General features: G+C 38.8%; 266 protein-coding genes, 2 pseudogenes, 2 riboswitches and 2 other annotated features (2 of these 272 only partly in view). Of the genes and pseudogenes, 80 read left to right on the plus strand and 188 right to left on the minus strand.

Annotated elements, in window-relative coordinates:
- Positions 1–59: the 3' end of a glyoxalase superfamily protein gene (locus tag P8610_RS04435; RefSeq protein WP_394603246.1), read on the plus strand. Its footprint begins 334 nt before the window's first position; 59 of the gene's 393 nt are visible here — the last part of the coding sequence; the start codon falls outside the window, past its left edge; its stop codon occupies positions 57–59.
- Between the two features lie 116 nt (positions 60–175).
- On the opposite strand, the gene P8610_RS04440 is transcribed toward P8610_RS04435, so the two are convergent.
- From P8610_RS04440 to P8610_RS04450, 3 genes are all read right to left on the minus strand, one after another.
- Positions 176–1,333 (minus strand): acyl-CoA dehydrogenase family protein, encoded by a 1,158-nt coding sequence (locus P8610_RS04440; RefSeq protein ID WP_394603247.1) that lies wholly within the window; start codon positions 1,331–1,333, stop codon positions 176–178.
- 540 nt (positions 1,334–1,873) lie between these two features.
- Positions 1,874–2,119: a hypothetical protein gene (locus P8610_RS04445; protein WP_394603248.1), complete on the minus strand. Its 246-nt coding sequence runs from the start codon at positions 2,117–2,119 to the stop codon at positions 1,874–1,876.
- Between the two features lie 51 nt (positions 2,120–2,170).
- Complete coding sequence (locus P8610_RS04450) at positions 2,171–3,457, minus strand: MFS transporter (protein WP_394603249.1); 1,287 nt, start codon at positions 3,455–3,457, stop codon at positions 2,171–2,173.
- Positions 3,458–3,598: 141 nt separating this feature from the next.
- Here P8610_RS04450 and P8610_RS04455 point away from each other — a divergent pair, with 141 nt between their 5' ends.
- A complete protein-coding gene (locus tag P8610_RS04455; RefSeq protein WP_394603250.1) occupies positions 3,599–4,783 on the plus strand; it encodes a DHH family phosphoesterase in 1,185 nt (394 codons plus the stop codon).
- A 55-nt stretch (positions 4,784–4,838) separates the two neighbouring features.
- Here the strand turns inward: P8610_RS04455 and P8610_RS04460 are convergent, their stop codons facing one another.
- On the minus strand, positions 4,839–5,285 hold the full coding sequence (locus P8610_RS04460; RefSeq protein ID WP_394603251.1) for a MarR family winged helix-turn-helix transcriptional regulator: 447 nt from the start codon (positions 5,283–5,285) through the stop codon (positions 4,839–4,841).
- Positions 5,286–5,440: 155 nt separating this feature from the next.
- Between P8610_RS04460 and P8610_RS04465 the strand changes: the two genes are divergently transcribed.
- The 4 genes from P8610_RS04465 to P8610_RS04480 all read left to right on the plus strand — a co-directional run bounded on the left by P8610_RS04465 (position 5,441) and on the right by P8610_RS04480 (position 10,388).
- Positions 5,441–5,863 carry an organic hydroperoxide resistance protein gene (locus P8610_RS04465; RefSeq protein ID WP_394603252.1) on the plus strand — a complete coding sequence of 141 codons (423 nt, stop codon included), beginning with the start codon at positions 5,441–5,443 and terminating at the stop codon, positions 5,861–5,863.
- Positions 5,864–6,098: 235 nt separating this feature from the next.
- A complete protein-coding gene (locus tag P8610_RS04470; protein WP_394603253.1) occupies positions 6,099–7,475 on the plus strand; it encodes a sigma-54 interaction domain-containing protein in 1,377 nt (458 codons plus the stop codon).
- Positions 7,476–7,560: 85 nt separating this feature from the next.
- A complete protein-coding gene (locus P8610_RS04475; RefSeq protein WP_394603254.1) occupies positions 7,561–8,904 on the plus strand; it encodes an aspartate aminotransferase family protein in 1,344 nt (447 codons plus the stop codon).
- 44 nt (positions 8,905–8,948) lie between these two features.
- Positions 8,949–10,388, plus strand: a complete 1,440-nt coding sequence (locus P8610_RS04480) for a sodium:solute symporter (RefSeq protein ID WP_394603255.1) — start codon at positions 8,949–8,951, stop codon at positions 10,386–10,388.
- A 31-nt stretch (positions 10,389–10,419) separates the two neighbouring features.
- Here the strand turns inward: P8610_RS04480 and P8610_RS04485 are convergent, their stop codons facing one another.
- The 3 genes from P8610_RS04485 to P8610_RS04495 all read right to left on the minus strand — a co-directional run bounded on the left by P8610_RS04485 (position 10,420) and on the right by P8610_RS04495 (position 11,961).
- Complete coding sequence (locus tag P8610_RS04485; protein WP_394603256.1) at positions 10,420–10,827, minus strand: hypothetical protein; 408 nt, start codon at positions 10,825–10,827, stop codon at positions 10,420–10,422.
- A gap of 120 nt (positions 10,828–10,947) precedes the next feature.
- Positions 10,948–11,229: a hypothetical protein gene (locus tag P8610_RS04490; protein ID WP_394603257.1), complete on the minus strand. Its 282-nt coding sequence runs from the start codon at positions 11,227–11,229 to the stop codon at positions 10,948–10,950.
- Between the two features lie 237 nt (positions 11,230–11,466).
- On the minus strand, positions 11,467–11,961 hold the full coding sequence (locus tag P8610_RS04495) for a competence protein ComK (RefSeq protein WP_394603258.1): 495 nt from the start codon (positions 11,959–11,961) through the stop codon (positions 11,467–11,469).
- Between the two features lie 277 nt (positions 11,962–12,238).
- Between P8610_RS04495 and P8610_RS04500 the strand changes: the two genes are divergently transcribed.
- Together P8610_RS04500 and cphA are read left to right on the plus strand one after the other, a co-directional pair.
- The gene (locus P8610_RS04500; protein WP_394603259.1) at positions 12,239–13,033 is read left to right on the plus strand and encodes a cyanophycinase; all 795 of its coding nucleotides are present in this window, start codon (positions 12,239–12,241) and stop codon (positions 13,031–13,033) included.
- 15 nt (positions 13,034–13,048) lie between these two features.
- On the plus strand, positions 13,049–15,676 hold the full coding sequence (cphA, locus tag P8610_RS04505) for a cyanophycin synthetase (protein ID WP_394603260.1): 2,628 nt from the start codon (positions 13,049–13,051) through the stop codon (positions 15,674–15,676).
- A gap of 42 nt (positions 15,677–15,718) precedes the next feature.
- On the opposite strand, the gene P8610_RS04510 is transcribed toward cphA, so the two are convergent.
- From P8610_RS04510 to P8610_RS04525, 4 genes are all read right to left on the minus strand, one after another.
- Entirely contained in the window at positions 15,719–16,468 is a 750-nt protein-coding gene (locus P8610_RS04510) for a hypothetical protein (protein WP_394603261.1), read from the minus strand.
- 3 nt (positions 16,469–16,471) lie between these two features.
- Positions 16,472–16,924, minus strand: a complete 453-nt coding sequence (locus tag P8610_RS04515; protein WP_394603262.1) for a hypothetical protein — start codon at positions 16,922–16,924, stop codon at positions 16,472–16,474.
- 423 nt (positions 16,925–17,347) lie between these two features.
- Entirely contained in the window at positions 17,348–17,743 is a 396-nt protein-coding gene (locus P8610_RS04520; RefSeq protein WP_289496212.1) for a hypothetical protein, read from the minus strand.
- Between the two features lie 126 nt (positions 17,744–17,869).
- A complete protein-coding gene (locus tag P8610_RS04525; RefSeq protein WP_289496213.1) occupies positions 17,870–18,022 on the minus strand; it encodes a DUF3934 family protein in 153 nt (50 codons plus the stop codon).
- Between the two features lie 488 nt (positions 18,023–18,510).
- Here P8610_RS04525 and P8610_RS04530 point away from each other — a divergent pair, with 488 nt between their 5' ends.
- The gene (locus P8610_RS04530) at positions 18,511–18,891 is read left to right on the plus strand and encodes a hypothetical protein (protein WP_394603263.1); all 381 of its coding nucleotides are present in this window, start codon (positions 18,511–18,513) and stop codon (positions 18,889–18,891) included.
- Here the strand turns inward: P8610_RS04530 and P8610_RS04535 are convergent.
- The 4 genes from P8610_RS04535 to P8610_RS04550 are packed head-to-tail and all read right to left on the minus strand — an operon-like array spanning position 18,884 to position 20,997.
- Positions 18,884–19,267: a hypothetical protein gene (locus P8610_RS04535; RefSeq protein ID WP_394603264.1), complete on the minus strand. Its 384-nt coding sequence runs from the start codon at positions 19,265–19,267 to the stop codon at positions 18,884–18,886. The two genes, P8610_RS04530 and P8610_RS04535, sit on opposite strands and share 8 nt — an antisense overlap.
- The gene (locus P8610_RS04540) at positions 19,267–19,833 is read right to left on the minus strand and encodes a GNAT family N-acetyltransferase (RefSeq protein ID WP_394603265.1); all 567 of its coding nucleotides are present in this window, start codon (positions 19,831–19,833) and stop codon (positions 19,267–19,269) included. The genes P8610_RS04535 and P8610_RS04540 overlap by 1 nt, the downstream gene beginning before the upstream one ends.
- A 60-nt stretch (positions 19,834–19,893) precedes the next feature.
- Entirely contained in the window at positions 19,894–20,733 is an 840-nt protein-coding gene (locus P8610_RS04545; protein WP_394603266.1) for a DUF1835 domain-containing protein, read from the minus strand.
- Positions 20,734–20,751: 18 nt separating this feature from the next.
- Complete coding sequence (locus P8610_RS04550; protein WP_394603267.1) at positions 20,752–20,997, minus strand: hypothetical protein; 246 nt, start codon at positions 20,995–20,997, stop codon at positions 20,752–20,754.
- A gap of 312 nt (positions 20,998–21,309) precedes the next feature.
- On the opposite strand from P8610_RS04550, the gene P8610_RS04555 reads away from it, so the two are divergent.
- Positions 21,310–21,660 (plus strand): cyclic-phosphate processing receiver domain-containing protein, encoded by a 351-nt coding sequence (locus P8610_RS04555; protein ID WP_394603268.1) that lies wholly within the window; start codon positions 21,310–21,312, stop codon positions 21,658–21,660.
- Between the two features lie 33 nt (positions 21,661–21,693).
- On the opposite strand, the gene P8610_RS04560 is transcribed toward P8610_RS04555, so the two are convergent.
- The 8 genes from P8610_RS04560 to P8610_RS04595 form a co-directional block, all read right to left on the minus strand.
- Complete coding sequence (locus tag P8610_RS04560; protein WP_394603269.1) at positions 21,694–22,497, minus strand: protein phosphatase 2C domain-containing protein; 804 nt, start codon at positions 22,495–22,497, stop codon at positions 21,694–21,696.
- A complete protein-coding gene (locus P8610_RS04565) occupies positions 22,484–22,945 on the minus strand; it encodes an HIT family protein (RefSeq protein WP_394603270.1) in 462 nt (153 codons plus the stop codon). The genes P8610_RS04560 and P8610_RS04565 overlap by 14 nt, the downstream gene beginning before the upstream one ends.
- Before the next feature lie 42 nt (positions 22,946–22,987).
- Positions 22,988–23,215, minus strand: a binding site (T-box leader).
- A 118-nt stretch (positions 23,216–23,333) separates the two neighbouring features.
- Positions 23,334–23,843 (minus strand): GNAT family N-acetyltransferase, encoded by a 510-nt coding sequence (locus tag P8610_RS04570; RefSeq protein ID WP_394603271.1) that lies wholly within the window; start codon positions 23,841–23,843, stop codon positions 23,334–23,336.
- Between the two features lie 118 nt (positions 23,844–23,961).
- Positions 23,962–24,495, minus strand: coding sequence for a dihydrofolate reductase family protein (locus tag P8610_RS04575; RefSeq protein ID WP_394603272.1), 534 nt, complete (start codon positions 24,493–24,495; stop codon positions 23,962–23,964).
- A gap of 93 nt (positions 24,496–24,588) precedes the next feature.
- The gene (locus P8610_RS04580) at positions 24,589–26,766 is read right to left on the minus strand and encodes an FUSC family protein (protein ID WP_394603273.1); all 2,178 of its coding nucleotides are present in this window, start codon (positions 26,764–26,766) and stop codon (positions 24,589–24,591) included.
- Positions 26,767–27,470: 704 nt separating this feature from the next.
- Positions 27,471–28,109: a pyridoxamine 5'-phosphate oxidase family protein gene (locus tag P8610_RS04585; protein WP_394603274.1), complete on the minus strand. Its 639-nt coding sequence runs from the start codon at positions 28,107–28,109 to the stop codon at positions 27,471–27,473.
- A 3-nt stretch (positions 28,110–28,112) separates the two neighbouring features.
- Positions 28,113–28,403 carry a hypothetical protein gene (locus P8610_RS04590; RefSeq protein WP_394603275.1) on the minus strand — a complete coding sequence of 97 codons (291 nt, stop codon included), beginning with the start codon at positions 28,401–28,403 and terminating at the stop codon, positions 28,113–28,115.
- 28 nt (positions 28,404–28,431) lie between these two features.
- On the minus strand, positions 28,432–29,151 hold the full coding sequence (locus P8610_RS04595; protein WP_394603276.1) for a hypothetical protein: 720 nt from the start codon (positions 29,149–29,151) through the stop codon (positions 28,432–28,434).
- 179 nt (positions 29,152–29,330) lie between these two features.
- On the opposite strand from P8610_RS04595, the gene P8610_RS04600 reads away from it, so the two are divergent.
- Positions 29,331–29,648, plus strand: coding sequence for a hypothetical protein (locus P8610_RS04600; RefSeq protein WP_289496231.1), 318 nt, complete (start codon positions 29,331–29,333; stop codon positions 29,646–29,648).
- Positions 29,649–29,989: 341 nt separating this feature from the next.
- Here the strand turns inward: P8610_RS04600 and P8610_RS04605 are convergent, their stop codons facing one another.
- Positions 29,990–31,255: an MDR family MFS transporter gene (locus tag P8610_RS04605; protein WP_394603277.1), complete on the minus strand. Its 1,266-nt coding sequence runs from the start codon at positions 31,253–31,255 to the stop codon at positions 29,990–29,992.
- A gap of 103 nt (positions 31,256–31,358) precedes the next feature.
- Here P8610_RS04605 and P8610_RS04610 point away from each other — a divergent pair, with 103 nt between their 5' ends.
- A complete protein-coding gene (locus tag P8610_RS04610; RefSeq protein ID WP_394603278.1) occupies positions 31,359–33,014 on the plus strand; it encodes an ABC transporter substrate-binding protein in 1,656 nt (551 codons plus the stop codon).
- A 44-nt stretch (positions 33,015–33,058) separates the two neighbouring features.
- On the opposite strand, the gene P8610_RS04615 is transcribed toward P8610_RS04610, so the two are convergent.
- The 9 genes from P8610_RS04615 to P8610_RS04655 form a co-directional block, all read right to left on the minus strand.
- The gene (locus P8610_RS04615) at positions 33,059–33,370 is read right to left on the minus strand and encodes a hypothetical protein (protein ID WP_394603279.1); all 312 of its coding nucleotides are present in this window, start codon (positions 33,368–33,370) and stop codon (positions 33,059–33,061) included.
- On the minus strand, positions 33,355–34,398 hold the full coding sequence (locus P8610_RS04620; protein ID WP_394603280.1) for an anti-sigma factor: 1,044 nt from the start codon (positions 34,396–34,398) through the stop codon (positions 33,355–33,357). The genes P8610_RS04615 and P8610_RS04620 overlap by 16 nt, the downstream gene beginning before the upstream one ends.
- Complete coding sequence (locus P8610_RS04625) at positions 34,391–34,888, minus strand: sigma-70 family RNA polymerase sigma factor (RefSeq protein WP_394603281.1); 498 nt, start codon at positions 34,886–34,888, stop codon at positions 34,391–34,393. The genes P8610_RS04620 and P8610_RS04625 overlap by 8 nt, the downstream gene beginning before the upstream one ends.
- 83 nt (positions 34,889–34,971) lie before the next feature.
- Positions 34,972–35,451 carry a DUF5662 family protein gene (locus tag P8610_RS04630; RefSeq protein ID WP_394603282.1) on the minus strand — a complete coding sequence of 160 codons (480 nt, stop codon included), beginning with the start codon at positions 35,449–35,451 and terminating at the stop codon, positions 34,972–34,974.
- Positions 35,452–35,643: 192 nt separating this feature from the next.
- A complete protein-coding gene (locus P8610_RS04635; RefSeq protein WP_394603283.1) occupies positions 35,644–35,928 on the minus strand; it encodes a hypothetical protein in 285 nt (94 codons plus the stop codon).
- A gap of 170 nt (positions 35,929–36,098) precedes the next feature.
- The gene (locus P8610_RS04640; RefSeq protein ID WP_394603284.1) at positions 36,099–36,362 is read right to left on the minus strand and encodes a type II toxin-antitoxin system RelE family toxin; all 264 of its coding nucleotides are present in this window, start codon (positions 36,360–36,362) and stop codon (positions 36,099–36,101) included.
- Positions 36,355–36,606, minus strand: a complete 252-nt coding sequence (locus P8610_RS04645) for a hypothetical protein (protein ID WP_394603285.1) — start codon at positions 36,604–36,606, stop codon at positions 36,355–36,357. Before P8610_RS04645 ends, P8610_RS04640 begins: the two co-directional genes overlap by 8 nt.
- Before the next feature lie 87 nt (positions 36,607–36,693).
- Positions 36,694–37,629, minus strand: a complete 936-nt coding sequence (locus tag P8610_RS04650; protein WP_394603286.1) for an aminoglycoside phosphotransferase family protein — start codon at positions 37,627–37,629, stop codon at positions 36,694–36,696.
- A gap of 12 nt (positions 37,630–37,641) precedes the next feature.
- Complete coding sequence (locus tag P8610_RS04655; protein WP_394603287.1) at positions 37,642–38,415, minus strand: serine hydrolase; 774 nt, start codon at positions 38,413–38,415, stop codon at positions 37,642–37,644.
- 160 nt (positions 38,416–38,575) lie between these two features.
- Between P8610_RS04655 and P8610_RS04660 the strand changes: the two genes are divergently transcribed.
- Positions 38,576–39,511: a sigma-70 family RNA polymerase sigma factor gene (locus P8610_RS04660; protein ID WP_394603288.1), complete on the plus strand. Its 936-nt coding sequence runs from the start codon at positions 38,576–38,578 to the stop codon at positions 39,509–39,511.
- A 45-nt stretch (positions 39,512–39,556) separates the two neighbouring features.
- On the opposite strand, the gene P8610_RS04665 is transcribed toward P8610_RS04660, so the two are convergent.
- Together P8610_RS04665 and P8610_RS04670 are read right to left on the minus strand one after the other, a co-directional pair.
- Complete coding sequence (locus P8610_RS04665; protein WP_394603289.1) at positions 39,557–40,777, minus strand: MFS transporter; 1,221 nt, start codon at positions 40,775–40,777, stop codon at positions 39,557–39,559.
- Positions 40,778–40,943: 166 nt separating this feature from the next.
- Positions 40,944–41,503: pseudogene (locus P8610_RS04670) on the minus strand (AAA family ATPase).
- An 86-nt stretch (positions 41,504–41,589) separates the two neighbouring features.
- Here P8610_RS04670 and P8610_RS04675 point away from each other — a divergent pair.
- Both P8610_RS04675 and P8610_RS04680 read left to right on the plus strand, forming a co-directional pair.
- On the plus strand, positions 41,590–42,015 hold the full coding sequence (locus P8610_RS04675; RefSeq protein ID WP_394603290.1) for an NUDIX hydrolase: 426 nt from the start codon (positions 41,590–41,592) through the stop codon (positions 42,013–42,015).
- Entirely contained in the window at positions 42,012–42,323 is a 312-nt protein-coding gene (locus P8610_RS04680) for a hypothetical protein (RefSeq protein WP_394603291.1), read from the plus strand. The genes P8610_RS04675 and P8610_RS04680 overlap by 4 nt, the downstream gene beginning before the upstream one ends.
- Before the next feature lie 40 nt (positions 42,324–42,363).
- Here P8610_RS04680 and P8610_RS04685 read toward each other — a convergent pair whose 3' ends face one another.
- The 6 genes from P8610_RS04685 to P8610_RS04710 all read right to left on the minus strand — a co-directional run bounded on the left by P8610_RS04685 (position 42,364) and on the right by P8610_RS04710 (position 45,013).
- On the minus strand, positions 42,364–42,618 hold the full coding sequence (locus P8610_RS04685) for a hypothetical protein (protein WP_394603292.1): 255 nt from the start codon (positions 42,616–42,618) through the stop codon (positions 42,364–42,366).
- Positions 42,615–42,938, minus strand: a complete 324-nt coding sequence (locus P8610_RS04690) for a hypothetical protein (RefSeq protein WP_289496251.1) — start codon at positions 42,936–42,938, stop codon at positions 42,615–42,617. The genes P8610_RS04685 and P8610_RS04690 overlap by 4 nt, the downstream gene beginning before the upstream one ends.
- A 13-nt stretch (positions 42,939–42,951) precedes the next feature.
- Entirely contained in the window at positions 42,952–43,881 is a 930-nt protein-coding gene (locus tag P8610_RS04695; protein ID WP_394603293.1) for a GNAT family N-acetyltransferase, read from the minus strand.
- A gap of 34 nt (positions 43,882–43,915) precedes the next feature.
- Positions 43,916–44,119, minus strand: coding sequence for a helix-hairpin-helix domain-containing protein (locus P8610_RS04700; protein ID WP_289496253.1), 204 nt, complete (start codon positions 44,117–44,119; stop codon positions 43,916–43,918).
- A 12-nt stretch (positions 44,120–44,131) separates the two neighbouring features.
- Entirely contained in the window at positions 44,132–44,650 is a 519-nt protein-coding gene (locus P8610_RS04705; RefSeq protein ID WP_289496254.1) for a GNAT family N-acetyltransferase, read from the minus strand.
- Positions 44,651–44,758: 108 nt separating this feature from the next.
- The gene (locus P8610_RS04710; protein WP_394603294.1) at positions 44,759–45,013 is read right to left on the minus strand and encodes a hypothetical protein; all 255 of its coding nucleotides are present in this window, start codon (positions 45,011–45,013) and stop codon (positions 44,759–44,761) included.
- Positions 45,014–45,388: 375 nt separating this feature from the next.
- Here P8610_RS04710 and cyoE point away from each other — a divergent pair, with 375 nt between their 5' ends.
- A complete protein-coding gene (cyoE, locus tag P8610_RS04715; protein WP_394603295.1) occupies positions 45,389–46,303 on the plus strand; it encodes a heme o synthase in 915 nt (304 codons plus the stop codon).
- Positions 46,304–46,347: 44 nt separating this feature from the next.
- On the opposite strand, the gene P8610_RS04720 is transcribed toward cyoE, so the two are convergent.
- Together P8610_RS04720 and P8610_RS04725 are read right to left on the minus strand one after the other, a co-directional pair.
- On the minus strand, positions 46,348–46,710 hold the full coding sequence (locus tag P8610_RS04720; protein WP_394603296.1) for a group I truncated hemoglobin: 363 nt from the start codon (positions 46,708–46,710) through the stop codon (positions 46,348–46,350).
- 180 nt (positions 46,711–46,890) lie between these two features.
- Entirely contained in the window at positions 46,891–47,754 is an 864-nt protein-coding gene (locus P8610_RS04725) for a 5'-methylthioadenosine/S-adenosylhomocysteine nucleosidase (protein ID WP_394603297.1), read from the minus strand.
- Between the two features lie 159 nt (positions 47,755–47,913).
- Positions 47,914–48,017: riboswitch (purine riboswitch) on the minus strand.
- Positions 48,018–48,332: 315 nt separating this feature from the next.
- Between P8610_RS04725 and P8610_RS04730 the strand changes: the two genes are divergently transcribed.
- Positions 48,333–48,527: a hypothetical protein gene (locus P8610_RS04730; protein ID WP_394603298.1), complete on the plus strand. Its 195-nt coding sequence runs from the start codon at positions 48,333–48,335 to the stop codon at positions 48,525–48,527.
- Positions 48,528–48,546: 19 nt separating this feature from the next.
- Here P8610_RS04730 and P8610_RS04735 read toward each other — a convergent pair whose 3' ends face one another.
- Positions 48,547–49,092 carry a GNAT family N-acetyltransferase gene (locus tag P8610_RS04735; RefSeq protein WP_394603299.1) on the minus strand — a complete coding sequence of 182 codons (546 nt, stop codon included), beginning with the start codon at positions 49,090–49,092 and terminating at the stop codon, positions 48,547–48,549.
- Between the two features lie 136 nt (positions 49,093–49,228).
- Between P8610_RS04735 and P8610_RS04740 the strand changes: the two genes are divergently transcribed.
- Positions 49,229–50,308: a nitric oxide synthase oxygenase gene (locus tag P8610_RS04740; RefSeq protein ID WP_394603300.1), complete on the plus strand. Its 1,080-nt coding sequence runs from the start codon at positions 49,229–49,231 to the stop codon at positions 50,306–50,308.
- 117 nt (positions 50,309–50,425) lie between these two features.
- Positions 50,426–51,349, plus strand: a complete 924-nt coding sequence (locus P8610_RS04745; protein WP_394603301.1) for a S66 peptidase family protein — start codon at positions 50,426–50,428, stop codon at positions 51,347–51,349.
- Between the two features lie 79 nt (positions 51,350–51,428).
- On the opposite strand, the gene tyrS is transcribed toward P8610_RS04745, so the two are convergent.
- From tyrS to P8610_RS04760, 3 genes are all read right to left on the minus strand, one after another.
- A complete protein-coding gene (tyrS, locus tag P8610_RS04750; RefSeq protein WP_394603601.1) occupies positions 51,429–52,676 on the minus strand; it encodes a tyrosine--tRNA ligase in 1,248 nt (415 codons plus the stop codon).
- Positions 52,677–53,068: 392 nt separating this feature from the next.
- Positions 53,069–53,301, minus strand: a binding site (T-box leader).
- A gap of 8 nt (positions 53,302–53,309) precedes the next feature.
- Positions 53,310–53,822, minus strand: a complete 513-nt coding sequence (locus tag P8610_RS04755) for a MarR family transcriptional regulator (protein ID WP_289497663.1) — start codon at positions 53,820–53,822, stop codon at positions 53,310–53,312.
- Between the two features lie 98 nt (positions 53,823–53,920).
- On the minus strand, positions 53,921–55,030 hold the full coding sequence (locus P8610_RS04760) for a DUF3626 domain-containing protein (RefSeq protein WP_394603302.1): 1,110 nt from the start codon (positions 55,028–55,030) through the stop codon (positions 53,921–53,923).
- Between the two features lie 127 nt (positions 55,031–55,157).
- Between P8610_RS04760 and P8610_RS04765 the strand changes: the two genes are divergently transcribed.
- Positions 55,158–55,733 (plus strand): hypothetical protein, encoded by a 576-nt coding sequence (locus tag P8610_RS04765; protein WP_394603303.1) that lies wholly within the window; start codon positions 55,158–55,160, stop codon positions 55,731–55,733.
- Between the two features lie 4 nt (positions 55,734–55,737).
- Here P8610_RS04765 and modB read toward each other — a convergent pair whose 3' ends face one another.
- From modB to P8610_RS04780, 3 genes are all read right to left on the minus strand, one after another.
- Positions 55,738–56,394, minus strand: a complete 657-nt coding sequence (gene modB, locus P8610_RS04770) for a molybdate ABC transporter permease subunit (RefSeq protein ID WP_394603304.1) — start codon at positions 56,392–56,394, stop codon at positions 55,738–55,740.
- The gene (gene modA / locus P8610_RS04775) at positions 56,395–57,189 is read right to left on the minus strand and encodes a molybdate ABC transporter substrate-binding protein (RefSeq protein ID WP_394603305.1); all 795 of its coding nucleotides are present in this window, start codon (positions 57,187–57,189) and stop codon (positions 56,395–56,397) included.
- A 161-nt stretch (positions 57,190–57,350) separates the two neighbouring features.
- Positions 57,351–58,175 (minus strand): MetQ/NlpA family ABC transporter substrate-binding protein, encoded by an 825-nt coding sequence (locus tag P8610_RS04780; RefSeq protein ID WP_394603306.1) that lies wholly within the window; start codon positions 58,173–58,175, stop codon positions 57,351–57,353.
- Between the two features lie 127 nt (positions 58,176–58,302).
- Positions 58,303–58,419, minus strand: a riboswitch (SAM riboswitch).
- 232 nt (positions 58,420–58,651) lie between these two features.
- Here P8610_RS04780 and P8610_RS04785 point away from each other — a divergent pair.
- Genes P8610_RS04785 through P8610_RS04795 form a run of 3 tightly spaced genes read left to right on the plus strand, consistent with a single transcriptional unit; the run spans position 58,652 to position 62,342 of the window.
- A complete protein-coding gene (locus P8610_RS04785) occupies positions 58,652–60,160 on the plus strand; it encodes a spore germination protein (protein WP_394603307.1) in 1,509 nt (502 codons plus the stop codon).
- Positions 60,161–60,175: 15 nt separating this feature from the next.
- A complete protein-coding gene (locus P8610_RS04790) occupies positions 60,176–61,270 on the plus strand; it encodes a GerAB/ArcD/ProY family transporter (RefSeq protein ID WP_394603308.1) in 1,095 nt (364 codons plus the stop codon).
- The gene (locus tag P8610_RS04795) at positions 61,263–62,342 is read left to right on the plus strand and encodes a Ger(x)C family spore germination protein (RefSeq protein ID WP_394603309.1); all 1,080 of its coding nucleotides are present in this window, start codon (positions 61,263–61,265) and stop codon (positions 62,340–62,342) included. Before P8610_RS04790 ends, P8610_RS04795 begins: the two co-directional genes overlap by 8 nt.
- Positions 62,343–62,686: 344 nt before the next feature.
- Here the strand turns inward: P8610_RS04795 and P8610_RS04800 are convergent, their stop codons facing one another.
- The 3 genes from P8610_RS04800 to P8610_RS04810 all read right to left on the minus strand — a co-directional run bounded on the left by P8610_RS04800 (position 62,687) and on the right by P8610_RS04810 (position 65,282).
- Positions 62,687–63,199: a hypothetical protein gene (locus tag P8610_RS04800; RefSeq protein WP_394603310.1), complete on the minus strand. Its 513-nt coding sequence runs from the start codon at positions 63,197–63,199 to the stop codon at positions 62,687–62,689.
- Between the two features lie 126 nt (positions 63,200–63,325).
- Positions 63,326–63,883, minus strand: a complete 558-nt coding sequence (locus P8610_RS04805; protein ID WP_394603311.1) for a class I SAM-dependent methyltransferase — start codon at positions 63,881–63,883, stop codon at positions 63,326–63,328.
- Positions 63,861–65,282 carry a bifunctional metallophosphatase/5'-nucleotidase gene (locus tag P8610_RS04810; RefSeq protein ID WP_394603312.1) on the minus strand — a complete coding sequence of 474 codons (1,422 nt, stop codon included), beginning with the start codon at positions 65,280–65,282 and terminating at the stop codon, positions 63,861–63,863. The genes P8610_RS04805 and P8610_RS04810 overlap by 23 nt, the downstream gene beginning before the upstream one ends.
- A gap of 104 nt (positions 65,283–65,386) precedes the next feature.
- Here P8610_RS04810 and P8610_RS04815 point away from each other — a divergent pair, with 104 nt between their 5' ends.
- Positions 65,387–65,935 carry a GNAT family N-acetyltransferase gene (locus tag P8610_RS04815; protein ID WP_394603313.1) on the plus strand — a complete coding sequence of 183 codons (549 nt, stop codon included), beginning with the start codon at positions 65,387–65,389 and terminating at the stop codon, positions 65,933–65,935.
- Positions 65,936–65,939: 4 nt separating this feature from the next.
- The gene (locus P8610_RS04820; protein ID WP_394603314.1) at positions 65,940–66,110 is read left to right on the plus strand and encodes a hypothetical protein; all 171 of its coding nucleotides are present in this window, start codon (positions 65,940–65,942) and stop codon (positions 66,108–66,110) included.
- 258 nt (positions 66,111–66,368) lie between these two features.
- On the opposite strand, the gene P8610_RS04825 is transcribed toward P8610_RS04820, so the two are convergent.
- From P8610_RS04825 to P8610_RS04845, 5 genes are all read right to left on the minus strand, one after another.
- Complete coding sequence (locus P8610_RS04825; RefSeq protein WP_394603315.1) at positions 66,369–67,151, minus strand: class I SAM-dependent methyltransferase; 783 nt, start codon at positions 67,149–67,151, stop codon at positions 66,369–66,371.
- A gap of 26 nt (positions 67,152–67,177) precedes the next feature.
- The gene (locus P8610_RS04830) at positions 67,178–67,924 is read right to left on the minus strand and encodes a class I SAM-dependent methyltransferase (RefSeq protein WP_394603316.1); all 747 of its coding nucleotides are present in this window, start codon (positions 67,922–67,924) and stop codon (positions 67,178–67,180) included.
- A 222-nt stretch (positions 67,925–68,146) separates the two neighbouring features.
- On the minus strand, positions 68,147–68,677 hold the full coding sequence (locus tag P8610_RS04835; protein WP_394603317.1) for a competence protein ComK: 531 nt from the start codon (positions 68,675–68,677) through the stop codon (positions 68,147–68,149).
- 249 nt (positions 68,678–68,926) lie between these two features.
- Entirely contained in the window at positions 68,927–69,241 is a 315-nt protein-coding gene (locus P8610_RS04840; protein WP_394603318.1) for a hypothetical protein, read from the minus strand.
- Between the two features lie 165 nt (positions 69,242–69,406).
- Positions 69,407–69,709, minus strand: a complete 303-nt coding sequence (locus P8610_RS04845) for a hypothetical protein (RefSeq protein ID WP_394603319.1) — start codon at positions 69,707–69,709, stop codon at positions 69,407–69,409.
- Between the two features lie 203 nt (positions 69,710–69,912).
- On the opposite strand from P8610_RS04845, the gene P8610_RS04850 reads away from it, so the two are divergent.
- The gene (locus P8610_RS04850; protein ID WP_394603320.1) at positions 69,913–70,773 is read left to right on the plus strand and encodes a TVP38/TMEM64 family protein; all 861 of its coding nucleotides are present in this window, start codon (positions 69,913–69,915) and stop codon (positions 70,771–70,773) included.
- A 210-nt stretch (positions 70,774–70,983) separates the two neighbouring features.
- Here P8610_RS04850 and P8610_RS04855 read toward each other — a convergent pair whose 3' ends face one another.
- Entirely contained in the window at positions 70,984–71,514 is a 531-nt protein-coding gene (locus P8610_RS04855) for a GNAT family N-acetyltransferase (RefSeq protein ID WP_394603321.1), read from the minus strand.
- Between the two features lie 84 nt (positions 71,515–71,598).
- Positions 71,599–72,417, minus strand: coding sequence for an MBL fold metallo-hydrolase (locus P8610_RS04860; RefSeq protein ID WP_394603322.1), 819 nt, complete (start codon positions 72,415–72,417; stop codon positions 71,599–71,601).
- Positions 72,418–72,732: 315 nt separating this feature from the next.
- Between P8610_RS04860 and P8610_RS04865 the strand changes: the two genes are divergently transcribed.
- Positions 72,733–73,224 (plus strand): DUF2975 domain-containing protein, encoded by a 492-nt coding sequence (locus P8610_RS04865; protein ID WP_394603602.1) that lies wholly within the window; start codon positions 72,733–72,735, stop codon positions 73,222–73,224.
- Between the two features lie 10 nt (positions 73,225–73,234).
- On the plus strand, positions 73,235–73,456 hold the full coding sequence (locus P8610_RS04870) for a helix-turn-helix domain-containing protein (RefSeq protein WP_394603323.1): 222 nt from the start codon (positions 73,235–73,237) through the stop codon (positions 73,454–73,456).
- A 100-nt stretch (positions 73,457–73,556) separates the two neighbouring features.
- Here P8610_RS04870 and P8610_RS04875 read toward each other — a convergent pair whose 3' ends face one another.
- The 9 genes from P8610_RS04875 to P8610_RS04915 form a co-directional block, all read right to left on the minus strand.
- A complete protein-coding gene (locus tag P8610_RS04875) occupies positions 73,557–74,102 on the minus strand; it encodes a hypothetical protein (RefSeq protein WP_394603324.1) in 546 nt (181 codons plus the stop codon).
- A 207-nt stretch (positions 74,103–74,309) separates the two neighbouring features.
- Positions 74,310–75,068, minus strand: a complete 759-nt coding sequence (locus P8610_RS04880; RefSeq protein WP_394603325.1) for an ABC transporter ATP-binding protein — start codon at positions 75,066–75,068, stop codon at positions 74,310–74,312.
- Positions 75,034–76,029 (minus strand): ABC transporter ATP-binding protein, encoded by a 996-nt coding sequence (locus P8610_RS04885; protein ID WP_394603326.1) that lies wholly within the window; start codon positions 76,027–76,029, stop codon positions 75,034–75,036. The genes P8610_RS04880 and P8610_RS04885 overlap by 35 nt, the downstream gene beginning before the upstream one ends.
- Before the next feature lie 18 nt (positions 76,030–76,047).
- Positions 76,048–76,839 (minus strand): nickel transporter permease, encoded by a 792-nt coding sequence (nikC, locus tag P8610_RS04890; RefSeq protein ID WP_394603603.1) that lies wholly within the window; start codon positions 76,837–76,839, stop codon positions 76,048–76,050.
- A gap of 59 nt (positions 76,840–76,898) precedes the next feature.
- A complete protein-coding gene (nikB, locus tag P8610_RS04895; protein WP_394603327.1) occupies positions 76,899–77,840 on the minus strand; it encodes a nickel ABC transporter permease in 942 nt (313 codons plus the stop codon).
- The gene (nikA, locus tag P8610_RS04900; protein WP_394603328.1) at positions 77,841–79,388 is read right to left on the minus strand and encodes a nickel ABC transporter substrate-binding protein; all 1,548 of its coding nucleotides are present in this window, start codon (positions 79,386–79,388) and stop codon (positions 77,841–77,843) included.
- A 60-nt stretch (positions 79,389–79,448) separates the two neighbouring features.
- On the minus strand, positions 79,449–80,324 hold the full coding sequence (locus tag P8610_RS04905; RefSeq protein ID WP_394603329.1) for a DMT family transporter: 876 nt from the start codon (positions 80,322–80,324) through the stop codon (positions 79,449–79,451).
- Entirely contained in the window at positions 80,321–81,625 is a 1,305-nt protein-coding gene (locus tag P8610_RS04910) for an opine metallophore biosynthesis dehydrogenase (RefSeq protein ID WP_394603330.1), read from the minus strand. Before P8610_RS04910 ends, P8610_RS04905 begins: the two co-directional genes overlap by 4 nt.
- A 28-nt stretch (positions 81,626–81,653) precedes the next feature.
- Positions 81,654–82,451: a nicotianamine synthase family protein gene (locus tag P8610_RS04915; protein ID WP_394603331.1), complete on the minus strand. Its 798-nt coding sequence runs from the start codon at positions 82,449–82,451 to the stop codon at positions 81,654–81,656.
- Between the two features lie 467 nt (positions 82,452–82,918).
- On the opposite strand from P8610_RS04915, the gene P8610_RS04920 reads away from it, so the two are divergent.
- The 6 genes from P8610_RS04920 (at position 82,919) to P8610_RS04945 (ending at position 88,280) form a co-directional block, all read left to right on the plus strand.
- The gene (locus tag P8610_RS04920; RefSeq protein ID WP_394603332.1) at positions 82,919–83,044 is read left to right on the plus strand and encodes a hypothetical protein; all 126 of its coding nucleotides are present in this window, start codon (positions 82,919–82,921) and stop codon (positions 83,042–83,044) included.
- Positions 83,045–83,051: 7 nt separating this feature from the next.
- Positions 83,052–84,590, plus strand: a complete 1,539-nt coding sequence (locus P8610_RS04925) for a spore germination protein (RefSeq protein ID WP_394603333.1) — start codon at positions 83,052–83,054, stop codon at positions 84,588–84,590.
- Positions 84,591–84,632: 42 nt separating this feature from the next.
- Positions 84,633–85,724: a spore germination protein gene (locus P8610_RS04930; protein WP_394603334.1), complete on the plus strand. Its 1,092-nt coding sequence runs from the start codon at positions 84,633–84,635 to the stop codon at positions 85,722–85,724.
- Entirely contained in the window at positions 85,721–86,869 is a 1,149-nt protein-coding gene (locus P8610_RS04935; RefSeq protein ID WP_394603335.1) for a Ger(x)C family spore germination protein, read from the plus strand. Before P8610_RS04930 ends, P8610_RS04935 begins: the two co-directional genes overlap by 4 nt.
- 95 nt (positions 86,870–86,964) lie before the next feature.
- Positions 86,965–87,174: a hypothetical protein gene (locus P8610_RS04940; protein ID WP_394603336.1), complete on the plus strand. Its 210-nt coding sequence runs from the start codon at positions 86,965–86,967 to the stop codon at positions 87,172–87,174.
- Between the two features lie 263 nt (positions 87,175–87,437).
- Positions 87,438–88,280 (plus strand): mechanosensitive ion channel family protein, encoded by an 843-nt coding sequence (locus tag P8610_RS04945; protein WP_394603337.1) that lies wholly within the window; start codon positions 87,438–87,440, stop codon positions 88,278–88,280.
- A gap of 140 nt (positions 88,281–88,420) precedes the next feature.
- On the opposite strand, the gene P8610_RS04950 is transcribed toward P8610_RS04945, so the two are convergent.
- The 3 genes from P8610_RS04950 to P8610_RS04960 all read right to left on the minus strand — a co-directional run bounded on the left by P8610_RS04950 (position 88,421) and on the right by P8610_RS04960 (position 91,081).
- A complete protein-coding gene (locus P8610_RS04950; protein WP_394603338.1) occupies positions 88,421–89,509 on the minus strand; it encodes an ATP-binding protein in 1,089 nt (362 codons plus the stop codon).
- Between the two features lie 328 nt (positions 89,510–89,837).
- Entirely contained in the window at positions 89,838–90,353 is a 516-nt protein-coding gene (locus tag P8610_RS04955; RefSeq protein ID WP_394603339.1) for an SRPBCC domain-containing protein, read from the minus strand.
- A 179-nt stretch (positions 90,354–90,532) separates the two neighbouring features.
- Complete coding sequence (locus P8610_RS04960) at positions 90,533–91,081, minus strand: SMI1/KNR4 family protein (protein WP_394603340.1); 549 nt, start codon at positions 91,079–91,081, stop codon at positions 90,533–90,535.
- Positions 91,082–91,410: 329 nt separating this feature from the next.
- Between P8610_RS04960 and P8610_RS04965 the strand changes: the two genes are divergently transcribed.
- The 4 genes from P8610_RS04965 (at position 91,411) to P8610_RS04980 (ending at position 97,468) form a co-directional block, all read left to right on the plus strand.
- Entirely contained in the window at positions 91,411–91,731 is a 321-nt protein-coding gene (locus P8610_RS04965; protein ID WP_394603341.1) for a hypothetical protein, read from the plus strand.
- Positions 91,732–92,058: 327 nt separating this feature from the next.
- Positions 92,059–93,948 carry a putative thiazole-containing bacteriocin maturation protein gene (locus tag P8610_RS04970; RefSeq protein ID WP_394603342.1) on the plus strand — a complete coding sequence of 630 codons (1,890 nt, stop codon included), beginning with the start codon at positions 92,059–92,061 and terminating at the stop codon, positions 93,946–93,948.
- Positions 93,945–95,891: a TOMM precursor leader peptide-binding protein gene (locus P8610_RS04975; RefSeq protein WP_394603343.1), complete on the plus strand. Its 1,947-nt coding sequence runs from the start codon at positions 93,945–93,947 to the stop codon at positions 95,889–95,891. The genes P8610_RS04970 and P8610_RS04975 overlap by 4 nt, the downstream gene beginning before the upstream one ends.
- Before the next feature lie 23 nt (positions 95,892–95,914).
- Positions 95,915–97,468: a SagB family peptide dehydrogenase gene (locus P8610_RS04980; RefSeq protein ID WP_394603344.1), complete on the plus strand. Its 1,554-nt coding sequence runs from the start codon at positions 95,915–95,917 to the stop codon at positions 97,466–97,468.
- An 80-nt stretch (positions 97,469–97,548) separates the two neighbouring features.
- Here the strand turns inward: P8610_RS04980 and P8610_RS04985 are convergent, their stop codons facing one another.
- Genes P8610_RS04985 through P8610_RS04995 form a run of 3 tightly spaced genes read right to left on the minus strand, consistent with a single transcriptional unit; the run spans position 97,549 to position 98,769 of the window.
- A complete protein-coding gene (locus P8610_RS04985) occupies positions 97,549–97,914 on the minus strand; it encodes a hypothetical protein (protein WP_394603345.1) in 366 nt (121 codons plus the stop codon).
- A gap of 40 nt (positions 97,915–97,954) precedes the next feature.
- Complete coding sequence (locus tag P8610_RS04990; protein WP_394603346.1) at positions 97,955–98,329, minus strand: hypothetical protein; 375 nt, start codon at positions 98,327–98,329, stop codon at positions 97,955–97,957.
- 41 nt (positions 98,330–98,370) lie between these two features.
- A complete protein-coding gene (locus tag P8610_RS04995; protein WP_394603347.1) occupies positions 98,371–98,769 on the minus strand; it encodes a hypothetical protein in 399 nt (132 codons plus the stop codon).
- A gap of 224 nt (positions 98,770–98,993) precedes the next feature.
- Here P8610_RS04995 and P8610_RS05000 point away from each other — a divergent pair, with 224 nt between their 5' ends.
- Positions 98,994–99,464 (plus strand): hypothetical protein, encoded by a 471-nt coding sequence (locus P8610_RS05000; RefSeq protein WP_394603348.1) that lies wholly within the window; start codon positions 98,994–98,996, stop codon positions 99,462–99,464.
- A gap of 68 nt (positions 99,465–99,532) precedes the next feature.
- On the opposite strand, the gene P8610_RS05005 is transcribed toward P8610_RS05000, so the two are convergent.
- The 12 genes from P8610_RS05005 to P8610_RS05060 all read right to left on the minus strand — a co-directional run bounded on the left by P8610_RS05005 (position 99,533) and on the right by P8610_RS05060 (position 106,328).
- On the minus strand, positions 99,533–99,703 hold the full coding sequence (locus P8610_RS05005; protein ID WP_394603349.1) for an imidazoleglycerol-phosphate dehydratase: 171 nt from the start codon (positions 99,701–99,703) through the stop codon (positions 99,533–99,535).
- A gap of 65 nt (positions 99,704–99,768) precedes the next feature.
- Positions 99,769–100,245 (minus strand): DinB family protein, encoded by a 477-nt coding sequence (locus P8610_RS05010; RefSeq protein ID WP_394603604.1) that lies wholly within the window; start codon positions 100,243–100,245, stop codon positions 99,769–99,771.
- A gap of 249 nt (positions 100,246–100,494) precedes the next feature.
- Complete coding sequence (locus tag P8610_RS05015; RefSeq protein WP_394603350.1) at positions 100,495–100,992, minus strand: DinB family protein; 498 nt, start codon at positions 100,990–100,992, stop codon at positions 100,495–100,497.
- Positions 100,993–101,083: 91 nt separating this feature from the next.
- The gene (locus P8610_RS05020; RefSeq protein ID WP_394603351.1) at positions 101,084–101,524 is read right to left on the minus strand and encodes a kanamycin nucleotidyltransferase C-terminal domain-containing protein; all 441 of its coding nucleotides are present in this window, start codon (positions 101,522–101,524) and stop codon (positions 101,084–101,086) included.
- Positions 101,482–101,841 (minus strand): hypothetical protein, encoded by a 360-nt coding sequence (locus P8610_RS05025; RefSeq protein ID WP_394603352.1) that lies wholly within the window; start codon positions 101,839–101,841, stop codon positions 101,482–101,484. The genes P8610_RS05020 and P8610_RS05025 overlap by 43 nt, the downstream gene beginning before the upstream one ends.
- Before the next feature lie 17 nt (positions 101,842–101,858).
- The gene (locus P8610_RS05030; protein WP_394603353.1) at positions 101,859–102,707 is read right to left on the minus strand and encodes an aminoglycoside phosphotransferase family protein; all 849 of its coding nucleotides are present in this window, start codon (positions 102,705–102,707) and stop codon (positions 101,859–101,861) included.
- Between the two features lie 218 nt (positions 102,708–102,925).
- Positions 102,926–103,582 (minus strand): uridine kinase family protein, encoded by a 657-nt coding sequence (locus tag P8610_RS05035; protein ID WP_394603354.1) that lies wholly within the window; start codon positions 103,580–103,582, stop codon positions 102,926–102,928.
- A gap of 17 nt (positions 103,583–103,599) precedes the next feature.
- Entirely contained in the window at positions 103,600–103,746 is a 147-nt protein-coding gene (locus P8610_RS05040; protein WP_394603355.1) for a hypothetical protein, read from the minus strand.
- A 24-nt stretch (positions 103,747–103,770) separates the two neighbouring features.
- On the minus strand, positions 103,771–104,223 hold the full coding sequence (locus tag P8610_RS05045) for a GNAT family N-acetyltransferase (RefSeq protein ID WP_394603356.1): 453 nt from the start codon (positions 104,221–104,223) through the stop codon (positions 103,771–103,773).
- Between the two features lie 214 nt (positions 104,224–104,437).
- Complete coding sequence (locus tag P8610_RS05050) at positions 104,438–104,746, minus strand: hypothetical protein (protein WP_394603357.1); 309 nt, start codon at positions 104,744–104,746, stop codon at positions 104,438–104,440.
- Between the two features lie 30 nt (positions 104,747–104,776).
- Positions 104,777–105,607 (minus strand): nucleotidyltransferase domain-containing protein, encoded by an 831-nt coding sequence (locus P8610_RS05055; protein WP_394603358.1) that lies wholly within the window; start codon positions 105,605–105,607, stop codon positions 104,777–104,779.
- Positions 105,608–105,623: 16 nt separating this feature from the next.
- The gene (locus P8610_RS05060; RefSeq protein ID WP_394603359.1) at positions 105,624–106,328 is read right to left on the minus strand and encodes a hypothetical protein; all 705 of its coding nucleotides are present in this window, start codon (positions 106,326–106,328) and stop codon (positions 105,624–105,626) included.
- Between the two features lie 150 nt (positions 106,329–106,478).
- Between P8610_RS05060 and P8610_RS05065 the strand changes: the two genes are divergently transcribed.
- Together P8610_RS05065 and P8610_RS05070 are read left to right on the plus strand one after the other, a co-directional pair.
- On the plus strand, positions 106,479–106,898 hold the full coding sequence (locus P8610_RS05065; protein WP_394603360.1) for an SRPBCC family protein: 420 nt from the start codon (positions 106,479–106,481) through the stop codon (positions 106,896–106,898).
- Positions 106,899–107,234, plus strand: a complete 336-nt coding sequence (locus P8610_RS05070; RefSeq protein ID WP_394603361.1) for an ArsR/SmtB family transcription factor — start codon at positions 106,899–106,901, stop codon at positions 107,232–107,234.
- Between the two features lie 46 nt (positions 107,235–107,280).
- On the opposite strand, the gene P8610_RS05075 is transcribed toward P8610_RS05070, so the two are convergent.
- From P8610_RS05075 to P8610_RS05095, 5 genes are all read right to left on the minus strand, one after another.
- Positions 107,281–109,764 carry a DUF2357 domain-containing protein gene (locus tag P8610_RS05075; RefSeq protein WP_394603362.1) on the minus strand — a complete coding sequence of 828 codons (2,484 nt, stop codon included), beginning with the start codon at positions 109,762–109,764 and terminating at the stop codon, positions 107,281–107,283.
- A complete protein-coding gene (locus tag P8610_RS05080) occupies positions 109,733–112,243 on the minus strand; it encodes an McrB family protein (RefSeq protein ID WP_394603363.1) in 2,511 nt (836 codons plus the stop codon). Before P8610_RS05080 ends, P8610_RS05075 begins: the two co-directional genes overlap by 32 nt.
- 123 nt (positions 112,244–112,366) lie before the next feature.
- Complete coding sequence (locus P8610_RS05085) at positions 112,367–112,981, minus strand: PH domain-containing protein (protein WP_394603364.1); 615 nt, start codon at positions 112,979–112,981, stop codon at positions 112,367–112,369.
- A gap of 12 nt (positions 112,982–112,993) precedes the next feature.
- The gene (locus tag P8610_RS05090) at positions 112,994–114,199 is read right to left on the minus strand and encodes a YHYH domain-containing protein (protein WP_394603365.1); all 1,206 of its coding nucleotides are present in this window, start codon (positions 114,197–114,199) and stop codon (positions 112,994–112,996) included.
- 272 nt (positions 114,200–114,471) lie between these two features.
- Complete coding sequence (locus tag P8610_RS05095) at positions 114,472–118,251, minus strand: AAA domain-containing protein (RefSeq protein WP_394603366.1); 3,780 nt, start codon at positions 118,249–118,251, stop codon at positions 114,472–114,474.
- A gap of 578 nt (positions 118,252–118,829) precedes the next feature.
- Between P8610_RS05095 and P8610_RS05100 the strand changes: the two genes are divergently transcribed.
- Entirely contained in the window at positions 118,830–118,991 is a 162-nt protein-coding gene (locus tag P8610_RS05100; protein WP_394603367.1) for a GIY-YIG nuclease family protein, read from the plus strand.
- A 96-nt stretch (positions 118,992–119,087) separates the two neighbouring features.
- Here P8610_RS05100 and P8610_RS05105 read toward each other — a convergent pair whose 3' ends face one another.
- From P8610_RS05105 to P8610_RS05145, 9 genes are all read right to left on the minus strand, one after another.
- The gene (locus P8610_RS05105; RefSeq protein ID WP_394603368.1) at positions 119,088–120,551 is read right to left on the minus strand and encodes a GIY-YIG nuclease family protein; all 1,464 of its coding nucleotides are present in this window, start codon (positions 120,549–120,551) and stop codon (positions 119,088–119,090) included.
- Between the two features lie 151 nt (positions 120,552–120,702).
- Complete coding sequence (locus tag P8610_RS05110) at positions 120,703–121,479, minus strand: enoyl-CoA hydratase/isomerase family protein (RefSeq protein WP_394603369.1); 777 nt, start codon at positions 121,477–121,479, stop codon at positions 120,703–120,705.
- 18 nt (positions 121,480–121,497) lie between these two features.
- Positions 121,498–122,349, minus strand: coding sequence for a 3-hydroxyacyl-CoA dehydrogenase (locus P8610_RS05115; protein ID WP_394603370.1), 852 nt, complete (start codon positions 122,347–122,349; stop codon positions 121,498–121,500).
- The gene (locus P8610_RS05120) at positions 122,346–123,395 is read right to left on the minus strand and encodes a zinc-binding dehydrogenase (protein ID WP_394603371.1); all 1,050 of its coding nucleotides are present in this window, start codon (positions 123,393–123,395) and stop codon (positions 122,346–122,348) included. Before P8610_RS05120 ends, P8610_RS05115 begins: the two co-directional genes overlap by 4 nt.
- Positions 123,392–124,801 (minus strand): phenylacetate--CoA ligase family protein, encoded by a 1,410-nt coding sequence (locus tag P8610_RS05125; protein WP_394603372.1) that lies wholly within the window; start codon positions 124,799–124,801, stop codon positions 123,392–123,394. Before P8610_RS05125 ends, P8610_RS05120 begins: the two co-directional genes overlap by 4 nt.
- Positions 124,802–124,831: 30 nt before the next feature.
- The gene (locus P8610_RS05130) at positions 124,832–126,202 is read right to left on the minus strand and encodes a TIGR00366 family protein (RefSeq protein ID WP_394603373.1); all 1,371 of its coding nucleotides are present in this window, start codon (positions 126,200–126,202) and stop codon (positions 124,832–124,834) included.
- Between the two features lie 38 nt (positions 126,203–126,240).
- Positions 126,241–127,209, minus strand: a complete 969-nt coding sequence (locus tag P8610_RS05135; RefSeq protein WP_394603374.1) for an enoyl-CoA hydratase/isomerase family protein — start codon at positions 127,207–127,209, stop codon at positions 126,241–126,243.
- Positions 127,210–127,376: 167 nt separating this feature from the next.
- Positions 127,377–129,269 (minus strand): sigma 54-interacting transcriptional regulator, encoded by a 1,893-nt coding sequence (locus P8610_RS05140; protein WP_394603375.1) that lies wholly within the window; start codon positions 129,267–129,269, stop codon positions 127,377–127,379.
- A 235-nt stretch (positions 129,270–129,504) separates the two neighbouring features.
- Entirely contained in the window at positions 129,505–130,320 is an 816-nt protein-coding gene (locus P8610_RS05145; RefSeq protein ID WP_394603376.1) for an alpha/beta fold hydrolase, read from the minus strand.
- Between the two features lie 110 nt (positions 130,321–130,430).
- Between P8610_RS05145 and P8610_RS05150 the strand changes: the two genes are divergently transcribed.
- Positions 130,431–130,640, plus strand: coding sequence for a hypothetical protein (locus tag P8610_RS05150; RefSeq protein ID WP_394603377.1), 210 nt, complete (start codon positions 130,431–130,433; stop codon positions 130,638–130,640).
- A 22-nt stretch (positions 130,641–130,662) separates the two neighbouring features.
- Here P8610_RS05150 and P8610_RS05155 read toward each other — a convergent pair whose 3' ends face one another.
- Both P8610_RS05155 and P8610_RS05160 read right to left on the minus strand, forming a co-directional pair.
- Positions 130,663–131,151 (minus strand): hypothetical protein, encoded by a 489-nt coding sequence (locus P8610_RS05155; RefSeq protein ID WP_394603378.1) that lies wholly within the window; start codon positions 131,149–131,151, stop codon positions 130,663–130,665.
- A gap of 853 nt (positions 131,152–132,004) precedes the next feature.
- Positions 132,005–132,148, minus strand: coding sequence for a hypothetical protein (locus tag P8610_RS05160; RefSeq protein WP_289496343.1), 144 nt, complete (start codon positions 132,146–132,148; stop codon positions 132,005–132,007).
- A 177-nt stretch (positions 132,149–132,325) separates the two neighbouring features.
- Here P8610_RS05160 and P8610_RS05165 point away from each other — a divergent pair, with 177 nt between their 5' ends.
- Positions 132,326–133,312: a Gfo/Idh/MocA family protein gene (locus P8610_RS05165; RefSeq protein WP_394603380.1), complete on the plus strand. Its 987-nt coding sequence runs from the start codon at positions 132,326–132,328 to the stop codon at positions 133,310–133,312.
- A gap of 63 nt (positions 133,313–133,375) precedes the next feature.
- Here P8610_RS05165 and P8610_RS05170 read toward each other — a convergent pair whose 3' ends face one another.
- The 9 genes from P8610_RS05170 to P8610_RS05210 all read right to left on the minus strand — a co-directional run bounded on the left by P8610_RS05170 (position 133,376) and on the right by P8610_RS05210 (position 140,063).
- Positions 133,376–133,891, minus strand: coding sequence for a DUF2199 domain-containing protein (locus P8610_RS05170; protein WP_394603381.1), 516 nt, complete (start codon positions 133,889–133,891; stop codon positions 133,376–133,378).
- 6 nt (positions 133,892–133,897) lie between these two features.
- On the minus strand, positions 133,898–134,131 hold the full coding sequence (locus P8610_RS05175) for a ribonuclease E inhibitor RraB (RefSeq protein WP_394603382.1): 234 nt from the start codon (positions 134,129–134,131) through the stop codon (positions 133,898–133,900).
- A gap of 15 nt (positions 134,132–134,146) precedes the next feature.
- Positions 134,147–134,662, minus strand: a complete 516-nt coding sequence (locus tag P8610_RS05180; RefSeq protein ID WP_394603383.1) for a DUF695 domain-containing protein — start codon at positions 134,660–134,662, stop codon at positions 134,147–134,149.
- Between the two features lie 201 nt (positions 134,663–134,863).
- Entirely contained in the window at positions 134,864–135,319 is a 456-nt protein-coding gene (locus P8610_RS05185) for a hypothetical protein (RefSeq protein WP_394603384.1), read from the minus strand.
- A gap of 85 nt (positions 135,320–135,404) precedes the next feature.
- Positions 135,405–136,223: an STAS domain-containing protein gene (locus P8610_RS05190; RefSeq protein WP_394603385.1), complete on the minus strand. Its 819-nt coding sequence runs from the start codon at positions 136,221–136,223 to the stop codon at positions 135,405–135,407.
- A 176-nt stretch (positions 136,224–136,399) separates the two neighbouring features.
- On the minus strand, positions 136,400–136,537 hold the full coding sequence (locus P8610_RS05195) for a hypothetical protein (protein WP_394603386.1): 138 nt from the start codon (positions 136,535–136,537) through the stop codon (positions 136,400–136,402).
- Positions 136,534–138,738, minus strand: coding sequence for a sensor histidine kinase (locus P8610_RS05200; protein ID WP_394603387.1), 2,205 nt, complete (start codon positions 138,736–138,738; stop codon positions 136,534–136,536). The genes P8610_RS05195 and P8610_RS05200 overlap by 4 nt, the downstream gene beginning before the upstream one ends.
- The gene (locus P8610_RS05205) at positions 138,716–139,408 is read right to left on the minus strand and encodes a response regulator transcription factor (RefSeq protein ID WP_394603388.1); all 693 of its coding nucleotides are present in this window, start codon (positions 139,406–139,408) and stop codon (positions 138,716–138,718) included. Before P8610_RS05205 ends, P8610_RS05200 begins: the two co-directional genes overlap by 23 nt.
- Positions 139,409–139,697: 289 nt before the next feature.
- Complete coding sequence (locus P8610_RS05210; protein ID WP_394603389.1) at positions 139,698–140,063, minus strand: hypothetical protein; 366 nt, start codon at positions 140,061–140,063, stop codon at positions 139,698–139,700.
- A gap of 249 nt (positions 140,064–140,312) precedes the next feature.
- Between P8610_RS05210 and P8610_RS05215 the strand changes: the two genes are divergently transcribed.
- On the plus strand, positions 140,313–140,966 hold the full coding sequence (locus tag P8610_RS05215; RefSeq protein WP_394603605.1) for a DsbA family oxidoreductase: 654 nt from the start codon (positions 140,313–140,315) through the stop codon (positions 140,964–140,966).
- Between the two features lie 108 nt (positions 140,967–141,074).
- Here P8610_RS05215 and P8610_RS05220 read toward each other — a convergent pair whose 3' ends face one another.
- A complete protein-coding gene (locus P8610_RS05220; RefSeq protein WP_394603390.1) occupies positions 141,075–141,881 on the minus strand; it encodes a sporulation protein in 807 nt (268 codons plus the stop codon).
- 91 nt (positions 141,882–141,972) lie between these two features.
- Here P8610_RS05220 and P8610_RS05225 point away from each other — a divergent pair.
- Positions 141,973–142,326, plus strand: a pseudogene (locus P8610_RS05225) (IS1595 family transposase); the annotation flags it as partial.
- A 146-nt stretch (positions 142,327–142,472) separates the two neighbouring features.
- On the plus strand, positions 142,473–143,210 hold the full coding sequence (locus P8610_RS05230) for a DUF4386 domain-containing protein (protein WP_394603391.1): 738 nt from the start codon (positions 142,473–142,475) through the stop codon (positions 143,208–143,210).
- Between the two features lie 212 nt (positions 143,211–143,422).
- On the opposite strand, the gene P8610_RS05235 is transcribed toward P8610_RS05230, so the two are convergent.
- Positions 143,423–144,178, minus strand: a complete 756-nt coding sequence (locus P8610_RS05235) for an alpha/beta hydrolase (protein WP_394603392.1) — start codon at positions 144,176–144,178, stop codon at positions 143,423–143,425.
- A 167-nt stretch (positions 144,179–144,345) separates the two neighbouring features.
- Between P8610_RS05235 and P8610_RS05240 the strand changes: the two genes are divergently transcribed.
- Positions 144,346–145,053 (plus strand): hypothetical protein, encoded by a 708-nt coding sequence (locus P8610_RS05240; protein ID WP_394603393.1) that lies wholly within the window; start codon positions 144,346–144,348, stop codon positions 145,051–145,053.
- A gap of 321 nt (positions 145,054–145,374) precedes the next feature.
- Here P8610_RS05240 and P8610_RS05245 read toward each other — a convergent pair whose 3' ends face one another.
- Both P8610_RS05245 and P8610_RS05250 read right to left on the minus strand, forming a co-directional pair.
- Complete coding sequence (locus P8610_RS05245) at positions 145,375–145,578, minus strand: hypothetical protein (protein WP_394603394.1); 204 nt, start codon at positions 145,576–145,578, stop codon at positions 145,375–145,377.
- 65 nt (positions 145,579–145,643) lie between these two features.
- Entirely contained in the window at positions 145,644–146,534 is an 891-nt protein-coding gene (locus P8610_RS05250; protein WP_394603395.1) for a hypothetical protein, read from the minus strand.
- Positions 146,535–146,690: 156 nt separating this feature from the next.
- On the opposite strand from P8610_RS05250, the gene P8610_RS05255 reads away from it, so the two are divergent.
- Positions 146,691–147,053 carry a hypothetical protein gene (locus P8610_RS05255; RefSeq protein WP_394603396.1) on the plus strand — a complete coding sequence of 121 codons (363 nt, stop codon included), beginning with the start codon at positions 146,691–146,693 and terminating at the stop codon, positions 147,051–147,053.
- Positions 147,054–147,155: 102 nt separating this feature from the next.
- On the opposite strand, the gene P8610_RS05260 is transcribed toward P8610_RS05255, so the two are convergent.
- The 10 genes from P8610_RS05260 to P8610_RS05305 form a co-directional block, all read right to left on the minus strand.
- On the minus strand, positions 147,156–147,797 hold the full coding sequence (locus P8610_RS05260; RefSeq protein WP_394603397.1) for a YdcF family protein: 642 nt from the start codon (positions 147,795–147,797) through the stop codon (positions 147,156–147,158).
- 106 nt (positions 147,798–147,903) lie between these two features.
- Positions 147,904–148,386 carry an NUDIX hydrolase gene (locus P8610_RS05265; RefSeq protein ID WP_394603398.1) on the minus strand — a complete coding sequence of 161 codons (483 nt, stop codon included), beginning with the start codon at positions 148,384–148,386 and terminating at the stop codon, positions 147,904–147,906.
- 132 nt (positions 148,387–148,518) lie between these two features.
- A complete protein-coding gene (locus P8610_RS05270) occupies positions 148,519–149,274 on the minus strand; it encodes a hypothetical protein (RefSeq protein ID WP_394603399.1) in 756 nt (251 codons plus the stop codon).
- Between the two features lie 15 nt (positions 149,275–149,289).
- Complete coding sequence (locus tag P8610_RS05275) at positions 149,290–149,871, minus strand: histidine phosphatase family protein (RefSeq protein ID WP_394603400.1); 582 nt, start codon at positions 149,869–149,871, stop codon at positions 149,290–149,292.
- A gap of 208 nt (positions 149,872–150,079) precedes the next feature.
- On the minus strand, positions 150,080–150,904 hold the full coding sequence (gene pheA, locus P8610_RS05280; protein WP_394603401.1) for a prephenate dehydratase: 825 nt from the start codon (positions 150,902–150,904) through the stop codon (positions 150,080–150,082).
- 128 nt (positions 150,905–151,032) lie between these two features.
- Positions 151,033–152,379, minus strand: a complete 1,347-nt coding sequence (locus P8610_RS05285) for a S8 family serine peptidase (protein ID WP_394603402.1) — start codon at positions 152,377–152,379, stop codon at positions 151,033–151,035.
- Positions 152,380–152,616: 237 nt separating this feature from the next.
- Positions 152,617–152,901, minus strand: a complete 285-nt coding sequence (locus P8610_RS05290; protein ID WP_394603403.1) for a hypothetical protein — start codon at positions 152,899–152,901, stop codon at positions 152,617–152,619.
- A complete protein-coding gene (locus P8610_RS05295) occupies positions 152,898–153,359 on the minus strand; it encodes a GNAT family N-acetyltransferase (RefSeq protein WP_394603404.1) in 462 nt (153 codons plus the stop codon). Before P8610_RS05295 ends, P8610_RS05290 begins: the two co-directional genes overlap by 4 nt.
- A 51-nt stretch (positions 153,360–153,410) precedes the next feature.
- Positions 153,411–153,878, minus strand: a complete 468-nt coding sequence (locus P8610_RS05300) for a hypothetical protein (protein ID WP_394603405.1) — start codon at positions 153,876–153,878, stop codon at positions 153,411–153,413.
- Positions 153,862–154,290: an Imm63 family immunity protein gene (locus P8610_RS05305; protein ID WP_394603406.1), complete on the minus strand. Its 429-nt coding sequence runs from the start codon at positions 154,288–154,290 to the stop codon at positions 153,862–153,864. Before P8610_RS05305 ends, P8610_RS05300 begins: the two co-directional genes overlap by 17 nt.
- Before the next feature lie 120 nt (positions 154,291–154,410).
- Here P8610_RS05305 and P8610_RS05310 point away from each other — a divergent pair, with 120 nt between their 5' ends.
- Positions 154,411–154,557 carry a hypothetical protein gene (locus P8610_RS05310; RefSeq protein WP_394603407.1) on the plus strand — a complete coding sequence of 49 codons (147 nt, stop codon included), beginning with the start codon at positions 154,411–154,413 and terminating at the stop codon, positions 154,555–154,557.
- A gap of 33 nt (positions 154,558–154,590) precedes the next feature.
- Here the strand turns inward: P8610_RS05310 and P8610_RS05315 are convergent, their stop codons facing one another.
- The gene (locus P8610_RS05315) at positions 154,591–155,460 is read right to left on the minus strand and encodes a LysR family transcriptional regulator (RefSeq protein WP_394603408.1); all 870 of its coding nucleotides are present in this window, start codon (positions 155,458–155,460) and stop codon (positions 154,591–154,593) included.
- A 126-nt stretch (positions 155,461–155,586) separates the two neighbouring features.
- Here P8610_RS05315 and P8610_RS05320 point away from each other — a divergent pair, with 126 nt between their 5' ends.
- Entirely contained in the window at positions 155,587–156,489 is a 903-nt protein-coding gene (locus P8610_RS05320; RefSeq protein WP_394603409.1) for a DMT family transporter, read from the plus strand.
- 62 nt (positions 156,490–156,551) lie between these two features.
- On the opposite strand, the gene P8610_RS05325 is transcribed toward P8610_RS05320, so the two are convergent.
- From P8610_RS05325 to P8610_RS05340, 4 genes are all read right to left on the minus strand, one after another.
- Positions 156,552–156,842, minus strand: a complete 291-nt coding sequence (locus P8610_RS05325) for a hypothetical protein (protein ID WP_394603410.1) — start codon at positions 156,840–156,842, stop codon at positions 156,552–156,554.
- A gap of 28 nt (positions 156,843–156,870) precedes the next feature.
- Entirely contained in the window at positions 156,871–157,083 is a 213-nt protein-coding gene (locus tag P8610_RS05330) for a hypothetical protein (RefSeq protein WP_394603411.1), read from the minus strand.
- Between the two features lie 530 nt (positions 157,084–157,613).
- Positions 157,614–159,581 (minus strand): LTA synthase family protein, encoded by a 1,968-nt coding sequence (locus P8610_RS05335; protein WP_394603412.1) that lies wholly within the window; start codon positions 159,579–159,581, stop codon positions 157,614–157,616.
- Positions 159,582–159,798: 217 nt separating this feature from the next.
- Complete coding sequence (locus tag P8610_RS05340; protein ID WP_394603413.1) at positions 159,799–161,256, minus strand: protein adenylyltransferase SelO; 1,458 nt, start codon at positions 161,254–161,256, stop codon at positions 159,799–159,801.
- Between the two features lie 286 nt (positions 161,257–161,542).
- Here P8610_RS05340 and P8610_RS05345 point away from each other — a divergent pair, with 286 nt between their 5' ends.
- Together P8610_RS05345 and P8610_RS05350 are read left to right on the plus strand one after the other, a co-directional pair.
- Entirely contained in the window at positions 161,543–162,298 is a 756-nt protein-coding gene (locus P8610_RS05345) for a CPBP family intramembrane glutamic endopeptidase (RefSeq protein ID WP_394603414.1), read from the plus strand.
- Entirely contained in the window at positions 162,291–162,638 is a 348-nt protein-coding gene (locus P8610_RS05350; RefSeq protein WP_394603415.1) for a DUF4260 domain-containing protein, read from the plus strand. The genes P8610_RS05345 and P8610_RS05350 overlap by 8 nt, the downstream gene beginning before the upstream one ends.
- Positions 162,639–162,747: 109 nt before the next feature.
- Here P8610_RS05350 and P8610_RS05355 read toward each other — a convergent pair whose 3' ends face one another.
- The 12 genes from P8610_RS05355 to P8610_RS05410 all read right to left on the minus strand — a co-directional run bounded on the left by P8610_RS05355 (position 162,748) and on the right by P8610_RS05410 (position 171,532).
- A complete protein-coding gene (locus tag P8610_RS05355; protein WP_394603416.1) occupies positions 162,748–163,197 on the minus strand; it encodes a GNAT family N-acetyltransferase in 450 nt (149 codons plus the stop codon).
- Between the two features lie 123 nt (positions 163,198–163,320).
- Entirely contained in the window at positions 163,321–163,512 is a 192-nt protein-coding gene (locus P8610_RS05360; protein ID WP_394603417.1) for a hypothetical protein, read from the minus strand.
- 276 nt (positions 163,513–163,788) lie between these two features.
- Positions 163,789–164,022 (minus strand): cyclase, encoded by a 234-nt coding sequence (locus P8610_RS05365; protein WP_394603418.1) that lies wholly within the window; start codon positions 164,020–164,022, stop codon positions 163,789–163,791.
- A 146-nt stretch (positions 164,023–164,168) separates the two neighbouring features.
- Entirely contained in the window at positions 164,169–164,690 is a 522-nt protein-coding gene (locus tag P8610_RS05370) for a hypothetical protein (protein ID WP_394603419.1), read from the minus strand.
- A gap of 198 nt (positions 164,691–164,888) precedes the next feature.
- Entirely contained in the window at positions 164,889–165,383 is a 495-nt protein-coding gene (locus tag P8610_RS05375; protein WP_394603420.1) for a hypothetical protein, read from the minus strand.
- Positions 165,384–165,543: 160 nt separating this feature from the next.
- Positions 165,544–166,008 carry a GNAT family N-acetyltransferase gene (locus P8610_RS05380; protein WP_394603421.1) on the minus strand — a complete coding sequence of 155 codons (465 nt, stop codon included), beginning with the start codon at positions 166,006–166,008 and terminating at the stop codon, positions 165,544–165,546.
- A 186-nt stretch (positions 166,009–166,194) separates the two neighbouring features.
- The gene (locus P8610_RS05385) at positions 166,195–166,587 is read right to left on the minus strand and encodes a hypothetical protein (protein ID WP_394603422.1); all 393 of its coding nucleotides are present in this window, start codon (positions 166,585–166,587) and stop codon (positions 166,195–166,197) included.
- Between the two features lie 72 nt (positions 166,588–166,659).
- On the minus strand, positions 166,660–167,178 hold the full coding sequence (locus P8610_RS05390) for a hypothetical protein (RefSeq protein ID WP_394603423.1): 519 nt from the start codon (positions 167,176–167,178) through the stop codon (positions 166,660–166,662).
- Between the two features lie 546 nt (positions 167,179–167,724).
- On the minus strand, positions 167,725–168,126 hold the full coding sequence (locus P8610_RS05395) for a hypothetical protein (RefSeq protein WP_394603424.1): 402 nt from the start codon (positions 168,124–168,126) through the stop codon (positions 167,725–167,727).
- 584 nt (positions 168,127–168,710) lie between these two features.
- Positions 168,711–169,097, minus strand: coding sequence for a DUF1259 domain-containing protein (locus P8610_RS05400; protein WP_394603425.1), 387 nt, complete (start codon positions 169,095–169,097; stop codon positions 168,711–168,713).
- Between the two features lie 342 nt (positions 169,098–169,439).
- Positions 169,440–169,934 carry a DinB family protein gene (locus P8610_RS05405; RefSeq protein WP_394603426.1) on the minus strand — a complete coding sequence of 165 codons (495 nt, stop codon included), beginning with the start codon at positions 169,932–169,934 and terminating at the stop codon, positions 169,440–169,442.
- Between the two features lie 128 nt (positions 169,935–170,062).
- Positions 170,063–171,532 carry an aldehyde dehydrogenase family protein gene (locus P8610_RS05410; protein WP_394603427.1) on the minus strand — a complete coding sequence of 490 codons (1,470 nt, stop codon included), beginning with the start codon at positions 171,530–171,532 and terminating at the stop codon, positions 170,063–170,065.
- 350 nt (positions 171,533–171,882) lie between these two features.
- Between P8610_RS05410 and P8610_RS05415 the strand changes: the two genes are divergently transcribed.
- Positions 171,883–172,533: a FusB/FusC family EF-G-binding protein gene (locus tag P8610_RS05415; RefSeq protein ID WP_394603428.1), complete on the plus strand. Its 651-nt coding sequence runs from the start codon at positions 171,883–171,885 to the stop codon at positions 172,531–172,533.
- A 93-nt stretch (positions 172,534–172,626) separates the two neighbouring features.
- Here the strand turns inward: P8610_RS05415 and P8610_RS05420 are convergent, their stop codons facing one another.
- From P8610_RS05420 to P8610_RS05445, 6 genes are all read right to left on the minus strand, one after another.
- Positions 172,627–173,586: an LLM class oxidoreductase gene (locus P8610_RS05420; protein ID WP_394603429.1), complete on the minus strand. Its 960-nt coding sequence runs from the start codon at positions 173,584–173,586 to the stop codon at positions 172,627–172,629.
- A 432-nt stretch (positions 173,587–174,018) separates the two neighbouring features.
- Positions 174,019–174,573: a GNAT family N-acetyltransferase gene (locus tag P8610_RS05425; protein WP_394603430.1), complete on the minus strand. Its 555-nt coding sequence runs from the start codon at positions 174,571–174,573 to the stop codon at positions 174,019–174,021.
- Between the two features lie 81 nt (positions 174,574–174,654).
- A complete protein-coding gene (locus P8610_RS05430) occupies positions 174,655–175,776 on the minus strand; it encodes a hypothetical protein (protein WP_394603431.1) in 1,122 nt (373 codons plus the stop codon).
- Positions 175,773–176,648, minus strand: coding sequence for an ABC transporter ATP-binding protein (locus P8610_RS05435; protein WP_394603432.1), 876 nt, complete (start codon positions 176,646–176,648; stop codon positions 175,773–175,775). Before P8610_RS05435 ends, P8610_RS05430 begins: the two co-directional genes overlap by 4 nt.
- Positions 176,629–177,447, minus strand: coding sequence for a hypothetical protein (locus P8610_RS05440; protein WP_394603433.1), 819 nt, complete (start codon positions 177,445–177,447; stop codon positions 176,629–176,631). The genes P8610_RS05435 and P8610_RS05440 overlap by 20 nt, the downstream gene beginning before the upstream one ends.
- Entirely contained in the window at positions 177,413–177,991 is a 579-nt protein-coding gene (locus tag P8610_RS05445; RefSeq protein ID WP_394603434.1) for an RNA polymerase sigma factor, read from the minus strand. Before P8610_RS05445 ends, P8610_RS05440 begins: the two co-directional genes overlap by 35 nt.
- A 281-nt stretch (positions 177,992–178,272) precedes the next feature.
- Here P8610_RS05445 and P8610_RS05450 point away from each other — a divergent pair, with 281 nt between their 5' ends.
- On the plus strand, positions 178,273–179,316 hold the full coding sequence (locus P8610_RS05450) for an ArsR family transcriptional regulator (protein ID WP_394603435.1): 1,044 nt from the start codon (positions 178,273–178,275) through the stop codon (positions 179,314–179,316).
- Complete coding sequence (locus tag P8610_RS05455) at positions 179,313–180,545, plus strand: MFS transporter (protein ID WP_394603436.1); 1,233 nt, start codon at positions 179,313–179,315, stop codon at positions 180,543–180,545. Before P8610_RS05450 ends, P8610_RS05455 begins: the two co-directional genes overlap by 4 nt.
- 81 nt (positions 180,546–180,626) lie before the next feature.
- Here the strand turns inward: P8610_RS05455 and P8610_RS05460 are convergent, their stop codons facing one another.
- The 3 genes from P8610_RS05460 to P8610_RS05470 form a co-directional block, all read right to left on the minus strand.
- Positions 180,627–181,112, minus strand: a complete 486-nt coding sequence (locus tag P8610_RS05460) for a GyrI-like domain-containing protein (RefSeq protein WP_394603437.1) — start codon at positions 181,110–181,112, stop codon at positions 180,627–180,629.
- A gap of 16 nt (positions 181,113–181,128) precedes the next feature.
- Positions 181,129–181,482 (minus strand): VOC family protein, encoded by a 354-nt coding sequence (locus P8610_RS05465; RefSeq protein WP_394603438.1) that lies wholly within the window; start codon positions 181,480–181,482, stop codon positions 181,129–181,131.
- A 104-nt stretch (positions 181,483–181,586) separates the two neighbouring features.
- Entirely contained in the window at positions 181,587–181,796 is a 210-nt protein-coding gene (locus tag P8610_RS05470) for a hypothetical protein (protein WP_394603439.1), read from the minus strand.
- Positions 181,797–181,981: 185 nt separating this feature from the next.
- Between P8610_RS05470 and P8610_RS05475 the strand changes: the two genes are divergently transcribed.
- Positions 181,982–182,557 carry an MEDS domain-containing protein gene (locus tag P8610_RS05475; RefSeq protein WP_394603440.1) on the plus strand — a complete coding sequence of 192 codons (576 nt, stop codon included), beginning with the start codon at positions 181,982–181,984 and terminating at the stop codon, positions 182,555–182,557.
- A 122-nt stretch (positions 182,558–182,679) separates the two neighbouring features.
- Here the strand turns inward: P8610_RS05475 and P8610_RS05480 are convergent, their stop codons facing one another.
- The 7 genes from P8610_RS05480 to P8610_RS05510 form a co-directional block, all read right to left on the minus strand.
- Entirely contained in the window at positions 182,680–183,204 is a 525-nt protein-coding gene (locus P8610_RS05480; RefSeq protein WP_394603441.1) for a GNAT family N-acetyltransferase, read from the minus strand.
- A 44-nt stretch (positions 183,205–183,248) separates the two neighbouring features.
- Positions 183,249–183,392, minus strand: a complete 144-nt coding sequence (locus P8610_RS05485; RefSeq protein ID WP_394603442.1) for a hypothetical protein — start codon at positions 183,390–183,392, stop codon at positions 183,249–183,251.
- 24 nt (positions 183,393–183,416) lie between these two features.
- A complete protein-coding gene (locus P8610_RS05490) occupies positions 183,417–184,307 on the minus strand; it encodes a hypothetical protein (protein WP_394603443.1) in 891 nt (296 codons plus the stop codon).
- Between the two features lie 77 nt (positions 184,308–184,384).
- Positions 184,385–188,437: a S8 family serine peptidase gene (locus P8610_RS05495; protein WP_394603444.1), complete on the minus strand. Its 4,053-nt coding sequence runs from the start codon at positions 188,435–188,437 to the stop codon at positions 184,385–184,387.
- A gap of 264 nt (positions 188,438–188,701) precedes the next feature.
- The gene (locus tag P8610_RS05500) at positions 188,702–188,905 is read right to left on the minus strand and encodes a hypothetical protein (RefSeq protein ID WP_394603445.1); all 204 of its coding nucleotides are present in this window, start codon (positions 188,903–188,905) and stop codon (positions 188,702–188,704) included.
- A gap of 121 nt (positions 188,906–189,026) precedes the next feature.
- On the minus strand, positions 189,027–189,674 hold the full coding sequence (locus P8610_RS05505; RefSeq protein WP_394603446.1) for a pentapeptide repeat-containing protein: 648 nt from the start codon (positions 189,672–189,674) through the stop codon (positions 189,027–189,029).
- Between the two features lie 136 nt (positions 189,675–189,810).
- The gene (locus P8610_RS05510) at positions 189,811–190,305 is read right to left on the minus strand and encodes a lactoylglutathione lyase family protein (protein WP_289496420.1); all 495 of its coding nucleotides are present in this window, start codon (positions 190,303–190,305) and stop codon (positions 189,811–189,813) included.
- A gap of 122 nt (positions 190,306–190,427) precedes the next feature.
- Here P8610_RS05510 and P8610_RS05515 point away from each other — a divergent pair, with 122 nt between their 5' ends.
- Positions 190,428–190,763 carry a winged helix-turn-helix transcriptional regulator gene (locus P8610_RS05515; protein WP_394603447.1) on the plus strand — a complete coding sequence of 112 codons (336 nt, stop codon included), beginning with the start codon at positions 190,428–190,430 and terminating at the stop codon, positions 190,761–190,763.
- A 219-nt stretch (positions 190,764–190,982) separates the two neighbouring features.
- On the opposite strand, the gene P8610_RS05520 is transcribed toward P8610_RS05515, so the two are convergent.
- Positions 190,983–191,831 carry a DUF2785 domain-containing protein gene (locus tag P8610_RS05520; RefSeq protein WP_394603448.1) on the minus strand — a complete coding sequence of 283 codons (849 nt, stop codon included), beginning with the start codon at positions 191,829–191,831 and terminating at the stop codon, positions 190,983–190,985.
- Between the two features lie 166 nt (positions 191,832–191,997).
- Here P8610_RS05520 and P8610_RS05525 point away from each other — a divergent pair, with 166 nt between their 5' ends.
- Positions 191,998–192,519 carry a DUF6843 domain-containing protein gene (locus P8610_RS05525; RefSeq protein ID WP_394603449.1) on the plus strand — a complete coding sequence of 174 codons (522 nt, stop codon included), beginning with the start codon at positions 191,998–192,000 and terminating at the stop codon, positions 192,517–192,519.
- Between the two features lie 36 nt (positions 192,520–192,555).
- On the opposite strand, the gene P8610_RS05530 is transcribed toward P8610_RS05525, so the two are convergent.
- From P8610_RS05530 to P8610_RS05540, 3 genes are all read right to left on the minus strand, one after another.
- Complete coding sequence (locus tag P8610_RS05530; protein WP_394603450.1) at positions 192,556–193,011, minus strand: DUF3574 domain-containing protein; 456 nt, start codon at positions 193,009–193,011, stop codon at positions 192,556–192,558.
- 139 nt (positions 193,012–193,150) lie between these two features.
- Positions 193,151–193,696, minus strand: a complete 546-nt coding sequence (locus tag P8610_RS05535) for a hypothetical protein (RefSeq protein ID WP_394603451.1) — start codon at positions 193,694–193,696, stop codon at positions 193,151–193,153.
- 10 nt (positions 193,697–193,706) lie between these two features.
- The gene (locus tag P8610_RS05540; RefSeq protein ID WP_394603452.1) at positions 193,707–194,141 is read right to left on the minus strand and encodes an NUDIX hydrolase; all 435 of its coding nucleotides are present in this window, start codon (positions 194,139–194,141) and stop codon (positions 193,707–193,709) included.
- Positions 194,142–194,241: 100 nt separating this feature from the next.
- Here P8610_RS05540 and P8610_RS05545 point away from each other — a divergent pair, with 100 nt between their 5' ends.
- On the plus strand, positions 194,242–194,385 hold the full coding sequence (locus P8610_RS05545; RefSeq protein ID WP_394603453.1) for a hypothetical protein: 144 nt from the start codon (positions 194,242–194,244) through the stop codon (positions 194,383–194,385).
- Between the two features lie 191 nt (positions 194,386–194,576).
- Here P8610_RS05545 and P8610_RS05550 read toward each other — a convergent pair whose 3' ends face one another.
- Positions 194,577–195,248, minus strand: coding sequence for a permease (locus P8610_RS05550; RefSeq protein WP_394603454.1), 672 nt, complete (start codon positions 195,246–195,248; stop codon positions 194,577–194,579).
- A 418-nt stretch (positions 195,249–195,666) separates the two neighbouring features.
- Positions 195,667–196,002, minus strand: a complete 336-nt coding sequence (locus tag P8610_RS05555) for a n-acetylglutamate synthase (RefSeq protein WP_289496429.1) — start codon at positions 196,000–196,002, stop codon at positions 195,667–195,669.
- Positions 196,003–196,157: 155 nt separating this feature from the next.
- Here P8610_RS05555 and P8610_RS05560 point away from each other — a divergent pair, with 155 nt between their 5' ends.
- A complete protein-coding gene (locus tag P8610_RS05560) occupies positions 196,158–196,802 on the plus strand; it encodes a GNAT family N-acetyltransferase (RefSeq protein ID WP_394603455.1) in 645 nt (214 codons plus the stop codon).
- A 150-nt stretch (positions 196,803–196,952) separates the two neighbouring features.
- On the opposite strand, the gene P8610_RS05565 is transcribed toward P8610_RS05560, so the two are convergent.
- Together P8610_RS05565 and P8610_RS05570 are read right to left on the minus strand one after the other, a co-directional pair.
- Entirely contained in the window at positions 196,953–198,641 is a 1,689-nt protein-coding gene (locus P8610_RS05565) for a hypothetical protein (RefSeq protein WP_394603456.1), read from the minus strand.
- Positions 198,642–198,828: 187 nt separating this feature from the next.
- The gene (locus P8610_RS05570; RefSeq protein ID WP_394603457.1) at positions 198,829–199,089 is read right to left on the minus strand and encodes a phosphatase; all 261 of its coding nucleotides are present in this window, start codon (positions 199,087–199,089) and stop codon (positions 198,829–198,831) included.
- A 337-nt stretch (positions 199,090–199,426) separates the two neighbouring features.
- On the opposite strand from P8610_RS05570, the gene P8610_RS05575 reads away from it, so the two are divergent.
- Entirely contained in the window at positions 199,427–200,881 is a 1,455-nt protein-coding gene (locus P8610_RS05575) for an MDR family MFS transporter (RefSeq protein WP_394603458.1), read from the plus strand.
- Between the two features lie 140 nt (positions 200,882–201,021).
- Positions 201,022–201,435 carry a MarR family winged helix-turn-helix transcriptional regulator gene (locus tag P8610_RS05580; protein WP_289496434.1) on the plus strand — a complete coding sequence of 138 codons (414 nt, stop codon included), beginning with the start codon at positions 201,022–201,024 and terminating at the stop codon, positions 201,433–201,435.
- Positions 201,436–201,439: 4 nt separating this feature from the next.
- Here P8610_RS05580 and P8610_RS05585 read toward each other — a convergent pair whose 3' ends face one another.
- On the minus strand, positions 201,440–202,189 hold the full coding sequence (locus tag P8610_RS05585; RefSeq protein ID WP_394603459.1) for a hypothetical protein: 750 nt from the start codon (positions 202,187–202,189) through the stop codon (positions 201,440–201,442).
- Between the two features lie 288 nt (positions 202,190–202,477).
- Between P8610_RS05585 and P8610_RS05590 the strand changes: the two genes are divergently transcribed.
- The gene (locus P8610_RS05590) at positions 202,478–203,101 is read left to right on the plus strand and encodes a cell wall hydrolase (RefSeq protein ID WP_394603460.1); all 624 of its coding nucleotides are present in this window, start codon (positions 202,478–202,480) and stop codon (positions 203,099–203,101) included.
- A 291-nt stretch (positions 203,102–203,392) separates the two neighbouring features.
- Here P8610_RS05590 and P8610_RS05595 read toward each other — a convergent pair whose 3' ends face one another.
- Complete coding sequence (locus tag P8610_RS05595; protein ID WP_394603461.1) at positions 203,393–204,295, minus strand: hypothetical protein; 903 nt, start codon at positions 204,293–204,295, stop codon at positions 203,393–203,395.
- Between the two features lie 210 nt (positions 204,296–204,505).
- On the opposite strand from P8610_RS05595, the gene P8610_RS05600 reads away from it, so the two are divergent.
- The 4 genes from P8610_RS05600 to P8610_RS05615 all read left to right on the plus strand — a co-directional run bounded on the left by P8610_RS05600 (position 204,506) and on the right by P8610_RS05615 (position 207,641).
- Entirely contained in the window at positions 204,506–204,931 is a 426-nt protein-coding gene (locus P8610_RS05600; RefSeq protein ID WP_394603462.1) for a DMT family transporter, read from the plus strand.
- A 232-nt stretch (positions 204,932–205,163) separates the two neighbouring features.
- Positions 205,164–205,865, plus strand: coding sequence for a Crp/Fnr family transcriptional regulator (locus P8610_RS05605; RefSeq protein ID WP_394603463.1), 702 nt, complete (start codon positions 205,164–205,166; stop codon positions 205,863–205,865).
- 14 nt (positions 205,866–205,879) lie between these two features.
- Positions 205,880–206,383: a DMT family transporter gene (locus P8610_RS05610; RefSeq protein WP_394603464.1), complete on the plus strand. Its 504-nt coding sequence runs from the start codon at positions 205,880–205,882 to the stop codon at positions 206,381–206,383.
- A 199-nt stretch (positions 206,384–206,582) separates the two neighbouring features.
- Complete coding sequence (locus P8610_RS05615; RefSeq protein WP_394603606.1) at positions 206,583–207,641, plus strand: M14 family zinc carboxypeptidase; 1,059 nt, start codon at positions 206,583–206,585, stop codon at positions 207,639–207,641.
- A 143-nt stretch (positions 207,642–207,784) separates the two neighbouring features.
- On the opposite strand, the gene P8610_RS05620 is transcribed toward P8610_RS05615, so the two are convergent.
- On the minus strand, positions 207,785–208,444 hold the full coding sequence (locus P8610_RS05620; RefSeq protein ID WP_394603465.1) for a C40 family peptidase: 660 nt from the start codon (positions 208,442–208,444) through the stop codon (positions 207,785–207,787).
- 239 nt (positions 208,445–208,683) lie between these two features.
- Here P8610_RS05620 and P8610_RS05625 point away from each other — a divergent pair, with 239 nt between their 5' ends.
- From P8610_RS05625 to P8610_RS05650, 6 genes are all read left to right on the plus strand, one after another.
- The gene (locus P8610_RS05625; protein ID WP_394603466.1) at positions 208,684–208,977 is read left to right on the plus strand and encodes a hypothetical protein; all 294 of its coding nucleotides are present in this window, start codon (positions 208,684–208,686) and stop codon (positions 208,975–208,977) included.
- Positions 208,978–209,046: 69 nt separating this feature from the next.
- Positions 209,047–209,883: an oxidoreductase gene (locus P8610_RS05630; RefSeq protein WP_394603467.1), complete on the plus strand. Its 837-nt coding sequence runs from the start codon at positions 209,047–209,049 to the stop codon at positions 209,881–209,883.
- Positions 209,884–209,939: 56 nt separating this feature from the next.
- Complete coding sequence (locus P8610_RS05635; RefSeq protein WP_394603468.1) at positions 209,940–210,227, plus strand: transposase; 288 nt, start codon at positions 209,940–209,942, stop codon at positions 210,225–210,227.
- Positions 210,228–210,311: 84 nt separating this feature from the next.
- Positions 210,312–210,707, plus strand: a complete 396-nt coding sequence (locus P8610_RS05640; RefSeq protein ID WP_394603469.1) for a hypothetical protein — start codon at positions 210,312–210,314, stop codon at positions 210,705–210,707.
- A 1-nt stretch (position 210,708) separates the two neighbouring features.
- Positions 210,709–211,161, plus strand: coding sequence for a hypothetical protein (locus tag P8610_RS05645; protein ID WP_394603470.1), 453 nt, complete (start codon positions 210,709–210,711; stop codon positions 211,159–211,161).
- On the plus strand, positions 211,154–211,945 hold the full coding sequence (locus tag P8610_RS05650) for a TIGR00266 family protein (protein ID WP_394603471.1): 792 nt from the start codon (positions 211,154–211,156) through the stop codon (positions 211,943–211,945). The genes P8610_RS05645 and P8610_RS05650 overlap by 8 nt, the downstream gene beginning before the upstream one ends.
- 321 nt (positions 211,946–212,266) lie before the next feature.
- Here the strand turns inward: P8610_RS05650 and P8610_RS05655 are convergent, their stop codons facing one another.
- A complete protein-coding gene (locus tag P8610_RS05655) occupies positions 212,267–213,286 on the minus strand; it encodes a S66 family peptidase (RefSeq protein WP_394603472.1) in 1,020 nt (339 codons plus the stop codon).
- 220 nt (positions 213,287–213,506) lie between these two features.
- Here P8610_RS05655 and P8610_RS05660 point away from each other — a divergent pair, with 220 nt between their 5' ends.
- On the plus strand, positions 213,507–213,875 hold the full coding sequence (locus P8610_RS05660; protein WP_394603473.1) for a hypothetical protein: 369 nt from the start codon (positions 213,507–213,509) through the stop codon (positions 213,873–213,875).
- Between the two features lie 43 nt (positions 213,876–213,918).
- Here the strand turns inward: P8610_RS05660 and P8610_RS05665 are convergent, their stop codons facing one another.
- The 3 genes from P8610_RS05665 to P8610_RS05675 all read right to left on the minus strand — a co-directional run bounded on the left by P8610_RS05665 (position 213,919) and on the right by P8610_RS05675 (position 216,775).
- A complete protein-coding gene (locus P8610_RS05665) occupies positions 213,919–214,317 on the minus strand; it encodes a VOC family protein (RefSeq protein WP_394603474.1) in 399 nt (132 codons plus the stop codon).
- A gap of 90 nt (positions 214,318–214,407) precedes the next feature.
- A complete protein-coding gene (locus P8610_RS05670) occupies positions 214,408–215,730 on the minus strand; it encodes an amino acid permease (RefSeq protein ID WP_394603607.1) in 1,323 nt (440 codons plus the stop codon).
- A 412-nt stretch (positions 215,731–216,142) separates the two neighbouring features.
- A complete protein-coding gene (locus tag P8610_RS05675) occupies positions 216,143–216,775 on the minus strand; it encodes a LysE family translocator (protein ID WP_394603475.1) in 633 nt (210 codons plus the stop codon).
- Positions 216,776–216,881: 106 nt separating this feature from the next.
- Between P8610_RS05675 and P8610_RS05680 the strand changes: the two genes are divergently transcribed.
- Positions 216,882–217,145 (plus strand): hypothetical protein, encoded by a 264-nt coding sequence (locus P8610_RS05680; RefSeq protein ID WP_289496451.1) that lies wholly within the window; start codon positions 216,882–216,884, stop codon positions 217,143–217,145.
- 50 nt (positions 217,146–217,195) lie between these two features.
- On the opposite strand, the gene P8610_RS05685 is transcribed toward P8610_RS05680, so the two are convergent.
- A complete protein-coding gene (locus P8610_RS05685) occupies positions 217,196–217,423 on the minus strand; it encodes a hypothetical protein (RefSeq protein WP_289496452.1) in 228 nt (75 codons plus the stop codon).
- A 148-nt stretch (positions 217,424–217,571) separates the two neighbouring features.
- Here P8610_RS05685 and P8610_RS05690 point away from each other — a divergent pair, with 148 nt between their 5' ends.
- A complete protein-coding gene (locus P8610_RS05690) occupies positions 217,572–218,396 on the plus strand; it encodes a hypothetical protein (RefSeq protein ID WP_394603476.1) in 825 nt (274 codons plus the stop codon).
- A 62-nt stretch (positions 218,397–218,458) separates the two neighbouring features.
- On the opposite strand, the gene P8610_RS05695 is transcribed toward P8610_RS05690, so the two are convergent.
- From P8610_RS05695 to P8610_RS05735, 9 genes are all read right to left on the minus strand, one after another.
- Entirely contained in the window at positions 218,459–218,914 is a 456-nt protein-coding gene (locus P8610_RS05695) for an SRPBCC family protein (protein WP_394603477.1), read from the minus strand.
- A 15-nt stretch (positions 218,915–218,929) separates the two neighbouring features.
- The gene (locus P8610_RS05700) at positions 218,930–219,415 is read right to left on the minus strand and encodes a DinB family protein (protein ID WP_394603478.1); all 486 of its coding nucleotides are present in this window, start codon (positions 219,413–219,415) and stop codon (positions 218,930–218,932) included.
- Between the two features lie 75 nt (positions 219,416–219,490).
- The gene (locus P8610_RS05705) at positions 219,491–220,504 is read right to left on the minus strand and encodes a Gfo/Idh/MocA family protein (protein WP_394603479.1); all 1,014 of its coding nucleotides are present in this window, start codon (positions 220,502–220,504) and stop codon (positions 219,491–219,493) included.
- Between the two features lie 96 nt (positions 220,505–220,600).
- Positions 220,601–221,365 carry a hypothetical protein gene (locus P8610_RS05710; protein WP_394603480.1) on the minus strand — a complete coding sequence of 255 codons (765 nt, stop codon included), beginning with the start codon at positions 221,363–221,365 and terminating at the stop codon, positions 220,601–220,603.
- A 271-nt stretch (positions 221,366–221,636) separates the two neighbouring features.
- Positions 221,637–222,476, minus strand: a complete 840-nt coding sequence (gene ypfJ, locus P8610_RS05715) for a KPN_02809 family neutral zinc metallopeptidase (protein WP_394603481.1) — start codon at positions 222,474–222,476, stop codon at positions 221,637–221,639.
- 125 nt (positions 222,477–222,601) lie between these two features.
- The gene (locus P8610_RS05720) at positions 222,602–222,898 is read right to left on the minus strand and encodes a rhodanese-like domain-containing protein (RefSeq protein WP_394603482.1); all 297 of its coding nucleotides are present in this window, start codon (positions 222,896–222,898) and stop codon (positions 222,602–222,604) included.
- Positions 222,899–222,914: 16 nt separating this feature from the next.
- The gene (locus tag P8610_RS05725; RefSeq protein WP_394603483.1) at positions 222,915–223,274 is read right to left on the minus strand and encodes a rhodanese-like domain-containing protein; all 360 of its coding nucleotides are present in this window, start codon (positions 223,272–223,274) and stop codon (positions 222,915–222,917) included.
- Positions 223,275–223,373: 99 nt separating this feature from the next.
- A complete protein-coding gene (locus P8610_RS05730) occupies positions 223,374–223,868 on the minus strand; it encodes a GNAT family N-acetyltransferase (protein WP_394603484.1) in 495 nt (164 codons plus the stop codon).
- Between the two features lie 165 nt (positions 223,869–224,033).
- On the minus strand, positions 224,034–224,606 hold the full coding sequence (locus P8610_RS05735) for a biotin transporter BioY (RefSeq protein ID WP_394603485.1): 573 nt from the start codon (positions 224,604–224,606) through the stop codon (positions 224,034–224,036).
- A 105-nt stretch (positions 224,607–224,711) separates the two neighbouring features.
- On the opposite strand from P8610_RS05735, the gene bioD reads away from it, so the two are divergent.
- The 3 genes from bioD to P8610_RS05750 all read left to right on the plus strand — a co-directional run bounded on the left by bioD (position 224,712) and on the right by P8610_RS05750 (position 227,457).
- Positions 224,712–225,416: a dethiobiotin synthase gene (gene bioD / locus P8610_RS05740; protein WP_394603486.1), complete on the plus strand. Its 705-nt coding sequence runs from the start codon at positions 224,712–224,714 to the stop codon at positions 225,414–225,416.
- A complete protein-coding gene (gene bioA / locus P8610_RS05745; protein ID WP_394603487.1) occupies positions 225,413–226,771 on the plus strand; it encodes an adenosylmethionine--8-amino-7-oxononanoate transaminase in 1,359 nt (452 codons plus the stop codon). Before bioD ends, bioA begins: the two co-directional genes overlap by 4 nt.
- 140 nt (positions 226,772–226,911) lie before the next feature.
- Positions 226,912–227,457 (plus strand): hypothetical protein, encoded by a 546-nt coding sequence (locus P8610_RS05750; RefSeq protein ID WP_394603488.1) that lies wholly within the window; start codon positions 226,912–226,914, stop codon positions 227,455–227,457.
- A 63-nt stretch (positions 227,458–227,520) separates the two neighbouring features.
- On the opposite strand, the gene P8610_RS05755 is transcribed toward P8610_RS05750, so the two are convergent.
- The 4 genes from P8610_RS05755 to P8610_RS05770 all read right to left on the minus strand — a co-directional run.
- Positions 227,521–228,105 (minus strand): TetR family transcriptional regulator, encoded by a 585-nt coding sequence (locus P8610_RS05755; protein WP_394603489.1) that lies wholly within the window; start codon positions 228,103–228,105, stop codon positions 227,521–227,523.
- 3 nt (positions 228,106–228,108) lie between these two features.
- On the minus strand, positions 228,109–229,098 hold the full coding sequence (locus P8610_RS05760; RefSeq protein ID WP_394603490.1) for an aldo/keto reductase: 990 nt from the start codon (positions 229,096–229,098) through the stop codon (positions 228,109–228,111).
- A 130-nt stretch (positions 229,099–229,228) separates the two neighbouring features.
- The gene (locus tag P8610_RS05765) at positions 229,229–230,497 is read right to left on the minus strand and encodes an aminopeptidase P family protein (protein WP_394603491.1); all 1,269 of its coding nucleotides are present in this window, start codon (positions 230,495–230,497) and stop codon (positions 229,229–229,231) included.
- Between the two features lie 116 nt (positions 230,498–230,613).
- On the minus strand, positions 230,614–230,686 hold the 3' portion of the coding sequence (locus P8610_RS05770; protein WP_394603492.1) for an NUDIX domain-containing protein. 410 nt of this gene lie beyond the right edge of the window; 73 of the gene's 483 nt are visible here — the last part of the coding sequence; its start codon lies off the right edge, out of view; it ends in the stop codon at positions 230,614–230,616.

Here is a 230,686-nt window from a genome sequence, read left to right on the forward strand (position 1 = left end):
TCGGAAACCGGCTTTGTTTTGTTGAACCGATTCAATCCGAAAATCTGTCGACTAATTGACTTAATCTGTCCATTTCTAAAAGTAATTTGTCCAATCTTCCAGTTTATCTGTCCAATCTCCAAAACATTCTTTCCAATTAAAAAAGACACCAAATCATTATTGGTGTCTCTATCTTCTATTCCAAAGCTCTTTTCGCTAACGTACTAATAACGATATCATCCATCGGCGGATTATGAAGTCCTGCTCGGACATCACGATAATGACGCTGTAACGGACTCGACATGGCTAAGCTCCTTGCTCCAACAATCCTCATTGCGAGATCAACCACTTTAGCCGCTGTGTTTGTTGCTACATGTTTGACAGCCATTAGAGAAGGACCCATTTCCATTCTGGACTGGGGTTCTTTTACCCATTTAGCGGCGGTTGTATATAAAAGCTCCCGGGCTTTAAATAATTCGAGTTCCATTTCACCAATCTTGCGCTGAACCTCAGGAACATCAGCAATGGCTCCTGGCAAACTATTCGGCTTATAGTTTTTCGCAAAATTCACAGCTTCGTTCCTCGCCGCCACTGCTACCCCAATATAACAGGCAGGAATATGAAGCAGCCACGCTTTTGGAAGGTCCAGTTTTCCGCGTTCTTCTTCAACAAGAGCCTCAGCGCTTACGGTTACATCCTTCATTACAAGGTCATCGCTTCGGGTTCCCCTCATTGCGACTGTGTCCCACGTCTCTTCTACTGAAACTCCATCTTGCTTCATAGCAATTAAAAAGTTTCCTTTTTTCCCTGTATCTCCGATTTGGGCAGAGACAATGGCATAGTCTAACGCTGGCGCCATAGATGTGAAAGTCTTCGTGCCATTGATCACCCAGTGTTCACCTTGCTTCACCGCTTTTGTTTGCGGCATCCCGCCTCGTGTTGGGCTGCCAGTTGCAGGTTCAGATGCTGCACGATTAACAAGGGCTTGCTCCTTCACCACTTTTTCGCATAATGAACGGAACATCTCTTCGTTCCACGTCCGCTCTTCTGCCAGTTCGAGAAAACAGCCAAGATGCCATCCGAGACATAAAGCTGTTGCTGCATCTCCTGCAGCAATTCTTTCCTGTAAGAGAACAAACTCATACAGACTCAACCCTTCTCCGCCAAACTCTTTCGGAATCGTTAGCGAAAGATAACCAGCCTCTTTAAGCTCCTTAACGTTTTCAAACGGAAAACTGCCTTCGCGGTCATGTTTATCAGCTCGCTCTCCAAACTTTTCCGCCAAAGCATCTATTTTCTTAAACCAATTTTGCTGCGTTTCATTTTTGATATATGGATCGTATAAATAGCTCACAAAACGACAATCCCTTCCTAACAAATCAGAATACTACGTTTTAAATTATAGTGTATGCCTTTTACATAAAAATCGGCAAGGTATATGACCCATAATTCCCCTTTGACATTTTCCTAACACATTCCTTCATGAATGCTTGATAAATTAAGAATGGAAAAGCATTTACAAGAACACTTGTTCGTGCTATTCTGAATATAGGTTAGATATTCCAACGACTAACCTCCCCACCAACGAGACCGGCCATCCCAGCCGGTCTTTTTTAAAATTACGCTTTTTTCTAAAGGATTGTTGCTTTTGGCTTTTTCAATTCTACATCATTTGCAAGTTGATTGGAGCGCAAGGTGACGAGACTCCTACGGGACGAGCGGTCAGGTGGAAACTCCTAATGGCGCAAAGCGGCAGGCGGCTCACCGCACGCCCCGTGGAAAGCGAGCAACCTGGAGCGGGAATCAACTACTTACAAGAACAACAATGTATGCCAAACTGATTTTTAAATAAAAAAGGCTCTGCATAACGAACTCTGCAGAAACCTTCTTAATACTAATATCTAAAATCCATCCGCTGCCTTTTCACCCACAGCCAAACACCTGTGATGAGATGAATAGCAATTACAACAAACACTGCTCCATATCTTTCCGTAATCCAGCCTACAAACCAAACTAACGGCAATATTAATAACAAGTTCACGAGCATTAGCACCCACGATCTTCTGGCGATGGCCACGATAAAAAGAACGATAGGCAATATAATAAAAAACCAGAATAGAATACTTTGAAATAATGCCATAACTTCCCCTCCGCCTTTCATTATATAAGGGGTTCGTTACTTTCACCAGCTTTACACTGGTACTTTTTCTTTCAGGTTCATATCAGTTGTTTCTTTTGTTTCTTCAACATCATATTTAGGCAAAGTTAACATATAGAACAGACCAACAATGAACAGTGCTCCGCCTACCACCCAGAATAGCGCTTCAACCGATATGAACTTCGGAAAAAACGCAGCGATTAACGCAAGTGTGACTGTGTGTGACAGCATAGTAATCGGTGTGATTGCACCTTGAACTCGCCCCATCATTTTTGGATCCACGATTTTTGGCAGCCATCCGCCTAAACCGATGTTTACAAGCGGGATACTAAGTCCCATTAGAGCAGTGAAAATAAAGAAAACCCAAATGTTCTCAGCCAAAGCACAACAACCAATTGCTACTCCACTTGCAAAAAGACCAATGATAATAGCCGTTGAAAGCTTTATTTTCTTAGCAAGCATCGAACAAATCACACTACCAGCCAGAACTGAAACACCAAACACAACACCCATCCACATCATCATTTGCTCATAATTTTCAGGAGCGAGTTTGTATTTCATGATAAATGCAGGCATGACCGATAACCCGCCATTGACTACACCGAATAAGAAAAAACCAAAAATTAAAGACATCAGCAATTTAGAGTTCTTTATATAGGTAAAGCCTGCACCAAAGTCTTTCCATACCATTCCGATATTAATATCTTTAAACTTATGTTTTCCATTCGGTAACCGTACTTCTTCATTCACTTTCATACTCATGATCAATAATGCGGAAACCACATATGTAACAAGGTCAAATGCGATAGCTCCTTGAATACCGACACTCCAGTAAATAAAAATCGCCAGCATGTTTCCGAAAAGCATGAACATGCTTCCAACCATCTGATTCAATCCTGCAGCAATTGCATATTCATCTTTGGATAAAATTCCTTGCACCATCGCTTGGTCAGCTGGAAAGAAGAACTTGCCGACGGCACTTCTCAAAAATAGAATCGCAAAAATTAACGGCATCCAATCCAGCCAGATTGCTCCCATTAATGCCAAACATAGAACAGCACAGATCCAGTCACAATATAAAGCGATCTTCTGACGGTCCATCCTGTCTGCTAGTACACCTACTATAAAAAAGACTGCTAGTGTAGGCAGTGAATACATTAACTCAGCAAGTGTCGCATAAAATGGCTGTTCACTAAACTTATCTAATAAATAAAACATAAAAGCTGTAACCCCTATGATACTTCCCATCATTGAAGTAAACCCAGCTAAAAAAAGCTTGCTGAAGTTACGGTTCTGAAATATTTTCAGAAAATCCTTCATTCTATAACCCCCATTTTGAATGTAACAATGTTCTACTACCATTTTCTACCTAATTCCATCTTTTGTAAATGTTTTTTTAGGTTGAACTTTCCGCATTATGACGATACTCTAGACAGAGAGCAAAATAGAGAGGATACTAACATGATTCATTTATTTTCACACAACGATTTAGACGGTAAATCGTGCGGCTACCTCGCACAGCTAGCTTTTGGAGACAATTGCAAAATTTCTTATTGTTCACATGGAACAATCAACGACCGAGTTGAACAGCTTCTGGATAACCCGAAAGAAAGAAAAACAGAAATTATTATTACAGATATCGCAGTAAACGAAGAATTAATGATGCGTCTGGACGAACGCTCCAATGCTGGAGGAAAAGTTAAACTGATCGACCACCATGCTACAGCACTTCACTTTAACGGATTTGACTGGGGACATGTTCAAGTTCGATATGACGATGATCGCCTGACTTGTGCAACTTCCCTTTTTTATGAATATTTATTGGAGAACGGTAAGCTGAAAGACACAGGCGCTCTAAAAGAATATGTAGAGCTTGTTAGACTTTATGACACATGGGAATGGTTTGATCAAAAGGTCGAAGCGAAACGTCTAAACGACTTATTTTTCATACTTCCTCCAGATAAGTTTGAAGAACAGATAATGGAACGCCTAAAAGGTGATTCATTTGAATTCTCTGAAACGGAAACAACGATTCTCGATCTAGAAGAAGAAAACATCGCTGATTATATTAAGAAAAAGCAGCGTCAAATGGTTGAAATCTGGGACACATGGTCACTAGGTGAAGGATCTGAGGAGAAGACTTACAAAATCGGAATTCTTCATGCTGAACGTTATCATTCAGAACTCGGCAACGAGATCAATCGTGAAAACCCTCACTTAGATCTAATTGTTATCTTGAACATCGCAAACAAACGGATTGGACTTCGTACTATTCATGAAGAAGTCGATTGCTCAATTTATGCTAAACAGTATGGAGGCGGCGGGCACCCTAAAGCATCTGGCGGAACAATGACACCAGAAGCGTTTGAGAAGTTTGTTGTAGCTGCTTTCCAAGAACAGCCACGCAGAATTGATGCTCCAAAGAACGAACACAATGTAAAAGAAAACCCTGATGGAACCATGTACGTGAATAAATATCAGGATGTTTCAAAGATCTACTCTGACGATAACGAAACTTGGCTGATCACACATAAAACACATCCAGTCGAAGAAACGTTTGATAGTTTCCAAGCAGCTGAAAACTATGTTAAACGCCACTTTGAAGGCTGGCTGATGCGGGATGATGAAGCGAATAACAATAACTAACTGAAACACACAGAAACGCTCAAGCTATAGTAATAGCTGAGCGTTTTTTTGTACTTTAGCGCTTGTCCGAATGTTTCTGCAAAAGATCTAACATGGATGTTAGTGTTTTATTAAGTTGGGTCAATTCTTCTTTTTGCATGGATATGTTATCGACAAGCTGACTCGGAATACACTCCGCTTTTTCTTTTAAAGCTTCCCCTTTTTTTGTTAAAGAGATAATAACACTTCTTTCATCTTCAGCTGACCGCTTTCTTTCCACTAATCCGTTTGATTCCATTCGTTTCAGCATCGGAGTAAGTGTGCCAGAATCTAAAAACAAGCGCTGCCCTAATTCTTTTACGGTGAGCGAATGTTTTTCCCATAATAGAAGCAATACTAAATATTGAGGATACGTAACATCTAATTCTTTAAGTAGATCGCGATACAGTTTCGTAATTTCTCGTTCTGCTGTATAAATCTTAAAACAGATTTGATTCTCTAGTTTTAGTAGATCGTTATTCATAACAATTCCTTTCTCATACATCCTTTAATTTATTATAACACAATTTAGTTTTGCGCAATTAAATCGTTTGACATCAATTTATGTGTGCGTTATGATTATCACGAAATATTTATATTGTGCACAATTAAATCTTACACAAAGAAGGAGTGTTACAGATGGAAGCATTATACACAGCAAAAGCAACGGCAGAGGGTGGAAGAGCCGGTACAGTAAAGAGTGACGATGGTGTGTTAAACCACGAGTTGGCAATGCCAAAAGCACTTGGAGGATCAGGAAATGAGAATGCAACAAACCCAGAACAGCTATTTGCTGCAGGATATGCAGCTTGCTATGATTCAGCACTTAACTTAGTTGCCCGACAAGCTAAGAAACGCATTCAATCAAAAGTTACAGCTGAAGTATCCATCGGAAAAGATACTGATGGCGGGTTTAAACTAGCTGTAGTATTAAATGTTGGGGTTAATGGAGTAAGTCAGGAAGAAGCTGACGAACTCGTGAAGACTGCACATGGTGTTTGTCCGTATTCTAAAGCAACAAGCGGAAATATTGATGTCGAATTGAAAACAGAATTGTTTTAGTCTCTCTAAGGACCAGTAACATGGTCCTTTTTCTTTTATTTACCTCCGTCTATGATCTTTGCCAGCTTATTTCTCCAGATGAGTCACGTCCATTCCCTATAAACAGTACCTTTATTTTAAAAATAATTCCTTTAGCCAGTATCCAACTTTCAAATCTCATTATATAATTATTCAGAAATAAATAATTATTCAGAAATGGATATTTTTAAGAGATAACTAAAAAGGACTGATCATTATGAACCCCACTGACACTTGGAACGAGAATGAACAGATTCTTCATTCCTTAAAAGATGATATTTTAGTAACGAATGTTGATGGAATAATCCTGAAGGTTAGTGAAGTAACCGGCAAAATTTATGGTGTAGACTCAGAAAGTTTAATCGGAAAATCCGTCTATGATCTTGAAGCACAAGGTTTGTTTACCCCTATCCTTACTCCAATGGTCGTTAAAGAAAATAAGAAAATCACCTTTGTCCAAACGACTAACAAAGGAAAGAAACTGCTCGTTACTGGTATTCCCGTTTATAACGAAAAAGGCGAATTATACAGAGTTGTCAGCTATTCACACGATATTACGGAACTCGCTGAATACAAAGATTTTTTGATTACGATGGAAGAAGAAATGCAGCGAGTAAAAACAGAGCTCGGTCTTTTAAGAAGCAAGCAGCTGCATGATGCTGGAATCATTGCCAACAGCGAAGATATGAAAAAAGTGGTCTCCACAGCACTTCAATTATCGGAAGTGGATGTAAATGCGTTAATCCTCGGTGAATCTGGGGTTGGAAAATCGCTATTAGCTAAATTTATACATAATAAAAGCCACCGTGCTAAAGGTCCGTTTATTGAAGTAAACTGCGGTGCTATTCCAGATTCACTATTCGAAGCTGAATTATTCGGATATGAAGCAGGTGCTTTTACGGGAGCTCATACAAAAGGGAAAGTAGGACTTATTGAACTTTCAAACGGAGGCACACTTTTTTTAGACGAGATTGGAGAACTTCCCCTTTCCCATCAAGTAAAGGTGTTAAAAGTCATTCAAGAAAAGCAGTTCTATCGTGTAGGTGGAACAAAGCCGATAAAAGTTGATTTTCGTTTAATATCAGCGACCAATAAAGACCTCAAAAAAGCGATACAAGATAAACAGTTTCGAGAAGACCTTTATTTTCGCTTAAACGTCGTTCCAGTTACCATTCCTCCTCTCCGCTCAAGAACGGAGGACATCGTACCGCTCATACATATGCTGCTTGAGCAATTTGAGGAGAAATATAACCGAAGCAAGAAGTTGGATGAGGCTGTAATCCATCACCTCCTGCATTACGAATGGCGAGGAAATGTACGAGAATTGATAAATATTATGGAACGCTTAGTCGTAATCTCTCCTTCTACTCTTATTACGGTTGAACAGCTTCCTGATCATTTAAAAGAAGAGATATCTCCTCCCACTCCCTCTTTAGATGAAGCTCAGACGCTTAAAGAAATCATGGAGAAAACGGAGCGACAAGTGTTATTAAACGCCCGAAAAAAATACAAAACGACTGTACGCATGGCAGAAGCACTTGGCACAAGTCAACCTTCTATTGTGAGAAAAATGAAAAAATATCAGATTATTTAGTTTTTTGGCACAGTACTTGCATGGATATTCCGTATAGAAAGTTTTTATACAACCTGAGAATGGAATATCAAGGAGGTTAATACTTGTGTCAACAAACAACTGGAGCAACCTAGTAACCGAAATGCCTGACCTATTAGCACCAAGTATGGCAAAAGATCACCCAAACTTGCCTGTCGTAAAAGCTGAAGGCTGCTACTATTATGGACTCGACGGTAAGCAATATCTTGATTTTACTTCTGGTATCGCAACGGCCAATACAGGCCATCGTCACCCAAAAGTGGTTCAAGCCATAAAGAATGCAGCTGACCATCTTATGCACGGCCCTTCAGGAGTAATCATGTATGAATCGATCCTGAAACTGTCAAAAGAATTAGCAAATGTCCTGCCTGGTAATCTGGATTGCTTCTTTTTTGCAAACAGCGGCACAGAAGCGATTGAAGGAGCACTTAAACTAGCAAAACACGTGACGAAAAGACCTTATGTCATCTCTTTCACGGGCTGTTTTCACGGCCGTTCTCTTGGGGCATTGAGCGTTACCACATCTAAGAGCAAATACCGTAAGTTCCTTCAGCCAAATGGTCTTGCCTATCAAGTTCCATATGCAAACGTAAAAAGCGCTCCCGATGGTGTTGACCCTGAAGTCTATGTGATTGAGAAGCTTGAGCGCGATTTTGAATCACTTTTTAATCACCAAGTAACACCTGAAGAAGTGGCTTGCATGATCGTAGAACCTGTTCTAGGTGAAGGAGGTTATATCGTTCCTCCAAGTGGTTGGTTGAAAAAAATCAGAGAAATATGTGACGAACATGGCATTCTTCTTATTTTTGATGAAGTGCAAACAGGTTTTGGCCGAACTGGAGAATGGTTTGCAGCCCAAACTTTTGGTGTGACTCCTGACATTATGGCAATCGCTAAAGGAATTGCGTCTGGACTTCCTTTGAGTGCTACCGTTGCTTCTAAAGAACTAATGAAACAATGGCCGCTCGGAAGTCATGGAACCACATTTGGCGGTAACCCTATCGCTTGTGAAGCCGCACTCGCAACGTTAGAGGTTTTAAAAGAGGAGCGCCTTGTAGAAAACGCCAAGAACATGGGAGCTTATGCTTATGAGAAACTTCTGAAGTTGAAGGACGATCATCCTGTGATCGGAAGCATCCGTGCAGTTGGCCTTATGATTGGCATCGAAATCGTTGATCCCAATACTCGCAAGCCTGATGGAAATGCTCTCATGACGATTTTGGACAAGTGTTTAGAAAAAGGCGTTCTTTTCTATCTATGTGGAAATCACGGAGAAGTCATTCGTATGATTCCTCCACTTACGGTCAGTTCAGAACAAATTGACCATGGACTTGCTATCCTTGAAGAATCTCTTTATGAATATCAAGCTGAACTTTCATCACAATTGAGCGAACAGCTCCAAAATGCTTAAATCTGCATCGCCTATTTTCTTAAATAAAAAGGAGGTTTTATACCATGCAAACACTTGATACGGTTATTATCCTATTATATTTTGCTGTATTGATTGGGGCGGGAATTATTGGTTCAACGAAAGCAAAAACATCTGAGGACTTTACACTTGCAGGAAGAAATCTCGGTATGTTCATGTATCTTGGCTGTTTGTCTGCTGTTATCTTAGGCGGTGCTGCAACGATTGGAACAACAAAGCTTGGGTATCAGTTCGGAATATCCGGAATCTGGTTCGTATCGATGATCGGTTTAGGCATTATACTTCTTGGTACTATTTTTATTAAAAAGATTGATTCACTAAAAGTTACGACAATCAGTGAGTTATTAGGAAAACGATACAAATCGGAAACACGCCTTTTAAGTGCTATCGTTGCAGCCATCTACACCCTCATGATTGCGGTTACTCAAATAATTGGTATGGGAACCATTATTAACGTTCTTTTAGGCTGGGGCATCACCACCTCCATGCTTGTTGGTGGCGGCATCGTACTGTTTTATACCATTCTTGGCGGAATGTGGAGTGTTACCGTTACAGACATTATTCAATTTGTAGTAATGACGATTGGGATTTTCTTCATCATGGTTCCTATGAGTCTTTCAAAAGTAGATGGCTTAGGAAATCTATTATCTGAACTGCCGCAAACTCACTTAGATTTTACTGGGATTGGCTATCAACAGATCTTTCAATACTTCTTGCTGTTTGCACTTGGGATGGTCGTTTCGCAAGATATTTGGCAGCGCGTGTTTACTGCAAAGTCTAGTAAAATCGCCAGAAATGGTTCGATCTTTGCAGGCGTGTATAGCTTCGCGTATGCCATTGCGGGAAGCATCATCGGGATGTGCGCGTTCCTTGTACTTCCTGCTCTGGATAATCCGCAAAATACATTTGCAGAGATGGCTCTCACTATTCTGCCAACAGGAATCTTGGGTCTAGTATTGGCAAGTGTATGTTCTGCTTTGATGTCTACAGCTTCTGGCTCGTTGCTTGCTTCTTCAACCCTGATTACGAACGACATTTTAAAGCAGTATTTTTTAAAGAATCCATCCGATAAACAGATGATAAGAGCATCTCGATTGACTACACTCTTCATTGGTTTGATTGCGATTACCTTTTCACTATGGATTCAAGATGTTCTCGTAGCACTTGATGTGGCTTATGCGATTCTATCTGGTGCAATCTTTATTCCGCTTGTTATGACGTTCTTTTGGAAACGAGCTACGCCTAGTTCTGGGTTTTATGCCATCTTAATTTCTACCATTGTTGTTTTGGCTGGTTTATTTTTCGAAGGACTAACAGCTACCAATCCAATTCTTTACGGCATGTCGGCAGGGCTGATCAGTATAGTGGGAATCTCTCTATTCACTGCCTCTCCATCTGAGTTTGATACACCATTTGATGAGGATGCAGAAGACGAAGACGTTGAAGAAAAGAGAAAACAAGCGTAGAAATAAAAAAGCCTTCCACGTGGAAGGCTTTTTATTTTACTTCAAGAGCAAACGCATATAACGCATCTCCATCAGAGACATCTTTTTCTTTTTCAGACATCCACCAAACACTATAACCGTAAATGTATGTTCCTTTTTCTAAAGGGGCTTTGAAACCATGATTATTCATTTTCACTTCAGTTTCCTGATTATCTCTAAACAGTGAAATATGAACCTCGTTTGGTTTACGACTGAAATCCATTTCAACAGAGACTTCATCTCCGGGCTTTACCTGTATGGGTTCTTCTCCGCTTACAAGATCAACAGGCCCTGCCGTATCTACACACATAGCTGATGTATTTGATTTCCAGCAATAACTCCCAAGTTTCGTTTCGTATTTTTTATCCCCTATGGCAACAAAAGAAGCCGGTGGTTGTTTTCCTGTCATACCAGTTGCCATCTGTACAACCTGCCAGGATTATGACTATCAACCACATTAAAACAGCTGTGAATTTTTTTCATGTGATTGCCTCCTTTTTTATACAGTCGATAAATGAGGAAGCAAAGTTACCAATGCCTGTTATTTACCACCAATACCTAGAGATAAGAGTAATAATCCAAATATGGAGATGACGGCCATCAATAAAATAACAAACAATCCAAAAAATTTAGCTTTTCCACTTTCTTTTTTAACAATGGCTACAATACTGAGAATTACCCCAATAAAATAAAGCATGATGCCGCCGAATAGAAAGATCGCTACCTGTTGTGCTACTTGGTCACGAACGATAAAAGGCCAAGCTGTTACGATAATACCTGCTATACAAAACCAAAAAGACAAACGACTAAAACGTAAATTCAATTTCCTGGCACACTCCTGTTCATGTTCTTCTAGTGAAGTTCATTAACCATTGTTGCCACTTTTATATAAAAAATCAACTGTGATGCTATAAATTCGTTTTTAAATCAAACCTACGAATAATGAAGGTTCGATAAAAGACCATTGAAACAAACTAGCGGCTAGTAAGTTGGATTATACAAAAAAGCCCGAATACAACAAATCTTTGCATCGGGCGTTTTTCTGCTATTTATTGCTCTCTTAATATCTCGTAATTCGTTCACTGACCCTTTCACTAAGGATGTATCGGTACTGTGCGGTTCGGAAGAGTTTTGCCTCTAATGCATATTTAGATTGGGGTAATATCAAATTTGCGGTGTTTTTAAAGTGGACACTGCACGTGTCTGAATCTATTGAATCAATCCTTTGAACATGTGATTGGGATAACCAGATACACGTTTCATTTTTAGGAGATTCTACAGGAAAAAAGAAAATGCCTAGTTCGAGGTTGATCATGATTGGGGATAAACTCACATAGCCCATCGAGCGTCGAACGGCTTCTCGCCGGCCTTCATAACTCGATCCAAAAAATAAACAGCTTTCATTGATGATCTTGATCGGACTTAATGCAACTCTTTCGTTTTTCTCTGATTCTAAGATTTCGGTTTGTACTTCGCCATATTCATTATAAAAAGGCAAAAGCGCCATCGTACTCGTATTGATTTCGTAAGAACGAAGAAGTAATGTTTTTTCCATTAATACATCCTCCCTTTTCATCTATAAATAATTCCCTAGCTCGCTCCTCCCTCTTCACAAAATACCGAAAGTGAAATACTTCCAATGGGTAAATTATACTAATTATTCCGACAATTATCTATATTTTTTTACAAAAAATTTAACTATTTAAATAATTCATAAATTAATTCCTCAAATAGGTTTGAACGCTGGCGAATTGTGGAATACATAACAGGGCGAAATGGACGATCGTTTCGACCAATTTTTCCTACTACTTAATATAAGAGGCTGATGAAAGATGGCAAAAGGTGATCTATTGATCATTGGTGGCAATGAGGACAAAAACGATAAGAAAACAATCTTATCCCGATTCTCTGCTCTATGTAAAAATCGTCAAGGACCGATTGGAATCTTGACAACAGCATCCGGCTATCCGGAAGAAGTGGGCAGTGAATATTATCAATTGTTTCAAGCATTACATGGTACTAAGCCACTGCTTTTCCATTTAGATTCCCGTGAAAAAGCGGAAGACCCTGAATTACCTGAACAGCTCTCTACCCTATCAGGCCTGTTTATGACAGGCGGCGACCAATTAAGGTTGACTAGCATCTTGGGTGGAACAACGTTTTATAAACACCTCTTTCAAGAATGGAAAGGCGGATTGACAATCGGCGGAACAAGTGCCGGTGCTGCTGTCATGAGCAGATTAATGATCATCTCTTCCAAACTATTTGAAAAAGAGGATGTTTCAGTTCTTGAAATGGGTTCAGGCTTTGGTTTTTTAGAAGACGTTATTATTGACCAGCACTTTTCTCAGCGTGACCGTTTTAGCAGACTCATGCGAGCTATTGCGTTAAATCCTCAGATCATTGGCATCGGTATCGATGAAAACACGGCAATCTGGGTGCATAACGACGGCAAGCAGTTTGAAGTAATCGGCGAATACAACGTGAGCATTTTTGACGGCAAGACATCAACATATGTAGACGTTGCTGAGAACAAAGGAAACATGACCATTTCCGATATCCGCTTCCATACACTTGGTGCGGGTGCTGTTTTCGATTTACACAAACGAGAATTAATCATCACTTAAGGAGCGAGCGTCTTAATGAAAATCAATCGCGTTAATTACTTAACGGGCCCAAATCTTTACAGCTTCAAACCAACTATTTGGATTGAACTTGATATAGAAGAATTTGAAGAAAAACCATCAAACCTGTTACCTGGTTTTACAGATAAATTATTACAAGTCATTCCTACCCTCCATACTCATACGTGTTCGAGAGGCTATGCTGGCGGATTTGTAGAACGCCTTTACGAAGGAACATGGATTGGACATATATTAGAGCACATAGCACTTGAGATCCAGCATCTTGCAGACATTTCTGTAAAGCGAGGCAAAACCATTACGAGTGAACGAACAGGCATTTATTTTGTAACATACGATTATGTGGAACCTAAGTCTGGCTATTATGCATTCGAAGCAGCAATCGAGATTGTAACCGCTATCTTAGAAGGAAAAGAAGTCAGCGCAGAATCATACATCAAGTATACCTCTGACCTTTACCATATGCATAAACTAGGGCCGAGTACTGAAGCAATCTATGAAGCTGCGCGAAAACGCAAGATACCAGTAGAACGCATTGGAACGAACAGTTATTTAAGACTTGGAACGGGCAAAAAGCAAAAATCTGTTCAAGCAACGATTTCTTCCCAAACGTCCTATCTGGCTGTCGAGAACTCATGCGATAAAGACATGACCAAGACTTTAGTAAAAGGTGCTGGTCTCCCTGTACCATCAGGAGATGTCGTGTCTAATGAGTATGAACTGCTTCAGTCTGCTGAGAAAATCGGTTATCCGCTTGTGATCAAACCGCTTAACGGCAGACAAGGGCAAAACATCGTTACAAATATACAAAATGACACAGATTTAATTGCTGCTTTTCGCTGTGTGTACAGTGAAGGCACTTCATATATTTTAGAGCGTTATTACGCAGGGAACGATTATCGTTTGTTTGTTGTAAATAACGAACTTGTTGCCGCAAGTCTCCGTCTGCCTCCTTTTGTTATAGGAGATGGATATAAAACGATTGGTGAACTGATTGATGAAGAAAACTTGAACCCAGTTCGCGGTGAAGGACATGAAAAAGCGATGAGCAAGATTCCGCTGGATGAGCGAACAGTCGTCCACCTAGAAAAAAGCGGATACTCTCTTCAATCTGTACTGAAAAAAGGAGAGTCCGTTGAAGTACTTGGCAACGCCAACTTGTCTACAGGCGGCTCAGCCATTGATGTAACAGATGAAGTTCATCCTGATTATCGTAAGATGGCAATTGAAGCAGCGGCAGCTGTTGGATTGGATATTGCAGGCATAGACATCCTTTCTACAGATGTTACCGTTCCTTTTGTTGAAGGTGAAGCTGCCATTCTTGAAGTGAACGCTGCTCCTGGCATCCGTATGCATCTTTACCCATCTCAAGGAAAAAGCCGAGACGCAGGCGGAGCAATTGTAGACTATCTATTTTCTTCGCGTGAAGAAGCTGCGATTCCCGTTGTTGCTGTAACGGGGACAAACGGAAAAACAACAACTACACGTCTCGTTTCACATCTTTTACAAAAAGAAAACGTGACAGTCGGGTTTACCTGTTCAGATGGTGTTTGGGTAGGTGATCAGCAACTAGACGCTGGTGATTGCAGCGGACCAAGAAGTGCTCGTAAAGTGTTGTCTCATCCTTCAGTTGATGTGGCCGTGCTGGAAACAGCCCGTGGCGGAATGCTTCGCGAAGGACTTGCTTTCCGTTATTGCAACGTTGGAATTGTAACGAATGTCAGTGAAGACCACCTCGGGTTGAATGGCGTAGAAACACTAGATGCTTTGAAGCGATTAAAGCAGACGGTAGCTGAAGTCGTTCTTCCTGAAGGCACGTGTGTTTTGAATGCCGACGATCCTCGATGTGTAGATATGGCAAACCACACGAATGGTGAAGTAATCTTCTTCTCTTTAACAATGATGAACCCTGTTATTCAGGATCAATTGAAAAAAGGTCGGAAGGTTTGGTACCTGGAGGACGATTGGGTGGTGTATAGTGAGAACGGAAAAGCAGAAAGATTCCTTCCTGTCTCTCATATCCCGATTACGATCAACGGTGCTGCGCGACACAACATCGCGAACGTTCTAGGCGCACTTGCTGCTGCTCATTCTCTGGGAAGACCTTTATCAGAGTTAAGAAGCAAAGTGATTACGTTCCTTTCGACTGAAAATCAAAATCGAGGACGTTTCAACGTGGTCAACATCCATGACCGTACCATCGTAATTGATTATGCGCATAATCCTGCTGGTCTTAAAGCGTTGTTTGAAACCGTTGGACATTTAAAGAGTGGTCGTGTGATAACCGTCGGGTCGGCAGCTGGTGACAGACAAGATCATACTATACAAGAGATGGGCCGCATTTTCGGTACTCACTCAGATATCTTCATCATCAAAGAGGATGTAAATTTGAGAGGCCGCATTCCAGGGGAAACCGTTCATCTTCTTTATACAGGTGTAAAGGAAGCGAACGGCACCACTTCTGTTTCGGTGTACCCGAAAGAAGCAGAGGCGATGATTCAAGCATGGGAATGTTCAGAGCCGGGCGACACACTCGTCTTTTTATATGATGAATACACATCCATTCAAGGCATTCTTCAAAAGATCAGAAACTCCAAAGCAGTCGGTGTACTGCAGAAGGCGGAATAAAGAAAAGGTGCAGTTCCACTAACGTGAGCTGCACCTTTTTATTTATTCAATAGACTCTAGTTCGTGATTATCAATCAAACCAATGGGGTCGTAGTTTCCTCCACGTAAAAATCCACCGCCGTTAATAGAACGTTTTAAAAAGATGTCTTCATCGTTTTCTTTTTGAAACACAGGCTGCCAAGCAAATGTAAAATGCTGATCAGGATTCATGTCCATAAACATGTCATTCATGCTGTCGGTTTTTTGTACGCTGTTGGCAAAATGGATGATTGAAACCCAATCTTTTGGAAGTTTCTCATGCCCGTATGAGGTTTGTGATGACTTTACTTTTTTCATTAACTGTACTTTAGGGTAATAATACTCAATTCCCTGTGTAACCTCATATCCTCGATTACGCAGCAAATAAAATTGGGCAGACTGAAATTTATCATCAGGATGAAAATTCCAAACTATCTGATAGGATGAAGAATCCTCACTATCGATCTTCCATAGAATAGGCTGGCCCACTGCATTCACAGCTTCTAACTCCCATTTGCGTTTTTTCCAAACAAAGAAACTCGTACCATAATCGTTATGTTTAGAGATATACGGAACAAACAGATGACGTTCGTCAACTAAAATCGCATCTTGAACCTTAGCAATCTCTGCTTCTTCATACGCTCTATCAATTTGCTTCATCAGTTCCCCGTTACTGGGAATCGTGCTTGGCTCTGAATAATAATACCAATACACAAATCCCCCAACCATTATCAGAATCGTGATCAGCAGTAAGAAAAGTAGTTTTTTGTTCATCCGTTATTCCAGCCCTTCTACAAACGAAACATCTGAGCGAAAATAATACTGTTTTTTCTGTGTAGTCAACAGAAGACCTTTTCCATCTTTCTCAACAAAAATGGTGGTGTGTAAGCCGCTTCCCCACTTCGGTTCTGTTCCTACAATTTGATACGGAAACTTTTCCTTTCGTTCTTGCTGCGGCAAATCAATATTTACGATCTCGTTGTACCATCCTTGGCTGTCGATTGGTTTCGTATTCATTTTGGATAGCTGTTGTTTAAACACTTCTTGATCTAATGTGCTTTCTTTTGCCCCGGTGTGAAGTGGAAAAAGACGTGCTAGATCTGTTTTTGCTATATAAGTTGACAGCTTCTTATCAGGATATATTGCTTGATCAAATGGTATCGTGGCTAAACTAGCTGCGAGAAAAATGAAATTGGCGAAGAAACCTAGCCATGCGAACCTGCGATACATTACCCATTTCTCCACTTTATTACGTAACACAAAATACAAAATACATACCCCTAATGGGAGGATAGGAATTTGGACAAAAGTAGAAAAAAGAGTGAGATCAAATGAAAAACAAAATAAGCCAACGAACAAAATGAGCAGTACTTTCCATATCTTAGGCTTAACTTCTAGCTTTTTATAAAGACGAAACGTCAGGATACCAATAATGAAATAGGCTATGCTGTACATTAGAACAGCAGGAAAATGATTAAGGAAACTAAATGTGATGATGCTCAACACTCCCTCTTCAGTAAAACTATCTATATACCAAACTATGTATGTAATTCAATTTAATAACAATTATGCCATAGTGTTGATTATTCGACTATCACTCAAAATAAAAAAGCTCAACAGGCGTTATGCTAGTTGAGCTTTCCATCCATCATATTATTTCAGTGTTTTAACAATGATCGCTTGTGACGCACTTTTGATGAGACAGCCTTCTAAATCTTCTTCTTTTAATAACCCGAGTGTGATGGCAGACTTTACCTTTTCCTCGTCCGGTTTTGGTACGTGATGAATGAGGTCGGTCATGTTCAGTTCAGTGAGCCGGTGCACCGTTTTTTCATCGTGAAGTTTTTCAGATTTCCGAATCTGCCTCTGCAGCTTATAGTTGTTAACAGAGACTTCCCCTTTTTGATTGGGTCCGACTAGGTTGTCGAAATAAATGTGAAAAACTTTTTTTAGTTCATCCAGTTCCTTTTCCAGCTCTTTCTTCTTTTCGTTGAGAGTGTTGTATTTGATGATCAGGTCTTCTGAAATGGTATAGTTTTGAGTCGTCACAGCTCGTCCCCCCGTTATGAATAGATAGTTCATCTTATGGCGGGAGTGAGTGGATTATGCCATGACAAAAGCCACCTTTTCATGTGGAAAGGCGGCTTTTGTCATGGCATTTATTTGTGGCGATATCTATTTCGTTTCATTTTCGCTCTCAGGCTTATTTTTCCCCTTACTTACATAAGGTTTTGGACCCTTTTTCTTGCTGCTCGATTTCCAGCGGTTCCAGCCCTTTTTCCCCGTACCCTGGCCAACCCCGCTTTTCTTGCCTTTTGCTTTACTCATTTTATCACTCCAAGAAAGTCAGTAATATGAATTATACTACATTACCGGCGGCGAGGGTAGTTCCTTAATGAAGAGTAGAAGGAGCTGGATTATAAAATTATGTGATGTAAGGCTTTTTTTATGTGATATTACCCATTTTTTATGTGATGAGTGCCGATTTTTATGTGATTCTCCTAGGAAATTATTTGATTCTTGATATGTTGAATTTCGGTTATTTAGAAAATGGTTTTTTGCAGCACCAGATCATGCATCACTATAATAAATTCATAAGTTAAAGGGAGGTTTTTTATAAAAAAACAGCCGAACCCCCTACGTCATACAAAAACTCGGTGCAGTCATTAACAGATTGCAAAGCTGTCATCCAGAACGTTCAAAATTGGAAGGAAATTTGGCAAAATATAAATGCATTAAAGTTAGTCATAAGTAGCCTTCTGTTACCTAGTAAATATGAAGAATTCAATGCAAAATATAAAAAGGATGTGCTGTCGATGAAAGAAAGGAAAAAGATCAAAAGATTATTGATGAAGTTAAACGAACCATATAATCCCGATATCCTAAGCTATTATGGAATTGATAAAAGTGAATTGATAACAGGTGTGCTATGCCCTAAATGTAACAATCAAATGATTCGGTTAAACGCTAACTGGGAGTGTTCAGCCTGTTTGCATACCTCTAAGACTGCACATATTCAAGCACTGAGAGATTACGCTCTTATCATTTCAACGGATATAACAAATAAAGAATGTAAAGATTTTTTACATTTATCAACAAGTATGCAAGCTTACTACCTGCTCAACTCACTAAACCTTCCCTTTACTGGCACATCCCGCAGAACGAGAACCTATCATCTAGACTCCCTCATCACTTAACCTGATTCTTCAACTTTTCAGCATCTTCCCTTCCCAGCTTGCCGTACCTATGCTCATTTGGATCCACGATTTCCGCATCCATTTCATCATGAAACCAAATTTTATATTCTTCCAATCTCTCAGGCATATTCGGATCATACAGATAGAACAAGGTTAACGTCATATCTTCTTTTCGCGACATCTCCACTTTTTCGTTTTCCCAATTCACTTTTTCTAACTGCGCACCAATCGATTTCACCTGATTCTCATCTGTTATTATTCCATCATCGCTTGGCCGCATCTCAACCGTTTCATAATCAACACGAACCAGCTTTTCTTCCTTATTGCATGCAGCTAAACTCATCACAAGAAAGAGCACGACCAGCCATTTTTTCATCAGTCAGCTGGATTGATAATCGCCATCTGTTGATGATCTTCCCATCGGCCGTTGATCTTCACGTTTTTACGTGCTAGTCCCTCTTTTTCGAAACCAGCTTTCTCCAAAACGCGAATGGAACCGATGTTGTGTGGCATAACGCCCGCCTCAACTCGGTGCAGCTTCAGCTCATCGAACGCATACTTCACAATAAGTCGAACTGCTTCTGTCGTGTAGCCTTTTCCATTATGCTTCTTATCCAAAAAGTAACCTACAAACGCACTCTGGATGGACCCACGCATCACCGCGAACAGATTAATCGTTCCAATGAGTAGATCGTCATCTGTTGTAAAAATACCAAAATAGTAATCTAAATCTTGTTTTGCATTCTCCACCAGCATCTGAATACGCTTCTGCTGGTTTTCCAAGGTATAAAAATCATCACTGCGTTCCATCGCAAACTGACTAAAAAAATCCCTGTTTTCCAATTGAAGGCTTACCATTGCCTCAGCGTCCTCAATTGTCAGATGCCTGATATAAATGTTCTCGCTAGATAATTTAACATTCGTTTCCATACTTTTATTCATACTCAATTCTCTCCATTTCTTATGTAAAGGCTCATCTTTCAAATTAACTTTTCTGCTCTTTTATTTTTTGGCTAGCCTCACACTATAATTCCTCATGCCCACTAGATTTCCTTCATATTCAAATATACCTTGGTTGATCAATTCCAATATCCGATATTGTATAAATTCATCACCGACATATTGTTCAAGATGTCCGATAACATCCCCGATGAGGCGTGCTGATTTCTTAAATTCATCATCATATTTCCATTCTAAACGTCTAGCCGTATTGATGATAAAAGGATCTAGATGATTAACACTAACACTCCTGATTTCCCCGTTTCCCCACAGCCTCAAAATTTCATTTGAACTGCTCAAAGACTGCCACTCTTTTACGAGTTGTTTCTTATCCTTTAAAGAAATCCGTTCGTCATTTCTCGTTTTTTCTAAAATGACTTGCAGCTTTTTTGGAGGGATCTCCCCGGTATGCTGGGAAACATAATAGATTTCGGGATGTTTGCAATATTTGTCGTAGCTCTCATTCGTGTGCACCACTAGGATAGGGTTCGGCCGATTTTCAAGCAGCTTCAGCACAAACCTGATACCAGTCTGTTCAGGTGCATTGTCCGCTGTCCATACGGTAATTTCAGCATGATCGGGAATATCGTTAATTTCACGAAGAGTTTCTCTGAACTGCTCTTCATATTTACTTTCGTAATAGAAATCAAATTCGTCTTTTGGCATATGTTTCTTAAGCCAGTTCACTCGAGCTTCTATACCCGCTTCCGTCTCCAATTGAAAAATAGGACCTACTGCGAACTGATCGGCAAACCCAATCACTTTATCGTTTTTACCCATCTTCTTAAGCGCCCATTTCAAACCTCCAGCCGCAGACTCCCCAAATAAAATATGAACGTTCATTTATCCAGCTCCTCAACCTCATTTTTTCGTTGAGGTATCTTTTTCGTTCCCTCGTTTAAAATTCCCGGTTACTTTTGCCAAAATCAGTTGAACGTCTTTGTCAGTTGAAGCTTGGTCAATTCGATTAATCATTTTGTCCGCTTCTTTTCCTTTTAACACCATGACTTGTTTACCATGATATTCAATAAAAACGGTGTTATTTTTGGTTATGCGATACGTAAAAACTTCCTCATCAAGTCGTTTACGGTTATCAGTATTCCCCATCAAGCCACCCCTTTTTAAATTTACACTTAACACTTACTCATTTAATTTGAAAAATCCTTTTATGTTCGGAAGGAAAAAGCGATTATATAAAGAATTTAACACTTTAATAATTAAATAAGAAAAATACTATTTTCTACAAAAAATGTGAAAATGCTTTATCTACGACGTTTTTGGTACTGTTTCCTGCCAACAGCATGAATTGCCATAGTATGTTATAATTAATATATTAAAATAACTTAGGGCTCTCGACTTTTCTTAGTCACCCTCCGTTTATGGAAGGGAGTGCAAGAAATGGAGAAAATCAGCGTATTTATGGATGATTACCGTAGCCCGCCTGAAGGTTACGTTTACGTCGAAACGATAGATGAATGTATGGAATTGTTAAGAACTCGGGACATCGAACATTTATCGCTTGATCACGATCTGCTCAGCAATACCAGAAATGGTCTCATGCTCGTTCAGATGATGGTCGATGAACAACTGTTTGCCAATCGCATCACCATTCACTCTGCCAATTCAGTAGGCGGAAAAAACATGTACAACTGCCTCAAACAAGCTCAAAAAGACCTCATCATGCCTCACACAATCATCGTTTCCTTACGTCCACTGCCGCTCAAGTATTTTCCGCCAAGAGTACTTCAACACTACTTAAATATTAAATAGGTCCCTGCACGAGATTTACCGGAGGGAACAGCTTTACACATCACTTGGCATACTGGCTGTTTCCTCTATTTCAACAGACCACGCAATGATTGTTGTGCTGTCTCTTACACCGTTATCTTTTACTTCAGACAAAAGCTTTCCTACCCCAACTTCAATTCCCTTTTCAAAAAGTACTGTCTGTATAGTCTCCGGATCCTCAAAAGGAACACCTGGACATTCTGTTAAGCCGTCAGTTGTCATGAATACGTGGTTCAACCCCTGTCTCATTTCTTTTTTACCCGTGCTATAACAGGGAACCGGAAGTTCAAACGTGTTCACTTCACCAACCCATTCGTAAAAACTTCTCTGTACAAGCTGTCTCTCTCCAAGCGCGATCAGTTCTGGATGAAATAAATGGACTATACAATCTCCAACGGAAAACCACCACAAATATTTCTCTTTTCGTACCACGATCAGACAAGCGGTTTCACCAGTTGTTTTGCGGCATGCCTCCATAAACTCTGGCTCTTGAAAAATGTCGAGTATGAGACTGTCCATCTTTTTTAGCGCTGGACCAGCGGATTTTGCTAAAGCGCCCATAATATCAATCTTCTTTTTCTCAAAGTACCCAACAACTAACTCAACGCTTTGAGCAGTCTTGTGACCATCGAGAACCATGGAAAATTCCCAGTTCTCCTCTTCATTCGTCCAAACCAAGCATCCGTCTTCGTTCTTGTACGAACCTGCAGCAGAGTTACCGCCAAACCTTCCAACAGTAACTCTACCAACCTGTCCCACATCTAATTCATCAATAAAGGTCTTTTCATGGCCAATCCATTTAAGTTCATGATGCAACATACGAATCCTCCTCCAAGAACCTCTTAACCTGTTCGCACACTTGCACGATCTCTTCGTTCATCCCAAACGGAGCATCTGGCCAGTCGTATGCTTCGTTCGGTCCCCAATATTCTGCAGGTGTTTTCGGATAACGCGGCACAATATGCATGTGCAGATGTGCAACTGAATTCCCTGAAACTAGCGCATAAATGTGTTCCGCACCCTGTGTTTCCTTAACCGCTTTACTCACCCTCGCCATAATTTGGCCGAATGCACTCGCCTCATCAGGTGTCATGTCTCCAAGTGATGCTGCGTGACGCTTAAGATCGATCATGATATGTCCCAAATATGATGGTTTTCCGCCTCTATCAATATGACCTACATAGATGAAATCATTTTCATAAATCTTGATCCCTGCCGTATTAATGCTTCCTTGATGCTTATTGCAAATAAAACAATCCTCACTCATGCGCCATCTCTCCTTTAGAAAAAATAAAAGCCCATCATCTCATAAAGAGACGATAGGCTGTTCCTAACGTGGTACCACTCTTCTTGGTTTGCCTGTACACTAAAAAGCAAACCTTCTCAAGACCTCATCACGGAGGTGAACCGTCCAGACTTAATTCTCAGCCTGGCCACTCCTAGGCGAGTTCAGGATTTCCGTTGACTGCTTTTCACCCATTTAAGCAGCTCTCTAAACAACAGAATTTTCCTTACTGCTCCTAATCAAAGCGTTTATCCTATGCATGGAAAACTTTTACTTATCATAGGTTTTTTAGAAAATTATGTCAAGGAGTTATTTGTAAATTGTTGCCTTGGTGTGAATGTTCTTCTAACAAAACCCCGGATAAGAACTATCACCTAATAAAATGCTTTTTGTATTTGCTATGATTATCAGTGTCTCCCAAATATTCAAAGCCATTATCTCGATAAAATCGGTTTAGCTTTACATTATCAGCCACACAATCTAATTTAATAAACCTCTTTCCACCCCCAAGATTTTCATGAATCCATTGCAAAATTTCTTTGCCTACTCCTCGATTCATATACTGCGGCCGTACTGCTAATCGATGTAAATACATGGAATCATAAACTTCTTCCTTACCGAAAATATGTTGATCCCACTCACTTTGCTCAGGTGATAATGTAAATGTGGCAATTATCACATCATCTTTTAAAACTTTATATGTATGATTTTCCTGGATGGATTGCTTAATTTCTTCATCATCACCGCCACCAAGCAGATAGCTCCACTGATTTATTCTGTTATCTTGTAACCATTTAGCTATTTCTTTTAAAAGGCTTATGACTAATTCATAATCCTCAGGAGATGCTTTTTGCACGACAAATTGCTTTAATTGATTCACTTTAACACCTCTCATTCTAGTTCTTAATAAACTAATTTCTTTTCAGATGTAAACATTCCTTCCTATTAATTCTATATACATAACAAAAGCAGCAACCCTTAAAGAGTTGCTGCCCACTTTAAATTGTTTTATAAGTCACTTGTACCAATCCAGACTCAAACGCTCTGCTCTCAACTAACTCCAACTTGCTTTCCGCTTCTGTTTCTTTAAACAATCGTATGCCTTTTCCAAGCATGATCGGAATGAAGGATATCACGTATTCATCAATTAAATTTAGAGATTTCAGTTCTCTTACAACCTCTGCTCCTCCATCAACGAAAATATTCTTACCCTCTTTGCTTTTTAGTTCCTGAATCAGTTCTATCACATTTCCACCATAAAACTCAACGTTATCATCATGTCCTGTTTTTGTTCTGGAGATCACATAACATTTCTTATCTTTGTGAGGAAATTCAATTCCAAAGGATAAGACTTTGTCGTACGTTTTCCTCCCCATGATAACCGTGTCCACTGTATTAACAAATGCTTCGTATCCGTAATCTTCACCAGGACGTTCAACCATTGATAACCAGTCAATATCTTCATTTTCTTTTGCTATAAATCCATCAACACTTGCCGCAATATATAAAATTACATTACGCTTTTTATTCATTTTAATACTCCTTTCAACTCCAATACCCATATTTTAACCGTTAAATATGACATCTTCTTTCATATTAACATTAGAAAAAGGAAGAAGTACCCACTACTCCTTCCCTCCTCCTAGTTCGTATCCTAACTCCACAATGGATCGATTAATTCGCCATACATAATAAAGGTGATGGACCAAGTCACGATTAGACTGTTTTCGGCTTGGTGCAAGCCTTTCAATCATTTCGCGTTCTTCTTCTAATGAATGAAGGACACCTTCTGTTTCATTTCCTTTAACGAGTTCCGATAACAAATCAATATTTCCTTTAAGTTTTTTTTCAATCTGTATAAACACCTCAACCAGCTCATCAGGATAATCAAACCCCTTTCGATAAGCTGAAGCAACGAGATGCCTTGCATAATAGTTGATCGCAGCTAGCACCGTCATCCATCTAACCATATCCGAATAAATGGGTGATCCCCGACGCTGCAGGAATGATTGTGCTTCGTCCCTTATTACCTGAAGCTTTTGATCCAGCAGAAACGCACTCTCAGAAAGATCCTTCACGTTCACATCTTCTCTAAAACCTCTCACATACTCTGTCACAAAAGGCGACAGTTCACCTAAAAAATCACCGATGGATTCTGCAACTTTGTCCTTAGTTTTCTTCGGAAAAATGATGTACGAAACACCTAATGCGATAGCAGCACCTGCAATCGTATCAAGCACACGCGCCCCAATCAGAGTAAGTGTAATACCACCTAATAGTAGATCATACATAAAAGCGATCAGCATCGTGATAAACACACTCATTAACGTATACGAAACGGTTAACAAATAAAAAGCTAAAAAAACGACTACGAAAAGAAAGATAACCTCTAATACCGTATGATCCGATAGGAGTTTGGCAAGAGCAAAACCCACAACTGCCCCTATAATCGTACCTAAAGAGCGCTGGTAGCCCTTTGTATAGATTCGTCCGATCGATTCTGTTCCAAGCAGCACAACAAACGCTGTAAGAAGAACCCAGTACGGCTGTGTTGGAGATATAATTAAACCTACGATAATTGATATAACACCCGCGACCAATGCTTGATACGCCTTTTTAGTGGACGGTTTCAGGGCGTTATCCTGCTCTGATGCTGAATCATCATTCTCCGCATTTTCTTCTGCCACTTCATCAGCCTTGTTTAGGGCTTGATGAGAATGAAGAGATTGCTGAATACTAACTGCTCCTTCAATGACATGGTTCGCAATGGATTCTATTCGGCGAATGAGATAGATCCATCCTTTTGGAGGCTCATCACGTTCAAACAGCTCCATTATTAATAAACGCAGCTGCTGAACCGCTTTTTCTGCAGGTTGTATATTTTGTTCTTTTACGTTTGGTGCAAGCACTTCCGCGTCACGTACCGCCTCTGTCACTGAAATCAGCAGCTGCTTGATTTCTTCCACTTCCAGGGCATCCGCTTTCTTAAGCCCTCGAACAGAATCAATCAGTGTCTCAATCAGCATCCCTGTATCAAAAACATACAACCTCAGCTGGTTCGGCAGCAAACCTGGCCACAGCTTTTGAACGTCGTCCGCGTTAATGTAGCCTGATACGATCAGCGCATACTCTCTTAATTTTAAGACATTCTTTTCTAACTCTTTTTTACGCATAGGGTCTGTCTTTTTATCCACCATCGCTTCAATCAATAGGTTAAGTGTTAAATTGCTCTGAATATGAAAAGATCTGATGCTGCTTCTAAGGTTTTTTGCGGTATCTTGAAACAAGAAGAAATTAAAGATAAAGGCATAGATCACGCCACACCAAACACCTATATAAAACCATGGCAGCTGTCCACTTGATAACTGTAGAACGGAAGAAAAATAAACGGTCATGAAGAAGATCATGAAGAGGGAAAAATACCGTGTACCAAATCTTGAGAAATAAAAACTGCTAAATACACTTAAAAGCAGAACCACGTCAATATAATAAGCATGTCCCGCAACAATGGAACCGATTGTGATTCCAAGCATGGCGGAAATTCCAAGCAGTACTGTCGTAAACTTCATTTGTTTCTTCGTATCATCCATTACGACCATGATCCCCATCAAACCAAGCATTCCTGAGACAATGGCAGGGGTGATGCCGCCCGGATGCCCGGTATAGCGCATAATCAGAAGTGTTGAAAAAATGGACAGTATCAAGCTAGCGGTTGCTCTACCCGCTTTTTGCAACCGGACATATCCAGGGTCAGAAGCCATCAGCCTCGCTAGCCATTGGTGTTTTCTATGTAGTTGCCGCACTGTCTCACCCCTCTTTTAAAAACTATAATTTTAAATAATAGCATGTGTCATGCCGTATACCAAGCGAACAGCTTGCTTTTGAGGCAGAGCCTTCAAGCTTCAGTATTTCCGAATTCTTATACTTTTCTTCATTTCTGTTGAACAGTCTCTCCAACCTTTCACTAGGTTTTTTACAACTTACATTCCAATCAACTTCCCAAAAAGCTTTGTTCTTATAGGCTATTTTCAAAAGTGTATTGCTTAAGAGTGTATTGTTTTTTCTACATTGAAAAGTTGATTGAAGTGTAAGGTCCGTTCCTATAACATGAAAAACTTCTTGGAAGGCTTGTGACGAGGAAATTGTAGACGGATTGTCTTCTTTGAACAGTTGGTTGGAGTGGAAGGTGGGAGACTGCTGCGGGACAGGCGGGCAACCCGAAAAGTGTAAGTGGCTCGTTCAGCCCCGACCAGCAAAAGGTGAATGGATTTGAAGGCGCACTTTGCCTTCTTAACCATTCAGCTTTTGACCTCGAGGGGCTAGCCACTGCAACTAGACAGGTGAGACACTTATACGTGAAACGTTCGAATGTGGCTCACCGCTTGCCCCGCGGAAAGCGAGCAACTGAAACGGAAAGCAACCACTTCCAAAAGCTACAAAGGTTCCAAGAATAGCCTTTAAAAAGACCGTATACAAAAAAGACCTGATTATACTCAGGTCCCTCGTTTTAATAAAGCCTATTCTTATAGCCTTCCTCAAGATCAGCGATAATTCTCTCCTCTGTCATCTCGGGCATGTTGACGTGTGCAGCTAAAATTTTTGCAGCACTTGGTAAATCTTCTTTGCTGCTCCAGCTCTCTGGCTCCCAAAGACCTGAACGCTTAAAAGCTTTTGCACAATGCAAATAACATTGATCCACTTTCACCAAAATACCAAGCTGTGGAGATTTTCCATTCACGGCCATCTTGCTTAATATTTCTTCATCTTTAATAATGGCTGCTTCTCCATTAATACGAAGCGTTTCACCCATGGCAGGTATGATAAACAGCAAGCCGATTTTAGGATTAGAAAGAATGTTGAACATCGAATCGACCCTCTTATTGCCTGGACGATCAGGAATGATAAGATGCTGATCATCAAGAACGTAAACAAAACCAGGTGCATCTCCTCTTGGTGAACTATCACAGTTTCCCTTAGCATCTGATGTTGATAGTACAAGAAAAGGAGATTTTGAGATATAGTCCCTGCAATGTCCATCAATTGTGGCGATTACTTTGTTTTGTCCTCTAAGGCTTGGACTTCCAAGCATCTCTCTTAGCTCTTCTTGACTTCTTACATAATTCATTGTTTTCATAACAAGCCCCATCCCCTATTTACGTAAAGCATCTCCCGCTCTGTGCGCTACTTCTTTTTTTACATAAATATCGTATTGTGTGTTGTCCACAATAGGTCTTTCTCTAGCTCCCAGCCCTTGCATGGGAATTCTGACCTTATACTTTACGCCGCCGCTGTTCAATTTAGAGATCACCTTAAAGTAGTTCTCTTGTCCGAATGCCGTGTAAATAAGCTTCAGATTCCGATAACGATATCTTTGAATTAATGAACCTATTATGATTCCACCTAGCACGATCGCAACGAACAGCCATCCTATTGTTGGCATCTCACACAGCACCTTTCTGCATTAGAGATTAGTGACTTGAATTTTCTAACGAAGAACCACTTCTATCCACCCGATAAGAGACCCACCAATGACCATCTTCAATATTTGTTCTCGTTTCTTTAAAGGTGACAATATAAACTTCATCACCTACTTCTTTGACATGAGTTTCTCTTGTAACAGGACCTTCCGTAAACTTACCTGGCTGATCAGGAAAACGATCATCGTAAATATTACCACCAGAAACGAATGCAATTGCATCTTCTTCTGTAAACGGAGGTGGTTCAGGTGATATAAGTGTCAAAACACCCCAGATAGCAGCATATATACTTAATGGGACAATGAGAAACAATCGCAAACGTTTTTTGTTTCTTGTTCTAGAAAGAATCCACCGATCAATAACAGCATAAAAAAGTGCCGTCATTACGCCATAAACGGCTAAAATTGGCGATTCAATCAATACCATTCCAAATAAACCATGAAGAAATATAAACACCCACGTATTCACTGTAAACCACTTGTTTAATACAAATTCAATGATTAGCGAAACGATATTTCCGTAAACGAGTATGATCATTCCCCCATTGATGCCAACAGCCATGGTTGATAATACAAATCCCATTCCATAGTGCACTTCATTCGATTGAAATGTTGAATCCCCCGTATCCATTAATGCAGCCATCATTATCATAAGTGCAAAAGTTGAAACAATTGTAGCTAATATCTTTCTCTCTAATAAATTTTCTTGCATTTAACTGTTACCCTTTCCTTTAGATTCCCTTTTTTTCGTTTCTAAGCCCATCATAATTCTATGGAAAAATTTAGTCAACGCATGAAAATACCCCCATAAATGAGCGTCTCATTATAAATAGTGTATAGAGTACATAAAAAAGAAATGACAGAAGAACGAACTCTGTAAGGAGGCAAAACATGGAGCCGTATGTAAAAGATGCTCTGCTTGAATGGAAAGATGAGATCGAGCAACAAAAGAAAGAAATTGATGAAGAGTACGAGAAAGTAAAAACAGAACTTCAACTCTATTCTTATAAATTCGGTATCACTAAACAAGTCATTCAATCTACCATTAATGAAGAGATGATCAAGAATATCAAAAAAACATATCAGCAGCCGTTTGAAGAAAAGTACAACGAACTGAAACAACAGCTGAAGAAGCTGGAAGAAAAACGAAGCGTCTTTAACATGTTTGTTGAAAAGATCGAGATTGCTTCTGTAAAAGAACCGAATTAGTTTTATTGTTAAAAGCTTGGAGTTGATTCCGAGCTTTTTCTTTTGTTTTGCGTTCTGTCCGCTAAACCGAGCGCGCGCGTGATGAACTTTGTCGAAAATCGGATAAAAAATTTTATGTGCGTAATTATTGGCGTTATACACGTAATTATTTTTGATTACCTCGTAATTAATAGTAATTACCTCGTATAAAATAAATGCTGTATTCCTCATATGAACACTTCACCATATTGTACACTTCAAAAATACATAATTGAACTTAACTAGCGCTGCATAATTAACAAAGAGCTACTCAACACAAGAAAAGAGGAATGACCTCAAAGTAATTGAGTCATCCCCTTCCTTTACTTCGCTACTGGTGTAGCAACTTCATTCTTCCCTACTTTTTCCGAAACCCGCTCTCTCACGAACAATCCTGTATACATGAAGAACGCGCCGATCATGATTACGACTCCCATATACACAGACATCATCACAGGAACCAAGAACGCTCCGAGAATAATCGTTGAACGTGCCAGCATATCTGCTCCGCTAAAAGAAACGTTAGCAAATGCGGAATACGAACCACGCTTATCACTTGGTATCATGTTTGCCTTCTCCGCTTCTTTTATTGGAGAATAGATCAACTCGCCCATCGTCGCGATGATGTTAAACAAAAGTAAGATGTACCACGTATTAGCAGAAGTAACCGTCACATAGCCGATTCCATATAAAAGAAGTCCAATCAGCAACGCATTCTTTTTGTTTAACCTGTCCGTTATTCGGTTGATCAGGAACGTGAAACATACAACCATAAGCATGTTTTGGATATTCAGCATACTGAGCATACGTACTCCGCTAATTTCAAAATTTCCGATATGAAAAGAATCGAACGTTTCTGCCAGTCTGATTCCGATATAACTGTTCAGCGTGAATTCAGCTGAAAAGATAAACGTTCCACCGATTACGACTTTTACAAAAGCGGAATCTTGTAAAGCCACTTTGTAGTTTTGAAATAAATCCATAAACACATTCGCGTGCTTTTTTTCTAAAAATCCGCTGAACTCGTCACGCAGCCAGATTCCATATGCGATCGGAATACTAATAGATGTCACAGTTAATAAGATAAATAACTCTTTCTGATGACTCACATATAGCAAACCGCCAAGTGCTGCACCGATCGCCATGGATAAGTTCACCATCCAGTAATCGAGTGTGTATACTTCTTTTCTGTTTTCAGGCGTTGTTGAATCCATAATAATTGCGTGCATCGCTGGTCTGCCAAGGCTGCTTGTCACGATAAACCCAATATAAGCAGCAGCGAAAAGCATAATCCATTTTTGATCTGGAAACACACTCAGAGTCATAAGCAAGAACATAACAGCGCTTAAACAAGAAGTCGTCATTAACACTTTCTTTCGTGGAAAGCGGTCAGATATGTAACCACCGATTAGATTTACTATAAATCCAATAACAACTGTTAAGATTAAGAACGTTCCTGCCCATACTTTGTTCTTTTCTTGTGCGAAAAATAATGCCATAAACGGCATAACGGCCGATGAAACGGCGCGGTTAAAGAACGATGTGATCAACCGTACTTTAATATTTTGGGGGTAATCTTTCCATCCCATATTGTCCCCTCCTTCTCTGTATTGTAATATTAAACTAGACTTAACAATCTAAAAATAGACAATTAAATCTAGTGTGTCTACTTTTATAAATAAGGGGATTTCAATGGATAATAAATTGCTTATTCTGTGGAGATATTTTTCATCTGGCAGCATTCGAACTGAAGAGATTGCCGAAGTACTTCAGATCAGTCAGAAACAAACGACACGCTACTTAAAAAAGTGGACAGATGATGGGTGGCTTAATTTCACTTCAGGCCGCGGAAGAGGAAACGTCTCAAAGCTCGAATGGCTGAAGGATGTAGAAGATATTTTTGAAGAGAATGTACTAAGATTAATAGATTCAGAACCTGTGGAGAAAAGCAGTAAATACTTAATGTTCGATTGGTCTACTGACACAAAAATGCGGTTGATGAATAAATTCCATTCTCATTTCGGATTTGTTCAAAAGACTGAAGACAAGTTAGTTGTACCTAAGCGTTATCCCTTTCGAACGATTCACCCGTTAGAAGCAGCAGATGCGCACAGTGCTCATATGGTAGCAAACGTGTTTAACCGCCTTGTTTTCCTTACCGATCAGGGTGAAATTCTGCCTGAACTCGCACACAGCTGGGATGTTACACCTACTAAACTGCGACTCTACTTAAGAAAAGACGTTAACTTTCATGATGGATCAATCCTAACAGCTGATGATGTGGTGAATTGTTTAGAAAAGCTGCGGATTCATGAGCAGAACAAAGAGCTATGGTCTCCCGTTGAAGAGGTCTATGCAAAGTCAACGCTCGTGGTTGATATCCTTTTTCCAGGAGGCTGCAGCTACATTCTTCCGTTGTTAAGCACGATGACCGCGAGCATCTATAAAGAAAACAAGGGTCGTCTCTATGGTACGGGAAGCTTCTTGTTAGAAGAAAACACCGATCAAAAGACTACATTAACCGCATTTATAGAACATTTCCAAGAACGGCCATTGTTAGATGCTGTGGAGTTTGTTCAAGTTCCAAAAGAATTTCCGATCGTCTATCACTCAACACTTGAACCAGAGAATTCAGATACATTTCAAGTAGAAAGTGATTCTGGTTTTGGCGTACTCATCATGAATGCGTATCGCGAAGGGTCTCAGATTGCTCGAAAAGAAGTCCGGCAATACATTCATCAATTGATTAACTTGCATCGACATAGAATTCAAGAACATGAGCCTCGAGCAACACCAAACGATAACAGCTGTCTAATTGGACAGGACCAATGGATTTCACTGCCAGAGATCGCGCGGCCTGTGTTCTCAGAACCACTCATTGTTAGAGTCGCTGATCACACGGAAAAGACAACCCGTTGGTTAATGGATACGCTTGAGAAAGACAACATACCCTTTGAAATAAAGAGGATGACTTTTGAAGAAACGATTTTTAACAGAGAGGAAAGTCAGGACGTTGATCTTTTCATTCATGGTGAAATCTTTGAGTTAAACCAAAATCTTTCGTTTTATTTCTTTTTAACAAACGGCTTTGCCCCACTGCCAACCATCTTAAGAAAGAATCAAAAGTGGCAGGAACGCATTAGCCAATATATACATACACCCTTTGAAAAATGGACAGAGCTAAACGTTGCATTTGAAAAGGAGCTGATTGAAGAAGCCATCATGATTCCACTGTATTATGAAAAACGATTCATCCCTTTTTCAACGGAACTTATGAACGTGAACATCAAGCATTTTGGTTATGTGGATTTTTCGAAGCTGTGGGTTCGGCCAACGATAGAAGAATAAGAATTCAAAAAATGACCTGAAATGTGAATTCAGGTCATTTGAATTTAAGGTTTAGCATTAATGGACCATGCAAGCACGAACATCAATCCTATAAACACGTATATAAAAAGATTCAAGCCAATTCCCCACCATGCATACAACCTTGATCGATTTTTCGTAAATAATCCTATTACGCCAAGAATTACTCCTATGAATGGCAATGAAAACAGTAGAAATTCAGGTAATTCCATTGGTTCAATAAGTAGTAATATATTTAATACGGCAAGTACGATCAGTCCAATCGAAAATGAGATGAACCCAGTTAATGTCTGTAGTTTTCTTCGATTCTCGGTTTTCTTATTCATTTCCAATTCCATAGTTTCACCTCACCTACCTTTATTGCGCGAATTTCCTTAACTTGCTCTAACTTTCTTAATTCTGGAGTCGGACCAGTAATAACAGCTCCATAAATGTTGATTCCATTGTCTTTTAAATAGTTTCGACGCTCTTTTATTTCGAGTGATTTTGCTGTAGAAACCATTTCAGCCGTCTGTTCATTTTTCTCGAGCAAGGATAAGATATCCATAAATACTTCCTCATTGGTTTGTTCTCTACCGTTAAACGGAGACCAAGTGGTTGTATCAATCTGAGCTGGGTAGCCGATCGGTGTAATCGGCACACCTTCACCATCCACTTGTTTTGCTTCTAGTCCCGTGTCAACAGCCAGCCAACGAATCTCGGTCTCTTTAGGAAAGATGTTATCTAGATCATCTGGTTTCATTAATTGAGAAAGCGAAATATACGCTTCAGCAACTGTACCATCCGGAAGCTGTTGTAAGATACTCCATTCATCATTCATATGATAAGGAACTTCTGCTTCTGGATGAAACATCTTTTGTGACTCTTTTAAAAATTCATCACCATAACCCATTGGAGGTACTTGTTCTAGGAATGAAGTCTTCTTGGGTTGTGCAGGTTCATCCAGTCCGAAGTAAACATCTACATTCTCTGCCTTATAATCCTCTTGACCAATGCGTTTATAGGTATCAAACAAGATGTGCATAGAAAACAAACCGATATCGCTCTCTATTTCCATTTCTTCAAGACTAATATTAGGTTCCGTAACATACAACGTTTTACCAACAACTTCAATCAACTTATCCGCTTTACCACCGAATCCATAGTACATGTAGGTCATCAATGTCATGACGGGCATAATCAAAAGCAATATAGCTAAGCTGACCATTATCGTTGTATTTCGAGCTGTATTTCGGCCAACTTTAATAATTTTTCTCTGCTCCTCTTCTGAAAGGGCATGGGATTCCTTAAAGTCCTGCTTACTGTTCATTAAATAAGCTTTATAGAGCTCTTCATCTTTTCCTTTATCGTTTTTATTATCAGTCATCTCTGTACATCCTTTCCTTTACTCTTTCCATCAACTTTTTACGTCCTCTAAGAATATGGCTCTTAAACGTGTTCATATTTAATTCAAGTACCTCTGCCGCTTCTTGATAAGAAAGTTCATGCAGGTCGCATAACAAAACAGCTTGTTTTTCTATTTCTTTTAATTGATTTAAATCTTCAAGCAATAGGTTAAAAGATTCCTTATCTACTATTTTTTTCTCTGGGGTATCTGAATTTACTTCTATATTTTGTTGGAGTTCGGGAGCAAGTATAGATCGTTTATTTTTCCTTTGATAATCAATAAAGGCATGATAAGCGACTTTGAACAACCATGCTTTAATATTTCTAATCTCGTAATCTGCTAATGTTAGATATGCCTTGTAAAAAGCATCCTGAACTAAATCTTCCGCAACATAGTGATCCTTTGAAAGAGAATATAAATAGCGGTATAAATCATTCATATAAAGTTTATAAACATCCTCAAGCTGCACAACCGCTCCCCCTTTCACATCATCCACGTTTTAACCATAAGAAAAGTTGCAAAATTTTACAATTAATTTCAAATAAAAAATGCTCAGATTTTTTCCTGAGCATTCATGGGTTTGAACTTTGCAATTAATTTTTTACACTCTTCCCTCGTATCCGGGTGCAGAATCACTTTTTCAGTGAGCAAGTTTAGAATAAGCCGTTCTGAAATGTTAGTGTCTGTTCTTTTACTTCCCCAATGTCTCGATAATGAACGATAGTCGCAAATCATTTCAAGCAAGTATTTTGTCGGTATAGGCATAGCTTCTCTCTTAACTTGATCAACAACCCAATAATTCCAATGATGTTTATTATGGTGCTGATGATGCAGCCAAGCTATCTGCCATTCCATCTCATCCACTTTCTTGTTTGAATAAAACTTTCTGGCATACGGAAAGAACTCAACAGGGTGAAACTTGGACAAATCATGAGTGAAGGCTTGTACATAGAGCCCTTCATTCCAGCATTCTATAAAAACATTAAGTTTGTGCTCAATTATGTATAGAAGGTACTTCAAATAGGTTGACAAGGTTTTTCACCCACTAGCTAAATAGTTTGTCAGTAAAATAAATTAAGATCGACAGGACAATTAGTTCCACGGAAAGAATATAAACTCTTCTTAATACAGTCCCTCTGTATCTTTCTCTTTCAAAAAGAAAAAGAAAAAATACAAATGCTGCGGCTGTAAAAAAGCTATTTAGAATGGTCAAATCGTTTTCTCCTAGCTCCCAATATAAGTTATCACGATAATAAAGAGGAAAATCAAAATAAAATATGAGCCAGATCCAATCACTGTGTTCTTATCGCCTAGTAACATATCAAATAACGCATCACAGACTCTAAAAATAACCATGATTCCTAAAATAAGCAGTATAAAAAGTAAAGGGCTGTTTCTTATTACTGCAAAATCTACAAATTGAAGGACTGAAAATACAACTAAGAGACTCAACAGTTCTCCAATGTTATTTTTGCCGCGTTTAAAGAAAAAGCGTTTTAAATATTTCATTGTCCTACCTTCCATCTAAATCTCATTAAAATTCTAACCTCTGCTTCTAATTCAACTTTTAATACCATTGTATTATGCAGATTATACTTACCATTCTTGATAAGGAAGAATTAATCCTCCTTTATCACACATAAAAGAGGCCTTCATTTTAAAGACCTCTGATATAAATTTTATTTGTAAATATCACCTCTACAACCTGCTGCAATAATAAAAATTATAAGCTGATTATCAATTATTTCATATAATATTCTGAAATCTCCAATTCTCAAACGAAAAGCACTGTCAACACCTTCAAGTGAACATATATCAAGATTACCTCTCTGATATGGATTCTCGGCTAAGGTGAGCAGTGCTTTTTCTATTCTCTTTTTAGTTGGCTGGTCTTGCTTTTTAATATACTTAACTGCTTGTTTGGAATAATGAAGATCATACATAATCGTCTTCTCCAAACACCTCTTCATGAGTATAAGATTCTCCATTGGATATTTCTTTCTTTGCCTTTTTTAAAGCTTCTAATTCTTCATAAGTAGGTTTTTCAATCGGAAATCCATTATCATCCACATGGCTATTACTATTATTCTTCATGTTCCGCATTGTTTTGATGACTTCTGACACATCTTCTTCTTTTAATTCATCCAGCAACTTGTGAGCTAGCTTTCGAAGATCTTTTGTCGCCATAGAAATCACCTCCACATAACTTTACTTTATTATATTATATCCATAATTTCCGTGTCACTTATCAGCATCTATTCATGTTCGATCAGTTTAACTAAGCCAGTTTTTAAAAGTTCCACGTAAGTTGTTTGTATCACACAGGTTTTTAAACATTTGAATGGTCCTGAAAAAGTTCTCGCTGTAATTCCCATCTTCCACTGTCCAGCACGTTGCTAACACAGCATGAGAATACGCTCTTAACAAAACCCTCTCTTTGTCTAAGTTCAATTTCTCTACGAAAATATCAATTCGTTTTTCTGTAATCTCTTCCACATTATTTTCTGGCAGTTTATTGAGAAGATATTGAACCACTTCGTATTCACGGTCGCCAATCAACCCCTTTGGATCAATCGCAACCCATGACTCGCCATTTTTCAAAATGTTGTAATGATGAAGATCACCATGAAGCAAATACTGCTTTTTAATTGAATCATTTAGACGTCCAAAAATGTGCAGCGCCTCTTCAATAGTCTCTTTAGGGATGGGACCATAACCGTTAATATGATTTCTGTAAATTCTTTTCAAGCTATTTTCTCGATCTACAACTGTTGGAAGATTTGAGTGAAGTGGTGCTAGAACGATTAATTCCTTCATGACGTTTGCAGCAATTTGTGCGGCCTCTTCATCATCATCCACTTCAGCTAACGTATGCCCAGGATACAATCGCTCTAGAATCATAATGCCATGTTCTGCTTCATATTCCAACACTTTAACCGCGCTTTTGCTTGCCATAAGCTGAAGCGCTTTTAGTTCAGTTTCAAATTGATGAATGGAAAGTACGATTTTCACGACTACTTCTTTACCATCTTTTCGGACAGCAGGAGCGACAAAATTGTAAGAAAGGTTAAAAGGTTCTTGAATGTGAAGATGATAGCGCTTTTCGCAATTAGCAATCAACTGTTCAAAATTCTCCAGCCATTCTGATGCTTTGTCTCCGTGAATCCCTGTTATCGTTTTAATAAATGTTTCAGGAAGTATTCCGTTCATTCCATTTCCCCTTTAGATAATTACTTTTCTCTGATTGTTGTATTCTTTGTACAGCAACTTCATAGACTCTACTATTCTTTCATCTGAATATGTGTCTGTATAACGATTAGGAAGACCACTTGCACCTAGTACATAGAGAAAAGGATGTTGATTAAACTCCCCTAGCAGTCCGATATCCACTACCAGATTATCTAAGCCCCCACTCATATGATTCAAAAAATGGTTTGGAATACCTTCAAGGTGGTCTATAGGACGTACAAGCCCATTCACAACGGGTTTCCAAATTTCGGGGTCTGCTTGATAACCTATGTAGATCGTACTCAATATATTTAGCACTTGTCCAACTTCACCTTTATTTTCTAAGTCCCTTGGATTTGGTGTAATATGTATATTGTTAAAATTCCTACTAATCTCATGATTTATCTTTTCCCATCCACCGCAAAATGTAACAATACTGTCGGCAGCCCTACTATCGTGACAAGCAATCATAACTTCAACAAGATCACCTAAAGAAATAGAAGCTCTACCTTGGAAATGCGGATAATGAACAGCGCTATCTTCTTCTGGATCAAGTTGATACTGCTCAATCATTTCATTCCAATGGTACATACCGTTTTCTACCCATCTAGCCACGCAATATCCAACAAATAATTTAGCCGCTGAAGCTAAAGAAACAATTAATTCAGGGTTTAATGAAGCCACAATTTTTTGTTTTTTAGTTGAATAAATGATTATACCTACTTGATCTGTTTTGACAGTTTTTAAAGTATCGACTACTTTTTGCACATCATTCACTCCTTCATAATTCATAACTGTAACATTTATCCAATTTAACGATACCACAATTCCCTTTTTACTTTTTTTAAAATTTTTTTTAAAAAGCGTATAATTATCGGTACAGATTTCGTCGTATATAGTGAACGGTAAAATGAAGGGAGTTTTCAACTTGTCGCAATCAACAACCAAAACACTGCACGCTCTGTCTATTGAACTTCGCCAAAGATTTGATGAAGAGATTCGTGATTTCAGTGACGGCTTATGGAATTATTGCCGATATCTCACCGGTTCCCCATGGGATGGTGAGGACTTGTTCCAAGAAACAATGCTTAAAGCCCTCGGAGGTTTATATACAAGATGGCAACCTACGAATCTCAAGTCCTATCTTTATCGTACTGCCACGAATGCATGGATTGATTATTGCCGAAAAGAAAAGCGATCGCTCGGTGTTTTAGGTGAAGAACATGAACCGATTGAAGAATTTTTGGACAACCTGGACTTAGAAGAAGCACTTGAAAAGCTATATGAACTTTTTACACCAAGGCAGACTGCTGTATTTTTGTTAATGGAGATCTTTCGCTTTAAAGCTGAAGAAGTGGCGAGCATTGTTAAGACTACACCTGGCGCTGTTTATGCAACAACTCGAAGAATGAAAACAAAACTTAAAGAAAATAAGCATGATGACATAAAATACAAGCCTAAAAATACACCACAAAAATCCAAGGTTATTCAAGCTTACCTGAACGCATTTAACGATGGTGACATAGAAGGAATGCTATCACTCATCAGTGATCATGCACATTACGAAGCATCATTAGGATTTTTAGAAGTGAACAAGGACGAGATTCGCGACGGGTCTCTTGCTTATGGTCTGCCTGGTCATCATGCTTTCCAGTCACTGTTATGGGGCAAACCAGTTATTGTGGTACTTGCGGAATTAGAACAGTGTCCTCAGGTTCATGACATTCAATATCAGGAAGTTGAAAACGGAAAAATCGTCTACCACAGAAGTTTTTTCTTTAGAAAAGAGTTCATTGTCGCTGCTTCAAAAGAATTAGGGTACGCACCACAGTTAAACAAGCCACCATTGAATTGGACAGAGTAATAGAATGATAAAAAGGAGCTCTAAGCTCCTTTTTACTGAGTAACATTATGCGCTATGTTGCATATTTTCATTTTTCATAAATAACTTCTTATCTTTAAATGCCAAAACACTAACGATTAAAAGTAATATTCCCGAAAGAAAATATACGCTTCTTACACCCAAGAAATCGGATAGGACTCCCATGAATAAAGAAGCAAACCCAAATACACCTGTTGAAACAGTGCCTATAGATGTATAAACAGTGGCTAGATGTTCTTTTGGCACGCTAGTTTGTATAACTGTTTGTTGAGGAATGTTCTTTAATTGTCCAAAAAAGCCGATCAGGGCTGACAACATCAATGCAAATACTGCGTTGCTAGTCATGCTAAAGATCACAGTTAAAATGCAAGCCATACTCGCTCCTGCAACAATGAAGACATTTCGATTTTTATCTACGTACTGGGGAAATCTCACACATACTATACTCCCTATAACTAATCCGATAAAAAAAGAACCGTTTAGAAATCCCCACCATTGTTCTCCAGCTCTTAATGCTTTATCGACAAAGACATACATTACCGCTGCAATCCAAACGGCACCTGCAATGGTTTCAAAAAATTCCATTCGCACTAATGTTTTTAACACTGGGGTATGCTTAATCGTTCGCCACCCTTGTGTTAATAAATCCCAATTATTTTTTTGTCGTTCCGTCTGGTGTTTCACCTTTTTAAGGAATGTTAAAATACAGCTAGCTATTGCAAATAAAGAAACTACTATCCAGATTAATTGGTTTGGGTTAATCACAAGTAATAGTAAACTCCCAAAGAACCACGTTCCTATTTGAATGGACTGCGTGATTGTTTCCGCTAATCCATTTGCTTGGATTAAGTTTTCTTCCTTTACGTAATATGGAATCAACGCTTGCCGAACTGGATTTGCACATCCATCAAGTAGCGCAATTCCTCCAATTATCAAAAAGGTGAAGTGAAAGTTGGATAGGTTAAGACTTGTCATCATAAAAAAACCTAAACTCAATAAGAGAAAAGTCTTTCCGATCTGTGACCATAACAAAATTGCTTTCAAGTTAACTCTTCCAATAATTAAAGGTGTCAGAATACTGGAGATAAACATAGCAAAAGTAACCGTAAATGGTACGAATGCTGAAACAATTGCCGACTCGGTTAATGTGTATAGAGCACTGATTAAAGCGACAATATACAAAACATCCGCAATATTTACTAATGACTGACCTAATAAAAGAAAAAGAAAACTACGATTTTTATTCAAGTTAATCCCCCGTTTTTATGCTTTATTTGTTTACTTATAAAAACGGTTTGGTTAAATTGGCTTATTGATCATGAAAATAATGCTCCTTTTTAAAAATGAAAGAGATGAAAAACAGGGGGACATCGTTTTTCCACTTTACATTTGTACTTTTACTATTCTTTTTTATTTATAAACCAAACACTTCTTTAATTTGTGCAGCCACTTGCTCTGGACTCAAGCGTGTATTGTTAACCCGCAGGTAGTTTTTCTTTTGAATCTCCCCTTCATGGGAGTTCAACCGATATTTATCCATAGATGTTTTTAGGTCATTCTCCGACCACTCAACATTGCGTTTCGTTGGTTTGTGTTGAAGTCGATGAGGTGTGATGTTTCTTCCAAGTCTAGTTTCTAGATCCGCCTCTAGTTCTACAAAGTAAACCTCTGCCCCTTCTTTCTCAAACACCTGACACACATCCTCAACAAAATCCCAATCAGCTTGGTAGTTGAATGCCCAAACATAGGTAAAAATCATGCCATATTGGTCACTTTTGGCAAACGCTTCGAAAATTTCAGAACGAAATAAGTTTACCAACCTTCTGCCTTCTTTTGATCCATAATCGAAAAAAGGAGTCACCAAATCAATGGTCATATGATTGTGAAAGAGTTTTAATCGGTCAGCTTCTCTAATTCGTGACCCACTGTCATTTTCCCTACTGCTTGTGGTCCGAATAATAATACTAGCTTCATAGGTTCACCCCAAAATAATAAAAATCTATATCTCAATATGCTACTATGAAAAAGAAAAATATTCCATAAGAATTGGGGATTTAGAGATGAACCTTGAAAATGAGATTCATGTCGTCGTGAAAGGTGTAATCGTATCAGAGGATAAAATGTTAATCGTAAAACGCTCAGCTGAAGACGAAATCGGTGCAGGAACATGGGAATTTCCAGGTGGGAAGATTAAGTTTGAAGAAGCGATTGAAGCTGCACTCATACGTGAAGTAAGTGAAGAAACTGGCCTTTCTGTAACGGTTGATCGTATATTGTACGCCACAACCTTTTTTACAAAAGCTACGAGAAAAGTAGTTTTAATGACGTATTTATGTCAGTCTCCTTCATCTGATGTCTTGTTGTCTAAAGAACATTCGGATTATATGTGGGCTTCAAAAGAAGAAGCTCTAAAAAGGCTTCCCACTGTTATGTTAGGTGAATTAGAAAAAGCACATTTCCTGGAATCTTTATCGGTTAAAGCATGAAAAAAAGGACTGAATTAAAAATTTCACTAGCGCTCTTAATCGTTTTTATCGTATTACACCTTTCCCCTCAACTTGCTTTACGTACACACGTGTTTGTTATGGGATATCCTATTAAAGCCATAGTTACTGAAATAGAAGAAGATAAACTGGTGAGTAAGGATGATCAGGAAGAATTTGAGCGAGCCAACAAGAAGGTTTATCTTTTAACAGATCCTCCAATTGAAAAAGCCACACAAGGTGAACTCAGAAGATATACGGTAAAGAAAGTATGGTTGTTTTATTTTGCTGAGTTTCTGGGTGAAGGATAATATGCAAAAAGTTGGTCCCTTTAGAGACCAACTTTCACTATTATATTTGCGACTCAAGTAATTCGGCTAGATAGATTGAACCAAAAAATGCTGCTAATATCATTGAAACACCCAGCCAGATCGGCAAATTTTTCTTATCAAGACCTATTTTATATAGTGCCCAGAGCAGAATACCTACTGTAACACCTGAGAATAAAGCATTTTCCCACACTTCCCAGGTATTTGGAATAAAAAATTTCATAATAGGACCAACCAGCATTATTAAAGCAAAGGTAATAGGGAAACGCAAAGTCATCGGTTAACGGCCTCCTTTTCACGCCCTTCTTTTAAAAGAAAAACAAACGTGTTTAAGGCAGATAACCCTACAATAGCCATCCACATATAAAATGAAACCTCGTCACCACCTAGGCCATAATCATCGACGATGTAACCTGAAGCGGTCAATGTAATCGTTGAAATGAGCAAACAAATAAATGTAATGCTGTAGAAACTGAATTGATTAAGAAGCTTATTCTTTCTCTGAATACTTACTGCTCCTAATACCAAGAAAAGTATAATAATAAATGCGATAAAAATCGGACGTAAGTAAATAAATTCTGGAAATGAATCATTCATGGTGTATCCCCCGTTATCTAATTTTGCTGTTTTCGTTATATAATTTGAGAAGTTCCTCAACGGGGATATTATCAATTTTCATACCTGTTATGTCACTTTTCTCAATCTCAACATTTCTGAGGTCACAGTTTGTTAGCTTTGAACCGTGCAGATCACATCGCTCGAAAGTTACAGGAGTATTTTGGTCACCAAGGTTAGTATCTGCAAAACGAACACCACCTAAAGTGACGTAAATCATTTCACTACCAGATAGATTTAAATCAGCAAAGAGCGTATTTCGGTAATTGATGTTTTGAAATTTAGAATGACTAAGATTGCAGTTACTTATATGGATGTGGCTTGCGTTGCTATTACTCACAGAACTGCCTTCTAAGGTAACTTGGTAATATTCTGATTGACTTAAGTTGCTGTTTTCATACTGCATGTTAGATAGATCTTTGTTTTTTACTAAACGATCCTGTTCACCAAAAGCTTCCAGTTGTTTAACATAACAAAACTCATCTTCACCTTCGAAACTAGTGACATAGCCCATCTTTTTATAAAAGTGATGATTGTTCAGCTGCCTGCTCGATGTTTCCAGATCCCAAGCTCTTATATGAGGAAACTCTTTTTCAATTAAGGTGATAACCGCTGACCCAATCCCCTTCCCTTGAAATGCTGGATCGACAAATATCCGATCAATTCTGCCGTATGATTTTCCTGAAACAGTTGCAATCAGTCCACCTACCAATAACCCACCGTACAGTACTTTGAAGTATTCCAATTCTCTAATCATGTACTTTGTCATTTCTATGGAAGAGTATCCCGGTGGTTGAATATTGTAGTCGGTGATATTTTGATCCTGTAGCCATTTTTCCGCTTCCTGATCAAACGTTTTTTTCATAATCGCTGTTAATTCATCAGCATTGTTAAGTATTGCTTTTTCTAGTGTGACTTGCTTCATGTAAGCGCTCTCCTTTTTATGTATAAAACATTTACTATTTTTTAAACGACAGTCCCTTTTCTTTGAGTGCATCTAGTAGCTGCCCCATTGCTTTTGGACCCATTCCATGTAGTTTCATAAGTTCTGTTTCAGTCCAACTAGTAAGCTGTTCAATTGTCGAGATGCCTGCAGATGCAAGGGCCCGTTGAGCGGGTTTTGCCAGTTTATTCGGAAGGTTTGTATTTTGGTAATTGGGCATGCCCTCACCTCTTTAACCATTTAGTTGTTTCGTATAATATAGATTCAAGTCATCATCAACAAACACATGAGTACCAGGCTGGACTTGCTCATAATTGTATTGAAGGCCATGACCATCAGGGATATAACCTTTCTTACAATACAAACGCTGCGCAGTCCCGTAATCACTAAACAATCCGACTCCAATTCCAACAGTATCATGTGTTTCAGAAATAGCTGCTTCTAGCTCATCTATTATACGTCCTGCAATACCTTTGTTTCTGAAAGCGGAAAAAACATTCAAGTCATTGATCTCTGGTATGTCATTTTTCTTAAAGTAAGGGTAATCAGACACTTTTTTCAAATGAGAGCATCCTGCTAAAATACCGTCATAATAAGCTAAAATGGTAATTCGCTCTCCACTGATATTTTCTTCATAACATTTCTCGAAATAACCTTTATCTCTAATAATCCCATGCATTGCAAAGACATTCTTAACTTCACTTATTAAAGATTCGTCATTTAAAAGTTGTAATTTAATTTTATCGTACATTCTCTCCACCCCAAACTAACAAATGCTTCTAATCATGTTTTAATTATCTACAAAAACCACATCGAAAAATAATTTCACGTTATTGGTATATGAACGATCTCAAATCCATTACGACTGCGCGGGCTGCAAATACTTCGTAAAATACGCACCTAACAGCAACAACCCTACTGTACTCCCCCAGCTCCAAATGCCAAGGAAATCAAACCAGTATGCGAGGAGATTCATTACAGCGACCAAAAAGAAACAGATCGATGTTAAAGCTGTCTTCAAACCGGTAATACCCTGTGCCTTACGCTGCCGAACTACATATATAATGGAGAAGATCAGGGATACCAGGACAAGAATAGATAATATGGATTCCATGTGTACTTCCCTCCCATTTACTATCTACTTAATAATACGACATAGAAAAACGAAATGTTTCAAAATTTTCCAAATGACAACTTTAGCCTCATATTTTCTTTTTATACCGATCGATTGAGCGCGCGATCCTACAATGCTTATTGCAACAACACTTCACCATTTTAAATCGTTAGACCTCAAGCCTCGTAAGCGTTTGTATCACATTTCCATCACACAAACCTCACAAAACGTTCACAAAACCCTTTTGTAATGTGTCCTCAGGTGTTCTATTATTTGTACTGGGAAAAGATTTAGTGCTTTAATAGAGGTGGATTTAAGGTTACACTATATGGATAATATAGAGAGAGAAATATTGTGAAGATGGTGTCTTATAGTATGGAGAGAAGTGTTAGTATAGAAAAACAAAAACGGTCAGAGGTCCTGTCACAAACGGTGAAAACAGGGATCATCAAATCGAACCTTGTTCCCATGTTTGCAGGACTTACGCTGGCTTTATATACGTACGATATTGATCCAGGCACGAAGATTCTAGATGTCTTATTTGTCTTGATCGGTACGATTTTAGTCATTGGTGCTGCTGGTACGTTTAACAACGTTTACGACCGGGACATCGATGCGATTATGGAACGAACAAAAGGAAGACCTACTGTTACGGGCGAGATCAACATAAAGTTTGCCCTAACTCTGGCAGCTGTGATGGCTGTGCTTGGAATTGTAGCGCTCGCATTCACAACACCACTTGCTGCAGTGCTAGGTTTTCTTGGTCTATTCTTTTACGTCGTTCCTTATACGATGTGGACGAAGCGTAGAACAATCTACAACACAGAAGTCGGCAGTATTTCTGGAGCCATGCCTCCTCTGATTGGGTGGGCGGCAATGACCGGAACTCTTGCACACCCTGCGATTGCGGCGTTATTCATCATCCAGGTGATTTGGCAGATGCCTCACTTTTATGCGATTGCGATCCGCCGTCACGATGAATACAAAGCGGCTCGAATTCCGATGCTGCCTGTTGTAAAAGGTGTAAAAAGAACGTACACGCAAACGAACATTTACCTAGTGCTTCTAAGTTTAACCAGCTTTCTGTTTCTGCCATTAAGCTTAGGCTTAACGCTAGTAGCACTGCTCATGAATGTCGGCTGGCTTGTACTAAGCATCTACGGATACAAGAAAAATAAAGATTCAGAGAAGTGGGCGAAACTGCTTTTCATCTATTCTCTGATTCACATGACAATCCTGTTTTCGACCGTTATCGTGTACTCGCTTGTTGGAATTTTTATATTGAAATAAAAAATGCTCCAGAGTTTTATTGCTCTGGGCATTTTTTTTAGTTCCTATTTATAGAGAATGTCATCTTTTAAAGTTGCGACTTTCGTTAGAGCTGTTTGGATATCATCTTCTGGTACTCCAAAGTGAGCAAGTGCGTCATGCAGATGGGTGGCAATGCTGTTAAAATGCTCGGGTTGCAAATTTAAGCCTTCATGCGCTTTTGCCATAGATTTACCACTATATTGCTTTGGACCGCCTAAAGCAAAACTAATTAATTTAGCTTGGTGGCTTTTTTGTTTTTCCATATCGGTATTTTCAAAGAAATGATTAACAGATTCATCTTTTAGAACGAGCTCATCATAAAAATAATCTACTACCTTCGTGACGGCTTCCTCGCCACCAACTTTTTCGTAAAGTGTTTGTTCCATAATCCTTTCTCCTTTACCTGTTTGTTAGTTTCCTTATTCAATCATAACCTAACTTTTTAAAAATGAATCCTTCAATAGTTGTATATCCTATAGTAAAAATCTCAAACTTTTGTTGTCACTACTCCATGAACGAAAAACAAACCCCGCTGAATCAAGTTCAGCGGGGTTTTTCTAACATTATTATTTATCTTTTTTCGTAGCAATGTATTGTTTAACCACTTCATACACGTAGTCTTGGTTCGCTGCTGCAGTTGTCGGATCGTATTTGCCACCGTTTGTTTTGTTGTTTGAAAGTACGCGGATCCCTAAGAACGAAACATCATACGCTTTAGAAATCTGTGCTGCTGACGCGCCTTCCATCTCTTCTACTGATGTTCCAAAGTTCTCGTGGAACCATTTGATACGGTCTACTTCATTGTTCCAAACATCCGCAGAACCGATCGTTCCCTCAACAACTTTCCCCTTCGTGTACTTGTCTTTTACCGCATGAGCCGCTGCTAGCAAACTTTCGTCTCCTTCAAAGTAACGAGCTTTCTCAGCATTCGGATCTTCCCCAGCACTGCCTTCAGATGCCATCAAGTCCATCGGAATCCAAGAAGTTGGATGGATACCTTCGTTCGCTTCTTTATGAGGTGTTTTTAATGAACCTAGATTTACTGTTCTTTTTCCAAGCACGATATCAAAAACGTTTAGACTTGGATCATGTCCACCAGATGTTCCTTGGTTGATGATGGCAATGGGCTTGTATTTTTCAATCGCAATGGCTGTTGCCGCTGCTGTGTTCTCCATTCCTTTACCCGTTTTTGCAACGATAACAGGATAGTTATCAAGCGTTCCTTTATAAAATTCAAAGTTCCCAGACTTTTCTTCTTTCACATTCTTTAGACGTTTTGCAAAATTCTCCGCTTCAATCGGCATCGGTCCTTGAATAATGATCGGTCTTTTCGCCTTTTCTTTTCCTGCTGCTGTTTGGTTAAAGTTAAACCCTGCTAGTGCTGATAAAAATAGTATCGCTGCGATCGCGAGCAAACCATATTTTTTCATTGTGTTCTCTCCCCCATGTGTAGTCGTTCACTCGAATATGATCAAACAAAAAAGGTCTAGAGTATGTAGAATGGCTTCTACCTCTAGACCATATGAGTCAAAGTATAGTAATTGAGCAGATGCCAAATCACAGAGTTGCTGAAATGGAAAACCCGATCATACAAATATACTTCAACTCGTAGTCCAGTTCTTTCATTGGGAACCGGGTAGAAACACTCAGACCTTATTACCGAGCATATACGAGTAATTCGTTTTTATGTAGTTCACTTTGATAATATAACAATATAAACAACAGTTTTCAACCAAAAACTTAACTATAATGATAAAAATCATTATAATGTTCGTTATTAACGAAAAATTCTACCGGCTACAAATACTCTCAGCTCCCAGAATGTGAGTTTTAAAAGCTTTTATCGAGAGTACAATAACAATATACTTTACTAAAACTAACTCTTATAAAAAGTGAGGATATTAATATGCACATTCATATAAAATCCAAAATAATAGTCTTTTTGTACTTTTAAACACCGTTTATTCTTTTTGGATTAATGGGGATAAAACTGCGAGAAAGTTTTCAAGTGAGTTTCAAACAACTAACAGCTGCGGATTACTTACAGATAACTGTGTTGCTGGTTGTAAAAACAATTTGTGCGATCGTTGTAATTAATACATATGTAAAGCATGAAGAAATGAACTCGCGTGAAAAGAATAGGTTGATTGCACTTGCTATTTTTAGTGCACTAACAAGAGCTTTTATCATTTCTATTATTTAACCTTCTAGCAATATCCGTTTTATGTAAGATCCCCTTTTAAAATGGAGTATATAAAAAGATCATCGAACTTCCCGCACGTATATTCATAGTGTCTAAGCAACCCTTCCTTCATAAAGCCAGTCTTCTCTACTAGCTTTTGAGAAGGGGCATTAGCAGGTTCAATGAGCGCTTCGATCCGTTCTAGCTGCAAGTGTTCAAATCCAAACTTTACGACAGCTTCTAACGCTTCCGCGGCTATTCCTTTTCCCCAGTAATGCTTACTCAGTTCAAATCCCACTTCAGCTCGAAAATGCTTAGGTGCCCTATTGAGGAAACCACAACTTCCGATCACATTACCGGAATTTCTTAACGTAATCCCCCATCTCATACCTGATCCTTCTTTTACAATGGATTGATACCACTGGATTTCACTATGAACGTCTTCAACAGTTTCGTAAGGTTCGAGTCCCATATGTTTTACTACATCAGGGTCAGACAAATAAGTAAGCATGTCTTCTGCATCTTCAAATGTTACTTCTCTTAAAATCAATCGTTCGGTTTCAATAATAGGAAACTCTTTTTGCATGAGTGTAACTCTCCTTTTGAGCATATTATTGTTTTATTCCAAAAGGTCATGTACTTATTTTGTAACACTTCCAAGCGGTATTTCCGATAAAACTCGGCTATTATAATAATACACTTATTTTGTTGGGGGCTTTACTTTGGAAACCAATCTTTTACAAGAAGCAACGGAATTCATTACTTCCTGCTACCAGGAGTTAAATAAAACACAAGAAGAAATAGAGAATAGAATAAACGAGATTACGAGCGAGATCCATGAACAAGGCACATACAAACACACAGCAGATGAAATAGAGTATGGCGCAAAAGTCGCTTGGCGAAACAGCAACCGCTGCATCGGAAGGCTGTTTTGGGACCAGATGCATACATTAGACAAACGATACTTGGAAACAGAAGAAGAAATCTTCCAAGCGATTATCGAGCACATGGAGTATGCAACGAATCATGGGCGCATTCGTCCAACCATCACGATTTTTTCACCAGAAACAGAGAATCAGCGAGTCCGCATCTGGAACCACCAGATGATTCGTTATGCAGGGTATGTTGTAGAAGATGGTATGATTGGTGATCCGGCATCCATCGATTTTACGAAAAAATGTATCGAGTTAGGGTGGGAACCCAAATACGGAAGGTTCGATATCCTTCCGATTGTGATACAAATAAACAACAACACACCTAAATTCTTTGAACTGCCAGCAACGGCAGCTCTTGAAGTAGAAATTCGTCATCCTGAATATGAGTGGTTCGAAGATCTGCAGCTCAAATGGTACGGTGTTCCTTTCATTTCTGATATGAAACTTGAAATTGGCGGCATTCACTATACGGCAGCACCCTTTAACGGATGGTACATGGGAACGGAAATTGGCGCTCGTAACTTAGCAGATGAAGACCGGTACAACATGTTGCCGCAGATCGCATCACTCATGGGGCTCGATACGAAAAGTTCCATCTCCCTTTGGAAAGATAAAGCACTCGTGGAACTGAATATTGCCGTGCTGCATTCGTTCAGAGAAGACGGCGTTAGTATCGTCGACCATCATACGGCAGCACAGCAGTTTAAGAAGTTTGAGGAAAAAGAATCAGAGAGCGGACGAAAAGTTACGGGGAACTGGGCCTGGCTTATTCCGCCAATGTCCCCGGCCACTACCCACATCTTCCATAAGCCTTATAAAAATGAAATCGTTAAGCCGAATTATTTTTATCAGCCTAAGCCTTACTGATAAAAGCTCACACGAAAACGTTCAGAAACTCTATCTGGACGTTTTTTTCATACCTTCCTCTTCTGCAAAATATACTTGCTATGAGGGTTTTGGGTTCGATGGAGGGAGCTGTTTGTAATGGCAATAAAACCACGTCAATTGCAGCGGGGTGACACGATCGGAATTGTAACATTAGGAAGCCCACTAGAAGCGAACATTATTAATGAAGGAATCTATACATTAAAAAACATGGGGTTTAAAGTCGTCATAGGCGATTATGTATATGCCGCTAACGGTTTTTTAGCAGGAACGCCGCAGCAGCAGGCAACAGATTTAATGAACATGTTTAAAAATCAGCAAGTGAAATTAATTCTGCCTACTAGAGGTGGTGTGGGAGTAGCGAGCATTCTCCCCTACCTGGACTTCAACATCATAAAGAATAATCCAAAGATCGTTTCAGGTTATAGTGATATTACCATTTTACTGAATGTCCTCTATCAATTTGCAGATCTTGTTACGTTTCAAAGCCTAATGCTTTTAGATTTCCGTCAAGGAACGCCACCTTACAACTATAACCAATTCTTCAATAGCATCACTCAATTAACAGCTCCGTGGTCCATTAACAATCCGCCAGGAATTCCCCTTGTAAGTAAAGTTCAGGGTAATGTTACGGGGCAGATTGTTGGCGGGAACCTTACATCATTTGTAGGCAGTTTAGGCACACCTTATGAAATTGACACGAAGGGAAAGATATTATTTCTTGAAGATACACATGAACCGGTTAATACGATTTTTCGATATTTGAATCACCTGAAGCTCGCAGGTAAATTTGATGATTGTATCGGAATCATTATGGGTGAATGTACGGAATGCCAACCGGCTTATGGGAAAACGTACGAAAATGTTATCGATGAACTCCTCGTTCCATTAGGAAAACCATTGATGACAAACCTTACAAGTTCACATGGCTTTTATAAAGTAGCAGTACCCCTCGGTGTAAATGTGACCATGAATACGTATAACCGCTTGCTCACTGTGATGGAGCCAGCAGTGAGTATATAGCAATTATGAGTGAAAGACAGGACTTACAGGAAAACGACCACAATTTTATGGTCGTTTTTAAAGTCCTGCAAGCTTTACTCTATATTTTAATCTTTACAAATTTCCGCTTACCTACTTGAACAATCATGCCTTTCTCCACTTGAATCAGCAGATTCGTATCTTCCACTTTTTCACCATTAATTTTAACACCACGGTTGCCAATCATTCTGCGAGCCTCACTTTTTGACGGAAGCATCTCAAGCTCAACAATCAGGTCAATAACAGATACTTTCTCTGCACCCTCCCACTCCATCACTGGAATCTCATCAGGCAGGGTTCCTTGCTGAAACACGTTAATAAACTGCTGTTCTGCCGCATCTGCTGCTTTCTCCCCATGGTACATCTTCACAATTGTTTTGGCTAAAAGCATTTTTGCATCGCGAGGGTGTATTTTTTCATTCTCGATATCATCTTTCAAACGCTGGAGGTCTTCAGGCGTAAAATTCGTTACAAGTTCAAAGTACTTTGTCATGAGTGAATCTGGTATCGACATCGACTTGCCGTACATTTCTTGCGGCGCTTCATCGATTCCAATGTAGTTCTTTTTAGACTTCGACATCTTTTCAACGCCATCTAATCCTTCTAAGAGAGGCATCAACATCGCAACTTGTTTTTCTTTGCCGAACTTTTCTTGGTAGTGTCTTCCCATTAAAATGTTAAACTGCTGATCCGTTCCGCCAAGCTCGATATCACACTCGAGCATAACGGAATCGTATCCTTGCATAAGCGGGTAAAAGAACTCATGCAGGGAGATCGGCTTTCCTGTTGATATCCGCTTTTCAAAATCATCACGCTCCAAAAGCCGTGCCACTGTTATTTTTCCTGCAAGGTTAATAACATCCTCAAAGTCAAGCTGTGATAGCCATTTCGAGTTGTAATGAAGTTCAACCTTTTCCATGTCCACGATTTTACCGAACTGCTCGAAGTATGTTTTCGCGTTATGCTCCACTTCTTCTGTTGTAAGCTGTTTACGCGCAATAGACTTTCCTGTCGGATCGCCAATCTTTCCGGTAAAATCACCAATGATAAGCTGGATGATATGGCCGTTCTCTTGAAACTGTCTGAGTTTATTCAGTACAACCGTATGACCGAGATGTACATCTGGCGCTGACGGATCTAGACCGAGCTTTATTTTTAACGGGCGATTTTCAAGAATCGATTTCGCCACTTTTGTTTCTAAATCTTCAGCAGGAATAATCTCCTGAACACCTTGGCTATAGAGCGCCATCTGCCTCTTCACTTCATTTCTTTGATTCTCTGTTAGCTGTTCCATAACCTGACTCATCAGTTTTCCTCCTTTAATTTAAAAAGCTGTTTATGAGAGCTTCGTTGCTCTGTAAAGGGATAAATATCCGTTTCAAGCTGCAACATTTTTTTGTAAAAGAGCCAAAGTAACATATATTAGTGCAATTTCTGCTCTCATAATGTGCGTTCACATATACCTGTCGAGGTATTGTCGCAATTAATTCAAGAAATTACGGTCTTTTTTCGGCGAGTTATGGACTTTATTCAGCGAGTTATGGCTATAATTCGGCGAGTTTTGCACATATATCGGCGAGATTACATAAATCGACAAATCCGGACTACCCCTATACCCCCACCTTTACAATTTATAACTCAATTGCTTCAGGCCAGGTTCATGCAATTTTTTAAAAATAAAAAAAGACCACATCCCTAAAACTAAGGGACGTGGTCTAACTTTTACACGCGGTACCACCCTAATTGAAGAACGTAACATTCTTCCGCTTAAAAAAATAACGGTTTCCCGTCCTTTGCATCTGACCCGAACAGTCAAAAACAAAGAAAGCTCCTGGAAATGTAATTCACATGATCTTTGTGCCGGTTCGCACCATCCACCGGCTCTCTGATTACAGGGAGATCATTGCTACTGCGTTTCCTGTCATAGCATTTTTATATAAAATTAGAAATTATTTTCTCGGATGACTCGTCTAAGCAAGCCTGATATTACTTTTTGCTCTTCAACTGACAATGAAGATACCACTTCAACTTCACCTTGATGAAACTGAGGATACAGCTCCTCCATCACTTTTCTGCCTTGATCGGTCAGCACCACACACGTGATGCGCCTGTCGCGATTATCTACTTTTCGATAGCAAAGCTGTTTTCTTTCTAATGTATTCGTAATGTTGCTGATCGTTGCTTTCGAAACACCAGCTGACATTGCGAGCTTTTTCGTCTCGACCGATTCCCAGATCCAAAGGTCATACAAAATGGAAAAAGACGTCCACGATAGACCGTGTTTTGCTAAAACTTCCCGCTCCATCTTATTCCGCAATCCTTGTGCCGCTCGGTAGAGATTAGTTACGACAGTTATAGCGTCCAAGTGGAGTGACTCGATGGGCGCCTTCGCTAATTTGTTGATGGTATCCTTTTCTTCCGGCAATAATTCACCGAACTCATCAAAAGAATAGATGCTAACCACTCCTTAAAGTTTTCATAATCGTTAGCGTTGAAACGATATTAACAAAGTTACATGGTAAATGCAAGATTGTTTTTTTAGATTCTCTTTTGTTAAGTTGTCCGTTTTGTATTGTCACCATTATGATGTGGTTTTCCATACTTCACTAAAACATGCCAAAGCAATTTCAATTCCTGAAGGACTTCACTATTTGTTCCTCGGTCGCTCCAAGCGTCGGGATTTCTCTTCAAATCCATTACGGCACTACCAACAACACTGGCATCAATCAAATTATTTTTTGCAATCCGTTTGGCTAAAGAAGGCATAGTCGGACCTCTAAAATCAGGCGGTACTTCGTCTGCCGTTAGCTCGAATCCCATATGCCAATAGAGATCGATTGCGTATTTTGAACAAAGTTGTTCCAGTGTTTTTCCAACCCTCGTTTCCTTGAAAGATGGATCTGCAACAAGAACTTCAACATCTTCCTTTAAAGAAATGTCACCATGAACTTGAGCTTCAATATAATGATTAAGATTACGAATCACCTGTTGCTTGGATGGATCAAGTACTGCCTTATCTAGGTTGGATAGAAGATGATTGATTAGTTTTCCTGGTGTAAGATTCCTTTCACCAATGGCAAAATCCCTTGTGAAAATCTCTGCCAGCAAAGCCGACAAAATCATATCAAACTCAGTCAGCGTTCCCTTTTCTACAGGATCTTGATGAGAATCTAAATACGTGAACGTTGAGCGTTTGGAGACTCCAGGAGAAAGCAGAAAATAACACGAACCAAAACGAGGAGCTGGACCGTCTGGATGCAGCATCAGATTCAAAGCGCCATATTTCGGACGATGGCTGTTGGTCGTTCCTTCCAATTGATACGCTCCTCCAAAAATTCTTTCTTCCCACGTATCACGCAATCCGCCAGGGTATGCTGAAACGCTTCCGTTCGAAAGCAGTGTTTCAAACTGACTTTTATAAACTCCGTCGAGCAGTATGGCTTCGGCAACCATTTTCAAACTTGAGTTTGGCCGATCTGGATGAAAGTGCAGAGCGATTCTTGCATTCTTTTTTATTTTCAAAACAGCGTCTTCATATAATTGGACTGGGATATTCGCCATTTTTAGAATGTGTCTGATTGACTCACATGCCTCATCTTTATGGTTTATTGCATATTCCTCAAAGAACTGGATAGCTGCATTTTGCGAACGAGATAGTTTCATAAACAACGGTTCTCCTTTAATGATTTATACAGCTATTCGTCACCGCTTTGTTATATCCTTCGATTTTTTTAAAAAGGAATAGGGCGAATTCTGGAACGAATATATTCAAGATAAGGAGTGATAAAACATGGAAAAGGCAAGAAAGCGAAGTATGACGAGAACAAGAAGCTTTCGTACTCCAAAGACAATTACTCTTATAACGATGCTTTTTCTAATGATTGTTGCGGTGGTTAGTTTATTTTTGTCGAATTCTATATATCATGAGCACCTCGTATTGTCTGAAGGCCTTTACTGGCTAGGAGGGTCGATCTTTTCACTTTTTATGTCCATCTTCCTAGTTCATTATAAGATGGAGAAAGTGATTGAAAAGATTTTCGTTCCTTTACTGATTGCTGGTACGCTCATATGTTCAATTGTTTTTGCCCATAGCGCTGTTCAGCTTTTTAGAGATAAAACAGCTTATGATCATGAGAAATTTCAAAGTGTTGAAGGGATTCCCTCTAAAATTACGTACGATGGTTCGAAAAACGGCAGAGATTTTGTGGCAACCATTACAATACAGGGAACAACTCTTCATTTTGCTCAACAATCTATTCTAAGATCCAGTTTTATAGAGAAGTATAAAAATAAACCTCTAAAGCTAGCCTACCTGCCTAGAAGCAAGTATGCAGTAGCAATAGAGGTATTAAGTGAGCAACAATAGAGAATTAAGCCCTTACTCGATTTACAGAAATTAACATCAAGAAAGAAATTCCAACAACACTTGCTACCCACATCCAGGCAAGATCCATGTTACCAGAGTCAATCGCTATGTAGATTGCGGTAGATACCGTTTGCGTTTTTCCAGGAATATTCCCCGCAAACATGAGAGTTGCACCGAACTCTCCCAAAGCTCGGGCAAAACTTAAAATGGCACCGGATATGATGGCCCTAAGTGCTAAAGGAATGGATATCCTCATAAAAACATGCCATTCATTCGCTCCATCTACACGTGCCGCATTTTCAATATCTCCGTCAATGGACTCGAAACCCGATTTTGCCGATTGATACATGAGAGGAAATGCAACAACCGAAGACGCGATTACTGCGGCCCACCATGAAAACATGATCGGCTGGTGAAATAACCATTGTATGAGTTGCCCGACTGGACCATTTCTCCCGAATAAAACAATCAGAAGAAAACCAACGACCGTAGGCGGCAGCACTAATGGCAGTAAAAAGAACGTTTCAACAACAGATTTCCCTTTAAATTTTTTGTGAGCCATCATCCGTCCAAAAAATAAACCTGCAGCGATTACGAGGATTGCCGCAACTAGTGCAATTCCTAACGACAGTTTGACTGGTGACCAAAAGTCGATCGCCATCTAATTTTCTACCTGCTTAAATCCATTGTCTTCAAAGGTTTTGATCGACTCTTCTTTTTTCAGGAATTCATAAAACTCCTTGGCTTCTTTCTGGTGTGAGCTGTCTTTAATAACACCAACGGGGTAGACGATAGGTGAATGTGTTTGCTCGTTTGCGGTTGCTGCAATTCTTACTTTATCCGAGATCACGGCATCTGTTTTATAAACGATTCCAGCGTCTACGTTTCCCGTTTCTACATAGGTTAATACTTGACGCACATCTTTTGCATAGACCATTTTCTTTTCGGTCTCGTTCCATAGATTTAAGTTTTCAAGTGTTTCTTTCGCGTACGTTCCAGCTGGCACAGACTCTGGCGTTCCGATTGATATTCGGTTGGCTTTCGGTAAATCCTCAAACCTGTTTATTTTTGAGTTGGTTGAAACGATTAGCACCAATTCGTTACGCAAAAGATCTGTTCCTGAGTTTTCTTCGATGAATCCCTCTTTTACAAGTTCATCATATTTATCTTCTGCGGCTGAGAAGAACAGATCAACAGGTGCACCTTGTGCGATCTGCTGTTGCAGTGCTCCTGACGCTCCAAAGTTATATGTAATCTTTACATTCGGATGTTCTTTTTCATAGACAGCGGCGACTTCATTTAACACATCCTGCAAACTAGCTGCGGCTGATATGGTAAGTTCCACTCTGTCTTGAGATTTTTGTTTGTTCAATTGATCTTGCCCCTGTCCTCCGCATGCCGTTAAAAATACGATGAGCATCGTTAGGCAAATCATCATATGATACCTTCTTCTCACTTCATTTCTTCCTTCCACAGCAATGTCTGATTACATTTGATTATAGCAAAGCATTAGCGGAAACTCTTCTATTGTACTTGCTTTCATTTTTGTAAAGTGACTTTCAAATAAAAGAAGCCGCCATTAAGGAGGATTCTCCTTCGTGACAGCTTCTTCTTCGCTTACTCTGTTACTGCAAGTACAGACCCTTTATACTCTTTGTCGATAAAGTCTGTGATCTCTTTTGAGTGAAGCACTTCTAGCAATGTTTTGATTGCTTTTTTATCTTTGTCTCCTTCACGAACCGTGATGATGTTCGCAAATGGTGATTCAGACCCTTCTAGTGCGATAGAATCTTTTTTCGGATTCAGATCAGCATCAATCGCAAAGTTTGTGTTGATTACAATCGCATCGCCTTCATCGTGTTCATATGCCTTCGTTAAAAGGCCTGGGTCAATGTCTGCCACAAATTCTAAGTTCTTCGGATTTTCTACAATATCACTTAGCTGCGCTTCATAGCCTTTTCCTTCTTTTAGCTTGATTAGTCCTTCTGCTTCAAAAATGGAAAGAATTCGACCGTGCTCAGCTACTGAGTTACTTAAGATAATTTTCGCGCCTTTCGGAAGATCCTTTAATGACTTATGTCTTTTCGAATAAACTCCCATAGGCTCGAGATGAACCGCACCTGCGTTTTCAAACTTGTACTTTGGATTGTCCTTCACTTGCTGTGTTAAATATGGAATATGCTGAAAGTAGTTCGCATCGATTTCTTTTTCATAAAGTGATTTATTCGGCAGAATGTAGTCTTGGAATTTAACGATTTCTAAGTCAATTCCTTTTTCTTTCAAAAGTGGTTTTGCTTCTTCTAAGATTTCAGCATGCGGTACGTTCGATGCCCCAACGACGAGCTTTTCGGTTTTCTCCCCGCCATTTGCTGCTGATGATCCACAAGCTGTTAACACAAACACTGCCAAACTTGCGAGTAAAACTTGAATGATTCTTTTCATGATCTAATCCCCTATCCTCTAGTTCTCTATATTTTTGTTTGATAAAAACTCTTCAAGAGGCAGCATGCAAAAAGCCTTCTGAGCTCATAAAAGAGACAGAAGGCTTCTCGAAAAAAGATCCGATTTCCTCTCATCTCTCAGCGTGACCGCTGTTAGATTTAGCACCGTTTCCATACTGACTATTCAGTACGAATGGTTGCCGGGTTTCATAGGGCTAATTCCCTCCACCTGCTCTTAATAAGAGTGTTCATATCAAATTACTTTGTATTATTACAGGAAATCCATGTAATGTCAAACACTTTTTTCGAATTATTCTGAACTCCTTGTGTTTCTTAATTCTGTCGTTGCAGCAATGGCAACACTCACCTTTTCTCTTAAGGGAGATAAAACCGACAACCTCGCACACAAAGAATATTATTAAATCCAGAGGAAATGCTAGGAAAATAACTTACTTCAAAAACGAGTGGGTGCCACACGTGAACTTTTTTAAGAAAAAGAAAAAACAGCCCGAACCAAAACAGACCAATAATCGAGATTCTTTAACCTTTCAAGAGTTGATGCAAAAATTAAGTGCTTCTGCCGACTTTTCAACCGTTAAACAATCATCTGCGAGCACATTTTATATCTCATATTTTAAAACTCTCGTAAACCCGGAATTTGTTCACCGTGATTTATTGCCTTATATCACAGATCTTCCCCTAAAAAATCTGGATGATGTACAGAAACACTTGCCTTTAGATGGCATAGTAAAAACGAAAGATGTTCGCGATATCGCAAACAAGGTAACAGAAGGCTTTATTCTTTTACAGATGAATAAAGAGGATACAGAATGTCTGATGATACCCAGTCTTTCAACAGAGAATAGGCAAATCTCGATTCCAGAAACCGAGTTCAGCGTAGTTGGTCCTAAAGAAGCATTCGTAGAATCACTCGATACGAACTTGAACCTCATACGAAAAAGACTGCCGATTCCAGAGTTTATAGTTAAAGAGGTGCGCGTTGGTAAACTCACGAAAACAAGAGTTGCCATTATCTACATAGATGGAATCGCTGATCCTGAAAACGTAAATACGGCGATCCAACGAGTCAATGATATTGAATATGATCATGTTGTAGACAGCTCTTATATCAACCAAATGATTTCTGACAATGGAAACTCACCTTTTCCACAGCTGATTGACACTGAACGTCCTGACCGTGTGGCGAGTGTATTGGCGGAAGGAAAAGTTGCCATTATGGCGGACGGTTCACCACATGCACTGACAGGACCAACAACAATCGTTGAGTTTTTCTCAGCCTTTGAAGACTACTTCCTAAACTGGGTTTTAGCTTCTGCTTTTCGTTTGATCCGTTTGATGGCAGTCATGTTTTCCGTGTTATCCACACCACTTTATGTCGCGGTTTTAACGTTTCATTATGAGATGATTCCTGAAAATCTGTTGGCGACACTTGTCGCGTCACGAAATGATATTCCTTTTCCGCCTATCCTTGAGGCAATGGTATTAGAACTTTCAATCGAGCTGCTGCGCGAGGCAGGAGCGAGACTGCCAACTAAAGTCGGTCAGACGATCGGGATCGTAGGCGGTATTGTTATTGGAACGGCCGCTGTTCAAGCTGGACTCACAAGCAATGTTCTCTTGATCATTGTCGCGTTAGCCGCGCTCGCATCTTTTACAACACCTGTTTATCAGATGAGTAACACGATCCGTCTGCTGCGCTTTCCCTTTTTATTGTTTGCACAATTTTTAGGTGTTCTTGGTGTAACAATTTGCTTTGCTTTCATCTTATCTCATCTGTTGAAGTTAACGTCACTTGGCAGACCATATATTGCGCCGCTTTATCCGCTGCGTATGAACGATTTGAAAGATGCCCTCATTCGTATGCCGTTCAGTTCGCAATACAACCGTCCAGTCTCATTAAGACCTAGCGATAAAAAAAGGATGAATAAGAAGCGCTCAAATGAAAAGCATGATATAGAGGACTAAAAAAGAGGGGTATGTATGTCTCAGATTAGTGAAAACAAACAGATATCACCCTATATGGTTTTTTACATGGTCACGACGATGCAGGTTGGTGTTGGTATCCTCGGATTCGAACGGTACATCGCAAAATCTGCAGGTCATGACGCTTGGATCGCAGTAGTGCTTGGAGGCCTATCATTCAACATAATCATTTGGATGATTTATCGCATTCTTTTAAAAGAGAATACCGATATAGTTGGCGTTCATCGCAATTTGTTTGGAAGATGGGTTGGCGGTCTGTTAAGTTTACTCTTGCTGCTGTATTTCATCTCGACAGTTATAACCGTTTTAAGAACCTATATCGAAGTGATTCAAATCTGGATGTTCCCAGAGCTCGGGACAGGGGTAATCGCCATCCTCTTTTTGGTGCTTGCCTATTCATTTGTAGTCGGAGGCATACGAGCTGTTGCTGGATTAGCAGTATTAGGATTTTTCATAACACTGCCTCTATTTTTATTAAAATATTACGCTCTTAAAGATGCTCATTATACAAATCTTTTGCCTATTTTTGACCATTCAATCACTGAGATCTTAGCGGCAACGAAAGGCGTTACACTTAATTACTTAGGATTTGAATTGATCTTACTGTACCTGCCGTTTCTGAAACAACCGGAAAAGTCTCAAAAATGGGCACACTTTGGCAATCTTTTTACGATATTCACCTACTTTATCACCATATTCGTTTCGTTTGTTTATTACAACCAAGAGCAGCTGCAGCACACAATCTGGGCAACACTCACTCTTTGGAAAATCGTGGACCTGCCTTTTGCACAGCGTTTCGAATACGCAGGAATCGCACTCTGGCTTTTCGTTATCTTGCCTAACCTATGCATCGGGTTGTGGTCTGTCAGCCGCGGCCTGCACCGGTTATATAAAATCAAGCAAAAAAGTGCGTTACGAGCATTACTTTTGGTCGTCTTTGTTTCATGTATCCTTGTCATCGATCGGCAGCAGGTAGACATCCTGAACAGCAGTGTTTCTAACATTGGCTTTTACATTCTGTACTTCTACATTCCGTTCCTTTTTGTGATCCAGCTTATTTTGACAAAAGTGAGGAAAACAAAACATGGTTAGAAAATATTTTGTCATCATCATTTCAGTATCCTTACTCACCGGTTGTTTTCCGAGTAAAAGAATTTTAGAAGACATCCAGCTCGTATCAGCGGTCGGCTATGATTATCACTCTAAAAACAAAGTTGAATTAAACGCGATGGTCGCCATTCCTCAAAGTGGAGAAGATGTACCGCCTATCTCTCAAGTGTTTACTACAATAACACATACGAGTAAAATGGCGAGAGCTCTCGAACAAGCCGAATCGCCAAAGCCTTTTCAAGTCGGCCGTTTAGAGGTTGCCTTGTATGATAATCGTTTAGCGGAAAAAGGCATCTATAAATTGGTTGATACCCTGCAGCGTGATCCTGCTTTAGGACGTGATCTATACTTGTCTGTCGTTCAGGGAAGTACGAAACCGCTGTTGGATCAGAAGTACCCACTTAGTGAAACACCTTCTAAATATCTGTTTCAGCTTTTACAGCAAAATATGCGTTCTAATATCCCAGACTCCAATCTTCATCGCTTTTTGTACACCTTTTACGGAAAAGGAATGGATCCTAACTTGCCGTTATTAGAAAAACAAGGAGATCGCATCAGGGTGAAAGGAACCGCAATCTTAAAAGATGATAAGATGGTCGGGCAACTTAACCTTGAAGAATCCTTTATGCTTAAATTGCTAATGGAATCGTTTGAACGAGGGATTTATGAAGTGAAATTTACCAAAGATCGTTTCTTCACCATCCAAAACATCTCATCAAAAGCAGAGTACCATATTAAGAATGTCAAACAGTCTCCTGCAATCGACATCGTGGTTAAAATTAAAGGGCGTATAAGTGAAGCACCGAAAATCCCTGTCAGTAAACCACCTCTTGTCGAACAGCTTGAACGGGCAACTGAAAAAGAAATGAGTGAAAAAATTAACAAAGTGGCTGATAAGCTCCAAAAGTGGAAAGTAGACCCCATCGGCTTAGGCGATCTGGCGCGGAGCCGAACGAGAGGATTTAATTTTAAACAGTGGGAAAAGCAGTATCCAGAGATTCCGATCAACGTAAAAGTAGATGTGGAGATCGTTCAAGCTGGAATTACGGAGTAGAATGTTGACTGAGATTGTATGATGATTTATACCGCTTCGTCCTCGTTATTTAGGACGATGGCAATTGTTGATTCGTGTCGAAAAACGGATAAATTATTTTATACGCGGATATATTGAGGCTATCCGCGGAATTATTTATTCTATCCCCGGAATTATTTCTATTTACCTTGGAAATAAGTTGAGGGAGAGCAAGTGTAAATATATGTGTTCGTTTAAAACGAACATTTCCTCAAAGTGTTTTTTTCGAGCGTACAATAATGGACTAAAAAAGAAGCAATCACTCTAAAATGCGCATCATCAGAGTGAAAGCTTCTTTTTTACATCAATTTATAATAAAACGGAGGTTAAGCCCCTCCATTCACGCCACCTGCACTGGATTGTTTGCATTTTTCAATCGCGTTAACGCCCATAACAACGGCGATCAGTTCTTCTGTTCGCAATACATCCGAATGATTCATTAATTCATATGCTGCTGATTGAAAGAAGCCGCTTACTTTTTTGAAGGTTGCCACTTCCGCCTTATTATCATCAAGGATGGTGTATTCTTTTGAAAAGGCAGGGGACTCAATTTCGTACGTATGGTCATTGGTTGAGTATCGATAACGCTTTGAGAAAAATGCAAATGAAGACTTCACCTCACCCAATTCCGTCCCATCAGCCTGGGTGATGATCCATCTGCTCGAAAAAAACGGAAAGGCACCTTCAACAACAACCTCTCCTTTTTCATTCTCTACATTCACACTTGAAGAGAATGCACTTTTCAAATCAAGTTCACCTAGCTTTTCTTGGGAACCATTATAAATATCTGTTCTCCCTGAAGAGAAAAATGAATCATTGAAATACACACACTTCTCCATACGTACCCCCCCTTGTTAACATATATGAACAACGTCATTATTTTATTTAGGCTGATTTGGTAAAAATTTTGTTGCTTATGAAAGAGATTGATTTTCGTTACAAGATGCTCGCTTTTTTTGTAAAAGTTAGCGTTTTATAGCATCCACAATCAGTGAAGGAAACTTGAGACTTCCCCCCTGATTTCTGGGATCGTAGAGTTTTGAGCGAAAAATCACACCGTCTTTTCCGTCCCAGTCATGATCATGAAAATCACCATGCTCATCAAAGTATTCCAGCAACTGAACATCAAACCCCGCTTCGTCAAATAGCTTTTGTAGGGTATTGTAGTTATGGACGATCTTATGGCTGCTAGCAGGATGATCAAGGGGTCCAGGACCACCAACTTGTACCATGCTCTGATACTCATCATCTCGAAAAAAACCGTCAGGGACCGCACAGCGAATGTAGCCAGATGGTTTCAAAAAGTCATAACAAATTTTAGCAGCCTGTACTCCCTCTTCGAATGTCAGATGCTCCCATACGTGCTCTGCGAGAATGGCAGAGATTGAATTTCTCTCAAACCTCTCCTCCCACTTGCTCCTATCCAGCAGATTCAGTTCCTCTTCCTGTGTGTGAAGCCAGCCTGGATTGTTATTGTAAACGCCAGCACCAATCACAATTTTAATAGGTTGTGTAGTCGTCATCGAGATTTCCCACCTCCACAGCTTGCTGCTGTTCTGTTAATCTCGTCACAAAGGCACGTTGTACAAATTCTGGCTTGCTGGCATAGATTTTTATCACTTCTTTTATTTCTTCTGGCCGATAAAACTCGTTTTTATTGTTTGCGAGAGATGGATAGCCTGATCCGCGCTGCAAATAATCAGAGGTTGCCACCGTGTACCATTTTTCCTCTTCAAGCGGAGTGTCACCCAATTTAATCTCAAGAACTCGTCCGCCATCATGTACGACTGTCGCACCTGAGACATGAAGTCCTCCTACGTATTTCCCGCGAAAACCAGGCCCCCTGCCATCAAGCAAACAATGCTGTACGTCAAGTGACTGCTGGATCGCCATCCAAATGTACTTGCCTTGGATCTCGAATGAAGTTGGGTTAAGTGGTGAAGGACACACTTCAATTAACTTTTTATCGGAAACGTATTGAAAGACACCAGCGTTTACGATTCCACTGTTGATGAGACCTAAGTCAGTGTTCATCATGTCCTTCAACCCATCTGCGATTAAGTTGGTGATCGGATTCTCGGCTATCACATCGTGCCAAAGGGGCTGGTCCACAGCATAAAGAGGCTTTCTCAACTTCTCGATCGCTTTTTCTCTATTTACTTCTAAAATTTTTGTAATCTCTTTGTCTGCTTCAATATCCTTCGTGCTGAAGACCGCAGAATGAAGAAGCTTCTTACTTTCCCCGTCCACTTCAATCTCCAGCACGCCAATGTGCTCGCCATAGTTCCCTGCGCTCACGATGAATGTTTCATTCACAATTTCCGCTTCAGAAAACAGTTGGTGGTCATGGGAAGAGACAATAACATCAATGCCTTGAATTTCTTTAGCGAGATCGATATCTGCCACCGTTCCAACATGGTTAAGCAAGATGCACAAATCATAGTTCCCTCGGTTTTTCTCCATTTCATTTGCGATCGCAATAATATAATTCTCATTATGTACGCCGAGTCCTTCGTTAAATGCGCCAAGATCAGGCGATGCACCTGTAATCAAGATACGCAGTCCATTTTTATGTAAAATAACACTTTGATGAACACCCTGAATTTTTGTCGTATCCCTTTTGAAAAGATTGTTGCTGATAAACGGAACGGAGCTTTTCGTGGCCATATGCTGAAGCGTATCCACACCGTTAAACATCTCGTTATTGCCCACGGTTATCGCGTCATAGCCAACAGCCTCTAATAATTCAACAGCTGCAATCCCTCTTGTCCCCTGCAGTTCAATACTTTTAAAATCCGCAAAATCCCCAGCTTCAAGCAGAAGGGTATGCTCGTCTTTATGTTGCTTAATAAGAGTTACGGCTTTTGCAAAGTTATCGAAATTACTGTGCAGATCGTTCGTATGTATGATTTTAAGTTTCATTGTTTTTCTGTTCCCCCAAAATGTGAAATGGATCGTTCTCCCTTTACAAATAATGGTATCATAAAAGATATAGATTTGTTCATAAAAATAGGCGGAGGAACTGAATGTCATATCAAGATAAAGACTTAACCATTCGGCCCATTACTGAAAAAGATCTTCCCAAGCTATGGGAACTCATTTATAAAGAGGAAGCACCCGAATGGAAAAAGTGGGACGCTCCTTACTTTGAGCACAAGCACGTGCCATATGATGAGTTCATGTGGAACAAAGAACACTACGTGAACCAAGACAAACGATGGGCCATTAAAGTAAATGGCGAACTCATAGGAACTGTAAGTTATTATTGGGAGCACGAGCCTTCCCACTGGCTAGAGATGGGAATCGGCATTTACAACCCGCATTTCTGGAGCGGCGGTTACGGAACAAGAGCTATCCGTTTATGGATCAGCCATTTGTTTAACACGATGCCAATAGTGCGTGTCGGTTATACCACTTGGTCAGGCAACGAGCGCATGATTAAAGTGGGCGAAAAGTTAGGCATGACGATGGAAGGCAGGATGAGAAAGTGCCGGTATTACAACGGAGAATACTATGACTCCATCAGGATGGGTATTCTTCGGGAAGAATGGGAATCAACTGATTCATGGGGGTAAAAATATGGAGATCTTTTTAGTGCTTTCCGGATTTTTCTTGTTATTTGCGATTATCCATTATGCCGTAAGAACGGGGATTGATGATTCAAAAAAGATGAAAATTATACGAAAAGAGCTGTCAGAGATTAAAAAGCAGCTTGCCATTTTAGAAGAAAATAAGAAAAATAGCATTTAGCGTAAGATAGCACAAAAATAGTTGAAGAATCAGTTCGTAAAACGGCTCTTCACTTATACGTCATTGGGATAACACGTAATAATTCCGGAAATTTAGGAGATAATTCCGCGAATTACGAACTTAATTCCGCGAGTTCTTGGCTTAATCTCGCGAGTTTTCACTATAATTCCGCAAGTCTAATATTTAGCCATCCTCGGACTACAGTTTAATAGTAAAAAATAGCTTGGACGATATCTCCAAGCTATTTTTGTTGTTCAGCTATTCCATTCTCATTTTTACTGCTCTTGTCGAAATAAACGTTTTTATATATGAATCTAGCATCCGTTGGCCACCAAAGTCATCTTCATACAAACCGGTAATAACAAATCCCGCATCCAATTGGCCTTGAATCTGATCTTCAAGTGTATGGCTGAACTCTATCGTTTTATTGGACTGGCTGTATGCTTGTATCTCCTCTTCTGATAGATGTGAGATGCTTGAAGACGGAACAGCATGTCTCACTTCCAGATTCCCTTGCATCTCTTGCTCATCATCAAAAATGAACAGAAGTGGATTAACAAAACCTGCAATCAGAACGCCACCCTTTTTTAAAACACGAGCCGCCTCTTTCCACAGTGGTTTGACGTCTTCAATAAATAAATTGGATACAGGATGGATAATCATATCAAACTGTTCATCTGCAAAACAAGACAAATCTGTCATATTGCCCTGGACAGTTGTAAGCTTCAATCCATCGCGTTTTGCTACAAACTCATCTTGCTCTAACTGTTTAATCGATAAATCCATAACGGTCACATCTGCTCCTGCTGCAGCAAGAACCGGCGCCTGCTGACCACCTCCAGAAGCTAAACATAGAATTTTCACACCTTCTAATTCGTTAGGAAACCAATTTTTAGGAACACTCTTTTCTGTTGTGACTGAAATCTGCCAATCTCCTGTTCTACTTTGTTGAATAACCTCTTCACTCACACACTTCGTATAAACAGCTCCGTTCTCCACTTTCTTATCCCACGCCTGGCTGTTTTGTTTAATAACATCCATCATATTAATTCCCCTCTAATAACCTTTTATCGTTTTGTGCTCTTAATAATTAATGTCGTTGGTACGGCTTCCGCTTTTTCGCAGGAATACCAGGAGTTTGTAAATTTTTCGCGATCACTTTCTGGCAAGACCACTTCTTCAACCACTCTTTCAATTGTAAAACCAATCTTAATTAGCGCGTTCATATATGTACTAACTTTAAACTGCTGCATGATAGCGGTCGACTGCCAAGCTTCATGATCGTAAGGCCCTTCTTCATGGTAGGACTTTTCAAGAAGCAGATTCCCATCCACATGATTAATACGGCTGTACAGCGGATGTTCCCAACTAAAAACGAAGGTTCCCCCCGGTTTAAGATAAGTATGTATGTTGGTTAAGGTTTGCTCCAAGTTAGTTGTCCATCCTAATGCATAAATGGAATAAACAAGATCAAAATGATTTTCAGGAATTCCAGGATTGTTCTCCATAGGCGATTCAAATAATTTTACTTCAGCAGCGGTATCTTTCAGTACATGTTGAGCTGCCTTAATTTGTTGTGGGGTTAAATCTAAACCCCAAACCTCAGCCGCTCCCATTTCATCCATGTACTTAAGAGAGTGACCGCTCCCGCACCCAATATCTAAGACGTTTAATCCATGAAGATCTCCCAGCAAGTTTAATTCGTCTTCAAGCGGTGCAAAAGGTCCATACTCTGGTAAGGCAGTCCTCCCAAAAAATCGCTCTGCCACCACTTCCCAGCTTTTTTTGTTCATTGAAATAGTCTCAAGATTCATCGTATAACCCCCATTTATATCCTACAAATTGATTTCCATACATCTGTCGATTTCCCTGCAATGAAATTTTTGAGCGTGGGTGCTTGGCAGTGCGCGAGTCGAGATTTGTAGAAAAGCCTATATTTCTCTTTTTAGACTTAATTGAGACCACTTTAGACTTAATCCACTCACATAACAAAAACGCCTAATCCACTTCGCATCAGGCGCTTAACATTTTTAACACTATGTAAGGATCAGATCACGGCTTCTTAAGCGTTCTCGTTCCTTTTCTGCTGTTCGATACATTAAAACACTTCTGTAATGAGCGGCTCGATGGAGTTTGCCTCGTAAGGCTGCGCGGGTACTTTCGATGGGTAGATCCATACCGTTAGAAAAAATCACTCTAACATTTTTGTGGTCAATGGATTCAATGTCCTCGATGTGGGGCTGCGATAGCCAGATGCAGGAATCTTTTCGTGGTGATTGCGTGGGAAAGAAAAAAATATCAAGTTTGGTGTCAATCATAATCGGAGCAAAACACATTCTTCCCATATTGATGCGTGCAGCCTCTTTCTTCCCATCATACGTGCTGCCGTAATACGGACAAGTATCTTTAATGATTCTGAAAGGCTTTTTTTCAACGAGGATGATCGCATCTTTTTCATAAACTTCTGCACAAACGGCTCCCCACTGATTAATAAAAGGATAGATGGCCATGGTGTCACTTTTAATAAAATACTCCTCAACCTTATCGTGCACAATTTTGTACTTCATTCAAAACCTCCTAAAATGTTTTAATTCCCCAATAACCTTAATAATCCATAGTACAAATTTCCCTAAGATTCGTACTATATAGTAATATTTTACCATTTAATAAAACATGCATCTACATATTTCGCTAATAATTACCAAAATATTTAGTTTATTTAGCGTGTATCCGTTTTACTCATGTGCTTTCAGTTAAATGTCCATGCTCCCTATTTAAATGTTGAATACTAAATAAAAAAAGCCAGTGAATAATAATCATTCACTGACATGCATCACTTCCGCATTATTTTCTGAATAGTAAGGTTCATTGATTTTGGTAAATAGATGGGCAAAGCATAAACCGATCGCACTAAAAAGTAGCGTAACAATTAAAGTCGTTATGCCTGGATTTTCATTAACCGTTTGCCATAAAGGTGTATGTTGCCAGTTCGTTAAAGAATCCAGTTCACGACCCCTCATTTCATAAAGAAGAGACCAGGTTTGATAAACTTTAGCTAGAATAAATCCGATAACCGCACCAGTGGTAAAGCCTAAAAAATAAGCGAGTTCCAGTTTTCTAAGATTCTCCATCTATTTAAACCACCCTTCTTTTCACCCCTATCCTTACAATACTTTCCTTATAGATAAATCATTCCATAAAAAATAGGCACTACCCTTGAGTTGGGCTGCCCTCCTTAATAAATGGCATGCCAATTGTTTCACTAATTGATATGCCATTTATTTTATTTCTAAAAGTCATTCCGCTCCATCAAATTCTTCCTTGTTGTCGTTTATGTAAGGTTCTTCTTTTTTTATGAGTAAGTATGCAAAGTAAAGTCCGATCGAAGTACAAATTAAGAGTACAATAAACGTCGTAGTACCGGGGTTTGCATTTACTGACTGCCAAATTGGCGTGCCTTCCCAGCCTGTATCATTTGCTAGTTGAACCCCAATCTCAGCGTAAAGCATCGCCCAGATCTGATACACTTTTGCTGCAATAAAACCAACAATCATTCCGATTGTTCCTCCAATCAGATAATACACCTCACCTTTTGTCACCCCGAACTCCCCCATTTCTTATATAAGTTATAGAAATATATTCAAGTGAATAGAAACATAACCTTTTTTATTACACCTTTAAAATCACTGTCTTTTCAGATACGCCTCAAGTCTTATTCAAATTACATCTGGAGAAACTGTCTGCCTCTTCATTTAATGTTTAAACTAATCACATAAAGACATTATGAACGGAGACATACGTTATGACAGACACTTTTAGCAGAAAACAACTCACACTCGAACTTTTACTTCACATCACACTAACGTCATTAACTCTTGTAACTTTGTTTAAGTTGCTGCCGACCATTCAGCCAACCTTTAAATTAATCGGCATCGGACTTGCGATCATTATCGTAACTCTTGACTTGCTCTTTTTATGTAAACGCAATCTGAATTCTTTAAAAATCACTCGCTTGATCGCACTCTATTTCTTTGCTGTCAGCATGATCGTGTTTACGATCTTTTACGCGACAAAACTGTTGGTGTTAACCGACATGTACGGATTTGAAAACTTATTAAGAATTCATGAGTCTACTGCAAGATTCATCTATTTAGCCATTTGTTTCGCGCAGCCTATCATCCTGCCTCTGCCTGAAGTGGTAACAGTTGCGGCGGCCAGTGCTGTCTTTGGACCGTTCACAGCGATTTCCTTAGGATTTCTTGGTACACTTGCTGGAATCATCACGATGTTTTTCATCGCAAGGTTTGGCGGGCGGCGAATTATTTCAAGGTTTGTAAAATATGAACATCTCGCTAAATACCAAAGTTATGTACAAAAAAATGAAGTCCTCTTTTTAGCGATTATGTTCATTATTCCGATTTTACCGGACGAAATCATCTGTATTGGAGCTGGACTTGGAGGAGTTACGTTTCGGCGATTCCTTATAATTGCAGCACTATCGAAGCTTTTTACCTCAACGATCTTTGCTTACTCTGTTGAACTGGCGAAGATTTTCTCTTTAACAACAACTGAATTGATGGTGTATGCTTCCATTATTGCGGGGATTGCTTATATTTTAACAACGATGATAAAAAGACAAGTAAGGCAGAGAGAAGAGGCTTGATTAAAGAAAAGCTAGTTTCAACTTCGATAAATGACACGTTCGCTCAAAGAACCTATTGTTTCGCCCAAACTAGCACGTTTTACGCGCAGACTTGGTTCCGTTTCGCTCAGAAACGCTAATGTTAGCTCACAACACGATTTTTAGCAATTCTATTGTAAAAAGCTAACAAGAAACGGCCGTATTTTAAGCGTTTCCTGTTAGCTTTTTTCGTTATTTCACCCATTTATACATCAAAACATCGTCAACGTATTCACCATTACCGAATTTAAACTCTTTCACTTTGCGACCTTCCTCAACGAAACCTAATCTTTTATACAGCTCAATTGCTCTTGTATTCGTCGAGAATGTGCCTAACGTAACTTTTTCAATCACTGGATGCTGCTCAGCCCAATTCAATAATTCAGCAATCAACAACTTCCCTATCCCTTTGTTTCGGCAGTCTTTTTGCAGCATGATCGCGAACGATCCTGTGTGGTGCATACGCTTTCTCTCTTGTGATTTAAACACGATCCAGCCAACCACTTTATTATCCCATTCTGCGACAAGCATGGTTTCGCGGTCATGATCTAAAGTCTTCTGAATCCATTCTTCGTGCTCTTCGATCGTTTTATCAAATTCTTCAGAAACTGCGATAAAATAATCCTTTTCTTCAATAACCTCTCGCTGTATTTCAAGAACAGCTTCAGCATCTTCAATACGAGCAGTACGAATAATCGTTGTATTTATTTGTTCTACAGACATACTAATACCTCGTTTTCTAATATGAAATTGGCAAATGCGTGGGGGTAATCACACGTACAGCTAAAACCGATTCCTAAAAAAGAATCACGTATGACTCTCATCATTCACGATGGAAGTAACAATGTGCAAAGAATCCCATTCTCCACTTGAAAACTTGATAATGGGAAATTTTTTAGGGAATAGTTTCTGACGAATTGCTTCTGGTGTATCCCCTTGTTTTTGTAAAGTTAACACTTCATGTTGAAGACTTACTAAATAGTCTCGTTTTCGTTCTAGAGCTGCTCGTCCATCACTTAAAAATCCCGCATGACTGCAAAAAACATCCTGAAAATCGTATGTTAATACCCGTTCTAATGACCGAATAATGTCAGGTATGCTTTCTTCTTCTAAAGCAACTTTTGTTCGTTCACTGACAAACAAATCACCCGTGAACAGTTGGCCTGTTTGATGATTTAAAAAAGCATTGTGATCGTGAGCATGCCCTGGGGTAGGAATCACTTCCCACGTTGCATTTCTCGATTGAAACGTTGCAGGCATTGCTTCCGCATGAAACGGCTTCCTTTTTCCCCAAAAGAACTTCCTGTACAACGGATAATCTGCTGTCTGTGAGCAATAGTCGATTGTCTTTTCATCTAAGAAAAGCGGCACTTTCTTCGTTCTTTCAATATAAGCGGCACAACCTGTATGGTCTTCGTGAAAGTGAGTCATCATGACTTGATCGAAATCCGCTGTATCAATAAAGGGTTCAAAATAGTTATGTAAGGATTGAGCTCCCGTATCAATTAATACGCCATCTACTAAATAACAATAAACGTTTAACGCAACTCCTTGAAACATTAACTCTCCATTTACATAAGCAACCCCGTTCTTTTCACCCGAATGGGATTTCTTTTTTACAAACATCGCTTACCTCCCCATATCTTCTGACCCAAAGTTCTTAATAGTTATGAGATGGCCAGTTCTTGATAATCACTGCATCTTAAGTTCAATAAAAAAAACCACTTCTCCTTCTCCGAGAAATGGAATAAAGAATGAATTCGTTATAAAAAAATCCAAATCGCTTAGAACTCACATGAACAAACCCAAAGAATATATGCAATTCTTCCTATAAAAAGAACCTAAAACCTGACCGACGATAAAGAATAAAAATTTATTGTAATTCAATAAATAATTATTTATAATCAAGTAAAAATAATGAAAAATAGCGAGGTGTTTTTTATTAAAAATGGTTCAACATTCTTCTTGAAGATATCTGTTTTTCTTTTAGGAATTCCCGTTCTGGGTTTGTGTTTATTTTTGTTACCCCAACTAGCTATTAAAGCAACGGAAGAAGCACAAAAGGGATCAGAGTTGGCATATGTAGTTTTCGGCATCTTATTTGTTGTCTATGCGTCGACAATTCCTTTTTACTTCGCTCTCTATCAGGCTTTTAAGCTTTTACAGTATATTGACAAGAATAAAGCGTTCTCTGAGTTATCAGTTAGAGCTTTAAAGAAAATAAAAAACTGTGCGCTCACAATCAGCGGTCTTTATGTTGTTGCCTTACCATTGGTTTTTATCATTGCAGAGTGGGATGATGCACCAGGTCTCGTATTAGTTGGTATGGCCTTTATTGGGGCATCCATTGTTATAGCAGTATTCGCTGCCGTTCTCCAAAGGCTTTTAAAAGAAGCAATTGATCTAAAATCTGAAAATGATCTAACGGTCTGAGGTGACGGATATGGCTATTATTATTAACATTGATGTGATGTTGGCTAAAAGAAAAATGAGTGTAACAGAACTCTCAGAAAGGGTCGGAATAACAATGGCTAACCTTTCTATTTTGAAAAACGGAAAGGCAAAAGCCATTCGACTTACCACTTTAGACGCCATTTGTAAGGCTTTAGACTGTCAACCAGGAGATCTTTTGGAGTATAAACCTGACGAAGAAGAAGGGCGTTAACACTGCGGAGCACGAACTGTAACCCGAATAATAGACTTCTATTAAAGTCTCATATTCGGGTTTTTTCATGTTAATTTTATAAGCAAAAGACTGATCGTTTTTATGAACCTGAAGAATTACTGCCGGTACCGAAACCAGAACCAGATTTTGTTCCACTTGATGAAGGAGAAGTAGTCACATTGGAACTTGGCTTTGTTGTTGGATTTACTGTGGATGGCGTGGGTGAAGCAGGTTTAGTCAACGTTATTTTTCCTGTCGGCTTTGTTTTGAGTGGATTAGCTATTAGAAAGATCCACCAAGGAAATGAGTTTTCGTTGGCATAATAGTTAGAAGTTAATGTGGGTTCACCATTTTCATAAAGATCATCTAAAAAAGCAATTAACTCTTCTTCGTTGTATTCTAGGTTGTTCTCTTCCATATAAACCTCAATGGCTTGAAGATCCATGTCTGGATAGTTGGATTGTAAATGATCTAAGTCTACTTCATTTTCAACAACTACTTCTTCGTCCGTATAGACGTAGTCGTTAATCTCATCTTCTGAAAAAGTTAGTTCCTCTTGTACTGCAATCTCTTCCTTAGGGCTGCAAGCACTCAATGCAAAAGCTGTAGACAAGATACCACTTAAAAGCTTTTTGGTTTTTGACATTACGGTTCTCCTTTAACTAACTACTGAGTAAGTGTTTAAGATCATATTCGTTTTCTCTATTATTGTATTTTATTACCTTGTTTAAATTTACCATATTGACTTAATTCAACACACATTATTGAAGGAACTTTATTTATATATATATATATAAAATCAGCACTTCTTTTTAAAAGTGTGCTGATTTATGATTTCTTGTCCTTACATCTTTTATAAAGCCATTTCCACTAGCTTTTTCGTATAATCGTGTCGCTTCACAGAAAATATTTCTTCGGTCGGAAAGGTCTCCAACAACTCTCCATCTTTTAAAACAGCAATCTCTTCACACATAAATTGCACCGCCGCTAAGTCATGGGATATGAAAATAATCGACATACCCAACTCTTGTTTAAGTTGCTTTAACAAATTTAAAATTTGAGCCTGTACAGACACATCTAGACTTGATGTTGGTTCATCACATATAAGGAGAGCAGGCTGAAGGCTGATCGCTCTTGCTATCGCTATCCTTTGCTTTTGTCCACCGCTTAACTGGTGCGGAAACTTCTCTATTAAAGTTTGTGACAACCCGACTTGATTAAACAACATACCCGCCATTTGTTTCTTATCATGCCTGACTTCTTTTAAGAACGAGGGTACCACTTCAGGGTAGTTCTCTAATGGTTCAATTACTGATTTCCAGACAGGGAGTTTAGGGTTGAGAGAACTAGTAGGGTCTTGAAACACAATTTGAACGTGTCGCCTGAAGTTTTTTAATGATTTGCCTTTCAGATCATGAAGATGGACTCCCTGAAAAATGACTTCTCCCTTATCAACGGAAGTAAGGCCCAAAACAATCTTTGCCAGTGTACTTTTCCCGCTGCCGCTTTCTCCGATAACACCTAAGCTCTCTCCTCGGTTAACCCTCAATGTAATATCGCTTAACACAGGCTTGGCTTCATACGTTTTGGTAATTGAATGAATAGCTAACATCTTTCTTCAAACCTCCAGACACACTATGACATGCAACTAGGTGCTGTTTCCCTACTGTTTTCATCTGAGGTCGCTTGCTGCATTCCTCAGTTGCGTAGGGACATCTTAGTAAAAATGAACATCCACTTAGAGAAACGAGTCCTGGTTCACCATGGATGGTTGGAAGCTCTTTTGGAACCGATTTACTGAGTTTAAGACTGGATTGAAATAATAAATGGGTGTAGGGATGAACAGGATTGTTGGAGATTGCTCTTGTCTTTCCTATTTCAGCTATATGTCCACCATACATGACAGCGAGTTCATCGACTTTATTCACCATTTTCTTCAGATCATGAGAGATTAGTAGAACAGCACAATTCATTTCTTGTTGAACGTCCCTTAATAGATCTAAAATGATTTCTCCGTTCACGACATCTAAGGCAGTTGTCGGCTCATCGGCAATAATCAATTTTGGACGAAACATGATGGCAGCTGCAAGGGATGCTCTTTGTAACTGCCCGCCACTGAGTTGATACGGATAACTATTGAATACTCTTTCTGCCGGCAAGTTCACTCTATTTAACCAGTAAAGCGCCATCTCTTTTGCATCCGTTTTCTTTTTTGCAGTATGAGTTCTAATGATTTCAACCAATTGATGGCCTATTTTTATAAAAGGGGTAAAATAACTTTGGTAGTTTTGAGGCAAGTAGGCAATCTCCTTACCTCGTATCTGGCTGCATTCTTTTTCTGTAAGAGAAGTGATCTCATAACTGCCAAACTGAATTGTACCGCTCACAATCTCTAAAGAGGATGGCAGCAATCCCAAAATAGCTGTCGCTGTTAAACTCTTACCACTTCCACTTTCTCCTACCAATCCAAGCATCTGACCATTTTGAACACATAGATTCATATTTTTGATTAACATTTTCTTTTTATCGCGCAAAGAAATACTTAAATTCTTTATTTCAAGTATCGGTGTCATTTTATGATGACCTCCACTTTAAAGTCGTTTAACATCGAACTTGTCTCTAAGTCCTTCACCCATTAAGTTAAAAGAAAAGACGACAAAAAAGATGGCTAATCCTGGGTAGATCATGAGTTCAGGCGCTGTCTGAAAGTAAGGTCTACCATCATTTAACATGGCACCCCATTCTGCAGCAGGCGGTTGCGCTCCAAGCCCAAGATAGGATAGAGATGAAATAATTAAAATCACTTTTCCGATATCTAATGTTGCAAGCACAAGAACAGGAGAGATAATTTGGGGAAGCAAGTGTCTTCTCATGATTTTCCAATCTGAACTTCCACCAACTTTTGCTGCCAATACGTATTCTTTTGTACGTTCTGATATAACAATCCCCCTCACCACCCTTGTATATCCGATCCACTTTACTAAAACTATAGACATCATCAAGTTCGTCAGACTGGGACCTAAAAATCCTGCAATCGCAATGGCAAGAATGAACTCTGGTAAAGCGAGCAGTCCATCTGCAAAACGCATAAAGACTGTGTCAATCCTGCCTCCTCTATACCCTGTAACTAGACCAATGGGAATTCCAATCATGATAACTGTTAGTACGACGAGACCTGTAATCCCAAGAGTCGATTGAGAACCAATAATAAGACGAGAAAGTATACATCTTCCCATATGGTCCGTGCCAAGAGGATAGGTTAAACTCGGTGAAGATAAACGAACAGACATATTTGCTGTAAAGGGATCATTTGGAACAATAAAAGGGCCGATAAATGTTAGAAGCAGAATTAGGGTTAAAAAGGAAAGACCACTTACAATCATCACGTTTTCTTTTTTAAGCTGTTCCTTCAAGTTTATAATCGTTATTTGAGGGATTAATCTCACACTATCTCCTCTTTTCTACGAATGCGTGGATCGATTACATAATACGACAGGTCTACCAACAGATTCACAATGACTACAAATACTCCGGTTAACAAAACATACCCTTGAATGACAGGATAATCACGGCTAAAGATAGCATCTACGGCTAAACTTCCCAGCCCTGGCCAAGAGAATAAAATTTCAACAACAACCGCGCCTCCTAAAAAACTCCCCATGCTTAAACCAAACACAGTAATAACAGGAAGAATGGCCGCACGAAACGCATGAAACCAGAGAATGCGATATTCTTTTAACCCTCTCGCTCTTGCTGCTAAGATAAAATCTTCCGACATACTCTGCAGAAGCCCAGCACGAAGAAGTCTTCCGTAAACAACAGCAAACGTAAAACCTAGTGTAAAAGCAGGCAGGATAATCTGCGAAATCGTTCCAATGCCAGAGGAAGGCACCAGATTAAGTTGAAAAGCGAACACATAGATAAGAATTAATCCTAACCAAAAACTAGGTAGAGAAGCACCGATTAATGCAAGGATTCTGCTAATCTGATCAGGCCATTTCCCTGCATATGTAGCAGATATAACTCCCGTTGGCACAGCGATCAATACCATGATAAGGAGAGCAAATAGAGTAAGTTCTAGTGTAATTGGCAAACGCTCCATCAACTCATCCCAAACAGGTTTTCCAGTCATATAAGATTTTCCTAGATCCAATTGAACTAGGTTTAACATCCATTTTCCATATTGAATAAAAAGAGGCTGATCAAAGCCAAGCTCACTCCTGAGCTTAGCTTGATCATCTTCTGTGACTACCATTTCATCTGCGTTTAATATGGTTAAGACCGGATCGCCTGGTGCTAATTTCATTAAGGCAAAGGTGAAGATGGATAGCAAAAACAACACGATTGTCAGTTGAATCAACCGTCTTTTTATGATCGAGAACAATTACTTCACATCCAACGTATGTGTTAATATATAGTACTCCTCAGCAGTCGGCTTCCAATTCAGAACCCGTTTATTCATACCCACAATAATGTTAGGGTAGACGGCGTAACTGTGCGCTACTTCCTGGTTAATAATTCTGGCAGCCTGCTGCGTTAACTTCGTACGTTTTTCCAGATCACTAGTTGCATTTAATTTCTTAATCACTTCATTCAGTTCTGGAATGTTGACTTTCCCGACATTTAACGCTCCGTGCTCTGATAACGCTGTATTAAAAAAGTAGCTTCCATCGCCTCTAGGTGACGTGTTATTGCTGTATGTTCCGAGATCCCAATCTTTATTTTCAGTTAAATGAGTATCTGCGTTTTCAACATTCTTGATTTCAATGGTTACACCAGCTTTAGCTGCATCTGATTGCATCAGTTGAGCGATTAACGGAAGCTCAGGACGTGCTTTATATGTGATCAGTTCAAGCGTTAAAGGCTTGCCGTCTTTTTCCATCTTGCCATCAGCATTTTCTGTATATCCAGCCTTTCTTAATAAATTCTTTGCTTTCTCAACATTCATTTCTTTTACTTCATCATCAATTCCAAATGGCAGGTTGCTATTAAACGGACCATTGGCTGGAACTCCGTGTCCTAGCATAATTTCTTTTGCCACGCTTTTTCGGTCCAGCAGAAGGTCTAATGCCTCTCTCACCTTTACATCAGATACTTTCTGGCTTTGACTGTTATAAAGGATAAAATGTGCTCGAAGGCCAGGAACAGATTCAACACTTAATTCGTTCTCTTTTTCGATGGCTTTCAAGCTTTCAGCAGGCAGGTTGTAAACAACATCCGCTTCTTTTGACTGTAATGCAAGAGCTCTTACATTCGCATCTTCATTAAATTTAATGATAGCGTAATCGACTTTCGGCTTCCCTGCCCAATAATCTTTATTTTTTTCCACTTCAACTTGTTGGTTTGCTTTGAATTTCTTTACTGTAAAAGGGCCAGTCCCAATCGGATTATTTCTAAACTCTTCTTTGCCAGCCTTTTCTTCTGCTTCAGTATCAACAATGGATGTATATGGATTTACAAGTTCAGAAGGCAGTGCAGGGTATGGTTCAGTCGTTTGAATCTTGAGTATTTGTCCGTCTGCTTGCATTGATTTAATTTTTAAAGACTCACCGAGAGATTCATTTACTTCAACACTTCTCTCTAGAGACTGTTTGACTGACTCAGCATCGAGTTTTTTACCATTTTGAAAAGTAACGTCATCACGGATGGTAAACGTCCATTCTCTGTTATCAGTCGTCTCCCACTTTTCCGCAAGCCATCCTTCAATGTTTGATTTCTTATCTAACTTTAAAAGAGTTTCTGTAATACCAGCTCGAATTGGAGTAAATCCTGTATGCGGATCTAAGTTTGCTGCTTTAAAACTAAAGATCATCGTTACTTTCTTTTCGGTATCATTCTGTTTACTCGTACTCGTTTGAGTTGTGGAGCAGCCTGCCACCATGATAAGAATGAAACATAAAGCGCATGCTATAAGTTTTTTATAATAATTCATCTAATACCATCCTTTATATCGTTTTAAACCGTATTCATTACGATTTATAGATTAAAAAAATTAAGCTCTTTTCACTTTGAGCTTCTTTATTTTCGCTTCTAATTCTTTTCTTCTTGATAAGAAGATACAAGAAGCAATGATGAGAATACCACCCATAACAGTGTTGGTATCGGGCACCTCCATCCAGAATAAGAAACCCCAGAAAGCGTTAAAAACAATACCAATGTAACGAGTGATTTCTACAACTACAACATTCTCATGTGTAAAAGCACTTGTTAAAAACAGCTGCCCAATAAGGGATACGACTCCAATACAGATGAGATAAAACAGCTCTATAAGAGACGGAATAACAAAATCATTCCACATCAAGGGAATACTTACCACGGTTGCCGTTGCCAAGAAATAGAACACGATCTCGTAGGCATGATGTTTCTGGCTCAAATAACGAATGGATGTTGCAGCACAGGCTGCAAAAAAAGCAGCAACAACACCAATAAAGGCATACAGAGAATAAGATGAGAATTCCTGTGGATCGATGAGCATGTAAGCTCCCAATAATACGGCCGGCAATACATACATAAGCGTTATTGGTACTTTTTCCTTCAAAAAGATACCAGCTAGAAGAACAGCAAAAAATGGTGATAGATGAGCAAGAATACTTGCATCTGCTAGTGGAATCTTTGCAATCGTATAGAAATAGGCAAGCAGATAAAGCGCACCAAATATTCCTCTAACGGCAAGCATAGGAATCCCCTTTTTAGAAAAAGGAACCTTTTTACGTCTCATGATAATAAATATAATAATCGTGCCTATCAAACTTCTAAAGAATACCGTTTCTGAATATGGAATAGTTAAACTTACAGCTTTTACAAGTGCGTTCATAATGCTAAAGATGAACGAAGACAGTACAGCAAGCCATACACCATTCATCATCATAACTCGCCTCTTGCTTTCAGGAAGGCTTCAACATCCTGTGATGCTGATTCTTTCCAAGGTTTGAGCAGCGGTTGGTTCATTCCAATTCTGGATTCTATCCTTTCACACTGTAATTCAAACTGAGCTATAAGAGCTTCCGTCTTTGGCATATTGAGACCAAACGCTTTGCTTATCCCATTAATCACGCATAATTTTTGATAATCTTCAAAAGGAATTCTTGGAACATGCCAACGTTTCTCTTCTACTTCTTTAGCTCTCTTAAAGGGAACAGCCGAAAATTCAAAATATCTGCCGTTTTGATCAGGTGTTGAAAAAGGATCGATCAGAATCGTAGAATAGCGAATATACAATAAGTACTCTTGTTTAATCCTCTCGTACGTCTCATAGTTTTCAATATCTTCTCGTGATAGACTTTCTTCTGGAACAGGGTAGTTATCATCATTTAAGAACTGTAATAAGTTAATAGGCATCGCTCCAAGATACGTGACTAGATTTGATATCTCTTTCCATAGAGCCACCATCGTTCTGATCGACTCCTGTGTAATAGGACCTTCTGGATATAATTTATACAAGAATTTTTTCCCAGCAGAAGACATATCGAATATCTCGTACAATGTAAAAGCGTTCATGAAAAGAGCTGGATGAACATAGGTCGTTATATTTCTACATTCTGCATCAACCGTGTTATCCACCATCACTGCTTCAATTTCTAACTCATTCAAAAGACGATTCAGAACTTCCAGTATCGGGCTTTTTTCTTTTGTAGATGCCATGTAAATGCGTTTTTTGTACGTTTTTGTATGTGCACTTATCACTGAGTTAGAACTGCTAAATTTTGTAGCCGCGTAATAAGTCGACATGCTGATGACTTCGACCCTATTGCAATCAATATAATTTTTCACTAAATCATTTGAACCGATATTTGGAGAAATCAGGATAATGGTCTTTAACCGTTTCCAATGTCCTGCATGAAGTGTTTTCATCACATCCGAATAGCTATGAGAAGGTGTTGAAAGAATAAGTGTGTCCCACTCGTCTTGAACAGAATCACAGTCATCAGAGAAACTGCTAATCTTCGCTTTGAATTCTGTATCTATTCCTTGAACGGTCAGTGAAACGTGATAATCATTTTCTCCTAATTCCACTTTAAGTCGGTCAGCATGAATACCAGGTCGGTTATACAAACCAATTTTTTTGCTATATCCTCTTGAAAGATGAACGGCAATTTGAATAGCAGCAGGACCAACACCTGCAATAAGCGTGTTGCCTAGATCTTTCTTTATAAATTCTTGAATTTCCACAACTTCCTCACTTTCTTACGTTTTACGTTTATGTAGTGCCTGTGCTTTTTTCTAAAACCAAGGTGTCATAAAAGCTATCTGCCTTCGTAACCTTCTTTAACTTCCATTCCTTTGATAAATCCGTTTCTAAAGGATAATTAAAGATTGATTTCAATCCATTGCCATAACGAAGGATGACTCTTGTATTCGGCTGCAATGCACTTTTAAGTTCTGAAAGTACCTCTTGTTTATTTTTCACTAGAGAAGCAATCACCACATGAGTAGCCTCATTAGCAAAATCCACCTTCTGTAACGGTTGATTGGAAAATGTAACATGATTGGAAAGGCCAGTAATTCCTGCTACTTTCTCGCCCATTATTACGGCTTCTTGATCAATATCCACACAAAAGACTTCAGCCTTTTTTTCGCTTGCAATCGTAAGTGCTGAAACAGGAAAGGCACCTGAACCAATAAAAAGAACCTTAGAGCTACATGTAATCTGGAGTTCTTCCATTTCTTGTTTTACAGATTTAGAGAGAGTATGTATGTATTCACTGGCATTGAGTTGATGATTGCATGAACGCACGCTCTGGTACTTTTCTAAATTACATAGAGCTTGAACAGCAGCTTCTCGTACTCGTTCAGAATAGACTGCTATGTCATCATCCTCTCCCCATTCTCGCCACAGACTGATGTTGTTGTCATCCGTTATAAACTGGTGTAGACCATCAAGCTTTGCTTTTAGCAGGTCAAAACAATCCTCGCATTCTTCAGCAAACTTGGATAATTCATTGATTTCATACTCCATCACTTTGAGAGACAATAATAATTGAAATCTTTCCTTCACATCGTACCTCCTTTTTCATAAAATTTAAATCGTAATAATTACGATTTGTATCGTATCATCAAAACTCTTAGCTCGTCAATGAGTATTTTTATAGTTAAAAACACAAAAAAAAAACAGAGGCCTATATTCTGGTCTCTGTTCAATACTATTTTCTCATTACAATGCGCTTATTTGTCATACATTTTCTCAGTTAAGTAGTAACCAAGTGCAACCACCATAAGACGAAAGGCATGTTTGATTCACAAAAAATATTTTTGAAGCATTCCTACTTCAATTATTCTTAAAATTTGTGATACATACATTTTTTTGGATAATTAGATGCAACCCGCACTATAAGGTAGAAAATTTGGGATTGATAATCAAAGTTTGACAAAAGTTTTTAGGGATTTTAAATCCGGTTATTTCTCCTATAACTTGGGGACTATAAGTTGGTAATCATACTTGAATGTTACAGGAGGAATGCATTTATGCTGACAAAAGTTCTTCATTTCCTTCCTGATTGGATCGTATTTGTACAAAGCTTGGTTTGTTTCATCGTGCCAATCGGCATTGCAAAGTTTTTTAAATGGATTAATTCGCTAGAGAAAGTGTGAGAGCATCATGAGAAGAAAATCATCTAAGTATTCTGACCAAGAAAGAGAACGAGAGAATGAAGAACAATCAAACTCCTTTACTTTTACAGGAGACTACGCCGTTGATCTTGATCGGATTCAGAGTAAGATCGGACAAAATAGTGACGTACATATCCGAGAATTTAAGGTAGAAACACTGCATGCTAGGGCTGCTCTCATCTTTATTGATGGATTAGCAGATATAGATTTGATCAACAATAATATTCTCCGCAGTTTAATGTCTGTCGATGAACAAGAATATGAAAGTCGTGATATCACAGCTTCTGCCAGAGAACGATTGAAATCTCATATGCTTTCTGTAGGAAAAATTGACGAGACATCTCATATACAAAGCTTCAACGCTTCTATTCTGTCTGGATCTGCTGGGTTACTTGTAGAAGGAACATCAATTGGTTTTGTTCTTGATGTTGCAAAAGCGAAGACTAGGAATATCGAAGAACCCCAATCAGAAGCATTAGTTCGAGGACCAAGAGTTGGATTTGTTGAGCAGTTATCAGATAATACGGCCTTGTTAAGAAACCTGTCCAAAACAGAGGACCTCACGATCAATACATTTACAGTGGGCACAAAATGCAAAAAGAATTTAGCTGTTGTCTATATGAGGGACATCGTAGATCCACAGCTTCTAGAAGAGGTTATACAGCGAATTCATTCCATTACAATGGATGACTTGCCTGAGTCTGGGTATGTGGAGCAGTTAATTGAAGATAATCAATTCAGTCCGTTTCCACAGATTCAAAATACCGAACGTCCTGATCGTGTTATGGGAGCGATTCTTGAAGGCCGGGTTGGCATCTTATTGGATGGTACTCCGTTTGCGCTTATTCTACCCGTTACTTTCAATATGCTTCTGCAGTCACCCGAAGATTATTACGAGCGATGGATTTCCGGAACGCTCATTCGAATGCTGCGTTATTTAGCTGCTTTTATCGCGTTGTTCGGACCTTCCCTCTATATTGCGTTTAGCTCGTTTCATCAAGGATTGATTCCGACCAAGCTTGCGATTTCCATTGCCGCAAGTCGAGAAGGCGTTCCTTTTCCTCCCTTGATCGAAGCGATGATAATGGAGATCTCAATCGAAATTTTACGAGAAGCTGGGCTACGTCTTCCAAAACCTGTCGGACAATCCCTCGGAATCGTTGGAGGGTTGATTGTCGGTGAAGCTGCCGTGCAGGCTGGTATCGTCAGTCCCATCATGGTTATCGTGGTTGCAGTAACCGCCATCTCTTCTTTTACCTTGCCGCATTATAGCATAGGCATCACGATTCGTTTTCTCAGATTCGTCGTCATGCTGTTCTCTGCCGTATTTGGTCTTTATGGTGTTGTGCTGTTTGTCCTGTTATTATGCACGCACCTCGTTAAACTCAAGAGCTTTAACGTCCCTTATTTAAGCCCTGCGGTTCCCTATCAGTTAAGCGATTTAAAGGATCTTTTAATTCGTACGCCACTCTCTATGATGAAACGGCGCCCCAAACTGATGCATACGCAAGAGAGCAAAAGGAAATAATCAATGTGATTATCTAGCAAGGAGTAATAAGGAGTGATCTCTATGACGAAACAAAAATTCGATCAGATTACTACTCCACAAACGGTCGTAATCATTAGTAATTTTATTTTAGGGATAGGCATATTGACGCTGCCAAGAACGGTAACCGAAAAAGTCAAAACTCCTGACGGCTGGATCACGATCATATTGGGTGGAATTCTTGCTCTTCTTGTTGCTATCATCATGGTCAAACTGGCTGAACGTTTTCCGGGAAGAAGCATTTTTCAATATAGCAACGAAATTACAGGGAAATTAATCGGCTCGATCATCAGTCTATGCATCATCGTCTATTATCTCACGCTCGCAAGTTTCGAACTGAGAGCAATGTCAGAAACTACACGTCTTTTCTTATTGCAAGGGACCCCCACCTGGGCGATCATTCTCCCCTTTATTTGGATTGGACTTTATCTGATCACCGGCGGCATCAACCCGATTGCGAGAATGTTTGAGATCATTTTTCCCGTCACCATCCTTTTCTTTCTCGTTGTCATGTTTTTAGGATTAAAAGTATTTGAAATTGACAACCTTCGTCCGGTGATGGGAATGGGCATAATGCCTGTTATGAAAGGATTGACCACTACTTCTTTATCATTTGTAGGATTTGAGATCATCTTAATCATCTATATGTATATGAAAAAACCTGCACGTGCTTTAAAAGCAACGATCATCGGGTTAAGCATCTCACTCGTCTTCTATTGTGTCACCTTTGTTATGGTGATCGGCGCACTGTCCACTGATGGCGCAGTCACTCAAACATGGCCTGTATTAACGTTTATCAGAAGTTTCGAGTTACAAGGGTTATTTGTAGAACGGTTCGATTCCCTACTTCTCGTCATTTGGATCATGCAGCTGTTTACCACGTTTTCCGTTTGCTATTATGCGGCAGCTCTCGGCTTATCTCACCTTTTGAAAAAGAAAATTGATCTTTTTATTTACGGCCTTGCACCTATGATCTATATCGTATCCATGATGCCGAGAAACATTAACGAAATGTTTGCGCTCGGCTCGATGATTGGCAATTTTACGCTTTACTTTTTCAGTAGTGTTCCCATCCTCTTGTTGCTCATCTCACTTCTGCGAGGGAAAAAAACATGAACAAACTACGGATGAAATACATATGCCTTACGATCACCTTATGTTTAAACCTTACTGTACTGACCAGCTGTTGGAGCTACACACCCATTGAGGATGTAAATTTTGTAGCAGGAGCTGCATTGGATGCAGAAAAGGGCGGGAATCTTTCCTCTACGCTTCAGTATGTTGTTCCTCATGAAAAAGGCGGTGGTCAAACATCAGGTTTATCCGGACATAAACAGTATATCAACGTAAAAGAAACAGGTGATTCATTGGAACCCATCGGCTGGGAAACAACGCTTAAAAGGGAAGGAATCATCTTTGGTGCTCACGAAAAAATTGTCGTGATCGGCAAAAAGCTAGCGAGTCAGGCAGACATGGAACAGCTCATTGATTTGTATTACCGGGATATCGATATTCGGGGAAGTACCCTTGTTTTTATTGCACACGGACGCGCAGGAAATATATTAGAATCTAACGAGCCCGATGTCGTTCCTTCGTATCGGATCTATGATATCGCCAATCAGCAATCAACGACCAGAATGTTGAAGCCAACCTCCTTAATCCAGATGTTAAGCAAAATGGAGTCAGATTCAAGCTTTGCCGTGCAAATGCTCACCACTGAAAAAGGGGAATTAACATTCGATGGCGCAGCAGTCTTCAAAGGAACAAGCAAAAAACTTATTGGTACATTGAACAAGAAAGAGATTGAAGGCCTAAACCTTATAACAGGTGACAGCAAGAGCGGTTCCATTCGCTCAGACAGGGCAAAACCAGTTTATCTTCAGATTCAAAAGATAAACTCAAAGATTACACCATATATAAATGGTGACATCATCTCCTTTCACATCAACATTTCAATTGATGGACGCATCGCAGAGGACTGGAAAAAATCAATTGATCTGTTTGAAGATACAAATGTGAGAAAGGTTGAAAAAGAAATTCAAAAAGAAGCCGAAACGATGGTTCAACAAACAGTGACTAAAATGAAGGATGACCTTGGCGTTGATGTAGCAGGTTTCGGCAATGCGTTAAGAATACAGCGGCCGAGAGACTGGCACCGTATGAAGAAAGACTGGGATGAACGGTTTAAAACCGCATCCGTCACGTCAAAGGTCAGCATTCATGTTACCGATTATGGCATGATCGGGAAAAGAAAAAAATAAGTTCCATTTTATAAGGGAAACTTCAAAGAAAAAAAGGAAAGCTGACCTCAATGGTTGGCTTTCCTTTTTTAAAGAGCTTTTTTATAAGGTTGCCTGTGCTGAGAGTGGATGGCAATTGGCAGCTTATCACAAGCCTTGATGCTTCCAGAAGCTTCATTCATATTTATCGAGTCTTTCTGCAAATGACTGAGTTTCTTTACAAAAAACCACCTGATGATGTGAAGAAGGTCCTTGATATGGGGATGCTTGAAAGTGTAACGATGACTTGGAACAAGCTTGAAGCGCTGCTTGAAGATATGAAGTAAAAGTCTGTTTGACTTCTATTAGTAATTGGCGAAAACTCCCAGTATGTATGGCTGCTTATTTATTTCTACTTTATGATAATAAAGCATGATTTAAGCTTTTTTATCGCAAACATAAGCTTCAAGATATAAGAACATGGGAACAATGAGTGTAGCAATCTAGATTGAATAACCCATTGACCTTTTTCTATTTATCTTTTAAAATCCTTTCAGCAGCATGATTTGCGATAGTACATAACAAGGCAGCAAAATATGGAGTTGATTGCATGTTAAACTTGGAATTGTTTCAGCAGTTACCTGTTAAAATTTTAACAGTGGCAGTGCTGATTATATTAACGGCTTATTTTATTCGTAAATCCATTCAGCTTTTCTTTGAGAAGACCAGCTTCTTGGATGAAAATCGGGAAGAAACCTTGATGCATTTTTCGAACCAAGTCCTTAAAGGGCTGGGACTGGTGTTCTTCTTAATTTATGTCCTTAGCCACTTCTTCGACCTTACAAGGCTTGTTACCGGCTCGGTCGTTGTGGCCGGTGCCTTGGCAATAATCTTTCAACATATCATCCGGGATTATATTATGGGGCTTGCCTACCTCTTTGAACGCCAGATTCATCTTGGAGATTATGTCATCATCAATGGCAATAGACAAGGAAAAATTGAGGAAATCAGCATGCGTCACCTGCAGATTCGCCAGTATGACGGGTATGTCTATACGGTCTCCTACGGCAATATTACAGAACTTCAGAACGGGAACCGAGGTATGCGCCGCGTGAACGAAAGCCTAATTCTCAACTATAGACAAAATCCGGACGAAGCTTTTAAGGTGATGGAAGAAGTAGCAAGAACGTGCAATGAGAAATACGATGAATTTCTTTTAAAAGATTTTCACGGTGCTCCCGTTGAAGGTTTTAAATTCAACCAAATTACTGAATTAAATGTAGATTACAGAGGGCACCGATATTCCCTTTCAGGTCTAGTGAAGGAAGCACATTTTGTAGACGCCAGCAAAAAAGTAAGATATGAGCTGGCGATGGCAGCGTATATGAACAACTTGATGATGGCAGAAAGCGGCGAATTGGAGAACAAGAAGAGTTTTGATCCTCAGGGTTAATTATAAGAGCTTGCATTAATATACTCCCCTATAGGTAGACAGAAAAAAATCTGTTTACTTTAAGGGGAGTATTTTTTATGTTGAAAAAGGAGGGACCGTTTTCCTTCACAAGATAAGTGAGAGGATATCGAAATTATTCCTTATTTGGCAAGAGGCAAATGGATCGTAAAACATGTTCCTTTTTTCAATTCGCTCTCAATTTTAATCTGTCCGCCCATTTGCTTTACGATTTGATGGCAAACGGTTAACCCCAGGCCAGTTCCTTTTTCCTTCGTTGAATAATAAGGGCTGCCTAGTTTTTTGATTTGGTTTTCGGTCATTCCTACACCGTTATCTTTAATTTGAATGGATATGAAGCCATTTGGTTGTTTTGCAGCTGAAATCCAGATTTCCCCTTCGCTTTTAATCGCTTCAACCGCATTTTTGATCACGTTAATTAATACTTGCTGAATCTCCAGTTTAAGACCTTGGATCTCAAGAGATGGCTCAACTTGCTGGGTAATATGTATGCTGTTTAAAATGGCATATGATCGCATCACATCAATGGATTGTTGAATGACAGAAGATAAATCAATCACTTCATATTGCTCGGTTTGCGGTTTTGCCAGCGCTAAATATTGATTGATGATTTCCTGTGCCCGGTCTAACTCATCAATTGAAATTCTTATGTACAATTGCTGTTCTTCTGTTAAATTTTCCTTTTGCATTAGTTGCATAAACCCTCGAACAGATGTCATTGGATTTCGGATTTCGTGGGCAACTGAAGCAGCAAGCTGGCTGACAACATTCATCTTTTCCGTTCGAATCAGTTCTTGTCTCATTTTTATTTGCTCATTCATGTTTTCAATTAAATAGATGATGGTAATAAGCGTTGCTAAAACAATAAGAGATGAGCTTAATTCAAAGATCGTTTGCCTATCATCTCCTTTTAACTGAAGAGAGATCCCTCTTGTAATCGGAATCATCATATAAAACAAGCTGATCACGATGACTTTGCCTCTTATTCGATAACGATGAAACAAGCTGGTTATTGGTAGTAACAGAAGACAGAATATCGTATAATTTCCGATTAAGACCAACAGCCTCTGGTCTGTAAAGTAACCAGTAATAAGCAATGCCAACAGTGCTGCAAACCCTACTCGTTTTCCTCCGTATAAAAAGGATAGAATGATCGCTACCGCTTTGAAGTCATATTTATAGATTTCGTGATATAGAACAGGCTGGCTCATTGTGAAAACCAATATTATTATCATGAAAAGAAAAAACTTTGAATGTATCTTCTTCCTTTTTTCTTCTCTTTCATTAAAAAAGACTTGATAAAACAGGATTGTAAATAGAATGAAAACCACGTGCAAGCACATGCTTTGAATAGACTCCCACATACCGTTCCCTACTTCCTAGATATACCTCGCTAATTTGATTTTCGACAAATTTGAAGAATATCCTTGTCAGCTCAACAAAATTCTAGGTCGTTCTATCTATTTCTAAGCTGGGTAGGGTGTCTGTTAAAGAAAAAAGTACGCTTATGAATTCGTGTACTACTAGTCTAGAAATTTATTATCTTTTATTTCTAAGCAGCTCTTCCAGCCGATCCCATGTTTCGGTAATTCCTTGAATCGCGCCCATATCCAATACCGTTTTAAGGCCTTCAGCAGTTGCATATTCACAACGATTTACTAGTTTTGTCTTACCATCCATTTCTTCAAATTCAGCCGTTACACTTGTAGCGGGCATGATGTCATTCGTATTGCCATCAGCATCTGAAAAGTAGTCGACATAGGCTATTTTTTCTGGCTCAACAATTTCTTTGTAAACGGCTTTACCCCAAGATTCCATTCCATAAAATTCACCTTGGTTTTGATCGACACACTTCATACAAAAATGCCAAATACCACCTGACTTGAAATCCATATTGCAAACCGGCAGCTCCCAGCCTCTCGGGCCCCACCATTGTTTGAGATAGTCAGGTTCTTTAAACATCTTAAAAACCTTGTCACGCGGTGCGTTAAATACTCTTTCAAGAACGAGAACTCGATCATTTTCAACCTTGGACATCATAGTGTTATTGGACATTTGGGTATCCTCCTAAAAAAACATAATAATATCAGCTTATTAACCCTATTCACTAGACTAATGATAATTCCTGCTCTCTGCTTGAAGTCAGTTGTAAACAAAATGAGTATATTTTCTAATGGAGCTCTATTTTCAATGCTGAAATGTTTTGTTTGATAGAAAAGCTATTTACCGTCTTTTTACTTAAATTCATACCATATATTATGTTCAAGATTAAACTTCCCTGCGTTCATACACTCTTTTAAAAAAGCTTCCATGTTGACAAAAGATTTCTGTACCTTTCCACGTCTGTTTACTTGAAGAATCTGTTCATCTTTACTAATCACAAAAAAACATTGCCACTCAAGGGAATCAGCAAATATGAACCAGTCTTCAGGATTTCTTTTTCTTGCATACATCTGCTGCATCGACTCAATAGGGAATGGCTGGTACCCTTCCTCTTCTATACTCATTCCTCGATAACTTTCCACGTATCCAGCAATCCTTACAAGGTCAAACAAATAGCATCCATTGAAATAAGTTAAAAATGTTCTATATGCACTTGGAGCAGGTCTGTCTAACTTCTTCATTAATTGATCGACCCTCTCACTTGATAATGGTGGCTGCAAATGCGTATGCCACCTTTCCTCTTCTTGAATGATACCGAAAAGAATCGTACCTGTTCTTAATTTCTTTTTATTATTTTGGTAAAAAGCATCTAATAGATTGGGTATATCTTTGTAAATCATTAAGGACTCATCTCCTTTTACTCTTAATCCCAAGTTTCCTCTTTTTCAAAATAACCTCTCCAGTTAAAAGGTATTGAAGGTGTTTTGACTCGTTTTCTCCTTACAAGCTTCAAAATGCTCCCGTTAATTATACTAAAACTTCATTCCCCCAAATCCCAATTTACTCATCCATTTAAAAATACATATAATTCTTTCTCAAACCCATTCCTGTAACGGTGGACAAACTGATTCCATATTTTAATATGAGGCATTTGAGTTTGAGGTTTACGAATGTCGCGTATTCTTTTTAACTCGTTCTAGAAAAGTAAAAAAATGAGGAGGTGTTTGTATTGGATAATAAACACCAATGGGATCTTAATGGATTAAATACGGGTGACTTTCAGGTAAGTGGCGGTACCCCTCGTTATCCTGACGATCAGCATGCACAAGACCCGCGTATCTTCATTCCCGGCTGCGTAATCGGTATATGTTTTAACTTTTGCGCAGGTGTGTGCGGAGGTTGCGGTGGTTGTGGCGGATGTGGCGGATGTGTTGGTCGCTGTGGAGGCTGCGGCGGATGTGGTGGCTGTGCTGGCCGTTGCGGAGGTTGTGGTGGTTGCGCTGGACGCTGTGGCGGTTGCGGCGGTCGCTGCGGAGGACCTGGCCGATAAGACGCCGGTTGATTCTTATATAAAAAACTGAAGGCTTGACCCAAAAGTAGATGTAACCTTTGAGTCAAGCCTCTTTTCCATGTGCGCACGAGAATTTAAAGTGAAACTGTATTTATGGAGTATACATATTCACCAGTTGTTTGTTCACGATGAATAAATATATTTACGTTAAATGAAATATATTCACGTTCATTCGTTTTTATTCACGTTAATCCCATTAATTTCACGTTAGTGCAATACACCCCAAAAAGCCTACAAAGACAAAGACATAACAGACAAGCAGACTCCATAAAAATAGATGATGAGCTTTTGGTAAGGAGGGGTATTATGCAAACCATTCATCCGGCGATGCGTTTAAAAGTGAAAAGAGATACATTCATCTATCCTGAATCCAACCAAGGTGTGTACCTGCGAAACAACGTCACTTCTATCCGAATAGAAGGAAGCACGATTGAAAAATGGCTTGAACGACTTATTCCAATGCTCGATGGCACGCTCACCCTTGATCATATAACAAATGGATTGCCACAATCATTCAAAGACCAAGTGTACAAAATCGTTCAGGTTCTGTACGAAAACGGCTTTGTTCGTGATCTCAGCCAAGATCTTCCGCATCAGCTTCCTGAACAGATTCTTACAAAATATGCGTCTCAAATCGAATTTATCAATCATATATGTGATTCTGGTGCGCAGCGGTTCCAAAGGTATCGTGAGGCAAAGGTGGCTGTAATGGGGGCAGGCCCGCTTCTACTCTCTCTTGTTACATCACTCATTCAATCTGGTCTCTCTGCGTTCACCATCATCCCAACACATTCACAAAAAAAGGATGACAGAAGAGTGCAAGAAATAATTGCAGCGGCGAGCGAATCAGATTCCACGTCAAAAATCACTGTGTTAAAGTCAGAATCGCAAACATGGAGCGAAAATCTAGAACACTATGACTACATCATTTTTGGTTCACTAGACAGCGATCTTGCACGACTGCGTACTGTTCAGAAAATCTGCAAAGATCAGGGAAAACATTTTCTTCCGGTTACGATTAATAAGGATCTGGCTTTTGCTGGTCCGCTCGTGTCACCAGAATCCACGTCGAGCTGGGAATGCGCTCACCGCCGTGTACATCAGTCATCCTCAATAAAAAATGAATCTAGTCATTCATCAACAGCCTGTGCGCTGCTGGCGAACGTGACCGTTTTTGAGCTGTTCAAAGAAATTACCGGTGCACAGGATCAAAAAAAGGACCACTCCATCTACAGACTCAACCTGGAAACACTTGAAGGAAGCTGGCACAGCGTTCTTCCCCATCCACTTGTGAACGGCAGTGTTCAAGCAACACAGATTCAAGACCCGCTGTTATTTTTAAAGATTGCTAACCATCAACAAAAAGATCTGCACTCCCTGTTTTATACTATCACGTCAAAAGAGACCGGCATTTTTCATACGTGGGAAGAAGAGGAACTGCTGCAGCTTCCTTTATCTCAGTGCAAGATCCAGGTCGCTGATCCTCGTTCTGAAGGGCCAGCTCCTCCACAGCCTTTGATAACCTGTTCAGGACTCACGCATGAAGAAGCAAGACTGGATGCAGGTCTCACTGGAATCGAAAACTATGTGAAATCTTTATATGGAGATTTTTCTCACTCCATGAGCATCGGAACGGGGAAAACAGCAGCAGATGGCTTATGGAGAGCACTGCAAAACGAACTTCATGAAGTTTTTCTAAAATCACAGCATTCAGATCTCGAAGTTTCAGCTGAGCTGGATATCCAATCGTTGCGTGATAACCACATTCAGTTTATGAGTAAATCACTTACCGCTTTATGTCCTGAAATCAAGCTGTATTATGGGAAGAAGCTGCTTGGTTTCCCAGTAGTTTGGGTACATGTTCACGACGAATGGTACGGAAGTGTCGGCTTAAATGACACGGTCGCAATACGCCGAGCTCTTCAAACGGCCATCATGAGTACTCAAAATAGTGAAAAACCACTTCACTCTTATGGCGTTGCTGTCGCTTCCATAAAGCCAATTACTACCCGCAGTCATGTTTCGCTTACTGATTTAAAAGAGGAGACTCCTCAAGAAACGCTCTCTGCCGCACTTCACACGTTAAAAAAGCACTCTATAAAAGCGCAGTTTTATTCGCTGCAGACAGAACCTGTGTTAACCGACAACACATATGGCATATTCGGCATAACGCTCATACAGGAGGAACCGTCATGACTCACTTCATCGCTGTTATCGGAAAAGGAAAACTCACAGACTATGTTTGTAATGAGCTGTCTAGTGACTATCAGATTACACGCTGGCATTCTGCAGGTGAAGCCGTGCCGAACAAAGAAAGTCTAGCACTTTTGCTGCAAGATTCATGGGATCCGGCTGAACATGTAAAAGCAGAAGAAATATTCCGTGCACACTCTATTCCTTGGCTTCGGAGTTTCGTATTTTTTGGTGAAGTGAACATCGGCCCCTTCGTTTATCCTGATAAACCAGGCTGTTCACAATGTGCTGATCTGCGCCACTTTATGACAGTGCAAGAGCGGCGAGAGCATTTTCAAATAAAAGACTATGTAAGGAATAACCGTGACCTCATCCAAGATCGTGATCCTTGGGGAACCACTCTAGCATTATCCCAAACTTCCCTTTTGATAAAGAAAGAGGTGGATTCTTTTACGAAAGGAGAAACACCACGGACAGCTGAGCATGTCCTTTTTCTTCAGCTCACATCGTTCAAACTGTCTCAGCATTTCTTTTTGCCAGACCCGTATTGTACAGTGTGCGGTGATCTTCCAGTTGATACGGATGACCACGCATGCATCACACTCAAACAAAGTCTGAAGACCTCTGTTAATAGCTACCGCTGCCGCTCGTTAAGCGAGTTAGAAAAAATGTTAAGCCGCAATTATTTAGATAGCCGGACAGGGCTTCTCAATTTCAAACGATATGATTTAGTGTCTCCTTTTGCAGATACGGTCGTGAACCTGCCGCTTCTTTCCGGAAACGAATTGAATGCCGGGCGCACCCATTCATACCAACACAGTGAGCTTTCAGGTATTTTAGAAGGGCTCGAGCGATATTGCGGTTATGCGCCAAGAGGAAAAAAGACGGTCGTTTATGAGCCGTATTCCAAAGTGAAGAATGTTGCCCTCGATCCCCTTACGCTCGGCACTCATGCACCGGAACAATATAAGAAACAGAGGTTTCCGTTTAAACCGTTTGATCCTGACCGCTCCATTCATTGGGTTTGGGCTTATTCGCTAACAGAGGAACGGCCGCTTTTAGTGCCAGAGACGTTCGCGTATTACAGCTTAGGCGGCGGAGAAGGTTTTCTATATGAAACCTCCAACGGCTGTGCGGTAGGCGGCAGTTTAGAAGAAGCCATTTTGTACGGAATCTTTGAGATCGTTGAGCGCGATGCGTTCTTGATGACGTGGTACGGCGAGCTTCCGATTCCACGACTCGATCTAAAGTCGATCGATGATTCTGAGCTGCAGCTCATGGTTCAGCGCATTCACAGTGTTACAGGATTTGAGATCCACCTTTTTAATGCAACGACTGAAAATGGCATCCCAAGCATTTGGGCGATGGCGAAGAATACGAAGGAAGATGGGTTGAACCTCCTATGTGCAGCAGGCGCACACCTCGATCCCCTTCGTGCGGTAAAAGGAGCGGTACAAGAACTGTCAGGTATGCTCCTAAACATGGAGGATTCGTTTGTCAAAAACCGCAAGAAATACGAAGAGATGTATCGCGACTCCGATCTTGTCCGCCATATGGAAGACCATTCGATGGTTTATGGATTAAAGGAAGCGGAGAAACGCTTATATTTCCTGCTTGATAAACGACAAGTGAAAAGTTTTGAAGAAGAATTTCGCCCTGTCCAAAAACGCGCGGATTTGTTAGATGATTTAAAAACTGTACTAAATATTTTCCAGAAACTAAATCTTGAGGTCATTGTGGTCGATCAAACCGGTCCAGAACTGAAACGAAACGGACTTCACTGTGTTAAAGTCGTGATTCCAGGCATGCTGCCGATGACATTCGGACACCACCTTACTCGGCTAGAAGGGCTAGACCGCGTGTTGACCGTTCCAGCAAAGCTCGGATATGTGAAGCAGCCTCTTTCAGCTGGCGATCTTAATCCGCATCCTCATCCATTTCCATAGACCAGTGTGAAGGGGGAACCGTTATGAACCTTGATGAATTTTTGTATAAACTTCATTACGAGACAGATCAGATAACTCCCCCTGATTGGGAGGTGAACTGGGATGATGCCCCGCTTCCCTACAAAATTTACCGCGGTTTGCCTTCAGTGGAACTAAGCTCGGAGATTCCTGAGATCTTGACGCAAACCGCTAAACCGACTTTAAAAGAAGTGAGTCACTTTCTGTGGTACACGTTCGGCCTCACCCAAGTGAGCCAATCGTTCGCGTTTGGAGATGGATCTGACACGTGGACAACATGCCGTCGCTTTGTACCGTCTGGCGGCGCACTGTATCCGAACGAACTTTATCTTTATTTAAAAATAGAGGATGCCGCAGCTGGCATCTATCATTATGATGTGGCACACCATCGCTTGGTTTGTTTAAGGGAAGGAAACTTTGATGATTACTTGAAGAAGGCACTTGGTAGCCGCTGTGACATCTCTTCTACCTTTGGTGTCGTGTTTATCTCAACGTTTTTTTGGAAGAACTTTTTCAAGTATCATAACTTCTCGTACCGGCTGCAAGGCTTAGATGCTGGTTTTGCGATCGGGCAGTTGCTCGAAGTTGGACGGCGGCTCGGTTTTGAAACAGGCGTCTATTATCATTTCTTGGATCGCGCCGTAAATCACCTGATCGGAATTGATGAGAAAGAAGAAAGTGTGTATGCGGTGATTCCACTTTCGGTCGACCGCGAGATGAGCTGGTTCCGTGATGAAGAGCAAGATGGGGTGACATCAGAAAAATTATGTACTGAACTTCCACCACTTCACCACCAACATTACGTTCGTTCCAAGAAAATAATAGATTACCACATGCTGGTTAAGATCAATGAAGCCTGTATGATGGATACGTTTGCATCACCACGCAAAAAGGTAGATTCACAAAAAGATGTGTTTAACGGTGCCGCCATTAAATTACCTGGGGTTGATTCCTTAAATTATGATTTTTCTTATGCCTGTCGGACCCGTTATTCCCCAGGGATGGACTTTGTGCTGAAGCCGATTAACCTTCAAACATTATCTTCCCTTTTATATGAGACGGTCTCAAGGAGTGCTTACCGAAATGAACTGGATCAAGGTTATCAAAAGATTTCGACCCGTGTTTCCGTTACTCTCAGTACGTATAGCATAGAAGGCTTATCAAACGGCATGTATGCATACGACGAATCTAAGCATGCATTGCACCAAATAGCTCCTGGCGATTATCGCAACTCGCTGCAAGACGGTCTGTTATCAGATTTTGTGAACATGGCGCAGATTCCGCTCTCCGTTAATATCTCAGGCAATAGAGATCATTACAAAAATGCATTTGGATATAGAGGGCATCGCATTCAGCACATGGAAGCCGGCATTCTTTCTCACCTCTTGATTTTGACGGCATCAGCTCTTGATATAGGCGGCCACCCCGTCCTTGGATTTCATGTCCCTTGGTATGATGAGCTTCACCAACTGAGTGACAGAGGCAAAACCAGTCTGCTGCAGATCCCCCTCGGACACTACCGGCCGCATCCTAGACTGCAAGGAACTATGCATATGTAATTTGGTATGTAAATGACATTAAAAAGACCAGATTTTTTGTCTGGTCTTTTCCTTATACTTTTAATCATATCGGAATTGAATTAATAACCCCAAGTACCCCAGCCGCCTGGTGTGCCTTGTCCTCCCCAAGGTGAAGGGAAAGCTTGGCCTTGACCGTATCCTTGACCACCCATGCCGCCTGGAAGACCCCCTTGAGGACCGAATTGTGGAGGAATAGGTCCGGTATAGGGAACCCAGCCTCCAATCTCCTTTATATTTACTAGTAAATTGATATCTTCTGTTGGAGAAAATATTTTCAAATATACAAATCCACCGGTTTGTTGCCCATAATTTAACAATTCAACAATTACTTGACCATAACCCTCTAAATTAGTAATTCCATAAAGGTTTCCTGATTTAATAATACTATCTAGTACTTGAACACTTATTCTTGTATTTTGAAACAAAAAAACAATCCTTTCAAAAATTGTCTATCGGTTGTTCTTTTTAGTAACCCCAAGTACCCCAGCCGCCTGGAGTTCCTTGTCCTCCCCATGATGAAGGAAAAGTTTGTCCTTGACCATAACCTTGACCTCCCATACCGCCTGGAAGACCGCCTTGGTGTCCGAATTGAGGAGGAATCGGGCCTGTATATGGAACCCAGCCTCCAATCTCCTTTATATCTACTTGTAATCCAATATCTTCCGACGGAGTAAATATTTTCAAATATGCTACTCCGATGTTTTGTTGGGTGTCATACCCATAATTTAATATTTGGACAATTACTTGACCATAACCCTCTAAATTAGTAATTCCATAAAGGTTTCTTGATTTAATAATACTCTTTAGTACTTGAGCACTTATTCTTGTGTTTTGAAACAAAAAAAGCAATCCTTTCAAAAATTGTTTATAGGTTGTTCTTTTTAGTAACCCCAAGTACCCCAACCGCCAGGCGTACCTTGACCTCCCCACTGCGAAGGGAAAGTTTGACCTTGCCCATAACCTTGTCCACCCATGCCGCCTGGAAGGCCGCCTTGGTGTCCGAAATGTGGGGGAATAGGACCGTAATAAGGTGTCCAATCTTCTAAATCCTGTATCGGAACAGTTGTTAAAATATCTTCTGTCGGAGTAAATATTTTTAAAGTTACATTTCCAGTGTTTGTATTAAAATCCAACACTGCTTCTTTGATATGAACAATTACTTGACCATAACCCTTTAAATTAGTTGTGCCATATGTGAATCCCGATTTAATAATAAATAATATATGTTGAGCATTTAATTTTACTCTTGTGTTTCGAAGCAAAAAAAGCAGTCCTTTCAAAATGTATTCTCGTTAAAATTATATGAAGTTCTATTAACTTTTGTATAGACAAAAGTGCAAAAATAAATAGAATTACTCAAAAGCAATACGATGAACCTATAAAAGTACTTTATTAATTCGCATATCCTCTTATTTAGTTATTATTTTTAGGTTCTCGTCCATACTTCTGGTTGTGGTTAACATATATATATAGTGAAGAAAATTAATACAAAGGATGGATTTATATGTTTCGATGGAGTTTTCAAGGTATCGTACCAGGTGCAACGATCGAACAATTTGTAGGTCAATATATTACGACTGCCATTACAGGCTATGGGCAGGTTGTGGCTCAAGTCGTTAAGTTCGATAATGCTACCAAAATGGCTACACTAAACGTATTTACACCAAGTGGAGTAAGAGCGTTGCAAGTACATGAAACAGATATGTACGGTATCGCTCCTTATCAAGGACCTATCCCTCCTGTCTTTGGATCTGGCATGGGTCAGATGGGACAAATGGGGCAAGGTGGACAGATGGGGCAGCCTGGTCAGATGGGTCAGATGGGTCAGATGGGTCAGATGGGTCAGATGGGTCAGATGGGTCAGCCTGGTCAAATGGGTCAGATGGGACAGATGGGACAAGGCGGTCAGCAAGGCTGGCCTTGGTGGATTCAACAATATCTTGGTGGATGGGGAGGATGGGGACCTGGGCGTTAATATACTCCCTTCCCCTTTCACCACAAGTTTTTCACATTAAAAAATCGTGAGGCGTACCTCACGATTTTTTATTCTTTACTTTGTTTCGGTTTACTCTGTGATTTACTACCAATTTTAGAGCGGTATTCGTTGCCTTTGTTATTATCGCCGGTCGCTAATTCACTGCTGAACTCTTGATCGTGCTGTGCTTTAGGCGAACCTTGATTTTTGCTTCCTTCACTGCCATTGCGATTGGTCATCACATCTACCTCCTTAAAATAAACTCTTTCCTAGTATTGCTTATCCATTTGCTTTTTAATCAGGCTTAACGATGCGACGGCCAGGAACCTTGCATCTTTCTAACTTGCATAATTTGACCCGTATGGTATGCGTCATGAAGAAAGATATCCAGCATTTTCTCTTCAAGTGAATGTTGGCTAAGCACTTCATCCGTAGTTTTACTCAGTATCTCCTTTAAACGATTATGAATATTTTCAGCACGTTCAACGACTTTCTTCCATTCCTGATCGTCATTTGATTGTTCCGTAAGATTGAAGGTTGCATCACCATCGAGATGATTTGTCCATTCCCTGTTTTCCAGGTTCGCAATAAGTCTTTCTTTGTAATAAATGAGATGATTGAGGTTTTCCCAAATGGTTTTAGTCCCCTCACCTGGCGGTCTCCAACTGGCTTGTTCTGCCGTGATTCCATTAATGGCTGGTTTGAGCGGAGCATACCAACTTTCCTTATCAAATGTGGAATCGAACACCTTTAAAAGCAAGTCAATTCGATTCTTCGTCATCCCCATAATCATTTTCCTCCTTATAGATGCCCTTTTGAGTAATTAATCAGCTCTCCTTTTATACCTAGGTGGGTATCACTGTTGGTGATTCAAGAAATTTTGGAATTATTCCAGCGAGTTCTGGCTATATTCCAGCGAGTTTAAGCGATAATCCGGCGAGTATTGACCATATATCAGCGAGTCGACATGAACCGACAACTTGAAGTGTCCATATACCCCCACCTCCACCTTACAGTGCAAAATAATTAACTAAACTCTCGCTGATTTCTTTACCTCTGGTTCAATAAGGTCTGTATCACCCGGAACGTAGCCGAGGTGTCTTCCAATCTTCACGATTTGCCCTTTATGATGAAACTCGTGAGTCATGGTATGTGTAAAAAGCCACAGTGAAGTGAACTCAGCTTTACTGCCACTTCTGAACGTTACCTCTACAGTTTGATCCCATTTGTCTTCAAACGTATTTAGAAATTCATAAACCAATTCATCCGTTTTCCTAAAAACTTCCCGCATTTCCTGTACGTTGTGAATAGACTCTGGTGTTATTTCAGGAAGTGACTTACCAAGCGCCCGAACACCCAACCAACCGTGATAACAATCAGCTACATGCGCATGAAGACTACGGATTGAATCTCCACCGAAGTTTTCAAGCTCCTTCACATAATCTGCTGGTGATAGCGCTTCGCAGTATTGGAACAATGTTTCTCTTGTGCGGCAAACCCAGTCATATTGAGTCTTAAATAAATTCATATCTTCACCCTTCCTTATTTAATTGCTTTCCCCATACTTCAACAAAAAGAGCACTTCTCCTTCATGAAGAAATGCTCTTGAGCGGTTTGGCCTATAAAAATGATAAGTCACTTTCCTTAAGTGTTATTCCGTTTAATTCTGCCCAATGATTTGTCGAAACCCACAAGTTCCCAACGTCCCTTTTCAAACTCTGCACATCAGTATTTAGAGACAAAATACGATTTATATACTGTTCGAAATGGTGAGGTAATGATTCTAGTTGAAAGCTTTCATGATACATCGAACGACTTGAAAGAAATTTGTATCTATTTTTTAATCCAACACACATTGTTGCCCAATAGGCAATCTGCCTTGCTTCATGTGCAGCAGTTATGCCGTCATTTTCATTAAGTGTATAAATTTTATATACATGTTCATACATATCAGCCGATGCATCTCTTATCAACCCATCAAAATCTACCTGTTCCTCAGCAGCTTTTGCTCTTTCTCTTAACGTTCCATAAAGGTCTGTTGGATCATGAGAATCTTGCATGTAAAAAGTACATCACTTTTTACACACCATTCATAGTCAATGTTTGTTGATTTGGAGTGAATTTTATCTAAGGAATTAAAGCTTATTCCCGCAAACATACCCTTATAAAAGAATGAGTACCACCCACTATCTCGCCCATTTACTACTACTCTCATTTCTAGATCTGATTCAGGACAATCTGTTCCTTTTGCAGTTGAACCCTCAATTACAACTGAAATTAAATCATCTTTATATTTCTTCTTTAACTCATCCAGTATTTCAATTGCTAGGTCATATCGATCCTGAGTTTGAAATTTATTTGGCTGCCATCTATTCAAAATTTCTTCCCCTATTTTCAAATTAATTTTTTCCAATAGTTCCAAGCATTAAGATATTCTTTAAGATCATGAGGATGATGTTTTATACACGTTGCTAACCGATGATATAACCCAATCATCACATTTTCATAAACATTAGCATTTATTCGGTTGCCTTTACTAATTAAAACACTAGCTGCAGAACCTATTGTTTGTTGGGTTAAATCATCGGGTGACGAACAAAAAGCATAAATTAAATCATAAAGCGGATCTCCAATTACAGGGGTTGGATCGATTACACCATTCAAATGCCCGTTATTAAATATAAAATTATGAACACCAAGATCCCCATGCAATAAATAGGGTTGAAGCTCTACATCTTTTACTTCCTGAACAAGATCAAATACAAGATCATGATCATCATCTTCTAAATAGGAATTCAGTACCTTTTTGGCATCCATGGTTCTATTCAATAGATAAGAGTGCCAGGAATCTGTAGGTTCATCCGCCCAGCCCCAGCCGTTCCTTTCAGGTACTGTTTTATAGTGATTGATAAGATTTTGTACAAGCCTTACGAGCAGTTCCTGTTTGTTGTTACTTACATAGTTGGTAGAGCCGTCAATAAAGGAATAGACAAGATATTTATGGGACTGTTCGACATAATGAAGATTTGGTAACAGTTCCAGCTTAGCGTAGCTTTTTAGATAATCCGCCTCTGATTGAGTGATTCTCGGCTCGTTTGACTTTACGACATAATGATTTCCATCCTCTGTATGAAGGAGGAACAATTGGCTTACAGTACCGCCTGTTAATGGCTTGTATTCTATTATTTCTGAATTTAGTATGTAATCTTGATTTAATTGTTTGATAATCTTTTTAATATCCATGTTTCTCTCCTTAAAAAACGAACCGCTTAATAAATAATCCTGTTTTTTATTCAATAAGAAAGTGCACTTCTCCTTCTTGAAGAAATGCACTAAATCAAAATCTTATAATCTCTTATTTAGTAAATATCCAAGTTACAAATAAAATAACGGCTATTACCGCCCAACTAATGGATAACCCGTACTTCTTCAACAGTAACTCTCCTATAAATCGATTAAATTCAAATCGTTCGATATGTAATGTTATTCTTTTCGAGAATAACCTCTTCATTCGAATTTTTAATAACCATATCAAAATTCTGGTGATAAGGATGCATAAACAGGTCATATTGAATCCTACGTTCATTATGCGATTGCATCAGAAAATTTATATCCGTTCCACGTTCATTTACATCTCGAATCCCTCTTCTACTTAACTCGGTATCCCCATCTGTATGTAAATAAATCTTTAAATCAAATAAATTCGGATCAACAAATGCTACACTCATTCCCTCAATGATGTTTACTTTCTTTTGTGAAGAAATCAACGTGCTTTTCACATAATTCGTACCGATTGAATAAACATCTAAACCATCTCTGATCATATGTAGGTCCCGCTCTAAAGCAAATGTTTGGTGAGCGTCCGGGTGGCACGCTGTCATTTTATACTGATGCCCTTCACCTTCATACTCATAATTGATTACCGTGTTCTTTCTAAGATTAGAACTAACAATATATGTATCTGTGTTTATGTAATTTACATTTGCTTGACCAAGAAGTGTTACAAGCTTGTTGGCAAACGTGGTCTTTCCAGAAGCACCATGACCTGAAATTCCAACTATTATTCTTTCATCACTACTGTTAATCCTATTTGTGATCTCATGTAATATCTTTTCCATAATATCTCCCCCAATTATCAATGACCTTTTTGCTTAATCATATAAGATTCTGAGCAGTCGTTGTACTTCAAATAATCTTCTTGAAGAATTCCCCATATCGCACAGTCCTTGTATTGCCCTTTGGCATTGCGAATCATATGTCTGATTACTCCTTCTTGTGTCATCCCAACCTTACTCATGATTTTTCCTTAAGCCAGATTATCGGTGTTATGTGCAGCGGATATTTTATGAATATTCATATGCCTAAAGCCAAATTCCACAACCGCACGCAACGCTTCCGTTCCATAGCCCTGATTCCACCAATGGTAGCCAAGCGCGTAACCCACCTCGCAATTTTCAGTGAGTTTGTCAAAATCATATAAATCGATCTCTCCAATTAGTTCACCGTTCGCTTTCAATTCGATACCCCAGTAACAAAATTCTTTATTTTCATATTGACTCACAATGTTAGCTATTCTTTCGATGGTTTGGGAAACACTTATATGTGCAGCATTAATTTTATTGTCTGATACACGTTCGTCTGAAAGCCAGTGATCAAACACACTTTGAGCATCTGTAAGTTTCATTCTTCTAAGGATTAACCGGTCGGTTTCTAATGTGGGTGTTCCTGAAAAGTTTATCACCTTTTTCACCTTCTCCATTTCTATTACCCTTATATCCTACTTCGAACGTACCCTATAAATTATATTATAAATTCTGTATAGTTTACATTTTTTTCAAATCATAAATAGTTATTCTGAAAAGAAACGGACCCTCTTGGTAAAAACTATAAAATTACAATGGCTACTGCAAAACAAAAACCTGAGAGCATGTCTCAGGCTTTTAAAAATCCAACTGAACATTTTATTTACTCATTTACTTCTTCTCCAAATAAACAAACTCATCCACTGTATTCATAGCTGATGACGCTTTTAAGATCTTCCATCCTTTTAAACGGCTTCCGCACTGAAAATGGATGGTTTCATCCTGCTTCACTTGCACTTTGTGAGTCGCGCTCTCGACCCAATCGATCTGCATTTTCACGATGTACTCGCCAGGTTCCACATCAATCTGTTTGGTTTCTCCGTCTTTAATGTTCTCACGCTTGTTGTCGTTGATGTAGATGTCAAACTTTCTCCATTTGTTCGCAAACTGACTTTCTCGTTCAAAGACCATCTTCGCCATGCATTCCCCATCCTTCTCATTCAATATATCTTACAAATTATTACATTCCTTCATTACGTACTTCATAAACTTCAAAGTGTCATTTCTTCTATTAATCATCGATCCATAGTGAGAGAACTTATTTCCGTTTCGAATGCGTAACGCTTCCCTTATGATTTGGTGATATTCTTCAGGCACCGTTCTTAGCGCATATTCCCCTGCCCCCACTTTTGATGTGATATCTTCTTCTTTAATGGAGTAATACAGTCGAGTCACCCCAAGCACTCCCCACTCGATCATGCTAGAGGTCATGTATAAGCCAAAAAATGAGAGTGATGTGACACGCTCACAATTTTCCACCCAGTTCATCCAATAGCCATTGATGTTTTTCAACAAGTTCGTTTTGATCTCCTTCCAATCTACGGGTAAATGGTACGTCTCAATCGGAAGACCTTTTATCACGATGCCGTAAGTCTTCAGCTGATAAGCATCAATCCAGTTTCGGTGGAAAGGTCGATACATCTGAAGTCTGCCTTCATTAAAGTACAGACAATGTGACTCCTCCTCATTCTCTCCCAATAGATCTTCACGCGTTACATACATGCCATCTAAACTTGGTTTCAGAAATTGTTTTTTCATGTCTCGATGAACCTGCTTTAACACGTCAACATCGTATTCCGTCAGTGGTCGTTTAACAACGGCATAAAAGTCTATGTCACTTAATCCCTCTTGATAAGCACCTAACGATACGGAGCCAAAAAGATAGAGTGATTCCAGCTTGTTTGGCAGTCGCTCCTCTATCCGCTTCAAGTAAACATCGATTACGTTCTGCACTTTTTTTGGTAGATGGTTTACCTCATTCGTCGATTGTAGTTGAGTCATCGTTGTTCCCCTTCTTTCATTCATGAATTAAGGAATATTCTTTTTCTATGGTTTCAGCAAGCCTCTCCGTCCCGACAGCTCCTACATGAAAGGTTTTGTTATCCCGCCAATAGGTTTCTCGAAAAGTAATTCCATTGCTTAATTCAATTTCTAAAAAGATGCTTTTTCCGTCATCTTTGTTGTCCTTCGCTAATTGTTCTCTATCCTGCAGTGGGAGTGCCAGCCATTCATCGAGAAAGATATCCGTTGAAGCCTCAGAAAACGTATGAAGTCTCCTGCCGTCTAGTGTGCTTTCAATGTGTATGTTTTTAACAAGATCTTGGATGGGATAATACTCTCCGACCGTTTTCGCTTTTGTGTTTTGTTCCACGACAAAGACCTGATCATTCGCTAAAACAGCAAGTGATATAGGGGTATCTTTTATGGAGTAAATAGGAGTCCATTCCTCTAGATAAGTCGCGTCACCATTTTTCATTTTATAGTAACTGCAAGCGTCATCGGCCATTTTATAGCTCACTTCACCAATGACATCACCTTGTACAATATTTAGTTCAACCTGATCGTGTGGATCTGGAAAGTCATGCTCATACTTAACATCCTTAATCTTAACAGCATGAATCCACTCAATATCGCCATCTGGGCATCCGATCGAACCACGGCTGCAAGATGTAAAGAGGAAAACGATAGTCAATACGAAAAGTAATTTCAAAGAGTTCTTCATGTCTTCCTCCAAAGTAAACATTCTACACATGTAAATATTCTCCACTTGCATGATAAGGTCCTCTATCTCATGTTGACATACAACTAAAAGGTGTTATATTCTAAACATGCAACCAAATGGTTATATATTATTTTTAGGAGATGAACCTTCATGGCAACATTACCTGATATTAAACAAACGGCACTCTTCAATGCACCGATCCAAAAAGTGTGGGATTCTGTATCAACAGCAGAAGGCATGTCATCTTGGTTCATGCCAAATGACTTTAAAGCCGAGGAAGGACATGAGTTTCATATTCAGTCTCCTTTTGGTCCTTCACCGTGTAAGGTGCTCGTAATTGATGAGCCGCACAAGCTTTCATTTTCATGGGACAACGACGGGTGGGTCGTTACATTTTTGTTAGAAGAAAAAGGAGATCAGACAGAGTTCACTCTGATCCATAGTGGATGGAAAGAAGAAGACGCGATTGTTGGAAAAGCGAATGAAAAGAATTCTGTTATCCGCGACCGCATGAACGGCGGATGGGTTGGTATTGTGAATGAGAGACTGAAAAAGGTCGTTGAGAGCTAAGTGGTAGCACCAGCAGAAAAACACGATGTCTTTAAAGCAATCGCTGATCCAACAAGACGTGAAGTACTCAGATTGCTCTCAGAAAATGAACGGCCTATCTCAGAGATAGCCGATCACTTTGATATGAGCCGAACAGCTGTGACGAAGCACCTTCAGATTTTAACGGAGGCTGCACTGATATCAGGTCGTAAAGAAGGTCGGGAAAAGATTTATCAACTGCACCCTGAGCCTTTAACAGAAGTGAAGCAGTGGCTAGCTTATTATGAGAAGTTTTGGGAGAATAAGTTAACTATGTTGAAGTATCTGGTTGAGGATGACAAAGAGGAAAAAGCTTAAGGAGCAATTCCTTAAGCTTTTTATACTAAATCCAAGTTGTTTGTACTTATTTATTATTTAAAATATCAATAACCTTCTTAAACAATCGATTTGGATTAATCAAAAATTCTGCTCTATCTAAAGATTCTAACTGCATACTTCCTATCCGTTTTACTTGTATTTCATACTTCCCAACAGAAACTGATACTTCACCTGACTGTATTTGTACTATTTCTGATGCATGATCAAGGCTAGTGTGGTTTAAATCAATCCTAGGATTCTTTGTTAACCTGCGCATTGTTCTCCAAACCGCTAATTCATCTTTACTTTTCATATAAAGTTCAGGTAATTCTTCAGCTTCTTTTAAAGTATTTAATGTGGTTAACATATATGAAGAAATACCATAACCAACTGGTTTGATGACTTTCTTTAAGGATTCCCAAGCTATCACAGTAAAAGTAACAACTTGTTCATTGCCTGAAATCATACTGAACCTTATATCATCAATCCTACCAAAATACTCTACCCCATTATTACTAGAAACCTTACTAGATAGGTAAAGTGCAATATATTTTGCCTCTTGCCATCCTTTTTTTAAGTCCTTCAAAGCTATCTTAAACGTTTTATGATGGATACAATCTGTAAGAATTTCTTCATCGCTTACTAAACCAACCAGAACGGTTTCATCTACTGAAGACTGCCAACGATCTAATGTACCTCTTGGAAGTATGCCTTCTTCTTGGATCTCTTCTGGACTTTTTTCAATAAGACGTTCCACAAATTGTTCAACTAACCTGGTTGCATTCGGTAGGAAAGGTAACCCACCGATATTAACGGAATCAATACTTTTATAAAAAGCATGCTGTTCATACAACTCTTCTTCAAACCAAGGAAATAACACATATGCCCCAAAGGCTGTTCTTTCATAAGGTCCTTTATGTTGAACAACTAATGCATCACGGTATCGATGCATCGTGTTTATATCATCCTCCATGGGACCAGGGGTCTTATATCGTTTTCCGTAATAACTATCTTCTACAGCAAAATCAATACGATATTTGGCATCAAAGATATAGTTATAGCTGTAATCCTTACCTTTCTTCTCAATACTCAGCATCGTGTCTGGTTTCTGTGTAATTGTAGGAAGGTGTTTTTCTTCCTTTTGATATTGAAGGATGATTTTTTCCCCTGTATGATGATGCTGATATACTCGTTTAGCAGAATTACTTCCGTCGAGGTTTACAAACAGACCTTCTCGATTCACCTTAACTACATCTTGAGAAAGGAGGACATACTTCTTATCCAATAGAGCACCAAGCTTAAGATAGGTCCAATACTCATAAAGCTGTGCAACATCTTTAACAGACATTTTATAAATTTGACCATGTAGTTCCAATCCACGAGAAAGTAAAACATAGATTTGAAACGCTTCTCTGTAACCGGATGCCATCTGAATTACTAAACTCATTACAGAACGGTCCAATTTACTAATCGTCTTCCAAAAGGGATTTTTTATTCTTTGTTGTAATAGCTTCTGCATGTCATTTATTGACTTAACCACTTCTTGATCTGATTCTGTTTTGTATCTTCCAATAGGTGTTTCTACTTTTTGCAGCAAATTCTTAAGCTTATCTTCTATTCGAATCATCAACCACTTAATCAGACGGTTTTCCATCGTATCAAATGAGTGCTCTTTTTTAACCTGCCATCCCTCAATAGGCATAAGCTCTTTGTCCCTGAACTTGATACCATTTAGGACCTCTTGAAACAATGAGGCTTTTTTTCTAAGCTGATTTCGACCAAAAGAGTCCAACTTCTTCAGTTGATCCCCTCTCACTTTCTGATGAGTGGTTATTAACTGATGATGCGGTTGTTGCTCAATTCTTTTGATTGCCTGTAGAAAGGACCTGAAATGATGTTGAATTAATCGATAAAATTCAGCAGCACTTGCTTCACCCTCTGCCCTAGTTCTCGCACCAAGATACGTTTTTCGTAAAAAATGAAATGCTAGATTATAAATTTCTTCATTCACTTCATCGAGTAGCTTTCGATAATCTTCTTTATAATCAAGCTTTGAAGGAAATATCTCAAAAGTGACTGATAATAATGTTTTTCCTTGCATACGAATTTCAAATGTTGATAAACCGACTTCATTTTGAAATTGCAGACTGCCCATTAAAACTTGTTTGGGACCAACTGGCACACTACTCACAGCGTTTCGTAAAAGGTGATGTTCGTGATAGAATTCTATCTCTGAATCAGTTTTTGATGTAACGATAATTTGATAGTTTCCATTCTCAAAAAAGATAGGTCTAAAAGTTGATCCAGCCGAAAGCATTTGTTGGTCTACATCAAAAACTTTAACAGACTGAATCGACTCCCCATCAACCTTAAATTCCATCGTTTCATTCTGCAGTTTCTTCTTATATTGAGACAACCCTTCAAACCGCTGATGATACGGTTTTCCCTTCATAAAAAGAGTAAATTGATCCGTTTCGATCAATACGAGTTCAACATCCTCACGAACCAATCCAGAAGGAAGTGAAACCATCTAACTGATACCTCCTAATCATATCCACAATCTTTTGTGCTGACTTTGGATATATTGAGTTATCAAAATTGGGTAGGACATCGCCATCGTAGACTTGATTTGTGCAAATCTCATAAAGCCCTTTAAGAGTATCCCATACGCGCTCATCACTGCCTGAAATGCGAGGCAGTATCTTTTGTAAAATCGATTGGTCCATCGCTTCTTCAAATGTCAGTAAGTTATCTTTCTCACTATAAATTACATAAAAACAAATCTCATCTCGAACACGATACCCTACCTGTGCTCCAACACCTTCAAGCTGTCTGTTAATATTAACTAGTACATCTGTAACATTTTTAATTAAATCCATATTCTCTTGATAAGCATCTATTAAATGTAAAAAGTCTCCGGCAATCAACTGATTTCTGATAGACAAAGGTTCCTGTTCTTCAAGATCTTCTAAGAAAGCAAAATGATCCAATTGAACTCTATTAAACTCGATTGTATTTGCACGGTCCAACACCTTTTTGCTAAAAGGATGGGTTGTCTCATCCATGTTAACCGTTCCAACAATATAAACATTTGAAGGAAGAATAATGTCTCTACCATCCACCTCAAAAGGGAGTACTGGTGTAGTAACAATCCCTCCATTTTCCCAGCGTCTACTTTCCATTACACTTAATAGATCGCTGAAGTAATACTCAACTCGGGCTAAGTTCATTTCATCGAGTAAAACAAAGTAAGGTTTATCCGGATCATCCATTGCCGTTTCTAACACCGATGTTAAAGGACCTTTCTTAAAGTCACCTTTAATATCTACATATCCTAACAGATCAGATCCATCACTCCAGTCAGGTCGAACTGGAATTAAAGTAAACTGACCATTTTTTTCGGTAGCACCCATACTTTCAGCAAACCACTGAACCATTTTCGTTTTACCTGTTCCTGAAATTCCAGAGAGTATTACAAAAGGTTTTGTTTTTAATGAAAGAAAAAGATTGATAACTTCTTCTTTTTTATAGTAGAAACCTTTGCTTTTTATGTATTCGTGTACATGTTCAGTTATTTCTTTTTCGTCTAGATTTTCAGGTATCACATTTTCATTACGATTTTCGTTTTTATATTCTATAAAACTTTCATAGTAAGAGATCATTTTTTCTAAATCATTAACAAGTTGATTTTCAGAAGGCATGTCATCTAACGAATATCTAATAAAAGCTGCTGTACTTTCAACATAACCTCTTGCTTTTGCACTTTCACCAAGATAGTAATCATTACTTTTTATTACACCATTCATTTCAACGTTCTTTCTTATTTCCTCATTAAGCTGTAACATTTCATTTCTAGATGTTTCAGTAATCCCTTGTGCAAATGTTAAATATAACTCTTTCATATTCTCACTAAATAAATAAACAATATAATATCCACGTTGTGTAGATGTAGTAATTTTCGTATTTAATATGGCTAACCAAGGAACCGTAGCCCAGTTTCCTTGCCCTACTGACCCTTTCACCGAGTACATATCCCTATCTATAAAAGGCAATCTACTAATTGCTTCAGGTAACTCCGTTCGAACTAATTTTCCCATGAAATGATTAGTTAATGGCTCCGTTCTAGCTTTTAAATATCCCTGCATTGTTCTAACAAGTAAAGGACGAATGCTTTCTTCCATAATTGGGTTCAACTCCTCATCAAGTAAATCAACTTCTTGCATCCAAGAAAGCATGTATCTTGTCCGAGCATCTGCGACAGAATCACGCATTAAATTATCACCAGTAGAATTCTTAACAATTAACATTCCAAGTTCTTTGATGGCTTGGAATTTATATACCTTTTCTAAATCGGAAGAACTTGAAAGTAAATCCAATATAATAGAGAAATATGGGTGTTTCTTTATTTGTTTTTTAAGAATTTCTGATTTATTTTGTCCAGATCCAGATCTATACTCATCTATTAAATCTGCATTCAGCACATATTCACTATTAATAAAACCCAATAATCTCAAACCTTGACGGGCACGCGACTTTAGTCGATAAACATTGTCTTCTGGGTAACGTTGTTTGAGGAATTTCAGATCTAACTTCTTGAAAATAACTTCTTCTAATAATTCTAAAACTTGATTTAGGTTAATCTCTGGTAATTGATCGGTTAAATATTGATTTAATATTATTGCTTTCTTTCCATTTTTTTGTGTTACTGACACAAATGGTAGTTGAGAAAACAGGGCCATAATAAAAGATGTACGACCCTTAGCATTAACAAAGTCTGAGGAATTAGCTAGTCTAGTATTGGAAAAATCATTCCATGCATCATATAAGTATAGATAGGAAATCAGCTCCCAAGAACTTTCCTTTTCACCTACTTCAAACTTTATTTTGGAGGAATCTGTTTCTACATAGAAACCTTCATCACTTATTTTAATTGAATTAGTCTGCATTGAACTTAAAGTCTGAACAACATTAAAGCGCTCTAAATAGTTAATAACTAATTTTTCAAGCATGCAATCAGCTACCTTCATGTGGATAATATTTAATCATTTCTTTGCTTAATGATATCAATAACCTTGTACCAAAAAAAGTAATATATAAAAACACTTGCTGTAATAGCCAAGTGCTTTAAATATTTATATTTGCTTTAATATTTTATTTACAACACGTACCATCTGCTCTTTATCAAATATTTCATCAAACTCTAGTCGTTTGACACCATATTGCATATAGAGACCTTTTTCCAGCATGCCGTCATTAAACCATTTAATGTCTCTAATGGTTTGATATCGGAATTTTTGTTGGAAGTCTAGTGACTTATTTAAGAACAACACTCGTTTGTTGGTAGCGATTAAGTAACCTTTAATTTCTTTTTTACTGCTTTTATCAAACTCACAGAATAAGAAGGTTAATCCTTTTTCATCCGGCTCAAACACATTTCGTATAAGAGATTGAAAGAATGCTTTATTATTTTTCACTTCGTTAAATTCATAAGTCGTGTAGGAGTCATTGACTAGTGACTTTAATAGATTAACAACCTCTTGTTTTTCTTTTGCTTTCTGTGCTTCAAGTTGTTGTTGGTGTTCTTCAGCGACTTGTTTTCTTTTTATACGCTTTTGTTCTCTCACAGCTTCTTTATTACTTCGATAAGTTTGAACTTTTTCTTTTACTAGTATATTATCTTGCTTCTTAGTTAAAAATTTTACAAATAAATCTTCAGTTTTATAACATATCTTTTGATAGATTCCCATCTAACTCTCTCCTTAAGCTACCATTTTACGTGCCACATAGAATCGTCTTCCTAACCAAGCAGCTATTCCTAACCCAAACATCGTTGTTCTTGTATCATCAGCATCCTCAGCAGCTTGTTCTCCTAATCCATAGTGATACTTGTATACCGTTTCAGCTTTAAGGTATTTTTGAGGGACTTCATACTTTTCTTCATTTAGACCCATCTCGTATGCTACTTCTTCTATTTTTTCGATTTCTTTATTGGATTCAAATCCTTCTTTGTACCACTTAATAAACTTTTCTTTTTCTAAAGCAGGCTTTTTATAAGAAATGATTGTAAATGCAGCATTATAGCCCATTTTTAAATACTTTTCTTTTAATTTCTTTTGGCCTTCCTCATATCCAGAAACATATGCGCTTATTAAAGTTTGACTTACATTCTCAGGAGTATTCTTAATATCTTTCGTTCCATCTTCAAGACCTTTTTCTTGAAAACTAGCAATCTGTGCTTCTTCTTTTTCTTTTAGAGCTCGGTTAAAACCATTCTCATATTCTTGTTTTAAAAGTGCGTTACCTTGATACTTTGCAGGCAGGACTAGCTTATCTTGTTTCTTACCAGCTTCGTATCCTTCTTTATCAACAGCTTTTTTCTGCTCTTCAAACTTTTGCATTCCTTCAGTATATCCTTTAGCATAACCGGTGCTATAGCCAGATTGGTAAGCTGCTGAGCCAGTAGAAGAATCGTTTTCCTCTGCACCTTTTGTACCATCAGCTATACCTTTTTGATAGCCGGCTTTTTCACCTTTTGCAGAATCTTGCTGTTCGATTTGTTTTGGACTTCCGTTTATTTTTGCGGTATCATATCCACTTGGTACTTCACATGGAATACCATCATCTACAACATTACCAAATCCATCTAATCTCTCCGGATCATTTGTAGCTGAATAACCTTTTGCATTCCAATAAGCTACAACTTCATCATAGTTAGCAAAATCTGAACAATCTTTATCACTGCGAGTTGCAGGAGCCGGTTTTGGTGCCGGCGCCGGTGCAGGGGTTGCCCCTCCACTAGATCCTCCACCATTATGATAATGATACCCCGTACATAATCCTTTTGCTTGAGACTTTGCTGAACAGTTATGACCCCCGCTACCATCAGTTCTTCCAGAGTGAGCAAAACCTTGGTGAGGCAGTACTAGTATCACCAATGCCATTATTAAAACTAAATATTTCCCCATGTCCCAATCTCCCTTTGATACATTTTCATTTATTTCCAAATTTAATACTAATACCTTATTAAAGTTATTTCAAGAAAATTTTCAAATTAAATGCAACTTTTTCGACAATGACCCCCAAAAAAATATCGAGTTAAGATATTGGCTTGAATTAAAGGTTAAGTCTTGAAATATGTTAATTGTTGTAACTTAATTAGTTTATTAAGATTGTATTTTAATAAATATATTAGAAACAGAAAGAAACACTTGTCCTATTAGACAAGTGCTCATTTTAATTATCCTATTGTTACCTCTTCTTTGATCCGTTCTTCACGAACAATCTTCTTAATCAACTGATCAATTTTTTCAATCTCATTACTAGAATTTTTCCACCAATTTCTGCTCCAAATTCTAGTTATCTTCCAGCCTTTGTATTCCAAAAAACGTTGGCGGTATACATCTCTCTCCTTTGCTGATGCAGCACTATGGAACATTGCTCCATCACATTCAACACCTAGTATATATTTTTGAGGATTATTAGGATGTACAACGGCCATATCGATTCGGTATCCTGACATGCCAATCTGTGTATCAACTTTATAGCCCAGGTTACAAAGTTGCTTGTAAACCTGCTCTTCAAACGGTGAATCAAACCATAGATCTAATTCCTGTTTTTTAGTATTGTGGTTTTCATTAATCTTTGTAATGAGTGTTTCAATCTTATCTTTATTTACTTCGGAAACAGCTTTAGAGTATTCTAAATAATTCTTCAGTAATCGCGGACCATCATTCTTCGCATTAATAACGTTTAATTCAGTTGGTTCAATACTTGAGACAACATAGATTTGTTCCTTTGCACGAGAAACAGCTACATTTAGACGATTTTCACCGCCACGTTGACTAAGAGTGCCAAAACGACTATAAACTTTCCCCTGTTCGTTTCTTGCATATGCGATTGAAAATATGACAATATCTCTCTCATCACCTTGGACATTTTCAATATTTTTCACAAAAATTCTTTCATCTAATTCTTTACTCATAATTTGCTGGTACTGCACAGCAAATTTTTTATCATTTTCAACTTCTCTATCAATAATATCCAATATTTTATCTTGTTGTTTAGCATTGAACGTAATAATACCTATTGATTTTCCAGGATGATCATTTACTATTCTTTTAAGTAAATTCACTACTTCAATAGCTTCTACTTCATTACATTGATTAATCCAAGTTCCATTTTCAACCTTAAGCCACTTTATTGCTGCCGGATCTTTCAAAGGCGATACGTTAGGGGCTATTTGAATATTGCCATTATAAAAGGCGTGATTAGAAAAATTAATTAACTCCTCGAACTTAGATCGATAATGCCATTGAAGCATCTTTTCTGGCAGGATACGTTTTGATAAGTTCAAAAGACTTTCTGAATACTCCAGATCATTTTCATCTTCTTCATCTTCATCAACTTGTATTTCTCCCTTAAATAAATTTGAAGGGGGAAGCTGTTTCTCATCACCAGCAACAATTATTTTACTGCCTCTATATATTGAAGGTAACCCATTTTCAACTGTACATTGTGAAGCCTCGTCAAAAATAACAACATCAAACATATCTTTTTCCAAAGGGAAAATTGCAGAGACAGTTTCAGGAGAAGTTAACCAAACAGGCATAGCATCCAAAAGTCCATTTAAAGAAAATTGGCGTACCAATTTTCTAACTGGCCAAACCATTCTTTTCTTACCAACCTGATGTTTAAGTTCTTTAAAATGCTTGCTGTTCATTTGTTTTGAGTGGTATAACCATTTCAATAGGCGATAAGATAGAACTTTAGCTGATAAATCTTTTTTCTCATTCAATACATTTTTAAAAGATTCTCTGACTCTATCTAATTCCTCAGACCCTATTTTACTTATAGATGGATGCTTTTTTTCAATTTGATCAATCCAATGAATATATGCTGATTGCTTTACAATATCTACCCATTCTAAAGCAAGTTGGCTATGAATATTCTCATTTGTTTTTTCTTTGAGTCTATCAATAATGCTTTTGATAAAAGGTAAACTTTCATCATAATCTCTATCCATTAATCTCAAATCTTCAAAATCCTGAATAATAAATTCTTGCATTTTTTGAAGGTCTAAAACTGGGATATCTCCTTTTGAAACTCTATTATTTAAGTTCTTAATCGAATCATCAGTAAAATATGTCTTTAATGAGGTCAGTTCTTTAGACATACCTTCTGATACCTTTGAAAGTTCAAATAACACCTTTAAACTTTCTCTTAACCTTGGCCATTCTTTTGAAGTTAGTCCTTTAAATTTATCACCATTTAATAATTCTTCGACAATAGTTTTCCCTGAAAAAGAAGTCCACCACCATAACCTTAGCTTTTGTAAACTTTTCTTCTCTTCTGGGTTTAAATCATCATAGATCTTCTCAAGTTTATCGCTTATTAACCATGTGTACTCTGGTGTAATTTCTTCTTGTTCAAAAGTATTTAAATACTCAACGCTTTTATTTGCTTTTTCAATGACCTTATTCAAAATTTCTATTAAATTCTGACGATCTTTTATCTCTAAATTATTAAACGTTTTCCGATCTTTTAGGGGATAATTATTTCCACCAAATCGTCCATAAAAACTGCCATATGAAAGAATTTTTGATAGCACGTCTTCAAAATTGTCTTTATTTAAGGATTGTAATATATTTTCTAAATTCAATATGACTTCTATTTCTGTAATTGGTTTTCCTAAGCCATACAAATCATAAGCCTTATATCCATGTGATTGAACTTCATAAAGTCCCTTTGCAATACTATTTAATTCTTTTTCATATTGCTCAATTTTTCTGGACAGCTGTATCAAATCATGTTCATACTCATGTATTACTGAGTCGTCATCTAATAAAGTATGGATACGAGAATAAAGGTTCTTTCTATCATTCTTTTCATCGTGTAATAAAGCAACTTGTTTTGAAAGACCTATTGAGTCCAGTCTTTGGTAAACTACATCAAGAGCTGCTCTTTTTTGACATACAAGTAGAACTTTTTTATTCTTTGCCATAAAATTTGCAATAAGATTAACTATTACCTGTGATTTACCTGTTCCAGGCGGACCATGAATAACCATTCCTTTTTGCCTATCAATTTCTTTAATAATTTCTTCTTGAGAAGCATCTGTGTTTAAAACATAAAACTTTTCAGCCTCAGCTAATTCCTTATATTGTTCTATTTCTGATTCTTCATCGTCTTCCGTGGAATCAAGGTTTTCAATACCCAGCAGTTCACCTAATACACCATGATTATCTTCTAATCCGGACAAAGTAATGAGATCTTCATAATCTTTCAGTAATGCTGAGTTTCCTTGAGGAAAATTACCTAGTATTGATAAATTCTCAAGTTGGAACTCGCCATTTTTCAATTGTGGTATTAAATCTTGAGTTAAGTTTACAAATTGCTTAATCTCAGTCGGATTAGAGGACCATAACATATTTAAAGAACAATCTTTTAACCAAGTCGTCCATTTTAAGAAATCGATTTGTTTACTAATTGTTTCTGCTTCCTCAAAAAGATCTTCCGTAAAATCTATTCCACTTAGTTTTTTTAACGCCAGAAAAAGAGTACGGTTTAATTGTGGTTCACTATCATCCATTGATAGAGTCCACTTTGTACCTCCTGCTTTTTCTTTAATAAGTTTTACAGGATATAAAAATAATGGTGCCCTAACATATGTACCATCTAACATGTTACCTGTTATGTATGGGTATCCAAGGTATAAATCATATAGTCCTGTCTCTTCCTCAATTGCCTTTAAGTTTCTATATAAGTTATTTAATTTTGCAGAGTATAATAATATTTCCTCATTATTTACGTCTTGCTTAAGTAGTGTTGCGCTTCCTTTTTGCTCTACAATTCTACTAATTACTTTTGTTGGGTCTAAATTTAATTTTGATAGATTATTTAAATCAAATGCCCATTTATCATACAACTTTAACATTCTAATGGAACGATTTCTTTTACTCAAATCATTCAATCTATCTTTATAATTAACAAGTTTTTGTTTCATTACTTCTTCATTCATGATCTCACCCTTTTTATTAAAGAAAATACTTCATTTAAAAAATTCCTATTCCATTATATCTTTCTTTCTTCCTTTTACAATAAAATACAAAAATATATTTTAAAGTAATACCTTTCTTCACTAAAAAAACAGTTTAATTGTGGATGTAGAAAGATTTTTCTTAGTAATTATCTAAAGCCTAAATATTCATTTCATTTCACATTTTTCCTTATCTCACAACCCTATAACTGATGTGTAAGCTCTATATTTCTCTTATTATATAATATATCATTTGTAATATTTTCCAAATTTCATTATTCTATTAAAACACATATTATTTTACTGTATTTGGAAAGGAGACAGGAGCATTGCTAAAAGGATTTCTTTCATTCTTAAGCAAAAAGAATCACAGAGATTTACCAGTACATAACGTATTACTTTCTCCACAGAAAATATACTTATACCAACCAGATCAGCATGAACTGCAAAAATAATAGACTTGCCTTTTCCAGGGGGAAGGCTCCAGGATATGTTTATTTTGTCCAAGAGCATATGAACGGAACTTTTAAAATCGGAAAGACAAAACATATTGAAAAACGATGAATGTCTTTGGTGTCAAACTACCATTTAAGAATGAACTTATTTATCTCATTAAGACCGGTAATCATCATCAAACCGAAGTAGCCTTTCACAAACATTTTTCTCATAAACGTCTAGTAGGAGAATGGTTTCAGTTAAACCAAGATGAAGCAACTGTATAAATGCGAAAAGCTGCCTAACTTGGCAGCTTTCCTTAGTTGAATATTAAGTTAAAAATTTCTTATATTAAAATCAGATAAGTTTTATCATTAGTTAAATTATATAGTTTGTAATTCTTCTTCTCTTATACTTTGACTTTGACGATATTCAAGAGCTTTCATTGTTTTTGTAAATTCAACAGTTTGATCGATATCCTGTACTATATTCTCTAGGTTTACTATATCGGAGTAAAAGAACTCTTTACGTAGGTTTATTTTATTTACTCTTTCTTTTTCGAGAGTTTGATGTATTTTTTGCTCTAATCCAACTGCATCATCACTAAACACCATTGCATGTATGTCGAACTTAAATGGAACCGAAGCATCGCCAAGTTCATCAATCCGATCAAGTGGATTTAGGCGTCTTGTCATACCAATTTTAAACATGTTATCTCCAAATGCTCCTAAATTAGAAATTACATAAACATAACCAGCTTTACCATTTGCTCTTTTAACTATCTCTGCTTTTTGTTCTTCAATTTTTTCAACTTGTTGTGCTAATTCTTTTAGTCTAGCTTCTAGAGCAGCTATCTTTATAAGATCAGTCTCTTTACTTAATAGCTCCTTATTATTATTAATTTCTTTCTGATACTTCTCCTCTTCTTTTTCTATTTTCTTTCGTTCTTGTTCAAGAAGCCTTTGTTCCTCTGCTTCTTGTCTCATTTGTTCTCTTATTCGGCGTTGTTCTTCTTTTTCTATTTCCTTTTGCACATAATATTTATACTCTATTTCAATTGCATTAATAAAAAGTGGTTTTAGTTCAGTTAAGAAACGGGTTATAGTTGGTAAAATGTTAGCATTGCCATTTCCGCAAATCGTTAAATATTTATCGATTAAATTCTTAGCGTTGTCTTTTGCTTTTTCTAAGTTGGTATAAGTGAGTGTATAAAGAATGTTTTGTAATTCAGCTTGTAACCCAATAACCATCAAATGATAAATTGTTTTATTCGCTTTGGTTGTATATCGTGTTTCATAGGTAGTCAGTAACTTTTTAATTTCTTTATTGTTAGCATTCATTTCTTTTTTTAATATTTTTGAATCATTATGGTGTAGGTTAAGCTCTATTATTGTATTTAATACTCCATCACCTAACGATTGTTCTAGAACCTCTAGATCCTGTTCAATCACTGTAAAATCTACTGCACTAGGAAATTTTTCGATAAGTTCTTTAATTCCAACTGATTCACTTTTAAATTTTGCAGCCGCTTTCTTTATCTTCATTAATTCTTTGTTTGCTTTTTCTAGCTGTTCTTGAATATTTTTCGTTTCATTTTCCATTTTTTCTTTTTCGCTAATTAATTCATTTAAATCTTTCTCACCATTTGACTTAATTAGACCAGCTTCTTTTATTGCTGATTGTTTTAATTGATCAGCCTCAACCTTAATAGATTCTCTTGCTTCTGCTACAGTTTCTTCATACAGTTTTTCTTTGTTACTAGTTTTATTCTCTATTTCCTTTAAGTATTGTTCTCTCTCTATAATAGTTTTGTTTAAGTTTAATAACTTCTTTATTTTACTAAACATTATAACCGCCTCAGTCTCTTGTTTATTTCACCGATTTAAATTATACCAAAATAGTTACTATGTAGTAATATGTAAATTCCTTTTTGAATATTTTTAGATTAAAAGGGTTTAGCTAACAACTAAAAAAAGACCTGAAACAGGTCTCAAGAAATTACTTCCCTATAAATTGAGCATCTCTTTTTTCTAAGAATGCAGTCGTTCCTTCTATTTTATCTTGTGTACTGAAAAGGATTGCTTGCAATGATTTTTCAAGTGCGAGTCCTGCGTTTAAATCTGTTGTCACACTTTCATTTAGGGCAATCTTAGCCAGCATCAAGGCCACCGGCGGTTTTTTTGCAAGAATTCCAGCAAATTCTCTCACTCTAACTTTTAATTTTTCTTTGGCCACCATTTCAGTAATTAGACCATAATCATAAGCTTGCTGTGCATCTATTATCTTTCCTGTTAATATTAGTTCTTTTGCTCTCGGAAGTCCGATCAATCTCGTTAACTGCTGTGTCCCTCCACCTGCCGGCAAGATACCAAGGGTTATCTCAGGCTGGCCAAATTTTGCATGCTCACTAGCAATTCGAAAATCACATACAGTTGCAAGCTCGCAGCCGCCGCCCAATGCATATCCATTAATAGCCGCTATCACAGGTTTTCTTGATTGATAGACACTTAACAGAACATCCTGCACAGCTGATCCGTAGATGTCCAATGGCTGACGATCTCTTAACCACTCAATATCAGCACCTGAAACAAATGACTGTTCTCCTGCTCCAGTGATCACAATAACCCTAACTTCTGGTAACTGATTAAAATAACTCACAGCATCACGAAGTTCAATCCAACTTTCTGAATTCATTGCGTTTCTTTTTTCTGGTCGATTTACTGTAATTGTGCCAATATGATCTTCAACATTTAATAACAAATATTCAAAGTTCATAGACGTTCTCCTTCACATTTATGTGTAATTATAAACGCCCTTACCTGACTTTCTCCCTAATCTTCCTGCTTTCACATACTTAACTAAAAGTGGGCTTGGTCTATACTTTTCACCTAGCGTTTTATGAAGGTATTCAAGATTTTTGAGTCGAGTATCAAGACCTACTAAGTCTCCTAACTTAAATGGTCCCATTGGATAATTCAACCCCAGTTCAATGGCTTTATCAATTTCTTCCGGAGAGCCTACCCCTTCCATCAACATATTAAAAGCTTCATTACCTACTAAACTGCTAATGCGGCTTGTTACAAAACCGGGAAACTCGTTTACACCAACCGTTTCTTTTCCCATTGCATGAGCTACTTCTTCAGTAATCTGCAACGTTTCGTCACTTGTTTCAAGTCCTCTAATAATCTCAACAAGTTTCATCTTATGAACAGGATTGAAAAAATGCATGGCAATTGTTCTGTCAGCACGGTTTGTATAGGACCCTATTTCAGTAGGACTCATAGTGGATGTATTTGTAGCTAAGATTGTTTCAGTTGATGTGTATTGATCAAGCTTTTCAAATATATCTTTTTTTATAGAGATAACCTCTGGAACTGCTTCTATAACAAAATCTGCAGAGGAAGCACTCTTTTCAAGATCTGTGGAATATTGCAGTTTACTTGAAAAATGTTCTGCTTTTTCCGAAGTAAGTCTGCCGGTATCTACCGCTTTAATAAATAAATGTCCAATTTCACTCTTTGCATTTTCTATTGCACTTTGAGAAATATCACATAATGTTACTTGATACCCTCCTAATGCAGCTGAATAAGCAATACCCCTTCCCATTACACCTGAACCAACCACTAACACATGATTTACAGTCATATACCCTGTTCCTCTTCATTCACTTTTAGTACAATTTTCCCAACGTGTTTTTGTTCTTCCATCACTTTGTGTGCATCTCTTACATCATCAAGACTGTAAGTTTTCCAAATATAAGGAAGGTTCTCATTTACTTCAATAAACTGAACAACTTCTTTAAAATCATTCATGTCACCCATCCAAGATCCATGAATTGTTAATTGTTTTCCTAGAATATAACGAAGATCTGTAACAGCTTGGTGACCGGTTGTAACTCCGCAGAACGCCAATCGCCCGCCACGTTTTAACATCTTCAAACTTTCTTTCCAAGTTTCTTGTCCTACGTGATCCAGAACAATATCAACACCTTGTTTATCTGTGAGGTCTCTAATTTCTTGTTGTATATTCTCAGTCCTTACAACGATATGTCCTTTATATCCTCTTTCTCTTAAAAATAGTTCCTTCTCTTTTGACCCAACGATCCCTATCGTTTTCGCACCGAATCCTTCAGCAATGGTAAGTGCAGCATAACCTAATCCTCCTGCAGCACCCCAAACCACTACTGTATCAAACATGGTTAAATTTCCTTTAGTTACTAAACCATTCCAGGCCGTTACATAGGAAACGGGTACTGCAGCCCATGCTTCTAGATTTTGATTTGTAATTTTAACTACATTTTTTACAGGCACATTAATATAATCAGAGTAGCCTCCATCAACGTGATAACCGATAATCTTAAACTCCCTGCAAAGTGTCTCTCTTCCTTTTTGGCAGTACGCACATTGTTCACAAGATTTACCTGGATAAACTAACACCGTATCTCCTACTGATATATTAAGTACATCCTTACCTTTAGACTCAATAACACCAACGATGTCACTTCCCGGAATACGAGGCAGCGATATCTTATCCCCTGTTCCACCTTTACGAAGCCATAAGTCAAGATGGTTTAATCCGCAATACATTATCTTCAGCCTAACTTCTCCATCTCGAAGGTCTAATAAGGATTGATCTTGTGATATGTTCAAATGATCAATTGGTCCATGTGAGTTTAATACAACGGCTTTCATACGTTCATCCCCTCTTTTCGGCGATCATCGAACCGTTTTAGTTTTGCTCTATGGCCATGTCCTGTTAATTCTTTTAAAGAATCTGTATCCACGATCTGCACATGAATTTTCACACCAATTTTTCTCTTTAGAATATCTTCTAAATCTTGTTTTAAAGGCGCATCATATTGATCAGCACTTCTTTTTTCAACTAAAATTGTCATTTCATCTCTTGCAGGTTTTCCTTCCGTCTTAACTTTCTCTACATAGCAGTAATACTCTCCATTGGTTCTGCTATCTTCTGAAACGATTTTTCCGCATGCTTCTGGCCACACGTTAATGCCACGCAGTTTCACCATTGTGTCACTACGCCCTTGAAAATATTCCATTCGTTTATGCAGACTGCCACAGGCACATGGAACCATTTCATAAAGAGCCGAGATATCCTGGATATTATAGCGAATCTGCTGGGTTCCCGTCTTATAAAGAGCCGTTACTACAATATTTCCTCTATGCCCCGGAGGAAGTGGTTTTCCGGTTTCAAAATCCACGACTTCAACGATAAATGAATCCTCAAATATGTGAAGTCCTTGTTTAGCTGGACATTCCGCTGCGACATATTGAACTTCATGAAACGCGTAGGAATCATATACAGGTATTCCGAACGCTTCTTCAACTGGTGCGGTATTTCCAAAAGCAGATAACGTTCTTAGATTAAAATCTGTCTTCGGGTCATATCCCATTTTCTTTGCCGTATCAGCAATGTGTAATAAGTAATCTGAGGTAGCTATAATGGCTGACGCACCAAACGTTTTAGCAAATTCCACCTGTTTTTCTGTAGGAGTCACATTACCGGTACCAGTTGTAATTGGCGTACATCCTAACCATTGCCATAATGCGTGATCCATTATCCACGCTGCATTGTGTGTTGAGTATGACCATGCGTTAATTACAGCATCACCTGGTTTTATTCCTTGTAAGTAGAACGTACGAGCACTTAAAATAGCACCTACTTCTCTATCCCATTGGGAATAAATTGTTGGTCTTGGTGTTCCAGTCGTCCCACCGCTTGTAAAAAATCTTAAAGGTGTATGTGTTCCATCAATAAAGTGGTATTTTTGGTAGTCACCAAATGGTGGTTTTCTCTCTATACTGTCTCTAATATCATCGATTGTATAGATAGGAATCTTATACATATCATCTAGTGATAGTACATCTTCTGGGGAGAAATCGTGTTTCTCCCACAGAAGTTGATAAAATGGTATTTCACTGCCCTTTCTTAATGTTTCCTTTAATCTCTCTAACTGTGTATGCTCAATTCTGTCACGGCTCCATTTCCAAGTTCCCTCTACAAACTCGAGAGGAGGTTCGTACTCAGAGACGAGTTTATTCCAATCAATCGTTTTATGGTAGTACGGAACACTCACTGTTTAACCACCTTTCAATGCTGCAGTTTATTAGATAGGAAGGAACATTAAAGCAAGGATCCAAATCACACCGACCGCTAATAAAATAGGAAGACAATATCCTAAGAAATCTCTTACTTGCAGCCTTGTACCAGCAGCTAAAATAGGGAAGTACAACAAAGTCCAAAAGGGTTGAACTAAGTTCGTCCAAATATCTCCATAAGTAATTGCCATTACAGCCCTTGGCATTTCTACCCCTAAAGCTTCAGCGGCAGGGATAAAGAAGGGAGCTGTTGCAGTAAACTGGGAACCAGCTGATGGAATAAACAAGTTAATAAATCCCGTTACTAAAAACGTAAGAATTGGAAAGGTGGTTTCCGTGGAAACGCTTACAATATAATCTGTAAGTTTCCCTGCTAAACCTGATACCATTAGTACTGAAGCAATTCCCCCATATAACGGAAATTGAAGTCCAATTGAACCCGTGGAAATTAGATTTTTCGAAAATGATTTCGAATAACTAACAGCATCCTTTTGAACTAATAACCCCATCACTAAAGCAATAAAAGCAACAGTATTTAAGTTTAGTCCTGCCATTCCATTTTTCGAAAAATAATAGAACAGGTACACAAAACCAATTAATCCAATAACTAAGATTGTTGGTCTAAAATCATTAATTTTGTCAGCAAATGATTTTTCAACTTTCATAGATGAATTAGTTACTTCCGGCTCGATACTGCTCGCGATTTCCTCGTTGTCTATTGCTAGATCTTGAAAAGAAGTAATTTTCTTCTTGTTCTTTGCCACAAAATAATAGATTAGGGTGGTAACCGTAACAATCGCTAAACACGAAACAATATTTAATGTGGAAAATGTAGTCTTATCCAGAGAAATGATACCACCAAATAATTGTGTATTTAGCTCTCCCTCTGTAGACACGAATAAGGGGATAGTACCAGAGATACCTGTTAAGGATATGGTGAAAGATGAATATGCAATTGATGCTAAAAGCGGATAATCCACCCCTTTAATCTGCTTTCCAACCGTTCGAGCAAAGATCGACGTAACAACTGGTCCAATATACCAGCCTAAAAACGAAGTTAATGCTCCAACAATACCCGTAATTAAGTAAGCGGCCGTTGGTGTTTTGATCGTACTGGCAGCTTTGATGATCCACCGTTGCACTACAGGGGTGTCAACGAGTACTAATGCCGCAGCATAAGTAAACATAAGCTGGAAGGCAAACGTAAATAACATTGGTATACCATTAAACCATGCATCAAGAACCTCACCAATTGAACTTGCTGTAAAAGCATATGCACAGAAAATAGCTACAAGGGTTAATAATATTGCAAAGATAAAATCATGAGGAAAATACCTGCTGTACCAACTAGCAACTCTTTCCGAAACAGAAAGCCTCATTTCCATAACCCCCTATACATTTTAGGTAGATAATCACTTTACTTCGTTAATGGACTTCCACATTTACCACAATGATTAAAGTGCTCCGGCAAATCTTTAGTTCCACATTCATGACATTCAACCATTGGTGCTCCCCATAAGTGTTCAGAAGAGTCCCCATTAGCGGCTCTATTTCTTAACATCATATAATCGGGTTTTCTCTTTTCGTTGAATGCTCTCATCGCCTCATGCGTTTCAAATGCACTCGTATGAACTGTCAGCCAATCACGCGCATGTCCTACGGTTTGGTTTAAAGACATCTTCTTCCAATAATTTGTTTGTTCTTTTGTATAACGAACACACTCAGGCAATTTATTTAGTAATTTCTTTGCCATTCGATCCACTGCATCATCTAGTTGACTCATTGGGACTACTTCATTTACCAATCCCCATTCAAGAGCTTTTTCTGCACTGATTTCTTCATTTAACCAAAGAATCTCTCTCGCTCTGCGATCGCCAACCATTATAGGCAGCCACTGTGTGGCTCCACCTGCCGCTACACTTCCGTGAGAGTTTCCTACTTGTCGAATGTAAGCATGATCGGCCATAACTGCTAAATCGCAGTTCATGTTAAATTCATTTCCGCCGCCCACTGTAATTCCATTAAGTCTAGCGATTGTTGGTTTTCCAATGTTTAAGAGTTTTTCATGCGCTTCTATGAAAACCCCCATCCATTTCCAATAGTTCCTTGGGCGTTCTAAAATATCATTGTTTTGTTCTTTCATATCAGCACCCGTACAAAATGCCTTATCACCAGCTCCTGTTAATACAACTACTCCTACTTCATCATCCCAGGACGCTAGTTCGAACGCTCGTGTCATTTCTCGTAACGTTTGGAAATTCAAACAATTGTAAACATCTGGACGATTGATTGTAATCGTAGCAACCATGTCCTTCTTTTCATACTTAACCTTTTCAAAATTAGCCTCAGCTGGCTGAGTTGGATGTAAAAAGTGATCTGAATTCATATAAAATCCCTCCAATTTTTTTAATACATTAATCTTTAATGCAAGTTCCATGCCAACTTATGAAATGCATAAAAAAGCCTCCTCAAGTGAGAAGACTTAATCAAAGTTAATATTCTGAACATTCTGTGTTTGCAAAATGAACGCGACGTTCAATAAGTGAACAATTATTAAAGAATGTCTAATTTTTTTATTTTCTTCCATAGTGTTGTGCGACTTAATCCGAGTTTATCAGCCATTTCTTGCTTATTTCCTTGATATGATTTTTGAAAATGATGAATAATTTGATTCTCCATCTCTTCTAAGGTACCTAATGTCAGTTCTATGCTTCCTTTTTCTTTTACCTTTAGGTTGTTGTCTACTTGATTTATCGTTCCAATGGGGTGATCTAGTAACACCTTTTTCATGTCTTTAGAGACTTTACCTACAGTAGTCATTCTTTCAATGACATTTTCTAATTCACGAACATTACCTGGCCAATCATAGTTTTTTATAAACAGTAAAAATTCTTCATCATACAAATAATCCACTTCACCATTCTTTTGTAAGAAATGATTAACTAGAACATATAGGTCTTCTTTTCTTTCTCGAAGTGAGGGTATTATAACTCGCAATATATTTAACCTAAAATATAAATCCTCCCTAAAGGTATTATCTTTTATAGAGGCTTTAAGATCTTTATTTGTAGCCGAAATGATTCGAACATTAATAGGAATTATTTTTTCTCCACCAATCCTCATCACTTCTCTTTCTTGAAGAACACGAAGAAGTCTCGCTTGTAAATCAATTGGCAGCTCTCCAATTTCATCTAAAAATAATGTACCTTCATGAGCCATCTCAAAAAGTCCGGGTTTCCCCCCTTTTTTCGCACCTGTAAATGCTCCATCTTCATATCCAAACAATTCGCTTTCTAAAAGGTCTTTTGGAAGTGCCGCACAATTTATCGCCACAAAAGGACCTTTGTTACGGTTGCTTTCATTATGAATACTTTGTGCGAATAATTCTTTTCCTGTTCCACTTTCTCCCGTAATTAACACACTCTTATCTGTTTTACTATAAAACCTGGCTAATTCGATTACTTGTTCCATTTCAGCACTCTGATATAGAATATCTTTAAAAGTGTATTTCGCATAAAATCTTCTATTATGTAAGTTTCTCCTTAACTGGGAATCTTGTTCCATAACTTTATTAGTTTCTTGAAAAGTTATTACTATACTTTCACCTTCTAAAGGAATTCTGTTAACTACATATCTTTGGTTGCCGAAACTTGAAATTTTTTTTCTAACTTCAGAACCATCACCATATAGCTTTTTTAGTTTTGGGTGATGTATCTTTTTCAACTCTCTTCCAATCAGTTCCTGAGATTTAATATCTAGCAAATCACTTGCCACATTATTAAATACACTTATGTTACCTTGAACATCTGTCGCAATAACACCATCAAATGCATGAGAAATAATAGTCTGAAGATGGATTTGTCTAAGTTTTTCTCTCTCATAAAGACGTGCAGTTTCAAATGCTCTATGTAACGCCTCAATCATAACTTCTTTAGTAGATTTAATAATAAAACACGACAATTCTAGTTTCTTTGCTGTTCTTTCCATACAATGCGCTGTACCAACAATCACTTTGTGCTGTCCTTGTTGTTTCATTTCTTGCATTATGTCTGCGATTTCTTTTTCATCATGGTATTGTTTTAATTCTATGTTTACAGAATATAACTTCTCAATAAATGGTATGTCATATAATGAATAATTTTCGTAATGATCAATAAAAACGATTTGAGATGATGTCTGTTTAGCGGTCTGGAAGGTTTTTAAAAGGTCAAAATTATTTACTGTAATTTTGATGATTGGAATTTTCAACTTATTCTCTAGTAAATCAGCTGTAGCACCTCGTGCAATGATTACACTCACATTCTCTTTCTCTATCATCAGGTTGGCAGCAGATAATCCTCGTTGCAATGCACCTTCTTTGACTATTACCGGAACATCCATTTCATGCGAAATCTCTCTTACTAAATTTGTGAATTCAGGATATGGTGATATTACTCCTACTTTCATATCGAGCCCCCCTAAAAGTCCTATGTAGACTTCTCATCCACCCTAGTAAATATTTCTCTCTTTATTTATAAACGCTTTTTCCACATACTTTCTTTCTTCCTCCCATCCATTTTTTAGTTCAATGTACTTATAATAAATATTTATTATGTTTTAAGTATATTTTTACAAATAAAGACAAAATCCTCTATTTTTCTAAAAATAGAGGATTAAAGTCGCATTTATTTTAAAATAACTTTTATACAACCTTCATTGTCCGCACTAACCACTCACCAAAATGCACATTAAAAAGCTCACCCTGCTCGATCTGCAAATTATGCCCTGCCGTATCCACTATGGAGAACGCAGCTCTCGGATATTTATAAAGTATGTCAAACGCATTCTTATACCCTACTACGTTGTCTTGTCTCCCTACTATAAATAGACTAGGATTTGCAAGATTCCCTTCATCTACTTCAAAAGAATACCCATATGCATTCTGTATTCTTTCAAGAAAAGATTGATCAGCTGCTTCCATGCCTACGACGAGCTCATCCATTGCTCTATTCCAGGTGTTTTCATTCAACACGACAAAATTGTTCTCAAAGAATTCCTTCTCTTCCGCATTAAGTGTTGCTAAAAACGTTTCATCTCTATGTATGACCTTGTGCTCCGGCAGTGTTCGTTTTCCCTTTTCAGCTATTATGACCGGGCAAATAAACGCTGCACCTAACACCCGTTCACCCATTCTCGCGATAACGCCCCTTGTCAGATAACCACCATACGAATAGCCTGCGATCAAGAAAGATTGATTTGGTAATAGTGCATCAATACATTCAATAACAGTCTCCAGCATATCATCTGTATTGGCGACATCATCATAATCCTTGGTCTGACCCATCCCAGGAAGGTCAATATAAATTCTTTTGTACCCTTCCCTTTCTTGGAAGACGGGCTCCATACACCCTTTCATCGCACGGTGGTCTAGCGTGAATCCATGAATGATTATGATTGGTGTTCCCGATCCGATTTCTTCATAATACATGTTTGCTTTCTCGACTTTACAATAAGGCAAGATTCACCACTCCTTTTTCTATTCATTCCGTTCGGTAAAAAGACTGTATATCCTGCAAGAAAAGGTATGTTAAAATGAATGCACTCAATAAGGTTTAAGGAGCGACTGTTTTGAAAGCATTTCTCATTAAATTAGTGTTTGGCGTTATGACGATGGTCATCTGTTATGGCATTTTGTACATGTTCGGTTATCACGACCGCGCATTTACCCCTTACATTGTTCTACCAATTGGTGTTGCTGGTGGTCATGGTGGCTTGTATCTGTACACCATCATTCAGGAAGCGAAGCAACAAGATAAAAAGACGCGAAAAAAGAGCTGATTCCCTTTCAGCTCTTTTCTTATTACTCATTTGTTTTTGTTTCTTCCAACGTGAAATCATTGTCTTCTGCAAACTTCTCTAGTTCTGTTTCGCTTTTCTTCCCAAAGTTTTGCGCTTCTTGGAATTTCGCATACGACTCCTCATCAAGCTTTGTATCTTGTTTTTCAAAAGCAGATAAACTCAGTCTCAATCCTTCTGCATTTGACTGAATCGCTTTTATGAAGTTTTCCTGAGACTTATTCAAGTCTTCCAGTTTATCAAAGTTCATGCTCTCCGCTTCTTTTACTAACGCTTCATACTTCTCGATGCTTTTCTGTACCTGTTCTTTGGCGTTCGGATCTTCCATCATCGCCGCAAAATTCTCTTTCGCTTCTTCAAATGCTTTGATCTCTTTATTGATCAGCTTGTTGCGATCATCTAAATACGCGTTAAAGTCATCTTCCATCAACAAATTACAACCGCCTAAAAGCATCAAACACAGTGCTGCTAATAACAAAGCCATTCTCTTCATCTCTTCACCTCATGGATCATTTTTTGGTTTTATTTTTTGATACCCTAATTAAAGGGTAATAAACCAAACTTTTCCTGTTTTTATATAATCCATGATGCTATCCGTGCTAAACTATAGGTATCTATTAGTTGTTGGAGGATAACGATGAAGAAGACCCATCCACGTGAACCTTATATGCTATTATTCTTTCCACTGTTCTTCGGTCTTTTTGGTGTAATGGTCGATCCTATTACGCCTTTTTACATATCTATTTACGTCATCACGAATTTCATATTACTTTTTTACGCAATCTACGTGTCCCAAAGAATCAAAAAAAGGAATTATTCAAAAAAACTCATAGCGACTTATATAACGGTCACGGATGTCGTAACTTCTTTGTTGTGTCTAGTACCAGGGCTGAAAGCAAATCAATATGTATGGGTGTGTGGGTGTTTTTATGGGGCGTGTGGTTTTTGACATTCTTTCTCTTTTTCATCGGACCTCGTTTTATTACATTGTTAAGAAAGCAGGAGAACCAAAGGCTCATCGCATACATCATATTTGGAATATCAATGGTGCTACTCATTCCAACCGGTCTTCTCACAGGCCGCTTTAGCGGAGATATCGTCGCGGAGTGGTTATGAAAAAACAAAAGTATGCACACTACCCCATTCATGATTAGCCTGACATGCTCGCTCATGTCCCTAGCACTTGCCCAGGTCAGTGGCAAAAAGAGAAGCGGTGCATGGAACAATGCCGATAAGCCAAGGAAAAGAGGAAAGGCTTCTTCACGTAGACAATCCATACAAAAATAATACAGCACAAAAAAGCGAAGATCCCCTAAGATCTTCGCTTTCTTCATGTATAGTGTCTATTATTTCGGATTCAACGACGTAAGTTCGAATTCTGGTTTACGTTTTTCTTGATCAACGAGTGATTGTTCTTTTAGCACGAATCGTGGTACTGGCAAATCTAAAGGCTTTGTTGTTAGCTGTTCATGGTTTGTCATAGTAAGCATAACTCATCCCTCCTTACCAGGTTTTGTTCTATCTTTACCCCGTATATTATCTTAAGAAACCTTTTTCAACAAAAATAGTGCGACAGTCCTCATTATTTGTCTAAAACATGACTATAGGAGTAGAATACATACTATGAAAGCTGCAGGTTTTTGCCTACAGATGGGAAAGGATGTTGAATGTTGAATTTTGGAGTGATCGGAACAAACTGGATTACAGAAAGCTTTATTTCTGCAGCCCGTGAAGTGGAGAGTTTTACATTAAGTGCGGTTTACTCTCGTACAGAAGAAAAAGCGAAGGAATTTGCTGAGAAAAATGGTGCAGAGCATACGTTTACCGATGTGGAGGAAATGGCAGCAAGTTCTGTCATTGATGCCGTCTACATTGCGAGCCCGAACTCGTTTCATGCCGACCAAGCGATAACGCTCATGAAGCATGGCAAGCATGTGATCTGTGAAAAACCAATTGCGTCGAACGCTGCTGAAGTTGAAAAAATGATCTCTGTCGCAAAAGAAAACAACGTGCTATTGATGGAAGCGATGCGTTCCACGGTGACGCCGAACTTTAAGAGCATTCAGGAAAACCTACATAAGATCGGAACAGTCCGCCGTTATTTTGCGAACTCGTGTCAGTACTCATCTCGTTATGATAAGTATAAGGAAGGAACGATATTGAACGCGTTCAGACTAGAATTCTCAAACGGATCACTAATGGATATCGGCATCTATTGTTTGTACCCGATGGTTGTTCTTTTTGGAGAGCCTGATGAAGTGAAAGCTAACGCGTATTTGCTGGAGTCTGGAGTAGACGGTGAAGGCAGCATTCTCTTAAACTACAGCGACAAAGAAGCAGTTGTGATGTATTCAAAGATCTCAAACTCGTACGTACCGTCTGAAATTCAAGGAGAGAACGGAAGTATCCTGATTGACCACATTCAGGACATGACGAAGATCGAGATCCGTTATCGTGATGGACGTACAGAAGACATTACGGTGAAGCAAGACAAGCCGAAGATGTATTACGAAGCAAAAGAATTTATTGAGTTGATTCAGCGTGGAGAGCTGGAGTCAAAGGTAAACTCCCATAGCAATTCCCTCGCTGTGATGAAGATCATGGATGAAGCCCGCAATCAAGTTGGATTGGTGTATCCGGCAGATCAGAAATAAGACGTAACGACCAGATTTCATGTCTGGTCGTTTTCTCAATAAAATATATCAATTCAATACTACCTACTTATGCTTACAAAAAAATTGAGCAATTTCTTTAACCCGATCAATCTTAATTCCTTCTCTTTGTTCAATTGAAAGTGGGTGATCTGTAGGCTCGAGCTCTATATAGGGACGTAGATCTACAGAACGGGTATGCACATAGGTTTTTAGATTGATTGTATCAGGATACAAAGGAAGTGCCGTGGATAACCATCCAAACATGGGCTCTAGCTTTTCACTTTCAGGATCATCCCAATGCTCTAAAGTGAGTGCGAAATTCTCCTCGCTGAGTGAGACCCATACACCCCAAACAAAGGGTTCATCTGATCCTATGACGGGTATCTCCATACAGCCACGAATAAAGAAGTGTTCACCATCCATAACACATAGATCATCATTTATTTCAAAACGCTTTTTACGTTCTCTTCTTGTAGCTTCTTCGTAATAAATAGGAGCAGGGCTTCCATAGTTTAAGGGCAGTTCATCATGATATTTCCCGCAGCAGTTGCATATGTATCCTTCTATAACATCCGTCATTCTTTATTATCCCCTCTTACTTAAAATAACCGGAGATTCCCATCCGTCATATTCACCATTATGGTTTTGTGCGATTTCTATAATTAAATCAGTCACATCGTCAATTAAGGGATAATCCACACCATCTTCACGCGAAATGGTGATGCTGTATGTACCATCTTCGTTTTTTTCCTGTTCTAGGTTTTCTGTCTTGAAGCCTTCTTTTTGGATGTCTTGTTCAAAAGATTTTAATTCATCCAAGGTTTCAAACTCTATCTAATGTTCAATTTTCCGAGGTTCTTCTAGATGATCTTTCTCGTTTTCTAGTACCTCTACTAATTCACGGTTCGACATATGTTGAAATTGATAGGTGTTAGGGTATAGGAATTCGTAATAAAATGACCACGGTTCCTCTTCTTCAATATATGAAATTTCCGTTTTATATCCATTCTTTTCAAAGATAGCTAGTGCATGTTGCTCAATGATTTTGGAATGTTTCTCTTTCTTCGCATAATAAAAAAATTCACGTGTGCCGTTCGTTGTCAGCCGTCCGACTTGAATGATATCTTCATCATTCAACCTTTCCATCAGATTATATTCCCACTCACCAATGAGTTCATCTTCTTGTTCCTCAGGGAAACCTAGCTCTGTTGGATTTTTAATAGCAATACTTACTGAGAATAACCATTTATATTTTTTTACATTTACCTCTTCCGTTACGTCCAGATCTACAACAAATGAAGCCAAGTGTTCTTCCAACTCATCCATATAAAAGTTCCAGTTATCAGACATGATCTCTCCTCCTTATCCTTAGTATAGAAATGGACCGATATTAAAACTATGCATATATATTACTATTTTTCACACGTTAGCAGCGGTTGGCTTTATTGCAAACTCTTTGAATTCATCTAAAACAATTCTGCTAAATTTGTTCAATAAAAAGAAGCGTTAATCCTTCATGGATCAACGCACCCAACTAATATTTAATTGGTATTAGCTTTCAAACAGTTCTTTCTTTTCTTCTTTTGTTAAACCTGTAAAGAACTTTTTATGCACCCTCATTTCTTTCTCTTTTCTAGGGAATGTTTTTTCAAGCCAAGTTACAGCCATTGGCGTATGTTGGAGCTGAGCATTTACTCTTTCTAAAAACCAATCATATTCTTTGATCGCTTTATCAGTAAGAAGCTTTAAGTCTTTATTTCTGCTTTTATAGTCGCGTTCGGCTAGTTCTTTTGCTGTAATTCCACCATTTACATTCTTTACTACACCGATTTCAGAGGGCATTCGCTGCTCATTGATTGAAACAAAGAAGTGGATATAGTTCGGCAATCGGAAAAGCCCTTTTTTTGTGTCTTTGTGATTTGCAATGAAAAGCCAGTCTCCTTTGTTTGAGTAGCAATTAAAATCTTTTTCATGAATTGCAATTAACATTTTTTCATACCTTTTCATAAAACACCTCTATTATGCAGCAAAAATAGAATCATCCTTCTTAAAAAAAACCGCAACAAATTCCGTTGCGGCTTATTGCGTTAATCTATCTAAGATAATCTTCTAAAGCTTGCTGAAGAGTAGCTTTTGTCTTTGCTTTACTTTCAAATGTTAATCCGATGCTTGTTACTTTGCGTACGATTTCTGGACGCAGACCTGTAATGACACACTCACAGCCCATCATGTTCGCACCTTCGATTACTTTCATCAGGTGTTCGATCACTTCTGTCTCCATTTGAGCAATTCCCGATAGATCAATGACTAGTGTTCCGATGCGAAGTCTGCTGATTTCCATAAGCACTTTCTCTTCAATCGTGTCTGTTCGATAAGTATCAATATTCCCTATTAGAGGAAGTACACAAACCGTTGCTGTGATCGGAATGATAGGAACAGAAAGATTTTCAACGATTGCTTTCTGGGACTCAATCAGCTTATCTTTGTACTCAGAATAACTTAAGAATAATCCGTTTAAAAACTTATCTATGCGGTCATTAATTTCTCTTTCCGTGTTAAAAAATCCTTCAGCTTCTACTTCAATGTGATTCATTTTATTGAATTCCTGCAGATATTTCCAGATGGTTCTTCGGATCGCTTGTACCCATTCAAGTTTAAATGCTAGCGTGAGGCTATGTGATGCCCACGATACACCTTCTATTTTTGCAAATTCTTCTAATTCGCTGTCTTTTCCTTGGATGGTGTACATCACAAGTTTATGGGCATTGGATAACAAATCGATGTTACCGATCAACAGTATTTCTTCAATTTTCCCACGAACATTTCGGGCTTCACTTAATAATGATTCTTGGAACTCGTCTCTGTTATTTGTAAAATAATTAATATAATCCTTCTCCAAGGTTAAAGCCATCGTGTTCACTCCTATTAATATGATTTAGAAATTTCTACTACTATTGTACCATTATTAGAAAAAAACGAACAGAAACTTGGTAATTAAAACTGTTAAAAGAGTTAAATATTTTTTATTCCATTTAAAAAAGTGCACTTCTTCTTTATGAAGAAATGCACCCAATCGCGAAATTTGCTTTATTCGTTAGTAGTTTCAGAGATTTGTGGGAAGTTGCTCGTTTCTTTCATATGAGGACTCCCCGCATTCCCCGCAAATCCAAATATACTATATAGTACGATGGTAATGCCGATAAACAGCTTTCTGTTCATTTTCATGATTCCATCGCATCCAATTCAATCGTGACTTTGAACAAGTCGCCGTCTACATCAATATCCATGGTTCCTTCATGAAGGTCAACGATGGATTTGGCAATGGCAAGGCCTAAGCCTGATCCATCTGTATGGCGAGACGTATCCCCTCGTTTGAACCGTTCAAACAATTCTTCAATATTTCCGCCTAGTTCATATTTAGAAACATTTTTAAAAGAGATCTGTACTTTCTGGTTCACATGTGCCACCGAAACATAGACTCTTGTGTTGTCCATCGAATATTTTAGAACGTTCCCTATTAGATTATCAAAAACGCGCCACATCTTCTGCCCATCCACATACGCAAAAAGTGGTTTAGCAGGTTCTGACGATCGAAAAACTAACGAAGATTCTTTAATCGTTTCGTTGTATTCGGCCATCGCTTGCTGAAGCAGCTGAACGATATCTACCCGTTGTTTTGTGAGTTCAAGATTGCCGCTTGCCATTTTGGATACTTCAAACAAATCATCGATCAAGATTTTCAATCGCTTCGATTTGCGGTCAATGATTTCCAAATAGGCATCATGGTCCTCTTTTGTTAACTCTTGTGACTTCATGAGTTCTGTATACGTGATGATTGAGGTTAACGGTGTACGCAGATCATGACTTACGTTTGTGATTAGCTCGGTTTTTAATCGTTCACTTTTTGCCTCAGCTCTTTTTGAGGTTTTCACACCGTGTTTCAATACATTCAAGTTTCCTGCGAGCAGCGCCAATGCTGAATTCCCCTTGTGAGGCAGGTCTTGTTCCATTTGTCCTGCCGCAAGCTCTTTGGAATGCTGAATGATCTTGTTAAGGTATCCGATTCGTTTAAAAAGATAAATCAGAACCGGTATGGTGAAAACCATAAACAAAATCACATAGAGCGGGAAATGGATAGGATACATGAACACAACCCCAGCACCAAATCCCGATAAAAAGATTACGATAAGAAGTAGCAGAATCTGAATTCCAACACTTCTGTTGTAAAAGGCCTCTGATCCTAATCGGTAAAACCAGCGTGACATTTTTAACAGAAATGCTTCTTTATACAAGTGTTTCTGGCCAACCTCACGATAGATCCATACGAGTTGTACAAGTGTTATCCCAGTCATAAGAACCGCGAACAAAAATTCGATGATTCCGCTGCTATACATATACGAGAAGTAAACGTAATTCTGTGCATTCGCAAATAGTGCCACAATCATGAAGAAAATAGAAAGCAACAGACTCCCAAGCTTAATATCGATTGGAATGGCTTTATATAGATTTCGTTTTTCAGAAGCCGCAATCACCTGTAGAGGATGCATCTTCTTGGCCCATAACAATAAAAGGACAATAGCGAACAAACTGATGATAGACGTTGCATAAAAAAAAGTTTGTCTGATTTCAAAGTCATTCTTTTGCTCTGTGATCCAGTTTCCTGTAGAAGCGGAATTGGGTATCGTAATGACACCTTGAAGCAATCTTGGTTTTGGAGCTACTAATTCGTTCTCTGGATAATTTAAAAATGAATAAGGACCATATACTTGCAGCGAACCATTTCCTGTTGATGAATAGTGTTTCGTAAACAGATTAGATGACTTCTCTAGATCTTTCGCACGATTGACATTCTTAACATTTGTAAATACCTCTCCTGTTTTCACATCTTCCAGATAGTAATCATAAATCAGCAAATTCTGATCGTAATTGGCAATGAATTTTTCTCTTTTATTAAGAAATGCGTCAATTTGTTTTTCCTTTTCTTTCATTACCTTTGCTTTAACATGTTCATCGCTCTTAAAGTTTTCCATAATATCGTTAATCTTCTGATCTCTTTCTTCTTCATAGAGCTTTACTACGTTTTCATTGTCTGCTCCTTTAGCATCATCAATTCTACCCTGATACTGATCTCTCAGGTTCGAAACTTGATCGGATAAAGTACCATAGCGCGTACGATGCTCCTCAATATCTTCTTTTGTCACTTTAATGTTGCTCTTCAATTCTTGTTCAGAAGTATGATTGATATCGGCAACAGAAACGTATTCGATGTATTCATTCAACTGCATGTCGAAATCTTCTGTATGAAAATAATCTTTATTCACGTACCAATGGCCATTGTCTAAGATGGATAGAATGCCGCTAAGTCCAATGGTCAACAACACAATCCACACCGTTATTTTTGTTCTACTTTTCCATCTTGTATCCAATTCCCCATACCACCTTTAAATACCTCGGATTTTTCGGGTCAATCTCAATCTTCTCTCTGATTTTACGAATATGAACGGCAACTGTATTTTCCGCGTTATAACTCGGTTCTTTCCATACCCGCTCGTAAATGTCTGTTATGGAAAACACTCTTCCTGGATTACACATCAACAGCTCCACGATCTTATATTCAATCGGCGTTAATTTTACAGATTCACCGTTAACCGCAACTTCCTTCGCTTCCTTATCGAGTGTGAGTCCGTTCAGATTGATGAGCTCCGTCTTTCCTTCATATGTACCGAGTGTGACGTATCTCCGAAGCTGAGACTTCACGCGGGCGATCAGCTCCAACGGATTAAAAGGCTTTGTCACATAATCATCGGCGCCAATCTGCAGCCCCAGCACTTTATCGGTATCTTCACTCTTTGCACTTAGTATGATAATGGGGATATTTTTTTGTTCGCGTATTTTAAATGTGGTGGAGATGCCATCTAGTTTTGGCATCATAACGTCCATGACAATCAGATGGATTTGGTGCATATCCAGCATCTCAATCGCTTCAATACCGTCTCTTGCCTGCACAACGGTTAATCCTTCGTTTTTCAGATAGATTTCAATAGCGTCTCGTATCTCTTTCTCATCATCTACAACCAGCACTGAAAACTCATTCATGTTTCTCACTCTCCCTTCTGCATTATAGCATGGTATATATTTGAAATTACCTTCATTCTACACGGCATTCCTTTACAATTACCTAGCAAAAATCTTAAGACTTTCTTAAGTTTCAAGTTGGTCGGGTGCACGAAAAAAAAGGCGCTTATCCTGTTACAGATAGGCACCCTATTGTTTAAACGTAAAAGTTATTTTTAGCAAAGTGGTTTTGTCTTTTTAAAATATATTAGTTTAACATTATGTGAAGCTAAATAAAGATTTGTAAGATTCACTTCTGAATAACAATAAATCAGATCCCTTCCGGAAAATGAAAAATGATATATTTTTCATTCCATACCTCACTGATAACTGAGATATTACCCTGAATACCTTCGAAAGCATATGAGGTTTCGTCTTTTTTTACGTAGGACCACCCTTTACCATTCATTAAGTGTATCACGTTTTCATCCGCTTTTTCCTTTGTTGAGATATACCATTGATAACCCTGATAATACGAAGGTATTTTAACGATTTTTCCATTCGCTTGATTTACCAACATCAATACTTCTTTTTTAGAAACGAACTTTACAGGTAATGGCTCATAAAATCTACCAAATAAAAATACACCTACCACTAGCAGTGATATGGTTATATTGTATTTCACCCATTTTTTCATGAAAGTTTCTCCTTCATGTAATCTCTATAGCTCACAATCGAGCTGAATTTAGGAAATAGATCTCAACTTAATAATTATTCTTTTCATTACTCGTTTAATCCTTTTTCTTCCATGTGATCGGAGTCCCACAATCAAACCACGTGTAAATTTCCCGCTTACCTTCTATACTATAGAAGATAACAAGTTTTGGAGGGATTGACGATGTTGCATATTGAAATGTGGACAGACTTCGCTTGACCATTCTGCTATATTGGCAAAAAGCGTCTGGAGGATGCTATCAAACAGATTGACCATCCGATCGAGGTAACGTATCGCTGCTTTGAATTGGATCCTACATTGGAACGTGATGTAAAAGAAAATATTTACGAAAAGCTAGCTAAAAAATATGGGATGAGTTTAGATACCGCGAAAGCCAACACTCAGAACATGGTTCAAACGGCAAAACAAGTCGGGTTAGATTTTCAGTTTGATACGATGATTTTAACCAATACTTTTGATGCGCACCGTTTAACGATGTTTGCTAAAAAGCACGGTAAAATGAAAGAGATGACCGAACGGATTCTGCATGCGTACTTTACGGAATCGAAGCATATTGGGGATCATGAAACATTAACAGAACTTGCAGAAGAAGTTGGACTGAACCGAGATGAAGTGGCAAAAATGCTCGCAAGCGATGAGATGGCAGACGTAGTCCGAGCTGATGAGCAAACAGGACAGCAGCTTGGCATTACAGGCGTTCCGTTCTTCCTTCTGAACAAGAAATACGCCTTAACCGGCGCACAGCCGACGGAGGTGTTTGTTCAAGCACTGAACAAAGTCATTGCGGAGGATCAGATAACTGTTTTGAATGAACAAGACGGAGCGATTTGTGATGATGATGGGTGTGAAATTCCTGAGAAGTAGTTCGGCTGTGTAAAGCAAAAGAACCAAATAAAAAATGCAAAAATACTCAGGGTTAAGTGTATCCCTGAGTATTTTTTATGAAGCCATATAGGATACCTCAGACGCCTGCTAATATACATAGTCTTTAATATCGGTTTTCTTTAAATTCTCTAAAAATGCTGTGATCCTTTTAGATACTTCACTCTGGTCATGACTAATCTCTTTAGGCAGTTTTAATAGAACATAGTTTAGAGGGTTGCTATTGATTTTACTAAAGGCTGATTTAAAAATTACGTACATATAGAGATCTATGGACTCAGTTGTGATATCAAAGAAAATCTCAATTCTTTCATACTTATCTTTATAAATATGCGTCGGCTTAAATCTTACCGATTGTAAAAACATGTGTTGTCTCGCATTCAAGACCGATGCAAATTCTTTCTTATCAATTTTTATAATCTGTTTCTCCATTAAGGCTTCTCGGACATTTACTGAAAACTCTAATTCATCCTGAAATGTCTTCATACAAGATTCCATGAAAGGATGCATCTTTACTTGAACATAATCTTTATCTTCAGGATCTAATGTTTTAGGTATCTCTACATCTGTTTTCAGCCAAAGTTCTTTTTCATAAAGAGGAATTGGAAGATTTTCAGGCAGCTTAAAATGAAAGGCAATACGCCTTTCTTCATCCTTTGCTATTTCTTTACCTACAAAAATCTCATGACTAAAGAACGGATAATGAATGTTTTCATTTCCAAAATTATATGTCTTTACAAGAGAATGCTTTATTCTTTCAATCCTTTTAGGCTTATTTCCGCCATAGAGAATGACTTCCCCATTTACAAATTCACCGGGTATGAATGCTGAAGTATTAATGATAGTATCAACCCTAACCAGCCCAACCATAATACTTGATAGTATTTGTTTAATCATTGAATTCTCCTCCTACTCCCTTATTTTTGCTTACGATAAGAGATGTAATTAGTTTCGGCTAAAAACACCGCAAACTCTACTTTATGACGTTAAACTTTCCATTAAAAACGTTTTATGTACCGATTCTTGGCGTGCCTTTAAAACCTATTCTGCTGAAAAGGGCATAGTTATTTATTAATTCTAATCAGATAGTAAGATCCGTACTAGAGGGATTTATCACATCCTGAACGTCAACAGCTATCACAGTAGACTAAAAGGATGGATACAACGATTTAAGGGTGTTGCAACCAAGTATCTAAACAATTATCTTACCTGGTTTCAGGTACTAGAAGCCATCCATCACCAAAGAAATGTCGTTAATATAAAAGACTTAATAATCAAAGGGAATTTAATACAAAATTTGGAAACGCATGATACACTTAGGTTATCTAGATTAACGATGTAAACATATTTCTTGTTCGACTAACAGGCAGGTTAGTTAAAAAGGGTTCAGCTTCCCCTTATAGAATAAAATTATGAAAACTTACATAGTTTAGTAAAAATAAATAAATCAACTTTGACTGTCTGGAGTAAAATTAGGAGGTGGTAGAAATGACAAACCGTAACACTCAAGCGTCACAATCCTATTATTCTAGAGTCGCAGGGTTCGGGCTTTTACTAATGGCTATACTTGCTATGTTCACAAATGTTTCAGTTATTAATGGTCTTATCAAAACAGATGACGCTGCAACAACTGTTAATAACATCATAAACAATGAGATGTTATTCCGAAGTGGATTTATTAGCTTTGTTATTGTGCTTATACTTGATGTGCTGGTAGCTTGGGCATTATATGTTCTACTCAAACCCGTTCGTAATAATCTTGCAATGCTCGCGGCGTGGTTTAGGTTGGTATACACCGCCATTTTTGGATTTGCCTTGTATCATTTTTTGAACGCATTGAAGCTTTTAAGTGATGCTGAATACTTGGCGGCATTCACAACAGAACAGTTAAACGCTCAGGTGATGTTACAGATTGATGCGTTTAACAATGGATGGCTTATTGGATTAGTATTTTTTGGATTTCATTTGTTTGTCGTTGGTTATGTAATAATCAAGTCAGGAGGATACATACCAAGAATAATTGGTATTTTCTTAATCATTTCATCTGCTGGATATTTAATAGATAGTATTGCACATTTTCTTCTACCAAACTATACAGACTACAAAACGATATTCCTACTGATTGTCGCCATACCTGGTGTGATTGGAGAGCTATCAATAGCTTTCTGGCTTCTGTTTAAGGGTGTAAAGGTTGAAGAGATTAACAAGCCAAATTTTAAAATGTAAAATGATTCAATCGAAGTAAGTGCTTGTTCAACTAAATCATACGTTAGTTTAATAAAAACAATTAGGCTGTCATTTTATGGCAGCCTAAATTAATAGTAACAAATCAACATTAAACGCTAACACAGCGAAAAAAATATAAGTGAAACGTAAATACATCCTCTCATTTAAACATGAGAGGATGCTAGTTTTTTAGGAAGATTAATTATTACGCTTTAGACTTTTGCTCGATTAAGAATCTCCTCGATAAATAGCAGAGATCTATCAATAATGAGTTGCTGATCGTAATCGAGGGTAGCGACGTGATAGCTGTTCTTCAATTCCAAGATCTCTTTTTCAGAAGATGCAATCGAATCATAAATGACTTTAGAGTTATTTGGCGGTACAACATGATCTTCTGTTGAAACCAAAATTAACGCAGGACAAGTGATAGAGTGGAGATTGTTTTTTACTTTTTTCATCAACTCTACAATTTCTCCTACTGATTGAACCGGCGTTTTGTCATATGCGAGTTCAGTTACTTCAGGATTTTTTAAATCAGATCCAATTGCATCTAAAAACCTGTCATTCGATTGTTGCATAGCTTCCAAGTCTGGAATATCAATCGCCGCATTTATTGGGATAATCGCAAGGATGTCTGGATAGGTTTCCGCTAAGTATAACGCGAGTGTACCTCCCATAGAGAGACCCGTAACAAAAATCGTGTCGCAACGCTTTTTGAGCCAATGATAACCTTCTTCAACAGAAGCAATCCAATCGTTATAAGTAGTCTTTTCCATATCTTCATAATGTGTACCGTGCCCCTTAAGCCTCGGACCGCAAACCGTATAACCCTCTTTAGCGTAGGCTTCACCTAGTGGACGCATACTTTGTGTTGAACCTGTAAAACCATGTGAGATTAATATCCCCACGTTGTTCCCCTCGAAATAGAAAGGTTGAGCATTTTCAATAACTGGATAATTTTCTGTCATTCTAATACCTCCAATCTATCTTACTGCTTAATGTATAGTTCAATGAAGTGAGTTCATTACCCTGCTAAAGAAAACATTTTAATAGAGTAATATTACTAGGAATTATAAGATAGAGATAAACGGAATTCTTCATACAAACGCAGGACATTTTTAAAGGGAGATTGGACATGATTATTAAAGATATTGAATTGTATGTTCCAAAGAACAGGAAATTGAACTGGACGTTTTTTCATGAAACAAGATGTATCGCTTTTTTATATAGCCGCCTATTGCCCAAAAAACTAAACGGAAAAGAATATAAGGGGATTCAGATTTTTTGTATTAAGAGTATGGAACACAAAGAGCAAATCGATGCATATGATCCTATCACATTTAACTACTTACCTGTTTATGTTGAGACAGATGTTGAAGCCATTTTAGCGAATCCCTCTGATCTGGAAAAGAAAGAACACGCACTCGATATTGTACATAAAGGGATGATACTAGCTGCTCAAGAATTGAATTGGGATCTACCTGTTTTTGAAGAAATATATAACACGATTAAAAAGACAAAATATGAAAACATCTATCCCCTTTTGAAGAAGAGCAGCCCTAATCGAAAATACATGTGCACCATACTTTGTCATCATGAGGTAAAGAGTATTGATGTTTATCTGGAGATAAAGAAAAGAAATGGAGATGTCATTAATACTGAAAAGCTCTTCTCTGTTGAAAACAGGTATGAACAGGATCTTTTTAGTGATTACGGCAGTCTTATTTGGAAGCTGAATCATAAAGTCGAGTTTGCAGATAAGGATTATAAAAAGGTTTATACGCTGACATTTCTTGAAAAGGACAAACCTGAAAATTTAATATGGAGAATTGAAAAGAGGTAGATTGTTAGAAGTTGTCTAAGAGAAAAAGGGTTTTAAAAGTGAAAAATAATGACCATGCTACATATATGAAGTTTATTTAAAGAACAATCTTTCATACATCCATTTCAAACAACATAAGATTAAGTATCAAGTTATAGAGGTGTTGGCAATGAAACTTACAAAAAATCAATACAAAGAGCAACTTTTAAAAAGACTGAGTCATTTCGAACACTCAGATTTTAAGATAGAAAAGATTTCTTTTTCTTCCCCAATGGAAACGATTAAACATCTAGCCCCTTCTCTAATACCTATAAAAAAAAGCCCTAGAATATAGGGCTTTTTTCATTTCATTGATGTCAAAATATTGTTAACCGTACTAACAACAGGATCATTTTTAGACACCTTTACTTTATTAATATCAAATTCAAAGTTATTATTTTCCGCATAGCTGCGTAATAATAGATCTCTATATTGTTCTTTAGTTAGCTTTGTTTTTTTTGTAGGTTTTCCTATCATTTGCGGAGCAGGTTTTGATAAAGTCTTCATTCTTCAACACTCCTTTATATACATTTTATACCCATTTTCAAGCAGGTGCAAACGATTAGACGTGTCTAGTACTTATCATCCTCTGGTGCGTTTATAGTCTCTTTTAATAGATAAAGCTCATCTGAATCAAGTTCGTTTACAGACAATAGCATAATGCTATCTGTAATAATTTTGCTATATTCGAAAATACCATTCAGCACTTCTTTATCGTAATCCGTAAAAATGTGATCTTTACTTTCTATTAACACTATGTAATCGCCAACTAATTCTCTTCTAGCAGCAAGCATAAAGTGAGTTTCACCGAACATTTTCTTTCTTGTATGAATTTTTGTGAGGGCTCCTGAATCCAGTTCATCCATAAGTAAGGTGGTCAATCGATTATACTCTGGAGACAAGAAAGAATCTTTTTGTTCCTGGTATTCTAAGACTTGAGTTGAGAGGCTAATTTGGAGTTCAGTGTCAAAGAACTCTTCATATTTCATAAGCAACTCCCTTAAAACGGGCTCATAGGGAATATCATCAGAGTTCTTAAATTTCTTTATAAAATAATCGTTTTGTCTTAATACACTCGAGATAAAATGGAATTGGTTTAGCTGTTTTTCTTGAACCTTTGCTAGTTCTGCAAATTCTACTTCAAACTGCATGACTTTTATACGCTTGAGCGGATTTGCTATTAAGTTCATAGCTACAAAAATGCCTAATAACATGACTAGGACAAATCTTAAGACAGCAAGTATAAAAGGGCTGAAAATCCTCCCCATAAGATCATTACCATCTTTAACAGCTGCTAATGATTGATTATAGTAATATCCTTTTACAGCATAAATAACTCCAACAATAAAAAATACCATAATAACGACATAATAAATCTTATCTTTGTTGTGTTGCATCCTTTCCCAAACGGGATTCACGTAACTAACCAGTCTATCCCAAAACATTGTAAATGTTTCTTTCATTTAACTGTCTCCCTCGCAACAACTTATGCCTCCATCTTCTATATGTGGTCACTGAATCCCTGCAAAATAACGATAACTATTGCAGTCTAACTTTTCTGATGCATTTCAACTTGGTTTATAATAAAGTAAAGATATTCTGGCATTGGAGATGAAATGATGTTCTTTGGAATAGATGATTTCTTTCATTTTGCATACGATAAAGATTCGCAAACCGTGAAAAGTAACATAGAAGAATTATTGGGAAAAGTAGAAACTGTTCATGTTCTTTCAAAAGAAAATAGAGTATTAGTTTTAACGAGGGATTCATTAAAAATTGACTATTTGTATGGATTTGATTTGGAAGGCCGTCTCAAATTTAAGACACCACCTCCAGAGCATTATCATTTTTGGTATTTAAACGGCAAGCAAATCGCTTGTATTGAAGCGGATGACTCTGCAAAAAAATCACCTCGTTCAGGATGGTGGTTTTCAATTGATCTAGAAAACGGAAATTTGACGATGGGATCGCCCGCTTACTAATTTATTTTTTCATGGTAAAGCAAAAAATGCTCAAGGATCACTGATTAAGCGTCCCTGAGCATTTTATTTTATTCTTCTCGTAACCATGATTATAGTAGGCTATCAATTTTTTAGATTCATATTTTTAAATTCGGATTTATAATGTTCGTTCTCAAGAGAATCATCCTGAAGGATTCCTCTTCGGACATATTTGATAAGAGAAGATACCTCCTTCAACACTCTACTCTCTTCAGTTGGCTCCTTCCACCAATTATCCCTTTGTCCATACGGTCTGTCATCTGAGCAGTACGTGTACTGAATCCAGCTAGGCATATACGTTTTAAGCGTGAGTGAACATCTTTTCATGTGATAAGGCGAACTCACAACCAGTATTCTGTTTATGTTTTGGAGACCAAACTTTCTTTGTAAAACGTAGGCAGAGCCAATCACGTTTTCCGTGGTGTTAGTTGCTTCTTGTTCTAAGATGATCTTTTCCTCAGGCACTCCCATCCTAACGAGATGCTCTTTCATCCATTCGGCCTCAGTAATTTCTTTATCCCACCTGGCGGATGAGCCGGAAATCAAGATGAAAGGTGCTCGATTTGCTAAAAATAAGTCCGCAGCCTTTTTAATTCGGTACATACTCTTACCTCCGAACACGAGTATGCAGTCGCCACACTTCCCATCATCAGATAAGTTGGTAAATAACAAGTTTGTGATTTGTTCTCGTGTCAGATCTGTTGAATCAAGAGATGAAATGAGCATGTAGCCCTCCTTCAGTTGTTACTAGTTGTTTTTTCCTAATCTATACCCACACGAATTAAGTCTAAACAAGGCTATTTGACAAATGGCCGGTGCTGACGTCGTTTCACTATACGGTTCTCTCTAACTTCACCTCAAAATCCGGCTTCGTAACATATTCCTTATAGTGAACTTGTCCTTCTTTGTTCAAATAATCCAGATAACGTGTGTGGTAAGCCTCACCTGTAAGCATGTCGAGCACTTCATCTTTCGCCACCCAGCGGCTGTCCGTTGTTTCGTCTGACACGCCAAGTTCTCCTCCCACTGGCTTACAAACAAAGTCGAACATCACTTTCGTCGGAATGTCTGTTACGCCATCGTGCCATTTGTATTGAGCTGTGTTTGAATATACGCCAGTTAAATGTGAAACGGTGACGTCGATCCCGCTCTCTTCTTTCACTTCTCGAACGAGAGCATCCATTAAGTTTTCTCCCGCTTCAACCTGCCCTCCCGGAAACACCCAGCCGTTATGATGTGTTTTTACCAATAAAATGTTTCCTTTATCATCCTCAACAAGTCCGCCTACTGCTACAATATGTGTTGGCATCGCCATAATCCTAACCTCCGATAAATTGTATTTCTATCATCCTATTTCATCATACCTACAATTAGTATTTTTTCCCATAACAACCAAATGATAGTTTCATGATAAGAAAAACAGCTATCCTAGATAAGATAGCTGCTCCTATTTCTTATATTTACTTAAAGCGTCAAATAAAAATTCCTTGTTATAATTCGCCTTTTGATGGATTACATCTACCCAATGACTGATTGCCTCTGTTTGATCCTCTTTATGTAACCCGTTATTGGTACTTAAGAAACTCTCCCAATTGTAAAATTCCCAGTGAGCGGTCTCTCCTTTATGAGGAACTCTGCATTCAAATAGTGGCTTCGGACCTATAAGATTTTGTGAATACTCTGCCCCGCGCAAAAAATCATTCATTTCAATTGGATTAAGATCAAATACTTGTTTAGAAGTTTTACCATTTGGTCTATGATAAAGGATTTCCACCATATTGTTCTTTTCAGGTTGGACTTGAATTTCAGCTCCCGGAAAAAAGCCTCTTAACCTATAATTTGTGTAATTTTCACTTTGGGTTTCAACCAAAATAGGGCACAGCCATTGGTCACCTAAATCGCACAAAAAACGATTGCCCTTATCGTCTAGCGCAACAACGGCCACATGTGCATGTTCTGTATGAAATTGAGAACCGATTGGAAAAGCTGTAATCCCGTCTTTCTTAAACTCATCGAGTAACCAGAGGGCAAGATCAAAGCAATTACCTGTAATACCATACTGTTTCCGATGTTCTTTCATGAGTGAAACGTCTCTTTGTTTTCTGTGTGTACCTTTATGAAAATACCAAGCCTTCGTTAACGTTTCCATCGGAAAATCATCGAATTTACGCCAGGTTCTAAGAATTTCTGATGATGGATTCACAATTATTCACCGCCTTTATTTCCTTTCATTAACAGACCATAGTCTTTTAACATTCACTAAATTCATTTCTTTAAATTCCATTCTATAAATATCAGGTTTTGATGTACTATGTAAAAAATTCAAGTCATAAGTGCTATCAAAATAACCCATCATCAACGTCATAACAGCCCCGTGAGAACCTATTACTATTTTCTTATCACGAAATTTTTCTAATAGCTCTTTTAAAACTTTAATAGCCCTTTTTTGACAATCATCATTGGATTCTCCGCCTTCTAATGCAAAATCTGATTCCTTAAACGATTTCTCCAATAGTGGAACTAATTGCTTATCAGAAATCCGATTACCGTCATAAGAGAATTTCTTTTCTTTTAAATCTTCATATACTAATACTTCTTGCCCTATTTGTTCAGCTAAATGTTTGACCGTTAAAATGGAACGTCTATAGGGGCTTGAAACAACTACATTAATGTTTTCACATTTCAAAATGTCAGTTATTATATTAGAATCTAAATAACCTTTTTGAGTTAATCCCCTTGTTCTCTCATTTCCTTCTTTTGGCGATTCACCGTGTCTTACCATATAAACATACGTACTCATCATTTATTTCCTCCACTAGTTTATAAATTCAGGAAGAACAAGATTGTTATTACCAACTAATTATACCTTTAATGGAAGATAGATACAGTACTATGCTATCCACCCAGCCACTTCTAGGAATTATCTAAAAAGCAGTGCGAATTCATTTACGAATCGCACTGCTTTTATGAACATTTAGATCTTCTGTTAACTTAATAGATTGCTTCACTCACAGCTTTGTCGTATTGTAACTCCCTAACACACGAACATCGTGTCCGAAAGCCTGCAGAATTGTAATCGCTTTGTTCATCTTCTCTTCATGTAAACCGTTTTGCGCTTCTACAAAAAAGTGATACGTTCCTAATTGTTTCTTCGTTGGGCGCGATTCAATCCACGTTAAGTTGATTGATAGCGCCGTAAAGACGTTCAGTATGGAAGATAATACACCCGAATAATCTTCTGTCGGAGAGATCAGCAGCATTGTTTTTGTTTTAATTTCACTAACTTCTGTGTTTTCTTTGCTGATCACCACAAAACGCGTGTGGTTATTATCGTTGTCTTGAATGCCGCTTTTTGTAATTTGTAAGTCGAACACCTCGGCTGCATATTTTGAGGCGATCGCCGCTACATCTTTTCGTTCTTGATTTTTCACAGCTTGTGCGGCGGCAGACGTACTGTCATACTGCCTGCTTTTCACTTTGGATTCTCTTATAAAATCCCTGCACTGAGCGAGAGCTGGAACAATCGACCATACTTCACGTATCTCATCCAAGCTAGCTCCTTTTAAGGTAAGGAGGTGCAAAGAAACTGGAAAGATGATTTCTGCTTCAACAAAAAGATCATGCCTGAGCAGACCGTCTGCTGTGATGTTAATCGTGCCTTCAATCGAGTTTTCAATAGGAACTATCCCTTTATCAGCAATCCCTTCTTCAACCGCTTCGAGAACATCTACTATCGAATCACACTTATGCCAATCGTTCTGTTGATCAGCAAAATATCGAAAGGCAGCTTCTTCCGAGAAACTTCCTTGTGGACCTAAATATGCTACTTTCATTACGAGAGAACGCCTGCCTTTTGTTTTTCATATCAGTATACAACGATTGATGGGATTCACCAACTTTTTAATAGAAAAAGAAAAAACGGAACTATTAAGATAGCTCCGTTTCTCCTACACCTATTGTTTTATTTCAACGCATTAACCGCATTAATTAAGCCGAATCCTGCTTCCCCATCATACCCACGTTTGAACACATCTTCAGAAGAAGATTGAATAACGTGTTTTACTTGTGCTGGTGAAAGCTTGTCTTTACCGTGCTGTGCGATAATTACGCCTGCAAGTGCAGCTGTTTTCGGTGCAGCCATAGAAGTTCCACCATAATAAGCATATCCGCCAGGAACTGTAGCTAAGCAAAGATAAGTGTTATCTCTACCCGTTTTAGTTACAGGGTCATAGTTAGGACCAAGGTCTCCACCTGGCGCCATTACATCGATTTTCCCAACACCATAGTTGGAGTAGAATGCTAAATTCTTAAGCTGTCCGCCTGCAGATACTCGAATCAACGATTGACTACTCGGACTACGGTGAGTTGCACCATTGTCATCTCCAGACAATTTTCCTGGAGAACTGATATCCACTGCATTGTTTCCAGCAGATCCAACTACCGTCACACCTTTTTGAATTGCGTATTGAATCGCTCGGTTAAACAAACGAACATCTGCTACCGTATCTTTAGTTGCATAATCAGGATTTTGGAACCAGTCATATCCTCCAAGAGACATGTTTACAACATCAACATTGTCATCCGCTGCTGTCATTAATGCTTCAGCGATATGAGACGTTTCCGCTCCACCTGTTGGACCGAATACGCGATAAGCTGCTACTTTTAAATCTGGACCTACACCCATTGTACGGCCTTTAGCGGCAATTGATCCTGCAACGTGTGTTCCATGTCCATTTTCGTCAATTGCATCCTTATATCCTGGAACGAATGACTTTCCGTATGCATAATTGTCTTTTAAATCTGGATGGTTATAATCAATTCCTGTATCAATAACACCTACAACGATGTCATTTCCATCTACTGATTTACCAGTGCCGCCAGGAAGTTTCCATGAAGCTCCGTCTCCTGTAACTTGCTTAATATCCCATTGTAATGTTTCGTACAAATCTGCACCTGTTGCAGCTTCAGTAACCATTGCCTGAGCTTCAATAGCTGCTGTTTCAGGGTAAACGATGTTTTGTACTCCTGCATCTAGTACTGTGCTCGATTTCTTAATTTGAGATAGGAAGTTTGGATTAGTAGAAACGACCTCTACCGCACCAAGCTTGTCCAGTTTCGCTTCAATCTGGCCTCCAGCTTTAGAAATGTCAGCTCCAAAATTTGTCGGCAACTTCGCTTGATCCTTAAAAATAACTATGTACTTCTTCTCTTGCCCTACTTCTGCCTTTGCTAAAAATGGGGAGCCACTTAATGCGACGGAAGCCCCAAGTGTTAGTGCAAGGGCACTAGCCATAAATTTACTTTTCATGAAGATCATTCCTCTCTTGTATTCTATATTTTATTATAATTATTTTTCATATATTTACAATTCATTTTCAGAACATTATTTATATTCTGTTAATAATAATTCATTATACCCACAACCAAAGTCTCGTTATTGTAAACATACTAAACTATTATTAGATATGAATAATTTTTCTAAAATTACTTTTCTGGCATAATAAAAACAACCTTCTCAACTGAGAAGGTTACTTTAGTAGGACTTTTAATTTTTAAGCTGCTTTTCAAGAAGGTTAATAAACTTCTGTTGAGCTTCTGGCTTTTGAATCATTTTATTAACCCGAGCCTTACTTTCTAAGCCTCTAACGTGACGGTTTATAAAGAATAAACGGTGATACTTTTCTTGTTCATATATACGCTTAAACCAATCGTACTCTTTTAAAATCTCTATATGACGATCAATCTTTTGCGTATCAAGTGTGTCCTTATATCCTGTATTAGAAAACAAGTTGCTTATGAATTCTATTAATGCGTTTAGAATGGTGGTCACTCCCTATTACTTGACTTTGTATAGATTTTTAACGACCCGCCATCAACTCCATATACTTCTCCAACATGCGTCCAGCCGTACTTTTCATAATACCCTTCCAGATCCGTACTAAGATAAAGATTTCCAAATCCTTTTCGCGCAGTTTCTTCAATAGCATGCTGAAGTAATTGTGAACCGATTTCTTTTCCTCTATATTCTGGATTCACATACAAACAGGCAAACCATGGGTATAGATCTTGGCGGCTGTTAAGATCATTCCTAAGCAATGCATAAGTTCCTACAATTTCTTCTTCAATTAATGCAATATAAAACCTCGGTAATTCATCCTTTGTTTGGCAAGAATGAATCATGCAGTTTTCATAAAACTTGTAGTTTTGTTCGCTTCCCCACTGTTTCCAAAAAACATTTACTGCCTTATCAAACAAATCTTTTCGCTGTTGTACTTCAACTATTCTCAACAAGTATCTCTCCTATCATTCAAACCTTTTACTCTTTGGAAAAATTTAAATTCACTCGTTCACTTTCGCTTTTTTAAAGATTGAAAGAGCCGCATAGCATGACAAAATCAAGGAAACAAAAGCGATAAACGTATACATATTTACATACAGTGTGTTCGTTCCTTGATTGAGCCAGCCAAATCTATAAATTTGTGAATCCATGTTTGTTGGTGGTCCGCCTAGTTCATGGATCAAACGCTTAAAGAAGGAGATCTCCATCACAATAGAAACAATGAAGACAAGAAAAGAAGCTGCTAATATATTTGTCCATTTCTTTCTATTCAGTTCCAGCTTTTTTAACAGTGTTAGAAGTGCAAATCCAGAGTAGGCTATAATAATGATTGCAAAAAATAGAGGAATTAATCCTAGGTTTCCATTTCCTCCAAGCCGGCCAGGCTTTTGTGTAAACAGGTCTACAAGAAAAATAAAGAATAAACTCGCTACTACAGAAACGATCCATTTATTAAGATATGCCCTCATTACCTGTTCTCCTTTTATAAGGGGATCTTTTTAAGATCTCTTTATGGTAAAGTTCTTGTTTCATTCTCCATTTTTCATTAATCACACCGAGCAACTCTTCTTGTTTCTTAAATGAAATAATCCTGGAGTCTTGATTTTCAACTCTATTTTCAACCTCATACTTTAAAGCTGTTTCATATGTAATTCCATCGAAAATAGCAAATAATAGTTCATTTAAATCGGTAGTCGTTAACCTTTTTAACTCAACCCCTCTTTCGACTATAGCGTAGTGATAACCAGTTTCGTCCACCTCAATATGAGGAATAGCAAAGTCTTTGGAGAATCCGTATGTTAAGTGATATGTATGTACATTAATTAATTTTGCATAGTGATCCACTACTTTTTTTATTGATTCTAGACTTTCTTTATCCATTCACATTTCCGCCTCTCAGTATTAAGTCACAAAAAATTTACCTTTACCTGTTTCCTACTTCATAATCATGTGCTAGTCTTCTTATATAGGATAATTTAACTAGATTAGGATGTTCGACAGATGTGTAATGATAATATTGCGATACAAATCATTAAGAAGCTAGGTACATTGTTCGAGGAGTACAGAATGAGTAAGTGTGAAAAACAACGCAAAAAATTGGTTCATGATATCCAGATTCTTGGTGAAAAATTAGAGGAAATTCAATAACTAAGCTTAGGGTTTTTAAACTTTAAGCTTTTTTTATTTCTCGAACGTATACCTTTCTATAATAAAGTCTATAAAGGACCGACTTGCAATTGGCAGCACTCTTTTATCCTTATAAGCAAGACTGATCGTGCGTGCAAACGATGGTGAAATTGGTTTTGTCACAACCTGATACGGACATCTGCTTAAAATCAATTTCGGTAAAATCGAAACACCCAGTCCCTGCTCAATCATCGACATAATGGCGTAATCATCATGTACACGGTATTGGATATTCGGTTCAACACTGTTTTGTTTAAAGATCGTTAAGGGTTCACTGATTTCTCCCTCATCTAAAAGGATATAGTGTTCGTTCATCAACTCTTCTAAAGAGACCACGTCTTTTTCAGCTAAAGGATGATTTTCTGGAACCACCGCAAACATTTCATCTTTTTGCAACGGAATCATCGTGAGATTCGATACAGCATTTGGATTCACAAAACCAAAATCAACGCTGCCTTCTTTAATCCAATTCGCGATATCTGTATAATCCCCTTGATGAATTTCAAATTCAACCGCTGGATATTGTTTCTTAAACTCTTTTATCAGCCCCGGCAACCAGTGACAGGAAACACTTGAAAAGGAACCGATTCGAATAAGCCCGGTCTCTAACCCTTCCATCTCTTTAATTTTTTCTTTTAATTCTCTATGTGAGTTGCAAATCTTCTTAATAAAAGGCAGAAACTCTTCTCCATCTGGAGTCAGTGTAACTCCCGTTCGAGACCGTAAAATGAGAATCGTTGAAAGTTCTTCCTCTAAGGAATGCACCATTTGGCTAATGGCGGATTGGGTATAACCGAGCTCTTCCGCCGCTTTCGTGAAACTGCCTGTTTCAACAGCTTTAATAAAAGCATAATAAGCATTCACTCATCTCATCCCCCTTATATTAGAAAATCTAATACTTCCATTATAAATATTCGTTTTATTAATGAAAAGCCAGGTGTTACGATATATCCACGCAAAAGAGAATGAGGAGAGGTCAGGCGTTCGAATATGACACAAAAACAAGCAAACTGGATTTTAGCTTCTGTTTCGATGGGTTGGGGATTGTCGTATGTGTTTATGAAACTCACGGTTGGCAGCATTCCTTCATTAACGATCGTTGCCCTGCGATTTGGCATTGCTTTTATTGTGATGATGTTGATCTTCCGCAAAAGAGTATTTTCGGTAGATGTTCAAACGTTGAAATACAGTGCCATTGTTGGTGCTTTGTTATGGGGAGTATTTATCACGCTTATGTATGGGATTCAGCATACGTCGGCTTCATCTGCCGGATTTCTGGTGAGCACAACCGTTATCATCGTACCGATTCTACAGACATTCATCACAAAAAAATGGCCGACGAAAGAAGTGGCAGCAGGCGTGATCCTCGTTTCTTTTGGCTTAGCTCTTCTTACGATTGGTAAGGATTTCAGGTTTGCGTTTGGCTCATTTTATTGTTTAGCAGCTGCGTTTCTGTACGCTATACACATTATTGCAACGAATCATTTTGCGCGGAGAGTAGATGCCTTAATACTCGGGATCTATCAACTCGGATTCGCGAGCATTTTTGCAGCTGTTGGGTCGTTTATTCTTGAAACTCCCGTTTGGCCGCAGACTCTGATTCATTGGGTAGCCATACTCGGATTGGCACTCATCTGTTCTGCTTATGGCTTTGTGATGCAGCCTATCGTACAAAAGTACACGACGCCTGAGAGTACGGGTTTTCTGTTTTCACTCGAGCCAATTTTCGCAGCTCTGTTTGCATTCATCTTCCTTAAAGAAAATATGGGGCTTCAAGGATATATCGGTGCCGTCATTATTTTGTGTGGTGTGTTTATCGCCAACTCTACTTATACAAAACATAAGGCTATAAGGCTAGTGGCAGAGAATAACGGAATTGTGGAAAAGGCTTAGAGGGAGTTAGATTTAGCCGCTTTAACCGGCAGCTAACTCTAGGGTTAGGCAAAGAATAGATTTTACATAAACAATGCCGCAAGCCAAAACCCTGCTGGAATGGATGCCCAGAGTGTTGCATTTATGAAAATCAGCTTAGGATAACTTGTTTTGTTAATCCCATTTTTATAATAAAACCACCATACGTTCACAGCTCCGATTACCCAGACAGGAAGAATTAAAAAGAACTCTGGCGCGACATAAGTTTCGTCCGTATAGTTCTCTCCGATGGTTCCCGCTGCAAAGAAAACAGCGATAAAAACCGTAAGAAAGCCGCAAATGATGACATTGCTCCAAACAAGAAAAGTCTTCACTTTATCTAACTCCTTTTTGAGCGTAATGTTAGATCGGCCCGCCGCCTCCACCATGGTGGTTGTTTCTTCCTGCAGCCCTCGTTCTTTCAGTAGCATTATTGATCTGCGTTCCTTGACTCAAATGCTGATCATCATGGTAGATGTTGACACCGCCCGTCCCCCTCTTCTTCCCGCGATTATCAAAATAAATGGCTAGTGCGCACACAATGACAAGTGGTGTTAGAACAATTATCCATAACATATTGATCACTCCTCACTATTTATATAACCTACAATCTTTTTACCTTATTATTCCATTATACAGGTTTTGTTCTGAAAGTAGGTCTTGTTTTTTAACAATCGACAATCCCACGTCTCTTACTATTATCGTATGTCCTTCTCAAGCGGACAACTTCTTTCATGTGAAAAATTTGTGGATTGAACACCAATTCTTGTGGATTGAACCCAAAATCTCGTGGATTATATGTAAAATTTCGTTGATTGCATATCTATTCTTGTTGATTCAAAGCCTAAATTTAATGGATCATCAAAAAAGATGTACTTCTCAGCTGGAATGGGCATTATAGATTCACTTTACGATACTCTTTTATCCGCTAAAACCGACCCTGGCCGACTGCCACACACTTTAAGGAACAGAATCAGACAATTTTTATTGACCATTGGATCAAAACTGTGCAGAAGACCATCCTTTTTCACACTTAACGAAAATCCTTTCTTTACCGCAACAAAAAACCGACCCAATTCTCTATCCAGGGTCGGCTGCTTACTTAATTATTCTGTTTTGCTGCTATCTGGCTCGTCTTCCCGCTTATTGTAGTCGTATTTTGAGGGATCAACTTTCTTGAATCCATCAATTTTGTGAAAACGCAGCAAATCACCGTAAACGGTTTTATCAGATAGATCGAGTTTCATTTGTACGTCTTTTTCTAATGCTTTAATCTCTTCCGTCTCTTCAATCAGTTCACCAGTTTTTGAATCATAATATTTACCATCGATTCCGGTTACCTTAGGAGAAACAAAGTCTCCGTTACGTAACGGTGTCACTTCATCATGGTCCTTAGACATTAAGTCCGTTCCGAACTGAATGTAGTCTTTTGTTTCCATGCCCAATAAGTGCATTAGTGTTGGACGAAGGTCGACTTGTCCTCCGACTTTATCGATGGTGCCACCTTTTAGACCAGGTGCATGGATAAACAATGGTACCTTTTGTAGATGTGTGTTCTCATAAGGTGTAATCTCTTTGCCGATTACTTTTGCCATCGATTTATTACGCGTTTCGGCAATACCGTAGTGGTCACCATACATGACAACCATCGTATTGTCGTATAGACCAGCTTCTTTTAAGTCTGAGAAGAATTGCTGTATCGCTTCATCCATGTATCGAGCTGTTTGGAAGTAACGGTCTACCGTTCCATCTCCTGTTGTGTGAGGTTCGATCGTCGCGTCCTCTTCAGAGATTGGGTATGGGAAGTGGTTCGATAATGTGATGAATTTTGTATAGAACGGTTGCTTTAATGACTTCAGCATCGGCATCGATTCTTTGAAAAACGGTTTATCTTTCAGCCCATAGTTCGAAACGTCTTGTTCGTTCATATCATAATATTCTGCGTCAAAGAACTTCTGAAAACCAAATCGTTTGTAGATTACATCACGGTTCCAGAAAGACTTGTAGTTACCATGGAAAACAGCTGTTGAATATCCTTGTTGTTCCATGATTGCCGGAGCCGCTTGGTACGTGTTTTCTCCTTTTGTTGAAAACGCTGTTCCTTGTGGTAATCCGTACAATGAATTCTCGAGCAAGAACTCAGCATCAGCTGTTTTCCCTTGAGACGTTTGGTGATAAAAGTTATTGAAATACAATGTGTTCTGGTCTCGCGTTAACGAGTTCAGAAACGGCGTTACTTCTTGTCCGTGTAATTTATAGTTGATCGCAAAGTTCTGCAGGGACTCCAAATGAAGGTAGATCACGTTCATCCCTTTGGCTTTCCCAAAGTATTCCGGGTTTGGTTCAGCGTAATTGGCTTTCACGTAGTTCTCTACTTCTGTTACGTCATCTGTATTCGCAAGTGCACGTTGAGCCGTTGACTTAGAACTCACTACGGCATCATAGATGGTGTAGTTATACATCCCTAAATATTTCACGATGTAATTACGGTCGAACGTTCTTGTTAATAGCTCAGGACGATCAATTTCAGCTAATAGTAAGTTCGCTGATAATGTAATGACGGCTGCAAGTCCTACAGCCAAAACACTTTTACGCTTTACTTTAACGGGTTCTGGGTTAATCTTTTTCGTTAAAACGAACACCAACAATATGATGATATCTAAAAAGAATAGAACATCGTAAGGGTTAAACAACGCACCAATACTATTGCCAATCGTACCGGCATTGTCCGTCTGCGTTAACGTTGGCAGCGTGATAAAGTCTGTAAAGAAACGGTAGTACATCATATTGGCATACAACAAGAATGTCATAAGACCATTAATGACAATCATCCAGATGAACGATTTTCTTCCTTTAGCAAACAGTGCAAACCCTAAGAAAAGTAGAGCAGAGCCTAGTGGATTGAAGAATAATAGAAATTCTTGAAAACCACCTTCTACTCCTAGGTTAAATTCAGTTTTATAAGCAACGTATGTTTTGATCCAAAGAACCAAAACCGTTAATGTGAAAAACACCATATGTTTATTTATACTATTTTTTAGACTTGTCAATTTTCTCACCTCTACTGGTTCCAAAACAATCTAGCAATCTTCTTTACTTCTAAAAGACATCAAAATACTTTTTAAAACAATAAAAAAATACTACAAATCATTAACTAAAAAGTCAATTAAACATACCTTCCAAAATGACTGAAATCATGGTTGAATACACTGAAAAAGCCGCCGTGTAGGCAGCTTTAGGTAATTATGAACGTATTGTGACTAACTGACTTTCATGGTGTTTTCAACGTAATCACGTTCCGCAAAACGTACGATAAGGTCCTTCTGTGTCAGGTGGAAGTTTCGTGTACTCTTCTTGATCTGGTGTGTGGGCATATGGATTTGTGAGTACGCCAACCAGTTTCTCCATCACGCTGTAGTCTCCACTCTGGGCTGATTCGAGTGCCTCTTCTACTCGGTGGTTTCGAGGAATGACACCTGGGTTGCTGTTGCGCATCAACTCATCTGACTCTAACTTCGATTCAGGCTGTCTCGCTCTTCTTTCCTGCCACTTTTCTTGCCATGATGCGAATTCTTCTGATCCAAACAACTTTGCGCAATCTTTCGTACCAAACGTTAATTTACTGAAGGTGTTCGTAAAGTCCGCTTCATGTTTCTGCATCAGATTAAGCAGTTCTTCAATCAGGGCTGTATCTTCTTTCTCTTCATTAAACAACCCGAGTTTCGATCTCATTCCTCTAAAATAGTTTGCATGATACAACTCAGAAAATCCATAAAGAACCTCTTGAGCCATTTCAACGGCTTTTTCTTGATCTTCATGCAGCAACGGCAATAGAGTTTCTGCAAATCGCGCAAGGTTCCAACCCGCAATACGTGGCTGATTGGCGTAAGCATAACGGCCTTCTCGATCAATGGAACTGAAGACAGTCACTGGATTATAAATATCCATGAACGCACACGGTCCATAATCGATCGTTTCCCCACTGATCGTCATGTTGTCAGTGTTCATTACCCCATGAATAAAACCAGCCAGCTGCCACTTCGAGATGAGATAGGCTTGACGCTCGATTACTTTTTTTAGCAGGTTCAAATACCGTTTTTCATCCATACCGATTTCTGGATAATGCCGCTCAATCGCATAGTCAGCGAGCTCCTTCAGTTCCTCAGGTGTTCCCCATTTTGCTGCGAATTCAAAGGTACCCACTCTCAAATGACTGGACGCCACGCGCGTCATAATCGCACCAGGCAAGTTGGTTTCACGAATGATTGACTCTCCTGTTGTTACAACGGCAAGGCTGCGAGTGGTCGGGATCCCAAGCGCATGCATCGCTTCACTGATGATGTATTCACGCAGCATCGGTCCAAGAGCCGCCCGACCGTCACCTCCACGGGAATAAGGCGTTCTCCCTGATCCTTTAAGCTGAATATCAAAACGCTCACCTTGAGGCGTAATCTGCTCACCGATCATCAAGGCACGCCCATCACCGAGCATGTTAAAATATCCGAACTGATGGCCAGCGTATGCTTGTGCAAGTGATGATGCTCCTTCAGGCAGCTTATTTCCGACAAACACAGCAATGTTTTCTTCGTTTTGAAGTGCCTCAATGTCTAAACCAAGCGATTCGGCTAAGATTTCATTAAGCACCACTAATTTCGGTGAACGAACAGGATTCGTATTTATAGTAGAAAAGAATTTTTCCGGTAGACGAGCATAGCTATTGTCTAAGTTCCATCCCGTATCTTTTGTCATGTGATCTCCTTTAATGATTTTCTATTTGTTATCGTTTTTCTAATTCCACAGTAACACAATGCAAACTTTAATTGGTCTCGTTCTGCTCATTTATTATTCCCTAATGCATACAAAAAGAGCCTGTCACAAATGCACCATAAATGAATTAATAAGACATTAAGTAATCGAATTAAAAATAAAATATAGATAAATAGAAATTTTTTATATTAAAGTAAAATTATAGAAATAAGCATATGTAAATGGTAAGATATGTCTGGCAAAGTATCGAAAAATTAGGGGGATCATTTTGAAAAAATTCTTTAGAGAACATCCTATTTTATTTGCTGTTTTTATATTATTAGCATCACGTTTAGTAGGATTAGGTGTAGTAAATATTATTAAGCTATTTCAACCAGACATTGACATAATAAAAGATTTAGGTTGGCTCATACAAATCCTTTTTGCATCCACTTCTGTTGCACTTGTGTATTGGTCAGGTGATGTAAGAGGAAACGGATTAGCAAAACCTGTGTCGAAGAAAGAATGGTTACTGTGGATACCGCCCTTAATTCTTCCTATTTACATTTTCTTATCTCTCGGATTTCATGTAAGTGACCCTTCAAAAATGATAATTTTAATTGTTTCTGCTTTATGTGTAGCAGTCAATGAAGAAGTCATCTTTAGAGGGGCACTTGTAAAAGGATTTCTTCGTTTTGGAACGATGGTTACCCTTTTTGTTCCATCAATACTTTTCGGTCTTATTCATTTAGGAAATATCTTGGTAGGCGGAGATGTCAAATTCGGTGTATTCCAAGCTCTTTGGACAACCGCAGCAGGAATCGCATACACTGCTTTAGTCCTTCGTAATGGAAGTATCTTGCCTGCTATTGTCTTTCATTTTGTTTTAGATCTTACAGAATATTTCGCAACAGGCGAAAACGGTGTACACGAATTAGGCTTTTCGACAGAAAGACTGTCCATATTTTTAGCACTAACAATTCTTTTTGCTATTTATGCTTTGTACATGTACTTCAAAAATACGAGGAGGCTCATAAGTGAATAAAATATTCCTGAAATTAGAAGGATTCGCTGTTTTGATATTAAGCCTTTATTTTTATCAATATTATCAATTTAGTTGGGTTTTATTTTTCATTTTAATATTTGCACCGGACATATCCATGATCGGATACTTTCTGGACAATAAAATCGGTGCATTAATATATAATATATTTCACACTTATATTATAAGTATTCTATTCATTTTTTTCGGACTATTATTAACTAGCGAAACACTCTTAGCAATCGGTATCATTTGGTCTGCGCATATCGGAATGGATAGAATGATTGGGTATGGTTTAAAATATTCAACAAGTTTCAAAGACACTCATTTAAATCGCATTTGAATTCTCGCGTAAATAAAGTCAAGCTCATAGAAAAAAGCAACTGATTTGGTATCAGTTGCTTTAGTTCTGTTTCAAAAACTATTTTCCATTTTTCATATGTAATTAATTTTTATTTAATTTTTAACACATATAATTCTTCGTTATCAACGATTTTTCCAGTATTGATAAAACCTAAATTTTCGTATAAACGTTTTCCTAATTTATTTTTAGGATCTGTTGATAAATAAATTTCTTTGCAATCATCTATTTTTTTCATTTCTTCAATGACGAGTTGTATAGCTTCTTTTCCATACCCATTTCCTTGAAATTTATTATCAACCATGATTCGACACAATTCATAATTATCCATCACGGTTGAGTATCCATACATGGTAAAGCCAATTAATTGTCCATCTTTTTCAATTGCTTTTGTTGTCCACGTTTTTTCAAACTGAGCTTGTACCAAAGATAAGGCATTCGATGCTACAAATTCCTCACAAATAGTTGGCATATTCTCACTTGTTGACAAGAAAATTACATCTACCCAATTCTTTTCATTTATTTCTATTAGTTTAATCATCGATACACCTTCCAAATTTTATATATACCTCAGTTGTAAAACAAAAATAAGATAGCAGCTATATCGCCATGAAATATCTTTTAAGACGATTCAGAATATAAAAAAATCCCCCTATAAATATCTTCAACCAGACTTACGAAGAACATCAATCCCTAGTCCGAAATAGATAGCACCATACCTTACAAATCGTCTTAACGAAGCATTATTTCTTGATACCTCTTTTTGATCCAAATAAAAGTCTTGTTGTTCCTTAAAAACAATTAATAAACTTCCAATCATTAAACAAGCTATACTTGCGATGATAAGCCATACCATTTTCATACACCCGTTCTTGTAGTTAAGAATACGGTGATGTACTTCAAGTTGTTATTGACTTCATTATACATTTAATTCCCTATTTTTTACATGATAGATATTAGTTAGGATGGATCGTTTAATTATCGATTATCTGATCAAAGGGTTGAACTCGTTAATTGAATAAACTTTAAAGGATAAAGTATATGTCCTTTAAGAAATGAATGCATAAAACAAACGACCAGACAAAATTTTATATCCAATTACTATGCTATTACTCTATTTTTCTAAAGAAAATTATTTCTCAGACATCTCATCTGCAGCTTTCCGTTTATGTTTTTCATCAATGATTTTCTTGTTAAGGATTCTAACTTCGCCGACCATTAACAACCTCATATCTTCTACTATATACTTAGCTAACTCTTCATCGGTAATATCATCTCCTTCAATATCAAGACGGAATTCTTGCCCTTGTATTCCACCGCCGTTTGTAAATTCGATTTCAAAGTCAAATTGAACTCTTTTATCCATTTCAGATCCACCTCTGATTAGTTATAGGTTGTTAATAGATACCTATTCTTGTTAGTTGAAACAATTACCTTCACGAATAGAACTGCTCTTAAGTTCAATAAAAAAAGAGCTGTTTAGCTCCCTGAATTTTTAACAACACAATATGTTTATTCATCAGTAATTATTCCATCATCAAAATGAATGTTTTGAAATTGCGTTGTTCCAAATTTTTTATAGGTGATTCTTAACGTGTTTATATCATTAATGGGATTTGTACCATTGAATTCAACTCGTAATACTAAGTAAAAACCATCATTTACTTTGTATCCCTTAAGTCGAACAAAATCGTCATCTAATCCATCTTCTCTAACACTATCTTCATCAAGTGCACCAATTCTTTCTGTACTCGCTATAAAGGGTTGGATCGAAAATTCTATATCGTCTTTTCCAACAATTGTTCCATCTCTTTTTATAAATTCCATTTTTTCAAGTCTTGGCTTTCCAATCCCATCCCATTTAAATGGATATCCAATGTAATAGGGTTTTCTGTCTTCAAGATTTTCTATCCCTACTGATGCATGACCCCATTTTGTAAATTCTCCGTCTTCACTTATAAAGTTAAATGTCCACCAAAGACCTAAAAGGAGCATTGTTGTACAAAAAAACAACAAAGTAACCTTTTTCTTCATTTCCCCACCTCTATTTTCTTTTCGTTAGCCCGATCCAAGCATAATAGATGATCCATAATGAAAGAACTATCAATATGGCATAATGCTTCTTCCCTGAAGGAAGGTAAACGAGCAAGAGACTTCCTATAATGATTGACGGGACTAGCAGGCAAGAAATAATTTTTCCAATGCATATTACTTCACACTCTTTCTTTACTTCTAATACTCCATCGAATCTGCAACTTCCAACAGGTCTTCCATCTTAAACTCTGAACCCATCAGCATCATTCCATAGTGATAATCGTCTTTTTTCCAACGAATCGACTTTACATCTGATGTATCACTTTCAATGACAACCTCTGTTCCATCATCCAACTTTGTCGTCTTTCCTTTTCCTTCATCATGGAAGTTCGTGTTTTTATTATGAAACGTTGTAACGTTTAGAACTGCTCCTTTCCCGTTTCCATACACAAACTCGGTGTGTGTGATATCCCCTTTTGGATCTCCAGGTGGTTCCCCGGCGTACCTGAGTTGGACATGTTTTGGTTTAAACGGCAGTATTTCTGGTGCCGCCAACCTTTCCTGCACGCTCTCTGGTAATTCCTCCACCATCATCTTTACATCTGGATAATCCTTCTTTAACTGTTCAACAGTTTCGTTCTCACTGCATGCCGTTAACATGATCAATAATAAAAATCCAAATATTCTTTTCATGTCATTCCCCCCTGCTCCTCTATATTCGGTTTTATGGAATATAATTCCTGTTCCAATCAAATCATGGAGCCGAAATCATCCCTTTCATTTTCAATGTATGCGAGAACACCGATGAAAAAAGACGCAACTCTTAAGAATTACGCCTTTTCCACTCAGTAACTTATAAAATTTTCTCCATGGATATTCTCGTATTTGAATATCCTAGCTTCTTATATAATCGATATGCGCCGTCATTCTTACCGAACACACTCAATCCGATCGACTTCACACCAGCAGTTTTAAGAATTTCTTGAAGCTTTTCTAACGTCTTGCTTCCATACCCTATGCCTCTTTTCGGCTCATCTATTAAGATGTGATATAAGTAAGCTTGGTTGATTTCAGAAATGATACTGTACCAAAGAACGCCTACTTTTTCATTTGAATGGTCGTCTACTATATTGTACAAATATTGTCCTTTCGTAGCTAAACCATCCTTAAACATATCATTCATCATCATTTCAGATTCTTCTAACGCTTGCTCCATTGTTAAGTCAAAGTTCTTCGTAATGTCTTGAGCATAATCAGGAATCATAAAATCCAAATATCTTTTAAACTCTTCTTCGTTAACTTTACATAATGTTATCATTCTATCTCTCCATTCTATTTTTCCGAATCAAATCATTAGAAAGGAGTAAACAGAGGTATTTTTATATAAATCATTTATCATGAATAAACACCTTCGTTTACTCATGGTCTCCATGGTACGCACATAAAGTTATTGGACATTTGCAATCCTCCTTAGACACACAATAATTTTACCATAAAAATACATTTACTCTTTCATGTGATCTTCTACAAATTCTCTCATCTCTTCTTTTAACTTTTTAGCTGATTCATCCATAAGTTCACCTGTCACCTTGCTTCCTAGAATGTTTTTTGAAACTGGCATTCCTAGAAGAGTGCGTTCGCATTCCCAAATTTTTATAGTATGTAAATCTATCAGTTCGTCAGTTTCATCAATCAATCCTAATGAAATTGAACTGCAATAACCTGGCTGGAAAGGATCTTCTCCATCTTGGTCATAACTTCCCTCTAATTTCATTCGAACACTTTTGACATTCTGAAATTCATTTAGTACCGTCTCAAGCAGTTTCTTTAGTTCCTGCTCTTTTTCTCTAATCTCCTTTTTTAATTGGGGAGTAAAATCACCTTGTTTGTATATCATTTGCATTCAGCATCCTTTAGCTCTAATTGTGCAATGGTACTCGCACTTCACCTACTTAAAGAAATGACCACGTCAATTTACTTTCTTCTTCACTTCACTCTCATACTTTTCTACGAGTGCGTTATTGGATGACACTCCATACTTCTTTTCTAGCTTTGGTTTCAGTTTTAACCACATCACGTTCTTTTCGTATAGGTCGCGGTCGAATTGATGATTAAGCTGAGCAAGCGACAATCCTAAAGCATCTGCATACGCTAGGTGTTTAGGCAAATCACTTTGATCGGGTCCAGCTTTAATAAATTGGTCCACTTCTTCCTCTGTAGCGGTGACTCCATATTTCTGTTTGGCGATCGTTTTCCATGCTTTATCCTCATCCATCGCATTTTTTGCTAGGTGTACAGCTTGTTTCTCAGTTAACTCTGTCTCATAATACAACTTTTCCTGAACGAGTGTTCGAATGAGCCATTTGTTAAGCCGCTCATCACCATCTGCCATTTTTCCCGCCTCAGATATGGCGTTATGAAAGACTTTTTTGTAATCATTAAAAGTATATGTATCCAGTATTTCTTTTTGTTCTGCTTCACTTTTCATCTTGATATTTACCGAGTTATTTCCTTGTAATTGGCAACCTGCTATAAGGAATATTACGAACAAACTAGTGAAAATCATTTTATTAAACAGCACTTCTCAGTAATACCTCTTTTCACAGCTTTCGGAATTCTGTTGTTACTGTTCAAAACATATTTGAATTAAACGCTTTTATAAAAGGAATAAAACATATAATATTTTAAAATACATTAGAGGTGAAAAATAAAAATAATAAGCCATTGTTCTTCAGGAAACGCACCCGATTGTCGAAGAGAGTCTCACGCCCCTACATTTTGTTCATGTCTTTACGCTGCATACAAGTTTCTCCTGGTATTCTATCAGGGATTTTCCGTTTACCATTTTTTCTATCAATTATAAAACCAATGATTAATGAAATAAGAATTATTCCAATAAACACGACCAATAATGTCACACGAACACCTCCAAAGCATTATTAAACATTCCTGCACCGTTTGTTTAATAAGTTTCATTATAAAAGCCGTTTATCCTTCTTAGATCAACGCACCCGATTGTGGAATAAGAAAATATTTATATTTTAACAAAAGTAGTCACACTTCTCTTTGATGCAATAGTACGTCTTACAAGTTCTTCTTTCCATTTCTTCGAGTTTAGCTGGTATTCACCATATTGGTCTTTATAGGTCTTTTTTAAGATATTCACAGTTCTAGCTTTTTCTGGAAAATTATAAGACAAAGGTATACCATTCCGTCCTTCTTCAAATATGTACTGTTCTACAACATCACCTAATTCCATAAATGAATCCAAAAATGTAATAAATTCAATGGTCTCCCCTCCATATTCATAAACATAAGGGAGTGTAAATGGTAAAAGTTCTTTATAAGCTTCACCACTTTGAAATGGAAAATCATTACCGATTGAATGGTATTCAGGAATTGATTTCAAAGTTGCAATAAAATAATGACAAGTCATTACTTACTTCCTCTCAATATACACATTCTAAAAAAGGGTCATGTTCAACAATCCTGCACGTTTGTTGAATATGAGTTTGTATATTTTTATATTAAATTATTTATTCGATTGAGCTGTCTTTTAATCCTTTTCTGCTAAAAATCGTAGGTCATTTGAAAGGTGAATTCGCATTCCAAAACGCAGCGTGACAATAGTTAATGTCGTCTTGCTAAAACGTGTGCGAATTGAGGCGCTAATTAAGGTGATAAAAGTGGTGTTTTTTAACCAAAACACTTATATACCAATAAAAAATCGCAACGAATTACGCTGCGATTCATAGTGCTAATTACTATGCAATTTGGGTTGTTTTTTCTCGGTTTCTCCCTCAAAAGAGATTGTCTGGACGTTTTTCATAAAAGTATCCCTTTGTGGAAGATAGAGAATTCTTCTATTAAGTGTTCTGTTCTTTGTTTAGTAACATCAGTCAAAATATCTGGCCATTTACTTTATGATTTTATTAAATACTATTGGAAAACTGCTCATCCTTTTGAGCTATGCAAATCTGTTAGCTGTATCTCGTAGAAGCGCATTTTCCAACTATATGACTAAAGAAATCTTAACGCTCTTTTGACTTTCATTGCAAAATTCAGTGGATCGTCAACATCTTCAATATTAACGTAAATCAAATTTGGGTCATCAAACAACCACTCGTTGTGTATGGACGAAACTTCTATTCCTTGATTAATAATTGCACTAACAAATTCAGCTACTTCTTTTTGCAAGAGTGCTACCCTACCTAGACATAAAGCTCTTCCACTTTGATCTCTAGATTCGTATGAGAAAGAAGTTGTAACTCTAAATTGTTTTCCCATGATATTTGCATTAATATCTTCTCGACTTATTGTTGCCACACATTTTCCACCGGCGAATCCAGCTTGTCCACCGATAATTCTTGCAAACTCTTGACAAGTTGATTCTTCATTCATCTTCATAAATTTTTCACTCCTATCACTATTACTATTACTATTAGGTTATGAAAGATTGAATGGATTCGAAATGGACATTAATCTAATCATTCAAAAAAAAGATTTTGTTAAATTAAAGAATGGAAATATTTAAACCAAGTGCTGAAAGTGATTTTTCACTTCAAAAACTTTAAATATTAAAAAATCGTAGCGTATCTGCTGCGATTTTCTTTCCTATAAGGTCTTCGTTAAACTCTTGAATAACTGTATAATTCGTCTTTTACCGAAGTCTTCCTTAGTATCTATCCGTCTTTCAAAAAAGTAAGGCTGCCCCAAAATTCAGGACAGCCTCAACGTTACTAATAATTTTTAAAGTTTAATACCCAGCTTTTCTTTTACTTCTTTTATCTGCAAGATATGACGTTGTTCATGATACCCTACGAATGGAATCCATTGTTTTAAGCTGATGTTTCCGAATATCGGATGAGGAAATCCCTTTTCCTCTAATTCTTTTTCATCTGCCGTGTTGTCGATTTCCTTCAGTTTTTGATGCGTGGCAGCCAGCTTCATTTTTAATTCCTGTAATGTGGCAAATTCGTCACTTGGCACCGCGAATTCAGGTGCATCAACCTTTATTTCACGATTGATCGTTGCTTCGATGGGCTTTGAACGGGCATTCACAGCTTCCCCATTTTTTAGTTGATGTGCGATTGTTTTCCCGATTCCACCTTCCATTAAATATAAATGTTCAAGGATTTGCTTGATCGACCATTCGTGATCGGAGGGCTTTTTGTTCAGGATTTCATCCGATAAGCCATCCACTTCATTGTACAAATCTTCTCGGGCTTTATCATTAATAAGCATGTTTGATCACCTTTTATAAATCTGACTTGATACGATTTTATCATGAAACGTTCAAATTATTGTTGCTGTAAGTTTTGCATTAGGAAGAGAAAAAGCATTCCGAATCCGAAATGCTTTTTGCTCGCTCTTTATTTTAATTGACTGATAAAAGGTCCATAGTTTCTTGGTGTACGCTGAACAGACAGCCATTTTAGTGTGGTGAATTCTTCTAGCACCCACTCACCGTTAAATCGGCCAAGTCCAGAATCTTTTTCTCCGCCAAACGGCATATGTGGTTCGTCATTTACTGACTGATCGTTCACGTGGATCATACCTGTGTGAATATCATGCGCGATGTTTGTCGCGTGTTCAATATTCGTTGAATGAACCGCTCCGCTAAGACCGTACGGATACGCATTCGCCATTTGAATCACGTCTTCATCCTTTTCAAACGGAATGAGTACAGCGACAGGTCCAAAGATTTCATTTTTCGCAAGAGGCATCTCGTTGTTCACGTCCGTTAGAACAGTCGGCTCCAGAACATTTCCTTCTGCACTTCCGCCTAAAGCGACTTTCGCACCTTGCTCAACGCTTGCCTCTACATCTTTTAATATTCGATCTACTTGTTCACGATTGATCAGCGGACCAACGTTTGTGTCTTTTCTAGAGGGATCGCCGTATTTAAGGTTCTTAGCGCGTTTGATAAATGTTTCTGCAAACTCATCGTAAATTTCTTTGTGGACAAAGATCCGGTTGATCGCCATACAAATCTGACCTTGGTGATAAAATTTACCGAAAAGCGCTGAATCTACAGCCTGATCGATATCGGCATCTTTTAAAGCGATAAACACGTTGTTGCCGCCTAATTCAAGTGCAGTCTTTTTCAGGTTCTTACCAGCAAGTTCACCAATATGGCGGCCAACTTCTGTAGACCCTGTAAACGAGATAAGACGCGGTGTTGGGTGAGTTACGATTTCATCACCAATTTCTGAGCCTCGTCCAACAATAACATTAATAAGACCTTTTGGAAGACCAGCTGCTTCAAAGATACTTGCGAATATGAGTCCTCCTGTAACAGGTGTATCTGTCGCTGGTTTAATAACGACTGCATTTCCTGTCGCTATGGCAGGTGCAATGGAACGGATCGCCAAATGGAACGGGAAATTCCATGGACTGATGATTCCAATAACCCCTAGCGGATTTCGATATACTCGATTTTCCTTACCTGCTGTTTGCGAAGGCATGATCAAACCTTCCATACGATACGGATACGTCGTCGCTTCTTTTAGAATATTGAGTGAAGCTCGGAACTCAGAAATGGCCTTCATATATGTGCTGCCTGATTCTTTGATGATCCAGTCTAAAATGAACTCTTCATTCTCCTGCATCACTTCAACAACTTTTTCCAATACAGCGCGTTTGTTTTGTGGAAGCTCGTTCGCCCAATCAGCTTGTGCGATTCTTGCTGCTTCATACGCTTCGTCTAAATCTTCCTTCGTTGCGGCTTGAACCGTAACGAGTTCTTCTCCAGTAAACGGATTGGCGTTTACCATCTTGCTGTCGCTTCTTCCTTTTCTCCATTCACCATTGATATATATATTTGAAAAATCAGTGTTCATAAAGTTGCACACTCCTTTTTACTAACTAAAGATTAGTTAAGACCTTACTCCTTTTCAATCATGTTGTAAATTTATCTGCTTCAACTGAATTATGTGATTTTTTAACCATTCGGAATTTATTGATTGCATAAAAGATGTTCATTTTTTTATAATGGTGGTGAATGGAGGCTGGTAGAAATGGCAAATCATTTTGCCGGAATCAAACGCTGCTCATGCAAAGCCTAATAGGGGCGATCCTTTGTATGGGCGTATAGTTTAAGTAAGTTTTTCGCCCGAACATGAGTAATCGTTTCTAAGAATGGGCTTTGCACCTTATTCTCTTTTCATTAAAAAATAAGGAGCTGAATGCAGTGAATTCACCATTCATTAGAAACCATCAATATAACCTCATAAAAAAACAGGTCGGACAGTTGCAGCATGCCTGCAACAATGGGGCTGACCCGAAAGTAATAGAAGCCGTTGAGGCGAGTGTTCAATCTAAAATTCTAGAATCTTTTTCAGGGATTTCAGAATCTCAAAAAGAAGTGGTAAATAAGGTGCTAAACTTACGTAAAACCGAAGACTTCCAACACTACCTAAAATCTCTAGAACCTTACTTAAAAGAATTCACACCCGTTTCAGGAAAACAGATTGACAAACTTTTCCCTAAAAATAAAAAGTTAAAAACCCCGGATATGCATGTAATCGATTTTCGCCAGATTAGTTACCTTGGCTGGGTTGATATCGCAACAAATAAATTGTTCCTTGTTTATCATCTAAACGGACAATTAGTAGGCGTACAAGGCCGATTCACCCCAGCAAATAAAGGGATCTGCTTTTTATGTAATGGAATTGGAGACGTTGCGTTATTTTCAGCGATAACAAAATCGAAACCAGCGAACGCTTCACCTGATTACTATAAAGCAATCGGAAACTATTTATGCGTGGATAGTCAGGCCTGTAACAAAAGAATCACGGATATGACGACATTGGAGAATTTTTTGAAAGAGGTTCTTTATTAACAGCTAATTTCGGCAAGGATTAATAAACTGACAAAAACCAAACCAGAGCATGTATGCCCTGGTTTGGTTTTTCATTTGAAATTAACTTCAATTTTACTCTTCAATGGCAGGAAAATGTGGTACAACTTCTTCTCCAAGTTCTTGTATCACTTCTTCTGCTGGTCTTTCGCTGTCAAACAGAGCAAAAAACAGATGGTTCACTCCTGTCTCTTTATACACATGCAGCAAGTCGATCAAATGGTTCCGGCCAAGTCTAAAGCCTAAACGGATCGGTTGAGGTCCTTCATTTGGATTCTCAGCCAGATCAAGGTGCATCGGCTGTGTAAATGGTTTAAACGTATGGGGATGGAAGTGATTCACTAACTCTCTCCACCTTTCAATCGTAACCTGCTGATATTTAGGACTTCTAGGGTAGTACATCCAGCCATCGCCATGCTCAGCAAACCATTCCATGTCCTGTTGGGCATAGCCTGTTATAAAAGTCGGGATTCTTTTTGCAGGTTTTGGTACGAGATTCGCCGCATGGATATTTCCTCGAGAAGAACGAATAGACGGAAATTCGTTATATAACACTTTAATTAAATATTGAAATGCTTCAATAAACGCTTCTCCCCGCTTTTCATGGGATACACCTAATGCAGCAAAATCTGCACGCCGGTCACCTGAAGAAACACCTAACAACAAGCGTTCTGGAAACAATTGATCGAGTGTTGCAATTTCTTTCGCTACACGTAATGGATGACGCAATGGCAAAACAGCAGCGGCTGTTCCTAAAGCAATCTCCTTTGTTTGGCTCGCCAAATAAGTCATATAAATCATCATATCGTAAATTTGTCCAACAGCAGGATCTCCAAAGTTCGGATCTTCCAATAGGACATCACGAAACCATAAACTTGTAAAACCTAATTTCTCAGCTAACTGCGACAGCTCCACTTGTTGTTCCATTGTAGGCGTCGCAAATCGGTAATTTTCAAGAGGGATATGCAACCCAAGTGTCAATTCTCCCTCTTTATACATACGTTTATACGATTTATGATTTTCGAATGGATTCATCTGTCATTCCCTCCCATTTTAAAAATGTCGTTCACAAATAAAATCATACTCTTCTTTAAGCAAAGTAAAAGTACGCACTTTAAAGTACGATAGGCACTTTGAAGTAATTATTGGATTGTAACCGTGTATCAAAGAGTAAGAGACAGCGAATTGGATTTTCGGTACGTGTTCTGTTCGCGCAGCGATACACTTTTTACGCGCAGTAAGACCCGGTTTACCCTCAGTGAAAGCCGTTTTTCGCGCAGAAACGGCCTGTTTGCGCGCAGATATGGTCACTTTGCGCGCACATCGTCTCTCTAGCACCAAAAAACAGCTTCACTTGCCCACTCAAACCCAATATTCCTAGCTTAAAAACACTTACAAAATAAAAAACTGACATCATAAGGTAACGTTAAGTACCTTTTGATGCCAGTTTCGAACTTTTATAACTTGTTATTTCTTATTTTTCCACTCGTCAACTAATAATCCGTAAATGACATGATCGACATAGTGATCATACAGCCACTCTGCTTGCCGGATTGTTCCTTCCTTTGTAAATCCGAGTTTTTCAGGAATCGCACGGCTCTTTCTGTTTTCTTCAGCTACACGTATTTCGATGCGGTTCAAACCAAGCTCTGTAAAGCCATACTCCACATATGACTGACACGCGCGTGCCATGATGCCTTTTCCTTGAAACTCCTGACCGAGCCAATACCCCATAACACCAATTCTGTGGGTTTTGTTCAACTCATTAAATCCAATAATTCCAGCAATCTTTCCTTTATAGATGATTGCTGTTGTTTTTGGAAACCCGCCAGTTTCAATCACACCATTTAATGTCGCTTTTATGAATTCTAAGGAATCTTCTTCTTTATTCGTATAATCCAGCCAGCCTAGCCATTCTTTTAAATACGCTTTGGCTTGAATGGTCAGATTGAAGAACTCTTTAGCATCATTCACATTAAATAATCTAAGTGATAGCTCCTCATCAATTTTATGTAAAAACATCACACAAACCCCTTTTATTTCTAACTGTACCATAAAAATCCATTGTGCTGTTTCGCACAAGGGAATCGACTTACATCTTTATTACAAAGTTACTTCTTTTTGCTGAATAATTCTTTTCGCTGCAAAAACAAATGCGAACGATAAAACTGTCAGCCAAATAAGTGCAACGATAGGATATAGCAATGGCAGTCCTAACAGATTAATCGTATGAAAGTGAGCAAAGAAAAACTCAACCTGCATGATATAGAAAAACGAGAAGCTGAACAGGTACTCGATCCAGTTCGGCAAGGTCATTCCGCCTACAATCATGAAAGGTACGGCAAGAATCGCACCATTAATAAAGAAGGAAGTTAATGCATTTTTACAGAACGATGAAACCAAAATGATGCATAGAGCAAAACTTAAGGCTGCCAGTAAATGAAAACTTAATTGAATCAGATGATATTCTAACATCGTAAAGCTGTATGGCGAAAAATAATACTCAAATATATTTTGTATAGGCGTTGACCATCCTGAAAATCCATACTGAATTCCATTCCACGCGAGGTTGAAAATCTCCCAGGCGATGACAACGGATGCCGTATAAATAAAAGATGCGAGAACTTTTGACCAAAGTAAGCTGCTTCTGCCTTTACTCGAACTTAGAATATATTGATCCACACCTGAACTGTATTCTTTTGTGTAGGTAGCAGAAAGTCCAATAAGCAGCATGCAGCCGGTTAAGAGAATAGAGAATAAACTCGTATATTCAATGATTTGCATAGGTCCCTTATTATAAGCAAAGTTAGACACATCTACTTTTTGAATCATAGATTTTTCAAGCTCAGTATTGTAATCCTGTTTTTGCTCAATCTCTTGATATCTGTTTTTCATCTGCCTTTCTGACCCTTTTATGAATGCAATCGTTTCATAAATTATGCCATGAGTATGTTCCTTTTCATTCACAAACTCACCATTTTGATTCTCTTTACCTTCTTCCACCCTTTTTTCCACCATCTCATTAAACTTTGTGTTTTGTTTATCAGCGAGTTCCACCTTTTCTGCCGTTAACGGGCCTTCCCACTCTCGATACATGTCTTTTTCCCAGCCGGGCGTGTAATTGTAAGTAAAACCCGTTGTAAATAAGAGGAGAAGAAAAAAAGTCAGATAAATGGTTCGCTGCTTAAAAATTTTGTAGAGTTCAAATTTCAACAGCTGCCTCATGCTGTTTCCTCCTCATCAAAGTAGTATAGGTACAAATCCTCTAGATTCGGAACATCATGAACGGCATCGTCTTCTGGCTGATGATCACTAAGAATTCTGAGCTGGTACTTATTATCGATTCGCGCTATGTTACCCACTCGATAGTCAGCTTGATATTTCGTTACTTCTTTTTCATCGTCAATCAGGAGCGTCCACACCTTGTCCTCAATACCCTTTAATAATCTTTGAGGTGTTTCTTTTTTCACAACCTGACCTTCTTTTAAGATCAGAACTTCTTTCGCGATAAATTCGATATCTGAAACGATGTGAGTGGATAAGATGACAATTCGATTGGCAGAGATTTTAGATAACAGATTTCTAAACCGGATTCGTTCTTTTGGATCAAGACCCGCTGTTGGTTCATCGACAATTAATATTTTAGGATCGTTGAGCAGCGCCTGTGCAATTCCAATACGCTGCTTCATCCCTCCTGAAAATCCTCCAATTTTTTCACGGTGATGACTAGCTAAGCCAACTAACGCCAATACATCTTCCACTTTTTCGTTTGTTTCCTCTTTTGGCAGTCCTTTTAAAGCCGCTACATATTTCAAAAATTTCTCTGCCGAAAAGTTTTTATAAAAGCCGACATGCTGCGGCAAATAGCCGATCAAATCACGATACTTTTCATCCATAATTGTGATGTCTTGCCCGTCCAAATAGATTTGACCTGAACTCGGTTTCATCACGTTCGCCAGTATGCGCATCAGCGTTGTTTTCCCCGACCCATTGGCACCGAGTATTCCGTATACACCTGTTGTCAGTTCCAAGTTGATTTCATTCAGAGCTTTTTTATCGCCAAAGCTTTTGGTCAATTTATTGATGGTTAATTTCAAATGTTACACCCCTTTTATAAATGTTGGCGGCTTGGAACAGTCCAACGATTGTTGCCACTGCGATTAACGCTAGGAATATTTCGACTGGTGCACTTTCCATTCTTTTGATCATTAGCGGCTGAGCGAGCAGCGTGCTAGCACCTAACCAAATAACGATTCCAACGGTTACGGCATAGATTTTTCTGAACCTTGTCACAAGCAATAACGATAGAGCTGTAACACAGGTAAACGGAGTCAGCCAATATAACATCAGCTTTGAAACCATCAATTCGTGGCTAAGCATCTCAAGGCTTATTGTAAGTAACACATTGAGTCCAAGATTGAAGCTTCCCACAACTAACATTTTTGAAAGAAGGATCTCTTGAAAGCTGTACTTGTATGACATTTCGAGTTCTGCCATGCCAGCATTTTTACTTTTGATTACCTCGATTAATCCCGTAATTGTAGGAATTGGGGCAAGCGTCATCATCATGACATAGGGGTTAATCTCACTTAACAAAACCCCTAATAAAGCAACCAGAAATAATAGTCCGTTAGCGATCCAGAATAATGAACTCATATAAAAGACTTCTTTGTAAGCATGTTTTGTAATATCAACAACGCTCTGTAGCGCTGAGCTCCATTTGTTTTCTTTTACGGGAACGTATGGCCTAATCGCATTGATTGTCATCATAATTTCATCTTCTGTTGGAAACTCAACATCATATTCATCCAATACGTCTTCTAATTCCAGCTCGAGAAACTCAATTTCGTTATCCATTTCGCTATCTGATGGTTGGTGTGGATTTCTGTTTCTCATCTTCAACACCTCGCTTTAATAGTTTTGCTAATTTCCCTAATCCTTGATGCAATCTGGATTTTACCGTGGAAACATTCGTTTCTGTCACGTCAGCAATCTCTTTGATCTTCATATGATGAAAATACTTTAAGATCAGTACTTCTCTTTGATAGTCAGGCAGGCTGTTAACTGCTGACTTCACCTGTTCTCTCGTTTCTTTCCGTTCAAATATGTAAGGTACATTATTCTGTTCACAAACGAGGGTTTCATTTAGTTCTGTTTGCTTTGATGTCTGGCGATAATCCGCACTTCTCCAATAGTCCCGGCAATGGTTAACCGCTAAAGTATAGAGCCAGCTTGAAAACTTGCCCTTATTGGAATACGACTGAATACGCTGAAACACTTTTATAAAAATTTCCTGCGTTAAGTCATAGGCCGTTTCCCTGTTTCCTACTTTACGGTAAACATAGGCGAAGATTTGCTTATAGTATTTTCGTGTTAAAACTTCCATCGCCGCTTGACTGCCGGCTACTACCTCTTTCACCAACTGTTCATCTTCAGGCATTATCATCACCTCAATTAGTAAGACGAAATGTATTTTAAAAGGATTTAAATTTTTGTGATGCGTAAAATGATTTTTTTATGTAAGTAAATTTACGGTACGTGATCTTATATTTGTTACACAATCGCGCAGTGATCCACGTTTTACGTTGCTTAATCTTTATGTACACAATTTCAATTATTTCAAAGTAATGGAATATATACAATGTATTAAAATTCAAAATATATTGAATTTAATATTCGTTTATTTTAGAATAACCTTAACTACTACACATGGAGGTAATCATGAAAAACATTTATTCGCCGCTGCCGCAAGAAACGGTTTCTATATCAATCGAGTTCTCTCCTGTTTGGGAGATTGCTTTAGGCATTGCCGGCTACACCCATTCCAAGTTACGCCACACTTTTGAATTAGATGAAAAATGGGCAGACAATAAATCCTCTATGACTACAACATTAGTAAACAACTTAAAAGAAATGGAACAAACAAATTTATGGTATGGGCTGCTCGTGATGCAGAATCATCTGTCCGCATCTACTGTTCAAAATTTTTCGAATGCCGTTTCTGAGTTGGAGCCTGAAGTGTTTTTCGAAACGCTATTACCTTATAAGGATCGTTTTCACGAGGCATCGCGAAAGGAAACAGCAAGAAACTATGAAAATACGGATAGCTTTTTTCACTATGCGTCTCTGTTTGAGAATCATGAATACTTAGAGGGTTATGTACAAACGCTTGGCAAAAAGAAGCGTTGCGAAATTATTGAATTGTTTGTTGAGACGATGTCTGAGTGGTACGAGTGGATCAGGCAACAGGTGGAGTGGGAAAAGTGGATGCAGGCTCTTGCATTTGAAAAGAAACAGCCTGGTTACATAGATGCGGACAAACCGGTAAAAGAGATCGAACGCATTACGGGTGGCGCGAAGTATCTGCCTGAACCTTCAATTTGGCAGGTAAAACTCATTCCACACGTATCGTACCGTCCTTGGATTTTGGAACAACGAACGTCTGATACAAAGCTGATCTTTTACCCTTTAAATGAAGAAGCACTGCTTCAACCGGGTACTCCGCCTCAAGAGCTTGTTCGTGGTCATAAAGCATTGGGTGATGAACTGCGATTAAAGTTATTGTACCAACTTTTAAGAGGGCCGTTGTCACTGCAAGAAATGACTGTGCAGTTCAACGTTTCAAAAACGACGCTGCATCATCAGCTGTCACTCTTAAAAGCCGCTAAATTTGTGAAGGTTGAAAAAGGCATCTATTCCGCCAATAACGCAAACATTCAATCATTCTCTAAGCGACTTAACCAATATCTCGGTGAACAACTATGAATCTAACAAAATACACTAAATCCTTCAAAGCCCTCTGGGTCGGAGAAATTATCTCAGAGTTTGGAGGAGCTGCTGGCGGAATTGTAAACGGGCTATTATTGTATGAACTAACAGGCTCGAAAGAATGGATGGGAGCGCTCTGGCTCGTTTACTTTCTGCCTTCATTGATCCTTCAAGGAATTAGCTCTCCCTTTTTAAATCATGTTGTAAAAGAAAAAATGCTAAAAAACATCCAACTGATTCGTTCCGTTGCCTATCTTCTTCCTATAATTGGTTACCTTAGCGGCTCTGATCTAGTCACGATAGCAGGATTAGTCATACTGCAATGTATGTTAGGATTGCTGCAGCCGATTTATGCAAGTCTATCGTTCTCGCTATTGCCAGATCTTTGTGAAGAGAAAGAGCTCGTTTCAGCGAATAGTTTATTAGATGGTACCCTTCGCTTGATGAGCTTTATATCACCTGGTGTTACTTCCCTGCTTTTAGTAGTCAGTCCTCTACATGTTATCTACGGATTATCCAGTTCCATGTTCTTACTTAGCTATCTGTCACTTTCTCGCATTCCACAAATGAGCAAAACAAAAGTTGCCACCTGGTCAAAAAAGTTTTGGTGTAATGAGATGAAGGCTGGTTACAGTACTTTCTTTCAATTTCCACAGTTATTCAGACTCACTCTACTTTCATCAACTGTACAATTTGCAGTAGGAGCAACATTGGTTTTGAACGTGCCGTTTATCCGTGAAGAGTTAAGTGGGCAACCGTGGGAATACGCTATTTTTGCTGGGGCGTTTCCTGTTGGATATGCGCTTGGTATGGTTCTGCTGACAAAGTTACCTAAAAACGCAATAACGATGTATATCGGGTTAGTAGGCGGGGGCTTCTCTTTCGCACTTTTGTACTTTGTGCCCTCTATCCCTTTAGCTTGGGGCTGTGAATTGATTGGGGGTATATTGTTTCCTTTATTCAACGCACAAAGTGCCGCGATCTTTCAGCACGAAGCACCGCGAGAACGTTTATCACAACTAAGTTCAGTTCGTTTGCTTTTTCTGCGTATTACGATGCCACTGGGAATTCTGTTCGCATCTTCCCCTTTTCTAGGAATCAGTACGAAAGTGGCTTACTTATTCATTGGGGTGACTATCGTCCTGCCAGGGTTGTATTTCCTTACTCAATCCTTTGTTCGAAAGGAAAGTGCAGTTACAAATAACAGCGTGAGAAAATCAAGTTAACACACAACAAACGCCCAATATTCCTGGGCGTTTGTCTTAAGTGCAGTATTTATGAATGTTTAGTCTTGGTAATGTTTCGGGTTACAAAATGGAATCATATAACTCAACTCGAACATCAAGCGGATTCTCAGGATTATTATCTATTTGATAAATTTCCAAGTTCCAGCTTTCATCTGAACGTGTATATCCTTGTTCTGCTATCCATGTATGTAAATGTTCATACGAATTTCTTATTTGCACATTCGGTCCATTGTGAAAAATGGCAGCGTATCTCTGCGGAGGTATTGTTAAAGCAACCATATTTTCTGGTATGGTTTCATATTGACTGACTTGAACACAAATCCAATATCCATCCATTTCAGGAGACGGTGCATCTACTATGAAAGCTCCTATTTGTTGACCAGCATTCAATACATTTTTTATTTCATTTGTTCTCTGCTTCAATAACTCTGCAGCTTTCGGAATTTCTTCTATATACTTCTCACCAGCGCAAATTACTCTGTAGCCTATTAATTTTATCTCTCCTACATTCTTTACTTGCATTTCACTCATCACTTTTTGAGACAAGAAACCTCATCCTTTCTTATTTCTTTTGTACAAGACCAAAACCAATTCCTGTAGGGTCCACTAAATAAGCAAGGTAAAACTCATCAAATTCCATCTTGTCCCTAACAACAAGTGCCCCGTTTTCTTTTGCTTTAGAAATGGCATCCTCAATCACATCTACTTCAATCTGAATACGTGCTCCATGAGGATGATCGTAAGGACCTTTTCCTATTCCCCCACTAATCCCGCTGCTTTCCCCTTTACCGGTATTCATCGCCCAATAATCCCATTGAGGACCAGCAAACTCCCAACCAAATACCTTAGAGTAAAATTCTACAGCTTTTTCAGGTTCCTGACTGCTTAACTCAAATCCTATTACTTTACCTGTCATTTTTTTCCCCTCTCTCGTAATTAACTTTTTTCCGATCATGCCCAATATCAATTATTCCAAAATAAACCAGTTAACTCAATCAAACTATGTGCTCATTAATAGCATCACAATGAATCTTTTCTTCCTAACATAAAACTAGGCAAAACACATGAGATGATAAGAATAATAGGTGTTACAACAAAAAGGCCAAACAAGTCTGTTTTGTAATTTAACGGTACATAGGCATTCCATATCCATGACATGATGTTCCATAGCACGATAAATAGGATGATCGAAAAAACAGCATATACAATCTTTCTTAAGAAATACTTCATCCCCATACCCTCTTCGTCTTTAATATACGTTTCTAATGTACCTTCAATAAAATATATTTAAGTCCTTCATTGCTATCATCAGTTTATTTTCAAAATATTTCACTATTAAACTTTTTTATAATTTTAGCTTTTATCATTGAAACCTAGTAAAATAGAAACAATAACAGGAAAGAAGGGGTGATCACTTGAAACATAAAATGAAAGAATTGTTTGAGGAACAAAAAAGTGTACATGTTCTTTATTCATACAATGGCGTAGAGAATTATTTAGAACAAATCGTGGACTTTATTCAAGATGGCATTTCTTTAGGCGAATACGTTATTGTTATTGAAAACGAACGCATCTATAGGATGTTGCACAAAGAACTTAGCATCCGTTTAACACCTGATCAATTGAAGCTTGTTCATCATATTAATAACTTTGATTTTTATTATTCAAGTGGCAGTTATCATCCCCCTGCCATATACGAGTACTTCTGTAAAGCTGTACAGCCCTACTTAGATAACAATCTCTCTTTTCGGTCATGGGCACATGTTGAGTGGGCAACGATGGAAGACCCGCTTCATCTTATCGAGGATCTTGAGAAGATTGTAGATGAAGCCGTGAATTTGCTGTCCTTTCCCCTCATTTGTGCATATGAAGGAGAGAGAATGCCCGATCACCTTAAGACCATCTTATTAAAAACACATCCCTATATTTTGATTGATAATCATTTTACGATTTCCGAACAATATGAGCCAGTAGCGGATGTTAGTAAATAAACCAGCTGTCGTGTCAGCTGGTTTGTTTTTTCTCTTTAAAATATCTTTTGTATCTGAAACAATACTCCCCATAACGTAAAGAGCCCCGTAAACTCTAGGAGAACCCTATCAAAAATACTTCTTTATAAATACTTTTCCATACGTATATCAGACCACATCCTATCTTTCCAATATGTAAATTCTTCAATGCGTCCAATTTCCTGATAACCTAATTTTTTGTATAGTCTTTTTGCCTGGTCATTATATTCAAACACACCTAGTTCAATGCGACGCAGACCTTGTTTCTTAATCTCATTTTCTAGGTATCCTAGTGCTTGATAACCAACACCCTTCCCTCTGCCTTCTGACTCTCCAATCGTAATTCCAATCCAAGCTGTCCCTTGCTCTTTGCGATTAAAAAGATGAGGTGGATCCACCATATAATTCATTTCACCGACCAATTGATCATCCATGTGTATAAGATAAATTTTATGAAATTCTAATCTTGCCATTAAGTCTTCCGAAGTAATTTGCCTTTTGCTTTCCAATTCAGCTTTGTTTTTATGAGGCCGAGTTAATGGAACGATAGCAGGGTCATTTTCCCAGCGGTTTAATGCCTCTACAAAAATTTCAGTAGGTTCAATGAGTTTTGTAATGTAAATATTCACGTTGTTGTAGCCTCCGTGTCATTTCAATCTGTTAACTATTAATCTTATTTCTCTTCCAACTTGTCAGCAATTCGCTTTAACGAATGGTTGATCTGATAGAGCATCACGAGTACAAAAACAGCTATACCAATCGGCAAAATAAATGTGAATAAACCTAAGAGTGGAAACCAGGATCCTGCATATTCCATAAAACTCACCGCCTATATTAAAATTCATTTTAATACCAAGTCCAATATTGTTTCTTCCCAACGTTGGTCATACTTTATGTCGACTATTTCACATAACTTCTTATGAACTTTTTTAAACTCTATGATTATGCTCTTCATAACGCTGAAGATTTCTTCACGGCTGCTGTGCCATTGTTCAAGAAGATTTATTTGCCAATCTGCAAGCTGACTTCTCTTCCCTTCTATCTTTGCCCAGTCCCCAAACGTGTTCGGTTGGGCGCCTTTAGCCATATACCAGCCTGTTGCCATAGAAAAGCGCAAGTTATCCAAACAACTTAACGCATAATTGATTTCGTTTCTCATGACGCGCCGATAGATTTCATGAACGTAGGCAAAGAATTTCGTTCGCCACAGTTCAACTTCTTCCGCTGTTGGTGAATAGGATAGCTGAAGAGATTTCTGCCTCACCAGCTCTGCTAGTGTTTCCGGATCGTGAACGATTTTTATATGTTGCAGCCAAACGGATGGCTGAAGATCTCTCTTTTTATAATAAAACGTATCTACTTTTATAAAGCTATCATAATGAGCAACGCTATACGTTGTCCAAGGGAAATCTTCATAGAAAAGGACGGTACCCCACTTCTTTGCTCTTTCTTTTTTGCGTGATCGATACTCCTCGAACACTTCATCTTTTACAACGATTCTCAGATCAATATCGGAATAGAGATCGGTGTTTTGGTTACCGATTGAACCACCGTAAAAAACGGCTAACACATTTTCATCGTTGAACAAATCTAGTTCAATGGCTCTCATCAAGATGTTCCGTTTCTTCGGAAGATCGCGATCTCTCGCTTCAAATTTTGCTTGTATTGACTCAAATCCCACACACAGGTAACCAGCTCCTCGTATTTGTTGAATTGTATTATTCGCTAACAAAAGACTCAACCCTTTTTGTTTTGGAGTTTATCACAAAAAACAACTCACGAACCTAAAGGATCGTGAGCTCTCGTTTTTTACAGTCCTAATTCTTTTAAAATAGTTTCTAATGTTTTGCCATCGACCGTTGTAACTGGTGTTGGTGCATTGTTAACGGATGTGTTTTGCTTTAGGTAATTTTTTTGAACAAAACCGATGTCTTTTGCATTTACCGTGCCGTCAAAGTTAATGTCTGCTGCGCGGTTATTTGAGCCCCATGCGTCTTGAATTGCAATCGCGTCTTTCACATCAATCACGTTGTCTTGGTTGACGTCACCCGCTACAAGAGGAATGTTAGTTGTTTCTGACTTCCCATAAAGGACCCCTTTGTATTCAAATCCAAACTTATTATTTTGTTTTGTAATAAAGTGTCCTGGCACATTGACTTCAAATGTATACTTTTCGTTGCTAAGTGGCAGTGGTTCAATATTCAACCGTGCATTGCCGCTAAACATATTTGAAGCGTCTAGTCGGTAGTCACCATTTGATACACTGATCTTTGCCCCTACCTTTGTCCAGTCACGGTTTCCAATAAAGTTTCCGCCTTCCACGACATACCCCTCTGGTCCAAGGTTCGCTTGTACACGGTTGAATGTTGGCTTCAACAAATAGCGTTTTCCTGCGTTTAGTAAATTTATCGTTTGACCGTTTTCATCTACGAAAATCGCTGTCGGATTAATGAAGCCAATCGGGTAGAAAAGCTCGTCTTGTACTTTCACTTTTACATCTACTACTTCGGAACGATCAAATTTTAGATTTTCATTGAACTTCACTTTAACCTTATCACCATTTACTTCAATTGTTGCTTTATCTCTAAAAGCGTTTGTTAATTTTGCCTCTTGCAAGTAAACATGCTGAATGCCAGGGTTGGCAAAGTTCCACGTAATTTCTTTTACACCTTCTAAGTTATCCATAACAAGTGAAGCATTCAGGATGTCTCCAGAACGTGCTAATTCGACGTTATGTTTAGCGTAGGTTACAGGCGTTCCTTCTTTTACGAATAAGTATTCCTTCCAGTTTGCCTGGTTCCCTGCTGCATCATATCCGATTACGTTAAAGGAAAGAGACTTAGCATTTTCATTCATCGCTACTTCATCGATCCACTTTCCGTTCTTGTCCAGTCGGATTGGACCGTTTGGCAACGGAAATCCGTACGTATAGACAGCAAAGTTAGAAGATTGATCCACATTAAGACCGGCTTGCTGCATAGTTGCCACATTGTCATCTGTTATTTCCACTTCAAACGGATAAGTAGCTTGCCCTGGTTTGTATTCAAGGAATGGTGAGTCCCCATCTAGTGAACTTTTCACTTTTGGCGTTTCAATATCAATGAAAACATGCTCGCTCTTGATTTGTTGTTTTCCTGATGGCAGTGTTGAAACGAACTTTAATTTGTAGTGCCCTGGCTCTGCGACACTCACTTCTGTTGCAACTGGATTCTTTTTATTCCCTGTAAATCTGTAAAAGTTTCCGTTGAACGTTTGCAGGAAGTAATCGCGATCTGTTAGTGCTGCGGTCATGTTAACCGTACCCACTAGTCCAAGATCCTCGTTTGTCTTACCATCTTGTAAGACGATATCCAGTGTTTCAATAGGTGAACCTAGATTGAACTGTGACATCAATTGAGTAGTTCGATATCCGTCAAATGCATGGTTGTAATGACTTGGTGTAATGGCGCGAGACAGTAACTCAAGCTTATCAAACCCAGGCAGTGATTTCTTAAAGCTGAATGGTACTCTGTAGTTCTCCGTTTGATCTTCGCTGTTCGTGATTAATAGGTATCCTTCATACAGTCCTTTTTTAGCTGTACCTGGAAGAGTTAAGGATACGTTCACGTTCTTAACCGCATTTTGTGTTACTTTAATCGTGCTGTCTACTTCTACTTCTACGCCGTTTTCTTTTAAGCTATTTGTTCCTGGTTGTACGTTATCAACGACTTGTACATCAAAGGTCTTTTTCTTGTCGCTTTGGTTTGTAAACTTGATCGTTTTCTTTACTTTTACAGAAGCGTTCTCAGCTACGACTTGTTTATCAAAGCTAAGTCCACCGGTCTGGTTCTTAATTGTTACTAAGTTTTCTCCATTCGGAATCAACGTTTCATCCTGCACTGTAATCTTGGTTTCGCTGTGAAGCGCTTGGTAAGGATCAATTCGTCCAGCACCTACTTCAAATACACTGTAGTCTTCATTCATCTCATCCGCAGAGTTCATGAGAATTGTTTTGATTTCGGTTGGCTCAAGATCTGGGTTTTCTCCTAGCAATAATGCCGCAACGCCAGCCGCAAATGGAGATGCCATAGATGTTCCATTTAAGCGGGCATACGCATATTTATAGTTTTCTGGTGTTTGATGGTTCACCATGTAGGATGGGAATGTGGATAGCACACTCACTCCCGGTGCTACGATTTCTGGCTTCATTTCAAAGTTGCCGTTAACGGGGCCTCTTGAACTGAAATCTGCGAGCTTATCCCCTTCTGTAAAACTTTCTTTTAAATTGCTAAACGTCAAGGTTTGATTTCCGTTCGCTATCGCTGATTTTAGTTCTTCTCCTGCTTTCTTCGTCATGGAGAACGTTGGTACATAATCCGTAGATTCACCTAAGTTATAGCCAACATGACCATCCACGTTGTTGTATAGAATAACGGCTTTTGCTCCGTTCTCTTTTGCAAACTTCACTTTATCGTTAAGTGCAAAGTCTCCACGTTTTACGAATGCAATCTTGCCTTCTACATTTTTATTCATGTAGTCCGCCTTATTTCCAAGTCCAACATCTACAAGCTCAAGTGTTGTTCCTTCTAAACTACCAAAGGTACTGGAGAAGCTGCGTGCCATGCTAACTAGATCTGTAGACCAGTTGCCTACTTTACCTGTAAAAGTAGTTTGTGAGACAGGTACGTCACTTGCACCAACGGTTAAAGCTAGAGCTGCCGTACCAGGTGATCCGAGTGTATACCCGTTCGGCCCGCTGTTTCCTGCAGAAACGACAGCTGTTACACCGTTTAATACGGCATAATTGAGTGCTGTACTTGTCGGATAATACGGATCATTCACAGCTGCTCCAAGAGAGAGATTGATTACATCCATCCCATCTTGAACAGCCTTATCGATTCCAGCAATAACACCTTCAGACGCTCCGCTTCCGTAGGGACCAAGAACACGGTAGGCGTATAGATCAGCATCTGGTGCCACACCTTCTACTGAAACTTCACTATCATTCTCGTTCTGTCCGACAATCGTTCCAGATACATGTGTACCGTGTGACGTATAGTAAGAATTGCTGCCGTTATACTCCGGTTTCTTAGAAGTTTCCCAATCTTTGTACGTTGCTTCCATCGGATCAGCGTCGTTATCTACGAAGTCATATCCGCCTTTGTACGCATCTTTTAAATCAGGGTGATTGTAATCTACTCCTGTATCGAGAACCCCAACTTTAATGCCTTCCCCCGTGATCCCTTCTTCATGAAGCTTGTCCACTTTTAGGTATGGAAGACTTTCAACAGACGTTGTGATTTCCCTCTCCACATCGCTTGGAAGTTCTTGTTTTTGAACGGGGTCCACCGTATATGTAATGTTTTTATAAACGGCTTTTACTGAATTTGATTTGAGTAAGTCTTCTACTTGGTTTGCAGGCAGTGTAATCGCTGCGCCGTTATATGCTGATTTATACGTTCTAGTAATTCTCGGTGCGTTCTTTTTCCCTTTAATCGTTAAATGCTTCTCTACATCTTCTTTAAAATTTTTATGCTCTTGATCCACTTGTGCTTGAGCAGTTTCTTTTTTGAGTGACTTCCCTTTCATTTTTGCTTCTAAAACAGCAACATGACTAGGTTTTGAATGAAATTCTACGATAACGGAGATTTCCTCTTCCGAATTCAGTTCGCTGTTTTGAAACCCTTGAAGTCCCCTCTGGTTATTCAGTTCTAATTGCTTTAGGGCTTGTCTTTGTTCTGCAGTTAACGATGATAAAATGTCTTCTGCTTTCCAGGACGTTGCATTAACGGTCTTAGAAGAATTGGAACTGAGAGGTGATAAAAGTAATCCTGTTGACAGGGCAAGGACGACTGACTTTTTTGCAAGCTTGGTGACTACCATAATTCTAACCTCTTTCTCATCTCGTTTGATTATTCTAAATATTAATATATTTTTATCTTAGTAGTATTAGAGAGGAGTAGCTATCGGGTTAATTTTATAGGTCTTTAGCACGATTCGATTTTAGATTACGCGCAAAAATGGGTTGGAAGGAACAAATTATAGTAAAAAGTACACAAAAGCATTTGGGTTAATTTTGTTTAAAAGATGCTGGTGATGAACAAACAAAAAATGCCTAGAGAAAAATCCCTAAGCATTACCGAATCTTTATGTTAGCTTTTTTAAATTTGCCTTTTTTTGAGCCTGCCATACGTGGATCATACTCGGTACTCCTGCTGCCATACTCACTATGAAACTCCACATCACATAGCGCCATTCACCCGTATAAGTTGCGACTATGGTAAAAAACACTAACTGACCTACTAGGGCAAACCATGCAGCAATCCAGCCAGCCAGTAAGTTCTCCTTCATTCCATCACTCCTCGTATGTTCGCTTTTTAATAATTTTAACATATTTATCCATTTTAGGTAGAGATAAAAAAAACACTTTATTTCCCATGTGAAATAAAGTGTTTTTATTCCTACTATGTCATTATTCTTCTCTTACTTTTAGACCTAGAAGTGTTGAAAATCCTATGGCTTGCTCACGGGATACGATGCAGCCTTTCAAACTTTTGATGTCTACGTTGATGTTCTCAAACTTACACGTGCTAATATCAATACCGGTCAACTCTGTTTCTGTAAAATCAGCATCGTCTAGATTACACTGGTTAAACTTCACTTTACTTAATTTCGTCCCATAAAAGTTCGCACTTTTGAGCGACGAGTTTTCAAATATAACGGGCTTTAGATCTGCATCCACAAAACCACTCATGTCCAACTTGCAGTTTTCAAAGGTCACATTCCTTAGGTTGGCTTCTTCTAAATCCATCCCCATCAACTTACAATCTTTAAATAAAACTCTGAACAAAATGCCTTCTTTAAAGCTCGTATTGGAAAGATCACAGTTTTCGAAAACGACGTCCGTCATGTCCACTCTGTAAAAGCTAGAATCCATCATTGTCACATTGTTAAACGTAACTTTTGACAGGACTAATTTTTCAACGTCCTCATTTTCAATAAAGTCACCATTCAAGGCGCTTTCCAAAAGGTATGGATCTTCGTCTTGATAGATATCGCGAAACTTTGCCTCTTTGAATCCTGGATGAATCTTTGGCAGTTCTACTTTAAAATTCTTCATCAGCTATTCCCTCCGTTCCAATCGTCTTATTTAATAGCTTATAGAAGTGCTGCGTTAAATTTAAGTCTTTTCTTTTTGTTGAAAGTCTGTGCAATGAAAAAAACGGCTGAACTTAATGTCAGCCGTTTCTCCTTATTTAATAAGCTCCTTGTGAGTAAGTAAGCTCATAGCTATGTGTGTAAATCTCAAAGATGTTGCCGAACGGATCTTCTACATACACCATCTTGTAAGGTTTATCGTTCGGATAGTATTCGCGGATCGGCATGCGCTGCTTTCCGCCATACTCTTTAATTTTTTCGACGATCCCTTCAATATCAGGATCTTGGATACAAAAGTGGAATAATCCCGTTTTCCAGTATTCGAAGTTGTTTTCTGGCTTCTCATTGTGCGGGAACTCAAACAACTCGATTCCAATCTTGTCACCTGTTGCTAAGTGAGCAATTCGGAATGTTTCCCAGTCGTTCCCGAATACATCACGGCACATTTGTCCGATCGGCGTATCATCATTTTCTACATCAGAAGGCTCCATGATGACGTACCAGCCAAAGACCTCTTTGTAAAATTTGATGGCGTCCTCTAAGTTTGGCACAGACAGCCCGATATGAGAGAATGTTCTAGGATAGATTGGCATATTTGTATTCCTCCTTGTTTTTGTTGATTACAGGAATCATTATACCCAGACACACCTCTCGTATGTAAGAACGCACTTTTAAGTGACATACTATCCTGGAGGTAAGAAAGGACGGATTGTATTTGGATGCTCCTTTAAATAAAGATGGCAAATTAAAATGTTCCATTGAATATACCCTGCAGAAGATCGGCGGTAAATGGAAGACTGTAATTCTTTGGCATTTAGGTGAAGACGGTACGCTGCGCTATAACGAATTGCGGAGTTTGTTGCTTGGTGTCACCCATAAAGTACTTACAAAGCAGCTGAAAGAGCTTGAAGAAGATGGTTTTATCTCTCGAAAAGCTTATAACACCGTGCCGCCAAAAGTGGAGTACTCGATGACTGAGTTAGGTGCAACGTTAATGCCGATTTTGAAACAGATGCATGTATGGGGAACGGAGCATTGGGATTTGGTGTGAGTTGATCAGCGGCGAGTTTGTCGAAAATCGGATAAAATTTCCTATGTGCGTAATTATAGGTGTTATCTACGGAATTATTAAACTTTACCTCGTATAAAAATGGAATTACCTCGTAAATAATTTCAATCGTATTTCCAGTGTAGACATATCTTTAAACTGTCCTTTAAGAGTGTACATAAAAAGAGGCTTATACTCATAATTTGAGTCAGCCTCTTGTTTTTACATCTCTGACAAACTGTTTCTTATAGCTTCAGCTAAAGAAACATACTTCTCATCCCCACTAACACCTAAATAAAGACTCTTTAACAACGATTTGCAGTTAGCCATCACATACCAATACACTTCAGGTGGTAACTCTTCTTTTTGTGCTTTTAGATTGGCTGGAATCTCTGCAACGAATGCCTCTAATTCTTCTCCACCGACTCCTTTGTTCAACATCGCTAGAACCGGCATTACCACGCGATCATCTTCTCCATGCACAAACACCGTTTGCGCATTGCAATACTTTTTCAAAAGTGGCTCTATGATTTTAAAATAATCCTTCTGAGACACCTTTTCACTTTTCAGCAGCTCACCACTCGTGTCCGCAACATGCGCTACACTATGAGCCCAGCCTTTTACAGGAACGTATCCACGTAAATCTTCTTCCAAGTGAATATATTGAATAACCGCATCTTTCGCTTTCGTTACAGTTTCTTGAGGCAGAAAATCTGCTTCATTGTCTTTGTAGATGATGACATCAATTAATAGGGTCGTAAACGCTCTTGTGAAGACTGAATCCGTCCCATTATCGCCGATCCCTTTATGTAAAAGGTTATTTAGGCTATAATCCATAAGTTCTTTTAATAACGCAGGATCTAGTTGATTTTCTATGATTGACTCGCAAAAAGAACGGTACACCAGCTCTCTTAAATCGCTGGTTGGGGAACCAATGTGAGTGATCATCGCATCCACAATCGCCTTTTTATTTTCTTCGCCCCACTTTTTTTGTCCACTTTTCATATCATTTAAAATCTTAAATAACTCAGTTTCTGTATATTGTACTTTACTCGATAGTAATGTGGTCATGACTTCGCCTCCCGATTGTAATTTTCTGTATCTCTATTATACAATACGAATTGATTTTTGGTATTTTTTGTATAACCCTTAACAATTCTGTGTACTGGGGCTACTTGTTATTGTATTTTTGGATAGAATGATACAATAAAAGAAATTCATTGAAAGAGTGAAAGCCTTGAAAAAATATATGATTTTCGTTGTGTCCATACTGTTTTTAGCAGGCTGCGGGTTCAACAAACAAGAAACAACAAAAAACATTTTCCTGATTCCTGAGGGCTTTGAAGGATCCATCTTTACGTTTTACAATATGCCCGACGAGCCTGCGTTAAAAAAGGAAGATGGCTATACAGTGATTCCCGTAAAGGAAAAGACGTTGAAAGAGTTAGAAAATACGGAGATTAGTCAGTACGGTGTTTATTTAACGTCCACAAAAGATATGATCTACGGGGTTGTGAATGATAAGTATTATTACGTGGATAAGAACGGCAACCGTAAAGAGATCAATGACCAATGTATCAGTCTTGGCTCGAACGGTGCCTTTAATGGTAAAAATGGTGAAGATATTAAGTACTCCGTCATTCAGGTGACGTCTTCGAGCTGTGGTCCTTCTTTTAAAGAAAACGGAAGAAATGATTTCAATGCTCAGGTCAATCATGTTGGCAAATATTATTATCAACAACTGGGCATGAAAAAATAAAACGCTGCAGAGGGGTCAGACCCTTGCAGCGTTTTTCTATTCGATAAAATACATCTTTCCGTCTACTTCCAAAGATATCGCTGATTGTTTCATGTCTTCTTTCAAAGATTTTGCATACGCGACCACAGCATTGATGCTTTTCTTATCTAGATTCTCAGCAAAGCTATAAACGATCGTAACTTTTTCTTTTACAAGCTGATCGTCCTCCGACACCCATGCTCCTGTTCCTTCGACCGCCGTTGCCCCACCAAACATGTTAGAGAACGTCTCAAGTGACTGATTCACGTAAGGCGTGTTATCGATCGGTTGATCTACATCGTATGTCGATGGCACATAGATTTTAATAACCTCATCAAGATGGTATTGACCCTTTAGTGCGTTCGTTTCTTTCGCTTGAATCGTTTCTGGATGACTTGAATCGTTTAGAGAAAACGCAAGAAAACCAATCAATACTAACGATAAAACCCCATACAAAATTTTGCTCCCTTTCAACCTGTCCACTCCTTTTTATACTTTAAATCGATAATAAGATAAAGTGTAAAGAAATTGGTAAGGTTGTGAAATAGGTTGATAGGTTCAAATGATCATAAGTGAATTCGGGACTTTTTTCATAGTTTATTGCATTCTTCATTTATTTCCAAATCGCTAAATACTTCTTTTTGTAATTAGCGTCTGTTACGGTTTCGATTAAATTCAAAGCTGTTTGTTTTATATCATCTTCTTTTATTTCGTTAAACAAGTTTCGTAAGGCTTGAAGGATATCGTTTCGAATCAACGTGAAGTTCTTTTCTTCTTCACAAGCATGAAAGCGATCAACCAGATGATTAACTACCATCTCTTTTTGTTCATTGCCAGCAAGGGCGATTCTCCATATTGATTGCAAGCTATGGCGAGCAGTCACAAACTTTTTATCATAGGTTACATTCCAAATGGCAGGAAAATCGTTCAGTATTTTTTTCTCAGGATCGCTAATTGCTAAATGCGCGAGAAATTGTGCCGCCCTTGATCTCTTGTGATTGTCAGGATCATCAAGATCATCTTTCAACTGATCCCAGACTTCGTAAGCCCAATCGACCGGTTTTTCAGTAGCCGCAATGATTTGGTTGTACGCTTCGTATTGAACGTTTCTGTCGGGTGAGTTTAGATTTTCGAAATGGGATTGCATCGGTTTGTCCATGTGTCACCTCTTATTTCTTGAGATTTATCGAAGGATATATGGTACTGAATTTGCGTTTTTTTATTAATCCTTTCACATCACTTCGTAAATGAACATATTGTTCTGCTGTTTCAGCATCCATCCAAGTGATTTCTTCAATTTCCTCTGGAAAAGAGATTCCAATTTCTCCACCAATGATATTCCCTTTAAATACAAAGAAAATAGCGTGATGTCCTCTATCTTCAAAAAAAGCTTCATTCACAGAAAAGATTCCTTGAAGTTCTACTTCTAAACCTGTTTCTTCTCTTACCTCACGTTTAGCGCCTTCCTCAAGGGTTTCTCCAGGTTCAACTGCACCTCCAGGAAGTGTGTAGTATGAAGCACCTTTTCCTTTATTCTTTACCAGTAAGACCTTTTCACCTGTCTCATCAAAGAGAAGTACATATGTAACATCTACTCTTTTCATATAAATGGTTTCTCCTTCTTTTTTATCATTCGACCCTTGCTTTTCGATTATTTCATAACACTCCTGGCAAGAATAGTGGTAAAAAGGAGAGTTGATAAGCATGGATCAAAATAAAGAATATGCTGCTGCCCATCTATCAGAGGATTTGGTAAGCGAGCTGCAATCGTTTGAAGAGAAGTTAAGCGGTCAGTCGAACAAAAATCTTATCGTAATTGCCTATGAAAAAGATAGTGAGCGTTCGTGAACTAAAGTATTTAATGGAAAGAGAAATAGCATCATAGTCTAACGGGTTCTCTTTGGAGTACAAAAAGTTATAATCGCATATAAATTAGCAAACGAAAAAGCACTGCAGTTCAAATTTGCGGTGCTTTTATTGATTGCAATTGGGCAGAGCTTCATTCCGTAATCGTACCCTTTTACTTCAATAACATAATTTTAAATAAATCTTTTTAAATATCCGCCAAATATTTTGTTCATAACTTTGGGAGTGTTTTCTAAATAAACATTAATTTGTTCAATGTTTGATTCGAATTTATCAGAGTTTCTTTCATCTGTTGGAAAATCAGATATTCCTTTAATAATTATACATTCAACATCATTCTTCTTACAGATATAAGCAATTGCACCCGCTTCTGTATCGGCTATTGTTATCTCGTTTTCTTTAAGTTCTAAATAGTCATTCCACATAACTACTGCTTTATCCGATGTGCCGATTGTTCCGGCATAAAAATCATTTCCATACTTTGATAAATCAATATCAACTATGAAGGATTGTTTAATAAGAGGCTCGATTTCTTTTACTGTGCAATCATATTGAACGGCTTTATCGGGTACAAAAATATCCAAATTACTGAACTTATCATCTATTCCTGCACATGTTCCAGCAACGATTACTTTAGTTAAATTAAATTTAGAAATCATATACTGATTACCACCCACACCATTTACTTTTCTTACACCAGTACTATAAAAAACAAGTTCTGAATCATTCATTGTTCTTTTGAAATACTCGCCATAAGGATAACCGAAACGTTCATTATCTTTTATGCCAAAATATCCCAACGCCGCTTCATATTCCCACTTCGTTGCTATACTTATTCCTATCATCGACTTATCACCCTACAATAATAATTTGTCCCTATTGAATGTCTACTCGGTCTGATTTCATTTTTATCACTATTCTTCTTTACTTTGCTCATCAACAATTGGTTATTAATATGTAATTATCCTTTTTTACCAACATACTACGTCACAGCATACTTTTAATCTAATTATATATTTGATTTAGCCGTCGTCTAATCCTTTTCCACCAACACTGGTAAGTCTTTTAAGTGAATTCCATACCAAATCGCAGCGTGACATCCTGCTAGAAGCTATGTGAATTTGGTGCTAATCCGAACATAAAAACCCATTAAACATTGATATAGCAACAAAAATAAGCAAGCTAATTCATATGTAAATTAGCTTGTTATATGTATTGCTTTTTTCTGTTTTGTACTCCAAAAGCGAAATCTTTTCATCTGAGTTATCTCACTTCCTCTATCACCGATTCTCCTTCACTTCCTTCAGCCCATCTCCACTTTTCATGCAAACGGATTCTTCCGTCAGACAGCAATTCAGGTGTTGAATGACATTCTCCTCCCTTAATTTCATTCGCTTTGTTGACGTGATTGTACCTAAACTGCAAGCTGCCATCGTCGTTTACCAACCCGATCAGTGTCCCTTTTACAATTTCCCCGCCGCCATATGCAGCTGTTAAGATATTTCCTTCTTGTTTGTAGTAAAAGACCGTTTGAGAAGACACCTCTCCATTTGCAGAGTTTTGCACCGCGACGAATGTTTTGCCGTCATAATGAGTCAAAGTATAAGCCTCCAGATTTTATAATATTCAAATAATTTAACATACCTTCTTGTTTCCCAGCAATACAAATATCCAGTTCCATTTTAATAAGTTTAGAATATATACAACTTTTCTGTGCATATAGTTGGGTTACAGCATCGGAGGGAGATCACTTCATGTATGATTACTTATTGCCGCTACAAAAAAGACACCTAAAACGAGCAAGTGAGATTCTAACCGAATCCTTTATTGATAATCCCATGTTCGTCTATTTCTTTTCTGAGCCGAAAAAGAGAAGAAAAATCTTGAGTATGACCTTTCCGATCGTCATCCAAGTCCTTCAGTCCAATGGCCGATTGTTTGTGACTTCAGATCATGTGGAGGGTCTTTTTTGTGTATCAAAGCATGGGGAGAAAACGAAGATTGGAAAGCTCCTAAATGCGGCGTTTACGTGCGCGATTCGAATTCCTCAATTTTTGATCCATCTGTCGCTGATTGAATTTTTGCGAAAAGCGAGCCGCTTGCAGCCCGCCAACAGCACTCTTGCAAAGTATAAAATGCGATTCGACAACTTCCTTTTGGTCGACTCTGTTTGTGTGGATCCCGCTCACCGGCATCAGGGACATATGACAAAAATGATGAAGGCGGCTATAGAAGAAACAAAGAAAAGAAAGACCTTTTGTTTGCTTCAAACAGAAACAATGAAAAATGTAAGGATCTATAAGCATCTAGGGTTTTCGGTGGTCGAAGAAGTAAGGTTCGATCACATTCCCTTCTCTACTTTTGTGATGATTTACGACCCATATGGAATTACGGATTAAATGAAGAAAAACCAACCGGAATAAGGGTAGCCGGTTGGTTTTTTTAGTCCTTATCTATGAGTATTGCTTTCGAACCTCATTTCTTCAATGAAAGTTGATTGGAGTGTAAGATGCGAGACTCCTTGAACGGAAATCAACACTTTCATAAACCTACTCCTCAATAAAAGGACGATCACGCAGATGCTCCGTTTGTTCCATCAACACATAAGCAAAATGATCGTAATTCACCCATTTCATTGGGATGACGAGCTGTTCCTCATTTTTCTTATTGAAGACAAAGATTCTTTTTTTGTTGTACTTCACTTTTTTAATATCCTGAATCTGAATCACGTTTGTTTTGCTGCCTTTTTGCACAACAAGATCGTGTCCGACAATCAGCACCTTGCTTCTTTTAATCTTCCAAAACTCAAGAACGGTTAAAATCAGACCGATCACCGTAAATCCAATTGAAAAGTAGATTCCATCGTCAATGCCATCCATAAAAGTCGTTGTCCAGTCCGACAACAGGATCGCATAAAAGAACCACATTCCTTTTGATAGCTTTGGCGAGCTTTCAAAATGGATTTCATCATGAAGCTGTTTCTTCGTGTCTTCACGCTTCGCAAAAAATTCGTCTTTGTGTTGTTCGATCGACTTGGCATCAAGCTCCACAAAGTCAGTATACGTTCCTTCCCAAACATGAGCCGTGTCATCTCCTTCTTCTAAGGAGAAGCCGCCTGCCCAGCCTACATACTCTGTACCTGATTCTTTGAAACTCAATAAATAATACCGTACCGGCTGGCCGTATTGGTTCTCAGTATCTATTGAATCCAGAACATTGATGTGTTCAGGGAACTTGCCTAACAATCTCTCATCTTCCTCATCCTGCATGTAAACGAGATGAGTAAACAATTTCGACTTGGCGATGATCGGCTGTTTTTTATCTTTGATTGGGTAAAGATTCTCTTTGTTGGAACCCTTCAAATCCCAATAGAAATCTTCCGCACTCTCTAAGTTCTCCGCCAACGTACCGAGAACGTCTTCTTCTACTTTCACGTGCTTAATTAAACTCACAATCACAGCTTTTTCAGCAATGAGTGGATCTTTGAAACGTACCGCTTCGCTTAAATACTCTTCGCATTCAAGCGTATAGTAATAGTTCATCAACTGCAGAAGAAGCCCCATGTGAAAACGAATAGAAATGTACTCTTCTTTCCAAGCGGTGTAAACGAACTTGGCAGAGTATTCTTTATCGTAAGAAAGGTATTCCCTTCTCGTTGTTTCATAGTCTGTTAGGAGAATCGGCAGAACAATCTCCTTTTTGTATTCCCACTCCACTCCGGATTCGGTAACGGAATGAATCATGTCATACATCATAAACTTGTAATGTGGCGTGTGGATGCGATTGATCGTTTTGTTCAAGATGTTTCGAACGAATACAGGAAAGTTCACAAGTTGCTCGACAGGCAGATGAACTTCCTCTTCGTTTATCAATCTCGCAAGCTTTTCTTCTATTTCAAAAAAGATCTCTTCATCCTCTGTTAATAAAAAGAGTTCAACGGCTCTTATTTGTGCAGCTGGTGAGAAGGAATCAAAATGTTTAATTAAGTGGTCGATTACTTCAGGCATTGGGTAATCACAAACAAAATCGATTAAATAGAACGATGGATTATCCCACTTATCAACCGATTTTGGAAAATTGCGCGCCGCTGCTTCTATCATTTCTAATAAAAGCTCCAAACGGATCTTTTCGTTTTCTTCTTCTTTAAACTCGTACAAAAGATCGAGCCCTTCAAACCGCTTATCAGGGTCATCACTTTTAATCTGCTTCAGCATACTTCTGACTTTTAATTCGTTCATCTCTTCACCTTTTATATTCAAATTTAATGAACAGAAAAGCATTCGATTTATTCTAATTTATCCCTAAAGGAAATTCAATCTATATTTTGGAATAATTTAGCTTTTTAACTTTATACAGGAAAACAGTTGTAGAAAAACAATTTGACTTGAACGATCAGCAGGCTTATAGAGTGTTTCCCATTCACCACTATTCGGACCTTGCTGGCCACCCTTTAACTAAAAGATAGATGCCGGCAATCAACAAGACCACACTCATGCACAGTGGCATGATCCCCACTTCTTTCAGTGCCGTTCCATACACACCAAGACTTCTATCATATCCTCCGATATAACCATCGATGTCTGGTGCTGTTATGTAAAGTGAATAGATAGATGCTGATATGAGTGTCATGCCAAACAATACGATACTGGAAATGAAGAAGACACTGCCGATTATTAGCTTTTTCACAATAATACCTCTTTTCAATGAATATTTATGAAACACATAACTAAACATGTTCACCCTTCTTATTCTAGTTTCCTTCAGTCTGACTGCTACATAGCGAAAAAAAATCCAGCATTCGAAGTTGGAAGCAGGAGTAATCTGTCCGATTCAGTTGATAATCTGCCCAATTCATCTAAAAATCTGTCCAATCTCCTCCGTAATCTGTCCATTCACTATAACGTCACAGACGTCCGTAAAAATAGCTAATCCTCCATCTACGTGATAAACTATTTTCTTGGTTGCATTCATTATTTAACTTTATGAACTATATGATGTGCGTCTGTTGCTGAGGAGGACTTTTATGAGAAAACAAATCATGACCGCTTTATTGCTCGTGACCGTTCTGGCTGCGATGGAAGGAACGATTGTGAGTACGGCCGTTCCACGAATTACGAGTGATTTGTCTGGCATCGAGCTCGTGAGCTGGGTGTATGCGGTCTATATGTTAGCCACTGCCGTTTCCACTCCAATCTACGGAAAGCTCGCTGACTTGTTTGGCCGGAAAAAAGTAATTCTTGCCGGCATTATTTTATTTTTAGTGGGATCCGCGCTTTGCGGAATTGCGATGTCGATGGAGCAGCTTATCTTCTATCGTGCGATTCAAGGTCTCGGAGCTGGTGCTGTTATGCCGATTACGATGACCATTATCGGGGATCTATATTCTGAAGCGAAAGAGCGAGCAAAAGCACAAGGCTGGATTTCTGCCGTTTGGGGCGTTGCAGGTGTGCTCGGACCGTTAGCAGGTGGGTTCCTCGTTGATACGTTGTCGTGGCGTTATATCTTTTTCTTAAATATTCCGTTTGGACTTGTGGCCTTCTTCATGCTGGCTGCGAATTATAAAGAGAAACTTTCAAAAGGAAAACCGTACATTGATTATTGGGGAGCTGTCACCTTTTCGCTTGCGACGATTGCCTTTTTGTACGCGCTGTTAACAGGCAGTCAGACACAAGAATGGGGTAACCCCATGATTATCGGGCTTTTCGTTATTGCGGCCCTCTTTTATGTTGGGTTTGTCTTTATCGAGAAAAAATCACCCGAGCCGCTCATTCCGCTTAACCTTTTTTCAAATAAAAGTGTTTTGATCGTGAATTCATTAACGCTCATTTCTGGCGCAGTTGTTATATGTATCACCATTTACTTGCCGATCTGGAGTCAAGGGGTGATGGGTAAAACAGCAACACAAGCAGGGTTCGTGCTTATGCCACTACCTGTTATGTGGACGCTAGGTTCACTCGTTGCTGGAAATCTTGTCGGTCGCTTGAGAGATAATTGGATTATTACACTTGGAATTAGTGTAGTAAGTGCCGCTTCACTCATTTTCTACTTACTAGATGCACATTCACCAACGTTCTTGATCTATGTGGCTTCAGGCGTTTTAGGACTTGGAATGGGGCTCATCACTCCAATCTACATGTTAATCATTCAAGCTTCTGTTCCGTCCAATAAACGAGGAGTGGCTGTAGCTTCGAACACGTTCACGAACACATTCAGTCAGACGCTCGGATCAGCGGTTTTTGGAACCATCTTTAACTTGATCACTCTTTCAAGAGCTGAAAAAGCTGGACAAGACCTTGATCTGAATGCTTCTTTTGAGCATGGCGGTGAACTGCCGACCGGCCAATTGGCGCAGCTTCAAGAAATCGTCGCGTCAGGAGTACATGCCATTTACGGAGTGATGCTCGTGCTCACGGTTATCGGAATCGGCGTCTCTTTCCTTCTTATCAAACATCGTGAACAAACAATAGAAAAAACTTAAAACTAAAAGAGTGCTCTTTGTTAGAGAGCACTCTTTTTTATCGTTTACTTGATAAACCTTTTACAAAAATTATACATAGTGATATATTTTCCCTATACATTTATTAAAAAGCAACAACATACGCAGGAGACAAGACGAAGATGAGTAATAATGAAAAGTTTGATATCATACCACTGTTAACTTATATAAAGAATGTAAAACAAACATTTTTAGATAATGAAAAGCTTAATTGTCAGCAAATAGAAGTTTTATTATATTTGTTAGACAACGAGAAGTTAACGATTACAAAATTAGCCGACAAGTTAAATATTAGTCCTGCCTCAACCTCTACAATAATTGAACGGCTTGTTAAAACGGAATTAGTTGGTCGTGCTTATACAGAACGAGATCGAAGAAAAGTTTACGTATCTTTAACCGAAAAAGGTCTACATGAAACCCATCGGTTGGTTGCTAAAAAAGATGAGATTCTTATTTCTTCCCTTTCTCCTCTTACAGAAAAAGAGAAGTTTGAACTTACCAAAATCAACGTCTTATTTAAGAAATTGAACAGCTAGATTTTTAGACCAGCATCATCAAAACGGAATAACATGCTAAACCCGTGCAAAACGCGAGAAAACTGCTTTCCTGATCTTCAGGCAGCTCTTCTTTTAAAACGTTAAGTATGATTCCTCCCGCAAGAAGAGCAACAAGCACTGATAGAATCAGCTCATGAACTGCCGTTAGTACACCGATTCCCCAGCCTAACAGAATCGCGATGGTAAGAAGAACTCTGCCGTATTTGTCGTATGTATGTTTGTGGTCTTTTCTGAGACCCCAGTCGTTTGCAACAAAGTGGATGCTCAGCGCTGTAAAGAAGAAGAACATTCCCCATTTTGTTTCATACTCTTCCCTTATGAGCAAATAACCAATCACTGCATTATACACAAAGAATGACGCAGTATGAATCCAGAAAACCCCTAGTGAAGCTGGAGCATCATCCGTGTTGGAGCTGCTGTTATGCTTCTTTTTAGATTTCTTCACCATTCGTTCAAGTCCATAAAAAAGAGCTAGTCCGAGCATCGCAATCATATAAATATGATCTTCAATATATTTACCGATTCCTCTATCAAGCGATGGTTCAACTTTTTCCTGGTAGTGGTTCAGATCGGGAAGCAAATGCAGAAACACATATGAAACGGCAACACCTCCTGCGAACGATAGAAACTTGCTGCGCGGCGATTTGCCCATAAAACTTATGTACTTCGAACTTAAGTGTACAAGTGCAAATCCTATTACAAAAATGAAACTAAGCATTGTTTTCGTTAGCATAAAAGACGTCCTCTCTATCCGTGACAAAAGTACATACTTCTATTATGTAACCATTCCCCCTGCCTCATAAACAGCTGGCACTATGTTTGTCCGAATAAACTTGTTATTTACCCAATCTTTGTTAATTGAAACGCTCTTTTCAAATAGTTGGTAGTTTTGTAGCGTAAATTGTCATAACTTCATACTTTTGGGGTGAATTGCGACAATTGGAAAATAGAGCATGTGCTTCATGTCTAAATCATCCTTTATTGATAATATGTAGAAATCATGATGTGAGAGGAGTTAGTGATGAGAAATTATTTACTAAGCAAATGCTTACTCTTTTTTATTGCAGCGAGTTTTCTATTTGTTCCCGAAAACGTCCAAGCGCACGGCCTTTTAACAAATGGCAATCAAGGATACGAGGTTTCGGCTCTGCAAGAAAAACTAAAAAAAATGGGCTTTTTCTACGGACCGGTGACCGGGTATTACGGTGCCATTACAGAACGAGCGGTGGCAGATTTTCAGTACAAAACGAACCTTTCCTCTGACGGAGTAGCAGGTCCTGCAACCTTTTTGATGCTAAATGACATAGAACAGATGGCCCGAGTTGTTCATGGTGAGGCACGAGGTGAATCACACATTGGTAAAGTTGCGGTAGCTGCGGTTATCTTAAATCGTTTGGACGATCCCGCATTTCCCAACAATATAGGTAATGTCATTCATCAAACGAATGCCTTTACAGCCGTTCATGATGGCCAATACGATTTACAGCCAAACAGCTATGCCTATCGTGCTGTGATGGATGCCATGCAAGGCTGGGACCCTACATACGGATCGGTTTATTACTATAATCCTGAGCTGGCAACAAACACCTGGATTTTCTCAAGACCATCTGTTACAAAAATCGGAAATCATCTTTTTGCGCAGTAAAATTGTATAGTGAAGACTCATGGGGGTTAAGTAAAGCGGCTTTTATGAGTCTTTTTTTGATGGTGGTTTAGCGGATTTTGTTCGAAAATCGGATAAATAATTTTATATACGTAATTATAATGGTTATACACGTAATTATTGGTGATTACCTCGTATAAAAAGTGGATTACCTCGTAAAAATTTTGTCGTGTTCGTTCGATAAGAACACTTCCTTTTTTTTGTACATTTCATACGGAATCTTACATACTAAAAAGGTGTGCCTCCAACTAAAGGCACACCGTTCTTACTCATTTATTGAAATGTTTTGCTTACGTGAATGAATTCACGGTAACCAGAACGTGTCAGATGATATTGATTATCTAAATAACCGTCTTTCACTAACGATTCAAGCGTTTCTTCCGGGATGATGTCGATCACTTGATCCATACGCTGGTTCAAATCTTCGAGGGAAGCATTTTTCAGCGTGATCGGGTTCATCATACGCACGATTCCTTCAATTCTGGAATCTCGTTTTTGAAACAACTGCGGCGTTTTCTTGAACACATTCTGGATACGATCTTTAAATTGATTCAATTCTTGTTTCGTATTGAATGTTTCGGTTTCTTTTTCTCTGATTCTTTCGTTGAAGTACTTCATTTCTTCATTGCTTAATTGTGCTCGAGTGAACAGCTCGTTGTAGATTTGCGTCTTATCCATCTCGATTTTCGCAAGCTCTTCTTCTTTAATCCGCTGGGTTTCCCAGATTTCTTCTGAGATTGATTCTTCTTCCGGTTCTTCTACTTCCTCAACCACTTCTTCTATCTCATCCACTTCTGCAGCAGGTTTCTCTACTTTTTCTTCTTCAAAAAGCTCTAGTTGTTCAACAGGTTCAGCTGTTTTTGTTTCCTCTACAGATACGGGTTGTGGCTCAGCAGTGACAACTGTTTTAGACATATGGGACTCAATCATCTTCTCCAGCTTGTTCAATTTGCTAAAATAGATGAGTGATATGGCGATAGCGAAAAGTGAGCAGAATACAGATATAAAATCGGAAAAGCGGAAAACAAATGGTGCAGTTGCAATTTTATAAAATATCAATAATGCGAATGCTCCAATGATGATAATCTTAAGCCAGCTTTCACGGTTTTTAATTTCGTCGATACTGTGAGAATCTTGATTTTTATTTTTGTTTGAAAACATTTGTAATCGTTTCATAGGATTTACCTCTTTCATAGAGATTTTCGTGCAGTTTTTTATTTTAACGCAAAATACGAAATGTGGGAAGGAAAAGCACGAATTCATCATGAAACTATCATCTTTTTAACAGGTTAATAAAATAATTTTTAATTCGGGACATATGTCCTTCCCAACAACTCTTCACTTATTCTTTAATAAGTATAGAATTTTACGTTGGGAAGTGATGACATGAAAGGAATTCTGTTCGCGTTCTTGGCCGGTGCGTTTATTACTTTACAAGGTGTTGCGAATGCACGGATCAGTCAAGACATCGGTTCCTGGCAAGCGGCTACCATTACGCAATTGACTGGCTTCATCGCCGCTCTCTTGATCGTGTTGATCGTAAAAGATCAAAAATGGAAACAATTTAAACAAGTGCGTCCGATCTATTTAACGGGCGGATCGTTTGCGGCCGTTGTGATTTACGGCAATATTTATGGCATCCATTCGATCGGTGTAACGTTGACGATTGCTGTAATATTAATCTCACAGCTTGCTATCACCTTTTTGATTGATGGCAAAGGCTGGTTCGGTGTGATGAAGAAAGAGATGAAACTTCCGCAATTTATCGGAATCGGTATGATGATTGTCGGAGTCGTGATATTGAAGTTTTAGTTTGTGTAAGCTTTGTTGTTATTGGAAGTAGTGATTTCCTTTACAGTTGGCTTCGCTTTCCGCGGGGCGGGCGGTGAGCCCCTTACCGCTTTGCGCCTTTAAGGGTCTCACCTGTCCCACTCGTCCCGCAGGAGTCTCACCATCTTTCACTCCAATCAACTATTCAGCGAAGAAACAAAAATTGCTAGCAACAATCTTTTAGTTAGAGTCAAAATTGAGGTGAACGTGATAAATGAAAGAGCTGCATGATCCTAATCTGCTTCAGCATTACATCGAAACATTCGAAATTGCTCCTATTCTTAATGAGGATCTTCTGCCCTATTTAACACTTCACCGCTATGATAGTGGTGAGCTGATTTGTTCGCAGGGCGATCTCTATGAAAATTTGTTTTTGTTAGTCAAAGGCAAGCTGAAAATCTTCAACACATCACCTGAAGGCAAGACCCTTATTCTATCCTTTAAAACGCCGCTTGATGTTGTTGGTGATATTGAATACGTGCAGGGTACGGATTTTATCAACACGGTTGAAGCGGTCTCCGAGGTTCATATGATTGCTGTTCACCACCGGTGGCTGAAGAAATTTGCCAGCGATCACACACCGCTTTTGAAGTTTTTATTAAAAATGATTACGGAAAAGTTTTACGTGAAATCTAGTTCATTGAGCTTTAACTTGCTGTACCCGGTTGAGGTGCGTTTTGCGAGCTACCTGTTATCGGTTTGTTTGGATGAGTCAGATGCTCTTTATAGCGGGAAACTCAGCACGAGTCATTTAATGGATGCTGCAAATTTGATTGGAACGAGCTATCGGCATCTGAACCGCGTCATACAGCACCTTTCATCGGAAGGGTTAGTAGAACGGCACAAAGGTTTTATCGTTGTAAAAGATCGGGACGGCTTAAGTGAGCTTGCCAATCATAGAAATATTTACGAATAGAGAGGGTGTTAATCATGCTTTTAGGGTTATTCTTTGCGGTTATTGCCGGCTTACTCGTTGGTCTGCAAAATATCTTCAACACACGGGTTAATGATCATGCAGGAACGTGGTCGACCACTGCATTGGTGTTAGGTCTAGGATTTCTCGCATCCATGACGCTCGGGCTTGTTTTTGAAGGAACAGAGCTGTTTGCTCTTCACAATATGAAAACATGGTTTTGGTTCAGTGGATTAATCGGCGTAGGAGTTGTTGTTTGTCTTGTACAAGGAACGCGATTGCTCGGTCCGACATTTGCGATTTCCATTGTTTTAACTTCACAGCTCGGATCGGCATTATTACGGGATTCAATGGGCTGGTTCGGATTAGAAAAAATTCCGTTTACGACTCAGCAGTTAGTTGGTGTGCTCGTAATCATCGGCGGAGTGATTGTGTTTAAGTTTGGCGGGGTTTCTAAGGAAAAGCTCGAAGTTCGGAAAGTTCAAAGTCAGCTAAAACACCAAGTTGCGGGGAGATCATGAATCTCCTCTTTTTTTTGTTCAAAAAAGCAAACCTCCTACTTATTACCTTCTTTCCTCCTCAAATTCCCAAAACTTTCTCCCCATTCACCTTACTAAAAATGGGTAGTCCCCTCTATTAAAAACAAATCAGGCATACGGTACACTAAAATAATAGAACCCTTTTTTGAAAAATTCAAAATATGGAGGTATTACTTTGAAAGTGAAAAAGAAAGTTTTGTCTGTTACCTTGTCTGGTTTAATGGCTTTTGGCGCGCTAACTACGCTATCTTTACCTGCACATGCTGTCGGGAATGGTCCAGGAACAGGAAATGGATCCATTCAAACTTCTATCTTACATACGTATGAAGAGCTTGTTGATTCTTTAAAAACACTAGATGCAAAACAAGATGCTATGAAACTTGAAGTAATCGGCCAAACCGTAAAAGGTCGAGACATTTACATGGCAAAGTACATATCAAATCCAAGTAATCCAACCATCTTATTTTTGACACAACAGCACGGGAACGAACAACTGACAACTGAAGGCGCTTTGGAATTTATGAAACACCTTGGTACGAATAAAACAAAAGGTGTGTTGGACAATGTGAACGTATTGGTTATCCCCATGTTGAACGCTGATGGCGCAATGGGAGATGTGAATTTCTCCCTTGAAGATTACTTAGCTGATGGTGACCGCCACCTTACACGCTATAATGCGAATGAAATTGACTTAAATCGCGAACATGATAAACCGACTAGTAAAATGGAGCCTGAAGCACGTGTTCTTCATGAAAATGTGTTCGCGAAGTATAACATTGATTACATGATTGATCTTCACCACCAAGGAACGTTGAGTGAGACGGATGGGCAACTTGTGTCTGGTTCTATGTTGTATCCTACGAATCCAAATGTGAAGCCTAAAGTGGTTGAAAAATCAAAACGCCTTGGTGCTGTTGTGTTCAATGCCATCCAAAACACGGGCTGGGGTCATATTGGTAAATATGATGGCGGATCTGGTGCAAACATTGGACGTAATGGTGCTGCTGTCCGATACGATATCTCTACTCTCCTTTTTGAAATGCGCGGAATGTCTGATCACTATCGTGAAGACTATGCGCTAGGTCAAAAGAGTAATGGATATTTGATTAAGCAAACGATCGTCACGCTAGATGCAGCTGTACGTGCGATTGCTGATGACTCAATCGACACGGTAGATGCTAGTTTTTGGGATACACTGCCACAACAAAAGAATCGTTCTGGAGAAGTTGACGACGAATAAACTAGAAAAAACAGTTCTCTCGAGAACTGTTTTTTGATGTGTTCTACCATTATACTCGCTTACGGTACGTGAAATTTTAAGCACCAAAAAAAAAACACCTCATACAACGAGGTGTTTTTCTAAAATAGGTGTGTTTTCATCATTTACTCATAACTTTTTGCACCAATATAATGTTCTGACCAGTATGAGCTGCTGAGTTCAGCTGACGTCACACCTTTTGATGAAGATGCGTGCATGAACTGATCGTTTCCGATGTAAACTCCTGCATGGCTCGGTCCGTCGCCTTCTAGATTAAAGAATACAATGTCGCCGACTGCGGGTTTATCCACCTTTGTTCCTTCTGCATAGATTTCATCAACTGTACGAGGCAGATCAATGTTCTCTGCTTCATCAAAGATATAATTTAAGTATCCGCTGCAATCAAAGCCGTCAGGTGATTCCCCACCCCACTTATAAGGTGTGCCTTCATATTTCTTAGCTACCTCTACGATTGAAGAATCACTTTGTTCACCGCTTTGATCAACACCGAGCGCTTTGAACGTTTCTTCCCCAGCGATTCCATCAACTGTAATGCCTTTATCTGCTTGCAATTTTTTTACTGCGTCTGTTGTATAGTCACCATAATAATCGGTTGTTTTGCTATAAGAAAAGTATCCTTTATCACCTAATGTTTGTTGTAGGTCTTGTACATCTGAATGCTGCATCCCAGGTTTGAGTGTCTGATCTCCGAGTGCGGCTTCCCCCACTACTGGATTGAACGCCATAACCCCTGCAATCGCAAATCCTGCTACTGCCTTTTTCAAAATAACATCCCCTTTTCTGTACCTTATTTAATCTGACCTGTCCCATACTAACAGGTGAAGATGACAGAGAGATTGTAAGGGAGTTACAGCGCAATAACAATTTTTGGCGAAATGTATGAAGAATTACACATTGTAATATTAGATAATTTTTTCCAGCACGTTGTGGACAAATAGAAGGAAAGATTGCCGGTTATTTGTATAGAGTATATAAAGGGCTAAAATGGTAAGGAGGCGTCTATTTGGAGTTCCCGTTCATCCATACTAACTTTTGGGATGCATTAATCGCTGTGCCTGCCATCATTGTTATGATTGAAATTCTTAAAGTTTTCTTCCCCTCTCTCTCTGCTTGGATTCCAACGATCGCCAGCCTGCTTGGACTGATTATTTCTGTTTTTATTGCGCATCCGCATAGTCTTTGGACAGGGATTGTTATGGGGATTGGCTACGGCGTTGCTGCGGTTGGTTCGTATGCCGGCTTCGCAACGGTTTTCCACCACTATCGAGATCGAAGTCCGCATAAACCTTATAAATAGTTGAATGCTAGGTGAAGTTTGTTTAAGTTTAATAGTGTACGGACTTTTTGAAGAGATTAGGAGATTATCATGAAAAGAAAAACAGCAATTGTAACCGGTACTTCCAGCGGGTTCGGCATGCTTTGTGCTGTAGAACTTGCGAAAGCCGGTTTTGATGTGGTCAGCACGATGAGGAATTTGGATCGTGCAGAGAATCTATTAAAACTAGCTGACGTTCACAATGTGGCAGACCAGATCCACCTTCACCCGCTTGATGTAACATCAGCTGAATCGGTCTCCACATTTACTGCTTACATAAAAAAGTTTCATAGCATTTATGTGCTCGTGAACAACGCGGGGTTCGCACTTGGCGGTTTTGCAGAAGAGTTAACCGTAGATGAGTACCGTTTGCAGTTTGAGACGAATGTTTTTGGTGTGATTGCGGTCACTCAAGCTGTTCTTCCCATCATGCGGAAAAATCGCCGCGGCCGTATCATCAACATGAGCAGCATCTCTGGCAAGTTCGGTTTTCCAGGACTATCGCCGTATACCGCTTCCAAACACGCACTAGAAGGATACAGCGAGAGCCTGCGTCTGGAGCTCATGCCGTTCGGTATTGATGTTGTTCTTGTTGAGCCAGGTTCTTATCAAACGAACATCTGGTCGTCGATCGACAACATGACCATTAACTCTGAATCTCCTTATCACTTTTATATGGAAGCCCTATTAGAAGATATTGAAACAGGCAAAGGCAGTCATGGCGATCCGCTTGATGTGGCGAAGCTTGTGACGAGGATTGCAACCTCCTCAAAAACACCCAAACTGCGATATACGATCGGTAAAGGTGTAAGGTTAAGTCTGTTTCTGAAAGTTATTTTGCCGTGGAAGTGGCTTGAAAAAGTTATTTTAAAAAAGCTGTTAAAATAAATGGTTGTGCTTAATCACCTCCTATTGTGTGCAAAATGGTAGTGAGGTGATTTCTTATGAAGTTTTTAATTATTATTGGAAGTCTAATCATCCCAATCGGAATGTTTTGTTTGCAATATGCTTGGCCTAAAAGCCGTTCGATATTTAATATATGTGCTCTTTTCGCTGCGCTAACATTCGGAAACCTTGCAGCAATCAGCATTCAGCAGATCCTTCACGACAACACCGTTTTCATGACAAACATTCACGGCGTTCTGTTGAATCCATTCTTCTTGTTCGCAGGCTCTTATTTAGGTGTTTACCTTATTTATCGCTTGATCATGTGGACTTCTTCAGAGTGGTAAAAAAGTTGAAGAATAGTTGAAACTTATTTTAACGGAGAATCGTAATTCAATATGGATCAGTCATTACGTTTGAAGGAGGCTGTTTTGAAAAATAAAATCCTCATCGTTTTTTCAGTGCTGTTATTATCGAGCTGCAGTTTTGGCGCTATGCACAATAAAAATCTGGAACAGTCTATTCATTCTGTGATGAAAGATGAGGGCAATCTGAATTTGAACAAGGTTGCTGAATTTGAGTGGGACGAAGCGCACCTATTCCCTCCTTACACCTTGCAGTCGGACATCAATAAGCAATTAGGGTTTACGTTCAAAGATCCGAGCAGCATAAAAAGCCGCGATGATATTTTCCTGCTGCTGTTTGTGGACAATCAAAAAGTGGTTCAATATGTTAAGGTGTCCAGAAAATATGGCGAACTTATTCCTAAGAATTATCAACCGCTCACCCCTTCTTCTGCATCATTTGAAGTGAAAAGAGTGAACTAAGATGAAAAGGTTATTAATAGCGATAGGATTAATCACATTATTAACAGGCTGCACCTCTGTTCAGACCTCTTCTGAGTTAACAATGCAACAACTTGATGTGGATGCAGCCGAAAAATCAGTACAGCAATTTGTTAGATCAGCACAACAAGAAAACGGAGTCTACCTGTGCCAAGATGAACAGAACAACATCTATTATGTGATGCTGAACGGAGTAAATATGGTGCAAGGTGATTCTGCACTAACCTTTTCTGATGTTGAGGTTAAAGGTGAAGAAGAGTCGCTGACCATCACTTATAGTGAGGATTTAATCAAGGATATGGAAGGTAAGAAATTAGCAAACCAGCTCTTGTACAAAATAAAGCTAAATAAAGATTATGAAACCCTCAAACTTTTTAAAAATGGTGAGGAGTCTCATTTTCATACTATTACTATTGGGGGAAATGAACATGAATAATCACGAGATCGATTATAAAATTTATGGCGACGACATGCAGTTTGTTGAGGTAGAGCTTGATCCGAAAGAAACGGTGATTGCTGAAGCTGGCGCACTCATGATGATGGAAGACGGCATCGAGATGGAAACTATTTTCGGTGACGGCTCATCTGGCGGCGGTGGGGGTTTGATGGGAAAACTGTTCAGTGCCGGTAAACGCGTACTGACGGGTGAAAGTCTATTTATGACAACATTCACGAATGAAGATTACGGGAAAAAGCACGTTTCCTTCGCTTCTCCTTATCCTGGTAAGATCATTCCGATGGACTTGAGCGAGCTTGGCGGTAAAGTGATCTGTCAGAAGGATGCGTTCTTAGCCGCTGCAAAAGGCGTATCTGTTGGAATCGAGTTTCAGCGTAAGTTAGGTGCAGGGTTCTTCGGTGGCGAAGGCTTTATCATGCAGAAGCTTGAAGGCGATGGCATGGCGTTCGTTCATGCAGGCGGAACGATTCATAAGAAAGAACTTGCTCCTGGAGAAGTGCTGCGTGTTGACACAGGCTGTTTAGTTGCCATGACGAGCGGTGTAAATTATAACATCGAGATGGTAAAAGGCGTAAAAACAGCATTATTCGGCGGTGAAGGATTATTCTTTGCCACATTACGAGGACCTGGAACAGTATGGATTCAGTCCCTTCCGTTCAGTCGTCTGGCGAGCCGCGTGTTCGCAGCCGCACCACACCGCGGAGGATCAAGTGATGAAGGCAGCATCGCTAAAGGTGTGTTCAACATGCTGAATGGTGATTGATTTATAGTTTTATGTAAAGCTGACGCAACCTTCATGTTGTGTCAGCTTCTTTTGTTTCTGAGGATAAGTTGATTCTTTAATTTTAACCTTATAAGTAAGACTCCCATTTGTCGAAAAACGGATAAATAATTTTATGTGCGGAATTAACAGCATTTACCGCGGATATAAAATGAATTACCTTGGAAAAAAATCGAATTACCTTGGAATTATAGAGTGTGTCTTCAAATCTACTTTATTGGGATAACTAAAAAAGCTATATAAAAGTAAAAAGTTGACCCTGAAATGAGAGTCAACTTCACTTTATACCAAAAATCAATTCATTTACGCCTTAAAATGCTGCAAAACAGTCCCACGACCATTCTCAACTTCTACCTCTGCATACGCCCCGTTAACAAACGTGATCTGTGGTGGCTGATGGCCGCAATCGACATCGTAAATGATAGGAACTCCCAGATCATCAGCCATATCTTGATACACGTCTTCCACGGTGTAATCCCCAATAGGCTCGTTGGCTTCACTTCTGCCAAACAAAATACCTGAACAGTTCTCAAACCAGCCGGCTAACTTCATATGAACGAGTGTTCTTCTTAAATCTGTGGTGTTCATCTCACAATTTTCAAGGTACCACAGAATGGGTTCATCTCCATTCAAAAACTGTTTTCTAAACTGAGCCACATTACCAAACGGCGTTCCGATCAGATGCCGAATCACATCGATACAGCCTCCGAGCAGTCGTCCTTCAACTTTCTCTTTTTCACCAGATGCTGTCTTCCAGTGGGTTTTCTCAGTGAGATGAAACACACACGATGTCGGTGCATCGTGCTGCCATTTTTCCTGATACTTCTCTGAGGACTGCTGCAGCACTGACTCTCCCACTTTTGTTCTCAACACCTTTTCCCACATGGCAGTAGTGTCATCCGAATACTCGCCTCTTACATCCACGAAGTTTGTTCCGTTGGCGGTTGCGAGTCCTGTTTTTAATGTAATGGCGAGCATCAGAACACTCGTATCAGAATAGCCGAGTATCCATTTGTCCCGAATGTTCGTGAAATCCACATGCTCCATGATTTCAATCAGCAGTTCACCGCCCCATGGAGGGATGATTACGCCGATTTCATCATTACTTAACATCTCGTTTACTTCGGCTGCACGCACTGTTGCTGGTGCTGATTTTGCTTTTGCTTGTGTCCAAACCGTATCACCACAGATCACTTTATACCCTCTTTGCTCCATACGCTCGCATGCTTGCTTAAACATGTCATGTAAAAATGGCGGCACACCAGAAGATGGTGCGGTTACGCCTATCACTGCATTTTTCTTTAAAATCGGATATTTAATCATTGAAATCCATCCTTTGGCGAAATTAAATCACACAAGTAAAATTCGACAAAAGGAGATGAATCCCTTTACTTCATCTAACGGAACAACCTTAAACCTTCCCTAAAAAAGCCTATTTCTTAACAATTTCACTATTTTGTACAACGAACAAGCTACTCATAAGGTACGTCCAACATATGCATATATCGAACAAACTGTTTTTAGAAAGGAGGCAATTCTTCTCATGAATAATCATCCTTATAACCACCAACATTCGATCGAGGAGTCTCAGTACGTGGAGCGTCAGATTGGTGAAGATGATGAAGGTCCATTTTCTCCTCCCCCACAGCAATTTGCTGCTCAATATCAAATACCTCAGCCGTACTTCGCTCAATCAATGCCCCCTCAACAGATCAGAGCGAGACTTTGCGGTTGTTTAGGAAACTGGGGACTTTTAGGGCTCAGACAGCCTGGTCAATTCGGCCGTGACTTCTGGTTCTTCCCCGTTGAGATCCGTCGTAATTCTGTAACAGGCTATATCTGGTTGTATGGCCGACGCCAACGCGTGCGCTATGGGTTTTCACAGATTCGTAACTTCATCTGCGTTGGTTAACGAGAAAGCCGCTCTCCAAAAGAGAACGGCTCTTCTTCTTTCATCAATTGTCGCGAGACGGCAGGCTCAACTGCCACGAAACCCCGAATGAATCCTGCACCCATGCGAACTTTTCCATTCCTGGAAGCTCCCCTAAAGGCATAAGCACTGCTCCACCGTTCGATAACGATTCGAAAAGATGATGTATTTCATCCAAAGTGTCACACTCTACGAACAAAGAAATGGCAGGAGTAAATGTGAACTCGTGTTTTATCCCGCTGTCTATACACATCAAGTTTTGCCCTTTAATGCTAAAGGTCGCGTGCAGCACCGTTCCATCTTCTTGATAAAGAATATTTTTGATCTCTGAATCAGCGAACAGCGACGTGTATACGTTCATTGCTTCCTCAGCTTGTCCTTGAAACAAAAGAAATGTGGTTACTTTTTGATCAGAAGTTGCCATTTTTTCATACTCCCCTTTCGATTCCTAGCCTACACCTTCGTCTTTTTATTCAAAATCCCTCCACAAAAAAAGACTATCTTGTCGATAGCCTCAAGTTTCTTGTTGTGTGCTGTGCTTTTTTTGATTGATGATTGAAATGATCCCGATCAGTATAGCGATTCCGACACTTACGTACAGCCCCGGCCTAATCGTATGCTCGAACCAAGTGCCGGTAACTGCTAAAAATATTAGCACGATTGCAACAATCGAGAAAAGTTTCGTCCACAACGACTGCTTCAAAATTTTCATGGACGAGATGATAATAAAAAGCCAGTTAAATAAAAGCAGGATGCCGGCAGCTGTTGTAATGTATTCATAGATCCTTCCAGGCAATAAAAGTGCGGTGATGATACTTGCTAAAAGTCCTGCTGCGGCAAGAGACATGGCAGGCAGTGGCATTTTTTTAAATTTAATGGTTTTCGCAAATAGTTTCGGCGCATCCCCATCTTCCGCTAACGTCATCAACAGGTTGGTAACCCCGAATAGTGCCGCCGCCATTGCAGAGAATCCCGCAACAATTATCGCTCCGTTAAAAACATGCGGAAAAAAACCGAGATGATACCGTTCCATCGCCGTTACAAAAGGACTTTCCTTATGATCAAACACATCCATCGCAACAGTCGTTACAGCGAGTCCCATTGATAGAACATATATAATCGTCAGTATCAAAAGCATGATCATTCCTGCTTTTGTGGCATCTTCCGTTTTTTTGAGCTGCATTGCCATCATGCCAATCACTTCAATTCCGCCAAACGCGTAAAAGGCATAGATAAGTGACGACCAGAAGCCTTTCAAGCCTCCTGTAAAGTAGCCGTCAAACGTATCTGGTAAGGCGAGATCATAGTTCTTACCATCCACTAGTCCAATAAGACCTGCGATTGCTAATACGATAAACATCACGATTGCCGCTACTTTTATCACAGCAAGCAGATTTTCCACTTGGTCAAACTTTTTTGTTCCAGCCAACACGACAACAATGGCGAGTACGGCATAAAAAGCAGCAAAAATCCAAAGTGGAATGTGCGGAAACCAGAACTGAGAAAGGATAGAGAGTGCAGTTAGCTGGCTTCCCATGATCAAAATGTTGGATACCCAATAGTTCCATCCGCAGCTAAAACCTGCCCATCTTCCGTATGATTGGGAAGCATAATAGCAAAATGAACCTTTTTGAGGATCTGCCGCCGTCATTTTCGCGAGCAGTTGAAATACGATATATGTACCGATTGCAGCTAATAAAAAGGAGAAAACGATAGATGGCCCAGTTAGCTGAATCCCGATCGTTGACCCAAGAAAGTACCCTGTCCCTATTGTGCAGCCGACTCCAACGAGCGAGAGCTGCCACCACGCCATGTTTTTTGCTTCTGATTTATCCATTTTGGGTTGAACAGGTCCATTACAATTGGATTTTTTCACAATAATACCCTCCTGCTATACAGGTATTATTGTTTAACTTAAATTGGTGAATATTCATGTTAAATGAAAAGACTCATGAACTTACATCTATTGGCAGGTTGGATTGGCGTGAAAGGAGCTAAATTTAAAAGTGCCAACACATGTTATCGGTGTTGTGAACCACTTTTGAATGCAATCTACTTATACAGGTTGGGGTATCAAGCGAATAATTCAAGAAAAACTGTACTTAATCCCGCGAGTTTGGAAAATATTCCGGCGAGTTTTAGCTATATTCCGGCGAATTTGGCTCATATATCGGCGAGTTGATAAAAATCGACAAATATCAACCAGCCCTATACCCTCACCTCTCGTATCAATGGCTGCAAGGGAAACCTTAAGATAACAAAAACGCAATCCCTTTATAGCCAAAATAACAGCCAAACCCGATGAGTGATAATCCCGATAGTTTCGAGATCCCATCTAAAATGCGGTCAGCAAGCATCTTACGGAAACCGCTTGATACGACAGCCATCGTAAAATCCCACAATAAAATCCCTGAAAAAATCGCTGCACTATATAACATCAAGCTTTCCATACTATATTTAGCTGCCGTTTCTGCAAGTATAGAACCGTAAATTCCTAACCAAAATAAGATGGTAAGAGGATTGGTGAGCGACATAAGAAAACCGGCCATAAAACTTCTGCTGTTATGTACCGTGTAGTCTTTATCACTGCTATTTTTTTCTGCTGCTGCTGCTTTTTTGAAGGTCTCTATTCCTGTATAGAGAAGGACGAAACTGCCGAAGAGCCATAGAAAGGTTTTGATGAATGGCGTGTTGATGTAGCTCACAAGTCCCATGTAGACCAAAAGCATATAGATGGCATCTGCCACTGTAGCTCCAAGCCCCACCATCCACGCTTGCCAAAATCCATATTTGATGCCTCGGTCCATCTGTGCAGCGTTTACTGGACCGATTGGAGCTGCAAGTGATAATCCTAACAGCACGTATTTTATAAAAAGAAACATAGACGACCTCCACAAATATGATGGACAACTCATGCCTGTCTTCATCTTATTCGGAAGCACGTCTAATCAGACCATAAAATCAATTCATTAAAAGGAGTTCAGACCAATGGATCACCAGTTCAGCCCTAAAATCCAAGAAGCTCTTGACCATGTAAAACGTGCGGATGAAGCAATGATAGAAGCGCAAGCGAACCAAACACCATCATGTTTTCAAACTGCGAAGGTATGGCTCGAAACGGCTCAACAATCTGTTCATGATGCAGGAGAAGGAATGTCTGAAGAAGAAAAAAAACAACTTCATCATGCAAAAGAATATTTAAGACATCTGCACGAAACACAAGCTGCTATTCAGGAAACGAGATACGATTGATTACTGGACGCAGAAATCCCTCATGATTTGATCACGAGGGATTTTTCATGCTATGCAAATAAATTTCGGATAAACCCGGCTTGGTTAACGGTTTCAGTTTTCACATCTACATTTAGTTTACGAATGTTATCACAATAAATATGAAGTCGTTGTGCTTTATCTGCGTTTAGATAAGAGGCGTAGTTGTCCAGCTTATCTACTTCGCGTAGTACATCTTCCTTCGTGTCTGCTTTCTCAATCCTGCTGCAGCAAGAGTTGATCTGGTCATAAACAGACATGCTAGCCACCTCCTTTTAGGTTTGTTTCTCTATTCCCTTCCCTCATTTTTTTAAAACTGAGACGAATGGACTGTCAAAGTCGTTTAACAATACTTTCCATATGTTGTCTGCTAGACTAAAAACGAGAGACTTGATGGAGGAGGACAACATGATGAAAGAATTTCTATGTACAACATGTGGAACACAATATGCTGCATCCAATTCACCATTAGAGGAGTGTGTAATTTGTAAAGAAGAACGACAATACATAAACCCAAATGGACAAGAGTGGACGACGTTAGACGACATGATCCAATCAGGCAAGTATCGAAATAAAATGGAGAATGAGCAGGACGGCCTGTTTAGCATAAAAACAGAACCAGAATTCGGTATTAGCCAGTCGGCTTTTTTTATTGAGGAAAAAGGGTTTAGACTTTTATGGGATTGTATTCCGTATCTTGATCAGGAAACGATAGAAAGAATAAATGCAAATGGTGGAATTGACGCAATTGCATTATCTCACCCGCACTATTACTCCACTCAAGTACGTTGGGCAGAGGCGTTTGATTGTCCGCTCCACATACATGAAGACGATAAGGAATTGGTGCAACAGGAAAGCGACCGGATTATTTATTGGAGTGGAGAAGAAAAAACGCTAGCCTCTGGACTTGTGATTCATCGATTAGGAGGACATTATAAAGGCGGCTGCGTGCTTCATTGGGAAAATGGCGGGGCTGCTGGTATTTTGTTGACTGGCGATGTCATTCAAGTAGTACCCGACCGAAAATGGGTGAGCTTCATGTATAGCTATCCAAATATCATCCCACTTCCTGCTAGCACAGTTGAACGAATGGCCAATAAAGTGGGATCGCTGCAGTTCAAGGAATTATATAACGCGTTTAACCGACATGTGAAAAGTGATGCGGATCTTGTTGTTCAGCGCTCTGCGGAACGATATATTGCGGCACTCAAAGGTGAATGGTTTACGACATAGAAGATAAAAAGGTGTCCAGTATAATCGGACACCTTCCTTATTTTATTTACAACATATTAACTTCAAGCAATCACCGGCGGAAGCGTGCGGCCTGTTTCCAGTAATGTTTTCAGGTTACATAAGATCGCGGGCCAGCCGTTGTTGAATCCTACAAACGTGTCTTCTTCCTCTACGATATCCGCTTCCATCAAATTTTCATGACGAAGAGTTAATCTAACTGTTCCGTTCATCTCTTTTAGAGTGAAAGTCGCGACGGTCGGGGTTTTACGCTCTTCCTCGTCCCATTTGTTGTTCCACGTAAAAGAAAGTTCTTTTTGCGGATCACACTTTATGATTTCTCCCCAATCGGTCACTTTGCTGCCGCGGGAATAAGTGATACGCGAACCTTCTTTCCATTCCGACTCCACCCTGCTTCCGAAAAAGTATTGTTCCGAAAGATCTCCATTTGTCAGAGCTTCCCACACTTTTTCAGGATGCGCCTCTATGTAGGTCACATACACGAACTTTAGTTCTGTCATGAACAGTTCCTCCTTTTAATGTACACCTTTTTCTGGATCCCAGTTTCCTTGCGATTTTCTGATTTCTACGATTTGTCCGATATGGTAAGCATTGTGGATGTTGATGTTCGCGAGCACTGAGTACCACGGGTCATGTCGGTCTTCATGAGCTGAGCGCTCAAAGATTTCCTCATCCGCTTCTTTCAGCGCCTCCGTCCAATGAGTTAAAACAGCAAACAGCTCATTTTTTGCTGCATCCCAATTTTCTTTGTTTTCATTTCGAAATGTTTCATCATTGCTTTCAATTTTTCGAGTTACTGTCTTTCCTTGAAAACGTTGCAAATAGCGTTCGTTCCAAAAGATTAAGTGGTTGACGATTTCCCATATGGAGTTGCTGTCACCTGATTTTCCTTTTGCCTGTTCAGCCGTTAATCCGTCAAGCGCGCGATCAATCGGTACAAACCAGTTCGGTTCATTGTGATTGGCGGACATTTGTCTCAATAGAATTGTTTTTTGGTCCACGAAAAAAACCTCCTGCACAGAAATGTGTACGAACAAACATTCTGCACCAAGAGGTTCAATTCCTTTTATTACTTTTTAAATTTCTTGTTTTAAGCCGAGTTCTGAAAGCTGAACCCTGCGACCTTCTGCACTTGAGATTGCCGCTGCTTCATTAATCGCGGTCAAATGTACGATATCATCCGTTGTAATGGCAGGCTTCTTACCAGTTTCAATGGCCTGAACCCACTGCTCCATGCTGGATGATATCGGATTCGGCAGATCTGGTGTCACCCACTCATCAGTGCCAAGATGTTTACTCTTAATACGTACATCTTGCCATTCCACCATCAATGTTCCTTCTGTTCCGTACAGTTCGAGCTGCTGCGGACTTCCGAATGATAAGAATCCGGTCTCAATTACACCCATCGCACCTGATTCGTACTCGACCATCACGACAGCGTTGTCATCCACTCCAAGGTTATAGAATTCGTTCAATTTTCCACTTACCGCTTTTACTTTCCCACCTAAACGGTTTGTTAAGTAGATCGGATGCGCGCCAAGGTCGATCAACGCTCCTCCGCCACACTCTTCTTTGTTATAAAAATGCTGTGGAAGCCATCCTTTTGGGTTCTCTTCAGATGGCACCGATCCGTTATGCGCCACACGGCATCTGATATATGTAATGTCTCCGAGCAATCCTTTGTCCACAGCTTCTTGTGCGTACAGATAAAAGCTTTCTGTCAGCCTAGGAAGGTTCACCATAAGCTGTACGTTGTTTTTTTCCACCGCTTCTATAATTTCTTCGCACTCTTTTACCGTGAAGGCGAGTACTTTTTCAGTAAAAATATGTTTGCCGTGGTTCGCCGCAGCGATGATTACGTCCTTGTGGCGGTTCGTTGCTGTTGTCACGATTACGCCATCAATGTTTGGATCATCGAGCACTTTATTTAGATCAGCTTCATAAGAAACACCTAACTCTTCCGCCCACTGTGTTCCGCGCTCTTCGTTCTCGTCCCACACTGTTTTGATAGAAATCGCTTCATTTTCCGTCGCCTCGCGTGCATAATCAACCGCATGCACGTGCCACTTACTGAGTAGAGCCACATTCATTTTGCCATCACTCCTCAAGCTAGATTTACCTTCATTATACATAAGTGAAGGTGGAAGTTTTATCTTTTTGCTGACTTCAAGTCTAGATAGACACGACTAAACAGATTTTGTTGTATTAACGGTGATTTCCATCCTATTTTGAAGTTCACCGACAAACTCCCCTGCTTTATCCATATAGATCAGCGCTTTGTTAATCTCTTGTTTTTGTCCAAAATAACCACGGGCATGTATAGGTTTCTTAAACACAATTTCGTATTTCAATTCATCACTTATTCCAAAAATAATCGTTAGGATTCTAGGAAAAGCCGTCGCATGAAAGACTTTCTTTTCATTGATGATGCCACCGCTTTTGTTATATTTGATCGAGGCAGTCTGTATGTAATTAATCTCGTTCACATCAAATTGGAGAGATCGTCTCGCACCTATTCTCATCACAACTTGTTCCTTGATGATTCGAAACGGCGTATTTCTCAATAAGTTATAATCGCCAAGCATGTAAATTACACTGTAAATATGTAAGAGAAGCATGATGAGTGCAATTTCAGGTTCTTCTTTTTTGAGGTAAATATGAAACACGATCATCTCGATAATTTGTTCGTGGATTAACGCTAAGAATAGGTAAAAATAGCTGGTGTTTTTATGATAAGGATAAACAAGTTCTTGGGTTGAAACTCGACTTTTTAACCTCCATCTAAAGAAGGCATGGAAAAGGATATTCCATTCTTTTTGGAAAAGCATGATAAAGGGATTTCTATCTATTCTACCTTTTCTATACATTATAAATAGTGTAATAAACAAACTTTCAAACAAAACTACTAAAATGGCGATAGAGATGATTAACTGGCGGTCTATAAGGATCACTCCCTCTTCTCTATTTGTCCTCTCACATTAATTGTAAAGGAATGGAAACGGTTCGAATAGGAATAAAATGGTTTCGCCATAAATCCGTAACATTAATATGTCAAATTTGTTAATTATAAACATTGTAGTAGGCGAGAATTTTGCTTACGTGAAATTAATTTTACAAGTGGTGAGTGTGTGCTTTTTAAAAGGACACATCCATCCGCACACCATAACAAAAAAGCCGGCATTAAAGGACAACTCCATCCTCTAATGCCGGCTAAAAACGTTATTACAGCTCCTTTGCCTTAAATGTGTCTCCACCTTTTATCGTTCCGTTCTCGAATCCTTTGTAAAACCAGCGCTGCCGCTGTTCGGATGTTCCGTGGGTGAAGCTCTCTGGAACGACATATCCTTGCGATTTTTTCTGAAGGGTGTCATCGCCAACTCCACTCGCGGCGTTGAGTGCTTCCTCCAGATCGCCTTTTTCCAATACGTTCATATCCTGAGCATGCTTCGCCCAAACTCCCGCATAATAATCGGCTTGGAGCTCAAACTTCACTTGATACTTGTTGTATTCGGTCTCACTTAACTTGGAGCGGAGTGCGTGAATCTCTTCTGTTTTTCCTAAAAGCGTTTGAACGTGGTGCCCCACTTCATGCGCAATTACATATGCCATGGCAAAATCGCCAGGTGCATCGAACTTGTCCTGAAGTTCCTGATAAAAACTCAAATCTATGTACAGCTTCTGATCACCTGGACAATAGAACGGACCGACTGACGAACCCGCTGTTCCGCATGCAGACTGAACACTTCCTGAATACAAAACGAGCTTCGGTTCTTTGTAAGTCAACCCTTGATCCTGAAAAATCTCCGTCCATACGTCTTCCGTATCGGCTAAAACAACAGAAACAAACTCTGCATCTTCTTTTTCTTTTTCTGTTTCCTCATAAGGAACTGATTGCTCTTGCTCACCCATGCCCCCGATCAGATCGCCGGGATTTCCGCCCAACAGCGTTACAATCAAAACGATGATCAATCCGCCAAGGCCGCCTCCAACAGCAAGACCTTTACCGCCCATTCCTCTTCGATCTTCCACGTTCGTACTTCCACGTCTGCCGCGCCACTTCATATCCGTATCCTCCTCAGGTAACATGCATCAACATTTTTAATTACTTGTATACCCTAAGTTCATATGAAATAGCCCAGTGTTTGCTAAAAAAAGCGCATACCACTCTGGGTATGCGCTGTAAAGAATTATTTAGTCTTACCTTCATATGAATCCATTCCGCCTGCCATATTGATTACTTTAAATCCATGGCTATCAAGAAGCTGGCACGCACGTCCGCTTCTTCCACCCGAACGGCACACCATAACATATTCCTTTGACTTGTCTAACTCGTGCAAACGGAATTCCAATAATCCGAGTGGAATATGGGTAACACCAGGAATTTTTCTTTCTTTCACTTCATCCACTTCACGTACGTCGATGATATTTAACGCTTGTCCTTCATTTAACTTTGTTTCTACTTCTTTTGCTGAAAACTGCTTCAACATCATTTCCTCCTTTTTAATTCCAGGCACTTACTCCGCCTTTTACGTTCGTTACTTTTGTAAATCCTGATTTCACAAGAATCTTACTTGCTTTTTGGCTTCGCATGCCGCTTTGACAGATCACAATCACTTCTTTATCTTTTGAGAGCTTATCCGTTTTTTTAGAAAGCTGGTGCAGCGGAATGTTTTTAAATCCAGGAATGTGGTATCCGTTAAACTCTCCTTGGGTACGGACATCAATAAACTGTTTTTTCTTGTCTTTTAGTTCTGTTTTTAATTCTTGCGTTGAGATGTTTTTCACACCTTTAGTCGGCATAAAGCGCTGTACAATAAACAATATAATAAGAGCAAAAAGAATATAATTAAGGTATTCCATTGTATTCACCTTCCTATGCATGATTAACTTCTAAGACTCATATTATACCCTATGGGGTATATTGTCAACCTGAATAAAAGGACTTTGGCATCAGTCCTCTTAAATCATTTTATAGTACAAGACCGTTGTATCTATGCCGCCTTCTGCATTCTGTGCAAAACTCGGGATACGTCCAGCTTCCTTATAGCCAAGGGACTGATAAAGAAAATTAGAGGCGTCCCCTTCTCTTGTGTCTAAAATCAGCAGCGAACGTCCTTCTTGTTTCGCTCTTTTTTCCGCATGCAACATGAGCTGTTTTGCCATTCCTTTTTGTCTGAACGAAGGATGTGTCATAAGCTTAGCAATTTCCGCACGATGTGTTCCGTTTGGTTTTGTACATAAGTGAAGCTGGAGGGTTGCGGCGATCTTCCCGCCTGCTTTTGCAATCCACAAGATAACGTCAGGTCTAACACAGCTTTCCCAAAATGAATTAGCATCCACTTTTGAAAGAGGCGGCAAAAACCCTACGGAGGCTCCTTCACCAACTACATTTATTAAAAGATCAGAAAGCTCGTCTATACTCTCATCAACATTGTACAATTCTATGATTTCCATCCCTATTAACTCCTTCATTTCTCTGTGTTGTTTTATCCATTTTAATACGCAAATTTAGATACTAAAAGAGTAAACAGTGGTTTTTGTGTAAAATCTAGAAAATTGTTACGTAATAAAAAGAGGCCAGCACTCAAGAAATTTCTTTCTCAAGTGAGCCTCCCGTTTTTACGCTGCTTTTTCAACACGAAACGTTCCTTTAAGCGCTATTTTCAGTTTTGGTATTACAGCAAACGATAAAATCGCCACGCCAATATCAATCGGAAGATAAGCTGCCATCCACCCCCACGCTACAAGATAACTAAATCCATCAGGTGTTTCCGCCCAATATTTGAAAGCTGCAAACATTAGGTTCGTTCCGATCATGTAATTTAAAAATAAGCTGAGTAAAGCCGCTGTTATGTAAGAAGTTTTTGACGCATGCACTTTGTCACCTACTAGCTTGCCCGTTACATAGGCGACGGCAATGAACGATAGAATAAAACCAAATGTGGGACTTAAAAGCTGAGCAGGTCCTCCTTTAAACTGTGCAAAGACAGGGGCACCCACAAGACCAATTAACATATACGTTACCATTGAGACTGCCCCTAATCGGCTGCCTAAAATCCCACCTGCTAATATAGCAAACAACAATTGTAACGTTACTGGAACTCCCCCGATCGTTAGAAAAGGAGACACGTTTGCCCCAACCGCCATGAGCGCTGCAAACAAAGCACAGATCATCATATTCTTCGTTTTCATAAGGTTACCTCCTAAAAAATGAATAAAAAGTTCGTTGAATAACATTTTCGCATATGTTAACTTAAATGTAAATTAGGTTGACATATAATCTAGAGGTGGTTAACAATGGCTGGTTATTTTATTACAGGAACAGATACTGACGTTGGAAAAACGGTTGTTACGAGTTTGATGGTCTCTTATTTTAAAAATATAGGCGTAGATGTTTTTCCATATAAGCCGATCCAAAGCGGTGGTGTTTTGGAAAATGGAGCGCTCGTTTCGCCCGATGTCCAGATGTATAAAAGAGCTCTGCCGCAGCTCGATCTGGCGCAAGCATGTACATATGTTTTAAAGAAGGCGAGCTCTCCGCACCTTGCCGCAGAAGAAGAGAATGTAAGATTCGATCTCGGAAGCATACACAGGCACGTTGCCTTTCTCAGAAGAGATCACGAGATGGTTTTGGTTGAAGGCGCAGGAGGAGTGATCGTTCCGATTCAGGAAGACTATTGCATGATTGACCTGATGAAAGATCTGCAACTTCCTGTGATACTCGTTGGCCGTGCGGGTCTCGGCACGATTAATCATACTGTGTTATCCATTAAGGCTTTGAAGACAGCTGCCATACCAATTGAAGGTGTCATTTTAAACAGCATACATAGCGAAGACGAAACGATTGAAAAAGATAACATCCAAGTGATTCAGCGATTAACTGGTGTACCGGTACTCGGCATCGTACCACCTCTGCATGATTTAGAGATTGCTTTTCAAGAGCCAAGCACGACACAATCACTATTTGCACCATTACATAAAAAGGAGAATCTAACACGATGAACCAGCAGACCCTTTTAGAGAACAGCAAAAAACATTTATGGCTGCCTTTTACACAGATGACAGATTACGAACGAGATCCTCTTATTATTGAGAGCGGTGAAGGCGTTAGACTAAGAGACATTTACGGAAATGAATACTTGGACGGCTACTCTTCGCTTTGGCTGAATATACACGGTCACCGAAAAAAGGAGATTGATGAGGCAATCAAAAAGCAGCTAGATTCAATCGCGCACTCTACCCTGCTCGGAGCTTCGAATGTTCCAGCCATTGAACTGGCAAAAAAATTGGTAGAGATTACACCGAGTAACTTAACACGTACCTTTTATTCAGATAGCGGTGCTGAATCTGTTGAGATTGCAATCAAGATGGCTTATCAATATTGGCAGAACAAAGGTTATACCTCTAAGCGAAAATTTGTAACGTTGACTAACGGATATCACGGAGACACAGTCGGTGCTATTTCTGTAGGAGCCATAGATCTTTATCACCGCGTGTACGGTTCTCTTATGTTCGAATCCATTAAGGCTCCTTTTCCTCTTGTTTATCGCCATGAGAATGAGCATTTAGATGTTATTCGTGATGAAGCTTTGGATGAGCTGCACAAAATATTTGAGAAGCACAATGAAGAGATCGCGGCCATAACGGTAGAAGCTCTTATTCAAGGAGCAGGCGGAATGAATATTATGCCACCTGGCTATTTGAAAGGTGTCGAAAAGCTTTGCCGAAAGTTTAATATTCTTTTGATTGTAGATGAAGTAGCAACTGGCTTTGGCCGAACGGGTAAAATGTTTGCAGTGGAACACGAGGATGTTCAACCAGATCTGATGACAATTGCAAAAGGAATAACCGGGGGATATTTACCGATTGCTGCGACCATGGCAACTGAAGAAATTTATGATGCTTTTTATGGGGAATACGAAGACTTTAAAACCTTTTTCCACGGCCATTCGTACACAGGAAACCAGCTTGGCTGCGCGGCAGCACTTGCCAATCTAAAAATATACGAACAGGAAAACTTGATAGATAAAGTGCAAGAAAAAATGGCATATATAGCGTTTGAACTACAAGATATTGAGGAATTAAAACATGTTGGTGATGTCCGCCAGCTGGGGCTAATGTGCGGCATTGAGCTCGTGATGGATAAAAAGACGAAGAAGCCTTTTCCATGGCAAGAACGCATAGGGTATAAGTCAACTTTACGGATGAGGCAACTTGGCATGTTAACAAGGCCACTTGGTGATGTTGTTGTCTTTATGCCCCCGCTTGCAAGCTCGAAAGAGGAGCTTAGCGAAATGATTTCTATCTTAAAACAAGGAATTGAAGAAACCACTGAAGCGTTTGTAAGTGTGAATTAAATTGTAGGGGGTCTGTCCCGGGGACAGACCCCCTACAATTTAGATCTATCATTTATCACTTGTGCAGATAGTTTGATTAGCCATCGATATGAAAAATCGATATGATAGACACACCATCATTCATTCAGGAGTGTTTTGTTTTGACTAAATTATTATTAATTGGAGCTGGAGAAGTGCATTTGTCGGTTCTTCAGCATTTACAAAAAGAGAAATTTACAGATATCGAGATCGCAATGATAGCTGACGAAAATAATCGAACGGATGTCACCGCATTATGTCAAAAAGCTAACGTAACTTTTATAGAAGATACGATTATCTCATTTGATCCTTTACAGAAAATGCTGTTGAGCTTTTCTGGTGAAATTTACCGTTTCGATGTGATTTCTTTTGATATTGAAATGAAGGTTTCTCTTTTTATGCAAGCATTAGTACCTGTTGATAATCAAGGCTTAATGGTCGTTGAGGATACGTTGCAGAATACTGAATTTCCTTTTCTGTTTGGCGCGGGGAAATGTATCACGATTGCAGGGAATTCGAATGTTGCTGAAAGTCGCGCGGAGCAAGGTTTAGTTTTATGGAAAAACATCAAGATGTATCTTTCAGGTCGTTCACTTAGGCCGTTAAAGTCAAAGAATGCGAAAATCTCATTTATTGGTGAATGGATTCGACGTTTAAATAAAAAGTAAAGACATCTGATTTCTATAAAAAAGGCCGCTCAAAAGGTAAATCCCCCTTTGAAGCAGCCTCTTTTATGATTTCTTTACTAGACCTGACATAATTAAACTCCACACATGTTCAAATTCTTGCTTAATATGAGGTGAAGCCCATTCTTTTGCAAGCGCTGGATGATGAAACCGAGCCGTAGCATAAAAAAGAGCTGCAGCCTGTTCATGAGCATTCCCCTTATGAAACTCGCCACCCTGAATACCCTCTTCAACTATTTTTGTTAATTGAGCGATCAGTTCGTGAATATGTGCGGTGATTGCCTCAACGGATTCCTCAGCAAGCGCGTTATACATCGCAAACAATTCCGGGTCTTCCTTCGCCTTCGATTGCTTGATATGAATGAGTCTCTCGATCCAGCTTCTTACTTTATCAAACGCTGACCCATCTTCACCAACCATTTTCCCGAGTGGCGTAGAAACCTCATGAAGCCAGCGTTCAGCAACCGCTTCTTTTAGCGCAGCCTTGCTTGCAAAATGACGATACAATGTCCCATGACTCACACCGAGCGCACGAGCTACATCAACAACTGAAGTTTTATCCAATCCGAAGCGGCGAAGAACTTGTTCTGTTGTATCTAAAATTTGTTCCCTCGTTAAAGGTTCTGCCATTTCTTACTCTACTCCTAACATTGCCATCTGTTCTTTAGCATAACGTGTTCCCGCTACTTTGTCAGCTGGAACAGCTGCTTCGATTTTTTCAAGGTCTGATGTGGTCAGCTCTAATTTCAGCGCACCAAACGCATCTGCTAAGTGCGTGCGTTTGCGTGCTCCAATCAATGGAATCACATCTTCGCCTTGAGACAATACCCAGCTAATCGCGATCTCCGCTACTGTTGCTTGTTTTTCTTCGGCAATCTGACGCAACGCTTCAACTAATGCTAAGTTTTGATCCAGATTTTCACCCATAAAACGAGGTGCGAACGAGCGGAAGTCGATCTGACCTTGACGCTCTTTCGTCCACTTTCCACTTAATAATCCTCTTGAAAGCACGCCGTATGCAGAAAGAGAAATGCCTAACTCGCGTAATGCTGGAAGGATTTCAGCTTCGATTCCGCGGCTAAACAGTGAGTACTCGATCTGAAGCCAGCTGATCGGATGAACACCGTGTGCTTTACGAACCGTTTCTGCATTCGCTTCAGAAAGGCCAATGTGCTTTACATAACCTGCTTTAACTAAATCACTCATCGCACCGATCGTTTCTTCAATTGGTACGTTTGGATCCACTCGTGCTGGCTGATAAAGGTCGATATAGTCTGTTCCTAAACGTTGAAGGGTGTAAGCTAATGCATTTTTAATCGCTTGCGGACGGTTATCCATTCCAATCCAGCCGCCATCTGGAGATCGGAGCACCCCTGTTTTAACTGCAATAAAAGCATTTTCACGTTTTGTTCCTTGTAGAGCTTCACGCAAAAGCAGTTCGTTGTGGCCCACTCCGTAAAAATCACCCGTATCAAAAAGCGTAACACCTTTTTCTAGTGCTTCGTGAATCGTTGCGATGCTTTCCGTTCTGTCCGCGTTCCCATAAAGATCAGACATTCCCATGCAACCTAATCCGATTGATGAAACCTCAGGACCATTTGTTCCAATTTTTCTTGTTTTCATTATTGTTCCCTCCATATCATGTTGCTTACATCATACCTCACATAATAACAAATGACAAATATTTATTTTTGTCATTTGTTATTCTTGAGTAAAAAAAAGAAGAGGTTATTACACCTCTTCTCATCCTCTATTATGCTTGAACAGCCTGAACACCTTTTGTCGCCATAAACTCTTCAATCTCTTCCACTTCACGAATGATATCTTTTGATAGGTTTTCGAATCCGTCTTCCGTCACTAAGATATCGTCCTCGATACGTATTCCAATCGACTCTTCTTCAATATATAATCCAGGCTCGATCGTAATCACCATTCCTGGCTCTAAGATGCGATCTTTATACGAACCAACGTCATGCGTGTCGAGACCTAGGAAATGGCCGACACCATGATAATAGTATTTTGAAATCTCCTCGTCTTCCTGGATCAAGCCAATTTTCTTGCACTCATCTGCCAGAATTTTCTTTGCAAACTTATTAAGTTCTGCAAACTCAAGACCTGGCTTGATGATCGCTGTTGTTTCTTTTAAAGCTTTTAGTACAATATTGTACAGCACTTTTTGGCGGTCAGAAAACTTGCCGTCTACTGGAAACGTATAGCTGATATCGGCGTTATAATAATCTTTTTGTGCACCAAGATCGAGCAGCACGAGCTCTCCTTCATTCGTACGGGCATTGTTGTGCTCATAGTGAAGGACCGTCGCATTTTTTCCGCTTGCCGTAATGGTCTTGAACGCATAATCTCGGATCCCGTTTGACTTTAATGTAAAATCGAAATGAGCTTCCAGCTGATATTCCATCATCCCAGCTTTTGCGTGCTTCAGCACGTTGTAGATGCCCTCTTTCGTAATCGCGATGGCTTCTTTAATCTTTTGAATCTCTTCTGTTGTTTTAAACACGCGAAGTCCCGAGATCTCGTGGTACACGTTGTGGATGGTAACGTGCGGGTAGTGCTCACGAATGTGTTTTGCAAATAGTGAGGTACTTGTTGGCTCACCGTTCCAGCCGCGGCGCTCTAAATCCAAACAAACGTGCTTCGCTTGATTTGTGAAAAAGTTGCCATCAATCGTTGACTCAAAGCTATCCACATACTTGATGTCTTTGATTCCTGAGAGCTTTTCAGCATCTTCTTTTGAAACCGTCTTACCAACCCACTTTTCCATAACAGGATCCGCTTTTTCAATAAAAAGCGTTTCTTCAAATTGTGTGCCGCTCTTCTTTAAAAGCAGCATTACGTTCTGATCGGTAATCCCCGTTAAGTAGTAGAAGTTGCGGTTTGGCACGAAAGGGTAATGTTCATCCGCCGACTTTTGCGGTGCTTTACCAGCGAATAAAATGGTTAATGATTCATCAGGCAGCAATTCTTTTAATCTGCTTCTGTTTCGTTCAAAAAAATACGACTCCATGTGTATCCTCCTTAAGAATATATTAAAAACGACTGATGAGTTTATTTATGTATCTATAGTATAAAGATTTCGATGTGTTAATGACAGCTATTTTTCTGAATTTTATAAATTGAACTTTACAAGATAATTGGATACTCTTCTAAATCTTGTTCTTCAATATAACTACCATTCGCTTTTTCTTTTACGTAC

This window comes from Fictibacillus sp. UD (assembly GCF_043558025.1).
GTDB lineage: Bacteria > Bacillota > Bacilli > Bacillales > Fictibacillaceae > Fictibacillus.

Bases quoted from the DNA above. Each gene is read 5' to 3' on its own strand.
- P8610_RS04445 (WP_394603248.1), bottom strand. From the start codon at position 2,119: ATGGCATTATTTCAAAGTATTCTATTCTGGTTTTTTATTATATTGCCT.
- P8610_RS04450 (WP_394603249.1), bottom strand. From the start codon at position 3,457: ATGAAGGATTTTCTGAAAATATTTCAGAACCGTAACTTCAGCAAGCTT.
- P8610_RS04455 (WP_394603250.1), top strand. From the start codon at position 3,599: ATGATTCATTTATTTTCACACAACGATTTAGACGGTAAATCGTGCGGC.
- P8610_RS04460 (WP_394603251.1), bottom strand. From the start codon at position 5,285: ATGAATAACGATCTACTAAAACTAGAGAATCAAATCTGTTTTAAGATT.
- P8610_RS04465 (WP_394603252.1), top strand. From the start codon at position 5,441: ATGGAAGCATTATACACAGCAAAAGCAACGGCAGAGGGTGGAAGAGCC.
- P8610_RS04470 (WP_394603253.1), top strand. From the start codon at position 6,099: ATGAACCCCACTGACACTTGGAACGAGAATGAACAGATTCTTCATTCC.
- P8610_RS04480 (WP_394603255.1), top strand. From the start codon at position 8,949: ATGCAAACACTTGATACGGTTATTATCCTATTATATTTTGCTGTATTG.
- P8610_RS04485 (WP_394603256.1), bottom strand. From the start codon at position 10,827: ATGGCAACTGGTATGACAGGAAAACAACCACCGGCTTCTTTTGTTGCC.
- P8610_RS04495 (WP_394603258.1), bottom strand. From the start codon at position 11,961: ATGGAAAAAACATTACTTCTTCGTTCTTACGAAATCAATACGAGTACG.
- P8610_RS04500 (WP_394603259.1), top strand. From the start codon at position 12,239: ATGGCAAAAGGTGATCTATTGATCATTGGTGGCAATGAGGACAAAAAC.
- cphA (WP_394603260.1), top strand. From the start codon at position 13,049: ATGAAAATCAATCGCGTTAATTACTTAACGGGCCCAAATCTTTACAGC.
- P8610_RS04510 (WP_394603261.1), bottom strand. From the start codon at position 16,468: ATGAACAAAAAACTACTTTTCTTACTGCTGATCACGATTCTGATAATG.
- P8610_RS04515 (WP_394603262.1), bottom strand. From the start codon at position 16,924: ATGTATCGCAGGTTCGCATGGCTAGGTTTCTTCGCCAATTTCATTTTT.
- P8610_RS04525 (WP_289496213.1), bottom strand. From the start codon at position 18,022: ATGAGTAAAGCAAAAGGCAAGAAAAGCGGGGTTGGCCAGGGTACGGGG.
- P8610_RS04530 (WP_394603263.1), top strand. From the start codon at position 18,511: ATGAAAGAAAGGAAAAAGATCAAAAGATTATTGATGAAGTTAAACGAA.
- P8610_RS04535 (WP_394603264.1), bottom strand. From the start codon at position 19,267: ATGAAAAAATGGCTGGTCGTGCTCTTTCTTGTGATGAGTTTAGCTGCA.
- P8610_RS04540 (WP_394603265.1), bottom strand. From the start codon at position 19,833: ATGAATAAAAGTATGGAAACGAATGTTAAATTATCTAGCGAGAACATT.
- P8610_RS04545 (WP_394603266.1), bottom strand. From the start codon at position 20,733: ATGAACGTTCATATTTTATTTGGGGAGTCTGCGGCTGGAGGTTTGAAA.
- P8610_RS04550 (WP_394603267.1), bottom strand. From the start codon at position 20,997: ATGGGGAATACTGATAACCGTAAACGACTTGATGAGGAAGTTTTTACG.
- P8610_RS04555 (WP_394603268.1), top strand. From the start codon at position 21,310: ATGGATGATTACCGTAGCCCGCCTGAAGGTTACGTTTACGTCGAAACG.
- P8610_RS04560 (WP_394603269.1), bottom strand. From the start codon at position 22,497: ATGTTGCATCATGAACTTAAATGGATTGGCCATGAAAAGACCTTTATT.
- P8610_RS04565 (WP_394603270.1), bottom strand. From the start codon at position 22,945: ATGAGTGAGGATTGTTTTATTTGCAATAAGCATCAAGGAAGCATTAAT.
- P8610_RS04575 (WP_394603272.1), bottom strand. From the start codon at position 24,495: ATGAATAAAAAGCGTAATGTAATTTTATATATTGCGGCAAGTGTTGAT.
- P8610_RS04585 (WP_394603274.1), bottom strand. From the start codon at position 28,109: ATGGGGCTTGTTATGAAAACAATGAATTATGTAAGAAGTCAAGAAGAG.
- P8610_RS04590 (WP_394603275.1), bottom strand. From the start codon at position 28,403: ATGCCAACAATAGGATGGCTGTTCGTTGCGATCGTGCTAGGTGGAATC.
- P8610_RS04595 (WP_394603276.1), bottom strand. From the start codon at position 29,151: ATGCAAGAAAATTTATTAGAGAGAAAGATATTAGCTACAATTGTTTCA.
- P8610_RS04600 (WP_289496231.1), top strand. From the start codon at position 29,331: ATGGAGCCGTATGTAAAAGATGCTCTGCTTGAATGGAAAGATGAGATC.
- P8610_RS04605 (WP_394603277.1), bottom strand. From the start codon at position 31,255: ATGGGATGGAAAGATTACCCCCAAAATATTAAAGTACGGTTGATCACA.
- P8610_RS04610 (WP_394603278.1), top strand. From the start codon at position 31,359: ATGGATAATAAATTGCTTATTCTGTGGAGATATTTTTCATCTGGCAGC.
- P8610_RS04615 (WP_394603279.1), bottom strand. From the start codon at position 33,370: ATGGAATTGGAAATGAATAAGAAAACCGAGAATCGAAGAAAACTACAG.
- P8610_RS04620 (WP_394603280.1), bottom strand. From the start codon at position 34,398: ATGACTGATAATAAAAACGATAAAGGAAAAGATGAAGAGCTCTATAAA.
- P8610_RS04635 (WP_394603283.1), bottom strand. From the start codon at position 35,928: ATGAAATATTTAAAACGCTTTTTCTTTAAACGCGGCAAAAATAACATT.
- P8610_RS04640 (WP_394603284.1), bottom strand. From the start codon at position 36,362: ATGTATGATCTTCATTATTCCAAACAAGCAGTTAAGTATATTAAAAAG.
- P8610_RS04645 (WP_394603285.1), bottom strand. From the start codon at position 36,606: ATGGCGACAAAAGATCTTCGAAAGCTAGCTCACAAGTTGCTGGATGAA.
- P8610_RS04650 (WP_394603286.1), bottom strand. From the start codon at position 37,629: ATGAACGGAATACTTCCTGAAACATTTATTAAAACGATAACAGGGATT.
- P8610_RS04675 (WP_394603290.1), top strand. From the start codon at position 41,590: ATGAACCTTGAAAATGAGATTCATGTCGTCGTGAAAGGTGTAATCGTA.
- P8610_RS04680 (WP_394603291.1), top strand. From the start codon at position 42,012: ATGAAAAAAAGGACTGAATTAAAAATTTCACTAGCGCTCTTAATCGTT.
- P8610_RS04685 (WP_394603292.1), bottom strand. From the start codon at position 42,618: ATGACTTTGCGTTTCCCTATTACCTTTGCTTTAATAATGCTGGTTGGT.
- P8610_RS04690 (WP_289496251.1), bottom strand. From the start codon at position 42,938: ATGAATGATTCATTTCCAGAATTTATTTACTTACGTCCGATTTTTATC.
- P8610_RS04695 (WP_394603293.1), bottom strand. From the start codon at position 43,881: ATGAAGCAAGTCACACTAGAAAAAGCAATACTTAACAATGCTGATGAA.
- P8610_RS04700 (WP_289496253.1), bottom strand. From the start codon at position 44,119: ATGCCCAATTACCAAAATACAAACCTTCCGAATAAACTGGCAAAACCC.
- P8610_RS04705 (WP_289496254.1), bottom strand. From the start codon at position 44,650: ATGTACGATAAAATTAAATTACAACTTTTAAATGACGAATCTTTAATA.
- P8610_RS04710 (WP_394603294.1), bottom strand. From the start codon at position 45,013: ATGGAATCCATATTATCTATTCTTGTCCTGGTATCCCTGATCTTCTCC.
- cyoE (WP_394603295.1), top strand. From the start codon at position 45,389: ATGGAGAGAAGTGTTAGTATAGAAAAACAAAAACGGTCAGAGGTCCTG.
- P8610_RS04720 (WP_394603296.1), bottom strand. From the start codon at position 46,710: ATGGAACAAACACTTTACGAAAAAGTTGGTGGCGAGGAAGCCGTCACG.
- P8610_RS04725 (WP_394603297.1), bottom strand. From the start codon at position 47,754: ATGAAAAAATATGGTTTGCTCGCGATCGCAGCGATACTATTTTTATCA.
- P8610_RS04735 (WP_394603299.1), bottom strand. From the start codon at position 49,092: ATGCAAAAAGAGTTTCCTATTATTGAAACCGAACGATTGATTTTAAGA.
- P8610_RS04745 (WP_394603301.1), top strand. From the start codon at position 50,426: ATGGCAATAAAACCACGTCAATTGCAGCGGGGTGACACGATCGGAATT.
- P8610_RS04760 (WP_394603302.1), bottom strand. From the start codon at position 55,030: ATGAAACTATCTCGTTCGCAAAATGCAGCTATCCAGTTCTTTGAGGAA.
- P8610_RS04765 (WP_394603303.1), top strand. From the start codon at position 55,158: ATGGAAAAGGCAAGAAAGCGAAGTATGACGAGAACAAGAAGCTTTCGT.
- modB (WP_394603304.1), bottom strand. From the start codon at position 56,394: ATGGCGATCGACTTTTGGTCACCAGTCAAACTGTCGTTAGGAATTGCA.
- P8610_RS04780 (WP_394603306.1), bottom strand. From the start codon at position 58,175: ATGAAAAGAATCATTCAAGTTTTACTCGCAAGTTTGGCAGTGTTTGTG.
- P8610_RS04790 (WP_394603308.1), top strand. From the start codon at position 60,176: ATGTCTCAGATTAGTGAAAACAAACAGATATCACCCTATATGGTTTTT.
- P8610_RS04795 (WP_394603309.1), top strand. From the start codon at position 61,263: ATGGTTAGAAAATATTTTGTCATCATCATTTCAGTATCCTTACTCACC.
- P8610_RS04800 (WP_394603310.1), bottom strand. From the start codon at position 63,199: ATGGAGAAGTGTGTGTATTTCAATGATTCATTTTTCTCTTCAGGGAGA.
- P8610_RS04805 (WP_394603311.1), bottom strand. From the start codon at position 63,883: ATGACGACTACACAACCTATTAAAATTGTGATTGGTGCTGGCGTTTAC.
- P8610_RS04810 (WP_394603312.1), bottom strand. From the start codon at position 65,282: ATGAAACTTAAAATCATACATACGAACGATCTGCACAGTAATTTCGAT.
- P8610_RS04815 (WP_394603313.1), top strand. From the start codon at position 65,387: ATGTCATATCAAGATAAAGACTTAACCATTCGGCCCATTACTGAAAAA.
- P8610_RS04820 (WP_394603314.1), top strand. From the start codon at position 65,940: ATGGAGATCTTTTTAGTGCTTTCCGGATTTTTCTTGTTATTTGCGATT.
- P8610_RS04825 (WP_394603315.1), bottom strand. From the start codon at position 67,151: ATGGATGTTATTAAACAAAACAGCCAGGCGTGGGATAAGAAAGTGGAG.
- P8610_RS04830 (WP_394603316.1), bottom strand. From the start codon at position 67,924: ATGAATCTTGAGACTATTTCAATGAACAAAAAAAGCTGGGAAGTGGTG.
- P8610_RS04835 (WP_394603317.1), bottom strand. From the start codon at position 68,677: ATGAAGTACAAAATTGTGCACGATAAGGTTGAGGAGTATTTTATTAAA.
- P8610_RS04840 (WP_394603318.1), bottom strand. From the start codon at position 69,241: ATGGAGAATCTTAGAAAACTGGAACTCGCTTATTTTTTAGGCTTTACC.
- P8610_RS04850 (WP_394603320.1), top strand. From the start codon at position 69,913: ATGACAGACACTTTTAGCAGAAAACAACTCACACTCGAACTTTTACTT.
- P8610_RS04855 (WP_394603321.1), bottom strand. From the start codon at position 71,514: ATGTCTGTAGAACAAATAAATACAACGATTATTCGTACTGCTCGTATT.
- P8610_RS04860 (WP_394603322.1), bottom strand. From the start codon at position 72,417: ATGTTTGTAAAAAAGAAATCCCATTCGGGTGAAAAGAACGGGGTTGCT.
- P8610_RS04870 (WP_394603323.1), top strand. From the start codon at position 73,235: ATGGCTATTATTATTAACATTGATGTGATGTTGGCTAAAAGAAAAATG.
- P8610_RS04875 (WP_394603324.1), bottom strand. From the start codon at position 74,102: ATGTCAAAAACCAAAAAGCTTTTAAGTGGTATCTTGTCTACAGCTTTT.
- P8610_RS04880 (WP_394603325.1), bottom strand. From the start codon at position 75,068: ATGTTAGCTATTCATTCAATTACCAAAACGTATGAAGCCAAGCCTGTG.
- P8610_RS04885 (WP_394603326.1), bottom strand. From the start codon at position 76,029: ATGACACCGATACTTGAAATAAAGAATTTAAGTATTTCTTTGCGCGAT.
- nikC (WP_394603603.1), bottom strand. From the start codon at position 76,839: ATGATTGTAAGTGGTCTTTCCTTTTTAACCCTAATTCTGCTTCTAACA.
- nikA (WP_394603328.1), bottom strand. From the start codon at position 79,388: ATGAATTATTATAAAAAACTTATAGCATGCGCTTTATGTTTCATTCTT.
- P8610_RS04905 (WP_394603329.1), bottom strand. From the start codon at position 80,324: ATGATGATGAATGGTGTATGGCTTGCTGTACTGTCTTCGTTCATCTTT.
- P8610_RS04920 (WP_394603332.1), top strand. From the start codon at position 82,919: ATGCTGACAAAAGTTCTTCATTTCCTTCCTGATTGGATCGTATTTGTA.
- P8610_RS04925 (WP_394603333.1), top strand. From the start codon at position 83,052: ATGAGAAGAAAATCATCTAAGTATTCTGACCAAGAAAGAGAACGAGAG.
- P8610_RS04930 (WP_394603334.1), top strand. From the start codon at position 84,633: ATGACGAAACAAAAATTCGATCAGATTACTACTCCACAAACGGTCGTA.
- P8610_RS04935 (WP_394603335.1), top strand. From the start codon at position 85,721: ATGAACAAACTACGGATGAAATACATATGCCTTACGATCACCTTATGT.
- P8610_RS04945 (WP_394603337.1), top strand. From the start codon at position 87,438: ATGTTAAACTTGGAATTGTTTCAGCAGTTACCTGTTAAAATTTTAACA.
- P8610_RS04950 (WP_394603338.1), bottom strand. From the start codon at position 89,509: ATGAGCCAGCCTGTTCTATATCACGAAATCTATAAATATGACTTCAAA.
- P8610_RS04955 (WP_394603339.1), bottom strand. From the start codon at position 90,353: ATGTCCAATAACACTATGATGTCCAAGGTTGAAAATGATCGAGTTCTC.
- P8610_RS04960 (WP_394603340.1), bottom strand. From the start codon at position 91,081: ATGATTTACAAAGATATACCCAATCTATTAGATGCTTTTTACCAAAAT.
- P8610_RS04970 (WP_394603342.1), top strand. From the start codon at position 92,059: ATGCAAACCATTCATCCGGCGATGCGTTTAAAAGTGAAAAGAGATACA.
- P8610_RS04975 (WP_394603343.1), top strand. From the start codon at position 93,945: ATGACTCACTTCATCGCTGTTATCGGAAAAGGAAAACTCACAGACTAT.
- P8610_RS04980 (WP_394603344.1), top strand. From the start codon at position 95,915: ATGAACCTTGATGAATTTTTGTATAAACTTCATTACGAGACAGATCAG.
- P8610_RS05000 (WP_394603348.1), top strand. From the start codon at position 98,994: ATGTTTCGATGGAGTTTTCAAGGTATCGTACCAGGTGCAACGATCGAA.
- P8610_RS05005 (WP_394603349.1), bottom strand. From the start codon at position 99,703: ATGACCAATCGCAATGGCAGTGAAGGAAGCAAAAATCAAGGTTCGCCT.
- P8610_RS05010 (WP_394603604.1), bottom strand. From the start codon at position 100,245: ATGACGAAGAATCGAATTGACTTGCTTTTAAAGGTGTTCGATTCCACA.
- P8610_RS05015 (WP_394603350.1), bottom strand. From the start codon at position 100,992: ATGAATTTATTTAAGACTCAATATGACTGGGTTTGCCGCACAAGAGAA.
- P8610_RS05020 (WP_394603351.1), bottom strand. From the start codon at position 101,524: ATGCAAGATTCTCATGATCCAACAGACCTTTATGGAACGTTAAGAGAA.
- P8610_RS05030 (WP_394603353.1), bottom strand. From the start codon at position 102,707: ATGGATATTAAAAAGATTATCAAACAATTAAATCAAGATTACATACTA.
- P8610_RS05035 (WP_394603354.1), bottom strand. From the start codon at position 103,582: ATGGAAAAGATATTACATGAGATCACAAATAGGATTAACAGTAGTGAT.
- P8610_RS05040 (WP_394603355.1), bottom strand. From the start codon at position 103,746: ATGACACAAGAAGGAGTAATCAGACATATGATTCGCAATGCCAAAGGG.
- P8610_RS05045 (WP_394603356.1), bottom strand. From the start codon at position 104,223: ATGGAGAAGGTGAAAAAGGTGATAAACTTTTCAGGAACACCCACATTA.
- P8610_RS05050 (WP_394603357.1), bottom strand. From the start codon at position 104,746: ATGGCGAAGATGGTCTTTGAACGAGAAAGTCAGTTTGCGAACAAATGG.
- P8610_RS05055 (WP_394603358.1), bottom strand. From the start codon at position 105,607: ATGACTCAACTACAATCGACGAATGAGGTAAACCATCTACCAAAAAAA.
- P8610_RS05060 (WP_394603359.1), bottom strand. From the start codon at position 106,328: ATGAAGAACTCTTTGAAATTACTTTTCGTATTGACTATCGTTTTCCTC.
- P8610_RS05065 (WP_394603360.1), top strand. From the start codon at position 106,479: ATGGCAACATTACCTGATATTAAACAAACGGCACTCTTCAATGCACCG.
- P8610_RS05075 (WP_394603362.1), bottom strand. From the start codon at position 109,764: ATGGTTTCACTTCCTTCTGGATTGGTTCGTGAGGATGTTGAACTCGTA.
- P8610_RS05080 (WP_394603363.1), bottom strand. From the start codon at position 112,243: ATGCTTGAAAAATTAGTTATTAACTATTTAGAGCGCTTTAATGTTGTT.
- P8610_RS05085 (WP_394603364.1), bottom strand. From the start codon at position 112,981: ATGGGAATCTATCAAAAGATATGTTATAAAACTGAAGATTTATTTGTA.
- P8610_RS05090 (WP_394603365.1), bottom strand. From the start codon at position 114,199: ATGGGGAAATATTTAGTTTTAATAATGGCATTGGTGATACTAGTACTG.
- P8610_RS05095 (WP_394603366.1), bottom strand. From the start codon at position 118,251: ATGAATGAAGAAGTAATGAAACAAAAACTTGTTAATTATAAAGATAGA.
- P8610_RS05100 (WP_394603367.1), top strand. From the start codon at position 118,830: ATGAATGTCTTTGGTGTCAAACTACCATTTAAGAATGAACTTATTTAT.
- P8610_RS05105 (WP_394603368.1), bottom strand. From the start codon at position 120,551: ATGTTTAGTAAAATAAAGAAGTTATTAAACTTAAACAAAACTATTATA.
- P8610_RS05110 (WP_394603369.1), bottom strand. From the start codon at position 121,479: ATGAACTTTGAATATTTGTTATTAAATGTTGAAGATCATATTGGCACA.
- P8610_RS05115 (WP_394603370.1), bottom strand. From the start codon at position 122,349: ATGACTGTAAATCATGTGTTAGTGGTTGGTTCAGGTGTAATGGGAAGG.
- P8610_RS05120 (WP_394603371.1), bottom strand. From the start codon at position 123,395: ATGAAAGCCGTTGTATTAAACTCACATGGACCAATTGATCATTTGAAC.
- P8610_RS05130 (WP_394603373.1), bottom strand. From the start codon at position 126,202: ATGAGGCTTTCTGTTTCGGAAAGAGTTGCTAGTTGGTACAGCAGGTAT.
- P8610_RS05135 (WP_394603374.1), bottom strand. From the start codon at position 127,209: ATGAATTCAGATCACTTTTTACATCCAACTCAGCCAGCTGAGGCTAAT.
- P8610_RS05140 (WP_394603375.1), bottom strand. From the start codon at position 129,269: ATGAAAGTAGGAGTAATATCACCATATCCTGAATTCACAAATTTAGTA.
- P8610_RS05155 (WP_394603378.1), bottom strand. From the start codon at position 131,151: ATGAAGAGAATGGCTTTGTTATTAGCAGCACTGTGTTTGATGCTTTTA.
- P8610_RS05160 (WP_289496343.1), bottom strand. From the start codon at position 132,148: ATGCTTACTATGACAAACCATGAACAGCTAACAACAAAGCCTTTAGAT.
- P8610_RS05165 (WP_394603380.1), top strand. From the start codon at position 132,326: ATGTTGAATTTTGGAGTGATCGGAACAAACTGGATTACAGAAAGCTTT.
- P8610_RS05170 (WP_394603381.1), bottom strand. From the start codon at position 133,891: ATGACGGATGTTATAGAAGGATACATATGCAACTGCTGCGGGAAATAT.
- P8610_RS05180 (WP_394603383.1), bottom strand. From the start codon at position 134,662: ATGTCTGATAACTGGAACTTTTATATGGATGAGTTGGAAGAACACTTG.
- P8610_RS05185 (WP_394603384.1), bottom strand. From the start codon at position 135,319: ATGAAAAGGTATGAAAAAATGTTAATTGCAATTCATGAAAAAGATTTT.
- P8610_RS05190 (WP_394603385.1), bottom strand. From the start codon at position 136,223: ATGGCTTTAACCTTGGAGAAGGATTATATTAATTATTTTACAAATAAC.
- P8610_RS05195 (WP_394603386.1), bottom strand. From the start codon at position 136,537: ATGAAAATGAACAGAAAGCTGTTTATCGGCATTACCATCGTACTATAT.
- P8610_RS05205 (WP_394603388.1), bottom strand. From the start codon at position 139,408: ATGAATGAGTTTTCAGTGCTGGTTGTAGATGATGAGAAAGAGATACGA.
- P8610_RS05210 (WP_394603389.1), bottom strand. From the start codon at position 140,063: ATGAAAAAATGGGTGAAATACAATATAACCATATCACTGCTAGTGGTA.
- P8610_RS05220 (WP_394603390.1), bottom strand. From the start codon at position 141,881: ATGATTAAACAAATACTATCAAGTATTATGGTTGGGCTGGTTAGGGTT.
- P8610_RS05230 (WP_394603391.1), top strand. From the start codon at position 142,473: ATGACAAACCGTAACACTCAAGCGTCACAATCCTATTATTCTAGAGTC.
- P8610_RS05235 (WP_394603392.1), bottom strand. From the start codon at position 144,178: ATGACAGAAAATTATCCAGTTATTGAAAATGCTCAACCTTTCTATTTC.
- P8610_RS05240 (WP_394603393.1), top strand. From the start codon at position 144,346: ATGATTATTAAAGATATTGAATTGTATGTTCCAAAGAACAGGAAATTG.
- P8610_RS05245 (WP_394603394.1), bottom strand. From the start codon at position 145,578: ATGAAGACTTTATCAAAACCTGCTCCGCAAATGATAGGAAAACCTACA.
- P8610_RS05250 (WP_394603395.1), bottom strand. From the start codon at position 146,534: ATGAAAGAAACATTTACAATGTTTTGGGATAGACTGGTTAGTTACGTG.
- P8610_RS05255 (WP_394603396.1), top strand. From the start codon at position 146,691: ATGTTCTTTGGAATAGATGATTTCTTTCATTTTGCATACGATAAAGAT.
- P8610_RS05260 (WP_394603397.1), bottom strand. From the start codon at position 147,797: ATGCTCATTTCATCTCTTGATTCAACAGATCTGACACGAGAACAAATC.
- P8610_RS05265 (WP_394603398.1), bottom strand. From the start codon at position 148,386: ATGGCGATGCCAACACATATTGTAGCAGTAGGCGGACTTGTTGAGGAT.
- P8610_RS05275 (WP_394603400.1), bottom strand. From the start codon at position 149,871: ATGAGTACGTATGTTTATATGGTAAGACACGGTGAATCGCCAAAAGAA.
- pheA (WP_394603401.1), bottom strand. From the start codon at position 150,904: ATGAAAGTAGCATATTTAGGTCCACAAGGAAGTTTCTCGGAAGAAGCT.
- P8610_RS05285 (WP_394603402.1), bottom strand. From the start codon at position 152,379: ATGAAAAGTAAATTTATGGCTAGTGCCCTTGCACTAACACTTGGGGCT.
- P8610_RS05300 (WP_394603405.1), bottom strand. From the start codon at position 153,878: ATGAGGGCATATCTTAATAAATGGATCGTTTCTGTAGTAGCGAGTTTA.
- P8610_RS05305 (WP_394603406.1), bottom strand. From the start codon at position 154,290: ATGGATAAAGAAAGTCTAGAATCAATAAAAAAAGTAGTGGATCACTAT.
- P8610_RS05310 (WP_394603407.1), top strand. From the start codon at position 154,411: ATGTGTAATGATAATATTGCGATACAAATCATTAAGAAGCTAGGTACA.
- P8610_RS05320 (WP_394603409.1), top strand. From the start codon at position 155,587: ATGACACAAAAACAAGCAAACTGGATTTTAGCTTCTGTTTCGATGGGT.
- P8610_RS05330 (WP_394603411.1), bottom strand. From the start codon at position 157,083: ATGTTATGGATAATTGTTCTAACACCACTTGTCATTGTGTGCGCACTA.
- P8610_RS05340 (WP_394603413.1), bottom strand. From the start codon at position 161,256: ATGACAAAAGATACGGGATGGAACTTAGACAATAGCTATGCTCGTCTA.
- P8610_RS05355 (WP_394603416.1), bottom strand. From the start codon at position 163,197: ATGATTAAACTAATAGAAATAAATGAAAAGAATTGGGTAGATGTAATT.
- P8610_RS05360 (WP_394603417.1), bottom strand. From the start codon at position 163,512: ATGGTATGGCTTATCATCGCAAGTATAGCTTGTTTAATGATTGGAAGT.
- P8610_RS05365 (WP_394603418.1), bottom strand. From the start codon at position 164,022: ATGGATAAAAGAGTTCAATTTGACTTTGAAATCGAATTTACAAACGGC.
- P8610_RS05370 (WP_394603419.1), bottom strand. From the start codon at position 164,690: ATGAAGAAAAAGGTTACTTTGTTGTTTTTTTGTACAACAATGCTCCTT.
- P8610_RS05375 (WP_394603420.1), bottom strand. From the start codon at position 165,383: ATGAAAAGAATATTTGGATTTTTATTATTGATCATGTTAACGGCATGC.
- P8610_RS05380 (WP_394603421.1), bottom strand. From the start codon at position 166,008: ATGATAACATTATGTAAAGTTAACGAAGAAGAGTTTAAAAGATATTTG.
- P8610_RS05385 (WP_394603422.1), bottom strand. From the start codon at position 166,587: ATGATATACAAACAAGGTGATTTTACTCCCCAATTAAAAAAGGAGATT.
- P8610_RS05390 (WP_394603423.1), bottom strand. From the start codon at position 167,178: ATGAAAAGTGAAGCAGAACAAAAAGAAATACTGGATACATATACTTTT.
- P8610_RS05395 (WP_394603424.1), bottom strand. From the start codon at position 168,126: ATGACTTGTCATTATTTTATTGCAACTTTGAAATCAATTCCTGAATAC.
- P8610_RS05400 (WP_394603425.1), bottom strand. From the start codon at position 169,097: ATGAAGATGAATGAAGAATCAACTTGTCAAGAGTTTGCAAGAATTATC.
- P8610_RS05405 (WP_394603426.1), bottom strand. From the start codon at position 169,934: ATGCTTATTAATGATAAAGCCCGAGAAGATTTGTACAATGAAGTGGAT.
- P8610_RS05410 (WP_394603427.1), bottom strand. From the start codon at position 171,532: ATGAACACTGATTTTTCAAATATATATATCAATGGTGAATGGAGAAAA.
- P8610_RS05420 (WP_394603429.1), bottom strand. From the start codon at position 173,586: ATGAATCCATTCGAAAATCATAAATCGTATAAACGTATGTATAAAGAG.
- P8610_RS05425 (WP_394603430.1), bottom strand. From the start codon at position 174,573: ATGTTTTTACATAAAATTGATGAGGAGCTATCACTTAGATTATTTAAT.
- P8610_RS05430 (WP_394603431.1), bottom strand. From the start codon at position 175,776: ATGAGGCAGCTGTTGAAATTTGAACTCTACAAAATTTTTAAGCAGCGA.
- P8610_RS05440 (WP_394603433.1), bottom strand. From the start codon at position 177,447: ATGAGAAACAGAAATCCACACCAACCATCAGATAGCGAAATGGATAAC.
- P8610_RS05445 (WP_394603434.1), bottom strand. From the start codon at position 177,991: ATGCCTGAAGATGAACAGTTGGTGAAAGAGGTAGTAGCCGGCAGTCAA.
- P8610_RS05450 (WP_394603435.1), top strand. From the start codon at position 178,273: ATGAAAAACATTTATTCGCCGCTGCCGCAAGAAACGGTTTCTATATCA.
- P8610_RS05455 (WP_394603436.1), top strand. From the start codon at position 179,313: ATGAATCTAACAAAATACACTAAATCCTTCAAAGCCCTCTGGGTCGGA.
- P8610_RS05465 (WP_394603438.1), bottom strand. From the start codon at position 181,482: ATGACAGGTAAAGTAATAGGATTTGAGTTAAGCAGTCAGGAACCTGAA.
- P8610_RS05470 (WP_394603439.1), bottom strand. From the start codon at position 181,796: ATGAAGTATTTCTTAAGAAAGATTGTATATGCTGTTTTTTCGATCATC.
- P8610_RS05485 (WP_394603442.1), bottom strand. From the start codon at position 183,392: ATGGAATATGCAGGATCCTGGTTTCCACTCTTAGGTTTATTCACATTT.
- P8610_RS05495 (WP_394603444.1), bottom strand. From the start codon at position 188,437: ATGGTAGTCACCAAGCTTGCAAAAAAGTCAGTCGTCCTTGCCCTGTCA.
- P8610_RS05500 (WP_394603445.1), bottom strand. From the start codon at position 188,905: ATGAAGGAGAACTTACTGGCTGGCTGGATTGCTGCATGGTTTGCCCTA.
- P8610_RS05505 (WP_394603446.1), bottom strand. From the start codon at position 189,674: ATGAAGAATTTTAAAGTAGAACTGCCAAAGATTCATCCAGGATTCAAA.
- P8610_RS05510 (WP_289496420.1), bottom strand. From the start codon at position 190,305: ATGCCAATCTATCCTAGAACATTCTCTCATATCGGGCTGTCTGTGCCA.
- P8610_RS05520 (WP_394603448.1), bottom strand. From the start codon at position 191,831: ATGACCACATTACTATCGAGTAAAGTACAATATACAGAAACTGAGTTA.
- P8610_RS05535 (WP_394603451.1), bottom strand. From the start codon at position 193,696: ATGGACAAACCGATGCAATCCCATTTCGAAAATCTAAACTCACCCGAC.
- P8610_RS05540 (WP_394603452.1), bottom strand. From the start codon at position 194,141: ATGAAAAGAGTAGATGTTACATATGTACTTCTCTTTGATGAGACAGGT.
- P8610_RS05545 (WP_394603453.1), top strand. From the start codon at position 194,242: ATGGATCAAAATAAAGAATATGCTGCTGCCCATCTATCAGAGGATTTG.
- P8610_RS05550 (WP_394603454.1), bottom strand. From the start codon at position 195,248: ATGATAGGAATAAGTATAGCAACGAAGTGGGAATATGAAGCGGCGTTG.
- P8610_RS05560 (WP_394603455.1), top strand. From the start codon at position 196,158: ATGTATGATTACTTATTGCCGCTACAAAAAAGACACCTAAAACGAGCA.
- P8610_RS05565 (WP_394603456.1), bottom strand. From the start codon at position 198,641: ATGAACGAATTAAAAGTCAGAAGTATGCTGAAGCAGATTAAAAGTGAT.
- P8610_RS05575 (WP_394603458.1), top strand. From the start codon at position 199,427: ATGAGAAAACAAATCATGACCGCTTTATTGCTCGTGACCGTTCTGGCT.
- P8610_RS05580 (WP_289496434.1), top strand. From the start codon at position 201,022: ATGAGTAATAATGAAAAGTTTGATATCATACCACTGTTAACTTATATA.
- P8610_RS05585 (WP_394603459.1), bottom strand. From the start codon at position 202,189: ATGCTAACGAAAACAATGCTTAGTTTCATTTTTGTAATAGGATTTGCA.
- P8610_RS05590 (WP_394603460.1), top strand. From the start codon at position 202,478: ATGAGAAATTATTTACTAAGCAAATGCTTACTCTTTTTTATTGCAGCG.
- P8610_RS05595 (WP_394603461.1), bottom strand. From the start codon at position 204,295: ATGAAACGATTACAAATGTTTTCAAACAAAAATAAAAATCAAGATTCT.
- P8610_RS05600 (WP_394603462.1), top strand. From the start codon at position 204,506: ATGAAAGGAATTCTGTTCGCGTTCTTGGCCGGTGCGTTTATTACTTTA.
- P8610_RS05605 (WP_394603463.1), top strand. From the start codon at position 205,164: ATGAAAGAGCTGCATGATCCTAATCTGCTTCAGCATTACATCGAAACA.
- P8610_RS05610 (WP_394603464.1), top strand. From the start codon at position 205,880: ATGCTTTTAGGGTTATTCTTTGCGGTTATTGCCGGCTTACTCGTTGGT.
- P8610_RS05630 (WP_394603467.1), top strand. From the start codon at position 209,047: ATGAAAAGAAAAACAGCAATTGTAACCGGTACTTCCAGCGGGTTCGGC.
- P8610_RS05635 (WP_394603468.1), top strand. From the start codon at position 209,940: ATGAAGTTTTTAATTATTATTGGAAGTCTAATCATCCCAATCGGAATG.
- P8610_RS05645 (WP_394603470.1), top strand. From the start codon at position 210,709: ATGAAAAGGTTATTAATAGCGATAGGATTAATCACATTATTAACAGGC.
- P8610_RS05650 (WP_394603471.1), top strand. From the start codon at position 211,154: ATGAATAATCACGAGATCGATTATAAAATTTATGGCGACGACATGCAG.
- P8610_RS05655 (WP_394603472.1), bottom strand. From the start codon at position 213,286: ATGATTAAATATCCGATTTTAAAGAAAAATGCAGTGATAGGCGTAACC.
- P8610_RS05660 (WP_394603473.1), top strand. From the start codon at position 213,507: ATGAATAATCATCCTTATAACCACCAACATTCGATCGAGGAGTCTCAG.
- P8610_RS05665 (WP_394603474.1), bottom strand. From the start codon at position 214,317: ATGGCAACTTCTGATCAAAAAGTAACCACATTTCTTTTGTTTCAAGGA.
- P8610_RS05670 (WP_394603607.1), bottom strand. From the start codon at position 215,730: ATGGATAAATCAGAAGCAAAAAACATGGCGTGGTGGCAGCTCTCGCTC.
- P8610_RS05675 (WP_394603475.1), bottom strand. From the start codon at position 216,775: ATGTTTCTTTTTATAAAATACGTGCTGTTAGGATTATCACTTGCAGCT.
- P8610_RS05680 (WP_289496451.1), top strand. From the start codon at position 216,882: ATGGATCACCAGTTCAGCCCTAAAATCCAAGAAGCTCTTGACCATGTA.
- P8610_RS05685 (WP_289496452.1), bottom strand. From the start codon at position 217,423: ATGTCTGTTTATGACCAGATCAACTCTTGCTGCAGCAGGATTGAGAAA.
- P8610_RS05690 (WP_394603476.1), top strand. From the start codon at position 217,572: ATGATGAAAGAATTTCTATGTACAACATGTGGAACACAATATGCTGCA.
- P8610_RS05695 (WP_394603477.1), bottom strand. From the start codon at position 218,914: ATGACAGAACTAAAGTTCGTGTATGTGACCTACATAGAGGCGCATCCT.
- P8610_RS05705 (WP_394603479.1), bottom strand. From the start codon at position 220,504: ATGAATGTGGCTCTACTCAGTAAGTGGCACGTGCATGCGGTTGATTAT.
- ypfJ (WP_394603481.1), bottom strand. From the start codon at position 222,476: ATGAAGTGGCGCGGCAGACGTGGAAGTACGAACGTGGAAGATCGAAGA.
- P8610_RS05725 (WP_394603483.1), bottom strand. From the start codon at position 223,274: ATGGAATACCTTAATTATATTCTTTTTGCTCTTATTATATTGTTTATT.
- P8610_RS05730 (WP_394603484.1), bottom strand. From the start codon at position 223,868: ATGGAAATCATAGAATTGTACAATGTTGATGAGAGTATAGACGAGCTT.
- P8610_RS05735 (WP_394603485.1), bottom strand. From the start codon at position 224,606: ATGAAAACGAAGAATATGATGATCTGTGCTTTGTTTGCAGCGCTCATG.
- bioD (WP_394603486.1), top strand. From the start codon at position 224,712: ATGGCTGGTTATTTTATTACAGGAACAGATACTGACGTTGGAAAAACG.
- bioA (WP_394603487.1), top strand. From the start codon at position 225,413: ATGAACCAGCAGACCCTTTTAGAGAACAGCAAAAAACATTTATGGCTG.
- P8610_RS05755 (WP_394603489.1), bottom strand. From the start codon at position 228,105: ATGGCAGAACCTTTAACGAGGGAACAAATTTTAGATACAACAGAACAA.
- P8610_RS05760 (WP_394603490.1), bottom strand. From the start codon at position 229,098: ATGAAAACAAGAAAAATTGGAACAAATGGTCCTGAGGTTTCATCAATC.
- P8610_RS05765 (WP_394603491.1), bottom strand. From the start codon at position 230,497: ATGGAGTCGTATTTTTTTGAACGAAACAGAAGCAGATTAAAAGAATTG.